Here is a 195,141-nt window from a genome sequence, read left to right as displayed (position 1 = left end):
TAAACGCGGCGGACTGTAAATCCGCTCCTTCGGGTTCGGGGGTTCGAATCCCTCCCCTTCCATAACCTTTACGGGCATAGTTTAAAGGTAGAACTAAGGTCTCCAAAACCTTCAGTGTGGGTTCAATTCCTACTGCCCGTGTTTAAATATGGCGGGTGTGGTGAAGTGGTTAACACACCAGATTGTGGCTCTGGCATGCGTGGGTTCGATCCCCATCACTCGCCTATTTATTATTATTGGGGTATCGCCAAGCGGTAAGGCAAGGGACTTTGACTCCCTCATGCGTTGGTTCGAATCCAGCTACCCCAGTTAAAAACTTGAGCCGGCGTGGCGGAATTGGCAGACGCGCTGGACTCAAAATCCAGTGTCCGCAAGGACGTGCCGGTTCGACCCCGGCCGCCGGTATAGCTTAAGTTTAGCGAAGTATTTTTACTTCGTTTTTTTGTTTTTTCTTTAGTAATTATTTGCAAGCTAATGCGGAAGATTGAATCATGATTTTACTTGTAAATCCACACTCAACTAATGTAATGGACTCACCATCAAATTGTTTATAGAATCTAGAATGCTAATAAGAGGCAGCTTAGTTTGTTGCTTTTCATTCTATGATTGAGTTTTATTTAGGACTTAAGAATCTAATTGTATGATTAAATATTTTTTGTGAAAAGCATTTTACTTTTACTGAAAATTCTTGACTCTTTTCTTTTTTGTGATATAATTAACCAGTAAAGCTTTAACTGGTTAAGAGAAGGAGGAGGAAATGACTCATTTAGCAGATAAGATCGATCAATTTTTAAATGAAGTTATTTTGAAGGCAGAAAATCAGCATGAGATTCTGATTGGTTCTTGCACGAGTGATGTGCCTTTAACTAATACGCAGGAGCATATTTTGATGCTTTTGTCTGAGGAATCCTTGACAAATTCTGATTTGGCAAAAAAACTGAATGTGAGTCAAGCTGCTGTGACCAAGGCTGTGAAATCCTTGGTTCGGCAAGAGATGCTGCAAGCCTTTAAAGATAAGAGAGATGCACGGGTTACCTTTTACCGTTTGACTGAGTTAGCTCAGCCGATTGCAAAGGAACATCAGCATCATCACGCACATACTTTGGAGACGTATCAAAAATTGGCTGAGCAGTTTTCTGCTAGTGAACAGGCGACAATTTCGAAGTTCTTGGAAGCCTTGGTGGGAGAGATTGGTAAATGAGATATATCACAGTCGATAATCTTTCCTTTTACTATGACAAGGAGCCTGTGCTGGAGCATATTCATTATTTTCTAGACAGTGGGGAGTTTGTAACTTTGACGGGGGAAAATGGAGCTGCTAAGACGACTCTTATAAAGGCTAGTTTGGGTATTTTGCAACCTAAGTATGGGGAAGTGAAGATTTCCAAGACTAATGTGCAAGGCAAGAAACTGCGGATTGCATATCTACCTCAGCAGATTGCTAGTTTTAATGCAGGTTTCCCTAGTACGGTATATGAGTTTGTCAAGTCGGGACGTTATCCGCGTAAGGGTTGGTTTCGTCGTTTGAATGAGCATGATGAAGAGCATATCAAGGCTAGTCTGGAGTCAGTTGGAATGTGGGAACATCGGGATAAGAGGATTGGTTCTCTCTCTGGTGGGCAAAAGCAGAGAGCTGTGATTGCTCGGATGTTTGCTTCGGATCCGGATATTTTTGTCCTAGATGAGCCGACAACAGGAATGGATGCAGGCAGCAAGGATGAATTTTACAAGCTCATGCACCATAGTGCTCACAAGCATGGAAAAGCTGTCTTGATGATTACACACGATCCGGAAGAAGTTCGTAAATATGCTGACCGCAACATTCACCTGGTCCGTAATCAGGACTCACCTTGGCGCTGTTTCAATGTGCATGAAAGCGACAATGGACAGGAGGTGAGCCATGCTTAATCTATTTTCCTATGATTTTATGCAGCGGGCCTTCTTGGCAGTTATTGCCATGAGCCTCTTCTCACCGATTTTGGGGACTTTCCTGATTTTACGTCGGCAGAGCCTTATGAGTGACACGCTCAGTCACGTTTCATTGGCAGGTGTAGCTTTTGGTTTGGTTCTTGGACTATCGCCCACTCTCACAACGGTGCTTGTCGTCATTATCGCAGCAGTCTTCTTAGAGTATCTGCGGACTATCTATAAGAATTTCATGGAAATCGGAACGGCCATTCTTATGTCAACCGGCTTAGCTATTTCCCTGATTGTTATGAGTAAGGGCAAGAGTTCTAGCTCAATGAGTCTGGATCAGTATCTGTTTGGCTCCATTGTGACTATCAGTATGGAGCAGGTGATTTCTCTCTTTGTTATTGCTGCTGTGGTGCTTGTCTTGACCTTCCTCTTTATTCGCCCCATGTACATCTTGACCTTTGATGAGGATACGGCCTTTGTGGATGGGCTGCCTGTGCGTACCATGTCCATTCTCTTTAATATCGTGACGGGTGTTGCGATTGCCCTCATGATTCCAGCTGCGGGAGCCTTGCTAGTTTCGACCATTATGGTCTTGCCGGCCAGTATTGCTCTGCGGATTGGGAAAAATTTCAAGTCGGTTATTTTGCTGGCAAATGCCATTGGTTTCTTTGGTATGATTGCCGGACTTTATATTTCTTACTATGCAGAGACGCCAGCTAGCGCTAGCATTACGATTATCTTCGTCGGCTTGTTCTTGCTGGTCAATCTGGTCAAAAAATTTATGAAATAGGAGCAGAAAATGAAAAAAATTAGCTTACTATTAGCAGGTTTACTGAGTATTTTCTTAGTATCTTGTTCTAATCAAAAAAATGCAGATGGCAAGCTCAATATTGTCACGACTTTTTATCCGGTTTATGAGTTTACCAAGCAGGTGGCTGGAGATGAGGCCAATGTTGAACTTCTAATCGGGGCCGGTACAGAGCCACATGATTACGAACCTTCTGCGAAGGCAGTTGCGAAGATTCAGGATGCAGATGCCTTTGTCTATGAAAATGAAAACATGGAGACTTGGGTCCCAGATACGCTAAAAACTTTAAAAAATAAGGAAGAAACGGTTATCAAAGCGACAGGTAATATGCTCTTGCTGCCTGATGGTGAAGAGGAAGAAGACCACGACCATGGGGAAGAGGGACATCATCATGCCTATGATCCCCATGTTTGGTTATCTCCGAAGCGGGCTATTAAAATGGTGGAGCACATCCGTGATAGCTTGAGCAAGTCTTATCCTGACAAGAAAGCTGCTTTTGAGAAAAATGCAGCAGCTTATATCAAGAAGCTGGAAGCCTTGGATAAGGAATATGAGGATGGTTTGGCCAATGCCAAGCAAAAGAGCTTTGTTACTCAGCACGCAGCCTTTAACTATCTGGCATTGGACTATGGTTTGAAGCAGGTGCCAATTTCTGGACTTTCACCAGACAGTGAACCATCCGCTTCACGCTTGGCTGAATTGACCGAGTATATTAAGAAAAATAAAATCAAGTATATTTACTTTGAAGAGAATGCTTCCCAGGCTTTGGCTTCTACATTAGCTAAGGAAACAGGTGTAGAGCTTGATGTCCTGAATCCGCTGGAAAGCTTGACCGAAGAGCAGACCAAGGATGGGGCAGACTATGTTTCTATCATGCAGTCCAATCTAAAGGCTCTCAAGAAGACAACTGACCAAGAGGGAGCGGAGATTGCAGCCGAGAAAGAAGAAGACGATAAGACAGTCCAAAACGGCTACTTTGAAGACAGTGCCGTCAAGGATCGTACTTTGTCTGACTATGCTGGCGAGTGGCAGTCTGTTTACCCTTATCTGAAGGACGGTACCTTGGATCAAGTCTTTGACTACAAGGCTAAGCTGACTGGGAAAATGACGGCAGCTGAATACAAGGACTACTATGACAAGGGCTACAAAACAGATGTTTCCAATATCAATATCACAGACAAGACTATGGAATTTGTGGTAGATGGAAAATCCAAGAAATATACGTATAAATACGTTGGCAAGCACACTCTGACTTACTCTAAGGGAAATCGTGGAGTTCGCTTCATGTTTGAAGCGACAGACGAGGATGCTGGGGAGTACAAGTATGTTCAGTTTAGCGACCACAACATTGCACCGACCAAGGCGGCTCACTTCCATATCTTCTATGGTGGCGAAAGCCAGGAGGCACTCTTTGACGAGCTGGAAAACTGGCCAACCTACTATCCAAGTAAGTTGACTGGTCAAGAAATTGCCCAAGAAATGTTGGCGCACTAATATAAATAAAGTAAGAAGACGGAATTATCCCGCCTTCTTTTTTGTATATCGGAAAATGATGATAAAAACACTTGACAAATTACGATTACAAATGTAAACTAATAAAGAGTTAGATTACAAATGTAAATGATAAGGGGGTGTTAAACAATGGAACAGCAAAATATTAGCCAAGCAGAATGGCAAGTGATGCGTGTGCTATGGGCGTATCCACACAGTCGCAGTACAGAGATTATAGCTCGTTTGGAAGCCGATTTTTCCTGGAAACCGGCAACCATCAAGACTCTTTTGAATCGTCTGAAGACCAAAGAATTTATCGCTATGGAAAAGATCGAGGGTAAGTTTTACTATGATGCTCGGATTTTAGAAGCGGACCATCTGGAAAGTACTTGGCAGGCTCTTTTTGACAATATCTGTAACACTAAACATGGAGACCTTTTGATTTCGATGATTGAGAGAAGTCAGTTTAGTCAAAGGGACTTGGAGCGGCTCAGCCAAGTCATTGATAAGAAAAGAGCTTCGGCTCCGCTGGAAATTAAATGCCACTGTCCGCAAGGTCAGTGTCGGTGCGGGCATGGAAAGGAGACGCATTGATGAGTGAGAAAAAAGAATACAAGCTATCAGGAATGACCTGTGCATCTTGTGCTATGACAGTGGAGATGGCGGTCAAAGATTTAGAAACGGTTGAGGATGTCAGTGTCAATCTGGCGACAGAACGCCTCAGTTTGCTTCCTAAGGCGGGATTTGACAGCCAGCAAGTGCTGGCTGCTGTAGCCGAGGCTGGTTATCAGGCAGAAGAAAAAGGCATAGCCAAACCGTCTGACGTAAACGAAGAGGCTGTAGCCAGAACGCAAGCATTACGAAGAAAGAAACAAGAACTACTGATTCTTTTACTTACGGCTCTGCCTTTGCTTTATATCTCAATGGGTAGTATGGTCGGTCTTCCTCTGCCTAGCTTCTTGGACCATATGGCGCACCCTTTGGTCTTCGTTCTGTCACAACTGCTTTTGACTCTGCCTGCTGCGTGGATTGGTCGAGGCTTTTATCAGAGAGGATTTCGCAATCTTATCAAGCAACATCCCAATATGGATAGTTTGATTGCGGTGGGGACCAGCGCAGCATTTTTCTACAGCCTCTACTCAGTCAGTCAGGTTTTTCTAGGTCATCATCCCTTTGTTCATCAGCTTTATTTTGAGTCGGTTGCAGTGATTATTGCCTTGGTTCTTCTAGGTAAATATCTGGAAAGTTCAGCCAAGGGGAAGACGTCTCAAGCGATTCAATCTCTGCTTGAGCTAGTACCTAGTCACGCGACAGTGATTCGATATGGCGAGGCTGTAACCATTGATACGGAGGATATCCGAGTTGGAGATATTATCCGTATCAAGCCAGGGGAGCGTATGCCGGTAGATGGCCTTGTAATAGAGGGGCAGACCTTTGTGGATGAGTCCATGATGACTGGTGAAAGTGTCCCGATTGAAAAGAAGGTCGGCGACACCATTACCAGTGCCACAATCAATCAAAATGGTAGTATTGACTATCAAGCAACTAGGGTTGGTTCGGATACGACCTTAGCTCAGATTGTTAGATTAGTGGAGGAAGCGCAGGGGTCTAAGGCGCCGATAGCGGCTTTGGCCGATAAGATTTCACTCTATTTTGTCCCAATCGTGCTGATCTTGGCTACTTTGTCCGCGCTGGGCTGGTATTTTCTGGCTGGTGAGAGTCTTAGCTTTTCTCTGTCAATCTTTATCGCAGTTCTGGTCATTGCCTGCCCTTGTGCGCTGGGGTTAGCCACTCCGACAGCCATCATGGTTGGGACTGGTAAAGGGGCTGAAAATGGAATTCTGATTAAGTCTGGACAGGCTTTGGAAGCTGCTTATCAGCTGGATACTATTGTTCTTGATAAGACGGGGACGATTACGATTGGCAAGCCCAGCCTGACGGATTTGTTACCTTTAGGTGCTTTTAATCGCTCTGACTTGTTGCAGCTAATAGCTAGTGCTGAGCAGCATTCTGAGCATCCTTTGGCTCAGGCTATATTGGAAGCGGCTGAAGAGGAGGGACTTGACTTGCTGCCTGTCAGTCATTTTGAGGCCATTGTTGGCCGAGGCTTGTCAGCTCAGGTTGAAGGTAAGCATCTTCTGGTCGGCAATGAGTCTCTGATGGAAGAAAAGAACATTGACAGCAGTGCCTTTCAAGAACAGTTGTTGGAGCTTTCCCAAGAAGGGAAGACAGCTATGTTTGTCGCAATAGATGGACAGCTGACAGGTATTTTAGCGGTAGCAGATGAGATGAAGTCTAGCAGTCTGAAGGCGGTGCAGGAGCTCCAGTCTATGGGGCTGAAAGTCATCATGCTGACAGGAGATCGTGAAGAAACTGCGACAGCTATTGCCCAGAAAGCTGGCATCCAAAAAGTCATCGCAGGTGTATTGCCAGATGGTAAGGCCACTGCTATCAAGAACTTACAGGAAGCTGGGAAAAAACTGGCTATGGTCGGAGACGGTATCAATGACGCACCGGCTCTGGTTCAGGCAGATGTGGGAATTGCCATCGGATCAGGCGCTGATGTAGCTATTGAGTCGGCAGATGTAGTGCTCATGCATAGTGATTTGCAGGATGTAGTCAAGGCTATCAAGCTCAGCCAGGCGACTATCCGCAATATCAAGGAAAATCTTTTCTGGGCTTTTGCATACAATACACTGGGCATCCCGATTGCTATGGGGCTATTGCATCTTTTCGGCGGTCCCTTGCTCAATCCTATGCTGGCTGGTCTGGCCATGAGCTTGAGTTCAGTATCAGTTGTCGTCAATGCACTGCGTCTAGGACGCTTTAAAATGAAGGAATATACGGAGGAATGAATCTATGAAACAAACAGTTCAGTTAGAAAATTTATCTTGTCAAAATTGTGTCAAACACGTCACCCAGCACTTCCTGTCTATGGAGGGAGTGTCAGATGTGGTTGTGGACTTAGAACAGCAGACAGCCCACGTCACGACTGATAAGCCTTACGGTGCATCTGATTATGAAGCAGCTCTGGCAAAAACAATCTACAGGGTTCTGGATGTGGCAGAAGCTGAATGAATAAAGTCAGTAGCTTTGCGCCCGCCCAGCTGCTAGAATTCTTCTTGTAAAAAGCGATAAAATAATCTATAATGTTACTAATCACATGATTTATCTTACCGTGAGAAAGAGGAGAAAAATGAAGAAAAAAGCTTTACCTTTTTTACTAGCAGGAGCTGCTTTATTAGCTATGACAGCTTGCTCAAACGGCAGTGCTACGAATCAATCAGAGACACCTACTAGCAGTACTGGCTCGGTAACAAGTTCTGTGGAGCAGGTATCCAGTCAATCAACTGAGGCAGAATCTTCAGCGGCTAGCAGCACTAGCTCAGAGAGTGCGAGCACAGAAAAAACCAAGGAAAAGAAGGAAACGATGGACATTTCAGCACTTGCAAATGGTAATTATGCCAGCGTTAAAGGAACCTGGCAGGATGCTTCTGGCAACCAGCTTGTTTTTGATGACAAGGGCTTGGTTTCAAGTGGTTATGAATTGTATGGAGCTTCTCTGACAGACTATGGCACTGCTGCTGGAGGTGTCTACGGCGGAGAAAGCGGAGGTTTTCTGATTGAGTTTCTTCCTAAGGGAGTTAAGGTCGCAGACAAGGAAAACTTTACAGACAACTCCGATGCTGGCCAAGATAGAATCTGGACAGGTGTTGGCCTGAATAGCTTTGACGAACAAGGCAGCTTCTATTATCGCGTAGATTAAATGAAGCTTGGTGTTTAATTTTATAGCTTATATATTGATGAGAGCAGGAGACTAACTGCTCTCTTTTCTTTGGGAGAGTAAGAAATTTCACAGACAAAAAAAGCCTGCCTAAATTAGGCGGGCTTCATAATTTTGAGTTGAATTAGGATTCACTGTGAGGTGTTATAAACTGATCCATAGGGGTTGAAATCACATTCAGGAAGAGCTTGGCGAAATCCTCTGCTGGCATAGGATCTTCTTTGATAATCCAAATTTCAATGAGGGAGTTAATCCATCTAACAACAATTTCCGTAGCCATTTCTTTTGGAATTCCCAATTTTTTAGAGTCAATTTCTAAATTTTGCACGACCCACTGAGTGAAGAAGGTAGATAGATAGTCACTCCAGAAAGGATCGATAGCTGTAGTATAGAGCACCTTCATCCATTTCCTATGTTCATAAAGGGTAGGAATCATATGTTGGGCAAAGAAACAGAACGGATTTTCTCCATTTCCTTCTTCGTAGCTTTCATACAGGGGCAAAAACGGAGTCATAATTGTCTGGCGGATGTATTGGATAATGTCTTCAACATTACTAAAATGCTTTTTATAGATAGCCTGGCGCGATAGACCAGCTTGTTTTGCAATCTCTGAAAAAGTAAAATAAGACTTTTCAGGATTTTGCTCTGCCAGCTCAATTAAGGCATTAACGACTTTGTCTCGAGTATCTTGGGGCATAAGTACCTTCCTTCTTTTTTATTAAGTTCTTGCTGGTTTGTCTAAAAATAGCGCAAATCCCAACAAAAAAGTTTACCGATTGTCAACTAAAATGATAACACTTTATAGAGGAAATGTCCAATTATTTTTAAAATTTAATATAAAAATATTAAAAAACCAGTCTTCCCTTACAAGGACCGGTTCTGTCATTTCTCTGTTTTTCTTCTAGTTGGTTATGCGATAACAATTTTATTTGAAGGACCAGCTGGACTATCATAAGCAGCAAAGCTGGTTAGGGGTGAAGATACAAGGTTGAGAAATGTCTTAGAAAACTGCTTGCAAGGAACGGGGTCATCCTGAGTGATCCAATTCTCGATAAGAGAACTAATCCAGCCGGCCAGCAGTTGATTGGCCAGGTCTTCAGGAATACCTAATTTTTGGTGGTCAAGATTTAAATTCTGCTCGATCCAGTCCTTGTAACTGGCAGTAATAAAATCGCTCCACAAGGGATCGACAGAACTAGTATATAATATTTTAATGCGTTGGCGTTGCTCATAAATAGCGGGAAGAATCGTTTGAGCCAAAAAAGTGAAAGGATCTAAGTCCGCTTCAGCATTGTTGCTATTCCAGTTGGGAGCAAAGGCTTGCTTCACCATATCTTGGCGAATGTATTCGATAATTTCAGTAGTGTTATTAAAGTGTCGTTTGTAAATAGCCTGTCTGGACAAGCCGGCTTCTTTAGCGATTTCTGTAAAGGTAAAACGCGACCTGTCTGGCTGTTTATCTGCTAATTCAAAAAATGCATCTAAAATCCTATCTCGTGTATTAAGAGCCATAATTTTATCCCTCCTATACCATTTTACTTTTTCTGTCTGAAATAAGCTAGAAAATAGCCCAGAATTTTTACTAAAAAAGTTTACACATTGTTAAATGGAAAAATTTTTAGTTTAATTTCTGGACATCATGTCTGTTTAAAAAACTGGACGATTTCACAAAAATGTACATAAATCAAGCCGATAATTCTTTTATTTTAACAAGTTAATATGATAAAATAATAAAAAATCTTATCAGAAGTCAAATAGAAAGTGTAGTTTAAAGATTACCTAATCTGAAAGATTTATGGGAGGTTTGACTGGACTTTTTATTAAGGGTTACTGATTGGGATAATAAAATATGTTCAGGGGAGAATAAAATGAAAAGAACAGAAAAAGTTTTGCGATATTCTATTCGGAAGTCAGTTTTAGGTGTTGGTTCAGTCCTTATTTGTGCTCTGTTTTTGGGTCACAGTATGGTGGCGGCAGATGAGGAGCAGCCTGTTGCAAATGCAGTAGAGACTCCGGCTGCTGCATCACCAGTAAATCAGGATTTGACAACGGTCAGGGAGGCTGCTAATACGGAAGTAGGTACGTTTCTGGCTGAGAAAGTGACAGATCTTGGGAATAATCCAAATTTGTCAGCTGAGGAGCTTGCAGCAGCTAAGGAGGAAGTCAATCAAACAGCTGCAAAGGCTCAGAATGAAATTGCTGCAGCTGAGGATAAAGAAAGGATTTATCAAGCTAAGGAAGATGGATTGGCAGACATCAACTCTATCAATCCAGTCGGCAAAGATTTGCTTCTAGATGAAATCCAAAATGGAAAAGCAGAGTTTGATAAACTTGTAGATAGTAGCGATTTACTGCCTGAGGAGCAAAAGAAAAGCTTCCAAGAGTCTGTAAGGAAGAAGGCTGCAGAAGCAGAGGATGCAATTCAGAAATTAGATGTTAATGCAGCAACAGCAGAGCAGGCGGAAGTGATTCAAGAGCAGGCAGTAACCGAGGAAGATAAGTTTTTCAAATTTATAGCAAGTTCAACCGTAGATTTCACTCTGGCTGCCAAATTAGCTGACTTGGAAGCAAATCCTAATCTTTCAGAAGCAGAAAAGAAAGCAGTTAGAGGCGAGATAGAGCAGGTGGTGGAAGCGGCCAAGAAGGCTATTGAAGGAGCAGATTCTCAGGAAGTCTATGACCGGGCAAAAGAAACAGCCATAGCCCACTTAGCTAAGATTCACCCCATTGGCAAAGAGCAGTTCTTAAAAGAAATTCAGGAAGAAAAAACAGCTACTATCGAGGCTGTTGAGAAGAGTCAAAGTCTTTCTGCTGAGGAAAAAACTGCAGCTAAAAAGAAAATTGAAGATGCAGCAGCCATAGCTCAAAAAGCAATTGCAGCTTATAATGCCTGGGTTGAAAGTCCTGATGATGCCGAAAAAATTCAAGAACAGGTAGCGGCAGAGAAGCAAGGTTTGCTGAAAGTTACGACTGGGCTGAAACTAGATCTTGCTCTGTCTGATAAGCTAGCAGACTTACGGAGCAACCCGAATCTGTCAGATGCAGAACGGGCTACGGCTAAAGCTGAAGCGGAAGCAACTCTAGCAGATGCGAAAACGGCGCTTGAAAAGGCTGATACCGAAGAGGAACTAGAGAGAATTGAGGAAGCTGGCATTGCTAGCTTGGACACGATTCATCCAGTTGGCAAAGACTTGGTTTTAGATGAGCTTGAAGAAGAAGTCGACAAACAGATTGAAGCAATTGAACATCATCAAACACTTTCAGAACTCGATAAAAAGCAAGCTAAAGAAAAGATTCGAGCAGTATTAAAGACGGTGACAGATGCGATTGCGCAGCTAGATGATAGTGTAGACAGTGCTGAAAAAGCAGAGAAGCTGCAGGAACAGATTGCTGCTGAGCAGACAAAAGCTCTTGAAAATCTAGAAGCGATTGTCAAGAATGCTGCTAAAGCTGAGACAGCTTCTTCTATTCCAAGTGATTCACCACAGGAAGCTGGGCAAGAATTTAGTGGAGGAGTTAGCGACTCTGAACCAGCAACGGCAACGGCGTCGGAATATGATTTGTCTAGCCATGAAGTTGGAACTCATCCCGATACAGCTCCGCAGTCTTCAGTACAACCAGAATTCAGTGGAAATGTTAATGATTCAGAAGCACCAACAGCAACACGGCCTGAATTTAGTGGAGGGGTCAGTGATTCTGAACCGACAACAGCGACAGAGTCAGAGTATGATTTATCTAGCCATGAAGTTGGAACTCATCCTGATACAGCTCCGCAGGCGTCTGCACAAGCAGAATTCAGTGGCAATGTTAGTGATTCAGAGGCGGCAACAGTAACACGGCCTGAATTTACAGGAGGCGTCAATGATTCAGAGCCAACTATGACAGAAAATAACACCTATGATGCTGGCGTTCAGCCATCAGTCAGGAGTGCACATCCAGACAGCGCTCCTCAAATGGCGGCTCTTCCGGAATTTACTGGCGGTGTCAATGCTACTGACGCGGCAGTAGCTGATGCTTTACCTGCTTACCAAGTAACTAGCGGTATTTTGCCAGCAGTTGATGAGGCCAAATCAGTACAAGAGCAGTCTTCATTAGCTAAGGTCACCCAGCCAGCTCAGCTTAAAAACAAGGAAGGTAAGAGTGGTGCGTCAGTCTTGCCGCATACGGGTCAAGCTTCTAATGCTCTTCTCACAGTTGCAGGAGTTATCAGCGCTTTAGGCGTAGCTGGATTGTCATTCCGTAGTAGAAAAAAAGAAGAATAAGTTTTAAAGAGGCCACTTGGTCTCTTTTCTGATGGAGAAAATTTTCAAAAATTATGCAAACGTTTTACTAAAAGTGCTTGAAAAAGTCAAAAAAAAACGATATAATGGACAATGTGAAAGCGCTTTTCAAACGAGAGCTTAAAAGAAAATATTTTTATTCAAAAGAAGGGGCTTATTATGGTCGAATTAAATCTGAAAAATATCTATAAAAAATATCCCAACAGCGACCACTACTCAGTGGAAGACTTCAATCTAGACATCAAGGACAAGGAATTTATCGTCTTTGTCGGTCCGTCCGGTTGCGGAAAATCAACTACGCTGCGTATGATTGCTGGTCTTGAGGACATCACAGAAGGAACTGCCTCTATTGACGGTACAGTGGTCAATGATGTGGCGCCCAAAGACCGTGATATCGCTATGGTCTTCCAGAACTATGCCCTTTATCCGCATATGACTGTCTACGACAACATGGCCTTTGGTCTTAAGCTGCGCAAGTACAGCAAGGAAGATATTGACAAACGGGTTAATGAAGCAGCAGAAATCCTAGGCTTGAAGGAATTCTTGCAGCGTAAGCCAGCCGACTTGTCTGGTGGTCAGCGTCAGCGGGTAGCAATGGGACGTGCAATCGTTCGGGATGCAAAGGTTTTCCTTATGGATGAGCCTCTGTCTAACTTGGATGCTAAGTTGCGTGTGTCCATGCGGGCAGAGATTGCCAAGATTCACCGCCGTATCGGGGCAACAACTATCTATGTTACCCATGACCAGACTGAAGCTATGACCTTGGCGGATCGTATCGTTATCATGTCAGCGACCAAGAATCCCGCTGGAACTGGAACGATTGGACGAGTGGAGCAGATTGGTACGCCGCAGGAAGTCTATAACAACCCAGTTAATAAGTTCGTTGCTGGCTTCATCGGTAGCCCAGCTATGAACTTCATCCCAGTTAAACTTGAAGGGAATGAGATTGTCGCAGAAGGTCTGCGCTTGACTGTACCAGAAGGAGCTCTCAAGGTTCTGCGGGAGAAAGGTTACGAGGGCAAGGAACTGATCTTTGGTATTCGTCCGGAAGATATCAATGCGGAAGCTGCTTTCTTGGAAACTTTCCCGAATTCAGTTGTGCATGCCAAAATTTCTGTTTCAGAATTGCTGGGAGCAGAGTCCCATCTCTACTGCCAAGTGGGTTCTAGTGAGTTTGTAGCGCGTGTGGATTCACGGGACTACCTAGAAACTGGTGCGGGTATTGACCTAGGCTTTGACCTCAATAAAGCGCACTTCTTTGATCCAGAGACAGAGAAGACAGTCTATTAATCAGTTGATAAACAAAGAACGCAGACAGGCTTATCTGCGTTTTTTACTGCTTGATTCGTATTGATCATAGATGGGCATAGAGTTGAGAATATGCTATAATTTTAGCAGGAATTGCTTTCAACTATAGGACAAAGCTACTGAATTAGACCTGAAAGTAAGAATACTGTAAGAAATAGGAGAAGCTACATGGGAAGCTCTTGGTATCATTTGTTGGGCAATGATTATGTTCGTTTGTTGATTTTGGATCTTGTTTTTACTTTTTATGTGCTGCTTGGCATTCGGAAAAAGCACTTTCCCTATTGGGCATTGCTAGTGCCGAGTCTGACACTTTTTCTAGGCTATCAGATCTGGCGGCTTTTGTGGTAATGTTGTCACTTGCTGTTAGATTCAAATAGATGTATAATTATTTTCTCTAAAGGTTGAGGCAAGATGTCTCAGCTTTTTTGCTGCAGCAAGATGTCTCTTTTTATCATAAACATTAATAGCTGGATTTTTCTATATAATAGATACTAGTATAAACTCTCATTCTTTGGTATAGAAAGGCTGTTATGAAAAGAATTAAGGAAATTGAACGGACTCACCCTGATGTCAAAAAGGTTGTTAAAAATGGCCTTACGATTGATTCGAAATATGTGGCTAGTCTCTTAGAGACCGATAAAGACTGGCTTGAGACAGCTGATAGGATTCCTCGTAGTCTGGAAGGCTATGCTAATGCAGTTGGACGGAATTTCAATCGCCATGACATTGGCAACAAGGCCAAGGAAACGGCGGCTCTTTCATCTATCATTTCTTGTCGCGCAGTAGGAATCATAGACTCTGCGAAGCATGTGTCAGAAAGTCAAGGACAAGTCTTTTTTGAAGACATTGTCATCTGTCGACCGACCAAGAAAGAATATCAGGGGCTGACGATTTACGTTCCTCAGCATATCGCTGGCTTCTACCAACCTACCGATTTGAGACGGATGGTTGGTCAGGTTTTTCCAGTGAAGATTATTGATTTGAAGCAAGTTGTTTTTGCTAAACGTTATGATGCCCTAAAAAAACAAGAAGACCAACCACTTGAAAATGAATATGTAGCTCTGGGTGATATTAATATCGCAGAATACTTGCTCAACAGTCAAGTGTTACAGGAGCTGGAAGAAGGTGGAGAACACTCACCTATCCATGATGTTCAAAAAGGCATGATTAACTATATTTCTGACAATGGTGTTTTTGTGCTGACCGCCAATCTGGAGCGGGTTTTTATTCCCAACAAACTTTTTAGCTATCGCTATCATTCACGCGTTTTGAAGACAGAAGATTATGCAGCTATCGGAGAGTTGGTGGATTTCAAATTTTTGCGCGGCCGTTATGAACAGGCGGACGACAAACGACAACGCCTAGGGATTGAGGGGAACTCCCCAAACTTAGTTGGCGAGCGGCTTTCTTTGGAAAAAGATCCGGAAGCGGTTGTCAGAGATTTTATTGATGCTGGCCCGGGAACAGTTGCTTCGGGATATATCACAGACTTCAACGAAATCAAGGGGCATTATTTTGAAATGGACGGAGCTTATGGTTACCCAGTTCGGTTGGTAGCCAATGAACGTTTGACACCTCAACTTTTTCAGAGAAAGCAGAAAATATCAGTGGTTCTGCGTCAAGGCAGTTATGAGACGGTCACAGACAAAGCGGGCAAATCTTATCTGAAAATTCGAGCTACTGTTGTTTATAACTCAACTTTCAGCGAGCATGCTGGCTTGGAGGATTTCTTTGACAGGTAGAATGGCGGAACGAGATGAAATGATAAATATTTCGTTCCTTTCGCTTTTTCATCTCGGCTTGTATCTACAAGCAATCATCTGCTATTGAGTAAGTGACTGGGATGTCAGGAAGTTTTTGCTATAAAAAGGTGAGGCTGAAACATGATTTTCTAAGCCTCTTTTAGAAAAGGAGCAGCAGGTTGGACTCAACTTTTTTAAATCATATCATGTACTATGTGATTATTGTTGCTGAAATTATTATCGGACTAGCCATTATCATATCTGGAATTGGTTGGGTAGTTGGCGATCAGACCAACAATGTCGAACGAAAACGGAAGTCTGGCTTGGCCTTCCTGATTTCGGTGTCATTGTTTTATATTTTTCGCTTTGGCTCTATCGCAGTTCTAGCTCTGCTATTTTCAAAAGGTAGTTTGCCTGGAATGGAGGAAAAGAGTTTGGTTTATTTGCTGCGTATTCTGCAGGTTTTGATTCTAGCTCTGGTACCGACTTTTTCCATTATTCAGCACTATATCTATCGTTATCAATATTTGATTATTGAGCGGGAAGAGAGCCGACAGCGTCAGCGTCTGTATTTTTACGTCGCTTTTGCGATGACGGCCGGTATTGTTGGCTTATTAGAGATTATGATTGGGTTGGTGAAGTGAGGTTTTCATGCTATTTTTACTTTCAAAATTACCTTATAAACTAAAAGGACATCGAAGTATTGATTATGTGATCTTTTTGCTGAGAAAGGTGATTTGGGCACTTTTTCTTTTTGGTACTGCTAGTCTTACAGGAGTCATGCTGCTGGCTGTTATGAGAAAGCAAGTTAGTTTTGGCTTGTTTCTATTTCTGTTTATTGTTCTCTTTTTGTCCGTCTTCCTGTCTCTTTATCTGGGGCTGTGGCACACGAATCTGACGAGCCGCCAACGCTACCTGCTGTTTAAAGAAAGGAAAGATTTCAAAGAAAATGATCGCAGCCAGACTATGCGACGTTATATTTTTCTATCCTTTCTATCAGCTCTGATATCCAGCATAGATATTATTGTTTTGACTTTGAATAATTATATCATTGCCATGCTCAATCAGATGTATGTGGCTGCCAGTGACTTTCTCAAAGAAGGGAATACCTATTTTGACTATAAGACTCTATCGCCACTGATTGGTAATCAATTTTGGAATACTTTGCTTTTGATTGCACCAGTCTTTCTCTTTGTCTATCTGCTCTATAATTCCTACAGCAGTGAGATTGTTGTCTATGATGATATGATGAAGCGGTGGTTGAAAAAACGCTTCTTTAAGCATAAGAAAGTGACTCATTTATTTAACGATTTGGACAGAGACGGCGATGCCTATATCCGTTTGGGGCGCAATTCGGACATTGGGGATGATGTCATTCTCAAAACAGATGTCAGACGCTTGCACACAGCAGGGTTTGGTCCGATAGGTTCTGGTAAGTCTGTTGCCATTGCTAAGCCGACTATTGTTCAGGATGCCCGCAATGTGACTGTTTATCTGAGAGAATATGCCAAATTTATCCAGGAGCAGGATCAGCAGATTGCAGCTTTGGGTATTTCCGACGAACAAACTTTGTTAGAGACTAAGCGAGATTTCTATGAAAAATGGTATGAGAAAGGTTTGGGCAAGCAGTTAATCAATGGTTTCTATGTCAATGAGCCTTCAGGTGATTTGATTCATGATGCGGTGGATATTATCAAGCGAACCGGATTTCCGGAAGAGATGATCTGGCTGGTTGATCCGACTAAGGAAGACACTGATGGTATTAATATCTTTGATGCAGAGACAAATACAGCTGCAGGTCTGACTTCGGATTTGATACGTAATTTCGCGGATGAAGGTGGTAGCAGCGGTGGAAATACTTTCTTTAAAAACGCAGAGCAGGCCTATGTCCGCAATCTGGTCTTCATGCTGAAATCTACATCTCGGATTGAAAATAGCTATCTGGATGTGAATCTCAATGGCGGGTCCCCAACCCTCAGTGAGTTTTATGATTTGCTGGAAATTCCTTCTCTGGTCATCAAGCGCTTGAAGCTCTTTAAAGTGTATCGAGATGCCAGTGAGCGAGAGTTCCAACGACTCTATGAAAGACCTTATCAGGAGCTCTACAATCTTGAAAAGGAAGAGTTTGTCAAACAAGGTGGTCTCCCATCTCGCTTTGATTCCCATATGTCGCCTAAGTTGCGCAAGGCGTTTAATCAAAAACGAGATGCTGAGTCTAAAAATAAAATCATCAATACGACCTACCATTACTTTGCAGATGCTTATAAAGAAGATCCGCGGACGGGTGTTGAGTACATCACCCATGATGCTAATATTGAAGGTATGAAAAATACCATTCGTAAACTGGCTTCTTCTGACTTGGTGCGACGGATTTTCTTCTCTCAGTCCACCAAGGATATTGATATTCTTCTGAAAACGGGGGGCTTTTTATTGGTCAATACAGCCCGTGGTCCTGTAGACGATGACAGCTCCCGTATGATTGGTCAGATTACGGATATGATTGTGCAGAAAGGGGTTCTTAGACGGAATTCTAGCACGTTGGATCCATTCTTTTCCATTATCGAAGATGAGTACGGCTGGGTGACAACACCCAATACCGAGCGCTTCCTCAATCAATGCCGCAAGTATAATACGGCAGTGCTGGGTCTTTACCAGAATTATGAGCAGATTGAGGCTAGCCTGGGAGCTTCAGATACGGCTGCTCTGCTCAACTCTTATCGGAATATTTTTGTTTTCCAAGGTAGTTCCAATAAGTCAACAGAAACTATCGTAGAGCGGGCCGGAACGGAAAAGAAGGTCAGTCGGATGACCAATAAAGGCAGCGTAGATATGTTGGCAGGCAATGACAACAATGCTTCATCTTACCGAGAGGAAATTGCTGAGGAAGATGTGACTAATAGCTCTGAGCTCTTCCGCTTGGAAAAATTCCAGTTTGCTGGGGTTCATGTCATTGATGATGAAGAGAGTGAGCTAGTCAAGGTTACGCCGACGCCATCCTTTGAGCTTCCGATTTTCAAGGATCCTAACTACAAGGCACCATTTAATATAGAGGAAAATGAAGAAGATCGCCGTGCTTACGAAATTTGGAAAGAGCAGGTCGAGCGCTATTATGTTGAGCGCCATTCGGAAGGTGTCATTCCTTTTGACCGCTTTACACCAGAAGAGCAGCGTATTATTCTGGGGTTGGATGAGGAACACGAGTCTCTAGAAAAACCTAGAAAAAACAAGGCTAAGCGCTCGTCTGAAGGAGGAAAGCAATCGGCTGCGTCCAAGAGCATTGACCATAAAGGGAAGTCTCGGCCAGCAGTTCAGAAAAGCAGTCAAGAAAGCGGTTTGTCTGACCGACCAGTTGAGCCTGCTTCGGCTCAGCCGTCTAGTTCAGAACCAGTTACTAACTCTATATTAGATGCTCAGAGCAAGGACGATGCTCCAAGTATCAAGGCATCCTCTGAGGCTGCAAAACCACATATTTCCAAAAAGTATAATCCGATGATGGACGATTAAATATTCATAATAGAAGGAGCCTCTTATGACAACTGAACCCCAGTTAAGCTTAACTAAGAAAGAAGATATTGCTGTTCTAGGTGGCTTTATTCTTACCCTTTGCTTTGCCTGGTTTTTATGGCAATATCGTATCAATATCGGTCACAGACTGATTTGGTCGTCCGTCCTCTCCTTTTCCTTTCCTTTTTTCTATCTGATTTTTGCCTACCATTACCTCGTTTCTAGGACTTCTGCAAGGCTGCCTCTTCTTTTTGGAAAGAAATATAGACAGGCCAGTGATATGAAACTTTCTCTTGCTTGTCTGTGCTTTGTCTTTTTACTCTTGCTTTTAGGTGGTGTGGTAAGTAGCTTCTTTTCCAATCAGTTTAGTTTTGATAAGACCATCTTCATCCATAAAGATAGCCAGCAAGCCAAGCAGATTTTTAGTATGGAAGCTGGAAGCTATTCCGAGTTGCTTGAGAAGATAGAGAGTAAAGATAAGCGGGTTATTCTGTTTTATAAGCTTGCCTGCAGAAAGTGTCAGCGCGCTGTTCCTGAACTTTTAGCGCAAGTTCAAGACCAGGATAAGATTCTTTTTATTGATATATCCTCAGAGGCAGGGGGAAAGGCAGCACAGCGTTATGGTGTGGATCAGGCTGCGACGGCCATGGTCTGGGGAGATAAGGGTTACAAGCTCTATAGTCTGGCGACTAAGGAAGACGACGAGCGAATCACTCTTAATCAAGCTGAGCTGGATTATGTGGTCCAAATTCTTAATATAGACAACAAGTAGAAGTATGTTTTCTTTTCTGCAGGAAGTTCAGGCCTTTCAGAAACGAGTGTTTTGCTAAGAGCAGACTAGGTTGCCTACTTTTTATCATAAACTAGAAGAAGGTAGAGTTATGATATACTGATGATACCGGCAAGCAACAATTCCTTTTTTTAACTTTTTTCTGATTGGGAGCAGTGTTGATGACTGCTGTTTGTTGGTATCTCCTAAATAAGGTTTTACGACACCTTATTTACTTTAAATCTTTTTATTTGGGGGAGCTGGGGAAGCCTTATTCTCAGCTCTTCTAGCTTTTTATTTTGTAAGATGAAACAAAAAGTAACTTGCTTGAAGAATAGAGACGGTCAGCTTTTGCGGCTGTCTTTTTCTTTTTATCATAAACATTTATCTTGTTTTTTTGGGCTATAATACAGACATGGACAATAAAAAGAATAATAACGATGCTTTGGATGTATTTGTTGAGAAATATATCGTTGGAAATGTAGTCGTTCAGACCTTGAAACGTAGGGCTATCCTAAGGAAATTTTTAACTTTTTTAGTTCTGATATCAATGTGGCTCTTTTTGCTAATCAATGCTTATTTGTCTCCTCAGCGGATTGAGTATACAGAGGCGCAGCTAGCTACGAGCCGAGACTTTGAAAATGATTCTGGGCGTATTATGCTGACTAAGCAGGTCTATTCAGAAAAAAATGGCATCCTGCTCCTGGAATTTGAGACATCGGATTACACTTCTTCCATTGCTAAAGGTATCAATGCCAAGAACTTAGAGTGGATGCTCTATGCTAAAAAGCAGGGTGAAGATACTAAGATGGAGGTTATTCCTCTAGCAAACCATAAAATAGATGTCATTGTCAGAAATGTTCCAGAGGATTTTGAAGCCATCGCCCTTAATATTACCAATAAGACAATGGCTAACAAAGATGTAGATGTTGATATTGAAGAGTATAACGATATCACTTCCAGCGAAACACGCTATTCATCTAATAAGAAAAAGAAAAAAACGGATACGGCAGAGCTGAGCAATGAAGTGCAGTTCATGGTGGCTGCTCAGAGTGATAAACTTAAACATGCCTATCTGCAGGATTTGTCTCGGGAAAAGTTTGCCCTCAATGCTTTTGAAGAGGAAAAGAAATTCCAGATGAAGCAAATTGAGAAACTCCAGAAAGCCATTGAAAAGTTGGAAGCTTCCATTGAGGAAAATAGGACGACACTGGAAGATTTAGAGCGGTCAGGCCAGTATCTGGTTGGCAGTAATTTGACCGAAAATCAAGAGAAGATTGAAAATGTTGAAAAAGAAATCAACGGGAAGCAGATGAAGATTAATCAGGCTAAGGATAATATTTCTACCCTGCAGAATGCTGTTGATGCGCTGGATCGCTCCATGCAAGAAGTCCATGACGGGACTTATCAGTTTAATGCACCAATTACTTCAGTTGAGATGGATTTTTAAGAAAAAGGGAACTAGGACTAGCTACTTCTGGCTAGCCTAGTCTCTGTTTATGCTAGCTCAGCTGTAACGAAAAAGTTAAAGGAGAATCTTATGTCAGAAGAAAACAATTATGAAAACCGTCCCTATGGTTTTCCACGAGATCTTTTTGCGTCTGTCAAACTTTACGGCATCCGCCTTTTCAGTTTGCTCTTTGTATTTGGGGCTCCAATTCTTGCTATGCAGTTCACAGGCAGTGGGAAAGTCTTTCCAAAGCAACAAGCGGTTGAATACATCAGTTTCGTTGTGCTGACTTTTATCATTGCTCTTTATCTGATGTTCCCTTTTAACGGCGGAAAAAACAATCTTCATGCGATTAGGATTTTCTTAACGCGTCGACGTAAAAGATACCAATCCATTGACCGTATGAGGAGTAAGGAAGTCGCTAAAACAGAAAAGAGAGGGATAGGTAGAAGATAATGTTACAGACTGAAAAACTGCAGCAAAAAGAAGAATACCAAGAAGAAATCATGCCCGATACCTTGAAATTCCAAGACCCAGTGTCAATTGAGGAAGAGGAGAGCCTGACACCTTACCTGGATAAATACACAGAGAATGTTACGGAAAAGATTCGCAAGAAGATTGACAATTTTACAGTTTTTGGCCGGGATAAAGAGGTAGAGCAAGTCATTGTATCTCTTCTGCGGCAGACTAAAAACTCCCCTATCTTAGTCGGAGAAGCCGGGACCGGTAAAACAGCGATTGTGGACGGCTTGGTGGTAGAAATTCTAAAAGGCAATGTCCCAGATGAGTTTAAGCATGTAACAGTTCGTTCCTTGGAGTTGTCTAATATCTCCAGCAAGTCAGATGGAGAAGACATGGTTTCGCGGCTCAAGCGGATTATTGAGGAGCTAAAGGTAACCAAGGGTGAAAATATCCTCTTTATTGATGAGGTCCATACCATTGTTGGAGCCGGTGGTGACGGCAGTATGTTGGATGCCGGAAATGTTATCAAGCCGCCTTTGGCGCGTGGGGAAATTCAGATGATTTCTGCGACGACCTACGAAGAATACCAAAGTTCCATCGAAACCGATAAGGCCTTGGAGCGGCGGGTCCAGATGGTACCAGTCGAGGAGCCTACTGAAGACCAAGCTATTTTTATCCTTGGAAACATTCGTCGGCGTTTTGAAAAAGAAAGGAATATCACCATCACGGACGATGCAGTAGAGCAGGCTGTTCGGCTGGCTGTTCGTTACATTCCTGAGCGTTTTCTGCCCGATAAGGCTATTGACTTGCTGGATGATGCGACCGCTCAGGCTTATTTTGAGAAGCGCAAGGTAGTTGATATTGAAGATATTGCCCGCGTCATCCAGAAAATGAAGAAGATTCCAGTTACAACCATTCTGAAGGATGACTCAGAGAGGCTGATGAACTTCACTGATGAGCTGAAGAAGTATGTAAAAGGTCAGGATTTTGCAGTTTCACAGGTGGCTAATACCATCTATATCTCAAAGGAAGGTTTTCAACGGCCTAATAAACCTCTGGGAAGCTTTCTCTTTCTAGGAACAACTGGGGTTGGGAAAACAGAGTTGGCCAAAGCTCTAGCCAAGATTCTTTTTGACAATGTTGATGCTATGATACGGATTGACTGTTCTGAGTATTCCTCCAAAGGGGACAAGGATAAGCTGATTGGTAAAAATATTGTTGGATCTAAAGGCCTCCTAACGGAGCCGGTAAAAAACAATCCTTACTCTGTAGTTCTTCTGGATGAGTTGGAGAAAGCCCACCCAGACATCTACGATATTCTCCTGCAGGTGTTGGATGAAGGTCACTTGACGACAGGGACAGGGCGCAAGATTAACTTTAAAAATACTATCGTGATTGCGACGACCAACTCAGGTGCTGATGAAATCAAAAAGACTTACGCTAACGAGGGTAACTTCGGAGAGATGACTGACCTAGCTTATGAAGGTTTTATGAATCGGATTGTAGAAGAACTAAGCCTGACCTTCCGGCCTGAGTTCATCAACCGTTTTGGGAACAAGGTAGTCTTTAATATGTTGACAGCTGATATCATTGAGGCTATCGTAGATTTGGCTTGGAAGAAAGAAGAAAAACGGCTGGCTGAGCAAAAGGTCTATCTTCAATATGAAGACAAGGCGGAATTTTATGATTTTCTGCGTTCCAAGGGGACCAGTGTAGAAAATGGTGCTCGTCCTTTGGAGCGTCTGATTCAGGATCGGGTGACCGGCCCCATCGCCGAGAAGCTTTTTCTGTTGCAACGTCGAGGAGCTAAGTACAATGTTCTAATCAAGGTCATTGGAGAGGCACCAGATGGTATTTTTCACCATATTGACAAGCGGACACTGGATTTTGAAGCTACGAAAGTGGAGTAATCAGTTATCCCAAGCAGACTTTGATCTTTTGATTGGCCGATTAATAAGAGGTGCGTTGCTTCGGATTGAATTGAAGCTAAAAATCTATTTTGCTTTGCATGAGCTTGTATTTTCGAAAAGAGAATCAGATAAATCTTTTGGGAAAATCTTCATTTCTCTTTATGATACAGCGAAACCGATATGCAACTAGGCTATAATAAAGCATGATAAATAAGAAAAGGAGATACTACCTTGAAAAATCTTAAAGTTAAACAAAAATGGCTAGCAGTGATGACTGTCCTCGCTGCATTTCTGACTTCTAGTCCAGTTTTTGCAGGCGGGAAAAACCCGTTTGATTCAGTCAATCAGGGAGCAGATAAGGCGACGCAAAATTTTACTGCCCTTGGTTTCACTATTGCCGTTGCTATGTTGGTTGTAGCTGGTATTGGTCTGATGTTATCACAAAAGATGCGTGAATGGGCTAAAGGCCACATTGTCTATGTAATCATCGGTGTTGTTGTCATTGTCCTTGCCAGTCAAGCCGTTCCATTTATTCAGCAAATGTTTGGTGGTTAATCTATGGCAGGATTTGGTTTAGGAAAAGGAGGAGTTATCAAAGACTCCTCATTTGTTTATATTGAATGGGAAGGCAAGGACTCTCCCAAGCACAATGCAGCGATTAAGGATTTAATTGAAGATCTGGACGAAGAGCATTTTCTAGACACTGGGACCATGGAGGACAGTCTGCCTTATCTGACTTTTCTTCAGGCGGAGGTTCTTTTTCGTGCCTTGCGGGATCAATTTGGGGATTTTACTTTTGCTAAGGTCTCTCTGGCGAATAACGAAAGCGGCAAGCCCTCTATTGAAGACGAACCCAGTATCAGCCCTTTTCTGATTGATCATACTTATGATAATCTGATGACCAAGCTGATGGAAGCTTCCTTGCGCGATCCCCGTTTCAAAGAATACACTTATGATGACTTGGCTCTTTATTTTACGGATAAAGAAAATGGGATTTTAAGAACATATGCGGAAAGTCTGGGCTTATCTCAGGCGGATCTTCCTTACTTCCCTATTGAGTCAGATGTGCAGGGAGCCCTGCAAAGAGCTAGTTCTAAAAAGATTAGAAATAAAGGAGTATCTGAAATGGGAGAACAAAATCCGCTCTTGAGCAAGATTGCTCTGGGGCTTGGGATAGCAGGTTTGTTGATTGGCCTTGTAGGTGTTGTTATTGGTATCATGGGTAATAACAAGCGAGCAGAGCTAGAGGCTCAGACCGCTTATCTTTATCAAGAGCAGCAAAACATCCAAAAACTTCAAGCAAAAGAGCATGCAGCGGATGTGTTTGGACGTTTCTTTATTCCAAATTACTATTCTGGAAATAAGGAAGCGCTCAATCCTTTCCTCTCTTCTGGAGATGCTAAATATACTCAGCCAGAGCAGGCTCAGGTTATCAGTAATCTGCTGGAAAGTGTCAAATTGGAAAAAGATGGTTCTTTTACCTTGACTTATGTGATTACTTTTTCGACAGCTGAAGGAGTCAATAAAATCAAACGCCTTTCATTTGGTATTAAAGAAGATAGCAAGGCTGAATATGGTTTCTTGATTACTTCTGAACCTGTCACCAGTATCTACATCAGTGAGAAAAAAGCTGATGAAGAAAATTCAGAGAAGCAGTCGGAAGAAGGCGATAAAAAACCTGAAACAGAAGGCAGCTCAGATAAATCCCAGCCGTCTGAATCCAGCCAAGCCTCTTCCGAAGAAGGGAAGTGATATGAGTGGGTACGCGTTACGAAAACCTTCAAGACCTATTTAGTAAGGCTCCTCCTATAAGAGCTGGTGGTGTAGGGGATAAATGGACTTATAATGCCCCGGAGACTCAAGCTGGAGCTAATTTTTATGTACAATGGTCTAATTATTTATCATCTATTCCTCAGGTTTTTGCTTATTTTCTCTACCTTCCAGGTTGGATTACCAAAGCACTGTATTCTATTAGTCTATCCTTAGAAACGATATATAATAATTTATTTAAGTTATTTGGTTTCTTTGATTATCTTGAAAAGAATGATACCTTTATCGGACAGATTTTTGATGGCCTGCAAAAACTTGGGATTGTTGTTTTTGTCTTACTTTTGATTATGTTTGTAACAGCGAATTTTGTTACAGGTCTAGCAAGATATAAAGATATTATTAGCCACTTTCTTTTGGTTACAGCAGTTGTAGGATTACTGCCCCAGGCTATTAAGCAGTTTTCTGGATTCTTGGCTCGTGATGCGCAAACAGTAAGAACAATGTCAGACGATGGGAAATCTGGTTTTACCTCCTTATCCCTAAAGCCTTATGAAAAAAATGTAGTTGATTTATACGTGGTCATCCAGAATAAATTTGATATCAATGTGCTAGGGATGGACAGTAAAGGTTTCTTGAATCCATCAGAGACTAAATTAAATAATTTAAGTGATGATAATTTATTACAGACTGATTTTGCTGCTTGGTATGGAGGAACGGACCAAGAAGTTTTGAAAGAATTTGACAATAACTCAGAACTGAAAGGAGTTGGTCACCTCCTGAGTTCGGTTCTAATATCCAATGAGCCAGATAATGTTCGGATTGCGGAAGTTAAGCCAGGTTTTTGGAGCGATTTAGAGAATGTTTTCTCTGCAGTTTATCTTCGCTATAATGTTAACTGGATTGGACTTATTGTTCAACAGATTATTTTAATAGCCTTGCTCATCAGTATGTCAATTAAATTTGTTCAATCGGTTTTTCAAGTTATTGTGGCTGGTATGATTGCTCCAATCGTTGGCTATACTTCTGTTGAAAACTCAGATAAGTTCAAGGAATTGCTTCAGACCATTTTTGGCACTATTACAGGTATTTTCTTTGAGGTTATCCTACTTCGAGTTGCTATGAGTATTTTAAGAGACTTTCCTACCATATTGGTTAAAGGGATTTCTGGCCTATCTGAAGATGGTTTTAGTACAGGGCTTGGTTATTGGGAAAATATCATGGCTTCTATAATTATTTATGCAGGAGTGTATTTTGCTTTAACTAGTGGTAATAGTGCTGTTGAGCGTTGGTTAGGTGTTTCTCCGTCTCAAGGCGGAGGAAGCAAACTGGCCGGTATGGCCGGCGCTGGTATGGCTGCGGGTGCAGCAGCTTCCCGCTCTGGCATGAAAATGGCTAAAGCAGCCCCTGGTGTGGCTAAGAAGTCTGCTCGTGGCGTTGGAACGGCAGCTCGGAAAGCGGTTGGCGGCGCTAAAGGTGCGGCTCGAGGTGCTGGTGCAGCAGTCAAAGGAATTGGAGCTGGAGCTGCTCGAACTGTTGGCGGCACTAAGGGTGCTATGGAAGGCATTAAGCAGGCTGGCGGGGTTGGTAAGGCAGCAGCCAATCTAGGTTCTCATGCTAAAGCAGGTATTGATAGTGCTTATGATAGCGCCAAGAACTCTGTTAAAGGCACGGCAGAAGGAGTTAAGAATTCTGTTAAAAATGTTGGCAGTGCTGCTAGAGAAAACTATAATGCTGGAAGAACAGCGGTTTCTAATACTTTAGCTTCTGGAGCCAACTCGAAGGCAGGAACTAAAAGTGAAGCATCAGGTGTCGGAAATGCTGCGACAAATGCGAATAAGCCGAATCAAGCTAAGCAGGGAATTGGTGGAGCATCTGGCTCGCAGATTTCTAATAATACCAATAATAAACCGTCCAGTTCTTCAAACAACGGCGGTATCAATAAGAATGATTCTGGGAAAAAATAATGTAAAAACGGAAAGAAACTTACCTTTCCGTTTTTTCAGTCTTGACAATCATTTGAGATATAGTATAATGAACTTGTATAAATTATTTATTGCTTTTCAGTTGGGTATGAGGCCTGTCGGCTTCATTCTATCTTTAAGAACTGACTTTCTACTCTTTACTGAGACTTAGACTGCTTAAGAGATAGTGCCAAAATACAGAAAAACAATCTACGAAGCTATGGGATTGGTATTTTGAAAGATTTTGTGTGACAGCTTAGACATTTATGACTATCGGTAATATTATGACTTTTCGGGCTATGGCTTGAAGAACACTAAGAAAGATTTTTTCAAAACTGACTACATAGGATGTTTTGTTATTAGAATCGCTTTTTGGTGTGCTTTGAACTTGTTTGAAGGGTCTTTTTTGCTGAACAAATGAATGTCGAATCAGAAGGTATTTCCAGTTGGAAAAAATTCTGATTTCACAGGTGTTCAAATGGCAAGCTACGAGTGTGGCTTTTTTTGTTTGGACAGACTTATGAACGCATCAATAAAGGAGGTGATCTTATGTATCGAAAAGATTGTGAGCTCAATCTAAAACAAGCTCCCTTTCGAGTATTGATTTAGAGTCCTGATGGACTAGGAATCAATGCATCTTTAACGAAAGGGGGGATATAAATGATGGATCCTATTCGGGAAATCATTCTTCATGTTGTCAAGTCAGTTCTGTCATATATTTTTTATAAATGTATTGACTGCTGGTTTGATACTATCAGAAGTCGTAAGAACAGCGCGAAAAAACCACGCCGGTTCCCGACACGCCGCAGAAAGAAATAATTCTGCGCCCCTGTGTTCAATATATAGAGAACGTAAAAAAGCCCTTATCTATTGCAGTAGATAAGGGCTTTGGGGTAATAAGCAAATGCCTAGAACCTATTCGGGACTTCAGTATACCCTATTTTTTCAATTTTGTCAATGGGGATCAACTTAAAGAAAGGTCTTTTTCAGTGTTCTTTATCTTACTTTGAAAGTTTTTTGCTGGTTTGATACTATCAAAAGTCGTAAGAGCAGCGCGAAGAAACCACGCCGGTTCCCGACACGCCGCAGAAAGAAATAGTTCTGCCGCCCCTGTGTTCAATATCTAGAGAATGTAAAAAGGCCCTTATCTATTGCCGTAGATAAGGGCCTTGGGGGCAATAAGCAAATGCTTAGAACCAGTTTTGGAACATTTATTATACCTTAATTTTTCTATTTTATCAACCTGTTTTTTATACCTGAGATGGACTGGTTCTGAAGTTTAGGAGAACTTTTTATCATAGATTGTTTTTTTCTGAAATTGCGTTATAATATAGTAAATAAAGAAAGTAAAGGTGTCGTATGATGAAGAAAAAACCTATTCTCTTGCTTTTAGCAGCTTCCGTAGTTTTCCTTCTGTTTTTATCAGCCTGCAGCTCCAATAAGGGAGGCGATACTAATGGTTCCAGTTCCGAAGTGCAAAAAACGAAAGAGGGAATTTATGAGCATCTAAAAAATGCAAAGAATGAAATTTGGTATGTAACTAAGGAAGTATCAAAAACCTCTTATCCTTCTTATATCTATATCTTCAACAAGGGAGAAGTCAAAGGTTATAATTTATTTGATGCTAATATAGAAGGGAAATCTTTCGGAGATTTAGCGCAGATGTCCGATAAGGAAATTATTGATTACTATGAAAGTCAGGAAGGGGCAGCTTTAAAAGGTCTCTCTGAGCAGGCAGATTCGTTTTATGCGAGTATCAATCAAAATGAGGTGTCTAAGGCAACATCTGAAGCGTATAAAAAATACGCAGACGGGAATGGCGAGCTTCCTGCTGTTAAGTACACGGTTAAGCTAGTGACAGATGAAAGTGGGACTGGTGTCGAAAGTGAGAATATCGATATCAATCTCTTGGGTGTCGGGCAACATGCATCAAGAGTTGGAGAATTTCCACATTATACTGCTGTCTTGAAGCATGTAACAAGCACTACTAAGATTTTTGATAGCACCTATAATGGTTTTGAAACAGAGGATGCTGCGAAACCTTTATTTGTTACTCGTAGTAAAAAGCAGTTTGACTTAGATACTACTAAAACAAATGCTAAGGGACTGGAAATAGAATAAAAATGGAAACGGAAAGAAACTTACCTTTCCGTTTTTACTGTCTTGACAATCATTTGAGATGTAGTATAATGAACATGTATAAATTATTTATTACTTTTCAGTTGGGTATGAGGCCTGTCGGCTTCATTCTATCTTTAAGAACTGACTTTCTAATCTTTACTGAGACTTAGACTGCTTAAGAGATAGTGCCAAAATACAGAAAAACAATCTACGAAGCTAAGGGATTGGTATTTTGAAAGATTTTATGTAACAGCTTAGACATTTATGACTATCGGTAATATTATGACTTTTCGGGCTATGGCTTGAAGAACACTAAGAAAGATTTTCTCAAAACTGACTACATAGGATGTTTTGTTAGTAGAATCGGTTTTTGGTGTGCTTTGAACTTGTTTGAGAGGTCTTTTTTGCTGAACAAATGAATGTCGAATCAGAAGGTATTGAACCGCACCCCAAAAGTTAGACAGAAAAAATCTAACTTTTGGGGTGTTTTTAAATGAAATTAACTTATGAGGATAAAGTTCGAATCTATGAACTAAGAAAACAAGGAATCAGCTTAAAGCGACTTTCAGATAAATATGGAATGAACCTTTCAAATCTTAAGTACTTAGTCCGATTGATTGATCGCTACGGAATAGAAAATGTCAAAAAAGGGAAAAACCGTTATTACTCTCCTGAATTAAAACAAGAAATTATCAATAAGGTTTTGATTGAAGGTCGTTCGCAACTAAGCGTATCTCTGGATTATGCTCTCCCAAGTAGTGGATTACTTCCAAATTGGCTGGCACAATACAAGAAAAACGGGTATACTATTGTTGAGAAAACAAGAGGAAGGCCAGCTAGGATGGGACGTAAACGGAAGAAAACTTGGGAAGAAATGACAGAATTAGAGCGACTTCAAGAGGAGAATGAGCGTCTACGTACCGAGGTGGCCTACCTAAAAAAGTTAAAAGAGCTAGAAGACAGGGACGAAGCCTTAGAGAGAGAAAGGCAGAGACAGTTAGAGAAATGGTTTCAGGAGGATTTCGATTAGATTTACTTCTTGAAACGGCACATTTAGCTCGCTCAACTTACTACTATCACTTAAAACAGCTAGATCAACCAGATAAGAATCAAGAACTTAAAGCTGAAATTCAGTCAATTTATAGTGAGCATAAAGGAAATTATGGCTATCGGAGAGTTACTCTTGAACTAAGAAATCGTAGCTTCGTAGTCAATCATAAAAAGGTCCAACGGCTGATGAAAGTCCTTGGCTTAGCGGCTCGAATTCGTCGGAAACGGAAGTATTCTTCCTACCAAGGAGCGATTGGCAAGAAAGCAGAGAATCTCATTCAACGCCAGTTTGAAGCATCCAAGCCAATGGAAAAATGCTATACGGATGTGACAGAGTTTGCCATTCCAGCAAGCAGTCAAAAACTCTATCTATCGCCAGTTTTAGATGGTTTTAACAGCGAAATTATTGCTTTTAATCTTTCTTGTTCGCCTAATTTAGAACAAGTAAAAACGATGTTGGAACAGGCATTCACAGAGAAACACTACGAGAATACGATTCTCCATAGCGATCAAGGCTGGCAATACCAACATGATTCTTATCATCGGTTTCTAGAGAGTAAGGGAATTCAGCCATCCATGTCACGCAAGGGTAACAGCCCAGACAACGGCATGATGGAGTCCTTCTTTGGCATTCTTAAGTCTGAGATGTTTTACGGTTATGAGAAGACGTTTCAGTCACTTAAACAACTGGAACAAGCTATTGTGGACTATATTGATTACTATAACAACAAACGAATTAAGGTTAAACTAAAAGGACTTAGTCCTGTGCAATACAGAACTAAATCCTTTCAATAATTAATTGTCTAACTTTTTGGGGTCAGTACAGTATTTCCAGTTGGAAAAAATTCTGATTTCACAGGTGTTCAAATGGCAAGCTACGAGTGTGGCTTTTTTTGTTTGGACAGACTTATGAACGCATCAATAAAGGAGGTGATCTTATGTATCGAAAAGATTGTGAGCTCAATCTAAAACAAGCTCCCTTTCGAGTATTGATTTAGAGTCCTGATGGACTAGGAATCAATGCATCTTTAACGAAAGGGGGTAGTGTAATGGTAAGTCAATTCTGGGATATCATTCTTTATGTTGTCAAATCAGTCCTAGCATATATTTGTTATAAATGTATTGACTGCTGGTTTGAGACTATTAGAGGTCGTAAGAACAGCGCGAAGAAACCGCGCCGGTTCCCGACACGCCGCAGAAGGAAATAGTTCTGCCGCCCATGTGTTCAATATATAGAGAACGTAAAAAGCCCTTATCTATTGCCGTAGATAAGGGCTTTGGGGTAATAAGCAATGGCTTAAAACCAATTCTGGAGCTCTTATTATATCCTATTTTTTCAATTTTGTCAATGGGGATCAACTTAAAGAAAGGTCTTTTTCAGTTTTCTTTATCTTGCTTTGAAAGTTTTTTGCTGGTTTGATACTATCAAAAGTCGTAAGAGCAGCGCGAAGAAACCACGCCGGTTCCCGACACGCCGCAGAAAGAAATAGTTCTGCCGCCCCTGTGTTCAATGTATAGAGAACGTAAAAAAGCCCTTATCTACTGCAGTAGATAAGGGCTTTAGGGGTAATAAGCAAATGCTTAGACCCAATTCAAGAACCTTTATTATACCCTAATTTTTCTATTTTATCAACCTGTTTTTTATACCAAATACAGAAATTTTTAGGCTATTTGGATTATGTTCCCGCTAGAAAAGGCAGGAACTTTGATAACCAATTGAGCAAGATATAGCCGAACAGTAGTCCCGAGGTGATGAAACCTAGGAAAATCGCAAAGGTGTAGGAGGCTAGCTGAAAGCGAGGATTTTTTAAATCGTTCCAAGTGACTCCAAAACTTCCACCAAGACCGCCGCAGATGGATGTTAGTGTGAGAATGAGAATACGTTTAAGTTTGGAGTGAGCTAGACTAGAATAGCTGAAAGCGACAGGAATTTGCCAAAGCAGCCAGACTAGTAGAGTTAGAAAGGGATGTTGTTGGATAAAACTGGAAATCAATAAACTGCCTCTTAGGTTATATTTCTTCCTATTTTATCCCAAGAAAGGGCAAAAATCAATCTAAAACAAGGGCTTCTGCTTTATCATAAAGCCTTATGAGATTTTGATAAAGTATAATGTTTTTATAATACTTAAAATAGAGAAAAGGATAGGATTTATGGCTCTAAAAAAACCAAGTTCTTCCAAAAAAATGGGAAAAAAGAAAAAACAAGAAACAACCGGAAACGGTAATAGTCGGCTTGGGAAGATTGCGGAAAATCAATTTTCTTATGATACAAAGGAGTTTGAAAATCGCGATTTTCTTTCTACGGTCGAATTGCTGGACACTAAGGCGATCTTAAACAACGTCAAGGGACAGCCGATTGCTTTGGAAAATGGCTATTCAGGCTATCTGCAAATCATGGAAGTGAGAGGGAAAGATTTGAATTCTCTTTCGGACAATGAGCGGCAGCGAACCATTCAGAACTTCAGGAAATGGAACTCTGAGATCACCTTTGACTATATGTTTGAGTCTACAACTCTACCGACAGATACTTCCGAACAGATTATTGAGTCTAGACGGATTTTAAATGAAGTTCGGCGAGAAATGAGCAAGACCGGAATCAGTGAAAACCGAATGGAGCAGCTGAAGGATCGGGAAAGTATTCTCATGCAGAATATTCTGTCGGAAGAAGCTGTCGAGCAGGAGTTATACAATGCAGAATTTTTAATCTGGCTTTACGGAGACACTATTGAAGACTTGCATAGGCAGGTGCGTAAGGCTCAGACTAGCGGAAATGGGGATTTTGTTCCAGTTATTGTTTCGGCTAGCAAAAAAGAGCAGATTCTTAAGCAGTACAACAATCAAAATGAAAAGGTGTAGTAGAGATGTTTTTAAAGAAACGAAAAGTTAAAAAGTTGATAGCTAGAGGCTATGACTTGCCCTTCATCAGCCGGATTCAGCCTCAGGGGAATATTGACTTTAAATCCGATGACCGCTATTGGAAGTCAGGAGATGGTTATCATGCAACCTTGTTTGTAACGGGATATCCTACAGGTGGCCTGAATGACTACTGGGGTACGGAACTGATGCAGGTACAGGGAACTAGAGCCTTTATGCATGTCACTCACTTAGATAATAAGCTGGTGCAGGAAAAGGCCTCCAAGGCTGTCGAAGAAAAGAGTTCACGGATTGATGAAAATCAAAAAGCTACTAAGAATCAGGCCGAACTGGATGAAGTGCAGGATTTGATGTTGCTGGAACAGGATATTCGCCACAATAACTCGGGCGTTAAGGGTATTTGGACCCGTATCTATGCTTCGGGGAATACTGAAAAAGAGCTGTTTGAAAAAATGTCTGAGATTAAAAATGGGGCGCCGAAATTTTCCATGACGTCCTTTATCGGTGAGCAGGACATTGAGTATCATTCACCTTTTGTTCCACCTTTGCGTCAGAAGGATTTGCCCAATCACCGTCAACCCCAGCCGGTGCCGGTACGGGATTTGTCTGGTGGTTATTGGTTTAATCACACCAAGCTGGCAGATCCGCATGGAACTTACTTTGGCTACACGCCAACCAGCGGTGCAGTCAACCTAGACTTCCTGCAGAATGATGATATTCGGACTCGGCCTTTTATGTTTGTAGCCGGCGCTCCTAAAATGTATCAAAAGAAGTTCGTCCTTAAGCACACGGATTCCCTCTATGCCCGAGGACACAAGATTATCAATATTGACTTGGATGGAACTTTTCATGATTTGACAAAGTTTCAATATGGGAAAGTGCTTAGTATGTCTGGTGGGGCTAATAAAATCAATATCATGCAGGTTCTCCCAACCATGACCAAAGAAAATGGAGTTGAAGTCGATGAAATCGGCTCCTTCCGTCTACATGTGGCTAAGCTAAAAAGTATTGCTCAGGTACTGAACCAAGAGATTACTTCTGACGATCTGTTGCGCTTAGAAGATTTGATTACAGATTTTTATGTATCTATTGGCTTATGGCAGCACAATGCAGAGAAAAATGCCGAAAAGATTCATATCACAACGATTGTTAATGATGAGCATCCTCGTCTGTCCCAGTTTTGTTCGTTTTTGGAACAGCGTTATCGGGCAGCAGGAAAGGCCGGAAATGATCATGATACGAGATCAGTAGGACGTATTTCCAAAACTTTCAGCTCTCTCAATAAAAACTACGGTCCAATCTTTGATGTCTACACCAACTTTGAAGACTTGTCAGAGGAGCAAGTGGTGACGATTGATCTGTCGGAGCTGACTAAGACACCTATGCTGCTTAATCTTCAGCTGACCCAGGTTTTGTCTCTGATTTCTTCTTATGTGGTTAATAACGGGAAAATTCAGCGGCAGAAGCGCAAGCAAAATCTGTCCCTGACTCATGATCAGTTGACTCACTATGTGATTAATATTTCTTCAGCACAGATGGTTTTGGATATCCGCTATTCTCAGTCAGTAACTTTCCTGGCTGATATGATTGAGGAAATGGGGACAAACTATGCAGGAGTTGTACTGGAAATGTCCTCCCTGCAGAATGTTTTAGTTGCCAGCGGAAATACAACCCTAGATATTTACGCATCATCCATCAGGCGGATTTTCTCCCTGATGCAGTATCGTGTCTTTGCTAATACAGATGAGACTACAGTCCACCTACTGGCGGACGCTCTGAGAGAGTCCATGACAGAGTCTGAGCTGGAAACTTTGCCTAACCTAGTTCAGGGGCAGCTCTTTCTCAATATCGCTGGGCATGGGAATGTTGTCTTTAACCAAGAATTTTTAGGGAATGAACTAGAAAGATACGCCAGTGTAGATTAGGAGATGATATGCTTGTTTTACGGTTTAACAACTGGTTTTACTCAACCAAAACCTTAAAAACCTTCTTTTGGCTGCGTTGGATTGCAACAGTAGCTTTTGGTGCCGCTTTTTTGCTCGGCTTTGGTCTGAACTTAGCTTATTTGATGGCGCTATCTGGAGGTCGCTTGGTGACGATGACTTTTTCTGTCTCCTTAATTGTTGGAGCAGTTGTTCTTTGCTTTCTCCTTGCTCAGGGAAAGTATCAGGCCATTGTTCCAGTTTTGCTGCTGACCTTTCTTCCTTCTACGCTCTTGACAGAGTTTGGGGTGACCGCGGATTTATATTTGCTCTTGTTGCTGTTTATCTGTTATTTAGAGTCTGTTCATCGCCGGTTTGTGGTTAGTGTAATAGCTAAGCTGAGTAAGGAATTTTCTCCTATATATAGCAAACGTCTGAATAATAAGAAGCAATATCGGGCTTATCGTCATGCCTATATGGTGCTGGAACTGTTGAATCCTGATGATTTTCGGCTGACCAAGGAAGTGACTAAGACAGTATCAGACAAAGTCACAGGGTTGAATGAAAAAGAAATCACCAGAACCTTCAAAATCAAGGGTGTATGGGGCTCGACAACTATTACTGATGAGCTCTACACTAGTCCCCAAAAAGGCCGTTTTTCTGTCAGACGAAAAATTTAATGCGTAAAATCAATATAGAAAGGACTTCAGGCAGAAAGGGAACTTCCTCTGCCTGAGGAAAATGTAAATGGTAAAGTACAGACTTGTCCGGCCAGATGTAAAAAAAGCTGAAAGGCATGAGGAGAGGGAGGCAGAGTCTTCGCATTCTACAAAAAGACGTATCCGAGGCCCCATTTCTCTCTATAAGGATACCGTGGAATCCTATCGTGCCAAAAAGGAATCTGTCAGCAATTATTACCAAAACATGGTAGATGAGCAAAAAACCTACTATGATCATGGTGATGACTGGCAGATTCAGGAGCAGTACAAAAGAGACCGTGAATTTATCAAAAAGCTTTTAAAATACGGTCTGGTTGTAGCTGTCCTCGTCGTATTGTACTGGCTTTTACGAACTTTTTTTTGAAAGGTGTAGAGAAGTATGGTATCAGAAACAGCCAAGAAAGCAGCTAAGAAAGCAGTGAAGGGTGCGGTTAAAAAGGCTATCTTTTTAAAAGTCTTTCTTTGGATTGGAATTCCTGTTCTGCTTATCTTGCTGATCATGTTTCTATTGGCAGCTATCCTGATGGGAGGAGGAGCTGAAAGTAGCGGCGGATCCAGTGATTGTAATCCAAGTGGTCAAACCTCTCCCAATACAACAGAAGAGACAACATCGGCCAATAGCTCTATAGAAGAATTTGTCAAACAGCACGAGAAGGCTTATTTAGACTCCTGGAAAGTAGGTGGCTTTTTGCCGTCCGCCTCTATCGTACAGACCCAGATTGAGACCTCTTTTGACCAGAGCGTCCCATCTTTTGGTAAGGCTCATAATATGGGTGGGGTCAAATGGAATAAAAGGTCAGATTTTACTCAGACTATTTCTTTATATGGAAATAGCTCCGTAGCTGAGAGCGGACCAGGTACAAATGTTGGAGATGGGACTGGAGGAGAATATGCATTCTTCTCAACCTTTGATTCAGGTATTGTCGGCAAGGCAGAGTTTATGAAAAATCAGACTCTCTATAAGGGGGCTATTAACAATACAGACGGAATCAGTACGCTTAGTGCCATTGCAGATGGTGGTTGGGCAACAGATCCATCCTACAAGACTAAGTTGCACGACCTTTACAACAGCTTGGGCTCCAAGTTTAAGTGGCTAGATGAGAAGGCCATCTCCCAGTATGGCTCTAGCCCTGTAACATTAACTTCTTCTGGCGGTGATTCTTCGGGCAGTGAAACGGATAGCGGTTCCCCTTCATCCAGCGGACCCAAGAAAAAAGGTTGTAAAGATGGTAGTTCGACTGGGACCAATGGTGATGCTGTTGATGGTTCAGGCAAGGTGCCAGAGGATATAACTGCTGCAATCTATACTCCAAGTACTCTTCCAGCCAGTTTAAATCCTTATCTTTTAGATCCAAGAGCTTTTGGTATGGAATATGGTGGCAGTGGAGCTAACTGGGAACACCCTGATGAGTTCTTTCTGGCTGGTCAGTGTGTTAATCTGACTATCAGCTTTGGGAATATTTTGTGGGGCCATAAGGGAGTTGTCATTGGGGACGGGATTGATCAAGCGGATGCCTGGGCAAGGATCTTTGGGAATTCTACAAAGAAAGCACCCAAAAAAGGAGCTATCTTTTCCTGTCTAAGTGACAGCGGAAATCCTGCAGGACATACGGGGATTGTCTGTCATGTCTTTGAGGACGGCAGTATCCTGACCTGTGAGCAGAATAGTCCAGTTAGTGGTACAAATGCAGGTAAACCCTTTACTTGGCACTACTGTGTGATTAGGCCGGCTGAGCAGGCAAAGCAACAGTATAAGTTTGCTTATCCAGATGATAGAGAGCCTAATCTAGGCGGTAATAAAACGGGAGCGAGTAGCTAGCCAGACGAAAAGAGGTAATGATGAATCCGAGAAAGAAAAGAAAATTAATGTTCACCTTAATTTGCTTAGGTACGGTGCTCTTCATAGCCATGCTTGTAACGGTGTTTTTAAATAGGCAGGCTAGGAAGAAGGCAAGAGAAGCGGAGATTTCTCAGACGAGCTCTACAGATGGGTCTTCTGAAAGCTATTCATCTCAGTCGTACCGTGAACCAACACCTAACGAGAAAAATTATCAGCATGCGCGTGCAACCCTAGAGAGACCAGAGAGCGTGGTGACTGAAGAGAAAAAAAATAAAGTGGCTGAAGCTTTAAAGATAGCGGTCGAGGATATCAAAAAGCATCCTGATACAGCAAATATCTCTGGGAATATGGATAATCGTTTAGCCTCTACTTCTAGCCCCATGGTCCTAACGTTTGCTATGGCCATAAATTTAGCTGGTTATAACATAGATGAAAGTAAAACAGAGGTTTTTAAGTCCTACAGTGATGATGTGCTTCAGTTCCTCTGTGTCATGACCAAGGAAGGGAAGGAAAATTCCTATTTTGTCGGTAACTACAATGACTATACCGGCCAGCTTCAGATTGCTTCCTACCACGGTGGCAATATCAGAGTTCGGGGAGACTGACTTTATTCATTACTATTGCTGTATATTCTCACTGCAACTGGTGAAATAAATCGGTTTAGGTTATACTAGAAGACAGAAAAGCAAAAGGTGAGGTTGTATGCATAGTCATTTAAATACAATAGAATTGGATCATCTAATTGAGCAATGCCAAAGTGGTGAGCTGAATGCAGTGGATTTGGATCCTCTCTTGGTCTACGAGATGGAACTCAGAATTAATGAACGCTTAGCAGAAGATCAGGAGCCTTTGATGTTTACTTTTCACGAAGTTGCCTATAACGGCTTTGTTCCGAAGGCTCACTCTGTTTGGGTTCGCGACCGTGATTATGTTAGGTTGTTTGGCTTTCTCTTTTTCACTGTAGCTTTGATTCTTTTATTGCTTTGGATTTTTTCTGGTGGAAGCTTATTCAGTGGTAAAAATTTTCAATCTATCCTAAACTTACTCTTCCTTTCTATTGTAACTTTTCTCATGCTCCTCTTAGTTTCCAACAAACCAGAGGATGATTTAGAAAAAGAAAATAAGTAAGCACTGCTAATTTTAGCGGTGCTTTTATAATTATTCGCATCTTATTTTATTGCTTGGTTCCAACAATCCAGAGTGAAAGTGGTTGCGAAAGGTCACAGAAAAATAGTAAAACTTTTTACGATAAACAGAAAAACGCTTACTCCTGAGCTATAATAGGAATAGCAAATAATTGAAAGGACATTCTGTTATGAAAAAGAATAAAATAATCCTTCTATCAGCCTCTGTTCTACTTGCAGCATCTATTGGTGCTAATCTTGTCCATGCTGATGATCCGAATCCAGTGATCCCACCGAGCGATGAACGCCCAGTTCAGCCGACTCCGCCAGTAGATAACAACGGCAATAATAACCAACCGACCCCACCACCTGCTGATAATAATGGCGGTAATGATAACGGTGGCAACAATGGCGGCGGTAATAATCAGCCGACCCCACCAAGCGATGATGGGAATCCAGTTCAACCCACTCCACCAGTAGATAACAACGGCAATAACAACCAACCGACCCCACCACCTGCTGATAATAATGGCGGTAATGATAACGGTGGCAACAATGGCGGTAATGGCGGTAATAACAACGGCGGCGGTAATAATCAGCCGACCCCGCCAAGCGATGATGGGAACCCAATCCAACCGACTCCACCGGTAGATAACAACGGCAATAACAACCAACCGGCCCCACCGCCTGCTGATAACGGCGGCAACAATGGCGGCGGTAATAATCAGCCGACTCCACCGAGTGATGATGGGGGTCCTATCCAGCCGAACCGTCCTGGTCAGCCGAAACAACCAGATCCCAAGCCAGCGGTACCAGATCCATCTGACCAGCAACCTGCGCCAAAAGCTCCTTCCAAACCGAAAGCTAGCCAGAAGCCTGCTGATCAGGTAGCGAAAGGAAATGGAGCAGAGCCAAATGCTGCTGATCCAACCATTTCTGTGCAAGGTTCAGCGGAGAATTCGAACAATAAGGCGAAGGAGAACAAGCCTGTTGCTACTCCAGCTGCCCCAGTCCTTCCTGCCACTGGAACGAACCAAAGTTTTCTTGCTTTAATAGGTACTGTCATGCTATCGGTATTAGCCCTTGTTGGGTTCAAACGTAAAAAAACTGAGTGATTTCTCAACATAACCTTCTAAGTTTAAAAGTCTGATTTGTATTCAGACTTTTTCTTTTTTCTCTCTTTATGATAAAGCTCTATAGGTAATATTTCCTGTATAATTTTAAGTAAGAAATATTATAAAAAGGAGGTGAAAAAGGATTGTCCAATATCCTAAGTAAACATAGAATCAAACAAACCGAAACCGGAAAGTATGTGGCCATTGTTCCGTCCTGTTTTAGTAAAGATTATTACCAAAGCTTTTATATGAGACGACTCCACCCTAGTCGTTCCTTTCCTTTTCGCTTAAACGGTCTTTATGAAATTAGTTACCAGAATGAAGCGGATTTTCTTCTGGTAGGACGAGAACTGTCCCAACTGGAGAAAGACATTCTAGTCTTTATTGCTCGTTTTCGCAATGTCCAGAAACTTCATATCCAAAAAGAGATGGGAAGCAATGTCTCGGGGAAGCGTATTGAAAAGGCGGTTCAAAAACTATGCCAGTATTTTTTGATTGAGACTTGGGAATTTCCGCGACAGGACAAGCCTGAAGTTAGTGCAGCTGCTTACTCTATCAGCCAAAATGGCTATCGCTTGCTGTGCTATTTTCAATTAATCGAGCAGCAGGAGTATTATAAGCAGGAAAATTTATTTGAAGATGATCTTTATCAGCCTCTTCGCTTTTGGAAAATCGTAGATACCTATCAGATTTTCAAATTATCAGCTCATTACAAAGGTTTCTTGCCTCAGAAAATGTTGGCTCCCCAGCCCTATACCATTAAACAGACCAAAAAGAAAACAAATTCGTTGGGAGAAGAGAAGAAGACCCAGACAGAAAGACAGATTTTTTTGCGTCAGGCTCTTTTGCAAGGAGAGTTGCTCTTTGAAAATCCTAGATTGCAATATGTCTTTGACCTCTACCCTCTCGTGACGGAAACAGACTTGGAGGAACTTCTGCTGATTTTACAACATTGGTCTGTTTTAGAGGATCCCTATCGCTATTTGGTTTTGATTGTGGATTCTTGGGATCGTGTAGAGGAAGTTAGTCACAAGTATGACTTATCTGCTTATGAAGCTAATATCCTATTTTTTGATTTGGACAGCGCGCAGCATGAGGATTTACAGAGCTCTCTCTATCAGTTTGATGCAGATAGCAGAAGTTATTCTCTTCTGCCCTTTAAATTACGCATCCAGTAAAGTGCTGGACAGCATTAGGCAATGACTTTTTAGAGCTATGTTATAAGACTGGACTGAATAAAATTTAACAAAAAAGTTTTTGGTTAAATTTATAGAATTTTTTAAGAATTGTGGTATACTCTTAAAGTAGAAATTCCACCTTTTTTGACGACAATTCTTGCTCCTTAAAACTCCTACCGAGATATGATTCGAGACTCAATAAGCGGTTTCGGATAATGGACGCAAGAAGATAAATTGGTGTTCTGACAGGCAGAGTACAAAACCTAGACGAGATGATAGAAATAAAAGAGGAGTCAAAATGAATGAAGCAAAAACCCGATGATAAGAAATATTTAGTCATCCATGGAGAAAAACTAATACAGGAAATAGCTCAAGACTTCCCAGTTGTAATCCAAGAGTATGACGGGACCAAGGTTGGTTTGGTGGAAATTGATAATCCAGAACAGCTTCCAGAAAAATTAAAGGCATTATTTGAAGACGGTATTGAAATATTATAAAATCAGGCACTGAAATGAATCAGTGCCTGATTTTATATATCTAAAACGAAAGGAAATCGCGGGTAAGATGAGGCAATCAAGTCAGCTAAACTACAAAGGTCAGTCGAGCATAAAGCAGGACTGACACAGTCTTGTCAAAATCTTACTCATAGACAAAAGTTAGGGGCTCTTGAGTTTTCATATCAATGTATTGTCCTTTGTAGTACATGACATTGGCTTTTCTCAGCCAAGAGGTAATCTTGTCACGGACATTGAACTCAATGCCCAACTCAGCTTCAACTTTTTTAATTTGCTTCTGTTGCATCTCTCTTGAGAAGAATCGGGCCAAGATATCTGTATCGATGAGATGCTCAGCAATGATGATAGCAGGATCCTTCAAATAATTAATAAAATTTTGATAAGTCAAACTTTTTAAGAAGTCATTACATTTATCAATAAAGCGCTTGGTCATTAGGCCCTCTTCGAATTGAAGCAGAGGGAAGTAAAGAAGGCGATAGTAGGTTTCAAAGATTTCGTCAACTTCTTCTTCACTGAATTCTTTGGATAGGGACTTACTAATGGGACGCTGTCCACCATAGACATTGATGCCGATTTCTAGGCACATGTTATAGGGGCTATAGCCCAGCAACATGCAGTTGATAATTTCTTGATTTTGCTCATCTTTGCTCTGTTTCCTAAAGTATTTCAGCTTATCTTCCAAAAATATAATCTTAATTTCCATGAAACGTTGCTCCTCTGTAAATCAGTTAACGGTCCTAAAATAAAGTTGATTTAAAATCAATCAATTTTCAAGAGCTCGTCTGTGTTTACGTTAAAAATTTTCGCAAGTTTGATTAGTTTATCGCCTCTGATGTTCAGTTGATTACGCTCCATATGAGAAACGGTCATTTGAGAAACACCTAGTAATTTTGCTAGTTGAGCTTGTGTCATTTTATTATTGCGCGCCCGCAATTCTGCTATCGTTACCATAGAAGACTCCTCAAATTTTATGACTAAAATTATATACTCTTTTTTTTATTTTATCAATAGAATTGTTGATTTAAAATCAATTCTTTTAAAATATAGTTTTTTTAAATAAGCTATAAAGGCGGTTTCATAGGCTTTGTAGATATTATTACATTTTCTTTACATTTTCGCTGATTTATTCTCTCCTTGCTAGTATAATCTATTTGAAAAAGATAGATTTTTTAGGAGACTAATCAATGGCAACGGTAGGGGAAAGAATAAAAAAGCTGCGGATTGCTCAAGGATTTACTCAAGCGCGCCTAGCATAGATTTTACATGTTAGTAAGGCTGCAGTCTGCAAGTGGGAAAGCAATACTAATCTTCCTAAGGTTATGGAGCTCAAGAATATGAATAGTCCTTTTCATGTTTCAGCGGATTATCTTTTAGGACTTGCTAATCGTTCGGCGATAGAGCAGCTAGGCAGCGAAAAAAAGCTTAAAGCTATGGCGGGCTATTTGCATTAATTAGAATCTCCAGAAAGGAAACAGGCCTGCATAGATTTTGTTATCAGTCAGTTCAATGAACAGGAAGCTGTAAAAATAGAGGCTGAAAAAATTCAGCGGGCCTTGGATGAGCCTGCTGAAGCGGTTCTTGATATGAATATTATTGTGGATTCCAGCTTAGATTTTCAGGGTATGGACAAAAGTTGACAGTAAATTATAGCGTTTGGGTCTAAAAATAGAGAATTCGGTAGAGATAGGAATTACACTCTTCTTTTAGCGAGGAGAATTTTGGCGGCGATAGTAACTTGATTGAGATTCGACCAGTCTATTTTGTTCTGATAGACATGAAAGAGTAAAGGAGTCATTTTGAGAATGGCTTCTTTTGTTTTAGGGGTTAAGGAGACGAGAGCTTGTGTATCCTTTTCATGGATAATCTGGAAGTTCTCCTCCAGATGTTGGATGACCTGCTGATTAGAATAATCTTTTTGACGGAGCTGGTCAGCTACTTTAGCTCGAATTTCTTTCAGATGATTCTTTGTTGGGATGACTTTAATGATAAGTCCCTCTTTTTTCAATACTCGTTGAAATTCATGGTAATTAGCTGGTGAGAAGATGTCCAGCAAGACATCCATGCTTTGATCCTGAACGGGTAAGTGTGCCAAATCCCCGACGAACCATTTTACAGCCAGGCTCTGATCACTTTTTGCAGCTAACTGGATGGAATCTTTGGATAAATCAAAAGCGTAAATTTCTTTGTTGGGGAATTTTTCCTGAATTTTTCGAGCATAGTAGCCCTCTCCGCAAGCGACGTCTAGAATGGTCTGTTCTTCAGGCAGGGTCTGCAGCAGATCCTGCAACTCATCTAGGATATGCTGATAAAAGCCGGCTTCCAAGATGACTTTTCTATTTTGAAAGCTCGTTTTGTCATAGTCTCTAGCTTGTTTGACCTGGGGAGCTAGATTGACATAACCGAATTTGGCGATGTCGTAGGAATGGCGATTAAGACACTTGAGGCTGCTTTCTTCCATAGCCAAGCTTTGCTGGCAAAGTGGGCAGGCCAGAGCCGAAGCTTGGGCAAAGCGGGCGAGTTTTGGTTTCATGAGAACTCTCTTTCTATCTGTTTTTATAAAGTTGAATGTCCTTTCCTTCGTAAGACATAGAAAAATCCGATTCAGGTAATCGGATTTTTATCTTTAGTAGGTAAGGACAAAGTATTTCTTTTTACCACGGCGGATAACTGTCAGCTCGTCTTCCAGTTTATCTGAGTCGCTGAGAACATAGTCTAAATCTTGGATGCGCTCGCCATTGAGGTAGATAGCACCGTTTTGGACGTCCTCGCGAGCTTGACGTTTGGAGTTTACCACACCGGCTGTCACAAGCAGTTCTACAATATTGAGGTTGTCTTCTGCTTGGACCTGATAGTTAGGCACACCGCGCAAACCTTGTTTGAGTTCCTTGACAGATAGGTTCTTGATATTTCCGGCAAAGAGCTGCTCAGTGATGTTGAGGGCTTCCTGATATGCTTCTTGACCGTGAACCAGACTGACCACTTCGCGAGCCAGGACTTTCTGAGCCAAGCGTTCGTGTGGTGCTGATTCAAACTGCTGACGAATCTCTTCGATTTCATCCAAGGACAGGAAGGTGAAGATTTTCAGGAAGCGGATAGCGTCTGCGTCCATGACATTCATCCAGAATTGATACATTTCGTAAGGAGAAGTCTTATCAGGATTGAGCCAAACAGCATTACCTTCTGACTTACCAAATTTTTTGCCAGTAGCGTCGGTAATGAGCGGAACGGTTATCACATGGCCAGTCTTGTCAGCCTTGCGGCGCAGGAGCTCTGTACCTGCTGTCATATTGCCCCACTGGTCAGAACCACCGATTTGCAGGGTTACGCCGTGGTTTTGATTGAGGGTATAAAAGTCATATCCTTGCATGATCTGGTAGGCGAATTCTGTATAGGAAATCCCTGTCTCAATCCGGCTCTTGACAGAATCTTTACTCATCATGTAGTTGACAGTGAAGTATTTACCAACATCGCGCAGGAAGTCGATAAAGCTGATGCTGCTGAACCAGTCATAGTTATTGACCATTTCGGCCTTATTATCACCTTTTTCAAAGTCCAGAAAACGAGAAAGCTGATCTTGGATGGATTTTACCCAGCCTTCTACTGTTTCCTTGGTTTGGAGACTGCGCTCTGCATCCTTAAAGGATGGATCGCCAATCAATCCAGTTGCTCCACCGACCAGAGCGTAGGGTTTATGGCCAGCTAGTTGCAGGCGGCGGCTGGTCAGAATGGCTACCAAGTGGCCTAGGTGTAAGCTGTCAGCGGTTGGATCGTATCCGGTATAATAAGAGACTTGTCCTTCTTCTAAGGCCTTGCGTAAAGCTGCTTCATCAGTGGTTTGGAATACCAAGCCACGTTCTTTTAGCTCATCAAAAATGTGCATCATGTCTCTCCTATTCTAAAAGCCAAGAAATTGGCTTATCTATATTTTAAATTTATGTTACTCTATTGTATCATAAAGCTTTTAAATAGCAATGATTCCTTGAAATAAATCATAGATATTTGGTATAATGGGAAGATAACAAGGAGAATCGAACTTGGAACAATTAATAGAAAAATTAAAAGAGTTCTGGGGAAAAGCCCAGCAGTTTATCAAAAAAATACATCTTCCAGAATGGAGCAAGAAAATCGGCAGTGGTAACAACGGCTGGTCTATCAGTGATGTTTTTGCTGTTTTCTTACGGACTTTTAAACTTCTGATGAATATGGCTTTTGTGTTTATCTTCTTTGGTGCCGTCATCGGTGCTGGGATTGGGATAGGCTATGCAGCTAGTCTTTTCAGTAAGGTGGAAGTGCCCAAGCAGGAAGAGTTGGTCAAGCAGGTGAATAATATCTCTGGTATTTCTAAGCTTACCTATGCTGATGGCAGCTTGATTGCAGAAGTGGACAATGATTTGCTCCGCATTCCGGTTAAGAGTGACGACATCTCTGAAAATGTAAAAAAAGCCGTTATCGCAACAGAGGATGAGAACTTTGAAACGCATAACGGAGTGGTGCCCAAGGCTGTGCTTCGGGCTACGCTCGGGTCAGTTGTTGGAGTTGGCTCGTCTAGCGGTGGATCAACCATTACCCAGCAATTGATCAAACAGCAGGTGGTGGGCGATGCGCCGACCTTCAAGCGGAAAGCAGCGGAGATTGTTGATGCGCTGGCTTTGGAGCGCTACATGTCCAAGGATGATATTTTGACCACCTACTTGAACGTTTCGCCGTTCGGGCGCAACAATAAGGGGCAGAATATCGCTGGTGTGGAAGAAGCTGCTCAAGGGATTTTTGGTGTTTCTGCTAAGGATTTGACAGTGCCCCAATCTGCTTTTATTGCTGGCTTGCCACAGAGTCCGATTGTTTATTCGCCTTATGCTGCGGATGGCAGTCTCAAGAGTGCAGGGGATATGGCTCTGGGCTTGGAACGTGCCAAAGATGTGCTCTATAATATGTATCGGACGGGCCATCTAAGCGAAAAAGAGTACAAGGAGTACAAGGACTACGACCTGACCAAGGATTTCAAGCCATCTGAAAGCTCGGAAAAATCTTCGCATGGCTACCTTTATTACACAGCGGTCGAAGAAGCCCAGCAGACCATGTACGAGTACTTGATTCAGCGGGACAATGTTTCTCAGCAAGAGCTGAAAAACAATGACACTGTCAAAGCCTACAAAGAATTGGCTGCTAAAGAACTGAGTGATGGCGGCTATACTGTCACCACCACGATTAACAAGAACATCCACACCGCTATGCAAAATGCAGTAGCCAACTATGGCGGCATCTTGGATGACGGAACTGGTGCAGTTGAAGTAGGAAATGTCCTCTTGGATAATAAAACCGGTGCTGTGATTGGCTTTGTCGGAGGCAGAGACTATGCTTCCAATCAGAACAATCACGCCTTTGATACGGAACGCTCACCGGGTTCGACCATTAAGCCGATTCTTGCTTATGGGATTGCTATTGACCAAGGTCTGATGGGCAGCGCCAGCGTTCTTTCTAACTATCCGACTAATTTTTCAAGCGGCGATCCAATCATGCACGTGGACAGCCGTGGTACAGCCATGATGGACCTGCAAGAAGCTCTCAATACTTCTTGGAATATCCCTGCTTATTGGACTTACCGCGGATTACGCGAAAAAGGTGTCAATGTCCGTGGCTATATGGAAAAAATGGGCTATTACATTGATGACTACAGCATTGAGAGTCTGCCTATGGGCGGGGGAATTGAAGTATCTGTAGCTCAGCATACCAATGGTTTCCAAACCTTGGCTAATAATGGAACCTACCAGAAAAAATATATGGTTGAAAAAATCACAGACCGAGATGGCAAGGTGATTTACCAGCATAAGGCCAATCCTGTTCAGATTTACAGTCCAGCAGCGGCTACGATTATGCAGGAGCTCATGCGGGGAGTTATCAATTCTGGGGCTACTACGACCTACAAATCCAGAATCAGTCAGGTCAATGGAACCTTGGCTGGAGCCGATTGGATTGGTAAAACTGGAACGACCAACACCAACGGTGATATGTGGCTGATGCTTTCTACTCCTAAGATGACTTTGGGAGGCTGGATTGGTCATGATGATAATAGCTCTATGGCGGCGTTGACTGGTTATAATAATAATGCCTCCTACATGGCCTATATGGCAGATGCTATCTATCAGGCAGATCCAAATGCCTGGGGTGTTGGTGATAAGTTCACTCTTGATCCGAGTGTGATTAAGTCTGATGTACTCAAGTCCACAGGAGAAAAGCCAGGTACAGTAACGGTAAACGGCCGCTCTGTTAATCTCAGCGGTCCGACAGTGCCTAGCTATTGGGCTAAAAACGGTGCTCCGACCACGACCTATCGCTTTGGTATTGGGGCATCAGATGCGGATTATCAGAAGGCTTGGTCAGCTATACTGGGCGGTTCTACCTCTAATTCTAATTCCAACTCCAATTCCAACAATAACCGGCAGGGGAACTAGCGCATCAAGAACAGTTTTAACTTTTCAGAAAGCGGATGAAATCCTTGCAATTTCTAGCTAAATAAGGTATAATGATAACAATAATTTGTCGTGTGCTTTATTTGAAATATTGTCCAAATAGAAGCTTACAGCAGTTAAATCAAACTTGAATAAGTCAGATTTAGCTGCTCTTTTTGTGCCTATTTTTAGGAAAAACGGGTTATGTAATCATAATTTAATTTTTCTGAAAATTAAACAAAAGGGACTGATTGTGGCTGTTTTGCAGCATTGTAAATGACAGAGGATTTTCCTCTGAAAACATTTCACAGAACTCGCCCTCAAAGCGTTGAGAAAAAGATATGTCTTTTCTCGCTTTATCAAGGGCTTAGTATCTTATCATAAAGGAGTAAAAACTTGGCAGGACATGAAGTTCGATACGGTAAACACCGTACCCGTCGTAGTTTTTCAAGAATTAAGGAAGTTCTTGATTTACCAAATTTGATTGAAATCCAAACGGATTCGTTCCAAGATTTCTTGGATCATGGTCTGAAGGAAGTCTTTGAAGATGTACTTCCTATTTCAAACTTTACCAACACCATGGAATTGGAATTTGTCGGCTATGAAATCCGTGAGCCTAAATATACGCTAGAAGAAGCACGTATTCACGATGCCAGCTATTCAGCGCCAATCTTTGTGACTTTCCGTCTAATTAACAAGGAAACTGGTGAAATCAAGACTCAGGAAGTCTTCTTTGGTGATTTCCCAATCATGACTGAAATGGGAACCTTTATCATCAATGGTGGTGAGCGGATTATCGTATCCCAGTTGGTGCGTTCTCCAGGGGTTTACTTTAACGATAAAGTTGACAAAAATGGAAAAGTTGGCTACGGTTCAACGGTTATTCCTAACCGCGGTGCTTGGTTAGAGTTGGAAACAGACTCAAAAGACATTGCCTACACTCGTATTGACCGGACACGGAAGATTCCATTTACCACTCTGGTGCGTGCGCTTGGTTTCTCAGGTGATGATGAGATCTTGGACATCTTTGGTGACAGCGACTTGGTGCGCAATACCATTGAAAAAGATATCCACAAGAACCCAATGGACTCCCGTACAGATGAAGCTCTGAAAGAAATCTATGAGCGTCTTCGTCCAGGTGAGCCTAAGACGGCTGAAAGTTCTCGTTCCCTTCTTGAAGCGCGTTTCTTTGATCCGCATCGTTATGACTTGGCAGCAGTTGGTCGGTACAAGATTAATAAGAAACTCAGCGTCAAGACACGCTTGCTGAACCAAACCATTGCAGAGCCATTGGTAGATGCTGAAACTGGAGAAATCTTAGTTGAAGCTGGTACAGTTATGACCCGCAGTGTGATTGACAGCATTGCAGAGCAGCTGGATAATGGTTTGAACAAAATCACTTATATTCCAAACGACTCAGCTGTCTTGACAGACCCTGTAGAATTGCAGAAGTTCAAGGTAGTGGCACCGACTGATCCAGACCGCGTTGTGACCATCATTGGTAATGCAAATCCGTCTGACAAGGTTCGGATCGTGACACCAGCTGATATCTTGGCTGAGATGAGCTACTTCCTCAACTTGGCTGAAGGTATCGGTCGTGTAGATGATATTGACCACTTGGGGAACCGTCGTATTCGTGCTGTTGGTGAGCTTTTGGCTAACCAAGTCCGTCTTGGACTTTCTCGGATGGAGCGTAATGTTCGTGAACGGATGTCTGTTCAGGATAACGAAGTACTAACTCCGCAGCAAATCATCAACATCCGCCCTGTGACTGCAGCCATTAAAGAATTCTTTGGTTCTTCACAGTTGTCACAGTTCATGGACCAACACAATCCGCTGTCTGAACTCTCTCACAAGCGCCGTCTTTCTGCCTTAGGACCTGGTGGTTTGACACGTGACCGCGCTGGTTATGAAGTGCGGGACGTGCACTATACTCACTACGGTCGTATGTGTCCGATTGAAACACCAGAAGGACCAAACATCGGTTTGATCAATAACTTGTCTTCTTATGGACACCTTAACAAATATGGCTTTATTCAAACGCCTTACCGTAAGGTAGACCGTGAAGCTGGTGTGGTAACCAACGAAATCGTTTGGTTGACCGCTGACGAGGAAGATGAATTTATCGTAGCGCAGGCTAACTCTAAGCTGAATGAAAAAGGTGGCTTTGCAGAGCCTATCGTTATGGGACGCCACCAAGGTAATAACCAAGAATTCCCATCAGACCAAGTAGACTACATGGATGTATCGCCAAAGCAGGTAGTTGCCGTAGCGACAGCATGTATTCCTTTCTTGGAAAATGACGACTCCAACCGTGCCCTCATGGGTGCCAACATGCAACGTCAGGCTGTGCCTTTGATTGATCCAAAAGCGCCTTATGTCGGTACTGGTATGGAATACCAAGCTGCCCACGACTCTGGTGCAGCGGTTATTGCTCAGCATGATGGTAAGGTTACCTATGCGGATGCAGACAAGGTTGAAGTCCGCCGTGAAGATGGTTCTCTTGATGTTTACCAAATTCAAAAATTCCGCCGTTCTAACTCAGGAACTGCTTATAACCAACGTACCTTGGTGAAAGTTGGCGATGTCGTTGAAAAAGGTGACTTTATCGCTGACGGACCTTCTATGGAAAATGGAGAAATGGCCCTGGGACAAAACCCAATCGTTGCCTACATGACATGGGAAGGTTACAACTTCGAGGATGCGGTTATCATGAGTGAGCGTCTGGTGAAAGATGATGTCTACACCTCTGTTCACTTGGAAGAATACGAATCAGAAACTCGCGACACCAAGCTTGGCCCAGAAGAAATTACCCGCGAAATTCCAAACGTAGGGGAAGATGCCCTACGCAATCTGGACGAAATGGGGATTATCCGCATCGGGGCGGAAGTCAAGGAAGGCGACATCCTAGTAGGTAAAGTTACCCCTAAGGGTGAAAAAGACCTTTCTGCTGAGGAACGTCTCTTGCACGCTATCTTCGGAGACAAGTCTCGTGAAGTCCGCGATACCTCTCTGCGTGTGCCACACGGTGCCGATGGAGTGGTTCGTGACGTGAAGATCTTTACCCGTGCTAATGGTGATGAGCTGCAATCTGGTGTTAATATGCTGGTTCGCGTCTACATCGCTCAAAAACGTAAGATCAAGGTCGGAGATAAGATGGCCGGTCGTCACGGAAACAAGGGGGTTGTATCCCGTATCGTTCCTGTGGAAGACATGCCTTACTTGCCAGATGGAACACCAGTTGATATCATGTTGAACCCACTCGGGGTACCATCTCGTATGAACATTGGTCAGGTTATGGAGCTTCACCTTGGTATGGCAGCACGTAACTTGGGCATCCATATTGCGACGCCAGTCTTTGATGGAGCAAGCTCAGAAGACCTCTGGGATACAGTTCGTGAAGCTGGTATGGACAGCGATGCCAAGACTATTCTTTATGACGGACGTACCGGTGAGCCATTTGACAACCGTGTATCTGTCGGTGTCATGTACATGATTAAGCTCCACCACATGGTAGATGATAAACTCCATGCCCGCTCAGTAGGTCCTTACTCAATGGTTACCCAACAGCCGCTCGGAGGTAAAGCTCAGTTTGGTGGACAACGTTTTGGTGAGATGGAAGTTTGGGCCTTGGAAGCTTACGGTGCTTCTAACGTTCTGCAAGAAATCCTGACTTACAAGTCAGATGATGTCAACGGACGTTTGAAGGCTTATGAAGCTATTACTAAAGGGAAACCAATTCCAAAACCAGGTGTGCCAGAATCCTTCCGCGTTCTTGTCAAAGAATTGCAATCTCTTGGTCTGGACATGCGCGTTCTCGATGAAGATGACAATGAAGTAGAACTGCGTGACCTAGACGAAGGTGAAGATGATGACGTGATTCACGTTGATGATCTTGAAAAAGCGCGTGAAAAAGCAGCTCAAGAAGCGAAAGCAGCTTTTGAGGCTGAAGGAAAAGAATAAGAATACACACTGATTAGAAAATGAAGAAAGGTAAGAAATAGTGGTTGATGTAAATCGTTTTAAAAGTATGCAAATCACCCTAGCTTCTCCAAATAAGGTCCGTTCATGGTCTTATGGGGAAGTGAAGAAACCTGAAACAATCAATTACCGAACCCTGAAACCAGAACGCGAAGGCCTTTTTGACGAAGTGATCTTCGGTCCAACAAAGGACTGGGAATGTGCCTGTGGTAAGTACAAACGGATTCGTTACAAAGGAATCGTCTGTGACCGCTGTGGTGTTGAAGTAACTCGTGCTAAGGTTCGCCGTGAGCGTATGGGCCACATTGAATTGAAGGCACCTGTTTCACATATTTGGTACTTTAAAGGAATTCCAAGCCGCATGGGTCTCACTTTGGATATGAGCCCACGTGCCCTGGAAGAAGTCATTTATTTTGCGGCTTATGTGGTGATTGACCCTAAGGATACACCGCTAGAGCACAAGTCCATCATGACGGAACGTGAGTACCGTGAGCGTTTACGCGAGTACGGCGCAGGCTCATTTGTAGCCAAAATGGGAGCCGAAGCTATTCAAGACCTCTTGAAACAAGTGGACTTGGAAGCTGAGATTGCTGTCCTCAAAGAAGAATTGAAAACTGCTTCAGGTCAAAAACGGATCAAGGCTGTCCGTCGTTTGGATGTCTTAGATGCCTTCTACAAGTCTGGCAATAAGCCAGAATGGATGGTTCTTAATATCCTTCCGGTTATTCCGCCAGATTTGCGTCCAATGGTTCAGTTGGATGGTGGTCGTTTTGCGGCATCTGACCTCAATGATCTCTATCGCCGTGTTATCAACCGGAACAACCGTTTGGCTCGTTTGCTTGAGTTGAATGCACCTGGTATCATCGTTCAAAATGAGAAGCGGATGCTTCAAGAAGCGGTTGATGCTTTGATTGATAACGGTCGCCGCGGCCGTCCAATCACAGGACCAGGTAGCCGTCCACTTAAATCATTGAGCCACATGCTCAAAGGGAAACAGGGTCGTTTCCGTCAAAACTTGCTGGGTAAACGGGTTGACTTCTCAGGTCGTTCCGTTATCGCTGTTGGTCCTACGTTGAAAATGTATCAATGTGGTGTGCCGCGTGAAATGGCGATTGAGCTCTTCAAGCCGTTTGTGATGCGGGAAATCGTTGCCCGTGATATCGTGCAGAACGTAAAAGCTGCCAAACGCTTGGTAGAGCGTGGAGATGAGCGTATCTGGGATATTCTGGAAGAAGTGATCAAGGAACACCCAGTGCTTCTTAACCGCGCACCGACCCTTCACCGTCTGGGAATTCAGGCCTTTGAGCCAGTTCTGATTGACGGTAAAGCTTTGCGTTTGCATCCACTGGTCTGTGAAGCCTACAATGCCGACTTTGACGGTGACCAAATGGCTATCCACGTACCATTGTCAGAGGAAGCGCAAGCTGAAGCTCGCATCCTCATGCTGGCTGCTGAGCATATCTTGAATCCGAAAGATGGTAAGCCAGTTGTAACACCATCTCAGGATATGGTCTTGGGGAACTACTACCTGACCATGGAAGAGGCTGGCCGCGAAGGCGAAGGCATGATTTTCAAGGATATGGATGAAGCGGTCATGGCTCTCCGCAACGGCTATGTTCACTTGCATACTCGTGTTGGTATCGCAACAGACAGTCTTAATAAGCCTTGGACAGAAGACCAGAAGCATAAGATTTTGATTACAACTGTTGGTAAAATCCTCTTTAACGCGATTATGCCAGAGGAATTGCCTTATCTGCAAGAGCCAACCAATACTAACTTGACAGAAGGTGTGCCAGCTAAGTATTTCTTGGAGTCAGGACAAGACATCAAGGAAGTCATTGAACAGCTTGAGATTAATGTTCCGTTTAAGAAGAAAAATCTTGGTAACATCATCGCAGAAATTTTCAAACGATTCCGTACAACAGAAACATCTGCTCTTCTTGACCGCTTGAAGAACTTGGGTTATCACCATTCTACTTTGGCTGGTCTGACAGTAGGTATCGCTGATATCCCAGTTGTCGAAGACAAGGCTGAGATTATTGAAGAATCCCATAAGCGTGTTGAACAAATTACTAAACAATTCCGCCGTGGTATGATTACTGACGATGAACGCTACAATGCAGTTACTGCTGAGTGGCGGGCAGCTCGTGAGAAATTGGAAAAACGTCTGGTTGCCAACCAGGATCCGAAGAACCCTATCGTTATGATGATGGACTCTGGAGCCCGGGGTAACATCTCTAACTTCTCCCAGTTGGCCGGTATGCGTGGTCTGATGGCTGCGCCAAATGGACGTATCATGGAATTGCCAATCTTGTCTAACTTCCGTGAAGGGCTGTCCGTTCTGGAAATGTTCTTCTCAACCCACGGTGCTCGTAAGGGTATGACCGATACGGCCCTTAAGACAGCCGACTCGGGTTACCTGACTCGTCGTCTGGTTGACGTTGCCCAAGATGTGATTATCCGTGAAGATGACTGTGGTACAGATCGTGGACTTCTTATCACTTCTATCACAGAAGGCAAGGAGATGATCGAGTCTCTGGAAGAGCGTCTCAATGGTCGTTACACTAAGAAAACAGTTAAACATCCAGAAACTGGTGCGGTCATTATTGGTCCAAATGAATTGATCACAGAAGACAAGGCGCGTGAAATCGTTAATGCTGGTGTTGAAGAAGTGACAATCCGCTCCGTCTTTACATGTAACACCCGCCACGGTGTCTGCCGTCACTGTTACGGTATCAACTTGGCAACGGGTGATGCAGTTGAAGTCGGTGAAGCAGTCGGAACCATCGCTGCCCAGTCTATCGGGGAGCCTGGTACACAGCTGACCATGCGTACCTTCCACACGGGTGGTGTTGCCTCTAATACCGATATCACACAAGGTCTTCCTCGTGTCCAAGAAATCTTTGAAGCCCGCAATCCGAAAGGGGAAGCGGTCATCACTGAAGTCAAGGGTGAGGTTACTGCTATCGAAGAAGATGCATCTACTCGTACCAAGAAGGTCTTTGTTAAAGGCCAAACTGGCGAAGGTGAGTATGTGGTACCATTTACAGCCCGTATGAAGGTCGAAGTGGGTGACCAAGTTTCTCGTGGTGCTGCCTTGACTGAAGGTTCAATCCAGCCTAAGCACTTGCTGGCTGTCCGCGATGTCTTGTCTGTTGAAACTTACCTGCTTGCTGAAGTACAAAAAGTTTACCGTAGCCAAGGGGTAGAAATCGGTGACAAACACATCGAGGTAATGGTTCGCCAGATGATTCGCAAGGTGCGCGTCATGGATCCAGGAGATACAGATCTTCTCATGGGAACTCTCATGGATATCACAGACTTTACAGATGCTAACCGTGATGTGGTTATCTCAGGCGGTGTGCCTGCGACAGCTCGTCCAGTCCTCATGGGAATCACCAAGGCTTCCCTTGAGACAAATAGCTTCCTGTCTGCAGCTTCCTTCCAGGAAACAACTCGTGTCCTGACAGATGCTGCTATCCGTGGTAAGAAAGACCATCTGCTCGGACTCAAGGAAAATGTTATCATCGGTAAGATTATCCCGGCCGGTACAGGTATGGCCCGCTACCGCAATCTGGAGCCTCAGGCTGTCAATGAAGTTGAAATTATCAACGAAGTGACAGAACTGCCAGGTGGATTTGAAACTGAAGAAAATATTGTTCTTAAATAAAGAACTTTCCCTCCCGAAAATCGGGAGGGATTTTTTGTTGCAGCCGATAATTTCTTGCTCACCACTAAATATTATCCTATAATATACTTAGAAAGTTGTTTTTAAGTTCTCCGTTATGGATAAACAACTATAGAAGAAACACTCGAGATTTTCTATTTTAGTTTTTCTATGATGCGAGACGCCATATTCATTTTTAATCAGGGAGGTAGCTGGTTTTTTGTAGTATGATAGCACTAGGTTATACTATTTTAAAAATCCTAAAATAGTAGGAGGGGCAGGTTTGAAATTTTTAAAAAGAGGAGGTTGGTTTTAATGGTAGTGGTCGAAGATTGTAGAGAACAGTAGCTGGCATTTATCTAGCCAGCTCATTCAGGAAGGGAGGATTTTGAAATATAAAGAATAGAAAACAATTAGATTACAAATAGAATAATATTTTATTACAATGAATAAATATTAAAAAATATAGGCAAAAACCACAAAATTCTGCATAAAACAGGACTTTAAGCCTATAAGTTCTTTCCTTTTTATTTATTTTTTTGAGAAAACCGAAAAATTTCAGCAATTTTAAGTTACAGTTAAGTTAAGAAAATTAAAATAATCTTAAATAAGTTACCAACATGTAAATTACTATTAAGAAAGTATAAAATAATAGTTCATGCTTTGATTATTGAAACGCTTGATGGTAAAATAACTAAGGTTACTTAAAACAAACATTTTTTAGTAAAAAGTTAATATAACAATGTTGATTTTTGGTGAGGAAAAATGAAGAAAATTAAGGTAATGGTTGTTTTTGGAACTCGTCCAGAAGCAATTAAGATGGCTCCACTGGTTATTGAACTGAAGAAGCAGGCAGACTTGTTTGAAACGACAACAGTTGTGACTGCTCAGCATCGTCAGATGCTGGATCAGGTACTTGAAACTTTTAAGATTAAGCCTGATTATGATTTGGATATTATGGGGAAGAATCAAACCCTGACAGATATTACTGTCAAGATCCTGCATAAGCTAGATGATATCTTAAAGGAAAACAAGCCAGATATTATGCTGGTGCACGGTGATACGACAACGACCTTTGCAGCTAGTCTTGCAGCGTTTTATAATCAAGTTCGTATCGGCCATGTAGAAGCTGGGTTGCGGACTTGGAATAAATACTCTCCTTTCCCAGAAGAAATGAATCGTCAGATGACCGACTCTTTGACCGACTTGTATTTTGCACCAACAGAACAGAGTAAGGCTAACTTGCTCAAGGAAAACCATCCAGCAGAAACAGTTTTTGTGACAGGAAATACAGCTATTGACGCTCTCAAGCTGACAGTCCAGGCTGATTATCAGCACGAGGTTCTTGACCGTATTAATCCAGCTCGCAAGATGATTTTGGTGACCATGCATCGCCGGGAAAATCAAGGTGAGCCGATGAGAAGGGTCTTTCGAACTCTACGGCAGATTGTAGATGCCCATGATGATGTGGAAATTGTCTATCCCGTTCACCTGAGTCCAGCGGTTCAGGAAGCGGCTAGAGAAATTCTGAGTGACAATGAGAAAATTCATCTGATTGAGCCTTTAGATGTGTTGGATTTCCATAATATCGCAGCTAAAAGCTACTTTATCATGTCAGACTCAGGCGGAGTGCAGGAAGAAGCGCCTTCCTTAGGTAAGCCTGTACTAGTACTTCGTGATACAACAGAGAGACCAGAAGGAGTTGAGGCCGGCACCTTGAAGCTGGTCGGTACAGAAACTCAAGCAGTAGCAGAGGCAATGGAAGCCCTGCTGACAGATGAGTCACTCTATCAGGAAATGGCCCAAGCCAGCAATCCGTATGGTGACGGTAAGGCTTCTGAGCGGATTGCTCAAGCTATTGCCCACTATTTTAAGCAAACGGCTAGACCAGAATAATTTAAGACAGGAGTAAAAAATGTTTAGGAAAAAAGGACTAGAAAAATCATTAGCAGTCTTTGTACTGGCAATTGGACTAATTCTTTTCTACAGTTGGAATTTTGCAGCTAACATATTTTATATCGGAATCGCGCTGATTTTATTAGGTATTTTTAGTGTCTTTGTCCTATCTGATCTCTTGGTGACATGGGCTATGATTTTGGGTGTGGTTATCGCAACTTTGATCTTGCTCTTTGATGTAACCTATCTACCGGACAATCAGGTTCTCTTCTTGCTTTATGTCTTCCCTGTCAGCGCTTGGCTGACCAGCCGAGTGAATTTCTATCTCCATCAGCGCTTGGGATTAGTGCAGGATGACAGTGAAGATGCTGCTGAGGCCTATGAAGAAATGGTTCAGAAAGTAAATCAGAAACAAGCTCCAGCCTTTCAGGCCTTGTTGGTCCATTGGGCACACAATCATCATTTTTATCAAATTCACTCTCGGGAGTACAAGCGGATGCTCAAGAGAATTTTACGACTGCTTAACTGGGACTTCCAGAATGTAGAAACAGTTTACTATGTATCCAATGGTAACTTTCTCGTTCTGGTAGAAGATCTGGATCAGGAAGTCAAGGAATATTTCCAAGAGAAAGTGCGTGACGATTTAACGATGATGCACTTTGAGAATAAGAAAACTGACCAAAAAATTCAGTTTCAGTCCGGCAGTTTAAAACTTAATGCTCAAAACATTGACAAATTCCATAATTTCGATGACGCTTTGAGCAATCTGGAGCGTCAGCTTGAAACCGACATTATCGTAGAATACTAGGAGGTAAACACATGTCTTTAACAGAAGTATTTTTTATCATCTCTATGGTGCTAAGTATCTTTTTTGCTATTAGCTTTTTGGTCCTCTTCATTTATTATCTGGTTATTTACAATCGGGTCAATAAAAATTTTAGGGCGGTGACTCGTCATGATTAGTCAACTTATTATGATTGTCACTCTGTTCTCCATCTGGATGTCTCTGGCTTGGGCTTTAGTTATTCTATGCTCTTCCGTGCATTTCTGGATGAAACGCAGTGACTTCAACGTGGATACCAGCCCATTGGAACATTATCCTATGGTTACAGTCGTTGTCCCAGCCCACAATGAAGATGTGGTTATCGCTCAGACAACTAAGGCCATTCTGGACTTGGACTATCCTCATGACCGAGTAGAAGTTCTGCTCTTTGCAGACAACTGCTCGGATGACACTTATCAAGAAATGCTGAAAGTACAGGCTATGCCTGAGTATGCTGGACGTAATATTACAATTACAGACCGTACTGGTACGGGAGGTAAGGCAGGGGTGCTGAATGACGCCCTGAAGATGGCCAAGGGTGAATATATCTGTGTCTATGATGCGGATGCCATGCCAGAAAAGAATGCTCTTTACTTCCTAGTCAAGAAAGTTTTGGAAGATCCAGAACGCCACGTTGCTTCTTTCGGACGCAACAAGACCCGCAATGCCAACCAGAACTTCCTGACACGTTGTATCAACCAAGAAATCGTTGTAACTCAGCGTGTTTACCACGTAGGTATGTGGCACCTCTTTAAGATTGGGCGGATTCCAGGTACGAACTTCTTGATTAACACTGAGTTTGTTAAGAGTATTGGTGGTTGGAAAAATGGTGCCTTAACAGAGGATACGGAAATTTCCTTTAAGATTATGCAGAGCGGCAAGCTGATTGCTTTGGCTTATAACTCAGAGGCCTTCCAACAAGAGCCAGAAACCCTCAAGTCCTACTACATGCAGCGTAAGCGCTGGGCTAAGGGGAATTATGAGGTAGTTCTTGCCAACTTCAAGCATCTCTTTAGCGGCGGTAATTGGCGCGTGAAACTGGAAGTGTTCAATTATTCTTGTATCTTCTTCTGGTTCAATCTGGCGATTGTCTTATCTGACTTGGTTTTCTTTGCCAATGTAGCGGCGATGATTACCCAGCTCTTTGTACCAGATGTGCGGATTCCTTTCGCTTTTGATGCCCAGAATATCTATATCGTCCAGCTGATGCTCTTTAACTGGCTTCTGATGATTTTGCTTTATCTTTTGCAGATCAATATCGCCCTGGCTTCTCAGTTTGGACAGGCGACCACCAAACAGATTTGGCTGGCTCTTGTGTCCTATTTGACTTACTCTCAGCTCTTTATCGTTGTTTCTTTAGATGCAGTAGGATCTGTTATCTTGGACAAGATTTTGAAGCGGAAAGAAACCAAGTGGGTTAAAACAAAACGATTTGCAGGTTAGGAGAAAGTGTGAAAAGAACAAGATTAAGATTTATTTGGTTTGTGACAATTCTGGCTGTCTTGGCTGGTATCCTGTTGTACACCCGCATGGGCAGTACTCCTAATATCAAAAAGAAGATATACAGCCAATGGTCTAAAGAATATGTCGTAACCAAGGACAAATTGTCTTATATCAGGACGACAAACAGTAAGACTGAAGATGTTGTGCTGTCTGAGGCACAGGGTTATGGCATGGTGATTGCTGTGGATGCAGCTAAGCAAGGCGATGCCAGTTCGGCTGATTTTGAAAAGCTCTACCAATATTATCTAGCTCATCGTCTGAAAGATACCCAGCTCATGTCTTGGAAACAGACGATTAAGGATGGAAAGAGCAATCATGAAGACGAAAACAATGCTACAGACGGCGATCTCTACATTGCCTATGCTTTGATTCAGGCTGCTAAGCAGTGGCCGGACAAGGCTAAAGAATACCAAGATCAGGCTCAGGCCATTCTGAAAGATGTCTTGGCATATAACTATAATGAAAGTAACGGCGTTTTGACGGTTGGGAACTGGGCAAATGCAGAATCGAAATTTTATAATCTCATGCGGACTTCTGATACATTGCCGCAGCAGTTCCAAGCTTTCTATGAGTTGACAAAGGATAAGCAGTGGCTGACAATCCGGGATAACATGCTCAGCAAACTTGAAGCAATCAGCGCTGATAATAAGACTGGTTTGATACCAGACTTTATCTGGGTTGAAGGCGACAAAGTTCGGGCAGCTGATGCTGATACGGTTGAATCTGCAAATGATGGCTATTATTCTTATAATGCCTGCCGACTTCCTTACAACCTGGCTCAAAGCAAGGATGAAAAAAGTCAAAAAATGCTGAAGAAGATGTTGAACTTCTTCCTCAGTCAAGAAAAGATCTATGCGGGCTACACTCTGAAAGGGAAGGCTCTCAATAGTAATCAGGCTGGCAGCTTTACCGCTCCAGTATTCTATGCGGCGAATAACAATATGGAATTCCGCAAATTGGTGCAGCAGAATAAATATCTCTTCATGCAAGGTTTGCCGTCAGATAATTACTATGACGCAGCTGTGACAACGATGATTGCTTTAGAAACTTTATAATGCAGAAACAAGCAAGATGAAAATTTTGCTTAAGATCATGCAGACATAGGGTGGGACAAAATAATGTTTGTCTCATCCTTTTTTGAATAAAAAGCTTGAGATTTATTTCGCAGACCGTTAAAATAGAAAGAATTTATAAGAACGCAACAATGGGAAATATATCCTATGAAAGCCTATACTTATGCTAAATCAGGACTTACCCAGTTTCTAGATGTTGAGAAACCTGTCGTATGTGTAAATGGTCCGACACTATTTGTTCGCATGGTTAAGAACACTATCCATGATGTTAATCTTCATATTATGAAGAGTAATCTGCTTGCCTCCGTTCCAATAAAATTCTTGTTTTCTGATTTTGAGCAAAATAGTTTTGTTCGTCAAAGAATTCATATATAATATACGGTACAAAGAGAGGACGAGTATGTATTGTGTAATTGAGATGTACGGGGACTATGAACCGTGGTGGTTCCTAGATGGCTGGGAAGATGATATCGTTGCAAAGAAGCAGTTTGATGATTATTATGAAGCCCTTAAGTATTATAAAAGCCGCTGGCTGCAAATGGAAGAGCAGTCACCTTTGTATAAGAGCCGCAGTGATTTGATGACAATTTTTTGGGATCCGGAGGATCAGCGCTGGTGCGAGGAGTGCGATGAGAATGTTCAGCAGTATCATTCGCTGTTTTTGCTGGAGAATGAGTGCAAGATTCCTAAGAGCAAGTATCGGCCAGGCTATACTAAGCAGAACGGCCTTGAAAAGCACCGAGCTTGCTCAGTCAAACTAAAATCCGCTAAGCCTCTTTAAATCGAAAGAATATATTTTGCAAATTTGATAATAGAGCAGCAGAAGAGACCTAACTTGTTAGAAGTTAAGTTTCTTCCGCTGTTTTTTCTTTTTCTGGATTTTTTGCGAATAGTAAGGTGAGGAGGATGTATGGTTCAAGAAATTGCAAAAGAAATGATCAGGCAGGCTCGGCAAGAGGGGGCGCAGGATATTTACCTCATTCCTAAGACTACTTGCTATGAGCTTTATATGAGAATCGGTGATGAACGTCGCTTTATAAAAACTTATGATTTCGAGCTTCTGTCAGCTGTTATCAGCCATTTTAAGTTTGTCGCAGGTATGAATGTTGGAGAGAAGCGCCGCAGTCAGCTTGGGTCTTGCGATTATGACTGCGAGGAAGCCAAGGTTTCAATCCGGCTGTCGACAGTTGGGGATTACCGTGGTTTTGAAAGTCTGGTCATCCGACTCCTGCATGATGAAGACAGGGAGCTGCGCTTCTGGTTTGAGCAATTGCCGGAGCTGCGAAAGAAAATTCAGGCTCGCGGCCTCTATCTATTCTCAGGACCAGTCGGCAGTGGCAAGACGACCTTAATGTACCATTTGGCTCAGCTCAAATTTTCTGGTCAGCAGGTTATGTCGATTGAAGATCCGGTTGAGATTAAGCAAGAGGCTATGCTGCAGCTGCAGCTGAACGAAACCATTGGCATGACTTATGACAGTCTAATTAAGCTGTCTCTGCGACATCGGCCGGATCTTTTGATTATCGGGGAAATCCGTGATCGAGAGACAGCTAGAGCAGTGGTTCGGGCAAGTTTGACCGGAGCTACGGTCTTTTCAACAATTCATGCCAAGAGTGTTCGCGGTGTCTATGAGCGGCTTTTGGAATTGGGCGTTAGCGAGGATGAGCTAAGAATGGTGCTGCAAGGTGTTTGTTACCAGCGTTTAATTGGGGGAGGAGGTGTCGTTGATTTTGTCAGTCAAAACTATCAAGAGCACGAAGCCGCAGTCTGGAATCAGCAGATTGATCAGCTTTTTGCAGAAGGACATATCAGTGCTGAGCAAAGGCAGACCGAAAAAATTGTCTACGCCTAAGCAGAAAAAGATTATTGAGCTCTTTCATAATCTCTTTAGCAGCGGTTTTCACTTAGCAGAGATTGTAGACTTTCTGAGGCGAAGTGCCTTGCTGGAGGAAGTGTATGTCGCAGAAATGCAGGCAGGCTTGTCAGCTGGTCAATCCTTTTCAGAGATTGTCAGTCGACTGGGATTTTCCGACAGCGTTGTAACCCAGCTGTCCTTATCTGAGCTACATGGCAATCTGACACTTAGTCTGGGCAAGATTGAGACCTATCTGGAAAATCTGTCCAAGGTTAAGAAAAAATTGATAGAGGTAGGAACCTATCCTCTCATGCTGCTGGGCTTTTTGGTCCTTATCATGCTGGGATTGCGCAACTATCTTCTGCCTCAATTAGACAGCCAGAATCTAGCTACTCAGCTGATTAATCACCTGCCTCAGATTTTTTTGTGGAGCAGCCTTGCTTGGGCCGCCTTGGTTTCAGTGGCTCTCTTTTATTATCGAAAGTCATCCAAGATTCGTTTTTTCAGCAAACTAGCAGCTCTGCCCTTTTTTGGACATTTGGTACAGGCTTACTTGACCGCTTATTATGCTCGTGAATGGGGAAATATGATTGGCCAGGGCTTGGAACTGAGTCAGATTTTTGCGATTATGCAGGAGCAGCCTTCCCAGCTCTTTCAGGAAATAGGAGAAGATATGGCTGCTGCTTTGCAAGGCGGTCAAGGCTATGCGGACAAGGTGGCGAGCTATCCTTTCTTTAAGAAAGAATTGTCCCTGATGATCGAGTATGGTGAGGTCAAGTCCAAGCTGGGGAGTGAACTGGAAGTCTATGCTGAAAAGACTTGGGAGGAATTTTTCCTACGTATCAACCGGGCCATGAATTTCATTCAGCCCCTAGTATTTATTTTTGTTGCCTTAGTGATTGTTTTACTTTATGCGGCAATGCTCTTGCCCATTTATCAGAATATGGAGGTTCATTTGTAATGAAAAAACTTAATACCTTAAAAGTTCAAGCATTTACCCTTGTGGAAATGCTGATTGTCTTGCTGGTTATCAGCGTTCTCTTGCTGCTCTTTGTGCCTAATCTGACCAAGCAAAAAGATGCTGTTTCAGATACAGGAACTGCAGCGGTGGTCAAGGTGGTAGAAAGCCAGGCAGAGCTGTATGAATTGAAGAATACCAATGAAAAGGCTAGCCTGAGCAAGCTAGTCAGCGCAGGAAATATCAGCCAGAAGCAGGCAGATTCATATAAGGCTTACTATGGAAAACACAGTGGCGAAACTCAAGCGGTTGCCAATTAAGGCTTTTACACTGCTGGAAAGTCTCCTCGTTCTTTTTGTTGTTAGTTTTCTACTACTAGGATTATCTGGATCGGTAAGGGCTGGCTTCAATCAGGTTCAAGAGCAACTCTTCTTTTTAGAATTTGAGCGGCTCTACCAGGAGACGCAGAGGTTGAGCTTAGCCGGTCATCAGAAGCTTTCTCTCAAGATTTCAGGACGTCAGATTTCCAATGGCTATCAAGAGCTGGACTTTCCACAAACTTTGCAGGAACATGAGCAGCAGGTCATTCAGTTTGACCGATCCGGTGGGAATTCATCACTCAGCAAAATTACTTTTCAGACGGAGGACAGGACAGTTGTTTACCAGCTTTATATGGGCAACGGAAAGTTTAAAAAGACGACATCTTCAGGCTAGCATTCTGCTGGAAGCTCTGGTGGCCATGGCAGTTTTTGCGGCTATTGCCAGTCTGCTTTTGGGACAGATTAGCCGGTCTCGTAAGGAGCAGCAGATCCTTCTGCAGCAGGAAGAGGTGCTTCGGGTAGCTCGTATGGCCCTTCAAACAGGACAAGAAGAGCTTCATATCAATGGAATTGCAGTGCGTCAGCTTAAGACAGATAAGCAGCTGCTGGTCTATCACGAAGGGGAGGTAGTTATTCGTGTCCAAAAACCTTAAAGTCAAGGCCTTTACTCTCTTGGAGGCTTTAGTAGCCTTGCTGGTTCTCAGTGGCGGTGTGTTAGTCTTTCAGGCCATGACCCAGCTCTTATCTTCAGAACTGCATCAGCAGGAAAACAATCAGCAGCAAGAGTGGTTTTTGTTTGCCGACCAACTGGAGACGGAGCTTTCGCGAAGTCAATTTGATAAGGTTGAAGACAACAAAATCTACATCAGACAGGATGGCAGGGACTTGGCCTTGGGTAAATCTAAGGGCGATGATTTCCGTAAAACAGATAAGAGCGGTCGCGGCTACCAGCCGATGATTTATGGTTTAGAAGCAGCTGACGTCCGTCAGGACGGTAAGCTTGTCTATCTTCATTTTCGCTTTGAAAAAGGCTTAGAGAGGGAGTTCGTCTATCGTGTGGAAGAAGAAAGTTGAGGCTGGTATTTTACTGTATGCGCTATTGATGGCTGCTGTCTTTAGCCTGCTCCTGCAGTTTTATCTCAACCGTCAAGTCAGCAGTCAGCGTTTGCAGCTTTTCAACAGGGAAAGGACGGAAGCCTATGCAATGGCAGTTCTGACAACAGCTACAGCCAAGGATGATAGCGGTGAGATGGAGTTTGAGCAGGGCAAGGCTGTCTATCGCAGGCAAGGGAAGGAACTGGAAATCAGCAGTCAGATCAGCAGCGGTCATTCCTATTCCTTTACTTTTACCATTTCTAAGAAGGAGGAAGAGAAAGCTAAGGAAGACAAGAAACCAACTGAGAAAAAGGAGAAAGCGGTTTCGGACGAAGCTGGGAAATCGGACTAATATAACTGTAAAATCTTTGTAATTTTATATATCTTGGAATGGGGCCTTATTTTTGGTATGATAGGATGAACGGAGGATTCCATGAATTTTGAAAAGATAGAACAAGCTTATACTCTGATTCTCGAAAACGTCCAGAATATCCAAAACGCTCTGGCGACCAATTTTTACGATGCTCTGATTGAGCATAACGGCATTTACCTAGATGGAGATACGGACTTACAAGAAGTTCTGGCCAACGATGAAAAAATCCGCGCTCTGCATTTGACCAAGGAAGAGTGGCGGAGAGCCTATCAGTTTATCCTGATGAAGGCGGCCCAGACGGAGCCCATGCAGGTCAATCATCAATTCACACCTGACACAATTGGTTTTCTGATTACTTTCTTATTGGACCAGCTAGCTCACGGAGAGGAAGCTGATGTATTAGAAATTGGCAGTGGGACTGGAAATTTGGCTGAGACTATTCTTAATCATACCCAAAAGAAAATAGATTACCTAGGTCTGGAGCTAGATGATTTATTAATTGACCTTTCTGCCAGCATTGCAGAGGTTATGAACTCTAAGGCTCACTTTGCTCAGGGTGATGCGGTTCGGCCTCAGGTTCTGAAAGAGAGTGACATCATTATCAGTGATTTACCGGTCGGTTATTATCCGGATGACAGTATCGCCTCTCGCTATGAAGTGGCTAGTCCGGATGAGCACACTTATGCCCACCATCTTCTAATGGAACAGTCGCTCAAATATCTTAAACCGGGAGGCTATGCCATATTTCTGGCGCCGAATGACCTCTTGACCAGCGCTCAAGCTCCTCTGCTGAAAAAATGGCTCCTAGCCAAAGCACAGTTCATCGCGATGATAACCTTGCCAGAGTCTATTTTCTCAAGCAGCAAGCATGCCAAAACTCTTTTTGTCTTGAGGAAACAGGAAGCGAATAATATTCAGCCTTTTATCTATCCTCTGCGGGATTTGCAGGACCATGAAGAAATGTTTAAATTCCGTCAAAGTTTTCAAAACTGGTACAAAGATAGTGAAATTCAAACAAAATTTTGATATAATAATTTTGAAAACGCTTAAAGAGGTGAAGAAATGTCGAAAACAATTTCTATTAATGCAGGAAGCTCAAGCTTAAAATGGCAACTCTATTTAATGCCGGAAGAAAAGGTCTTGGCTAAGGGCTTGCTGGAACGGATTGGTCTCAAGGATTCTATTTCAACAGTGAAGTTTGATGGTCGTTCAGAAAAGCAGGTTCTTGATATTGCAGATCACACGCAGGCCGTAAAAATTTTGCTGGATGATTTGAAACGCTTTAATATCATTGAATCTTATGATGAGATTACCGGTGTGGGTCACCGTGTTGTGGCTGGTGGTGAATACTTTAAGGATTCAGCCCTCGTTGATGAAGAAGTGATTCAAAAGGTAGAGGAGTTGTCTCTTCTGGCTCCATTGCATAATCCAGCCAACGCTGCAGGCATCCGTGCTTTTAGAGAAATTCTGCCAGACATTACCAGCGTGGTAGTCTTTGACACCTCTTTCCATACAACTATGCCGGAAAAAGCTTATCGCTATCCGATTCCGACTAAATATTACACTGAAAACAAGGTCCGCAAGTACGGAGCTCACGGTACCAGCCATGAGTATGTAGCCAAGGAAGCTGCGAAAGTTTTGGGTCGTCCGATTGAAGAACTCAAGCTTATCACCTGCCATATCGGTAATGGAGCTTCCATCACAGCAGTTGACAAGGGCGTTTCTGTAGATACCTCTATGGGATTCACACCACTTGGCGGCGTCATGATGGGAACGCGGACTGGGGATATCGACCCAGCTATCATTCCTTACCTGATGCAATACACAGATGACTTTAATACTCCCGAAGATATTAGCCGTGTTTTGAATCGTGAATCTGGCTTGCTTGGAGTTTCTGAGAAGTCAAGTGATATGCGTGATATCCATGAGGCGATGCGGGCAGGTGATGCCAAGGCTCAATTAGCCAACGATATTTTTGTCGATCGGATTCAAAAATACATTGGTCAGTATCTTGCTGTTTTGAATGGAGCTGATGCTATCATCTTTACCGCAGGAATTGGTGAAAATTCTGTGACCATTCGTGAACTGGTTGTTAATGGTATTTCTTGGTTTGGTTGTAACGTAGACCCAGAAAAGAATGTGCGTGGTGCAGAAGGCGTGATTTCCAGTCCTGATGCCAAGGTCAAAGTCTTGGTTATCCCGACTGACGAAGAATTGGTCATTGCGCGTGACGTCGAACGTTTCAAAAATCAATAAATTAAGAAAATTCAAAAGCTCAGTTTGACTGGGCTTTTTGTAGGTTTTAAGAGAGGATTTTCTTGATTACTGGCCTTGGAAAAACTGAGCGATCCGATCTCATAGTCACTATCAGCACTAGTTTTCAATAAGTGATATACAAAATGCTTGCAGTTAAGAATTGTCTATACAAAAAGAGAAAATTGAGCTATACTAGGAAGGAAAAGGAGGAAGACATGAAAGCAATTCTAAAAAAATTAGAGTACATTCTACTGACTTTGTTTGTCTTATTTCTCAGCCAGATACCATTTATATTTATCCGGCAAATGACATCTTCTGAGAAGAGTTTTTCAGCTGGACAGACTATCTTTGTGCTGGTTGTATATCTTTTGATTGTCTTTTTTGTTCTGAGAATGGCTAAGCAAGAAGAACTGCTGAGCCTTGACTTTAGCTTTTTTAAATGGTCTTCGTTTGGCTGGTTAGCTGTTTCTAATGTTGTCATGATTGGCGTCAACATGTTAGGAGCAATTATCATGCTGCTGGAAGGTCAGGCTATTTCCACTGCCAATCAGGATGCCTTGAATGCATTATTTCAGCATGTACCCAAGATTTTATTAGTAGTAGGAGCTGTGATTCAGGCTCCTATCTTGGAGGAAGTAGTCTTTCGCGGCTTAATTCCTCAGAAGATTTTTACCAAGCATTATGTTTGGGGATTGGTTGTAGGAGTTATTCTTTTCGGTCTTTTTCATGGTCCGACCAATATCGGCAGTTTTGTTATATATGCAGGTATGGGTGCTGTTTTAGCTGCGGTTGCTTATATATTTAAGCGTTTGGAGATGTCTATTTTGGCACACATGCTGAGAAATGGAGTTGCAGTACTCATTATGATACTGACAGGTTTGGTGAACAAGTAAGAAAGCAGAGAATATCTGCTTTTTTTGTCATTTGAGGCACAAATTAGGACATTTGAGGGGATTTCTACCAGCTTGCTCTTACTTCTTCTATAATGATAAGAGAAGAATGGAGAGAATATGCTGAAACTAGAGAAAATCATTCAATTGTTACTACTGGCTATGTTGACTCAGACGGGACTGCTGCTCATGCTTCATCCAATGCCTCATCGCTTGGTCTTTAGTCAGGCTAATCTGCTTTTTATGGTGGGCTTACTGGGATTGCTTTTTTGTTGCGCCTTTTATTTTGCCAGAGAACTGCAGGAAATCAAAGGTTCCCTGCGTCAGTCAAGCAATTATCGACACTTGCTTTTCTTGTATTTTTTGATGATTTTGGTCAATGCTGCAGGGGCTGTTCTGCTGTGTGGCAAGGAGGTGGAGTCAGCTCAGGCGGTAGAGCAGATGCTGACGGAGAGTTTTCTGTCATCTTCTCTTTTGCTTTTGGGGATTGACATCGCCGTTTTATCCCCTGCGGCACCGAGATTTGTTGACAGGGCTTTCTCTCTTCGCTATCAGAAGAGCTGGGGGATTGCACTAGGTTTGCTCTGCTTTTCCCTTGCGAAAAATCCTCAGGAAACTCTGTGTTTTCTCTCCTATCTAGTTTTGGGACTAGTCTTTGCCCATCTCCTCAGGCCTTATTTTCAGCGTTTGGAGCTGTCTATGCTGGCCCATATTCTCCGAAATATGATTATTCTCAGCCTTTTACCCTTTTGCTTTTAGAAAGTGTTTTGTCAAATAGAAGAATTATGGTAAAATGGTAAATGAAACAAGGGACTAGATAAGGTCTTCTTGTGAAGTCGAGTGCAGTTCATAGGACTGGATGCTGCATCTGCTGAGAGCTTTGCGGTACACTAGATGAGTGTGCCTTTTTTGTTGAAGAGCAGGGCAGCCGATAGAAATGAGATGAAAGTCAAATGGTGAATCTAAAAGCAATTGCTCCAGATGGCCGAACGGGCCTCTGTGGTATTATTAATGCGACGCCGGATTCCTTTTCAGATGGTGGGCGCTACAATACGGTTGAGACGGCATTGGCTCAGGCTAGAAAGCTGATTGCTGAGGGAGCTCACATGCTGGATATTGGTGGTGAGTCTACTCGGCCAGGCAGTCATTTTGTGGCTATTCAAGAAGAGATAGAGCGGGTGGTGCCGGTCATTGAAGCTATTCGTCGGGAAAGTGATATTGTGATTTCTGTGGACACTTGGAAGTCGGAAGTGGCTGCAGCAGCTTTGGCTGCAGGTGCAGATATTATCAACGATATTACCGGTCTTTTGGGTGATGAAAAGATGGCAGAGACGGCTGCGAAATATGGCGCGCCAGTCATTGTCATGTTTAATCCAGTGATGGCTCGTCCTCAACATGCCAGCTCAAAAATTTTCCCAGAATTTGGCTTTGGTTCAGTCTTCACAAAGGAAGAGTTATCTCTTTTTGCAGAGCTGCCGATTGCAGAACTGATGTGGAAGTGTTTTGAGAAATCTTTGAAGGTGGCGGAACATGCTGGCCTTTCGCGTGATAATATCATGCTGGATCCAGGGATTGGTTTCGGTTTGACCAAGCGGGAGAATCTGCTCCTTTTGCAGGAGCTGGGAAGTCTCCATCAAGCTGGTTTTCCTATTTTTCTTGGGGTTTCCCGTAAGCGGTTTCTCGTTAGTATCTTAGAAGAAAACGGCTTTGAGGTCAATTCTGAGACACAGGAAGGCTTTGAAAACCGTGATACAGCTTCAGCCCATCTGACTAGCCTTGCGGCCAGCAGAGGTATTGAAGTTGTCAGAGTGCACGAAGTGGCTAAGCACCGGATGGCTGCTGCCGTTGGCGATGCGATTCGTCTAGCGCAGCAGACAGAAGATCTCAATCTAGGTCAGTATAAGTAAGATGAAAAAACAAGAATTACCTGATTTAAGCTGGCTGGAAGCTTATCGGACAGCTAGTCCCAATTTTGGCTTGGAGCGGATGGAGCGTTTGCTGGAGTTGCGGGGGAATCCGCATTTGCAGCTGCCAGTCATTCATATTGCAGGGACTAATGGCAAGGGTTCAACCATTGCCCATCTGCGCCAACTCTTGGAAGTGCGAGACCTGCGTGTTAGCACTTTCACCTCTCCCTACCTAGTCAGCTACAATGAGCAGATTGCCATTAATGGCCATGCGATCTCCGACCAAGATCTTCAGCGATTGCTGAGCCTTTATCAGGACCTCTTAGCCCAGCATGCGACAGACTCTGGCTTGCAGGGGGTGACTGAGTTTGAGATTGTAACTGCTCTAGCTTATGATTATTTTGTCCAGCAGCAGGTGGATGTGGCTATTATCGAGGTCGGCATGGGTGGGCTTTTGGATAGTACCAATGTCTGCCAGCCCTTACTGACTGCAATCACAACAGTCGGTCTGGATCATGTGGCCTTGCTAGGTGACAGTCTAGAGGCTATTGCCCAGCAGAAAGCTGGCATTATCAAGCATGGAGTTCCCATTGTGACCGGTAGGTTGGAGCCAGAGGCTCTGGCAGTAGTCGAGCAAAAGGCTGCTGAAAAAGATTCTCCGCTCTTTTCTTGGTCTCAAGCTTATCAAGTGGAACCTCAAGAGTCAGAGGAGGGGGAGTGCTTTTCCTTTTCGAATGCCTATCGGGCCAAAGACTCGTATCAAACAGCTCTAATGGGACTGCATCAGGCGGACAATGCTGGGCTAGCTCTGCACTTGTGTGACCTATACTGCCAGCTGCAGTCGCTGTCCTTATTGACAAAAGCAGAGGTTGAGAGGGCCTTGCTTACTGCTGAGTGGCCTGGTCGTTTGGAAAGGATATCGGATCAGCCGCTTATTCTTCTGGATGGAGCCCATAATCCCCATGCCCTGCGGTCGTTAGCAGCGACACTGGACCAGCATTATCCGACTTATAAGAAGCACATTTTATTTGCTTGTATCCAAACCAAGGCCTTGGATGATATGGTGGAGCTGCTGCAAAAGATTCCCAAAGCAGCTATAAGCTTGACAGCCTTTGCTGATCCGCGGAGTTTTTCTAAAGAGAGCATGCAATCCTTGGCTGAGCAGCAAGGCCTGTCTTACAAAGAATGGCCGGATTATGTAGCAGATTATTTAGCAGTAGAGCATGAGCCGGATGAGCTTTTGCTGATTACGGGTTCTCTTTATTTTCTGGCTCAGGTTAGAAAATCAATCCTTGAGAATTGCAAGTTAGACTTTGCTGAGCGTCCTTCTCAGTCAAGTCAATTATCAAAAAATAAAAATGAACATAGGAGCATATATGGACACGAAGAAAATTGAAGCAGCTGTAGCCCAGATTATTGAGGCGGTTGGAGAAGACGGAAGCCGCGAAGGATTGCAGGAGACGCCACAGCGCATTGCTAAAATGTACCAGGAAATCTTTGCGGGGCTGGGTGAGACGGCTGAGGAGCATCTGGCCAAGTCTTTTGAAATCATTGACAATAATATGGTAGTGGAGAAGGATATTTTCTTTCATTCCATGTGTGAGCACCACTTCCTGCCATTTTACGGGAAGGTTCACATCGCCTATGTGCCTAATGGTCGGGTAGCAGGCCTGTCCAAGCTGGCCCGAACGGTAGAGGTCTATGCCAAGAAACCGCAGATTCAAGAGCGATTGACCGTAGAGATTGCTGAGGCCTTGATGGACTATCTGGGTGCTCAAGGGGCCCTGGTCTGGGTGGAAGCTGAGCATATGTGTATGAATATGCGCGGAGTCAGAAAGCCTGGCACTGCAACAGTTACTACAGCGGCGCGTGGCGTTTTAGCGACGGATAAGGACCTAAAAAATGAAGCTTACAAATTGATGGGGCATTGATCTTATCAGTGGTGGAGCATGTCAGGAAAGGCTAGATTATTTTATCAAGGATAAAATGCAGAAACTTGAATCAGAAAGGATAAGAGAATGGATCAGCTGCGCATTAAGGATTTGGAAGTGTATGCCTATCACGGTCTGTTTGGAGCAGAGAAGGAATTGGGCCAGCGTTTTGTGCTGGATCTGATTTTGGACTATGATATGACTCGGGCTGCCAAAACAGGCGACCTGACAGCTTCTATCCACTATGGAGAATTGGCTCAGGATTTGACCTACTGGTGTCAGGAAAGCAAGGAAGACTTGATTGAAACGCTGGCTTACAAGCTGATTGATCGGATTTTTCTGACTCATCCTTTGGTGCAGAAGGTCAGCTTGGAGGTCAAGAAGCCTTGGGCACCCGTGCCGCTGCCTTTAGAGACCTGCTCAGTCAAGCTGGTGCGTCAAAAGCGGAAAGCCTTTATCGCTCTGGGGAGCAATCAAGGCAGCCCAACTGCCAATCTGGATGCGGCTCTGGAAAAAATGGCAGAGCAAAATATAAGAGTTTTGCAGGCATCAAGCCGCATTGAGACAGAGCCTTGGGGTGGCGTTGAGCAGGATCCGTTTCTCAATCAAGTTGTTGAAGTTGAGACTTGGCTCAATCCTGAGGAGTTAATGCAGACGCTCTTGGCTATCGAATCGGATCTAGGGCGCGTGCGGGAAATCAAATGGGGACCTCGTGTGATTGATTTGGATATTCTTTACATAGGACAAGAAGAGTTATACAGTCCAAACTTGATTGTTCCTCATCCTTATGTGGCTGAGCGAGCTTTTGTCTTGCAATCTCTGGTGGAAATCGCGCCACACTTTGTCGATCCCGTGCAGAAAAAAAGCATCCACCAGCTCTGGGATGCGGTTGAAAAATAAACTAAGAACTCGTTGTAAGACTTTTTAATGTAAAGGAATTATTTCAAGTTAATTGTAATCATACTAGTAGTGATGAAAGTAAAAAATAAATTAGTTTTCAGGTTGTATATGACGGATTGCAGAGTTTATCTAAGATAGAAAGTTTCTCTTATGCAGATTGGCAAACGACGGATTCTAAGTATTTTTCAAATTTAGTAGGCTCTAATACAACGTTTTGATATAAGGGGATGAGACGATGAGATATAGATATTGGATTGGGATGATTGTAACAATTTCTTTTATAGTTCTTGGAGTCGTTTATTTTCATCAGAGTTCTTCAGAAAAAGAATCTGAACCCAAAATTATTAAATCAGTGAATGAATTGGATATAAATAAAATTAAAGTGCTAGGGGATGAAAAGAAATACATTCTTTCTGGTGCTGATACAGTGTTAGTAGGGGGACGGTATCTTTTTGGCAGAAGCTACAAGGAAAGAGGAGTGAAAGATTCTAAGAGCACCAATACAGAATTTATTAGTTTTTCTTACTATGATTTAGATACTCAAAAAAGCTCTACGGTCAATGTGTTAGAAAAGGTTCGAAAAAAGAATAAAAAAAATGATGTTATACGTATTGGGCTTCCTACATTTGGAGGACCAGCCTATAAAGATACTATTTATATTGAGGTGCTAGAAGCTGGAAAACCTATCTCCGAAGTGGAAAAACTTTACTATAATCTAGGAAAGGAAGATTATTATAGTCCAACTGATGCAGATCAAATTCCTAGCACAGAGGATCTAGATAATGTTACACTTTCTTTAACTAATCTAATTGATTGTATCTCTGAACGAGGTTACTACTATTCAGCTAATTATCGAAGCATTACTAACTCTAGTAATGGAAAGCCTGATTCTAACATCAACTTATTCAGTATATTCCCTAACATAGAAAAGGGGTTAATTAAAGGAGATGAAAAGTTATCCATGCGCTATGATCGAATGGGGAATGCCGAGGTCTTCGATACACTCCTTCATTGGTTTGCGCCTAAGGGAGAGGAAACTTTGTCTGGGGTTAAAATCAAAGCTGACTATTCTGTAGATGGTCAAGAACATGAGATACACTCTTATAAAGATTTTAAACAATACTATAATGGAAAGGGTGGTGAGCTAAGTGAGTAAGTCAAGAAAAGAAATTCATATTGAGAAAACTAGAAGGATGGAAAAGAAACTTGTCGCAAGGCAAGTTTTTTATTGTCTGAACTTTTTCTGAACTTGCCCCTGTATACTAAAGAAAAATCAAAAGGAGTTCAGTATGGAACATATAGTGAAAATAGAAGGAGTCTGCAAGAAGCATGGCAGCAAGCAGATTTTAGAAGATATTTCTTTTACAGCTCGAAGTGGGCGGATTACAGCCTTTCTGGGTCCAAATGGTGCAGGGAAAAGTTCGACCTTGAGGATTCTCTTGGGGTTAGATCGGGCGACGTCTGGGACTGCGACTTTTGATGGGCAAACCTATCAGTCAATGACCTATCCGCTCAGAACGGTAGGTGCAGCCTTTGACGGCATTGGTGGTCTGCCAAATCGAAAGGTCTATGACCACTTGAGGATTATTGCGGCGAGTAATGCTATTTCCAAGTCTCGGATCGATGAGGTTTTGGAGATGACTGGAATCGCTCATAAGAGGAAGGAACTCTTGTCAAGCCTGTCTCTAGGGGAAAGTCAGCGGCTGGGTTTGGCAGCAGCTTTGCTGGGTGATCCTCAGTTTCTTATATTAGATGAGCCGACCAATGGACTAGATCCAAGCGGGATTAAGTGGTTTAGAAAGTTCATCCGTCAGCAGGCTGATTTAGGGAAAACCGTACTTCTATCTTCTCATATCCTATCAGAGGTGCAAATGGTGACAGATGATGTAGTCTTGATTCATCATGGACGAATTATTGAGCAGGGACGATTGGAAGAGGTGCTGCAAGATTCAGACAGTCTAGAAGATCTCTTCTTTGATTTGACAGAGGAGGTATAAGATGAAAGAAACGATGTCCTTATTGCATTCAGAATGGTTGAAAATTCGCTCAACCAAGGCTTTCAAAGTGAGTATGGCCTTCATGCTGCTATTGGTGCCTGCCGTATCCTGGCTAGAGGGCCGACAGTATTTATCTGTCGGCTTGGATGCCACGCCTGAGACGGTTCCCGGCCTGGCAGAAGCCATTGACCCGCTGGAATATCTAGGCCTCAATGGTGCTTCTATGGCAGGCATGGTTTTGGTCATCTTAGCTGGAATTTTGGGAGCTATGGAATTTCAGTCTCATAGCTTGAGAACCAGTCTTTTGACCTGTAATAACCGCCTGAAGTTGCTTGCGGGGAAACTCATGACCTTTGCTTGCTTTTCTCTTGCCAGTAGCTTTTTATCAATCTACTTTAGTTATATGGTCATGCACCTGGCTTTAGGAAAGGAAGGGCTTGATCCGATTCTGCTCAATCAAGCAGCTTGGAGTCTGATTTTGTGGAAAACCTTATCTCTGACCTTATTGGGAATCCTTTCATTTTTGTTAGGTTTATTGGCTCGGACCATGCTAGTTCCTCTGCTTTTTCTCGTACCCCAAATCTATAATCTGGGAAACTACCTGGCAGCTCACACGAGTTGGGGAGCTTATTTGCCACAGCCAGCTGGAGAGTTGTTTACTGCAACGCCAACTTCCCAATATGCTAACAATCCCTTGCAAGGGCTGTTGATACTTGGTGCATGGTTGCTAGTCATCGGCGGCATGGCCTCTCTGCACTTTTTGAAGACGGATTTAGGAGGACGCTACTGATGATCAAAGCTCTGCTTAAAAGTGAATGGATTAAGTTCCGTTCTTACTATCTCGCTCTTGGTGCCGCCTTGGTGGTTCTGGTAGTCGTTCCTTTTTTTCTGATGAATCTTGACTATAGTCAGACAGCAGTTGGCCAGACAAAGGCTCTGAGCGAGGCTTTGCATGCCCTCTATCTAGCGCAGCCTGTCATCGTCATCTTTACTTCGCTCTATTTTGCCCAGGAGTTTGTCAAGTCTGGGATGCGAACGAATTTTCTAACCGTATCAAATAGAAAGGCTTGGTTGGCTGGGAAAATCCTTTTTCTGTTCTTGCTGCTCTTGATCCTCTACAGTATCATGATAGGCAGCTGTTTCCTTGTTATGCTGGCTCGTTTTGACCTAAGCTTTAGCTGGTCCTTACTGGGGAAATTCCTCTATTACAGCTCTTTTGGTCTTCTCAGCAATCTTTTTCTGGCTTTTTTAACTGCCGGCCTCGCTTTGCTATTTCAATCTTGGGTTGTGCCGGTGTCGGTGCTCTTTCCTCTCTTGATTGGTCTCAGCCGTTTATTGGCGACTTTCATCAAAGAAGCAAAATACCTGCCCGATCTGGCTACGCTAAATCTTTTTGAGTATGAAGGACTTCAGCATTCAATAGATCTCTCAGGGCTAGGAATACAGCTGTTATGGTTAGCTTTGGTTTGGAGCTCTGCTATATTCTTAACATTGAAACGAGATGTTCGCTAGAGGTATGCTATAATGGAAATCATGAGACAGTATCGTATTTTGGTGGTTGATGACGACCGGAGCATTTTGAAGCTGGTGAAAAACGTCCTAGAGCTCGATGCTTATGATGTGACGACGCTTGATCGGATAGAAGACCTAGAGCTGACGCATTTTGTCGGATATGACTTGATTCTGCTGGATGTGATGATGGAGCCTGTTAATGGTTTTGAGCTGTGTTCCTACATTCGTCCTCATCTTTCGTGTCCAATCATCTTTCTGACGGCCAAGGAATTGGAGGCGGACAAAGTAGAAGGGCTCTTTCGCGGAGCAGATGACTATATTGTCAAGCCTTTTGGAACTAAAGAATTGCTGGCGCGTGTCAGAGCTCATCTTAGGCGGGAGGAAAGACGTGAGGAGCGATATTCTGAAATTGCTTCTTGTCAATTTTATCCAGAGCGCTATGAAGTTGCCTGTTTTGGTAAAGTCTTGAAATTTTCAGAGCGAGAGTTTAAGTTGCTGCATTTACTAGCTAGCAATCCCAAGCAGACCTTTTCAGCTGAACGCTTGCATACCTTGCTTTACCCAGAAAGCTCAGAAACACAGCTTCGTTCCATCTCAGAATACGTATATCAGATTCGTCAAAAATGCAAACAAGAAGGACTGCAAGCAATCGCAACTGTGAGAGGAGTAGGCTATAGATGGCAATTAGAATCCGAAATTTCAAAAGCCTAGTCTGGACAACCAGTTTAAAAATCGTCTTTTTCCATGTTTTGATTTTTGTGCTTATAGGTTATGAATTTACGCAAGGAAGTGATCACGTTCTTTTCACCTTGTTCTTTTGGGCGGGGAGCTTGCTGCTGATTACTTTTTATCATATTTTGAAATTGCTCCGAAAAATCGACAGGGAAATAAAAATGCTAAAGAGCAAGAAGCTTTTAGAAGAAAATAAAAGTCGTCTTTTTCGGATTGAGGAAATGCTAGAAGTCTATAGCGATTTACGGAGCAGCCACCAAGAAAATGCTCGTCTTCTAGAAAGAGAGCAGCAGCATAATCAGGAGTTGATTTTACAGCTATCAGCGACATCGCACGATTTGAAGACGCCCCTAACTGTGATTAAAGGGAATGCTGAGCTCTTGGAGTTGGCGCAGTTGAGCCAGCCACAGGCAGACTATGCTTCTGAGATTTTGGAGGCCAGTCACAAGATGGAAGAGTATTGTGGCTCTTTGATTGATTACGCTAAGACTTTTCAGATTGATTCTAATCAGTTCATTCAGCTTTCCTTAGGGGACTTTTTGGCTTATCTACAGGATGATTGGGCACTGTTCAGCAAACAGGAAAGCCATCGTTTCTACCTCCAAGAAGATTGTGAGCTTAGTCTGATTTTGTCAATTCATTTGGACTATCTCAAGCGAGCTTTGCTCAATATTTTACTGAATGCGCTTGAACATGCTGACCAGGACCAAAAGGAAGTCAAGCTAACGGTATCAGTGCAGCAGGACCAGTTGGTTTTTGCTATCTGGAACAATGGCCCTGCATTTTCAGAGGAGATGCTGCTGGGAGCGGAACAGCTCTTTTATCAGAGTGACCAAAGCCGCAATTCAGCTAATCCCCATCATGGAATCGGCTTAGCCTTTTCTAAGCAGGTAGCTCTCTTGCACGGTGGTCGTCTGACCCTGCTCAATCCAGACCAAGGAGGAGCTTGTGTAGAATTGGCTGTAGCTTTGGAAAGCAAATAACAAAGGAAATCAATAAAGATGATGAAAGGACTGCAATGTTTAAATTTTCAGTCCTTTTTTGCCGCTTTCTTCTTGACAAAATATGTAAAGGAGACTATACTACATTTGAAAAGTAAAGTTTGTTTTACATTGCGGAAAGGAAGCAACCTTGGAAAATCGAATTCAAGAATTACGAAAAAGAAAAAAGCTCAGCCAGGAGGAGCTAGCTGAGAAGCTAGAGGTCACGAGACAAACGATTATTTCTTTGGAAAAAGGCCGCTACAATGCCTCGCTGCTTTTGGCTCATAAAATTGCCTCCTTTTTCAATTTAAGGATTGAAGAAGTTTTTCTCTTTGAGGAGGATGAATCATGAAATGGACTTATTTGTGTAAATGGATATTGGCTATTTTGGTGGTGGTTGGCTTATCTTATCTCCATTTTACTGCCAATTTTATCCCTAAGGAAATCCTGCCTTTTGTGGGAATTATTCTAATTGTAGTGATCTTGAAAATGTTTCAAGCGTATGAAAAATAGGAGGCTGACATGGAAACACTAACTAAACAAGAATTTAGGAAAAAACTTCAAAGGAAAGTTATCGTGGGGCGAATCTTAACTTTTATCATCTTGGTAGGACTGGCCTGGAGCCACTTTCATTCTCTGGATGATCAGCAGGAAGGAGTCATGGTCGGCATACTGCTGGGGCTTTCTTTGATGACCATTCGTTACAACCTGGCCCTAAGACGGGAGGAAAATTTTGAGAAGTTCTACATTCAGGTGACTGACGAGCGCAATCGTATGATTGACGAAAAGACTCGTACTTTGCTTTTTAATATCCTTTTGCTGCTGGCAGCCTGTTTGAGTGTTTTGTCTATGGTTCTCCCAATCATCTTAAGTCTCAATCAGTTTCTGACCTTGACCATTATTCTGGTTTTGGGACTTTACTATCTCTTGCGTTTTCTCCTGTCTAAGCGTTATTAACAAAAAAAGCTGGCGTCGCCAGCTTTATCAACAAGCTTTTAACAGAGCTTGTTTTTATTTTCTATAGAGTCGATCATACTGGTAAACGGGGTCCATGGTTACATGGATGCCCAACTTACGCAGGACGTTTTTGTCTTCGTCTGTCAGAGTGACAGTGGAGTGGGCCTCGCTGCCCTTGAGATTACCGAGTTGTTGCATGGCATTTGCCGCATCTTGATTTTCCATGGCTGTGATTGCCAGAGCCATCAAGATTTCGTTTGAGTGGAGTCGAGGATTACGGCTGCCCAGATGATTGATTTTCAGGCCTTGGATTGGCTTGACATACTCAGGTTCAATTAGCTTGGTCTCTTTGGCAATATTGGCTAATTTCTTAATGGCATTAATCAATACAGCTGCCGTAGGACCAAAAAGCTCAGAAGTCTTACCGGTTACGATTTGACCGTTTGGCAATTCCAAGGCCAGAGCTGGCTCACCAGTGCTTTCAGCCTTGGCACGCGCAGCAACTGTTACCTTACGGTCCAGTGGTGTGATGCCCAAGTCGTTCATTAAGAGTTGGATTTTCTTGACAGCAGATTCAGGAACACGCTCTGCCTTGAAGTCCAGAATCGTCTGGTAGTAGCGACGGATGATTTCCTGTTGGGATGCCTCGATAGCTGCATCATTGTCTACAATGGCAAAGCCGACCATGTTGACGCCCATATCCGTTGGAGAAGCATAAGGTGATTTTCCAAGGATACGCTCTAGCATGCGCTTGAGGACTGGGAAAATTTCAATATCACGGTTGTAGTTGACTGTGGTTTTTCCGTAGGTTTGCAAGTGGAAAGGGTCAATCATGTTGACATCGTCCAGGTCTGCTGTCGCTGCCTCATAAGCTAAATTGACAGGATGGTGCAGGGGCAGATTCCAAACTGGGAAGGTTTCAAACTTGGCGTAGCCTGATTTGATGCCATTGATTTGGTCGTGGTACATATTGGATAGGCAAGTAGCTAATTTACCAGAACCAGGACCAGGTGCGGTAACAACGACTAGATTACGGCTGGTTTTGATGTAGTCGTTTTTCCCCATACCTTCAGGCGAGATGATATGGTCCATATCGGTCGGGTAGCCCTTGATCGGGTAGTGGATGTAGGAGGCGATGCCATTCTTTTCCAGCTGGCTGCGGAAGAGGTCAGCTGCCGGCTGACCGGAATATTGGGTGATAACCACTGAACCTACATAAATATCCAGCTCGTTAAAGGTATCAATTAGTCGCAGCACTTCCTGGTCATAGGAAATACCCAAATCCCCGCGCGCCTTAGAGTGCTCAATGTTGTTGGCATTGATGGCAATGACAATCTCTACTTGGTCCTTGAGCTCTTTAAGCAGTCTGATTTTATTGTCCGGCTCGTAGCCTGGCAGGACACGGGCAGCATGGAAATCTTCCAGCATTTTACCGCCGAATTCCATGTAAAGTTTGCCCTCAAATTGATTAATGCGCTCCAAGATATGGTCGCGCTGCAGGTTTAAGTATTTCTCAGAATCAAAAGCAATTTTTTTCATGTATATTTTCACCTCTGCTAAGCATTATAACAAAATTTTCTTCAAATTGGAAAGTTGAAAGAGAAAGTATTAGACAAAAGAGATAGCAGCCCGAATGAAGAACGGGCTGCCTTTTCAATTAATAGTTGGTAATCGTATCCACCGTTGAGCGATCCAGCTTTTTGACCAGAGCTTGCAGGAAGGCTTGGGCTTGCAGGAAATCGTCCATGGCATAGAGAGTTTGGTGGGAATGAATGTAGCGGGCACAGACACCAATGGTAGTAGATGGCACGCCACCGCTTTGGAGATGGGCAGCACCAGCATCCGTTCCGCCCTTACCGCAGTAATATTGATACTTGATGCCTGCTTCCTCAGCAGTTGTCAAGAGGAAGTCTTTCATAGCTGGCAGCATGAGATGACCAGGATCAAAGAAGCGAATCAGCGTTCCATCACCGATGGCTCCTTGACCGCCATAAATATCACCCGCTGGTGAGCAATCTACAGCCAGGAAGACCTCAGGGGCAAATTTTGTCGTAGAGGCATGGGCACCACGCAAGCCAACCTCTTCTTGAACATTAGCACCGACATAGAGTTGGCTGTCTAGTGGTTGACCAGAAAAGGCTTGAGCCAATTCGCTGACCATAAGGACGCCGTAGCGGTTATCCCAGGCTTTGGAGATGATATTTTTTCCGTTAGCTGTGAGAATAGCAGAGCTGTCTGGCACGATCGTGTCTCCTGGACGGATGCCGTAGCTTTCAGCTTCTGCCTTATCTGCAAAGCCACCGTCAAAGACAATATCTGCAATCTGTGGCATAACTGGTCCGCCAGATCCGCGCGTTAGATGAGGAGGGACAGAGCCTGAGATAAGGGGAATTTCCCGACCTTCACGGGTAAAAAGTTTGAAGCGTTGGCTGCTAACGACCAGGGGGTTCCAGCCGCCGATTTCCACCACGCGGAAGGTCCCGTCCGGCTTAATTTCGCTGACCATAAAGCCAACCTCATCCATGTGGGCCGCTACCAACACACGGGGAGCATTTTCAGCTTCTGCATGGCGTACCCCAAAGATACCGCCCAGACCGTCGGTGACAATCTCATCGACATGGGGAGTGATTTTTTTCCGCAGGTAGCTGCGAACAGGTGCCTCGTGACCTGAAATAGCAGAAAGCTCTGTTATTTCCTTGATTTTTGAAAATAATGTTGTCATAAACTTACCTTCTTTCTGTCCCCTATTTTATCACTTTTTGCGGTAAATGAGTAGGGAAATCTTATAGCTTGCCTGAATCGACAGGACTGCCTGCCCAAGAATGCAGCTTATGCAAGGAAAATCTGGAATATTGTTTGTCGCCTCTGCTCTTTTGTGTTAAAATATTCTACATGAAAGCTAAAAAAATCATTTTAACCACAACCGCCCTTTTGGGGGCCGGAGCTCTGGCTTTTGGGGCAGCCAAAGTCGTACAGGAACAGAAAAGACTGCGTAATCGGGAGGAAATCGTCGAGCTTGTGCGAGATTTCTTTTCCAGTCAGGGTAGTATTTCCTGTCTCTATGTCAAGCTCTACGAGTCCACGGATGACCGCTTGGTTGGCGGTCTGGTTTTAGAGGACGACCGTCATTTTGCTTTTGTCTATGAAAATGGTCAGCTAAGTTACGAGGAAGAAGCATGATTTTTCCTGTAAATACAGAGGAAGTGGCTTCTTATGTCAATGATGGGGAGAAGACTGTCTTCTTTTTCACGGCTGACTGGTGCGGAGATTGCCGATTTATCAAACCTTTCCTGCCAGAGATAGAAGCGGAAAATCCTGACTATCGCTTTATCCAAGTGGACCGTGATGATTATCTGGATTTGGCCAAAGAGTGGGACGTATACGGGATTCCCAGCTTAGTAGTGCTGGAAAAGGGACAGGAGATTGGCCGTCTGGTCAATCGTGACCGCAAGACTAAGAGTCAAATCAATGAATTTTTAGCGAGTATAAGAGAAAAAGGGAGCGTAAAATGATTTTTACCTATAATAAAGAATATGTCGGTGATGTGCTGATGGTTATTGTTGCGGACAATCAAGGAGCTAAACTGGAGGCTGAGCGCAAAGGACGGGTAGCGCGTGTTTACCGCGAAGATAATGGCCAGACAGTAGCTTGGAATATTTTTGAGCAGTCAGACCTTTTTGAAATTGCAGAGCGAGGACAGGTCTTTTTGACAGATGAGCAAGTGGCCATTCTCAATCAGGAACTGAGCAAGGAGGGATTCCCAGCGGACTTGGCCAATGACAGCCAGCCAAAATTTGTGGTTGGAGAAATCGTTGATATGGTAGCTCATCCAGATAGTGACCACCTGAATATCTGCCAAGTGCAGGTAGCTGCTGATAAGACCGTTCAAATCGTGGCCGGTGCTCCTAATGCCAAAGTCGGCCTCAAAACGATTGTGGCTCTGCCAGGTGCTATGATGCCTAAAGGGAATTTGATATTTCCGGGAGAACTTCGAGGAGAAAAGAGTTTTGGTATGATGTGCAGCCCACGAGAACTTCAGCTGCCTAATGCGCCTCAAAAACGCGGCATCATTGAATTAGCCGATAGTGAACTAGTTGGAACTTCCTTTGATCCGGCCAAGCATTGGCAGGGATAAGGGAGAGGATTCAACATTCTAAAAAGCTCAGAATTTCTGAGCTTTTTTGTTAGAAACTTATGGCTCGTGCCCACATTGTCTCAAAAGAAGACGCTGTCGCTATTATTTTGCGAGTCGGTTGTTGACTGAGGAGTGACTGTGGGGATTTGGCTTGGACTGTTGTATTTGTATTGGTAGATAAGGCTGTTTAGGCCGTGGTCTTCCAATAATTTGAGACGTTTTCTCTTGAAAACAATACCGATGAGTTGGCTATCAGGATAGGCATAAATCTTATGACGGGGATGGTTAAAGGCTGCAAAGTCATGGAAGCCGTCCTCCATCCAAAGACTAATCTCGGATTCTTCACTATCTCGGCTGTAGCGAGCATGACTAATCTGCTGCATAGGAATGCAGTAGGTGGCAGCTGATAAGAGTCCGCTATAATGGTAGGTTACATATTCGTGGTCAAAGGAGAGGATAGTCGCATGAATGGTTAGCCTGCGAATAGCAAAGATAAGGAGCAGTAAGAAGAAAGCAGCAACCAGCAGACTAAGGACAAAGAAACTAGTATCTTTGTAGGGGTTGGAGCCGGTCAGGTAGTCTACGGCAGCCCAGACAGAAAAACCTCCGAACCACAGAGAGATTAAGATAAAAAGAATATTTTTCACAGGCGAATGTTTAATGGTCATCGGAGCCTCCGTCGTACAAATCTAGTAGAAAAGGGGCAGAAGCTGCAACTTTCCTTTTTATCTATACTATACCACATTTTTTTCACTTTTTGCCTCCTTTTACGAATGATAAGTTAGGAGGATATAAAATGTATAATAAAGTAATTGTAATCGGCCGGCTGACGGCTACACCTGAACTGCACAAGACTGCGAATGAAAAATCTGTGGCCCGCGCAACGGTCGCGGTTAATCGCCGTTATAAATCTCAGAGCGGTGAGCGTGAGGCGGATTTTGTAAATGTCGTTGTCTGGGGTCGTCTAGCTGAGACTTTAGCCAGCTATGCAAGTAAGGGCAGCTTGATTTCTCTGGATGGTGAGCTACGGACTCGTCGCTATGAGAAGGAGGGGGCGACTCATTATGTGACAGAAGTGCTCTGTCATAGCTTCCAGCTCCTGGAAAGTCGGGCCCAGCGCGCTCTGCGTGAAAATAATAGCGGAGCTGATTTAGCAGATTTGGTGTTGGAAGAAGAGGAACTTCCCTTTTAAGCAAGAAGCAAAGAGTGGGAAATGACCTTGCTCTAAAAAATCATCATTCAGTTTTGTAGGACGCAAGCTCTGTTTGACTGAAAGTCTCTTTCTCTCAAGCTTTTAAAAGTTTAATGATGATTACCGAGGTGGGACCAAGAATCAAAAATCATGGATTTTTTAGATTCTGTCTCGCCTCTTTTATTATAGCCATTTCTAGAAAGATTTTGCTTTTTGGCGGCTTTGTAATATAATAATCCTATATGTTTCATAAAGGCGCTTACGGCATAGGGGGTGAAAAATGGTATCAGCTAAGGTCAAAAAACGGATACAGCATTATCAGAAAAAGGCTCTCTGGCCGCTTTTCATTCTGCTTATCTTGAGTTTGCTTTTTGTTTATTTCAAGGGCGTTTTGCCAGATGAGAAGCAGGTCAAGATTGGGGTGACTTACATGACCATGAACAATGACTTTTACAAGACCTTAAATGCGGAGCTGGAGAAGAAAACCAACCAGCAGGGCAGCAGGCTCTACGTTCGGGATCCTGAGCTGGATGAGGGCAAGCAGAGCCAGCAGATTGACTTTTTTGTCCGAGAAAAGGTTGATGTCATTGTCATCAATCCGGTGAAAAGCAATAGTCCAAGTATTATTTCCTCTCTTCAAAAGGCCAAGAAAGCTGGGATTAAAATTATCGTAGTGGATGCGCCTATCAGTCAGGATGTAAAAGTGGATACGACCATTGTGTCTGATAACTACCAAGCAGGCGTCCTGATTGCCCAGGACATGATGAAGCGTCTTCCTTCTGCCAATATTCTCCTTCTAGAGCACCGCAATGCCGTCTCTGCCATGGACCGGATTCAGGGATTTATTGATACGATTGAAAAACAGCCTAGCTACAAGATTATTTCCCAGAAAGAAACACTAGGCCAGACTGAGGAAACCATGCCACAGGTCAAAAGGGCTCTGGATGAAGGTTTAGACTTTAATGTAGTTATGGCGCTCAATGATCGAGCAGCCATCGGGGCCTTGGCTGCTATTAAAAATCAAGGTCTTGATAAGAAAATCTCAATCTATGGCGTGGATGGTTCGCCAGATATCAAAAACTTTCTGGCTACGACTAGCGACATAGAGGGGACCGTGGCCCAATCGCCCATTCAGATGGGACGCAAGGTGGCACAGGTAATTGAGCTGATGCAGGAGGGCAAATCCTACGACAGCCAATACCTGATCCCCGTTCACTTAGTCAACAGAGATAATATCAGTCAATACACAGTTACAGGGTGGCAATAATGAGACCTCAAAAAAGTATATTTTACAGCAAAATAGCCTTGATGGTCATCAATCTGGTTGCCATTGTCTATAATGCGTCCATCTATCTCTTTGCGACCAACTATGTAGCAGCTAAGGGCTTCAGTCATTCGCTTTTGGAGCGTTTGGATGCTATTCCGGGCTCTCCCAGCTTGATTTTCTGGGTATCAATTAGCCTCTATGGCAGTTTGCTTTTGGTCATGTACTATCGCGAGCGCCACCCCAATCAGCTGTCCGTCTATGACAAGGCGACTATTATTGAAATCCTGCTCATGCTGGTCATCTTTTCCGTCCTGCATTCGTCCTACAATGGCTTGATTCTCTTGGTGTTTGCGGATATTTTCTATGGCTCTAAGGAGTTCAATTCTTCCAAGGACAAGAAGTACTGGTTTTCTTTCATTATTTTGAGCTTTGGCATGCTGCTCTTATCCAACTATGACCTCATGTCGCTCTTTATCAAGTTGCCTTCGCTGGATACTTATATTCGTTTTTACCCAGAGTCCGTCCGGCTGTTACTGCTTTTTGGTAAGAACTTCCTCTATTCCCTCAATATCGTCGTCTTTATGATTTCCTTGCTCTTCTACATCTTGTCAGCCATTACGGAGCGTCATCGGATTGAGGAAGAGCTGCGCATGGCTTCTCAGGCCAATCGCGAGTTGAATTCTTATCTGGCCTTGTCTGAGAAAATAGCAGAAGATCGAGAGCGAAAGCGGATTGCCAGAGAGATTCACGATACATTGGGCCATGCCCTGACGGGAATTTCGGCGGGTATTGATGCGGTCAAGGTCTTGGTTGATATTGATACCAATCGGGCTAAGGAGCAGCTCAATAATGTTTCAGTCGTCGTTCGAGATGGTATCCGTGATGTCCGAGGATCGCTCAATAAGATGCGACCGGGAGCTCTGGAAAATAACACTTTGAAGGAAGCTCTGATTAAGATTATCCGTGAGTATGAAGCCATCTCCAACTTGGAGATTCATCTCCGCTACGAATGGGATAATATTGACTTGGATATTGCCAAGGAAGACATTGTCTTTCGGGTGATTCAAGAGTCTATTACCAACTCTGTCCGCCATGGGCATGCCAAGACTATCTGGATTGAGTTACTGGAGGAAGAGTCCTATGTAATGACCATTCAGGATGATGGTGTTGGTTTTGATGAACTCCACTATGGCTATGGCCTCAAGCAGATGCAGGAGCGCCTAATGATTATTGGCGGAAGCGTCCGATTTGAAAATCGGGACGGTTTCTACACGCATATCGAAATCCCAAAAATAGGAGGAAGACATGATTAAGGTTTTAATAGCAGACGATCAGGCCTTGATTCGCGAGTCTCTGCAAATCATCCTGTCAGCCCACGCTGATATTGAGGTTGTCGGGACAGTTGGAGACGGCAAGGAAGTGCTGGAAAAGCTTCATCGGGTGCGCCCAGATGTGATTTTGATGGATATTCGCATGCCAGTCATGGACGGTGTTCTCTGTACCAAGGCTGTCAAAGAGCAGTATCCAGATGTTAAGATTATCATTCTGACGACCTTTGATGACGATGAATTTATCTTCTCCGCTCTCAAATACGGTGCGTCTGGTTATATTCTCAAAGGGGTTTCGACAGAAGAGCTTCACGAAGCCATTCAGACTGTCTATCGAGGCGGAGCTATGATCAATCCCAATATTGCCACCAAGGTCTTCAAAATCTTTTCACAGATGGCCCAGTCCAACTTTGCTATCACGGTGACGGAGGAAAATATAGAGGACATGAGCCGGACGGAGTGGAAGATTATCCAGCAGATTGGCTTCGGGATTTCGAATAAAGAAATTGCTGCCAAGCTCTTTCTATCAGAAGGGACAGTCCGAAATTACCTGTCAGGTATCTTAGCCAAGCTCAACTTGCGCGACCGAACCCAGCTGGCTATCTGGGCTGTGCAGACTGGAGTCACCCAGAGAGATTTTAGTAAGGAAAGCGACAAATGAAGTGGAGACTGAGACATTTGACCCTGCTGGTTGTCCTGATCATATCTGTTGCTTTGGCTTTTGTCTTTTGGGCTTCAGCTCAGGAAAAAGTCCTGCGTATTGGTGTCTATGCTGGCTCTAGCTGGGGTGTGCCTAACAGCCGCGAAAACAAGGTCTTGGACAGCCTGATTAAAAAATTTGAAAAGACGCATCCTCATGTCAAGGTCGTCTATGAAAGCGGTATTCCCAAGGATGATTACGCTGACTGGCTGGCAGAGCAAGTCTTGAAAGGCGAGCAGCCGGATCTCTTTATGGTACCGGAAAACGACTTTAGCATGTTGGCTTCGACTGGCGCCCTCAAATCCTTGGATACCCTCCTAACAGATGATGAACGAAGGGCCTTTTATCCGGTGGCTTATGAAGCCGGGCAATATCAGGGAGTCAGCTATGCTCTTCCAGTTGAGAGCAATCCCATTATGATGTGTGTCAATAAAGACCTGCTTGAAAAAGAAGGAATTAGCATTCCTGAGTCAGGTTGGACTTTAGAGGATTTCTATGAGATTTGCAAGAAAGTAACCAAGGATACCAATGGCGATGGTATAGTGGATCAATACGGTATAACAGATTACACGTGGCAGCAGGCTCTGGTAGCTTACGGCGGCCATCTTATCGATAAATCCGGTATCAATGTAGACAGCGCAGAGATGCACCAAGCCTTGGCCTTTATGAGCAAGCTAGATATGCTCAGCCAGCACTATAAGGTGACTTCTAATGACTTTGATGAGGGGCGGGTGGCCTTCTATCCTATGAGTCTGGCTCAGTATCGGACCTACAAGCCTTACCCTTACCATGTCGCCAAGTATTCAAGCTTTTCTTGGACCTGTATCCCGATGCCGACAGCCAATAGCCAGGTGATGGGAACACAGGTTAAGACCTCGCTCTTTGCCATGTCTTCCAATACCAAGCAAGAGAAGCTGGCTTGGGAATTTATGCTCTTGCTGTCACAGGATAAAGAAAGCCAGCAGGTTTTGTTTGAAAAATCGCAGGGGACCTCAGTTTTACCATCTGTGGTGAAAAGTCAACAGGCTAGAGAAATCTTACAGGCCGATGATTTTGGCTTGGATTCCTTGACTTCTGAGAGGCTAGACCACATGATGAATCGCTCCATCATTGACATCAGTCTGGAAGTGGACCGTCATACGATGGACCGGATGGACTATCTGATTCAAAATGCTATGCAGAATCAAGAGATTGATAGTGCCTTGCCGAGCATTCAAAGAGAAATTGAAAGCGGAAAATAACCTGCTTTCTTTTTTATTGCCAATTAAGTCAGAAAAAAGTACAGCTGCCTAGACCAATATGACAAATGTCATATTTTTCCTAACAAATGTCATCTTTGCAAAATGACATTTGACAATATGAAATCGGTTTCAAACCTTGTACAATAAAATCATCAATAAATCCTTTGTCATTTAAAGCCTGGCTGGGCTAAGAAGTCGAAGGATAAAGGAGGCAGGAAAGATGAAATACCTTGTACTGGTCAGCCATGGGGGACTGGCTGCAGGCGTGCAGAGTTCCTTGAAGATGTTTGCCGGAGACAAGACAGATCAGGTGATTGCGGTCGGTCTTCAGGAAGGCAAGTCAGTTGATGATTTTGCAGTTGATTTTACTCAGGCCTTGGCTGGCTTAAGCGCTGATGACAGTGTCTTAGTTCTGGCTGATATTGTAGGAGGCAGTCCTCTGACGACAGCAGCTAGCGTCTTAGCTGACATGGGTAAGCTCGACTCAGCAGTTATCTTGGGTGGCTTAAACTTGACCATGGGACTGACTGGCTTAGTTATGAAAGACATCTTAGACGGAAAAGAACTGGCTCAGGCTATCCTTTCCGAGGCCACAGCTGCTCTGCAGGAATTTGAAGTCGTAAGCGATGCAGCTGACGAAGATGAAGACGACATTTAGTACTTCCGCCATACATTCTAAAAGATAAAAGGAGATTTTAAAGATGACAGTATCATTTGTACGGATTGACGACCGCATGATCCACGGTCAAACAGTCACTCGCTGGGCTAAGGAATACCCATGTGATGGCTTGATTGCAGTTAATAATGCAGCAGCAGGAAACAAGGTTTTGATTCAGGCCTACAAGGGAGCTTCTGACAAGAAGACTTTTGTTTGGACCAAGGAAGCCTTCAAGGAAAAATCAGGCAAGGTCACCGAGTCAGACAGTCGCTATTTCCTCATTACGAAAAATCCTGTGGATATGAAGGAAATCCTAGTGGACCAAGGATTTGTACCTGGGGATGTTAAGGAAATCATCGTCGGTCCTGCTAATGACCGTCCGGGAGCTGTTAAGCTGGGCAACAACCAGTCCATCACACAAGAAGAAGCAGAAGCGATTGAGGCAATCGAAAAAGCTGGCTACAAAGTCAAATTCCAGCTCTTACCAGATGTTTCCATCGGTTACTGGAGCGATTTCAAGTCTAAATTTGGTTTTTAATTACAATAATGAAAAGGAGAGTCTATTATGACAATTTCTTGGCTGCAAGCCGCTTTGCTGGGTCTATTTGCTAGTTTAGCTTCTATGCCTGGTATGGGTGGTTCTAGTATTGGTAACTACACTCTGGGACGTCCTCTGGTCGGAGGTTTGATTAGCGGGTTGATTCTTGGAGATTTAAAAACAGGTATTATGGTTGGGGTAGCCCTTCAGGTCCTCTATATCGCTCTGGTAACACCAGGTGGAACAGTTTCCGCTGACGTGCGGGCGATCTCTTACATTGGGATTCCTCTCGCAATCTTGTTTGTTCACTCTAAAGGAATCACGTCTGAATCTGCTATCGCTGCAGCAGCTGCACCAATCGGAGCAGCAGTTGGTACTATCGGTACAGTTCTCTTCTATGGAACAGCCACTACAAACTTGCTTTGGCAGCACATTGGCTGGAAAGCTGTTGAAAAAGGCGAATTCAAAAAGCTTTACGCTGTTGACTGGGTCTATCCTTGGATTTCCCACTTTGTCTTCTCTTTCCTTCCAACTATGATTATCACGAAGTTTGGTCCGAATATGGTTGAACTGATGAAGACCCACCTGCCAATGGATGGCTTCATCATGAAATCACTCTTTACAGTTGGAGCTCTTCTCCCATGTGTTGGTATTGCCATTCTTTTGAAACAAATCGTTACCAAGGCTGCTGACTTTATCCCATTCTTTGTGGGCTTCACCTTGGCTAAGTCACTTGGTCTTAATTTGGTTGCCAGTGCAGTTGTTTCATTGATTTTTGCAGTAATTTACTATGAATTGGAAGTAATCAAATCAGCTCGTGTGACCGCGCCAGCTGGTGGGGCTGACTTTGATGACGATGAGGAGGATATCTAAGATGGCTGAAAGAAAGAAAATAACTAAAAAGACTTTAGCGAAATCATTCCACCATTGGTACTATGGTCATTTGACTTGCTTCTCTCAAGAGCACATGCAGACTTTCGGCTACTTGACCTCTATGCTGCCAATCGTGGAAGAACTCTACAAAGACAAGGCAGAGCAGAAAGAAGCTATGCAGACCTATACGGCTTTCTTCAACACGGAACCTCAGCTCGGAGCTTTGGTAGTGGGGATTACAGCTGGTTTGGAAGAAGCGCGTGCCAATGGTGACGCTGTTGATGGAGAAACTATCAATGGTATGCGTGCCGGTCTTATGGGCCCTATCGCAGGTATCGGTGACTCTTTGGTGGTTGGAACTTTGATTCCGGTTCTGCTGGGGATTGCCCTTGGCCTCTCAAAAGGTGGAAATCCTATCGGGGCTCTCTTCTACATCCTTGTTTGGAATGTTCTCATCTATGGCGGTATGCGCTTTGCCTACTTCAAAGGCTATGAATTAGGGGACAAGGCGGTAGAATTCCTTGTAGGACCTAAAGGACAGGCCCTTCGTAAGGCAATCAGTGTCATTGGTGGTATGGTTATCGGGGCAGTTGCTGCAACTTGGGTATCTGTAACGACTTCATTAGAGCTGAAAAATGCTGATGGCGAAGCCTTCCTGAAGCTGCAAGAAAAAATTGACGGTGTTTATCCAGGTCTCTTAACAGCTGGCTTTATCACTCTTTGCTGGTGGCTGATGGCCAAGAAAAAAGTATCACCAAACCTCGTTATGCTCCTCTTGGTTGTCATTGCTTTGATTGGTGTAGCGCTTGGCATCTTTGACCCTCAACTGAAATACTAATTCTCGCTTAATTTTAGGCTGGCAGTAAGTCCGATTTGCTGCTAGTCTAATACAATTTTTTTTGAGCAGAGTAAAAGAAAGAACGGAGAAAATCATGACAGAACAAGAATTGATTCGAGGCTATGAAACAGAAATTCACTACCAGAAGCATATGATTGAAAATCTAGGACGCTGGTTCAGTCTCTTCTTTGCCATTGCCAGCATCGGTCTTGTTCTGATTTATCTCTTTCATGAGACCAATCTCCTAGCGCTGATTGCAGGAATCGTCCTAGCTCTACTAGGGATCTTATCCATGCTCGTATTTGGCTATGGTATCTATAGAGGACGCCTAAATCTGCAAAAAGTGATTGATGATTTTGAAGCAAAACTAAAACTTGCAAGATAGACATTCCCCCTAAAGACAAGTCTGAGAGGATTTTAGCTCGGACTTGTTTTTTTGAGTTTAGGACCAAGTGAAGAAAAAAATAAAATTTTTCTTTCATCTAGCCGATTTTTTTCTTGACTATTTCTGACCAAGTGATAAAATAATAACTATAGATTAGCACTCGATAGTTTAGAGTGCTAAAAATTCAATCTTTGGAGGAAAACTATGTTAAAACCATTAGGAGACCGTGTGGTCTTGAAAGTAGAAGAAAAAGAGCAGAAAGTTGGCGGATTTGTCATTGCGGGCAACGGCCAAGCAGCGACTAAGACAGCTGAAGTTGTAGCAGTCGGTCAAGGTATTCGTACTTTGAACGGTGAGCTGGTAGCCCTGAGTGTCAAGGAAGGGGACAAGGTTCTCGTAGAAAATCACGCAGGCGTGGAAGTCAAGGACGGAGATGAAACTTATCTCTTAGTCAGTGAAGCCAATATTCTAGCAGTTGTCGAGTAAGATTAGAAGAGAGGAATAATAAAATGGCAAAAGATATTAAATTTTCAGCAGATGCAAGAAGCAGTATGGTTCGTGGAGTTGACATCTTAGCAAATACTGTCAAGGTGACTTTGGGTCCTAAAGGCCGCAATGTCGTTTTGGAAAAATCCTTTGGCTCACCCCTTATCACCAATGACGGTGTAACCATTGCCAAGGAAATCGAACTGGAAGACCATTTTGAAAATATGGGCGCTAAGCTAGTGTCAGAAGTTGCTTCAAAAACCAACGATATCGCTGGTGACGGAACAACAACAGCAACTGTTTTGACGCAGGCTATTGTCCGTGAAGGGATTAAAAATGTTACAGCTGGTGCTAATCCAATTGGTATCCGCCGCGGGATTGAAGCAGCCGTTGCGACAGCTGTTGAAGCCCTGAAATCTAACTCAGTACCAGTTTCCAACAAGGAAGCTATTGCTCAGGTTGCTGCCGTTTCTTCTCGCAGCGAGAAAGTCGGCGAGTACATCTCTGAAGCTATGGAAAAAGTTGGCAATGATGGCGTTATTACCATTGAAGAGTCCAAAGGAATGGAAACTGAGCTGGATGTAGTTGAGGGGATGCAGTTTGACCGCGGCTACTTGTCTCAATATATGGTAACCGACAATGAAAAAATGGTAGCCGAACTGGACAATCCTTACATCTTGATTACTGACAAGAAAATTTCTAACATTCAAGAGATTCTGCCATTATTGGAAAATATCTTGAAGACCAATCGTCCGCTTTTGATTGTCGCAGATGATGTAGATGGTGAAGCTCTGCCAACGCTGGTTCTTAACAAGATTCGCGGAACCTTTAATGTTGTAGCTGTCAAGGCACCAGGCTTTGGTGATCGTCGCAAGGCTATGTTGGAAGATATCGCTATCTTGACGGGCGGTACAGTGATTACAGATGACCTTGGTTTAGAGCTCAAGGACGCTACGATTGAAGCGCTTGGACAAGCTTCCAAAGTCACTGTTGATAAGGACAGCACTGTGATTGTGGAAGGTTCTGGCAATCCAGAAGCCATTGCTAACCGTGTGGCAGTCATTAAGTCACAGATTGAAAGCAGCACTTCTGAGTTTGACCGTGAAAAACTGCAAGAACGTCTGGCTAAATTGTCCGGTGGTGTAGCTGTGATTAAGGTCGGAGCTGCAACCGAAACAGAACTCAAAGAAATGAAACTCCGCATTGAAGATGCCCTTAACGCAACCCGTGCAGCGGTAGAAGAAGGAATCGTCTCAGGTGGGGGTACTGCCTATATCAACGTACTGGACGCTGTTGCAGGTCTTGAGTTGGCAGGGGATGAAGCAACTGGTCGCAACATTGTTCTCCGCGCCTTGGAAGAGCCTGTCCGTCAAATCGCTCTGAATGCAGGTTTTGAAGGTTCAATCGTCATTGACCGTCTGAAAAACTCTGAAGTTGGTACAGGCTTTAATGCTGCGACTGGCGAATGGGTTAACATGATTGAGGCTGGAATCATTGACCCAGTTAAGGTGACTCGTTCAGCCTTGCAAAATGCCGCTTCTGTTGCCAGTCTTATCTTGACAACCGAAGCAGTAGTAGCTAATCAACCAGAACCAGCTAGCCCAGCTCCAGCTATGGATCCAGGCATGATGGGCGGTATGATGTAGAAAATAACGGGATTATATATTTCTATAAATTAGATATAATCTTTATCTTATATTTACAAAACAAAAAACTGAGCAGATTTGTTCAGTTTTTTTATTGTGACTAGTTATGTAGCAAGCCTTAATAATTATGCTTGTTTTTAAAAACAAATTTATTTATATGAATATTTGTGGTCATATAATTCATATTTGTTCATTTATTATGCATCCAAATATTACATTTTTGTTTCAAAGAAATACAAGAAGATGACGGAGGAAACGGTTTTCAATTCTTATATGACAAGGTTTTTGGAGAAATAAACTGGTTTACACATTGTCGACAAAAGCTGAACTGGTAAAGGTAAATAGTTGACTTATGGTCAATCGTATGCTAGTCTAATATATGTAGTAAATTGGAAATGTAAAGAAATCTTAATGTTTTTTACATGTTCAGTAAAAAGGAAAAAAGGAAAAAAGGAGGGATTATTTATGAAAAAAATATCTCATACTATTGCGCGCTTTTTCTCAGTAGCCTTTGTGCTCCTCTTTAGCCTGTTTTCTAGCAGTCAATCTGCCAGAGCTAACACGGTAGATGATGTTATCACATCAATCAATGTCTACAATCAGAAGGGTGAAGAACTGACTGACAGCCTTTCCCCTTGGGAAAAATTTCAAATTGATGCAAACTTTGCCTTCAATTACGGCAAGGTTCAGCCAGGAGATACTACTACCATTGGCCTTCCTGTTGAGTTTGCCTTGGAGGGAGCTGATTTTGAAGTCAAAGATGATGACGGTAATCTCGTAGCGACAGCTGTGGTTGATGCAAGCTCTAAGCAGCTTACACTGACTTATACAGACTATGTCCTGACTCGCTCTCATATTGAAGGAAAAGTTCACCTTTTAGCTCGTGTTGACCATAATGTGGTTCGAGATAAAGGCTCAATCCCTCTGAAACTTATCGTTGGCAAGAAGATCATTGAGTATGGGAAAATTGACTACAAAGGTCTTCCTGGCCAAGCAACTCCTTATACTTTCATAAAATACGGCTGGAATAATGCGGATAATATCAAGAGCATTACTTACAGCCTGAATATCAACCAACAAAATCAAGAACTGGATAATGTTGTTATTTCAGATACTCTGGGCTTTAATACCGGAGAAATAGATCTTAACAGCTTCCAAATCCTTAAAGGTTCATGGGTTGTTGACCCAGCTGATAACTCTTACCGACTAAGCCAGCAGCGCGAGGATGTGACAGGAAACTACACGATTAATCTTGCGGCTGACAAGCGCTCCTTTACCATTAACATGGGACATATCGGTGCTAATGAAGGCTTCTATGTCCGCTACCGTGTTAATTTCCCAACAATTCCGGCTGACGGAACAGTCTTCCCGAATGATGCTATCTTGCGAGCAGATAATATTGAAGAGCAAAAATCTTCGGTTGCTGTCCGCTACCAACGTGCAAACGGCTATGCACATGGGGATATCTATGGTGTACAGGTGACTAAGAAAGATGAAGCTGGTAAACCTTTGGCAGGTGCTGAATTCACATTGTACGATGAAGATGGTGTGACTGTTGTTCAAAAAGCAACTAGCGATGCTAACGGGATTGCTTCTTTCAGCAACTTGATTAAAGAGCATTATGTGATTAAGGAAACCAAGGCACCAGCAGGCTACCAACTGTCAGATGAAGAGATTCAGGTCAATGCCGCTCAGCTCAAGAATTATGGTTCTGGTATTATTTACAAAGACTTTACCAACCGTCAGGCCTTGATTACCGCTTCAGGGACCAAGACTTGGAATGACGACAATGATAAAGATGGCAAACGTCCAGACAAGATTACGGTTCGTCTCTATGCTAACGGTGTTGAAGTTGCTTCTAAGGAAGTCGGTCCAAATGCGCAGGGCGAGTGGAAGTATGAGTTTACTGACTTGCCAGCGACCGGCGCAGATGGAAAAGATATTGTCTACTCAGTTACTGAAGACCGTGTTTATGGTTATACAGCTACTGTTGATGGTATGAACATTACCAATACACCAGTTCCAGGAGTTCCGCAACCGCCGAAACCTAGCTCGGACAATAGCTCTAAGAGCAGCTCTAGTTCAAGTAGCTCAAGCAGCAGTAGCACGACTTCTAGCTCAAGCAGCAGTACAGGAAGCACTGTTGTGATCATCGAATCAGACGATGGTAGTGGCGGAGGAAATGCCTCTAATGTTGGAACCAAGAAAGTTCTCCCTAAAGCGGGTGAGAATGCTAGCTGGATCATGATTGCTGCTGGAGTAGCTCTAGTAGGCTTGGTAGGCTTCATTGCCTTCCGTGCCAAGAAGAAATAAATTTCATCTCTGTTCCTTGTGGAGCAGAGATTTTTGCTAGCGTAAACTGAGATCAAAAGCTAGCTGGCTTCATTTCACAATCAGTCATTATATTGTATCCTTTTGTTAATCAAGACTGTGATGTTCCGTAATATAGTTGTTTTAAAATAAAAAGCAACTAAGATGTTTCCTAGAACAAATTAGTTGCTCAGAACTACGGGGAAAGCCGCTTGGATATGCAAGCGTGAGGCATATCAAAACTTGATATATAATCTTTCTTAATTCCTAAACCAAAAAATTTATAAGACATCCTTAGGAATATGCTCGGTGTGTGATCATCTTTATCAAGTTTTCGTCAAACTTATTTTACTTCAGTCTTCTCTCGTAGTTTTTGTTATGTAATGCCCCCTCCTTTTTGTGCCTAAAGGAAGGGGATTTTTTGGTGTGGAAAATCTTGGATACTAATAGAACTAAAATAGCGAGATTAGATAAACAAAAAGCCTTGCAAAATAAGATATTTACGGTAGCTTTGATTAAAATTCTAGAAATGCTAATAACTTCAATGATTAAGTTATTGGCATGATTAATAGTTTAAAAGAAGCGATTGAAGAAAAACTTGCTTCTCACTACTCAGATAACAATTTAGAACTGATTGATGCTATCTTTAAAGAAGATTATAAAAAAGAAAAAGATATAATTGAAAATACTCCGTCTGAAGAAATCAAAGTATTCGAAAGTATCTTATCTCATAATTTGCTTCCTACAAAGATTGTAGCTCATAATAACAAAGCATTCAATTTAGCAACCTTTATAAATTCAGAATACTTAAGAGTCAGTAACTCATACGAATATCATCAAGATGAGATAGAGGATGTTAAAAAAATGATTTGTGAAATCAATAATTTATCTAAGAATAAGACATTAGATAAAGTTGATAGCTTTAAAATTAATCATCTACTTAAAAAATTATATGAGTTGTTAGAACACTGGCAAAAGTAAAGAACAATAATTATAAAATTTTTATCTAGTCAAGATCTTAAACCTTGATTTTTTAGAAAGACAAATTTATAAAACAAATACAAGTAAACTTTTATAATTATTCGGTACAAAAAGTAATTTGACATCAAAAAAGCCTTGTAAATCAAGGCTTTTTCTTATCTATTTCTATGCCCCCTGCATGAATTTGTAAGAACTTTTCATATTGAAAATAAACAAAAATGTTGAAATATAGCTGATTTTAGGGAAATACTTTTAGGTATTTTCAATGTCAGGATTTAAAAATGGGGCAAAAGTGGGGCAAAAACAAATTAACGAAAAAAATATCGAGTTCGTGCATCAAGTAAATGATAAATTGCAAGAATAAGTGCAACATTTACTCGAACTCATCCTCTAGAGCTTCACTAGCAGTTCTGTAAGCTAAACATTTTCGTGGTCGGTGATTGATATCATATAAAGCCTTGGTTCCCAAAGCTTTTTTATGTTATAAACTCATTAAAAGAACCCCCAGTTAGATTTGGAATATTTTTTATTCTGTGTCACATAAAAATAAATAAAATGAATGGCTATAGCTAGAGCTAAAATGGTTGTTATACTCACTACTATTATAGGATTAGAAGCAAAGATTAAAGAGAGAATCAAGGCAGCCAGATAGAGTGTCGCTTGGACACAGTAGTAACTTTTCGAATAGCGAAGATAGTGTTTGTTATAGGGCCCATTTACTAGGACAGCAGCTTGAAAGAGGCCAAATCCGATATAAGAGAAGCTGGTTGCAAAGAGAAGATTAGCTTCAGGATTCAGAAGAAAACTCATCGAAACGGTCATCATAATAAGTCCAATGAAAATAGGATAGTGACTGTAAATTAGAAATAGTCCCTTTTGATTAGATTTTTCATCAATAGCATGGTCGAATTGACCAAAATAAAACAAGAACAGAGAAAGCATAATAATGAAATAAAGAACCGAATAAATCGAGAAATTCTCGATTGTAAAGAAGTTAGCTAGCTCCATAATCATCTCTCCAAACGTAATAATGACAAGAAGGGAGATGCGCTCGATTAAATGGGGGAGATTTACCTGGTAATGCTTATCTTTACTAAGCAAGATAATTGGCATAATAAATGTTAGCAGAATACTAGCAAATAAGACAGAGACTCCAACGTAAATAGGAAGAAGAGCTGCTAGATAGACTCCTAAACTTCCTAGACCTGTTATCCATAGAAAACCTTTGATACTTTCCCGTTCAACATTATCGGTTGATTTTCTAAAAAATTCAACCAAATATTGTAAAAATAAGGTAAAGGTTAATGTACCAACAGCCCAACAAAGATAATGAAAATATTGTTGCCAATCAGGTCCAATCATATTGGCTATAAAGAGTAAAAGTCCCATTTTGATAAACATGATTACCATGTTAAATAAAGAGTTCTTTCCATAGCGATTGGTATAAATGGTTTGAATCATCCATGAATCAGTGAGAACCAAGACAGCCATGAAAAAATCAAGGAAAGAATTCCAAGTCAAAATACCGTTATGAAGATGCTCAATTAAAGTAGTTACTTTTGAAATTGCAAAAACAAAAACTAGGTCATAAAAAAGTTCTGAAAATTCTACACGTTTATGTTTAATAAGAGTTGTCATCTTAAGTCCTTTCTATTCTAGAAGTACAATTTATTATAACAGAAAATGGTAATGAGAGAAAAGGATATGCTTAAATAACTTCATGTGACGCGAATTGTCAAAACCTTGGAGCACATTTACCTCATGTACCAACTCACAGGCAGAGTGTTTGATGATTGATAATGAAGAATAAGATTTTACAATAGAAAAGCGAGGATATCCTCGCTTTTTTTATTTAATCTAATAGCTCCTTATTTTCAATTAAGAGCTCTAGTGGAGATTTATCTCTTGCTTCAATAAAACCAGGTTCATATTGGGTATGAAGTGTTCTTTTCTGAGAAGTTGGATCAATATACAACTCTTTTCCATCTTCTGTGTATAGTTGGTTGCCTCTTGTTAGGTAAAGAGACGAAAAAGCTGAGAATATGATTTCCCAGCTTTTTTGAATGCGATAGAAATAGCAACTAGACTATTTACGAAAGACCTCAATAATGTAGGTGAAGCCAGTAACTAAAAATGCAAAGGCAATGACATAAACGACAAAGACACCTGTAGCCACTGGATTGAACAGAATCACTAGACCTAGTAAAAATTCAAGCAAGGCTACCCACGTGATATTGCTACCAATAATAGGGAAAATCAATCCTAGACGATTGCCTTTAAAGAAAGCAATAATGGCTTCTACAATTAACCAAATTCCTACAATGGTCGGAATGACGACCGGCAGGGTCAAAAAGCCATAAGCAACGAGGTAAAGAGCTAAGAGAAGACTAACAAATCCTTGGAAAAGATAAACAGGTGAGCGAAGCTCTTTTGGTGCAGAGAAATAGCCTAAAATAGCTGCTATAGAAGAAACCAGTAAACTAAATGCAATCCACCAGCTGTAAGCAACAAGATTAGCTACTGGGTTTGTAAATAGGAAAAGTCCTAAAAGGACAAAAACAACTCCTGCAAGGAATAGCAGTAAACGATTAGAAAATTTCATTTCAATACACTCCTATTATATAGTATAGTTTTTTATTAAAAGTATTCTACACCCTTTTTTAGGAAATGTCAATAAACTAAATGGATAATTTGGAAGTTCAGTCTGACTTACAAAAAGAAAAGGAGTTTTCACTCCTTTTCACAGATTGAAGACAAAGTCCTTATAAAAGTGTCTTCTAAAGATTTTAACTTCAATCTGAAGCGAGGTTATCCTCGCTTTTTCTATTTATCAAACAATTCCTTATTTTCAATTAAGAGTTCTAGTGGGGATTTATCTCTTGCTACAATAAAACCAGGTTCATATTGGGTATGAAGTGTTCTTTTCTGAGAAGTTGGATCAATATACAACTCTTTTCCATCTTCTGTGTATAGTTGGTTGCCTCTTGTTAGGTAAAGTAAATCCTCTAAGTACTGTCCATCAGTATGTAGGAAATGCTCGATGTATTTGACAGCTTTTAAGATTTCACTTACTTTATCAGAGTATTCATTAGATTCAAGAACACTCTTTTCTAACTCAATCTCTTTACTCGTTCCAAAGAGTTGGGTTGGAGTTGCATTAAAATATTCCGCTATCTTATCCAAATTTGCAAAGGTAGGATAGCTTTTTTGTTTTTCGTAATCAGAGATGGACTGTTTACCGATTCCTAAATCTTCAGCTAGTTGAGTTTGGCTTACTCCTTTTTCTATGCGCAATCGTGCCAAATTGGGTCCAAAATTTTGAATAATAAAGGTCATGGGAAACTCCTATTTTTATTTTTAACTTATTTTATCACCTATAAACTTACAAATCAAGTTTTTAGTTGACTTGCCCAAATATTTTTTATAAAATATATTTATAACTTAGAAATAAGTTATAAATGATAAAAAATAGTTCATAAGTTTAGGGACAGTGAGTGAGGAGGAAGTTGAGGATGAGACTATGACTTATGACTATTCGAAGCCTTGGAGCTAGAAATTGTGTGGACAAGGACAAGGGACGAGCCTGACGGGAAGTCAGGCGAAGTCCTGCAGACTGCCGTCCAGACAATTTCTAGCCAAGCAAAAGCTGGCTATTCTAACAGCCAGCAAAAAGGGACACTTAGGGCAACGCCCAAAGAACGACGGAACGAGCAATCGTTGATTTGACGGTGTTTCTGAAACCTAAAAAATCTAAAAGAAGGGGGGACAATTTTGTTGGTTTCTATACAAGATTTAAGAAGTATTCAAGAACGATGTGATGTAGGAGAATTAGTACAGCGGTTAGATGTCAGTATTGATAGATTAACGGTTATCTGGGATACAGACATTGGTTCCCTAAGACAAATTTTTAAAAATCTGAAACAGGCAATAAGTACAAGAGTTGATTCATTTGAAATACATGATAACGTACGAGATGATGTATTTACTTTAGCTAAAGATTTTAATGAGTATGATTCAATCAATATTATATTTTTTCAATTATCCACTTATGGAAATGAACAATTGATTCGAATTGATTTCAATCCTAATACTTTAAAAGAATTTGATGGAATGAAAGTATGGAGGCAATTAATGTACTTTGCTAGATTGAATTCATTGACAGTACGTTTGTCTCGTTTTGATTTGGCATTTGACATTTTCAATAGGCCTGAAATCGTTAATTTGCAACATATTAAAGGTGGTGTTACCCATAAGGTCTTCTATGGTAGAGGGGGTGAATTAGAGACGAAATATTGGGGTTCTAGCGGTAGTAATGTACAAGTTAGGTTATATGATAAGAATAAAGAAATCATTGCTCACAAGCGCGATGAGAAGCTAGATTTGGCTGTAAATCCGTTTTGGTGGAGACTGGAATTCCAACTTAGAACCAAAGCGATTGGTGAGGAGATGGTCCAAGATGTTATGAATCGACTTGATAATTTCGGATTTTATAAGCTAGAACATATTCGAGTGGAGCAAAGAGCATTTACAATTATCTTTCTCAACAATCCTGAACTGTTATCATTGGCTTTTCCAAATTTAAAATCAGACAGCATCAAAAAGAAAAAAACAAGAGTCCGCAAACTATTGAGAGAAGAAACGAACCAATTTGCGGAAGAATTAAAAGAAGTATTAATACAGAATCTCCCTAAATTAAATGCAGAATTACAACTACTTGTAGGCGAGTTTCTGAATTTAGAAAATAAATAAGGAGGATAACTATGGACAATAATTTAATTAGTAACAAAGAATTAATTGAAATGGGCTATCGCCCTCATACAGCAAATGATATCATTCATCAGGCAAGAGAATTACTTGTCTCACGAGGCTATACATTTTATAATCGCAAACGTTTGATGGTTGTTCCAAAAAGTGTTGTAAATGAGATTCTAGGAACTGAGGTGGCGTAATATGGCAAGTGTTCGTTATCGAAAGCGAGGAGATAGTAATTTATGGACCTATGAAATTCGTAGCGAAGGAAAAACTGTTGCTCATAATAGCGGTTTTAAAACAAAAAAACTTGCAGAGTCAGAAGCTGAACCGATTCTGCAAGAACTTCGTTTAGGAAAAAGAATTTCTAGAGATATTTCTCTTGTAGATCTGTATCAAGAATGGCTTGAACTAAAAATTCTACCGAGTAGTAGGTCGGAAGAGACAAAGAAAAAATATCTTCTCCGTAAAAACACAATTGAAAGATTATTTGGAAATAAAAAAGTCACTCAAATTCGTGCGAGTGAATACCAAAGAATAATGAATAAGTATGGGCAAACAGTTGGTAGAAATTTTCTTGGTAGATTGAATACTGGGATTCATCAGAGCATCCAAATGGCAATTGCCGACAAAGTTCTAATAGATGATTTTACACAACATGTCGAGTTATTTTCATCCAAAGAACAACAGATGACAGAAGAGAAATATTTACATACAGAAAAGGACTATCTGGATTTACTTTTAGCAGTAAAGAGAAAATTTGATTACCAACATTCAATTGTTCCTTATATCGTCTATTTTCTATTAAAAACAGGTATGAGGTTTGGAGAGTTAATAGCGTTAACTTGGAATGAAGTTGACTTTGACAGAGGACTGCTAAAAACATATAGGAGGTTTAATACCCTTACTCATAAATTTGTCCCTCCAAAAAACAAAACGTCTATTCGGGTGGTACCGATAGACGAAGAATGTATCAAGATATTACAAGTCCTAAAAATTGAACAAGAGAAGGCTAATAAAGAGCTAGGAATCAAGAATAGGTATAAAATGATTTTTCAGCATTATGGATATATTCACTTGGTACCAGACATTGCAAGTGTCAATAAAGCTTTGAGTGTTCTTTTAAATGAATTAGATATTTATCCAATTATCACGACAAAAGGAGCACGTCATACCTATGGAAGCTACCTCTGGCACAAAGGATTTGACCTTGGAGTTATTGCAAAAATTCTAGGGCATAGAGATATTTCAATGTTAGTAGAAGTATATGGACACACTTTAGAAGAGAAAATTTTTGAGGAATTTAATCAAATTAGAGATGTCTGGAAAGATTGCTCATAAAAAAATGTGGGGCAAATGATGGGGCAAATCAGTTATAGACAAACAAAAAAGCCTTGTAAATCAAGGCTTTTTCCTGTTGTATGTAGATGCCCCCTGCAGGGATCGAACCTGCGACCCACGGATTAAGAGTCCGCTGCTCTGCCAGCTGAGCTAAGGAGGCAATAGAAAAAGCTGTATTGGTGCCGGACCTTCACGATTTGTATTGAACCCGCGCAATTAAGCAGGTGGGCAACTCGCTCTAACTGAAGCTGCTTCCGCGTGACACGGCCTGCATGCTGTTAGAAGTCTTTTGTTTCCCTAATAATACAAAAAATAGTCGGTCAACACTTAAGTGTGAAGTCGTACACCACAGCGTTTCTATAATTATAATACCATAAATTTTGAAAAATTCAAGAGAAAAATGTGATTTTTTGCAAACGATGTCATCATTTTTTTAAGTCATCAATCTTATCCTTGGTCAATCCAAGGGCTCGCTCGTACTTGCCATTTTCATTGGGAGTGAAATAATTGGCGTCTTTAATCTTGTCGGGCAGATAGTCCTGCTTGACCCAATTGCCAGGATAGGAGTGAGGGTAGAGATAGCCCTGAGCATTACCCAATTCCTTGCTTCCTGCATAGTGGCCGTCGCGTAAGTGGCGGGGAATGGGAAGATTTCCATTCTTTCGTAAGTCAGCTAAGGCCTTGTCCATGGCCAGATAGGCTGAGTTGGACTTGGGCGAAAGTGCAAGGTCAATAACAATGTTGGCGATAAGGATACGAGCTTCAGGAAAACCGATCCGCTGAGCTGCCTCCAGAGCTGTAACGGTATGAACTTGAGCGTCTGGATTTGCCAAGCCAATATCCTCGTAAGCGATAACGGTCAAGCGTCGAGCTAGGCTAGGCAGGTCTCCTGCCTCAACGAGGCGAGCTGCGTAGTGGAGGCTAGCATTGACATCGGAGCCACGGATGGACTTCTGCAGGGCAGAGAGGACATCGTAATGGCCGTCCCCGTCCTTATCCATGGTGATATAGCTCTTTTGCAGGCTGTTTTCCATGACATCGAGCGTGATGTGGCGAATGCCCTTGTCATCTTCTGGGGTAGAGAGCACGGCTAAATCCAGCGAATTATAGGCGGAGCGCAGGTCTCCGTTGGTAGAGATGCCAATAAAGTCTAGAGCTTCATCGTCTAGCTCCACTGGGAAATCAAATCCTCTTTCCTTATCCTTCAAGGCTAGCTGAATGGCCATCCGGATGTCGTCGTTGCTTAGGGGTTCAAGCTCAAATATCTGAACGCGGCTTCTGATAGCAGGAGTGACAGAAAAGAAAGGATTTTCTGTCGTCGCTCCAATCATGATGACCAGACCGCTTTCTAATAGCGGCAGTAGAAAGTCTTGCTTGGTCTTGTCCAAGCGGTGAATCTCGTCCAGCAGGAGCACCAGTCCGCCGGAAAATTTCGCTTCTTCAGCGATTTCCTGCAGGCGTTTCTTGCTATCTACGGTGGCGTTAAAGGTCCGAAAGGCGTATTTAGTTGTGCCGGCAATAGCCGAGGCGATAGAGGTCTTGCCGATGCCGGGTGGTCCGTAGAGGATCATCGAGGACAGGCGGTTAGCTTCAACCATGCGACGGATGATTTTTCCAGGTCCGACCAGATGCTGCTGGCCGATGATCTGGTCAATGTCAGTAGGCCGCATGCGCAGGGCTAGGTTTTCTGGCATAAGATTTCCTTTCTGCAAGTGTTTTTCTTGGCTTTTTGTGTTACTATTGTAGATAGTAATATTTTATCACAATGAAAAGAGGAAATCATGGCTAAGTACGGTTTTTTGGAGATATTGGACGAGGAAATGGGGAAGAGCTTTCCTTTTGACTATGAGATAAACTGGGACAAGAAGAATCACGCGGTGGAAGTAGCCTTTCTTCTTGAGGTGCAAAATCCAGGCGGGATTGAGACGGTTGATGCTGAGGGCAATGCCTCGGCTGAGGATATTTACTTTGAGGAAGCCGTGCTTTTCTATAATCCGGTCAAGTCTCGTTTTGAGGCCGAGGACTATCTGGCTGCCCTGCCCTATGAGCCGAAGAAAGGGCTGTCACGGGAGTTTTTGGCTTATTTCGTGGATTTCCTAAGCCAAACAGCTGAGTCTGGCCTTGATGCGCTCATGGACTTTTTAGCAGATTCAGAGGCGGCAGAGTTTGAGATGGCTTGGAATGCTGAGGCTTTTGAAAATGGCAGAGCTGACTTGGCTGAGACAGAATTTTATTCATATCCGAGGTATTAGGAGGCGCTGATGACAGATGAAGAAGGACTAGATTTGCTGCACAAACAGATGGAGTTTTCTGGCTGCAAGATTGCCTTGCTCTGTGATGATAAGCTACTGACTATCTTGCGAGACGATATTTCAACCATTCCTTGGCTCAATATGTGGGAGTTACCGGGCGGTGGCCGCGAGGACGAGGAAACGCCTTTTGAATGTGTCCAAAGGGAAGTTTTCGAAGAGCTTAGTTTTAAGCTTGAAGAAGCGGCTATTGACTGGGCTAAGGAATATCAAGGAATGCTTGATCCAGAAAAAACCTCTATTTTTATGGTGGGAACCATCACTCAGGAAGAATTTGCCAGCATCATCTTTGGTGATGAGGGCCAGGCTTATCAGATGATGGATGTGAGCCAGTTTTTAGCAGATGAAAAGGTTATTCCGCAGCTGCAGGACAGGTTAAGAGATTATTTGGAGGTGCGAGCATGATTCATATTGAGCGGGCGGGAGCTGAGGATTTAGAGACCATTATTGCCATTCAGCGAGCGAGTTTTAAGGCTGTTTATGAAAAATATCAGGATCAATACGACCCCTATCTGGAGGAGCGAGAGCGGATTCGCTGGAAGCTGGTTGAGCGGCCCAATAGTTTTTATTATTTTGTCAAAGACGGCGAGAAGATTCTGGGCTTTATCCGCTTGAATACAAATGATGAACAGACAGCAGGCTGGATTGGGACAGTGGCGATTTTGCCAGAGCACCAGAATAAAGGATATGGCTCTGAGGGGCTTGGCCTGATAGAGGAGACATTCTCTACCATTATGAAATGGGATTTGTGTACGGTTTTCCAGGATAAAGGCATGGTGGCTTTTTATGAGAAAAACGGCTATCATCAGACCCATACGGAGCCCGAAAAAGAGGGCATGGATATGGTTTACATGACGAAGACAATGAAATAAACAAAGAAAGGATTGTTCAGTTAAATTTCTAAACTGAACCCGCCCTAAACACTGTGGCAAAAAGATAAGGTTCTCTTAGACATAAGACTTGTCAGAGAATTTCCTATTTTGACTCTGTGTTTTACGGGCTTGGTATTTTAATGATGGACACTTGGCAGGAATTAACGATTGAAGTGAAGCGTGAGGCGGAGGAAGCAGCCTCGAATATTCTGATCGAGCTGGGCAGTCAGGGCGTGGCTATCGATGACAGCGCAGATTATCTGGGGCAGGTCGACCAGTATGGTGAGCTTTTTCCAGAAGTTGAGCAGAGCGAGCGGGTTCGGATTACCGGCTACTATCCGGATTCTGTGGATATAGAGGCTGTTGCAGCCCAGGCCAATGAGCGTCTGACTGAGCTGGATGGCTTCGGATTGGAGACGGGCGATATTCAGCTGACTCGGCAGGAACTGGCTGAGGAAGACTGGGCGGACAATTGGAAGAAATACTTTGAGCCGGCTCGGATTACCCATGACTTGACAATTGTGCCGTCATGGACGGAGTATGAGGCGACAGCTGGTGAGAAGATTATCAAGCTGGATCCTGGCATGGCCTTTGGTACGGGCACTCACCCAACGACCAAGATGAGCCTCTTTGCTTTGGAGCAGGTCTTACGAGGCGGAGAAACGGTGCTGGATGTGGGTACAGGCAGTGGCGTTCTCTCCATTGCCAGCTCTCTCTTGGGCGCTAAGGACATCTACGCTTATGATTTAGACGAGGTGGCGGTGCGCGTGGCTCAGGAAAATATTGAGCTCAATCCAGGTATGGAGAACATCCATGTGGCACCGGGTAATCTTCTTCGAGGCGTAGAAATCGAGGCGGATGTCATTGTTGCCAACATCTTGGCCGATATTCTCGTCCATCTGACAGAGGATGCCTACCGTTTGGTCAAGGATGAGGGCTATCTGATTATGAGTGGGATTATTTCTGAGAAGTGGGAAATGGTGCGCGAGTCAGCAGAAGCAGCAGGATTTTTCCTAGAAACTCATATGATTCAGGGCGAGTGGAATGCCTGTGTCTTTAAGAAAACGCAAGACATTTCAGGCGTGATAGGTGGTTAGATGCAGCAGTATTTTATAAAAGGAAGTCCTCAGTCTCCTCTGGCGGTCACGGATAAGGACACGGCCAAACATATGTTTTCAGTCATGCGCCTCAAAGAGGGCGACCAAGTTACACTAGTCTTTGATGATGGCGTGAAGCGACTGGCTCGGGTTTTGGACCCCAGTCAACAGAGCTTGGAAATCTTGGAGGAGCTAGCAGACAATACCGAGCTGCCGGTTCAAGTAACCATTGCTTCAGGCTTTCCCAAGGGTGATAAATTAGAGTTTATCACTCAGAAGGTAACGGAGCTAGGAGCCAGTGCTATCTGGGCTTTTCCAGCGGACTGGTCGGTGGCCAAGTGGGATGGCAAAAAGCTGGCTAAAAAGAGTGAAAAGCTAGAGAAAATTGCTCAGGGAGCAGCGGAGCAGAGTAAGCGAAATCTGATTCCTGAGATTCGGCTCTTTAATAAAAAAGCAGACTTCCTGGCGACCTTGGCAGATTTTGACCGCATCATCGTGGCCTATGAAGAATCGGCCAAAGCAGGAGAAACTGCAGCTCTAGTCAGTGCTCTGTCAGGCTTGGCAGCCGGCGCAAAAGTGCTCTTTATCTTCGGACCGGAGGGCGGTCTCTCGCCAGATGAAATAGCAGCCTTTGACCAAGCAGGCGCTGTATCGGCTGGTCTAGGTCCACGTATCCTGCGGGCTGAAACAGCTCCGCTTTACGCCTTGACGGCAGTCAGTGTTTTGTTGGAATTGAGCAATGACAGTCTCTAAAAAGCAAAATCAGCAGCCATTTTGGCTGCTGATTTTTTAATCATTATTGTCTTTCACGTTTTTTGAAGGCGAAGATTCCTGCAAGTCCGGTCATGACAAGTCCCAAGAGTCCGAGCGAGGATGTCTTTTCTCCGGTTGCTGGGAGGCTTTCTGTTCCTGCCTGTCTGTGGGATGCTTGCTTGTTTGTGCTAGGGTCAACAGCAGTCAAGACAGGGAAGTCTACTCTACTATGCTGCAGGTTGGCTGCTTCAACTGCGATAGTAGGAGAGCTTGGTTGCTCAATAGGAACCGGTTCAGTTTTCGGTGCGACGTAGACGAATTTGTATTCGCCGAATCCTTCTTGGGCAGAGGTTGCTAGATAGACGATGTCTCCGTCAGTACCAATCAAGTTCTTGGCCTTATCAGCTGTCAGGAAGCGCAGGTCCAGTCCCTTGATGGTATCAGCGAAATGCCAGTTCTGATCTGCACTTGGATTGATATTTTTGACAGCTAAGATATAGTTGATGATAGCTTGGCGGTTTTCCAGATTGAGCAGGCGGTTGAGGCTGGCTTCTCGAACACCTGGGAAGTTACCGTTGGACCGGTAGTTGTTGGTCACGACGATAAATTCCTGATTGGGGTCAATCTCTTTGCCTTGATATTTAAGGTCGCGGACCCGGCTGGCATTTGGATTTGCCAGCTTGCCTTCGCGGTCGTATTTGTTCGGCTGGGTAATGTCAAACTCATAGGTAACACCGTCAATAACATCAAAGTTATAAGTCCGGTAGTCAGTATTGACCAGATTTTGCGGTTGGTTATTATTTGGGTCAATGGTGTTGAACTGGCCAGCTGACATTTCCAACCATTCTTTGAGCTGGGCACCGTTGACCTTGAGGATAGCTGTGACATTATCATAAAGATAGAGATCTGCTACGTTCTTGATGGCAATAGGACCAGCTGGAATGTCTGTGTAGGCCGTTGCATCCCCGCGAGTTCCCGCCTTGAAAGGAGCAGCTGCAGACAGGATAGGAAGGTTGGCTTCAGGCGTGCCAGCCAGCTCTTGCTTAGCATACCAAAGCTGAGCATTATTGACGATTTGCACAGATGGATCGTCTTTGACCAGAGAGAAGTAGCTTGTAATCGGTGCAGTCGTTGTACCGACTTGCTGTCGGACATAGTTGATAGTCCCTTGATGGGATTCCTTAGCAATGTCAATGACGCGCTGATCTGCTACATTAGACTTGGTATCCACCTTGCGGATGGAGCCCTTGCTGTCAGTGACTTTCCATTTACCGTCGGTATAGTTTAGCTTGAGGTCAATGACGCCCAGATGGTCGCCGTATTTTCCAGCCATGGTTACTGGAGTGCCGTTGATTTTCCCGTTGACACCGTCTACACCAGGATATTTTTCGTAGAAACCAGTTCCATTTCCGCTTGGGAATTCGGCGTGGGAGTGGCCCGTTACAACAGCATCCACACCTGGCAGGCTAGCGATTTGATAACCTTCATTTTCCTCGCCTTTTTCATACTTGTCATCTCCGATACCAGAGTGAGAAAGCACCAAAGTGATGTCTGCACCTGCCTTGCGCATCTCAGGAATGATGTCTCGAATAGCCTCAACAGAATCGCGAACGACCACTTTTCCTTCTAGGTTTGCTTTATCCCAGTTGAGGATTTGTGGCGGTACAATCCCTGTCACACCAATCTTGACAGTCGTCAAGCGGCCTTGTGTATCCGTAAAGGTCTTTTCGATGATTTTGTAAGGCTGATAGATGAATTTACCAGTCGCTGGATCCAGCACATTGGCATTGACAAGAGGCATGCCGGCTGTCTCAATCACACGGTTCAGATAGTCCAGACCATAGTTGAACTCATGGTTTCCTAGCGTACCAGCTTCAAAGCCCAGAGCTTGCAGAGCAGCGTACATAGGGTGCTGCTCGCCCTTCTCCACAGGATCTACAATGGCCTTATAGGTTCCAAGCGGCGTTCCTTGGATGGTATCGCCATTGTCGACCAAGAGGACATTTGGATTTTCTTTCTTTGCTTTCTCGATCAGCACGGCTGTTTTAGCCAGTCCCAAGGTCTCCACCGGCTTGTCCTGATAGTAGTCGTAGTTGACCAAGTTGGTATGGAGGTCAGTCGTTGCCAAGATACGAAGCTCGACAGTCTGTCCCTCCACGGGCTTAGTATCCTCAGTAGCTGCGACATTGCGAGCCATAGCCATCAGAGCATCAGCGTTTCCGCTGGCATTTTCTGGGGAAATAGCAGAGCTAGGCTCCGTGCTCTCTGGTGTCGCAGTAGCTTCAGTAGGACTTGCAGCAGTCGTTGGTTTTACTTCCGCTGCGCTGCTTTCTACTGGAGCAGGATTAGCGGTGACTGCTGGAGCATTCTCATCAGCTTGAACAGCATTTACAGCTGCCGCAAGAGTCGCTGCGCTCAAAAGCACAACCGTTTTTTGAAGGGATGATTTAGACATAATATCTCCTTTGTTAAAATGAATTTCAGACTTATATTATACTATATTAAAGCGCTCTCATCAAGAGAAGTTCATAAATTAAAACTTAATAAAATTGACTGGAAGCTTCATAAGTTGCAAATATGAGAATATAAACTAAAACAGAATGCTCCAAGATTTACCACTATTGTATCCGCTTTCGTATTTTGGTATAATAGTGATGAGCTCACTTGGGTAAGTCGGAAAGGGAAATAAAACGGAAAAAATCAGACTGCCTAAACTGGGAAGCGTATCTGCATTTTTTGCCTGATAAGGAGAGGAGGTTCGCCATGACTATGTCTGCCTTATTTGAGTTGTTTGTCGCCCTTTTAGGTGTGGCATCTACTTGCTACCTTGTCTATGCTTATTGTCAATTTATCAAGGAAGAAGTTCATCACTTTCTTCACCACAACCCGCCCGTTTAAGGCGGGTTTTTGCTTTTGGGGAAATATATTATATAATGAAACTGATAAAGATTGAGGAATGTTTATATGTCTAAGAGAAGAAATAGAATTATGGGGCTTATTGGCCTAAGTGTACTGATATTGCTGGGAGTAGGCCTATACCTAGCTCATAAAAATCATGAATTTCAGAATGAGATGACAAGAATTGTCCACAGTAAGAAAGTGAAGAATCTAATAGAAAAGAAATTAAAAAAAATAGATTCTCATGCTTTAACAGATAAGGGGAAAATTCAATCCTATAAAATTGATGATAAGAGCATTCGTCACAATCCAATGGGAGGCATTATGTTTGATATTGTCATTAATGATGACCCTGATATTGTTGGGTCAACAGGCCTTAGAAAATATGGAGAGAATGAGGACATACGAACTGTTGGTATGGATAGGTCAAAAGGTCTTCAGAAGTTGCTAGAGGAGTGATGACCAAGGAGTCATAAGGAGATTTCTTTATTTAGAGGTGAACGTATGAAGCAAAAACATAAAATTATCTTATCAGTTATCAGCTTGTTTGTGACTGCTTGCATAGGAGTAGGTCTCTACCTAGCTCACAAAAACCAAGAATTCCAGAATGAAATGTTCAGAATTGTCCATAGTGAGGAAGTGAGGGAGTTGATTGAAGAAGATTTAAAAAGAAAAGATCCAAATGCGTTAACAGACAAAGGGAAGATTCACTCTTATAAAATAGATGATAGCTCCATTAAGCATAATCCGATGGGGGGAATTATGTTTCATATTATCATTAATGATAGTATAAGTATGGTTGGGAAGACTGGTCTTCGAATGGATGGTGAGAATGGGAAAATTCGTACGGAAGGTATGACTGAATCAGCAGGTTTGCGGGCGTTGTTGGAAAGTGACGACAAGTGATTCAGTATTCTAGTTATAGCGAAAACCTCTTGCTTTAATTGGAATTGCAAAACCTATACCACATACTAAATTATAATAGTCGTAGGAGTGTCTAATGAAGCAAAAACATAAAATTATCTTATCAGTTGTTAGCTTGTTTTTAGTTCTTTGTCTGGGAGGAGGAATATACTTGACTTACAAAAATCAAGAATTCCAGAATGAGATGATAAGAATTGTCCACAGTGAGGAAGTAAAGAAATTGATTGTGGAAGAATTAAAAGCAATTGATCCAAATGCTTTAACGGAGAAAGGAAAAATTCGTTCTTATAAAATAGATGATAGCTCCATTAAACATAATCCAATGGGAGGCATTATGTTTGATATCATCATTAATGATAGTATAAGTATGTTTGGGAAAATGGGAATTCAAAAAGATGGCGGAAGTGAGCAACTAAGTTCAGTTGGTATGAGTGAATCGGCAGGTTTGCAAGCTTTGGTAGGGGAGTGATGACAAGTGATTCACTATTCTAGCTATAGCGAAAACCTCTTGCTTTAATTGGAATCGCAAAACCTATACCACATACTAAATTATAATAGTCGTAGGAGTGTCTAATGAAGAAAAAGAATAAAATTATACTAATTATCGTCAGTTTGTTTGTGGCTGTTTGTTTGGGAGGAGGAATGTATATGGCGCACAAAAATCAAGAATTTCAGAATGAGATGGTAAAGATTGTCCACAGTGAGGAAGTGAAGAATTTAATAGAAAAGAAATTAAAAAAATTAGACCCTCATGCTTTAACGGATAAGGGGAAGATTCGTTCTTATAAAATAGATGACAAGACCATCCGTCATAATCCTATGGGCGGAATCATGTTTCATATTGTAATCAATGAAAACCAAGATATTATAGGTAAGTTTGGCATTCAAAAATATGGGGAAGACGAACCAATTAGTACAGTAGGAATGTCAAAATCAAAGAAATTTCAAGATTTACTTAAGGAGTGATTTCGATGTTTTACAATGATGAAGTAAAGAATAAGATTGCTTGGCAAGAATATACTAGTTATAAAATCGGTGACAAGTCAAAGAAAGTGCCCAGCAAAAGAGAAGTGGTGTTCAGGAATTGCAGGATAATAAGTAAGGCTTTGTTTTTACCAGCCTCGCATCGGATAACTCCCGCCCGTTTAAGGCGGGTTTTTATATGAACCGTCTTCTAGGTTTTCATATCGGGTTAAAAGTGATAAAATAGTAGGCAGGAATTGGAGAGACGAGATGCCAAAAGAAGTGAATTTGACGGGCGATCAGGTATTGGCCCTTACTAGAAAATATCTGGCTGCGGAGGATGTGGCCTTTATACAGAAAGCTTTGATCTATGCGATTGACTGTCACAGCGGGCAGTTTCGCAGGTCAGGTGAGCCTTATATTGTGCATCCCATTCAGGTGGCAGGGATTTTGGCCAAGCTCAAGCTGGATGCGGTAACGGTTGCCTGCGGCTTTCTTCATGATGTGGTCGAGGATACCCGTGCGACGCTGGATGATTTGGAAAGAGAGTTTGGGACGGATGTCCGCGTGATTGTGGATGGGGTTACCAAGCTGGGTAAGGTCAAGTACAAATCCCACGAGGAGCAGCTGGCAGAAAATCACCGTAAGATGCTGATGGCCATGTCGGAGGATATCCGGGTTATTTTGGTCAAACTGGCAGACCGTCTCCACAATATGCGGACGCTCAAGCATCTGCGCAAGGATAAGCAGGAGCGGATTTCCCGAGAAACAATGGAAATCTACGCCCCCTTGGCTCATCGCCTGGGGATTTCCAGTGTCAAGTGGGAGCTGGAAGATTTGTCCTTCCGTTATCTCAATGAAGTGGAATTTTACAAAATTTCCCACATGATGAAGGAGAAGCGTCGGGAGCGTGAAGAACTGGTAGAAGAGGTGGTTCAGAAGATTGAGACCTATGCTGGCGAGCGCAATCTGCACGGTAAGATTTATGGCCGGCCCAAGCATATCTACTCGATCTATCGTAAGATGCAGGACAAGAAGAAGCGTTTTGATGAGATTTATGATTTAATCGCCATTCGCTGTATCTTGGATACTCAAAGTGATGTTTATGCCATGCTGGGCTATATTCATGAGCTTTGGCGTCCTATGCCGGGGCGGTTCAAGGATTATATTGCCAACCGCAAGGCCAATGGCTATCAGTCTATCCACACGACCGTTTATGGACCCAAAGGTCCGATTGAGTTTCAGATTCGGACCAAGGAAATGCATGAGGTCGCTGAGTATGGGGTTGCGGCTCACTGGGCTTACAAGAAAGGGGTCAAGGGACAGGTAGACAGCAAAGAATCAGCCATCGGGATGAACTGGATCAAGGAGCTGATGGAACTGCAGGACCAGTCTAACAATGCCAAGGACTTCGTTGACTCGGTCAAGGAGAGCTATCTGGCTGAGGAAATCTACGTCTTCACACCAGATGGAGCGGTGCGTTCTCTGCCTAAGGACTCGGGTCCGATTGACTTTGCCTATGAGATCCACACTAAGGTCGGCGAGAAAGCCACAGGAGCCAAGGTCAATGGCCGCATGGTGCCCCTGACAACCAAGCTTAGGACAGGTGATCAGGTGGAAATCATCACCAACGCTAACTCCTTCGGACCGAGCCGCGACTGGCTCAATATTGTCAAGACCAGCAAGGCCAGAAATAAAATCCGTCAGTTCTTTAAAAATCAAGACAAGGAGCTATCTATCTCCAAAGGGCGGGAACTCTTGCAGGCTCAATTTCAGGAGCATGGCTATGTAGCCAATAAGTACATGGACAAGAAGCACATGGAAGAAGTGCTGCAGAAGACCAGTTATAAGACTGAGGAGGCGCTTTTTGCGGCGATTGGCTTCGGTGAGATTGGTGCCATTAGCATTTTCAACCGTTTGACAGAAAAAGAGCGCCGTGAGGAAGAACGGGCCAAGGCCAGAGCAGAAGCGGAGGAATTGGTTAAGGGCGGCGAAGTCAAGGTCGAAAACAAAAAAGACACCCTCAAGGTTAAGCACGAAGGTGGTGTGGTTATTCAGGGGGCGTCTGGTCTCCTTATCCGGATTGCCAAATGCTGTAATCCTGTACCGGGTGATGATATTGTCGGCTATATTACCAAAGGACGCGGTGTAGCCATTCACCGACAGGACTGCATGAATCTCAAGGCCCAAGAAAATTACGAGCAGCGGCTGATTGATGTGGAATGGGAAGACAACAACACGACCAAAGAGTACACGGCTCACATTGATATTTACGGTCTCAACCGCTCTGGCCTCCTCAACGATGTGTTGCAGGTTCTGTCCAATACCACCAAAAACATTTCAACAGTTAATGCCCAGCCGACCAAGGATATGAAATTTGCCAATATCCACGTTTCTTTTGGTATTGCTAATCTGTCCATGCTGACGACGGTGGTGGATAAGATTAAGAGCGTGCCAGAGGTCTACTCGGTCAAGCGGACTAATGGCTGATTCTTTTCGGAAATCATTATCGAGCTGTAAGTTACCCTTGGTGACTTGCTTAAATCAAAGGAAAAAATATGAAAATAGTGATTCAGCGCGTGAAACGTGCTCAGGTCAGTATTGACCAGCAGCTGCACAGCAGTATTGGAAAAGGTCTTCTGCTCCTAGTCGGCGTAGGCCCTGACGATAGTCAGGAGGATATGGATTATGCAGTCAGGAAGATTGTCAATATGCGGATTTTTTCCGATGCTGAGGGCAAGATGAACCTGTCTATCAAGGACATTGGCGGAGAAGTTTTGTCGATTTCCCAGTTCACTCTGCATGCAGATACCAAAAAGGGTAATCGGCCAGCCTTTGTCAAGGCTGCTCCGCCAGAGATGGCTAGTAATTTTTATGATGCTTTCAATCTTTCCTTGCAGCAGGAGGTGCCGACTCGGACGGGGATTTTTGGGGCAGACATGCAGGTAGAGATAATCAATGATGGTCCAGTGACCATTATCTTGGATACGAAGAATCGCTGAGAATAAATATGAAAAGGAGTTTGAACACTAGTGTTCAAACTCCTAATTTTTTTGCTTCTGTAGCAATGAATAGATAGTTTCCGACAACATTACTAAAAATCACCAATCATTTCTTGAGGAATGACTTCTTTGATGGTCGCCACTAGCTGATTGATAAGCTTTAACGCTTCAGCGGGCTCAGTGTAGAGCTTTTGAAAATAGGTCTGTATATTTTCTTCGAAATGCTGAGGTAATAGCGGGCAGTTGGTTTTTGCAAACTCCAGCATTCTCTTTTCTCCAGGGTGCGTCTGTTCGTTTAGGGCGAAGAGCAAGTCAAAATAGGAAGCAAAAAATTCACTGCTGCGGTGATTGATACTGAGCAGGTCTTGACGCTTGAGCGCTTTTTCTATTTGTTTGGAGAAAGCTGGCATGGCTTGATCGAGTAGGAGGAGTTGCTTCTTAATAATATTCTTTTTAAGTTCAGCTGGATAAGGTCGTCTGTACTTGTTTTGAAGTGCCTCATAGCGATCATTTCGGTCGTAGATGATTTTACTGTGAAGCAGATTGTGCCACATACAGGTGGTATAGGCATTCTGGGCTTGGTGGTCTAGGACTACAGTCTGCAGGTCTTTATCGAAGCTATCCAGTGTACGGTAAATGAGCTCAATTTCGATCTTGCTCTTTAACACACAGTCATCCTCTAGTTCCCAAAACTGATTGCCGATTTCCATGTAGGAACAGTACTTGCTGAGGATATTGCGTCGAGTCATAGGAGCAATGGAATCTGTCAAGTAGACATAAACATCATAGTCTGAGTCTTTGTCAAAATGCTGTCCAGCACGAGAGCCGCCGAGAACAATAGCTTCCACTTGATCTAGCTGGGCAAATTCTTTAAAAAGTTGTTGTGGCATAATTTTTCCTTACTGATTTTTGACATCATTGTAGCAAAATGTAAGCGGGTTGGCAAGAAGGGAAAAACAGCTTTTGGCATGGCACTAAGCCTGCAAAATTGAGACCCCGAGGGGTAGAAAGTGGATGAACAGGAGCTGGGAGTATTTGACTAAAAAGAAAATTATCTGGGATAGATAGGCTGAAAATTTGACTTCGTATGATAAAATTTTAGGAGTTTCTCCCTTACTTTAACGTATTGCCAGTTTTCTATTTTTTAAACTCATCGCCTTATTTTTATCTGCAACTTTTCTTATATTGTTGAGATAAGTTTTTAAAGAGTTTTTGGAATCATTTAGTCCAAAAATGATAAGCATAGCAAACAAGTTGAAGTGGCGATAATCCTTGATTTGTTTATGTTTATGATTTCTTTCATTCTTTAGAAATATTTTAGAATTACTTTATAAATTCTTGAAGTTTGTCTTGTATAATCATATTAAAGAAAAGAAAGGAGTCTCTTATCATGGAAAATCTAGTTCAACAGATGCTGAATGCTCTGATTCAAATTGCTTTGTTTGCTTTTCTTCCTTTTGTTTGGTGGTTGATAAGTGCTAGAAGAAAAAGTCCATTTTTAGAATGGCTTGGCTTAAAACCACTAAAAGATACTGGCAGCCGGAAGATCTGGCTGTGGATTTTGTTTGGTTCGCTATCTTTCTTGCTTCTTTCGTTTTTGCTAGTATATCCTGCTGTAAAAAATCTGGATACAGCGACTTCGAATTTCTCAGGCCTAGGCTTCCAAGCCTTGCCAGCTGTTCTGATTTATGGTATTTTTCAAACTTCTCTGTCGGAAGAACTGCTATTCAGAGGTTTTCTTTTAAAGAGATTGGCTAGTCGCTTATCCTTTGTGGTAGCCAACACCATACAAGCTGCTCTTTTTGGTCTGCTCCATGGCTTAATGTCTATAACAGTGCTCTCTTGGCAGCAAACCCTGCTCATCATTTTGTGTACGGGTGGCATCGCGGCTTATATGGGCTTTGTCAATGAAAAGAAATCTGATGGCTCCATTTTAGCTAGCTGGATTATACATGCTTTAGTAAATGTGATTACGTGTAGTTTATTTGCTTTTATGCTGATTTGATAAATCGATAATTTCACTTCAAATCAAAAAGTTCCGATTTTCCTTGAGAATCGGAACTTTAGATTTAATGACAGGTGAGCAAAGGTTTAGGTGTAAGTCAAACGAAGCTGCTTCTACTGATTTGCAGGGCTGTCCAGTTTCATTTGCTCAAAAACATAAAGGAAGAAGTCTTTCGAAACTTCGAAATGTCCGTATCTTATCTGAGAAGCATATTGGCGCCACTGAGGATGATGTCGGACTTGCTCAATAGGGCAGTCTTTGACAGGCTGGTAGTAGCTGACATCTCGCCGAAATGGGACAAAGCCTTCAAACATCTCTACTTGGTAAGCAGTGTCATCTAGAATCTTGCCAACTGCTGTAAAGGCCTGTAGCTTTTCCTGACCATTCAGCTGATACTTGGGGCTGTAGTACAGAAGATAGTCCCCCTTTTTCATTCGGTTCAATGGTGCTTTCTTTCCATGGCAGACTTGACAAAATCCACCCTCTACACCTCTTAGTACATGTTCTTTTGATACGACACCAATCCAAAATCTAGTCATTTTCTGCCTCCAGTTCTATTAAGAGTTGGTTTAATGTTTCTGTATTATTTTCTAATTTTCCAAAGAACGCCTGATCAATGCTTTCTACCAGAGGAAGGGCTTGGTTGACCTTTTGCAGCCCCGTATCCGTTAGAAGTATGATGTTGGCACGGCTGTCCTTGGGATGGACTTCCCGCATGATCAAACCTTTCTTGACCAAGAGGCGGATGATTTGGGATACGGTCATAACATCCATGTCAGAAAATCGGGCAATATCGGTCTGACTCACCCATTCTCGCTGACGCAGAAGCGCTGCAAGAGTGGTCAGAACGACAAACTGAGGATGGGTCAAATCAATCGTTCTCAGTTTGTTTTTTATCAGCCCATGCCACTTGTGGTAGGCACGGATAAAGAGCAGACCGGTTGATTTTTTGTATTCATCCTTGTAGATGGAGTTGAACTGCGATTTTTCCATTAGCTTTCCCTCTAGATATTTTGTAAGTATACTTATTATAATCTGACATCTTATTTTTGTCAATAAAAACCCAGTTTAGACTAAAAAGTCCGAACTGGGTTCTGTTTATAGTTTTTCTACATAAATCTGTTGGGCAATCATAGGATTGATTTGGATTTCTTGGGTTTCTGTCTTGAGAAGATAGGCCTGAGCGAAAGAATCGTATTGGATGAAGGTGATGGTTTGGCCGATTTGCAGGTTATATTTTTCCAAGTATTTGAGCAAGTCAAAGTCGTCGTGTACGCGTTTGATGATATAGTCACCAGGGGCAGAAGCCTCTTCCAGAGTCAGTTGGTTTTCTTCGTCCAGAAGCTCTCCCTTGGCTGGGATGGTGCCTCCGTGAGGACAGGTCTTGGGGTACTGGAGCATGGCATCCAGACGCTCAACGAAACGCTCAGAAACAGTGTGCTCTAGGACTTCGGCTTCCTCATGGATTTCATCAGTCGAGTAGCCGAGATGATTGACCAGAAAGACCTCAATCAGCCGGTGCTTGCGATAGAGGTCGGAAACTAGCCTTAGCCCCAAATCAGTCAGCAGGTAGCCGGCTTTTTTATCCTTGACCAGAAGTTCTTCCGCCAGCATTTTTTTCATCATTTCCGTCACAGCTGGAGGTGAAACCTGCATGAGCTGGGCGATTTCTTTATTGGTGATTTTTTTGTGGCGGCTGCCAATCTCATAGATACACTTGAGATAGTCTTCTTTATTTGGGGTCATCTTGCATCCTCGCTGAACTTTCTATCACTAGTATAACAAAAATCACTGTAAGAATACAGTGTCTAAGCCTTTCTTTGATGTTTAGTTTTTCTTTATTCGCTTGTAATCGTTTTGCGATTATTATATAATCAAAGCGTACAATTTAAAAAATAAAAAGTAAAAATTCTTTAGCTGGTTTGCAGAAAATTGGCTTGCTTTTTACTTTTTTGCAAAAGGAGAATCCTATTATGAAAAAAAGACGAATGATGGCGTCTCGAGCAGAGAAGTTTACTCGTTTTGGCATTCGCAAATGCAGTCTGGGAGCAGTCTCGGTAGCGATTGCGACTGGTCTGGCCTTTCTTGGAAGTGGAGCAGTGCAGGCAGAACAGCTGACACCTAGTCAGACAGCTGACAGTGTCGCTGTCAGCCAGGCTGTGGAGAACCAAGCTAGCACAGCTGCAACTCCGACTGTGACAGAAACCAGTCTGTCAAGTATGGATAAGGCTGCACCAGCGCCGGAGGCTGTTACTCCTGACGCTAGTCAGATACCTACGTCTTCCGATACCAGTGCTCGGCCTACTTCATCAGATCCTGTAGAAAATGCCCATCCGAAAAGTGATACTGTAGCTTCGACAGAAAATCAACCTGCTGTAGCTGACGACTCTGAAAAAAGTGATGCTTCTAATCAGCTGGCGCAAGCAGCTTCTGCTACAGAGCGTCCATTGGCAGCAGAGGTCAAAAAGCCTCAAGGTAAGATTACCATTCAGAACAACAATCCGCAGACTGGTGAATTTGATATTGTCGTATCCGATATTGTTGCCCCAGATGGTCTGAAGTCCGTTTACTTGCCGACTTGGTCAGCTGCCAACGACCAAGACGACGTGCAGTGGTACACCGCTGAAAGACGAGCTGATGGGACCTATTTCAAACATGTCAGCTACCGCAATCATAAGAACTCCTTGGGCGAGTATAATGTTCACCTCTATTTTGTGAATGATGCAGGCCAGCTGCAGGGTGCAGGCTCAGCTAAGACGGTGGTTGACCGCGCGCAACCAAAAGGCAAGATCACCATTCAGAACAACAATCCGCAGACAGGCGAATTTGATATTGTCGTATCCGATATTGTCGCCCCAGATGGCCTGAAGGCGGTCTATCTGCCGACTTGGTCAGCTGCTAACGACCAAGACGACGTGCAGTGGTACACTGCTGAAAGACGAGCTGATGGGACCTATTTCAAACATGTCAGCTACCGCAACCACAAGAACTCCTTGGGTGAGTATAATGTGCACCTCTATTTTGTGAATGATGCAGGTCAGCTGCAGGGTGCAGGTTCGGCTAAGACGGTTGTTACTCGCGCGCAGCCACAAGGCAAGATTACTATTCAGAACAACAATCCACAGACAGGTGAATTTGATATTGTCGTGTCAGACATTGTTGCCCCAGATGGTCTAAAAGCTGTTTACTTGCCGACTTGGTCTGTTGCTAACGACCAAGACGATGTGCAGTGGTACACAGCCGAAAGACGCGCTGATGGGACCTATTTCAAGCATGTCAACTACCGCAACCATAAGAACTCTCTTGGTGAGTATAATGTTCATCTCTATTTTATGAATGATGCAGGTCAGCTGCAGGGTGCAGGTTCGGCTAAGACGGTTGTTACTCGCGCGCAGCCACAGGGTAAAATTACCATTCAGAACAACAATCCGCAGACAGGTGAATTTGATATTGTCGTTTCTGATATTGTTGCCCCAGATGGCCTGAAGTCTGTTAGTCTTCCAACCTGGTCCACCGCTAACGACCAAGACGATGTGCAATGGTACACAGCCGAAAGACGAGCCAATGGAACCTATTTCAAGCATGTCAGCTACCGCAACCACAAGAACTCCCTTGGTGAGTATAATGTTCATCTCTATTTTGTGAATGATTCAGGCCAGCTTCAGGGTGCAGGCTCAACAAAGACGGTGGTTACTCGCGCGCAACCACAGGGCAAGATCACCATTCAGAACAACAATCCGCAGACAGGCGAATTTGATATTGTCGTGTCTGATATTGTTGCTCCAGATGGTCTGAAGGCGGTCTACCTGCCAACATGGTCCAGCAAGGATGACCAAGTCGACGTGCAGTGGTATATCGCTGAGCGCCAAGCTGACGGCACCTATAAAAAACATGTCCGAGCTCAGGATCATAAGTTTTCAGTAGGTGAGTACAAGGTTCATCTTTACTATCTGAACGAGGATGGCCAGATGCAAGGTGCGGGTGGCGAGAAGCTGATGGTTTCTGTAGCACCTGAAAATATCCGTGCGACTGGAAAAATCAATATCCAAAACAATAATGCGCGAACAGGAACTTTTGATGTGGTTGTGACAAATGTCTCCAATCCAGGTGGAATTCAAGCAGTCTATCTGCCAACTTGGTCCACAGATAAGGATCAGGATGATGTCAAATGGTATTTAGCTCAAAAGCAGGCGAATGGCACCTATAAGATCACAGTCCGAGCTAGTGACCATAAGCTTTCTACCGGCGAGTACAAGATTCATCTTTACTATAAGCAGGACAATGGTCAGCTCATCGCTGTTGATGCTACTACGACCCAGGTATCAAAAGCGGTTTACAATACTCCGTACTACTCACAGCGTGATGGTCGCTGGGGTGGCAGGAAGTATGGTCCTTACAGCATGGATGCGACAGGATGCGTGCCGACAACGCTAGCCATGGTTATTTCTGGAATTACTGGGACAGAAGTGCTTCCAACAACCGTTGCGGATTACCTATACAATAATACCAATGAATTTAATAAAGATGGATTTGGCACCAGCAGCCGTGGTATTGTTCGCGCTGCCCAGCACTGGGATCTGACGACTGAGACCCTGTTTACAGCTTCTGCAGTCAAAGAAGTGCTTTCGCAGGGGCATCATGTCCTAGGTGCCGTTGGTACCAGCATCTTTGCCCATTATCCAGTCACTCATGAGCTGGTTCTCAAAGGCTATGACAATGGAAAAACCTATGTCCGTGACCCTTATAATGCAGCTAATAATGGCTGGTATCCAGTAGACTATCTCTTTGGAGTCAAGAGTGTAGATCCGACGGATAATACAGAAGGAACACCCTTTATTGCCATCAAAGGATAAGAAATTCGTGAATAAGAAGACCGCTCGTTGCTTGACGGGCGGTTTTCTATGTGGGTATAATAGAAAAAAGAAAGGAGGGAAGCCATGTATCCGAAAGAAGAGAAAGAGCAGCTCTTTCAGCAATTGCAATCAATTGGTTGGTCTCGGGCAGCACTGGAACGAGTTTTTGCAGAGATTAGTGTGCAAGGGAAAACATTGACAGAAGAAGGAGATTACCTTCAGGAAGCTCAGCTTTTTGGCAGTCCCTTTTTTCAAAAGCTCTGGCAGGCTGAGAATGCTCAGAACAGCAGGTTAGGAGCTCAGGAACTGCTGGTTATGGCTATGAATATTGTTAATATGCCTGAGGAGTTGAGCGGGGACAAGTCAGAGACAGATTTTTTGCTGGCTCGAATTGCTCCAGGCCTAACACCGCATGATGGCTTTTGGAAGATTTTCTCAAGGACCTTGCGCCAGGCTTTTCCGGCAGATGATTTGAGCCAAAAGGATGGTAATCAAAAGCTCAAAAAGCAGCTGCATCAGTTTCGCTATGTCATTTCCTGCCAGCAGGCCCAGTGGGTCAGGGAGCGCTACCGTCAGGCTGGTATGACAGATGCAGAAGCCTTGGCTTCCTATCTAAAGGATTGGCCAGGGCTGACTTATAGCTTTCAAGAGTCCTCTCGCCTGCACAATAAAGCCTATATTGATAAGAAGTCAGAGCAAGCTGTCTATCCGGATGGTCAAGCAAGTCAGGCCAATATAAAAATCCTGATTGATTTTCATACAGAGTTTATTCTGGATCAGACAGGCCGTTTTCTCAATATCATAGATCCAGAGGGGGCTAGCCAAAATGGGATTGTGAATGGCGCCAGCTTTAACTACGGTGAGCGCAATCGTCCGGTCAATCAGGCTTCTCATACCCGCTATGACGTCAAAACGCCTGCTATATGGGATCCTCGCTTTCGCAGGCTTGTCATTGAAAATGGCGGCCGCAAGTTCAAGTCACCTCAGAATAATCGTGGTCCGCTGGGCTATCGTTCGGCTAAGAGCCCTTATGCTCGAAAGGGACGGAGTGCTTATAAACAGGCAAAGGCAGAGATTGCTCAATTCAAGAAATTGCTGAATCGACCATCCTTTCTCTTGCGTTCCTGGGCTTGCTTCCGTCAGTTTTGGCAGAAGTTTTTCGCACAAAAAAATACGGACTAGCAAATCCGTATTTTTATCTTTTACAAACTCTTAACTGCAGCAATCGCTGCTTCAAAGTCTGGCTCGGTATTGATATTGTCTACATACTCAGCGTAGGTCACAGTGTTGTTTTCGTCCAAAACTAGAACTGCGCGAGCCAAAAGGTGCCATTCATTGATAAGGACAGCATAGTCGCGACCGAAAGAATGATCGAAGTAGTCAGAGAGCATGACAGCATTCTCAATGCCTTCAGCAGCACACCACTTGCCTTGAGCAAAAGGCAAGTCAACTGAAACCGTGATCACAACGGTATTGTCCAAGTCAGAGAGTTCTTGGTTAAAACGACGAGTCTGAGTCGAGCAGACACCAGTATCGATAGATGGGATGATGCTCAGGACTTTCTTTTTGCCAGCAAAGTCAGCCAGAGTTTTCTTTGAAAGGTCAGTAGCTGTCAGGCTAAAATCGTGGGCGGTATCGCCGACTTGCAGTTGCTTTCCAGTAAAGGTTACAGGATTTCCGAGAAAAGTTGTCATAAGGAGTCTCCATTCATGTTTGATAGCTTCATTGTACAGCGAATAGTGATTTTTTTCGAATAATTTGACCGGAAATTTGAGAGTGCTACAAATTAAAACTCCTTATACAAAAATAAAGAGGTTAGGATTTTGTCTTCCTAACCTTTTATCATTATTTTGCCAATCCTTCAGAAATTTTATCCAGATTGTATTTCATCATGCTGTAGTAGCTGTCGCCTTCTTCGCCTTTGTCAGCGATTGAGTCAGTGAAGATTTTAGCGTGGATTGGGATGTTGGTGTCTTTAGAAACAGTCTTCATCGGACGGTCGTCCACACTTGATTCGACAAAGAGAGATGGCACTTTGGTCTTGCGTAGTTTTTCAACCAAGCTTTTGATTTGGTCTGGAGTTCCTTCTTCCTCGGTGTTGATTTCCCAGATGTAGGCCGACGGCACGTTGTAGGCTTTAGAGAAGTACTTGAAGCATCCTTCACTGGTCACAATCATTTTCTTTTCTTCTGGGATATTGTTGAATTTCTCCTTGGCTTCCTTATCCAGAGCGGTTAGCTTTTCCACATAGGCTTTGAGATTTTTCTCGTAAGTGGCCTTATTGTCAGGGTCTTTTTCAATCAAACGCTTGGCAATATTTTGTGCATAGATGATACCATTTTCCAAGTTGAGCCAAGCATGAGGGTCTTCTTTGCCCTTTTCACTTTGCCCTTCAAGGTAAATGACGTCAACGCCATCGCTGACAGCATAGTAGTCCTTGTTTTCTTCCTTATTGGCATTTTTGACCAACTTGGTGAACCAAGCATTGCCGCCAGTTTCCAGGTTGATACCGTTGTAGAAGATGAGATCCGCTTGAGAAGTCTTTTTGACATCTTCAGGCAGAGGTTCGTATTCGTGGGGGTCTTTGCCGACTGGTACAATGCTGTGCAGGTCAATCTTATCGCCAGCTATATTTTTGGTAATATCAGCGATAATTGAGTTGGTTGCAACAACCTTGAGCTTGGATGACTCACTGGACGCCTTCTTCTGACCGGAGCAGGCAAAGAGAGTGCAGACTGCTAGCAAAAGCAGGGATAAAAAACCTAATTTTTTCATGGGATTCCTCCATCAAATTTTATTTTAGTTTAGGTTGGTTTTTAAGTTTTAAATAGCGTTGTTTAGGGGCAATAAAGAAAGAGATGAGAAAGATGATGGCTGAGGTCAGGACAATGCTGGAACCTGCAGCGACATTAAAGCTGTAGCCGATAAAGAGGCCCAGTACAGAAGCTAGAGCGCCCAGTCCTGAGGACAGCAGAATCATGGTTTTCAGACTGTTGGCATAGAGGTAGGCCGTTGCTGCCGGCGTTATCAAGAGAGCGACAATCAGAATGGTTCCCACGCTCTGCATGGCTGTCACAGAGACCAAGGTCAAGAGAATCATCAGCAGATAGTGATAGAAGCTGACCGGCATGCCCATGGCTTGAGCCAGCAGGGGGTCAAAGGAGGTAATCAATAGCTGCTTGAAAAAGAGGATGATGATTAAGAGCACAGCTATTCCGACTCCAATACTAATCCACATATCAATGTCCTGTACGGCCAAAATATTCCCAAAGAGAATATGAAAGAGGTCAGTGGAGCTATTGGCAACGCCAATCAGGATCACACCCAGAGCTAGGAAGGAAGAAAAGGTAATCCCAATGGCTGTATCGCTTTTGATAATGGAATTGCCCTTGATGTAGGTGATAATAATCGAGGCCAAAAGTCCGAAGGTGATGGCTCCGATAAAGAAATTAATCCCTAAAATGTAGGACAGGGCCACACCGGGCAGAACCGCATGAGAGATAGCATCCCCCATGAGTGACATGCCGCGCAGAATGATAAAGCAGCCGACAGCTCCAGCAACAATCCCAATGACGATGGCTGTGATGAGGGCATTTTGCAGGAAGTGAAAGTCCCGCAGCCCTTGGAAAAATTCTAAAATCATCCTAGGCACCTCCATTCATAAAGAGCTGGGAGCCGTAAGTCTTTTTCATATTGTCCTTGGTAAAGCTGGTCTCGGTAGGACCGAAGGCAATCAGCTTACGATTGAGCAGGATGACCCGATCAAAATAATCAACCACCTTACTCAGGTCATGATGGACAATCAGGATAATCTTGCCTGCGGCTTTGAGACTGCGCAGGGTAGACATGATAATCTCTTCGCTGACAGAGTCAATCCCGACGAAGGGCTCGTCCAAAAAGATACAATCCGCTTCTTGAACCAAGCAGCGAGCAATCAAGACCCGCTGAAATTGCCCGCCGGACAGCTGGCTAATCTGACGCTCTGCCAAGTCTTCTAAACCGACAATTTTCAATGCCTCAGCCACCTTGTTCCAATGGGAACTCTTTAGCCCCTGAAAAATCTTGAGCTGAGGGTAAAGCCCCAAAGAGACACACTCTTTGACTTTGATAGGAAAATGATAATCAATATTAATCTTTTGCTCTACGTAGGCGACCCTCTGGAGAGAGTTTTGCAGCGGCTTTTGATCCAGCAGAGTCTGGCCTTGGTGGTCAATAATCCCTAGCATGCCCTTGAGCAGGGTGGATTTTCCGGCTCCGTTAGGACCAATAATCCCAGTAATGGTTGGCTCCTTAATGGTTAATGAAAGGGGCTCAAGAGCCAGCGTATCCTGATAGCTGACAGTCAAATCTTTAATCGTAATCATCTCATACACCTCTATGGTTTTAATATACATTAAAACAAAAATTAAGTCAAGTTAATTTTTAGTAAATTTTTAAAATTAATATAAGAAATGTTTGAAAAAAGAAGTGGATTTTGATAAGGTTATATCAAAAGCATGAAAGTGAGAAGAAGATGACACGACTACAAGATGATTTCTATGATGCGGTTAATGGTGAGTGGGCCAAGACGGCGGTTATTCCTGATGATAAGCCAGTGACGGGCGGCTTCATGGATTTGGCAGATGAGATTGAGGAACTTATGCTTGCAACGACCGACAAATGGCTGGCTGGAGATGGAGTGCCAGAAGATGCCATTCTGCAGAACTTTGTTGCTTACCATCGCTTGGCAGCGGATTATGATAAACGGGAAGCGGCTGGTATTGAGCCTGCGCGTGCTTACATTGATGAAATTCGCAACCTAGCGTCTTTTGAAGACTATGCTTCTAAGATTGCTGATTTTGAGCTGGCTGGCAAGCCGACTTATTTCCCCTTTGGTGTGGCACCTGACTTTATGGATGCCCGAATCAATGTCCTCTGGGCAGACGGACCGGGAACAATTTTGCCAGATACGACCTACTATGCGGAGGACCATCCGCAGAAGGCGGATCTTCTTGCAAAATGGCGCAAGGCTCAGGAAGATTTGCTGGCCAAATTTGATTTTGCTGAGGAGGAAATTAAGGATCTTTTGGATAAAGTCTTGGAGCTGGATGCTGTTTTTGCTCAGTATGTTCTGTCTAGTGAAGAAAGCTCTGAGTATGCTAAGCTCTATCATCCTTATAAGTGGGAAGATTTCAAAGCCTTGGTGCCAGAGTTGCCTATGGCGGATATTTTCACCAAGTTAATCGGTCAAGAACCCGACCAAGTCATTGTGCCAGAAGAGCGTTTTTGGCAGGCAGCTAAGGATATCTATACAGCCACTAACTGGGATAAACTCCATGCTTTGCTGATTCTCTCTGCGGTCCGCAATACAACACCTTACCTAACGGATGACATCCGTGTCTTGGCAGGAGCTTATCATCGTGCTCTATCAGGGACTCCTCAGGCTCAGGACAAGAAAAAAGCAGCCTTTTACCTAGCCCAAGGTCCCTTTAATCAAGCTGTCGGTCTTTGGTATGCCGGTCAAAAGTTCTCACCAGAAGCCAAGGCTGATGTGGAGCAGAAAGTGGCGACGATGATTGAAGTTTATAAAAATCGCCTGGCCCAGAATGACTGGCTGACACCAGAAACTCGGGATAAGGCTATTGTCAAACTCAATGTCATCAAGCCTTATATTGGCTATCCTGATGAACTTCCTGAGCGTTACTCTCGAAAGGTTGTAGACGAAAAGCTGACTCTCTTTGAAAATGCTCAGAAGCTGAGCCAGATTGATATTGCTTACAGCTGGAGCAAGTGGAATCAACCAGTAGATTACAAGGAATGGGGTATGCCAGCCCATATGGTCAATGCCTACTACAATCCACAGAAAAACCTGATTGTCTTTCCAGCGGCTATCCTGCAGGCGCCTTTCTATGACCTGCACCAGTCCTCTTCAGCTAATTATGGTGGTATCGGAGCGGTCATCGCCCATGAGATTTCTCATGCTTTTGATACCAATGGTGCTTCCTTTGATGAAAATGGCAGCCTTAATAATTGGTGGACGGAGCATGACTACCAAGCCTTTACCGAACGGACTCAAAAGGTCATTGATCAGTTCGAAGGACAGGATTCCTATGGTGCTAAGGTCAATGGCAAGCTGACTGTTTCAGAAAATGTGGCAGATCTGGGCGGTATTGCAGCTGCCTTAGAAGCAGCCAAGAAAGAAGCGGATTTCTCTGCTGAGGAATTCTTTACCAACTTTGCACGCATCTGGCGGATGAAAGGTCGAGAGGAATATATGAAGCTCTTGGCAAGCGTTGATGTCCATGCGCCAGCCAAGCTTCGGACCAATGTGCAGCTGCCTAACTTTGACGATTTCTTTACGACCTTTGATGTGCAAGAGGGAGATGGCATGTGGCGGAGCCCAGAAGAGCGGGTGGTCATCTGGTGATGCAGAGATAAGACGTTTATCGAATCTTGCTCAAATCAAAAATAATCGAGTGCATTTCAATAGTCTGCTTTTGGTTTTGAAAGCAGACTATTTTGTCAAAGAAAATATAAAGCGTTTACATTTTTCTAGCCTTGTGCTATACTGTAGTTGATAACAAAAAATAAACAAAACATCCAAATAGAATAGATTTCAAAGTGTTTATTAATGAATAATAAAGAAAAGAGATGTTCTTATGGTAAAACGATTCATTAGTTCAAATGCTTCAGAAATTTTAAGTATGACTGCGCCGGAGCTGAAACAGAGCATCAAGGCCAGTGAGGGCCGCGTTATCCTGTCTGAAAACGTAGCTTTCAAAGAATCTTATATCGGTGATGTGACCAATGCAGAGATTGCTAGGTCTTTTGGTGCTGACTTGATTTTGCTGAATGGGATTGATATCTTCCAGCCTTTTGTGGCTGGTCTGGATGCCAAGGAAGATTTTGTTAAGGAGCTGCACCGCTTGGTGGGGCGTCCTATCGGTATCAATCTAGAGCCGGTGGACAGTCAGGCCCAGATGGCAGGAGAACGCCTGATTATCAATGAGGGGCGTCAGGCTAGTCTAGCGACCGTTCAGCGAGCAGAAGAGTTGGGCGTTGACTTTATCTGCCTGACGGGTAATCCGGGAACTGGTGTCACCAATCAAGCCATTATTGACACCATTCGAGTGGTCAAGGAGAATTTTTCAGGTCTGCTGATTGCAGGCAAAATGCATGCTTCGGGTGTGGATGAGCCGGTAGCAGACCTAGAAGCAATCGCTCAATTTATCGAAGCTGGTGTTGATATTGTCCTAGCACCGGCAGTCGGCAGTGTGCCAGGCTTTGATGAGCAGGACTTGAAGCAGATTGTCCGACTGGCCCATCAAAAGGGGGCTCTGGTTATGAGTGCTATCGGTACCAGTCAGGAGAGTGCTGATGAGGATATTGTCAAGCAAATGGCTATCCGCAACAAAATCTGCGGTGTAGATATCCAGCATATCGGAGATTCAGGCTACGGCTGTCTGGCTCCGGTTGAAAATATCTTTGCCATGAGCAAGGCTCTCAGAGGACAGCGCCACACCATTTCCATGATTTCACGTTCGATTAATAGATAGTAAAATGAGATAGACTTTTAAGGGGGAAGCTCCTAGAAAGCCTATCTCTATTTTTTATAAAAGAAAGACCGAGATTCTTGTCTCGGCCTTTATAGGTTTCCTTTTTTATCTAAAAATTCATGATAGACACAGAGACTGACTGCAGAGCGGGCGATGCTGTATTTAGAGTAGGGGATAATGACAATCTCTGCTTGTTTTTGTTTTGGAAAGAGAGGTACTTCCTGCTCTAACTGAGCCAGGACCTGTTCGGCAATAACCGGATAGGAGAATATTTGGCCGTCCAGATAAATCCTTTCGCTATCAATAAGCTGGCAGAGGTTGGAAATGGAAATGGCCAGATAGCGGCAGGCAGTATGAATCAACTCAATGCTGCCCAAGTCTCCTAATCGATAGGCGGTCATCAGACTTGTCAAATCAATGTCATTGACGTCCTCTACAAGAGTCTTTAAGAGCGATGTCTGGGAAGCCCGATACAGGATAGCTGCTTTATCAATCAGAGCGCTCTCACTGGCATAAACCTGCAGGCAGCCGTGCTTGCCGCAAGGACAGCGCTCGCCTTCAGGATTGATGACAGTATGCCCCACCTCCCCGATAAGATAATTTTCCTGGCTGTAAATACCGCCCTTGTACATGTAGGAGCAATGAATACCTCTAGCGACATGATAGACGATAAAATTACTGTCTGTCGGATGATAGCTAAAGAGGCGTTCAGCCAGTGTCAGGCAGTGGGACTTATTGGCAAAGTAGACAGGGAGGTCAAAGGCCTCTTGAATAGTCTGTAGGTTAATCTGTCCCCAGTGGGGGTTTTTAGAAATAATAAAATCACTCTCAGAGAGATTCACATGCCCCGGCAGCCCGAGGGCAATCGCTGAGATGGGGTATTGGCTGTTCTTTTTCAGAAAACCTTGAATCAGCCGGATGATTTCCTGGTCAGACGGCCCGCCTGTCACCTCGACCTGATAAGTCCGAATGCTGCTTTCTGCAATCTCACCGGTATTGTCAGCGATGACGATGGCCAGCTGTTTTTCAGAAATCTCAAAGCCCAGATAGTAGCGGCTACGAGGCGCAATATCTAGCAGGGTTTTCTTGCGGCCTACGCTCTCGTCATTGAGCTCGCCCAGCTCTAGAACCAAGCCTTCCTTGATCAGTTCATTGATGATGCTGCCGGTCGTGGCTGGTGTAATTTGAGTTTCTTTTGAAATATCAATTCGAGAAATCGGTCGTTTGGCATAGAGCTGATCCAGAACAGTTGCCCTTAGCTCGTTTTGTTTTCTAGTTCGTGTCATCTTGTTTCCTCTGCTGCTATACTATCAAAAAAAGCTAGAAATCTCAAATGTAAGCGTTGACATGGTACAGAAAAATAGTTATAATGTTTATAGAATATTAATAACATGGTGAAAAATATTCTATTTTTGGATTTTTGTTTATATATTAAAAATAAATGGCGAACGTCGTTGCTGGCTAGGTCAGATTCATAAAGGAGGATGCCGATGGAAACAAAACAGATTATGTTAGTCTGTGCGGCTGGAATGAGCACCAGTCTCATGGTCAATAAAATGCAGAAAGCTGCAGAGGAGCGAGGTTTAGCTGCGACGATATTTGCGGTGCCAGTGTCAGAAGCAGAAGACTATCTAAGCGAGAAAAAGGTTGATGTCCTTTTGCTGGGGCCTCAGGTCCGCTATCTGCTGGAGGATTTACAGGAAAAACTAGCTTCAAAAGGCATTCCGGTCGATGTTATCCCTATGACGGACTACGGAATGATGAAGGGGGATAAAGTTCTGGATCTGGCAGAGTCGCTCATGAAGTAGGTATTCCTATGGAAAATAAAGATTCCTTAGAGGTCGCTATGACCCTCATTATGTATGGCGGAGAGGCCAAGTCTTGTGCTATCGAAGCTATTGCAGCTGCTAAAAAGCAGGACTTTGACCGGGCTCAGGAGAGGCTGAGTCAGGCTCAGAAGGCCCTGCTGCAAGCCCATCACGCTCAAGCTGATATGCTGAGCAAGGAGGCACAAGGAGAAAAGACAGAACTTAGTTTATTTATGGTACATGGGCAGGATCATCTCATGACCAGTATCGCCTTTGTTGATTTGGCAAAGGAGATTGTTGATTTGCATAAAAAATTTGATGAATAGGAGAAATGCAGATGAGTAGTTTGGTTGATAAATGGCAAGCGCGTCTCATGCCTATTGCCAATAAAATCGGCAACCAAAAATTTCTGGTTGCCCTGCGGGATTCCTTTATTGGAACCATGCCTGTGATTATGACGGGCTCTTTCGCTCTCATGGTCAACGCCTTTCTATCTGACTTGCCAGGACAGTTCGGCTGGACCTGGATTTCCTCTACCTTCCAGTGGCTGATTGATATTAACTGGCTGGTATTTAAGGGCAGTATTCCTATCGTTACCCTCTTGTTCCTCTTTACCTTCGGGGTCAATATCGCTAAGATTTACAATACTGATAAGGTGTCTGCTGGTCTGGTAGCTGTTGCTTCCTATATTATTACCATTGGTGGATCAGTTACTAAAACCTTTGAGTTGGCTGGCAAAACACCAGGGCTGAGCAAGGCGATTTCAAAACTTCCGGAGCTAAAACTTGACGGCAGTAATCTGTCTGTGACGATTAACAGTGTCATTCCAGGTGACCAAATCAGTGCGCGTGGTTACTTTACTGCTATTCTGATTGGTTTTGTATCTGTTATCATCTTTTGTAAGGTCATGAATCGTAACTGGACTATCAAGCTTCCAGATTCCGTTCCGCCAGCTATCATGAAGCCGTTCCTGTCTATCATTCCGGCTGCCATTGCCATGTATGTCGTGGGAATTGCGACCTACCTCTTTAATCTGGTGACAGGCGAGCTGTTGATTGACTGGATCTATAAGATTTTGCAGGCACCGCTTCTCAGCTTGTCTCAAAGCTTCTGGGCTGTACTGCTCATTGTCTTTCTCAATAAGATTTTCTGGTTCTTCGGACTGCACGGCGGTAATGTGCTGGCGCCAGTTATGGCTAGTCTATTTGGTGTGACCATGCTGGCCAATCTGGAAGCTTATCAGGCTGGGCATGCGATTCCTTACATGTGGACGGATAATTCTTTCGGTGCTTTTGTCTGGTTTGATGCGATTGGTGTTGCCATTGCCATTCTCTGGCAATCTCGGAACAAGCACTATCGCGAAGTGGCTAAGTTGGGAATTTTCCCAATGGTCTTCAACATCGGTGAGCCGGTCATGTACGGTCTGCCAATCGTTTTGAATCCAATTATGTTTATTCCATACGTCCTGACGCCAATGGTCATGGTAACAGTAGCCTACTTTGCAACCTCTATGGGCTTGGTTGCGCCGGTTACTCAAAACGTCACCTGGGTCATGCCACCGATTCTCTACGGTTTCTTTGCGACAGCCTTCGACTGGCGGGCAATTATTCTTTCGCTGGTTAATATCGCTATTTCAACCGCTATATATCTGCCCTTTGTCAAGATGGCAGATAAACAGGAGGAGCTTGGATAGATGGCAAAATTTGAAATTAAAGAAGAATTTTACCTGGATGGCAAGCCTTTTAAGATTTTATCGGGAGCTATTCAGTATTTCCGGCTTCATCCAGACCAGTGGCGAGATACCCTTTACAATCTCAAAGCCCTGGGCTTTAATACGGTAGAAACCTATATTCCTTGGGCATTGCATGAGCCTCAGGAAGGTCAGTTTCAGGCAGAGGGCATGCTGGATTTTGAAGCATACTTCAAGTTGGTTGAGGAGATGGGGCTTTATCTCATTGTCCGGCCGACGCCTTACATCTGCGCAGAGTTTGATTTTGGAGGCCTGCCGGCCTGGCTCTTGAGATATCCTTCGATGCGCCTGCGGGTCAATCATCCGCTTTTTCTGGAGAAGGTCAGTCATTTTTATGACTGGCTCTTTCCCAAGCTTCTGCCCTATCAGAGTGATCAGGGCGGCACTATCCTCATGATGCAGGTGGAAAATGAATACGGTTCTTACGCCGAGGACAAGGCCTACATGCGCAGCATTGCGCAGATGATGAAGGTTCGTGGCGTTACGGTTCCCCTCTTTACTTCTGATGGGACATGGATAGAGGCTTTGGAATCTGGAACCTTGATTGAGGATGATATTTTTGTGACGGGGAATTTTGGCTCTCAGCCCAAGGAAAATACAGACAATCTACGAGCTTTCATGGAGCGCTATGGCAAGAAATGGCCTCTTATGTGTACTGAGTTTTGGGACGGCTGGTTCAGCCGCTGGAGCGAGGAAATCGTTCGGCGAGAGGCAGAAGATTTGGCCCAGGATGTCAAAAAAATGCTGCAGCTGGGCAGCATGAACCTCTTCCTCTTGAGAGGTGGGACAAACTTTGGTTTTATCAGTGGCTGTTCAGCCCGCAAGACCAAGGATTTGCCACAGATTACCTCCTATGATTTTGACGCACCCATTACTGAGTGGGGGCAGCCGACCGAGAAATACTACGCTGTTCAGCGGGTGACCCACGAGGTCTTTCCAGAGCTTGAGCAGATGGAGCCGATTAGCCGACAGGCCAAGGCCTATGGCAGTTTTCCACTGCTTGGTACTGCAAACCTGCTGGATGTGGCAGCGGATATCACAGAGGAAATTTTGCTGGATTATCCGCAGCCTATGGAGCAGATTGAGCAGAATCATGGCTATATCCTCTACCGTTCCGATATCAAAAATCAATACCATGAGGAAAGGCTCAAGGCATTGGAGACTCATGACCGCTGTCATTTTTATATCAATCAGGAGCACCTGGCTACCCAGTATCGGGAAGAAATCGGTGATGAGATGCTCTTCTCAGCTGATACCGAGCGGATTCAGATTGATGTGCTGGTGGAAAATATGGGACGTGTCAACTATGGTTACAAGCTAGGCGCACCCAGTCAATCCAAGGGAGTCAAGGGTGGTATCATGATTAACCACCAGTTCCGAAAGGGTTGGAAGCATTATGCGCTCAAGTTTGACAAGGAAATGCTGGCCAAGCTAGATTGTTACTCAGATCCACCGGAAAAAGTCAAAGCACCGACCTTCTATCGCTTTGAAGCGAAGTTGGATGATATCGCTGATACCTTCATTGATTGCTCTAAGTATGGGAAGGGCTGTATTTCGGTCAATGGGTTCAACCTTGGCCGCTACTGGAATGAAGGACCGATTCACTATCTCTATGTGCCGTCTGGCTTGCTTAAGGAGAAGAATGAGTTTATCGTCTTTGAAACTGAAAATGTCAAGATTGAAGAGTTGACCTTGCTTGACCATCCAGTCTATAAGAAATGAGGTGTTGCGATGAAATATATGACAGTCGGGAATGAACTGAAAGAAGCCAGTCAGCTGATTTTGGGTTGCATGCGACTGGCAGAGCATGATCCTAAAGAGGTTGTTTCCGTTCTTGAAACAGCATTAGAAGTGGGAATTAATTTCTTTGACCACTCAGATGTTTATGCTGGAGGCCAGTCTGAAGCAAAGTTTGCACAGGCTCTTCGCTCGGCTAAGATTCCCCGGGATCGAGTTCTCATCCAGTCCAAGTGCGGACTGCGGGATGTTCACACCAACTACCATTTTGACTTTTCTAAGGATTATATTATCAGCTCGGTTGAAGGCAGCTTGGAGCGTTTGCAGACAGACTATCTGGATGTGCTCCTCCTGCACCGGCCAGATGCTCTTGTAGAGCCGGAAGAGGTGGCTGAAGCTTTCTCACGTCTGCACCAAGCTGGGAAGGTCCGCTATTTCGGAGTCAGCAATCAAAATCCTTATCAAATGGAGCTGCTGCAAAAGAGTGTGGAGCAGCCCTTGATTGCCAACCAACTGCAGTTTGGTCCAGCCCATACTCCGATGTTGGATGCTGGGCTCAATGCCAATATGCTCAATCCTTTAGCAATCGTTCGGGATGGTAGTGTGTTAGACTATTGTCGATTGCATCATATCACGATTCAGTCTTGGTCACCATTTCAGGTTGACTTGAACCAGGGACTCTTTATAGAGCATCCTAAATATGCTCAGCTTACAGAAACTCTGCACGCCTTTGCGTCAGACTATCAAGTTTCTTTTGAAGCCCTAGTTCTCGCCTGGATTTTGCGTCATCCAGCACAAATGCAGCCGATTGTTGGCTCCATGAATCCACAACGAATTCGCTCAATGGTGGCTGCTTTTGATATTGAGCTCTCTCGGGCTGACTGGTATAAGATTTACAAGAGTGCGGGGAATCCTCTGCCCTAAGCTTGTTTTTGCTGGGAGATTATTTGTTATTCAGAATCAATGAAGGCTAAGAGCAGTGAATCAGTCTGCATACTTCATTGATTAAGCTCGACTCTGCACCTTATGAAAGGAGAATGATATGAATAATAAGTTTTCTTGGCAAGCTATAACAAAATCTGCTTCTGCTGCCAAGTATGGGAGCGGCTTGCTGCTATGTGCTTCCCTCTTGTCCTTAGCAGCTTTTACAGCTGTCTCAAGAGTTGAAGCAGAAGATGTTGCGCCTGCCCCTGCCGCAGTGGCTGAAACGCCGGCTTCTCCAGCACCGCAAGCAAGTCCTGAGGCTGAAAATCCAGCTGTGGCTGAACCCCAAGCAGCTCCTGCAAATCAGGCTGAATCAGCTGCAGCCGCTAGCGAGTTGCCAGCCAATCAGGTCATGTCCGATGAGCAGAAGCAGCGCGCCATTGCTCAGATGGGAGCCAATCAAGGGGATGTCTGGGTTTGGTCGGAGGAAAATGTCGTTGAAGAAAATGGGGAGCGTCAAAAGCGCGGTCCTAATGGCGGTCCTGGCCAATTTAATGGCGGAGCCGTCGTGTTAGGCGGTCGTCCGACTTATGACCCAGCAGCTGATTGGTACTACCTAGCTTATAAAGGCGAAGGGATGACTGACGAAGAAGCGAAGGCTGTCTTTGACAAGGAACGCGGCAAATGGATGAATGAATTTGATCCTTGGGGTGTTGTGATGGAAATGACGGACAATAAGGCCAGCAATGCTTGGGCGGATATTCGTAACATGCAGGCTTTCGTGCTCCGGAAGGACTCCAATGTTTGGGAGAAAATTGTGGATCACCCTCAAGGGGTTCAATGGGTTTCTCAATTCAAGGGGAATATGTCCAGCAACGTAGGAGATGCCCAGCAGGAAGCCTTGGCTGGCGGGGGAACAGCTATTGAGGTCTTACCTAAGCAAGATCGGGTTGCCCACTGGGGTTCTGATCAAGCCCGTGATATTCCAAATCCTCAAACCATTCGGGCTGTTTTAGTTTCCGTAGAAGCTCGTATTTCTGAAAAATCTGATCCAGATGCCAAGCTTGGTATTCAAGTTGGTGGTGACTGGAAATTTGCTGAAGAAGTGAGCAAGCCGCTCTGGTATCCAGGAGCTGGTCTGGCTGGTATTCAGCGACTGACCAAGGATTGGGCGCGTTATTATTTTGTCAGCCTCACTGGTATTCAAGATGCAGTTGAAGAAAGGGCCATTTCACAAGATGAGTTTATGAAGAGTATCGTACCGTTGGCCGATATGGAGCAGGCCTCTCAAAATCAAGCCCAGCAGCAAACTCCTGCAAGTCCTGATTCAAAGAGTAGCCAGGTGGAAAATCTAACCTACAAAGCAAACGGCCAGACGGACCCTCAAGCATCGTCTCAAGAGCCAACTCTTCAACAAGCTTCTTCCAAACAACTACCTAAGACCGGCAGCCAAAGCAGTCTATTGACCAATCTGCTTGGACTCGGACTCTTAGGGCTGGGAGCTGGCTTCCTTGGCTTGAAGAAAAAATCTTAGTTTTGCAAGCTAGAGGAAAAATAATCTACAAAAAAGCAACAGCAGATTCTAGCTGTTGCTTTGTGTTTGGTTTAGGTTTTGTATGATAGGCTGTCCGAGATTAGATGCTTGAGCAACTTGCTCGGCAAGCGGGTTGCAGACAGGCTCTTGGTATTTTTGAGTAAAGCGGCATCTTGGGAAATTGGAGCAGCCCCAAAATTGCTGACCGGCCTTAGAACCTTTGGCTGCTGTACGGAGCACTAATCCATGCTGGCAGCGAGGGCAGATCTTTTCTGCTTCTCTACGCTGTTTATTTTGAGCAATGCTATTAATATGGCGCTCTTTGATGACCTGCTTTCGCTTAGTCAGGGGCAGGAGCATACGATAGAGGTCGTCAATCTGCTCGGGCGACAGGTAGACTGGACTTTGGCAGGCCTGCTGGTCAATTGCCCCAATCACTTGCCAGGTCTGAATAACCTTATGCCTGTCACTGTTTAGATGGATTTCTTTAAGCTGACAGTCATTGCCAAAGACGATATAGGAATATAGATTTGGGGTGTATTGGTTGAGATAGTAGCTGAGCCATTTGAGATGGACTTTATTTTGAATAATGGGATTGAAAAAAGAATTCTTGTAGGATTTTCCTCGGCCTCTGGAAAGAACCTGAGTCCAGTATTGCTGATTTTCTGAGCCGAAAATCCAGCCCTTGTAGTTTTTGGACTCAAAAATGTAAATTCCAGATGGATGAATCAGCAAGGCATCAATCTCAGTGGTAGTGCCATCTTCTTTGAAGATGTAGAGATTGTATAAAATCTTTTTATAGCCATAGAGCTGGTTCAAGACCTGACCAAGCTGGTACTCTCCCTGTTTTCCCTTGTTGTATTTGAGTTCCCAAGGGGCAGTCTGGGTTTGCTGGAAATAGTCAGGCTCTGGGCTTTGGCTGGACGACCAATCCGAGTCCCTATCTTCCCTGTCTTCAAGCAGCTTATAACTGATAAAAAAGACGATGCCAAAGACAGCCATAAATGCGATGAAAAAGAATCCAAACATTTCCTAATCTCCCTTAAAATCCCTAATTCGAGTATAGCATAAAATAAAGGACGGAAGATTTTTATAAGTGTAAAAACAAAACAATTGAACAACAAATCAAAATATGTCTAAAAAGCGGAAACTACCCTTTAAAAATTTATTTTCCCAAAAACACCTCACAAACCTAAAAAATCATGTATAATAAAAAGACAGGAAAAGAATAGGAGTTATCATGTCTCAGGAATTAATCAGTGTTATCATCCCTGTTTACAATGTTGAGCAGTATTTAGCAGAATGTGTGAACAGCGTCTGTCGTCAGACATATCAAAATCTGGAAATTATTCTAGTCAATGATGGTTCAACAGATGCTTCTGGCCAGATTTGCCAAGAGCTAGCTGATCAGGATGCGAGGATTCGTCTCATTCATCAGGAAAATCAAGGCTTGTCCGGTGCCCGCAACACAGGGATTGAGCACTCTAGTGCAGACTATTTGATTTTTGTAGATTCGGATGACTGGCTGCCTGAGCAGCATGTTGCCCGCCTTTATGAAAAGCTCAAGGAGTACGATGCGGATATTGCCATTGGTCACCACTGTAGCTTTCGTGCAGAGGATTCAGCCTTCCTCTACTATTCGACAGAGCATTTTGAAACCCTCTATACGCGAGAAGAGATAATCGAGGAGTATCCTAGACGGCGCATGCTAGACGGTGTCTTTCTTTGTGCCTGGGCCAAGCTCTATAAACGTAAGCTCTTTGATACAGTGCGCTATCCAGTCGGCCGAGTGGCCGAAGATGCTTTTACGACTTATAAGCTGTACCTTCAGTCAGAAAAGATTATCTACCTCAATGAACCGCTCTATTACTATCGCTTGCGGCCAAATAGCATCTCCATGACTTGGAATGAGCAGTGGTTCCGAGACTTGATTATAGGTTTTGAGGAGCAGCTAGCCATTTTGGGTAAGCTGGGCTATGACCTGAGCTTCTACTACAAATACTACGCTTTCCTGCTCCAGTATTGTCGCGACAGCGCTGCAGCTGTCGGTATGCAGTCCAGTCTGGTCTATCAGGAAATTGAAAGCAAACTCAAACTATTTGGAGAATAAACAAAACAAGCCACCTTTCAACCGTAGGGTTGACAATGTGGCTTGTTTTTTGGTGTTTGAAAATTAAAGACTAAAAATAACAATTAATGTCATGCTTCAAAAAGACATCTTGGTATTCAAATAAGTCTTCAGGGTGCAAGGCCTTGACATCTTCCATGGCATACTTTCGGCCAAGTAATTTGTATTTATTTTCGCCAAATTGATGGAAAGGCAACAGCTGGACTTGATCGATGGATAGTTCATTAAACAAAGTCGCAAACCGCTCTGCATCTTCTAAAGAGTCATTAAAATCTGGAATGACAGGAATGCGCAGAACAATCGTCTTTTGATGAGTGAAGGCGTAGTGGATATTCTGAACAATTAATTCGTTTTTTACTCCAGTCACCTTGCGGTGGTTGACAGAGTTATAATGTTTCAGGTCTGTATAGATAAAATCAACGTACTGGATGAGATCCACGAATTTTTCATGTTCTACAAAGGCAGTTGTTTCAATAGCGGTATGAATCCCTTTTTCCTTAGCCGCTTTGAGAATGGCCTTGGCAAATTCAAACTGGGCGAAAATCTCTCCGCCAGATAAGGTTAGGCCACCGCCAGATTCTTCATAAAAATCTCTGTCCTTTAGGACTTCGTTGATAATCTCCTCGACACTTCTTTCCTCCCCCATAGTGATGCTTTTTTTGGTAGTAGCATCCAGCATAGGCTCGGGTCTGAATTGCTGTGATTCTGGATTAGAGCACCAAGGGCAGCGCAGAGGACAGCCCTTGAGGAAAACCGTTGTACGAATCCCTGGTCCATCATGAATACTGAAATGTTGGATGTTGAAAATAATTCCTTTTGTTGTTTCCATACTCAGGCCTCCTTTGGATATAATCATTATAACTTATTTTAGAAAGAAAAACAATTACGAATGAAAGTTATTTTTATTTTATTTTTAAGGCGTCTTTTGTTACAATAATAGCAGAGGTGATAGAATGGAACGTTTAGATGAAATTGTTAAATTAGTATCTGAATTTGAACGAATTGATGTCAATACTTTGTCTGACCGGTTAAAAGTGTCCAAAGTAACGATTCGCAAGGACTTGGATAAGCTGGAAACCAAAGGTCTACTGCGCAGAGAGCATGGCTATGCTGTTTTAAATAGCGGCGATGATCTGAATGTCAGACTTTCCTTTCATTATGATACCAAGCGCCGAATTGCCCAGGAAGCAGCAAAAATCGTTCAGGATAATGAAACCATTATGATCGAATCAGGTTCGACCTGTGCCTTGCTAGCTGAGGAAATCTGCCGGACGAAGAAGAATGTCAAGATTATTACCAATTCTTATTTTATTGCGGATTATATAAAACAAACTGATTCTTGTAAAATTATCTTACTGGGCGGAGAATTTCAGAAAGATTCTCAAGTGACAGTAGGGCCTCTTCTCAAGGAAATGATCCGCTTTTTCCACGTAGAACATGCTTTTGTCGGAACAGATGGCTATGATGAAAATCTAGGCTTTACAGGCAAGGACCTGATGCGGAGTGAGGTTGTGCAGTATATGTCAGAGGCATCTGACCAGATGATTGTCTTGACGGACTCAAGTAAGTTTACCAGAAAAGGAACGGTTAAGAGATTTGGCTTCAAACAGATTGCCCAAGTGGTGACTGACAAGGCGATTCCTAAAGAGGCTGTTGAGCGCTTGAAAGCTGCCGATATCAAGCTGACTCTGATCTAGCAGAGAAGGAGATAAGATGAAAAATGAAAGAAAAAAACTATTGGCAAAAATTGCTTATCTCTACTACATAGAAGAAAGAAGCCAGTCTGACATTGCGGCTGAGACAGGGATTTATCGCACCACTATCAGCCGAATGCTGGCAGAAGCTAAAAAAGAAGGCATTGTGAAGATTGAGATCGAAGATTTCGATACCCGCTTGTTCCATTTGGAAAACTATGTAAAAGAAAAATACGGGCTCAAGGGAATCGAAATTGTCAGTAACTTAGTAGATGAATCTCCAGCAGACCTGGAAGAGAGGTTGGCTCAAGCTGCTGCAGGTATGCTGCGCGGCCTGATTAAAGACAATGATAAAGTGGGATTTTCTTGGGGAAAGAGCTTGAGCCTTTTAGTAGAGCACTCTAGCAGCAAGCATTTGACAAATGTCCATTTCTTTCCTTTGGCAGGTGGACCGAGTCATATCCATGCACGCTATCATGTGAACACCCTCATCTATAGCATGGCTGGAAAATACCATGGGGACTGCCGTTTTATGAATTCCACGATTATTCAGGAGAACGAGCAACTGACAAATGGAATATTGGCTTCTAAATATTTTGAAGATCTGAAAAGCAGCTGGCAGGAGCTGGATGTGGCTGTGGTTGGTATTGGAGGGCAGGTTGACACGAGAAATCGTCAATGGCTGGACATGCTGACCTCAGAGGATTTTCTTGCTCTAGAGAGTCAGGATGCTGTCGGAGAAATCTGCTGTCGCTTCTTTAATAAAAAAGGGGAGATGGTCTACCAGCATTTGCAAAATCGAACGATTGCCATCTCTTTGGAAAATTTGAAAAAAGTGCCGCTTAGTCTGGCCTTTGCCTATGGCAGTCAAAAATCTGCTGCTATCTTAGCGGTGTTGCGAGCTGGCTATGTCAATCATTTGATTACGGATGAGGCGACTATTTTGAAAATGCTAGACTTGGACGGAGATAGGAGTTTCCTCACTTCCTGATGGCATTAGAATCTCAGGTGAATAAGATTTCCAAAACGAAATTTAGGAACCCTATTTTTTATGTAAAATTAGCACTTATGTATGGAGGTGGATTGTTGATTTGAAAAAGTTAATGAAACGAAAATTGACTAGTTTAGCCACAGGGGAGCTAGTCGCTGTGCTAGTATTTTGGATGAATTTTTTCCTTCTCAAAAAATGGATTCTTACTACTGGAGCTTTGATTTCTATTTCTTTCTCCTTGTTTGTACTGAGTTTTATTTTGATACAGGGCTCTGTTTTCTGGTGGATTTTGATAAAAAGGATTTCCAATCCAAGATTTGCTGAAAGATATACAGGCAAGATTTACAGAATACTAAAGATCTTAGACCTTATTTTACTAGGTGTAGGGGCCTTGATAATTATTTTAAATTACAGTGAATTTCCCACATCCATAATCTTTTTAGCAATTTGTTTTTTTGCTGTCATCGAGTGGATTAATTATTTTAAATTACAATTATCCTATAGTCTGAATCCTGCTGTTTTATTGAAATATATCCTCCAGAGGAAATTGCGGAAAAGTAGAATAGCAAAGGAAATTGAGAAAGCTGCATAAAAAGATAAGTTTCGGTTTCTTAAAATAGCATATATGAGGAAGTAGAAGCGAATAGCTGCTACTTCTTTTTTGTGCCGAATCTGCTTATCGTTCTTATCTAATAGAGTGCCTTTGAATCGCAGATGAATACAGCTGTACAGAACTGTCCTTTATCGGGGGAGTTTTTATTCTGCACAAATGTGCAAAATAATTTAAATAAGCTAATTTGTTCTATAATATATTGACGGACTGAGATAAAGGTGATACATTCTAGTTACAAACAAAAATAAATCACTTTCAAACAAAAGAACAAGTTTTTGTTAATCATAAAGATAGGAGCGATTGTAACATATGGAAATGATTGTAGCAGATCAAATTATCATGGGTCTTATCTTAGACGCTGGTGATGCCAAGCAGCATATTTATCAAGCTTTATCACTAGCTAAAGATGGTAAGTTTTCAGAATGCGATGAGCAGATTGAGCTGGCAGATAAGGCGCTGTTAGAGGCCCATAACTTGCAGACCAAGTTCCTAGCTCAGGAAGCTGGAGGAACGAAAACAGAGATTACAGCACTGTTTGTTCATTCTCAAGATCATTTGATGACTAGCATTACAGAGATTAACCTCATCAAAGAAATCATCGACTTGAGAAGAGAATTACAAGGGGAAAAATAAATCATCAGGAGGATGAAAAGATGGTTAAGATTGGTTTGTTTTGCGCGGCAGGTTTTTCAACAGGAATGTTGGTCAACAATATGAAAATAGCTGCAGCTGAAAAAGGGCTGGAAGCTGAGATTGAAGCCTACTCTCAGGCTAAGTTGGCTGATTATGCAGCGGATCTGGATGTCGCTTTATTGGGCCCGCAGGTAGCCTATACACTAGACAAATCTACAGCTATTTGCGACAGCTGCCATACTCCGATTGCAGTTATTCCGATGGCTGATTACGGTATGCTAGATGGCGAAAAAGTGTTAAACCTCGCTTTGAGTTTGTTGGATAAACATTAAAATCAAGGAGCTTCGTTATGTCTAAAGTGGATACTCAAAAAATCATTGCGCCGATTATGAAGTTTGTCAATATGCGCGGGATTATCGCCTTAAAAGACGGTATGTTGGCAATTTTGCCTCTTACAGTTGTGGGAAGTCTATTCTTGATTGTAGGGCAATTGCCGTTTGAAGGTCTAAATCAAGCCATTGCTGGTGTGTTTGGGGCTGACTGGACAGAACCGTTTATGCAGGTTTATTCAGGAACCTTTGCCATTATGGGGCTGATTTCCTGTTTTTCAATTGGTTATTCTTATGCCAAGAATAGCGGTGTAGAGCCTCTGCCGGCAGGGGTGTTGTCTCTTTCTTCTTTCTTTATACTTTTGAAATCCTCCTACATACCAGAAAAGGGTGAGGCGATTGCAGATGCGATTGCCAAGGTCTGGTTTGGCGGACAAGGAATCATTGGAGCCATTCTCATTGGTCTGGCAGTTGGCAGTATCTATACGATTTTCATTCAAAAGCATATTGTCATCAAAATGCCAGAGCAGGTTCCTCAAGCGATTGCCAAGCAGTTTGAAGCCATGATTCCTGCTTTCGTTATTTTCTTGCTGTCAATGCTTGTTTATATTATTGCCAAGATAGTGACAGGTGGCGGTACCTTTATTGAGATGATTTACGATGTCATTCAGGTGCCTCTGCAAGGTCTGACAGGCTCTCTGTATGGAGCTATCGGTATTGCTTTCTTTATTTCTTTCCTGTGGTGGTTCGGCGTCCACGGTCAGTCCGTTGTCAATGGTGTCGTAACAGCTTTGCTACTGTCAAATCTAGATGCCAATAAGGCCCTGCTTGCTGCAGATAAGCTGTCCGTTAGTCAAGGCGCTCATATTGTGACCCAACAGTTCTTGGATAGTTTTCTTATCTTATCGGGATCCGGTATTACTTTCGGAGTGGTCGTGGCCATGCTCTTTGCTGCCAAGTCCAAACAGTATAAGGCTCTGGGGAAAGTTGCTGCTTTCCCGGCAATCTTTAATGTCAATGAGCCAGTTGTCTTTGGTTTTCCGATTGTGATGAATCCGGTCATGTTTCTGCCCTTTGTTTTGGTACCGGTTCTAGCCGCTTTGATTGTCTACATGGCGATTGCGGTCGGCTTTATGCAGCCATTCGCAGGTGTGACTTTGCCTTGGAGTACACCGGCTATCATTTCTGGCTTTATGGTCGCTGGCTGGCAAGGGGCAGTCATTCAAATTGTCATTCTAGCTATGTCTGCCTTTGTCTATTTCCCATTTGTGAAGTTTCAGGATAAGATTGCCTACAATAACGAATTGAAAAATGAAGAATAATCTGATTTTGATGGATAAAAACACAAAAGTTTCTTGGCTCAGATGGCACAAATGTGCAAAAAATCTTTAATTCAGTAATCGCCTATAAATGATTGAATTCTAGGATTTTGCATGTTACAATAGTTACGAAAGAAATAAATTAAATTTCATAAGAAAGGTCGTGGCCAAATGATCCAAGTAAAAGAAGTAGAAAAAACAACAATAAAAACAGACTATTTTGGTAGCTTAACAGAGCGGATGAATAAATATCGGGAAGATGTTTTAAATAAAAAGCCCTATATTGATGCAGAGCGTGCTGTCCTAGCTACTAAGGCCTATGATAAGCATAAGGAAAAACCAAATGTGTTGAAACGTGCTTATATGCTTAAAGAGATTTTGGAAAATATGACGCTTTATATCGAAGATGAAACGATGATTGTCGGCAATCAGGCTTCATCTAATAAAGACGCGCCTATCTTCCCAGAGTATACTTTAGAGTTTGTACTCAATGAACTAGATCTTTTTGAGAAGCGGGACGGAGACGTCTTCTACATTACAGAAGAAACCAAAGAGCAGCTCCGCAGCATCGCTCCTTTCTGGGAAAATAATAACCTCCGTGCGAGAGCTGGAGCTTTACTTCCAGAGGAAGTTCAGGTTTATATGGAAACTGGCTTCTTTGGCATGGAAGGAAAGATGAACTCTGGGGATGCCCACTTGGCGGTCAACTATCAAAAACTCTTGGCCTATGGACTGAAAGGTTTTGAAGAAAAAGCTCGCGCAGCTAAGGAAGCCTTGGATTTGACCGATCCGGCTAGTATTGATAAATACCACTTCTATGATTCCATTTTCATCGTAGTAGATGCTGTGAAAGCTTATGCGGAGCGTTTTGTGGCCTTGGCCAATCAGCTTGCTGAAAAAGCAGAGCCTAAGCGCCGTCAAGAGCTCTTAGAAATCGCTAGAATCTGTTCTAAAGTGCCGTACGAGCCAGCATCAACCTTTGCTGAAGCTGTTCAGTCTGTTTGGTTTATCCAGTGTATCCTTCAGATTGAGTCCAACGGACATTCACTCTCTTATGGCCGCTTTGACCAGTACATGTATCCTTATGTCAAGGCAGATTTGGAAGCTGGACGTGAGACAGAGGCTAGTATTGTGGAACGCTTAACCAATCTCTGGATTAAGACGATTACCATTAATAAAGTGCGCAGCCAGGCCCACACATTCTCATCTGCGGGCAGTCCCCTTTATCAAAATGTGACAATCGGTGGCCAAACGAGAGATAAGAGAGATGCAGTCAACCCGCTTTCCTACCTTGTCTTGAAATCTGTAGCTCAAACTCATCTTCCTCAGCCGAATCTGACTGTTCGCTATCATGCAGGCTTAGATGCTCGCTTTATGAATGAGTGTATCGAAGTCATGAAGCTTGGTTTCGGTATGCCGGCCTTCAATAATGATGAAATCATCATTCCGTCCTTTATCGCCAAAGGCGTTTTGGAAGAAGATGCATACGATTACAGTGCTATCGGCTGTGTGGAAACTGCTGTGCCTGGTAAATGGGGCTACCGTTGTACAGGCATGAGCTACATGAACTTCCCTAAGGTACTCCTGATTACTATGAACGATGGAATTGATCCAGCATCTGGCAAGCGCTTTGCACCAAGCTTCGGTCATTTTAAAGATATGAAGAGCTTTGCTGAGCTGCAAACGGCTTGGGACAAGACCTTGCGCCATTTGACCCGCATGAGTGTCATCGTGGAAAATTCTATTGACCTGTCTCTTGAAAGAGAAGTGCCGGATATCCTCTGCTCAGCTTTGACAGATGACTGTATCGGACGCGGTAAGCATTTGAAAGAGGGCGGAGCTGTCTATGACTATATTTCCGGTCTTCAAGTCGGTATTGCCAATCTATCAGACTCATTGGCGGCTATCAAAAAGCTGGTCTTTGAGGAAGGCAGGCTGACTCCGGCTGAACTCTGGCATGCACTTGAAACGGACTATGCAGGTGAGCGGGGTAAAGAAATTCAAGAGATGCTGATTCATGATGCACCAAAATATGGTAATGATGATGATTACGCAGATAAGCTAGTGACAGATGCTTATGATATTTATGTGGATGAAATCGCTAAATATCCAAATACCCGTTATGGCCGCGGTCCAATTGGCGGTATCCGCTACTCAGGAACGTCTTCTATTTCAGCCAATGTAGGTCAAGGTCGCGGTACCTTGGCGACACCAGATGGCCGCAATGCCGGAACACCGCTCGCTGAAGGCTGCTCTCCATCCCACAATATGGACAAGAACGGCCCAACCTCCGTATTGAAATCTGTTTCTAAATTACCGACAGACGAAATCGTAGGTGGCGTTCTGCTTAATCAAAAAGTCAATCCTCAGACCCTGTCTAAGGAAGAAGATAAAGTGAAACTTATTGCCTTGCTTCGTACATTCTTTAACCGTCTGCATGGCTATCATATCCAATACAATGTCGTTTCTCGGGAAACCTTGATTGATGCTCAGAAGCATCCTGAAAAACACCGCGATTTGATTGTTCGTGTTGCAGGGTACTCTGCTTTCTTCAATGTGCTTTCCAAGGCGACGCAAGATGATATTATTGGACGTACGGAGCACACATTGTAAAAGAGGTCCAATTTATGGAATTCATGCTTGATACCTTAAATTTAGAGGAGATAAAAAAATGGTCGGAAGTCCTCCCCTTGGCGGGAGTGACTTCTAATCCGACCATCGCAAAAAAAGAAGGAAAAATAGACTTCTTCGAACGGATTCGCGCTGTTCGGGAAATCATAGGAGAAGGTCCATCTATCCATGTGCAGGTTGTTGCCAAGGATTATGAGGGAATCTTGAAAGATGCTGCTGAAATTCGAAAAAAATGCGGCGATGCTGTCTACATTAAAGTTCCGGTCACACCGGCTGGGCTGGCAGCTATCAAAATTCTCAAAGCAGAAGGCTACAAGATTACAGCGACAGCCATTTATACAACCTTTCAAGGTCTATTAGCCATTGAAGCGGGGGCTGACTATCTTGCTCCTTACTATAACCGCATGGAAAATCTTAATATTGATTCAGATGCTATCATCAGCCAGTTGGCTCAGGCGATTGAGCGGGATCATTCCGCCAGCAAAATATTGGCAGCTTCCTTTAAGAATGTTGGCCAAATCAATCGTGCTTTTGCTGATGGGGCTCAAGCTATTACAGCAGGACCAGATATCTTTGGAGCAGCCTTTGCCATGCCGTCTATCGCTAAGGCGGTAGATGACTTTGCTGCTGACTGGTCAGCAATTCACAATCAGGAACACATTTAACAGGCATATATAATGCTCTATCTATAAAAAAGAAAGAGGTGCTCTATGAAAATTTTTGCAAGTCCGTCTCGTTATATTCAGGGAGAAAATGCTCTGTTTGAAAATGCGAAACAGATTCTTCAGTTAGGCAGCCATCCAGTCTTGCTTTGTGATGATGTGGTTTACCAGATTGTTGGGGAGAAATTCAATGACTACCTTACTCGTTATGGCTTTCATGTGCTGCATGTAGCTTTTAACGGAGAAGCTTCTGATGCTGAAATTGATCGGGTCGTTGCTCTGGCTGAAAAAGACGGAGCAGACTTGGTTATTGGTCTAGGTGGTGGAAAAACGATTGACAGTGCGAAGGCCATTGCAGACATACTAGGACGTCCTGTGGTCATTGCGCCAACCATTGCCTCTACAGATGCCCCAACGTCAGCACTTTCTGTTATCTATACAGAAGACGGCGCCTTTGAAAAGTATATTTTCTATAGTAAAAATCCTGAACTCGTCTTGGTGGATACGAAAGTGATTGCTGGAGCGCCAAAACGACTTCTGGCTTCTGGGATTGCAGATGGTTTAGCGACTTGGGTAGAGGCGCGTGCTGTCCAGCAGAAAAATGGCACTACCATGTTGGGACAAAGACAGAGTCTGGCTGGTGTGGCGATTGCGAAGAAGTGTGAAGAAACACTGTTTGCAGATGGCCTGCAGGCTATCGCAGCCTGTGAAGCAAAAGTTGTAACTCCAGCTCTGGAAAATATCATTGAAGCCAATACCCTTCTCAGCGGCGTCGGCTTTGAGAGCGGCGGTTTAGCGGCAGCCCATGCTATCCACAACGGCTTTACAGCTCTTACAGGCGATATTCATCACTTGACCCACGGCGAAAAAGTTGCCTATGGAACTTTGACCCAGCTCTTATTAGAAAACCGACCTAAAGAAGAATTGGAAAAATATATTCGCTTCTATCAAAAGATTGGTATGCCGACAACTCTGAAAGAAATGCATTTAGAAAATGCCAGCTATGAAGATTTGCTCAAAGTTGGTCAGCAAGCGACGATTGAGGGCGAAACCATCCATCAGATGCCATTTGAGATTTCAGCTTCTGACATTGCAGGTGCCATCCTAGCAGTCGACCAATATGTCAGGGATTTGGATAAATAAAAGCAAAATACAAAACAAGCCACCTTTCAACCGTAGGGTTGACAATGTGGCTTGTTTTTTGGTGAGATTACCAGATGTAAGGAAAAACTCGGTATCTAACCTTTTGGCAATAAGCTTCGTAATTTTTCCCAAAGTGATTGCCTAAAGCTTTTTCTTCTACTCTAAGTCGAATGCTATATCCTAACACGAGTAAAATAAGACTGATAATGATTGTAAGAGGATTTAATGAGGTAATCGATAGGCCAAGGATAGACAAGATACTGCCAGTATAGGCAGGATTTCTTACAATAGAATAAGGGCCATGGTCTACTAATTGTTGACTATCGGTTGTTTGAACGGCCAGTGTGAAGTTTTTTCCGAGATAATTGACTGCATAGAACCGCAATACGAACCCTGCTAGAGAGATGAGAATTCCAAGATAGATAGTGAGGCTGGGTAAGTGGGGGACAAAGTCGAGAAATTGTCCGTTTATCAAAAATAAGCAGCTGATAACACTGCCGATAATGATGTAGCGGCTCCCTTTATCTGCAGAGTCGTTTACATTGTTTGACTTAGTTTTATTTTTAATCCACATTTCTGTGCTAATAAAAATAACAAAGAAAATATAAGTGAAAATAGTTTGTAAATTCATGATTATTCCTCCGGTCAGAATTATACAACTTTTAATTTTAGAGGTCAATCAGAGATTAACTCTTTAGAAGTGAGTTATAGTTTTTGTCAGTGAAAACTGGATTCCATCTTTCAAAATCCCTTGAAAATGGTATAATAGAAACAGTACAAAAAATGGAGAAAAGAATGGCTTATTATAATCACAAAGAAATCGAACCCAAGTGGCAGAAATATTGGGCAGAGCACCATACATTTAAGACAGGTACGGACAAGGACAAGCCTAACTTTTATGCGCTGGACATGTTTCCTTATCCATCAGGAGCGGGACTCCATGTAGGGCATCCGGAGGGCTACACAGCGACAGATATCCTCAGCCGCTACAAGCGGGCTCGGGGCTATAATGTCCTGCATCCTATGGGCTGGGATGCCTTTGGTCTGCCGGCTGAGCAATACGCCATGGATACAGGCAATGACCCGGCTGACTTTACAGCAGAAAATATTGCCAATTTTAAGCGTCAAATCAATGCTCTAGGATTTTCGTATGACTGGGACCGAGAAATCAATACAACTGACCCTAACTACTACAAGTGGACCCAGTGGATTTTCACAAAGCTTTACGAAAAAGGCCTAGCTTATGAAGCAGAAGTGCCAGTAAACTGGGTTGAAGAGCTGGGAACGGCTATTGCCAATGAGGAAGTTCTGCCAGACGGGACATCTGAGCGCGGCGGCTATCCAGTTGTCCGCAAGCCTATGCGTCAATGGATGCTGAAAATCACAGCCTATGCAGAACGTCTGCTCAATGACTTAGAGGAGCTGGATTGGCCTGAGTCTATCAAGGATATGCAGCGCAACTGGATCGGCAAGTCAACCGGTGCCAATGTAACCTTCAAGATCAAGGATACAGATAAGGACTTCACCGTCTTTACGACTCGTCCGGATACCCTTTTTGGAGCGACCTATGCTGTTTTGGCTCCAGAGCATGCTCTCGTTGATGCTATTACAAGTGCAGAACAAGCCCAAGCAGTAGCAGACTACAAACACGCAGCCAGCCTCAAATCTGACCTTGCTCGGACTGATTTGGCTAAGGATAAGACTGGTGTCTGGACAGGAGCTTATGCCATCAATCCTGTCAATGGCAAGGAAATCCCAATCTGGATTGCCGACTATGTGCTTGCAAGCTACGGAACAGGTGCTATCATGGCCGTTCCTGCGCATGACGAGCGCGACTGGGAGTTTGCTAAGCAATTTAATTTGGAGATTATTCCTGTTTTAGAGGGGGGCAATGTTGCTGACGCTGCTTACACAGAAGATGGTCCGCATATTAACTCTGGCTTCCTAGATGGCTTAGACAAGGCTGCCGCTATCGAAAAGATGGTTGCTTGGCTGGAAGCAGAAGGTGTCGGAAATGAAAAAGTCACCTATCGTCTGCGCGACTGGCTCTTTAGCCGTCAGCGTTACTGGGGTGAGCCGATTCCAATCATTCATTGGGAAGACGGGACTTCAACAGCTGTCCCTGAAAATGAACTGCCACTTGTCTTGCCTGTAACCAAGGATATACGCCCTTCTGGTACCGGTGAAAGCCCTCTGGCCAATCTGACTGACTGGCTGGAAGTGACTAGGGAAGATGGTGTCAAAGGACGCCGTGAAACCAACACTATGCCTCAATGGGCTGGTTCCAGCTGGTATTACCTGCGTTACATTGACCCGCACAACAATGAGAAATTAGCAGACGAAGACTTGCTCAGGGCTTGGCTTCCAGTTGATATTTACATCGGAGGTGCGGAGCACGCTGTACTCCATCTTCTCTACGCTCGCTTCTGGCACAAGTTCCTTTATGATATCGGAGTGGTTCCGACCAAAGAGCCTTTCCAAAAACTCTTTAACCAAGGGATGATTCTGGGGACTAGCTACCGTGATAGTCGCGGTGCTCTAGTGGCGACAGACAAGGTGGAAAAACGCGATGGTTCTTTCTTCAATATCGAAACTGGAGAAGAACTGGAGCAAGCGCCTGCTAAGATGTCTAAGTCTCTGAAGAATGTAGTCAACCCAGACGATGTAGTGGAGCAATATGGTGCCGATACGCTTCGTGTCTATGAAATGTTCATGGGGCCGCTGGATGCATCTATCGCTTGGAGCGAAGAAGGGTTAGAAGGCAGCCGTAAGTTCCTTGATCGGGTTTATCGTCTCCTTAACTCTAAGGAGCTGGTCACTGAAAATAGCGGAGCTTTGGACAAGGTCTACCATGAAACGGTCAAGTCTGTCACAGAGCAGATTGAGGAGCTCAAGTTTAACACAGCCATTGCCCAGCTCATGATCTTTGTCAATGCAGCCAACAAGGAAGAAAAGCTCTATGTCGAATATGCCAAAGGTTTTATCCAATTGCTGGCGCCTTTTGCACCACACTTGGCTGAAGAACTCTGGCAGGCAGTCGCTCAAACTGGTGAGAGCATTTCCTATGTAATTTGGCCAACTTATGACGAAAGCAAACTGGTCGAAGCAGAGGTCGAAATCGTAGTTCAAATCAAGGGTAAAGTTCGTGCTAAGCTAGTCGTAGCTAAGGACTTGAGCCGTGAGGAACTGCAGGAAATCGCTCTGGCAGATGAAAAAATCAAGTCTGAAATCGCCGACAAAGAAGTTGTAAAAGTCATTAGCGTACCAAATAAACTTGTTAATATCGTTGTGAAATAATTAGTTTGTTTATTGCATTTGCAGGAGATTTCAATCAAGTCCGCATCAGACAATAAAATGCTATTGCTATCAAATACAAAGAAGACCTTGAGAAAATTTTCTCAAGGTCTTTTGTTAGAACAATTCCCAATTAGGTGTTGAGAATTTCTTGGTCTGTGCCATATAAAAATGAGTAAAATGAATTTCCATTGCTAAGGTCATCAGGGTTGCGATAGCAATGACGATGGTTGGGCTGGCTGAAAAAAGGAATGAAAAGGCCAATCCGAGAAGGAAGATTCCTGCTTGGAACCCATAAAAGAACTTGTTATAGCGGAGATAACTCTTGTTGAAGCGACCATTTGACAAGACCGCAGCTTGGAAGAGTCCGATACCAGCATAGAAGAAGCTAGTCGCAAAGAGGTGATGGGCTTCAGGATTTACCAAGAAACTCATAGAAACAGTGACCATAATTAAGCCGATAAAAATCGGATAGTGGCTATAAATTAGGAAGATTCCTTTATTCTCCCCATTCTCATCAATAGCATGGTCAAACTGACCAAAGTAATTCATAAAGAGGTTGACCATGATGATAAAGTAAAGGATAGAATGGATGGAGAAATGTTCAAGGGTAAAGAAATCAGCTAGTCCCATAATCATCTCACCAAAAGTGATGATAACTAAAAGCGAAATGCGTTCAATCAGGTGGGGCAGGTTGATTTGAAAATGGGAAACTTTTCGTGTCAATAGGACGGGCATGATAAAGGTCAGGAGAATCCCAGTCATGTAGACATGAATCCCAAGATGAATTGCCAAGAGAGCAGCTAGGTAGACCAAAATAGTTCGAAGACCGGTCATCCAAAGAAATCCTTTGATACTTTTACGATTGGCAGAGCTTGTAGATTTTCGAAGATATTCAACCAGATATTGGAAAAATAAGGTCAGGGTCAGTGTCCCAATCGTCCAGCAGAAGGTATGGAAATAGGACTGCCAGTCATTGGTAATCATGTTTGATATCAAGAGCAGCATGGCCATATTGACGAACATGACGACCATATTAAAAAGAGAATTTTTCCCATAGCGATTAGTATAGACGGTCTGAATCATCCAAGAATTGACCAGAACTAGAAGTGACATCAGGAAGCCGAAAATAGCATCCAGGGATAGAACCCCATGATGAAGATGATGGATGAGGGCAGTTGTTTTGGAAATCGCGTAGACAAAAACCAAGTCATAAAAAAGCTCGCTAAATTCCACCCGTTTGTGTTTGATAAGATTTGTCATTGTAAATCCTTTCGCGCTGATTTCTAACAATTTATTATAACAGAAAATGGGTATCAAGAGATACAAGTAAACTAGCAAAACTAAAAAGGTGGCCTAAACCACTTTTATTTTCTTTTGATTAGAAATTTTGATGGCAAGCAGATTGACTGGGGATTTTTTGCAATAGCCGCTTTAAAAGCAAGTGTGCCAAGTTGGTAAGAATAGTTGTCAATGCTGGGGATATTGAGCAGTTTCCCAGACAACTGACTGGTTTGACTGACAATGAGTGGCGGTTCTATACCAGCTTTTTTATAGAATTCTAGTAGTCCGACTGCTAAGTCATCGCTATTGGAAACAATGCAGTCTAAACCTTTTTGCATACACAGCTTTTCAAAAATCCATCCTGCATCCTCATATCTCATTAATCCCCCAAAAGTTACATACTCCACGCCCTTGAAAATTTCCTCAAAGACTGATAGGGTTTCACGAAAAGTGGGGCTGATTGGACTGTTTCGAGAGAATAACAAGGCTACTTTCTGGGGGTTATGCTTCTGGATCCATTTAAAGAGAGCTTGATATCCAGGTTTTCGATCCACTGAGATAGAAATTAACTCAGGTAAGTCTGTTTCTTCCAGACAGACAATGGAGCCATATTTTCGGTAGCTAGCGATGGTCTGTATATCAATAGCCCGAGAAGTAAAGATTAGTGCATCAAAAGCATTGCTCCGTAGCTGTTCCAGATAGGATTTCTCAGCTTCTATGCTGTAGTCTGATGGCAAAAATAGGAGCTGGTAATGACTCTCTAGGGCTGCGTCTAGCAACCCCTTTATCAATTCAGTAAAGTAGGTATGCCGAACATGAGGCACTACAACACCGATTTTTCGAGTATGGCCGGCACTTAAGTCTCTAGCAATCTGACTAGGGCTATAATCTAGTTCTTTTATAATAGCTGAAATTGTTTCGGCAGCTTCTTGTGAGACATAACCTGATTTGTTGATGTAGCGAGAAACAGTTGAGATGGAATAGCCAGATTGTTTGGCGATGTCACGTATGGAAACCATAGTACCCCCTTTCTTTATACACTATACCAAATGATAGGAGTTGTTGGCAAGATTGGACTTATAGGAGAAAGTGATGGATACCATAGCCAACACCGTCTTCATCGTTAGTTTTGGTAATGAGACTGACTTTGTCTTTGATTGCTTGACTAGCATTTTCCATTGCAATACTCAGTCCAACCCGTTCAAACATAGGGAGATCATTGTGACCATCGCCGAAGGCGACTAGTTCTTTTTTATGTAGCTTTTCTTCTTTGATTATATAGTCAATTCCAACTGATTTTTTAGCTTTTTTGTGTGTAATTTCTAGATAAAAATCACCAGCTTGCTGTATAGAAACATTTGGAAGATTTAATTCTTCGAGTTTAGCTTTTAATGCTCTCATTTCGTTTCCATCAAAAGTGATGAGCATAATTTTAAAAATACTTGTTTGAACTTTTAGGTATTGCTCCTCCCCGATAATAGTTGCCTCTAGTCTGGTCAATTGTTGCTCATAGTCGATTCCATTGTCCATTTTATAGGTATACCAGTTTTCTAAGTCGTAGTAAGATTGACTTAAGTGAGGAAAATGCTGGTTGATAAAGTTGACTAAATAAGTAGAATCATTTCTTTCTAAAGCTTGCTGATGCAGGATCTTGATTTGATTTTGCTTGTAGGTATAAATCAATCCACCATTGAAACCAATCTGGGGGCCAGTCAGTTCTAATTTATCAATGGCTTCTTTCATCTCCATAGGTGCTCGTGCGGAAACCAGGGTGAAAGGAAGATTGGCCTGAGAAATAAGTTTAGCATTACTGTCAGTCAGTCTGCCTTGGCTATTCAATAGCGTTCCATCCATATCGCAAAAAATACGTTTGATTGTCATATTATGAACCTCCGTTTGGTGTTTTTCTAAAGTATATCCTGTGGAACGCGTTCCATGTCAATGATTTTTTTAAAAATTTTACAAGATATTGCAATTCGAGTATTTGACCGGTTAAAAATGATATAGTAGAAGAAATACGCTCGCTTTTGTCGTAAATTGTCATTCCGTTGTCAGAATCTGTCGTTTACTTGTCGCTTCCTGTATCGTATAATAGTCTCATCAATCAAATGAAACAAAAGAGGAAATCAACATGTCAAACAAAAAAGTTATCTTAGTCACAGGCGCTTCATCAGGTATCGGCTACCAAACTGCTGAACAACTTGCTAAAGAAGGTCATATTGTCTATGGAGCTGCCCGCCGTGTGGATGCCATGAAACCACTTGAAATCTTTGGCGTGACACCAGTTCGTTTGGATATTACAGATGAAGTTAGCATTAAAGAAGCTCTTAATCTCATCATCAAGAAAGAAAATCGTATCGATGTCTTAGTCAATAATGCTGGTTACGGTTCATATGGTGCCGTTGAAGATGTAACGATTGAAGAAGCCAAGATGCAGTTTGAAGTGAATATCTTTGGTCTAGCTCGCTTGACCCAGCTCGTTCTTCCTTATATGCGTAAGCAAAATTCAGGTCGCATTATTAATGTGGGTTCAATGGGTGGTCGTTTGACATCCTACTTTGGTGCTTGGTATCATGCGACCAAATATGCTCTTGAAGCTTTTTCAGATGGTCTTCGTATGGAAGTGGCTGATTATGGCATTGATGTCTCTATCATCGAACCAGGCGGTATTAAAACGGACTGGGGCTTCATCGCTGCTGACAAATTGGCTGAATCAGCTAAAGGTGGTGCTTATGAAGCAGCAGCCACTAAGGCAGCAGAAGGGATGCGGAAGCAATACTCCGGTAATATGATGTCAAATCCAAAAGTGATTTCAAACGCTATTTCAAAAGCAGTTAACAGCCGTCGTCCTAAAACACGCTATTTAGTTGGTATGGGAGCTAAACCTTTGGTATTCTTGCATGCTATCTTGCCAGATCGTTGGTTTGATGCCCTCATGAAGCGGGCTTCTTAAGAGAAAATGGAGAAACCCTATGCGTCTGAATCTCAGTCAGCAATATATTGACAATTTAAAACAAATCGGGCTAGACTTGAATATGATTCTGGAACTGGCCAATCTTCCAGATACCACCTGGAAGGAAGAGATGAATCTCTCAACTCTGGATTACTACCATCTTTTGACGGCTTTTGATAAGGTGGCCACTGATGAGCAGATCATTGCCATGAGCCGTATCAAGGATATCCAAATGTTCATGCCGCCTTTCTTTGCGGCACTTTCGTCAAAAAATGGTCTCGCAGCGATTGAACATTTTGCTAAATACAAGAAAATCACAGGTCCCATTGTTGTTAGCATCGAAACCTTTGATGACCTTGTCCGTGTTAGCTACCGCTATGATTATCCAGGTCTTGACTTGCCCCGTTTCGCCATTCTCAATGAACAACTATTATTGGTCGATTTGATTCGGACAGGGACTGGAGAAAATATCATCCCTGTACACGTTGGTACTCCATATGTCTATGAAGAAGCTAGCCTGAAGGTACTTAGCTGTCATGTGGAAGAAATGGAGGGCAATGAAGTTGTCTTTAAAAAGTCGGATTTAGAGAAACCATTCCTGACAGCCAATAATGTCATGTTGGATTACCTAGAACCTCAGCTCAAAGAGCGCTTGGCAGAAGCCGTGACCAGTGAAAGTTTCACAGGAATTGTCCAGCAAAAACTCTATCAAGCTATTCCAAGTGGGGCATTTAGTATCGAGGATATCGCAGCGACTCTCGGTATTAGTAGCCGAACCTTGCAACGAAATCTGACGGCAGAAGGGACCAAGTTTAACCAGGAATTGCAAAATGTGCAGAAGATTCTAGCCTTTGGTTACTTCAAAAATCCTGACATGACAACGGATGATGTAGCCTATTTGCTTGGTTATTCGGAAGTATCTTCCTTCTCTCGAGCCTTTAAAAAGTGGACAGGAAAGACGATATCGGAGTATCGAGAAGAGATTCAGAAACAACCCTAAAATATAAATAGAACTTGAAAGGCATCAGATAGTAGAAATCTGGTGACTTTCTTCTCTTAAATAGTAGAACTTTTCTCATTTTTCGATTTTCTCTTGTATTACTTCTGGATTTTATTTATAATCATTATAAATAAAAAGAAAGAGAAAATTAAAATAGTGGAAGAACATAAAATTGATACGAACTTTAGTGGGCGGCTGAATATATTGCGGGCCGGGGTTTTAGGAGCCAATGATGGTATTATTTCCATAGCAGGTGTGGTTATTGGGGTAGCTAGTGCGACGGACGATGTCTGGATTATCTTTCTGTCTGGTTTGGCGGCAGTCTTTGCGGGCGCCTTTTCTATGGCTGGCGGAGAGTATGTATCAGTTTCTACTCAAAAGGATACAGAAGAAGCTGCTGTTGCTAGAGAGCGGGAGCTATTAGAAAAAAATCCAGATATCGCTAGGCAGTCTCTCTATGCTGCCTATGTTCAAAATGGCGAGTGTGAGACTTCTGCTCAGCTCATGACCAATCGGGCTTTTCTCCAAGATCCGTTGGAGGCCTTGGTGCAGGAAAAATATGGCATCGAGATTGAGGAGTTCACTAATCCCTGGCATGCTGCCGTATCAAGCTTTTTAGCCTTTGCTGTTGGTGCGCTTTTTCCTATGGTTACCATTATCCTGCTTCCAGCCAATATCCGTATCTGGGCAACCGTTCTAATCGTGGCCTTGGCCCTTTTGGGAACAGGCTATACTAGCGCTAGATTGGGCAAAGCACCGCTCAAAAATGCCATGATTCGCAACCTCGTGATCGGACTTTTAACCATGGCGGTCACTTATGCAGTAGGACAAGTATTTGCAATTTAACAATGGAAAGCATTGAAGTCAGTAGTTTTACTGGCTTTTTGAGTTGTCAAATCTAGAGAAAAATAAAGCTTTAACTTATTGTCTGAATGAGTTCAGCTCCCTTCTTCCCATTCTCTAATTCAACGTTCGAGAGAAAGAAGTGCGTGGCACTTCTTTTTTGTGAAAATTTTCTTTATATCAAGAAAACTTTTGGAAAATATGATATAATAGTTGCGTATAAAATATGAAAAGGAGTTTTTGTAACATGGCAAAACTTACTGTTAAAGACGTTGATTTGAAAGGTAAAAAAGTCCTCGTTCGTGTAGACTTTAACGTACCATTGAAAGATGGAGTGATTACAAATGACAACCGTATCACTGCAGCTCTTCCAACTATTAAATACATCATCGAGCAAGGCGGTCGCGCAATTCTCTTCTCTCACCTTGGACGTGTCAAAGAAGAAGCGGACAAAGAAGGTAAATCTCTTGCGCCAGTAGCTGCAGACTTGGCTGCTAAATTAGGTCAAGACGTTGTTTTCCCAGGTGTCACTCGTGGTGCTGAATTGGAAGCAGCTATCAATGCTCTTGAAGATGGACAAGTTCTCTTGGTTGAAAACACTCGTTTTGAAGATGTTGACGGCAAGAAAGAATCTAAAAACGATCCTGAACTTGGTAAATACTGGGCATCTCTTGGAGACGGTATCTTCGTAAATGATGCATTCGGTACAGCTCACCGTGCACACGCATCTAACGTAGGTATCTCAGGCAACGTTGAAAAAGCAGTTGCTGGCTTCCTTCTTGAAAACGAAATTGCCTATATCCAAGAAGCAGTTGAAACTCCAGAACGTCCATTCGTAGCTATTCTTGGTGGTTCAAAAGTATCTGACAAGATCGGTGTTATCGAAAACTTGCTTGAAAAAGCTGATAAAGTCCTTATCGGTGGTGGTATGACTTACACATTCTACAAAGCACAAGGTATCGAAATCGGTAACTCACTTGTCGAAGAAGATAAATTGGATGTTGCGAAAGCTCTTCTTGAAAAAGCTAACGGCAAACTGGTTCTGCCAGTTGACTCTAAAGAAGCAAACGCATTTGCTGACTACACTGAAGTGAAAGATACTGAAGGTGAAGCAGTGGATCCAGGCTTCCTTGGTTTGGATATCGGTCCTAAATCTATTGCTAAATTTGATGAAGCCTTGACTGGTGCGAAGACTGTTGTCTGGAATGGTCCTATGGGTGTATTTGAAAACCCAGACTTCCAAGCTGGTACAATCGGTGTTATGGACGCTATCGTGAAACAACCTGGTGTAAAATCAATCATCGGTGGTGGGGACTCAGCTGCTGCAGCTATCAACCTTGGCCGTGCAGACAAGTTCTCATGGATTTCTACTGGTGGAGGTGCATCAATGGAACTCCTTGAAGGTAAAGTATTACCAGGACTTGCAGCACTGACTGAAAAATAAGCAGTTAGTTTGGAATCTTTGATCTTGTAGAGAACAAGTACAAAACTGTAATAAGGAAAGACTAGCAAAAGCTGGTCTTTTTCTTGTATTCTCATTGTCCATTTAAAGGAAGATAGGGCAAAGAAGAATAAAAATAGACAATATTTGAACAAGTGTTTAAATTTGTTTGGGGGTAAATAAAAGGAGCAAAAAATGCTTGCAAAACGAGGCAAAACATGTTAGGATTAAGATACATATATATTCTGATGCTTAAAGAGGATCAAAATAAGAATGGAGCTTCTGATGGGAGGTTTTCATTACTTTTTGATTTTCAGAGGGCATGAGAAAACTGCTGACTGTAAAAGTTAGCAGAGGAAGGAGAAAAATGAAGAAAAAAGAAGTTTTTGGTTTTCGGAAAAATAAGGCTGTTAAAACTTTATGCGGTGCTGTTCTAGGTGCGGCTTTTTTAACGTCAACGATGCAAGTAAGAGCAGATGAAGTAGTAACTGATACCAATGGTCCTGTCAATACTGAAATGGTGGGCACTGGAAATGCAGCGACCAATCTGCCTCAAGCTCAAGGACCAGCCAGTCAGGCATCTAAAGAGAGTCAGGCTCAAGCAGGTCAGGCAGACGGCGGTGTGACAGTGACTGTTCCAACAGCTGGTTTAGATGAAAGCGCCAAAAAAGCTCAAGAAGCTGGGCTGACAGTGGTCAAAGATCCAGCTGTTGACAAAGGAGTAGCTCAGACTGATCAAGACACAGCAGACAAAAAAGCGGAGATTGCAGCAGATTATCAAGCACAAGTAACCGAGATTGATGCCAAGGTCAAGGAGTATAAAGAAAAAGTATCAGCCTACGAGGCGGAAGTAGTTCGGATTACAGCAGAAAACAAAGCGACAGCGGAGCAATATGCTAAAGATTTGGTTGCTCATCAAGCAGAAGTAGCTCGGATCACAGCAGAAAATGCTCAGCTGAAAGCAGATTATGAAGCTGCCCTTAGTAAATACAAAACAGATTTAGCAATGGTTCAAAAGACCAACGCAGAAAATACGGCTGCTTACCAAGCGGCAAAAGCGGCCTATGATGCAGAGTTGGCCCGTGTTCAAAAACTAAATGCGGAAACAAAGGCTAATTATGATGTGGCTCTGGCGGCTTATGCTAGTGAGCTGGACCGAGTTCAAAAAGCTAATGCGGCAGCTAAGGCCCGGTATGAAAAAGCTTTGGCTGACACTGAAGCTGCCAATGCTAAGATTGCTGCTGATAATGAAGCTATTAAACAGCGGAATGCGGCTGCAAAAGCGGCCTACGAGGCAGCACTTGCCCAATATCAAACAGATTTAGCTACTGTCCGAAAGACCAATACTGATAATGAAGCGGCATATCAAGCGGCTCAGGCGAATTATCAGGCAGAATTGGCCCGTATCCAAAAAGAAAATCAAGATAAAAAAGCTCAATATGAAGCAGATCTAGCAGCTTATGAAGCTAAAAAGACTCAAATTGAAGCTGAAAATGCAGCAGCTCAAAAAGAATATGAGCAAAAGCTAGCAGAGAATCAAGCTAAGAATGCCACTATAGCAGCTGAAAATGAAGAAATCAAGAAGCGTAATGCTCAAGCCCAAGCAAACTATCAAGCTCAGTTGGCCCAGTATAATGCTGATTTGGCTGTCTATAACACAAAATTAGCCAAGTATCAGCAAGATAAGGCTAAATATGATGCTGAACAGGCCAAGATTAAGGCTGGACTGGCTCTTGCAGAAGCAAAGAAGACTGAAGACGGGCATTTGAGCCGTCCAATTGCGCAAAGCCTGGTTTTCAAATCAGAACCTAATGCTGATCTGTCACTGACTACAACTGGTGAGTTTGTCAGCTATGCTGGCATGGAAGCCGCTGTGAAGAATACTGCAGAGTTTTCTAAGAAACTCTTCCAGTTTGACAACTTCAAAGTAACAGATATTCAAAATGCTAACTATCAGACCAATCAGCAGGAAAGCTTTGGTACGGTTGGTAAGTATGCAGACTATAGTTCTAACGTAACAAGCGGTAAAGGACCGACTGAATGGTCTTCTGTTTTGCTGAGTCGCGGTCAGTCTGCAACAGCAACCTATACAAATCTTCAGGGAACTTATTATCGAGGGAAAAAAGTTTCTAAAATTGTTTATACTTATACTCTTGATCCAAGCTCTCAATTCCGCAATGATAAGGCTTGGTTGGGTATTTTTAAAGACCCGACCATGGGAGTTTTTGCTTCCGCTTATACAGGAAATTTTGAAGATGCAACCTCTCTCTTTGTTAAGACGGAATTTGTCTTTTATGATGATAAAGGCCAACCTATTAATTTTGATCAGGCTTTGATGTCCGTGGCTTCCCTCAACCGTGAAGCCAACTCTATCGAAATGGCCAAAGATTATACAGGAACTTTCAACAAGATTTCGGGTTCCTCTATTGGTGAAAAGAACGGCCAAATCTATGCGACTGAGTCTGAAAACTTCAAAAAAGGAGTTGGCGGATCTCGCTTTACCATGTATAAGAATGCTCAGCCAGACTCAGGCTGGGACACTACAGATGCTCCTAACTCATGGTATGGGGCAGGAGCGGTGGAAATTTCTGGTACAACCAACAGCATGACGATTGGAACGATTTCCTCTTCTGAAGTGTTAGGCCAGCCAGAGGCTACTGATCCACGTAGGGCTGACAAACTAGCTCCTAAGAAACCAAATATTTGGTTTGCGATTAATGGTGATGTTCGAGCGACTGATCTGCCAATCATCACAGTAGAAGAACCGGAAGCGCCCGTAGCTCCTACAGCTCCTGCAGTGCCAAGTGAAGAAGCGCTTAAGCCTTTGGATCCAGCTCCAACTGCACCAACACCGAAGGCTCTTCCAACACCTCCGGCAGCACCGACTTATGAAAAAGAACCGACGCCACCGACACGTACACCGGATACCCCAGAGCCTAGTAAGCCTTCTGAGCCAAGCTATGAAGTAGAAAAAGCTGTCCGGCCAGCAGTGGTAGAACCGACCTATGAAAAGGAGCCAACCCCTCCGGCAGCACCAACTTATGAGAAGGAGCCGGAAGCGCCAACTCCTACACCAGATACACCGGAGCCTAATAAGCCGGTAGAACCAACTTATAGCCCGCTACCAACCTCACCAGCAGAGCCTGTTTATCAAAAAGAGCCAGCAGCGCCCGTAGCTCCGACTGTGCGCTATCATTATCATCTCTTGCAATCTCAACCGCAGATTAATAAAGAGATTCAAAATGACCAAGGCACCAATATTGATAAGACTCTGGTGGCTAAGCAGTCCGTCGTTCAGTTTGCTCTAAAGACAGAAGCTCTTCCAGCTGGACGCAGTGAGACGACTTCATTTGTCATTACTGATCCGTTGCCAAGTGGTTATGAAGTTGACTTAGCAGCAACAAAAGCTGCTAGTGCAGGCTTTGATATCAGCTATGACAAGGCTAGCCACACAGTGACATTTAAAGCAAATGCAGCAACCTTAGCTACTTATAACGCAGATACGACCAAAGAAGTTGCTACGCTCTTTCCGACAGTGGTTGGCCGAGTGCTCAACGATGGCGCAACCTATACTAATAATTTCACCCTGACAGTCAATGATGCCTATGGTGTCCGCTCAAACGTAGTACGCGTGACTACACCAGGTAAGCCTGATGATTCAGACAATCCTAGCAATAATTACATCAAGCCAACCAAGGTCAATAAAAACAAGGCAGGATTGGTGATTGATGGTAAGGAAGTCTTGGCTGGTTCGACCAATTACTACGAGCTGACTTGGGATTTGGATCAGTATAAGGGTGACAAGTCATCTAAGAGCACGATTCAAAAAGGTTTCTACTATGTAGATGACTATCCGGAAGAAGCACTTGAACTTCGTCCGGAATTAGTCAAGCTAGTAGATGCGGATGGCAAGGCTGTGGCAGGTGTGACAGTGACCCACTACGAAAGCCTTGAAACAGCCCCTGCAGCAGTTCGAGAGCTCCTTCAAAAGGCGAACATCACTGTCAAAGGTTCTTTCCAATTCTTTGCGGCAGACGATGCCCAAGCCTTTTATGACCAATATGTCGTAACAGGTAAGTCTTTGACAATAACAAGTCCTATGGCAGTCAAAGAAGGAATGGGCCGCACAGGTGGTAAATTCGAGAACAAGGCTTATCAAATTGACTTTGGAAATGGTTATGCGACAGACGTAGTCGTCAACAATGTTCCTAAAATCAGTCCTGAAAAAGATATTACATTGAGTCTTGATCCAACAAGTGCAGAAAACTTGGATGGCAAGGAACTGACTTTGGGACGGCATTTTAACTATCGTCTCATCGGAGGCTTGATCCCTGCTAACCACTCTGAAGGTTTGACAGACTATAGCTTTGTGGATGATTATGACCAACGAGGAGATGAGTACACGGGTGCTTACAAAACCTTTGCCAAAGTGGACATCACGATCAAAGATGGTAAGGTGATAAAGGCTGGTACAGATTTGACTGAGTATACAGCTGCGAATGTTGATCTTGAGAAAGGCTTGATTTCTATTCGTTTCAAGGAAGAATTCTTAGAGACTATTTCTCTGGATTCAGCTTTTCAGGCTGAAACCTATCTACAGATGAAGCGGATTGCTGCGGGTACTTTTGAAAATACCTACATTAATACTGTCAATCATGTAGTCTATGCTTCAAATACGGTTACAACAGTCACTCCTAAGGCACAGCATCTGCTTGTTTCAGATGTAAACGATCCAAGAAGAGCCAATCCAACTTCAGCAGCTAAAAAGATTCCTGTTTCTCTTCTGCCAGAAACGGGAGCCAAAGATACAGTCTATCTGCCATATCTAGGTTTAGCAGCCATTATTGGTGCTTTAGGTCTAGGAAAATTGAAGGGTAAAGAAGACTGATAATAGATGAGGCTAGGGAATCCCTAGCCTTTTATCTTTAAAAATACTGCTAAATCTCATGTAGCAAAAGTCTAAATCATTTGTAACATGACAAAAACATAATTCTAAAAAAACTGACATGTAAATGAGGTATGATTTTTTTATCATCAAATTATACGGAGAAAAACAGTTATGAAAAAAACATTTGCTAAAGCGACTCTTGGTTTAACTTCCACAGCTTTTTTGGCGACAATCGGCGCTCAAGCTGTTCATGCAGATTCTTATGTTGTCCAGCAAGGGGACTCTTTTTTTGCCATTGCTAGTGCCAATGGAATGAATCCTTACGAACTTGCTGCCAATAATGGAAAGACAATTTTTGATACGATTAACCCAGGAGATGTGCTGCAAGTAAATGGTACAGCTTTGGCTCAGACTTACAATCCTTACAGCGCTCCAGCTTATGAAGCGACAAGTGATGCTGCTTTGGTATCTGATACTGAAGATGTTGTCTTAAATACACCAACTGACTATGGCAATTCTTACCCAATCGGCCAATGTACTTGGGGCGTGAAAGAAATGGCGCCTTGGGCAAGTAACTGGTGGGGCAATGCTAATACTTGGGCAATCAACGCTGGTGCTCAGGGCTATGCAACAGGAAATGTTCCAGTACCAGGCGCTATTGCAGTTTGGGATGGTGGCGAATACGGCCATGTTGCTTATGTGACAGATGTGCAAAACGACAGCTCTATCCAAGTCTTGGAAGCGAACTACAATCACCAAAAGCAGATCAACAACTATCGTGGCTACTTTAATCCGAATGAATTTATGGGTGGAGTTACCTACATTTATCCAAACTAAAGAAAAAAACGCGGCTGGGACAGATAATGTCTCAGCTTTTAAATAGTCGATAGCTCTTGATGCGCTAGCTGATAGGGCTTTTTCTTTGTGCGGGAAAAGTCCTGAGCAGAAAGAGTTTTTTTGAGACGAAATATGTTAAAATGAAGAGAGGGAGGATTTTCTGGAAGGAGACTAATGAGTTATTTCAATAAGTACAAGTTTGATAAATCGAAATTTCGTCTGGGCATGCGTACCTTTAAAACCGGTCTGGCTGTTTTCATCATTCTACTGCTCTTTGGCCTTTTTGGTTGGAAAGGGCTGCAAATCGGTGCTTTGACGGCAGTCTTTAGTCTTCGTGAGGATTTTGATAAGAGTGTCCACTTTGGGACATCGCGAATCTTGGGAAACAGCATCGGTGGTTTTTACGCTCTGCTCTTTTTCATTGCCAATAGTGTCTTTAAGGAGCAGTATTGGGTCACCCTCCTTTTGGTACCGGTCTGTACTATGCTGACAATTATGACCAATGTCGCTATGAACAACAAGGCGGGAGTCATTGGCGGAGTATCTGCCATGCTGATTATTACCCTGTCCATTCGGCCGGAAGATACCATCTTGTATGTTTTTGCTAGAATCTTTGAAACCTTCATGGGAGTCTTTGTTGCGATTCTGGTAAATTCTGATATAGATCGGCTGCGAACCATCTTTGAAAAGAAAAAATAAAATCTGTGTAAGAAAATCTGACATTATTTCTTGACATAAGATTTATTTCGTCCTATAATAGTGCGTAGAGAGGAATTTGAATGAAGGAAAAAGAGTTTCGCCGAAACATGGCAGTCTTTCCCATCGGCAGTGTTATGAAACTGACGGACCTATCTGCCCGTCAGATCCGTTATTATGAAGACCAGAATCTGATTACCCCTGCTCGGAATGAGGGCAATCGTCGGATGTATTCTTTGAATGATATGGACCGCCTTTTAGAAATTAAAGATTATATTTCGGAAGGTTATAATATCGCTGCAATTAAGAGGAAATATGCTGAGCGTGAAGCCAAGTCCCGCAAGACCATTAGTGACAAAGATGTCCGCCGTGCCCTGCATCATGACATCTTGCAGCAAGGCCGTTTTGCTTCTTCTCTGCCAACCTTTGGTCAGATGCGTCGACCATAGCTATTTTGTTTGAATTACAAGGAGAAATTTAATGTCTATTACAGCAGCTGATATCCGTCGCGAAGTAAAAGAGAAAAATGTTACCTTTATTCGTCTTATGTTCTCTGATATTCTAGGAACTATGAAGAATGTAGAAATTCCTGCCACGGATGAACAGCTTGACAAAGTCTTATCCAATAAAGCCATGTTTGATGGTTCTTCCATCGAAGGTTTTGTCCGTATCAATGAATCAGATATGTATCTTTATCCTGATTTGGATACTTGGACAGTCTTTCCTTGGGGAGATGAAAACGGCAGTGTAGCGGGTTTGATTTGCGATGTTTATACGACAGATCATGTACCGTTTCTAGGGGATCCTCGCAGTAACCTCAAGCGCGCCCTCAAGCATATGGAAGAGCTGGGCTTCAAATCCTTTAACCTCGGACCAGAGCCAGAGTTTTTCCTCTTTAAGTTGGATGAAAATGGGGACCCGACGCTGGAAGTAAATGACAAGGGTGGTTATTTTGACTTGGCGCCGACAGACTTGGCAGATAATACTCGTCGGGAAATCGTCAATGTCCTGACCAAGATGGGCTTTGAAGTAGAAGCTAGTCACCATGAGGTAGCAGTTGGCCAGCACGAGATTGACTTTAAGTATGACGAAGTGCTTCGTGCTTGTGATAAGATTCAGATTTTCAAGCTGGTTGTGAAAACTATTGCTCGTAAGCACGGTCTGTATGCGACCTTTATGGCTAAGCCGAAGTTTGGTATTGCGGGATCTGGTATGCACTGTAACATGTCCCTCTTTGATCAAGACGGAAATAATGCCTTCTTCGATCCAGAAGATCCAAAAGGTATGCAGCTGTCAGAAACAGCCTACCATTTCTTGGGTGGTTTGATTAATCATGCTTATAACTATACAGCTATCATGAACCCAACGGTTAACTCATACAAACGTCTGGTTCCTGGCTATGAAGCGCCAGTATATATCGCTTGGGCAGGACGCAATCGTTCACCGTTGGTGCGCGTGCCGGCTTCTCGTGGTATGGGTACTCGCTTGGAGTTGCGCTCCGTTGACCCGATGGCCAATCCATATATTGCTATGGCTGTTCTCTTGGAAGTTGGACTGCACGGTGTCGAAAATAAAATCGAAGCTCCAGCACCAATCGAAGAGAATATCTATATCATGACTCCAGAGGAGCGGAAGGAAGCTGGAATTACAGACCTGCCGTCTACTCTTCACAATGCCTTGAAGGCCTTGACAGAAGACGAAGTCGTTAAAGCGGCTCTTGGCGAGCATATCTATACAAGCTTCTTAGAAGCTAAGCGTATTGAGTGGGCTAGCTATGCAACCTTCGTCTCTCAATGGGAAGTGGATAATTATCTAGATTTATACTAAACGTAGAGCAGGAGGATTGGCATATCCCCTGCTTTTTCATGGAGGAGGAGAAAGATGGAAGAATTTCATGATTTTATTAAGCGGGTTTTTGATGAGCAATATGAGGCTTGTTTTGGTCCAGATATGCTTGAAAAACTTGAACCTCAAGATTATTATCTAAGGCGGGAGAAAGATGGCCGGTTAATTGCCTTGCTCCATGCTCAACAGGTGTTGGAAAACATTCATATCAAGGCTTTGGTGGTGGATAAAGAACATCAGAAAAAAGGCCTAGGAGCCAGTCTTTTGGCAGAATTAGAAGAAAAGGCTGCAGAAGCTGGAGTAACTAGCATTACCTTGTCCACTAAATCTTATCAGGCCAGGGATTTTTACATCAAGCAAGGCTATGAAATCTACGCCAGTCTAACAGATGTCCCACAAAAGGGCATTACCAAATATCATTTTATTAAGAGATTAGGCTGAGCTTGTTTCAAATAGATGGAAGTCAATTGCCAAACACCATTAAAGTTTACAAAAAACGCTGGCTTTTACAATACTGATATTGCCTATTTCAACTATCATTTCTTTTCTTAGGAATCATTACAAAATGTGATATAATAAGGGTGAATTGGAAATAGGTAAACTATTTTCATCATTCTTTCAAAAAATATTATATTAAGAAATATGTAAAGACAGATTAGAAAGTGGGAAATCCCTATGTCCTCTTATGAAAAAGTCTCTCTTTCTGAGATCAATCAATCTATTGAGACTCCAAATAACAATCATTTTTGGCAAAATCTAAAAGCATTCTTAGGACCTGGTGCACTTGTGGCAGTTGGCTACATGGATCCAGGAAACTGGATCACCAGCGTGGTTGGTGGTGCCTCCTACAAGTACAGTCTTTTATTTGTTATTTTGATTTCATCCATCATTGCTATGCAGTTACAACAGATGGCTGGAAAGCTCGGTATCGTGACTAGGATGGACCTAGCGCAGGCAACAGCTCATCATGCTCCCAAGTGGCTTCGCTATAGTTTGTGGGTGATTTTAGAATTGGCTTTAATGGCGACAGACTTGGCTGAGGTTCTAGGTTCAGCGATTGCCTTAAATCTTTTGTTTAAAATACCGATTATGATTGCTATCCTTCTAACCGTTTTAGATGTATTTTTATTACTTTTATTGATGAAATTTGGTTTCAAAAAAATTGAAGCTATTGTTACGACCCTTATTTTAACCATATTAGCCATCTTTACCTATCTTGTGGCCTTATCCAATCCAAGTATCCAAGGGATTATTGGTGGTTATTTACCAACTTCAACTTTATTTGAAACACCGTTACCAGGTCATGAAAGTCAATTGACCTTGGCTCTAGGGATTGTAGGTGCGACAGTCATGCCCCATAATCTCTATCTTCATTCCTCTCTATCCCAGACAAGGAAAATAAATCACAAAGATAAGAAGGATGTTCGAAAAGCAGTGCGCTTTATGACCTGGGATTCAAATCTTCAGTTGTCTCTAGCCTTTATTGTAAATTCCTTGCTTCTCATTTTAGGTGCCTCCCTCTTTTTTGGTCATGCATCTGAAATTTCAGCTTTCTCCCAAATGTACAATGCTTTACAGGATTCGACGATAGCAGGAGCGATAGCTAGCTCAATTCTGTCAACTTTGTTTGCTTTAGCCCTCTTAGCAAGTGGCCAGAATTCGACCATTACAGGTACCTTGACAGGACAGATTGTCATGGAAGGTTTCTTACATCTAAGATTGCCTCAGTGGCTTATCCGTATCGGTACACGTATTTTTGCCTTGCTACCTGTGATTATAGTCGCCGTTTTGTTTGGGCATCAAGAAAAAACCTTGGATCAGTTATTGGTCTATTCACAGGTCTTTCTTTCAATCGCTCTTCCGTTTTCAATTTTCCCCTTGATTTATCTAACCTCTAAGAAGTCACTGATGGGAGAATTTACTAATGCCAAGTGGAACACAATCCTAGGTTACGCAGTTTCCATTATCTTAACCATTCTCAATATCAAACTTCTTTTCGATATTTTTTAGAGTGGTTTTGAAGTCAAGTATCGGAAGCGGCGTGAAGTTTAATAAAGAGAAAGAGTAGTGGTTGGTTCATAAAATAAGTACAAAAAAAGAACAGTTGAAATTGTTCTTTCAGATTGAAGACAAAATCCTTAGAACTACAAATTTCTAAGGGCTTTTCTTTGTGTAAAGTCGTATAATAGAGGTAAGAAAAGTTGTGAGGTGTTCCCTATGTTTCACAAAGAAAATCTAGACTACAACCGCAATCAAGTTGGTTTTTACACGCTAGATGAACTCGTTCCGCAAGCCCATTTTCTTCGTCAGGTTGAGCAAGTGATCGATTTTTCCTTCATCTATGACTTAGTCGCAGATACTTATTCTGAAGATAAAGGTCGTCCTAGTTTAGACCCTGTTATGCTAGTTAAAATCCCTCTCATCCAATGTTTCTACGGTATACGTTCCATGCGCCAAACTATCAGGGACATTGAGGTCAATCCCTCCTATCGCTGGTTTTTGGGTTTGAGTTTAAACGATAAGGTTTCTCATTTTACCACTTATGGCAAAAATTACAATCGTCGTTTTCAAGATAAGGAAGTAATCGAGGAATTTTTTCATTATGTCCTATCCATTGTATGGGGGCAAGGTTTGATTGACCCGACTGAGATTTTTATTGATGGGACTCATATCAAGGCCACAGCCAATAACCATAAATATACTCATCAAGTTCTAGACAAGCAAGCTAGGTTTATGAGTGAGCAACTGGAAGTTGAGATTGGCTTAGATCGGAAAAAGTACTGAAAAAAGTCTCTCGGGCCCGCAAAAGAAAGCGAGGCTGAACCGAAGAAGAATTCTACTACAGACCCTGAAAGTGGTTGGTTTCACAAGGGGAGCATAAGGAAGTGTTCGCCTACAATGCCCAAGTAGGATGCGATAAGCATGGATGGGCACTAGCTTATAGTATCGATGCTGGCAATGTGCATGACAGTCAGGCTTTTCTTGCACTTTTTGAACAGTTGGAAAGGCTCCAATCTGACTACCTTATCGCCGACTCTGGCTACAAGACTCCAAGTATTGCAAAATTCCTCCTTGACCAAAATATTACACCTGTATTCCCTTATACTCGCCCTCGTGGAAAGAAAGGGAAGCTTCGCCCTAAGGACTTTATCTATGATGACTACTATGACTGTTATCTTTGCCCTGAAAATCAAGTGTTAGCTTACTCTACAACAAATCGCGATGGCTATCGTGAGTATAAAAGTGATCCTAAGATTTGCGCAATTTGTCCTCTGTTATCCAGTTGCACAGAAAGTAAAAAGAAACAGAAAGTCGTTACTCGCCATATTTGGAGGGAGTATTTAGAGATTTGTGAGGAGATTCGGCATCAAAAGGGAAGCAAGGAACTTTACCAGAAACGTAAAGAAACGGTGGAGCGGCTTTTTGGCACGGCCAAAGAATACCACAATCTACGTTATACGAGAGAAGTAGGTAAGTCCAAAATGAAGGCAAAAGTTGGACTTACTTTGGCATGCCTGAATATCAAAAAATTGGTAAAAATGATGGCGGGGAAGCCTTTTTATTTTTCGCTGAAAACTATTTTGATAAAGATTCCAGCCTATTTTGAGAATAGTAGCGCTGAAGATATAAAAAGACAAACACTCAAACGATGTTTGTCTTCAATCTGAGCTTTGCCCAAGTGGCAAAGCTATTTTTTAGTTGTCTTCGTCTGGTGTAAGCACCATCGGAATAATAATTGGTTCGCGCTCAGTATTTTCATAAAGGAAAGGACGAAGGGCGTTGACGATAGCACCGTTGACAGACTGGATATTGGCATCTTTATTTTTGAGGGCAATGCGGATAGCATTGAAAAGAAGACGCTGACTTTGGCGAATCAAATCACCAGACTCACGCATGTAGATGAAGCCACGGCTGAGGATATCTGGGCCTGCTAGAATCATTTGTGATTCAAAGTCGACTGTTGCGACAGCAAGTACGACCCCGTCTTCTGACAGGTCTTTACGGTCGCGCAGGACAGCAGCACCGATTTCACCAATACGGTTACCATCGACATAGATATCTTGGGCATTGAAGCTACCAGCTATGCGGGCAGAATCAGCTGTCAGAGCTAGCACATCGCCGTTGCTCATGATGAAGATATTGTCTTTTGGAACTCCAGTATCAACGGCTAGCCCAGCATGGACTTTCTGCATGCGGTATTCACCGTGGACTGGCATGAAATATTTAGGCTTGATCAAGCGGAGCATAAGTTTCTGCTCTTGCTGGCCACCGTGTCCAGAGGTGTGGATGTTGTTAATCTTACCATGAATAACCTCTACACCAGCTTCAGAGATAATATTAATCAGCTTGTTAACGCTGGTCGTATTACCAGGGATAGGGCTAGAGGAAAAGATGACTGTATCTCCAGGTTGCAGCTGCACCTGACGGTGGGTACCATTGGCAATCCGAGACAGGGCTGCCATCGGCTCACCCTGACTTCCGGTACACATAATCAGCACTTCACCAGCTGGGTAGTCCTTGAGTTCATTTGGTTCAATGAAGGTATCTTTAGGAACCTTGATATAGCCCAGCTCAATCCCGTTGACAATAGCCTTTTCCATGGATCGGCCAAAGACCGCAATCTTACGGCCGGTCTTGACAGCAGCATCTGCTGCCTGCTGGAGCCGGAAGATGTTTGAAGCAAAGGAGGCGAAAATAATCCGTCCATGAATGCCTTCAATGATCTTCATAATAGACTGGCCGACAACTTTTTCGGAATTAGTAAAGGTCGGAACTTCAGCATTGGTCGAGTCTGATAAGAGGCAGAGAACGCCTTCCTCGCCCAGAGCAGCCATGCGGTGCAGGTCGGCCGGCTCACCGACTGGTGTAAAGTCAAACTTGAAGTCACCGGTACAGACAATCTTACCCTGCGGCGTATGGATGACAATTCCTAAAGGCTCTGGAATAGAGTGGGTTGTCCGGAAGAAAGTAGCTTTCAGATGCTTGAACTGCAGTTCTGTGTTTTGATTGATTTCATAGAGCTTGGCATCGCGCAAAAGTCCATGCTCTTCTAGCTTGCCGCGAATGAGGGCCAGGGCCAGAGGACCAGCATAGATAGGAACATTGGCTTGCTTGAGCAGGAAAGGAATACCGCCGATATGGTCCTCGTGCCCGTGGGTGATGAGGACAGCTTTTACGCGGTCAATATTTTCCACGATATAAGAGTAGTCAGGAATGACATAGTCAATTCCTAGCAGGTCGTCTTCTGGGAATTTGATACCGGCATCCACGATGATGATTTCATTTTGGTATTCAATCCCGTAGGTGTTTTTACCGATTTCGCCTAACCCACCAATCGCAAAAACGCCAACTTCTTTGGGTTTTAAGGTATATGCCATGGGTTAGAACTCCGTCAATTCAAAAGTGCCTGACTCTTTTTCATATTCGAGGTGTTTGTCAGACAAGAGCTCGATAAATTCAATATTGTAAGGGGTATTTTCTTCGATGAGCTTACGAGCCTGAATGCGACCTTCCAACTCGCTGTCAGCTTGAATATCCAAATAGAGGGCGCGTGTCTTTTCACGGCGCGGACTGCGCTCTTTTGTTTCCTGATAAAAAACTTTGTAAATCATAAGATTCCTTTCTGTGATAAGGTCTAAAAAATAAAAGAAGGCAGGCGTTAGCGCATTTCTTCACATGATAAATTAAAAATGATAAATGGAAAGTGAGCGATTGCTGTGACTTCTGATAGGGCTTACTCAAATGAAGAGGCTAAAATGCTGTTTTAGCCTTGTATCTTATGGAAAAGTAAGAGTAATGAAATTGACCTGATGTTTAATTATTATTGTAATTATACCATAGAATGAGCTTAGGAAGCAAGTCGGGACGGTGAATTTCAGAGACGGTTTTTCAGCCAAAGCGGCTTGACAAAAAGAAAAATCAAGCGATGAACATTTGGTCACTTGATTTTGAGGGCTGCTTATTTGGCGAAATAGCCGTGCTTGCGGTACCAATCTACCACGTCAGCTAAGCTTTCTTCGAGAGGGCGATGCTGTCCGCCTAGCTCGCTCTCGGTTTTGGCAAAGCTAAAATTACTTTTGAGATATTCTTCGGCCATGAGATGAGCGAGCTCATTGGTAACCAAAATTGGTTTTTTGGTGAGCCGGTGGTAGAGCTCACTTGCTTGGGCATAGATTTTGACGAAAAGAGGGGAGATCTTGCGCTTGGGGGCGGGAACGCCAGTGATTTTTTCCAGTATTTGGTACAATTCTGTCATGGTCACTTGCCGTCCAACTGCCAGATAGCGCTCCTTTGAGCGTCCGTATTTCATGGCGCGGAGATGAATATCTGCTACATCTCTAGCATCCACCATATTATAGCTAGCCTTTAAGATACCTGGAAGTTTTTGCTCTACAAAATTGATAATCAGCTGCCCACTGGAGGTCGGACCGAGGTCTCTAGGACCCAACATTACACTCGGCAAGATAAAGCAACCGAAAACATCTGAATGCTTGTCCAAGAAATCACGAACGGCCTCTTCACTCAAAATCTTGCTGCGATAGTAATCAAAAGGAGTATCTTTTGAGCGAGACATGCTTTCATCGATTAGCTGATTGGCCTCACCTTCCAGTACGACACAGGAGGAAGTATGGACAAATTGGCGGATACCAGCCTCGTAAGCAGCTTCTAGGAGGTTATTTGTGCCTATAATATTAGTGTCGTAGAGCTCCTGCCAGTGCTTGCCGCCTTTATAATTATCGCGGAAAAAAGCAGCGGTATGAAAGAGGCTGTCGCAGCCTGCTAGATAGTCACGATAGCTTTCGGGCTCTAAAATATCCCCCTTGACAATCTGGATAGGCAGGTCGGCAAATTGTTTGCGCGCTTTTTCCTCGGAGCGAACGAGAGCGGTCACTTGAATGTTTTCTTTTAGCAGAGCACGCACGAGATTATTTCCTAAAAGACCGGTCGCACTAGTCACAAAAGCGTGGGTCATTGTTCTAGCTGGTTTTTGATTTGTAGGGTTTGGGGTCATCCGTTTTTCCTCCTTTTGCAAATAGATGATATATCATCTATTTGAGATTTTATATTTTTTAACTAAAATTGTCAACAATTTACCTAATCTAGTGTAAAATAGTATAGAAGTGATTTTTGAAAGGAGAGCAGCGTGGTAGCAGAAGGAATTCGATTTGGCTATTTGTTTAGAAGTGCAGAGAGCTTAGCGACGAGAGAATATGGGAAGTTGCTAGAGCCTTTGGGAATTACGCCCAATCAAAGCGAGGTCTTGCTCGTTTTGGGCGAACATGCTCCGCTGTCTCTCAAGGGCTTGGGGGAATCCCTGATTTGTGAGGAAAAAAGCCCTAGTCGCTTGGTGCAGGCTTTGATTAAAAAAGGCTTGGTCAAGAAGGAAATTTCTAGCAAGGACAAGCGCAGTTCTCGCTTGAGCTTGACTGCTGCTGGAGCGGATTTGCTGCCCAAGATTGCTGAGCAAGAAGCGATTTTTGGAAAACACTTGGCGCAGCAAGTGCCTAATTTGGAGGCTTTTAGCCAGATTTTAGAGGAATTTTTGGTAGATAGTTTCTACGAAGACAAATTAAAACGCCGCTCACTTTGGCGGCAAGAGGAAAAATAGAGGATAAGCATGAAGATTGCAGCTTTTGATACGTCAAGTAAGGCGCTGACGCTCGCGATTTTAGAGGACGAGACCTTGCTGGCGCAGATGACTTTAAATATAAAGAAAAACCATAGCATTACCCTTATGCCAGCTATCGATTTTCTGATGAATAGTCTGGATATGAAGCCAACAGATTTGGATCGTATCGTAGTTGCTCAGGGTCCGGGCAGCTACACAGGTCTGCGAATGGCGGTGGCGACAGCCAAGACTCTGGCTCATACCCTCAAGATTGAGCTGGTCGGTGTGTCTAGTTTGCTGGCTTTAGTCCCAGAGCAGGTGGAAGGTTTGGTCATTCCTGTCATGGATGCCCGCCGCAATAATGTCTATGCTGGCTTTTATCAGTCTGGTCAGTCTGTACGGCCGGAGGCTCATCTGCCATTGGCAGAGGTTTTGGAAATAGCTGGCGCTGCTAACCAGCCGGTCACCTTTGCCGGAGAGACAGCAGCTTTTGCGGAGCAAATTGAAGCTGCTCTTCCTCAGGCTGCCATTCAGCCGACCTTACTAGATGCGGCAGCTATTGGTCGTCTCGGTTTAGACCTGCCAGCCCAGTCCATTCATGATTTTATTCCTAACTACCTCAAACGGGTAGAGGCTGAGGAAAATTGGCTCAAAACACATCAGGAATCCAGTGATTCTTACATTCAGCGCCTATGATTACGATGAGAAAATGGAGCGATAGCTCAGATATGGACGCAGCAACTCTCGCAAAAGAGCTGGAACAGCTCTTACTTGCAGTCTATGAGGTCAGTCCTTGGACCGCAGGCCAAGTGGAAGAGGTTCTGCGCTCGGATGTGAACAGCTGTGCGCTGGCAGAAGATGAGAATCGGCTTGTTGCCTTTTTAGTCTGGCAGGAGACAGACTTTGAAGCAGAGGTTCTGCAGATTGCTGTATTGCCTAGCTATCAGGGACAGAAAATCGCGACAGCCTTGTTTGCCTTTTTGCCAGCAGACAAAGAAATTTTCCTCGAAGTGAGGGAGTCCAACAAGCCAGCTCTGCTATTTTACAAAAAAGAAAAATTTGAAGAAATCGCGCGGCGGAAGGCCTACTATCATGCGCCAGTGGAAGATGCGATTGTCATGAAAAGAGAGATCCATGAAAGATAGATATATTTTAGCTTTTGAGACGTCTTGTGACGAGACCAGTGTGGCGGTTCTGAAGAATGAGACTGAGCTTTTGAGCAATGTTATTGCCAGCCAGATTGAGAGCCACAAGCGTTTTGGTGGAGTGGTACCAGAAGTGGCCAGCCGCCATCATGTGGAGGTCATTACGGTTTGCATTGAGGAGGCCTTGGCAGAAGCAGGGATTAGCGAGGAGCAAGTCACAGCTGTGGCTGTTACCTACGGTCCAGGTCTGGTTGGGGCGCTTCTGGTCGGCTTGGCAGCGGCCAAGTCTTTTGCTTGGGCTCATGATATTCCCTTGATTCCGGTCAATCACATGGCTGGACACCTGATGGCAGCCCAGAGTGTGGAGCCCTTGGAATTTCCCTTGCTGGCTCTCTTGGTCAGTGGCGGCCATACCGAGCTGGTCTATGTTAGTCAGGCTGGTGACTATAAGATTGTGGGGGAAACTCGCGATGATGCGGTCGGTGAAGCCTATGATAAGGTCGGTCGAGTCATGGGGCTGACCTATCCAGCAGGCCGGGAGATTGATCTGCTGGCTCATGAGGGACAGGATATTTATGATTTTCCGCGGGCCATGATTAAGGAAGACAATCTGGAATTTTCTTTTTCCGGTCTCAAGTCGGCCTTTATCAACCTGCACCACAATGCCCAGCAAAAAGGAGAGGTCTTATCTAATCAAGACTTGTCAGCAAGCTTTCAGGCGGCGGTCATGGATATTCTCATGGCCAAGACTAAGAAAGCGCTGGAAAAATATCCAGTCAAGACTCTGGTCGTGGCGGGCGGTGTTGCGGCCAATCAAGGACTGAGAGAACGCTTGGCAGCTGAGATTCAGGATGTTAAGGTGATTATTCCACCGCTTCGCCTCTGCGGTGACAATGCTGGTATGATTGCCTATGCCAGTGTCAGTGAGTGGAACAAGGAGAATTTTGCCAGTTTGGACCTGAATGCTAAGCCAAGTCTGGCTTTTGAAACCATGGAGTAAAGGAGAAGAATGCGCGGACAGACATTTAAACAAGGGGCACAAGCGGCGGTGCCAACGGCTCTGGGCTATATTGGGATTGGTCTAGCCTGCGGCATCATGGCATCGCCTTATATGAATCCCTTGGAGATGGGGTTGATGAGTGTTCTGGTTTATGCCGGCAGTGCCCAGTTTGCTATGATTGGTTTATTTGCCCAGCAGGCGCCGGTTTTGGCCATCGCACTGACTGTTTTTCTCATCAATATCCGGCATCTTTTGCTCTGTCTGCATGCATCAACTCTTTTTCGTAAGTCTAGCTTAGCTCAGAACATTGTCATTGGCTCTTTTTTGACGGATGAATCTTATGGGGTCTTGATGGGAGAGCAGGTGCATACAGAAGAGATTGCGGCTAGCTGGATGATGGGTAACAATTTCATGAGTTATACTTCTTGGATTTTGGGTACTATTTTAGGAACTGCCCTCGGCGCCCTTCTGCCCAATCCTGAGAGCTTTGGCCTAGACTTTGCCCTAGTCGCCATGTTTATTGGCATTTTTTCTTCTCAGTTTACAATCATGCTGCGACGGGTCAAGATAAAGAAGCTCTTTTTCGTCTTGGGCGTGGTGGGCCTTGCCTACTTAGTCCTAACTATGCTACTTCAAAATTCGCTAGCGGTGCTTTTTGCAACCTTGCTAGGCTGTACGGTGGGGGTGATCTTGGATGATAAGTAAGTATATTTTGCTGGCCATTCTTTTGTCAGCTCTAGTCACTTGGATTCCGCGGGTTTTACCCTTTATCCTAGTCAAGTACAAGGGGCTTCCGCCTATGGTGGAGCGTTTCCTCAAATATCTGCCAGTTTCCATAATCTTTGCCCTTATCCTATCCAGTGTCACCAATGCTAAAACAGGTCAGCTGCCGAGTTTTAAATGGCTGGATTTAATGGCCGTTTTTCCGACTAGCTATGTGGCTTTTAAGTATAAGAACTTAATTGCAACTGTTGTATTTGGCGTGGTTTTGGTAGCCTTGCTGCGCTATCTGGCGGGATTTCTTGGCTTGTAAAGAGATACAAGACAGATTGAATCGGTCGATTCGGTCTGTTTTTTTGCTGAATTCTAAGAATTATCTGAAAATATAATATTTTATGCTATAATGGAAGCAATCAAAATTATGGAGGTTCGGAAATGGCAGAAGCAGGTCATAAATTTTTAGCAAAATTAGGAAAGAAACGCCTTCGTCCCGGTGGTAAGCTGGCAACCGACTGGCTGATTGAGCAGGGGCAGTTTTCCAGCGATAAGAAAGTTCTAGAGGTTGCCTGCAATATGGGGACCACAACAATCGAGCTAGCTAAAACATATGGCTGCCAGATTACTGCAGTTGATTTGGATAAGGCTGCGCTGGCTCAGGCTAAGCTTAATAGAGACAAGGCTGGTGTTGGTGAGCTCGTCACATTTGAGCAGGCTAATGCCATGAAGCTGCCTTATGATGACAATTCTTTTGATATTGTTATCAATGAAGCCATGCTGACCATGCAGACGGATAAGGGGAAGGCCAAATGTATGGATGAGTACTACCGGGTGCTGAAGCCAGGTGGAGTGCTCCTCACCCACGACGTCATGCTCAAGCAAAAAGATGAGAATGTCCGAGAAGAGCTATCTAGTGCGATTAATGTCAATGTGGGGCCTCTAACCGAGGGATCTTGGATTCAGCTAGCACGTTCTCACGCTTTTGACCGTGTGGACACCTTTGTTGGCGAAATGACCTTGATGAGCTTTCGAGGGATGATATATGACGAAGGGCTGGGTGGCACACTGAAAATCTGCTTCAATGCCCTTAAAAAAGAGAACTACGGCCAGTTTATGAAGATGTTTAAGATGTTCCAAAAGAATCAAGAAAAACTGGGCTTTATTGCTATGGTTTCTCGTAAATAAATGCTAGCCGCTTTGGGAACTTTAAAGAGGTTTAAAAAATTTCTAAAAAACTTGACACTCCCCTTAGGTCATGGTATATACTAGTTAAGCAAGGAGGCAATTACATGTACCACATCAAAGAAGCGGCACAACTGTCAGGTGTCTCTGTCAAAACCCTGCATCATTACGACAAAATCGGACTATTAGTTCCTGCCAAATCAGAAAATGGCTATCGGACATACAGCCAAGCTGATTTAGAGAGGTTGCAGGTCATCCTTTACTATAAGTATCTGGGTTTTTCTTTGGAGAAAATAGCAGAGCTGCTGAGTCAGGATGAACAGGCCTTATTGCCGCATCTGGTTAGGCAGTTAGAGTATTTGCAGCAGGAAAGAGATCGCTTGGATACCTTGATTTCCACCTTACAAAAAACCATCCAAGATGAAAAGGGAGAAAGAAAAATGACAATGAAAGAAAAATTCGCAGGTTTTACCTATGAAGACAATCACAAATATCATCAAGAAGCTGTCGAAGAATACGGTCAAGAAGTCATGTCAGAAGCATTGGCTCGTCAAAATGGACGGGAAGAAGAATCTGCCGCAGCTTTCAATCAAGTTTTTCAAAGTCTGGCAGAGAATATGCAGCAAGGCTTGCCGATTGAAGCAGCAGAAAATCAGGAGCAGGCAGTGCGTCTCTTACAAGCCATTCGCACTTACGGTTTTGACTGCTCGCTGCAAGTCTTTGCCCACATCGGTCAGGGCTATGTCCACAATCCAGAATTCAAGAAGAATATCGATCAATTTGGACCGGGCACTGCCCAGTATACAGCAGATGTGATTGCAGTTTACGTTCGGACAAATGCGGAATAAAAACTGGTGAGAATGTGCACTGTACCCCAAAAGTTAGATTTTTCTGTCTAACTTTTTGAGGTCAGTACAATGTTCTTCGACCAGTTTTTTTCAATTGCTTTAAAATATTTTCCCTATCACTCATAATGCAAGCTTCCTGCCACCCAGCCGGTGCAGAGGGCAGATGTGATGTTGAAGCCGCCCGTGTGGGCATTGATGTCTAGGACCTCTCCAGCGAAGTGGAGGCCGGGAACCAGTTTGCTTTCCAGAGTTTTGGGATTAATTTCTTTGAGGCTGACGCCGCCTTTGGTTACAAAGGATTTGGCCAGAGACATTTTGCCAGTGACAGGGATTGCTAGTTCCTTGATTTGCTGGATGAGAGCCTCTTTTTCACTGAGACTGAGATGTTTGACTTTCTCGGGAAAGGGGTGGGCAAAAAAGTCTGCCATTCGCTCGGGCAGGAGAATTTTCAGGCAGTTCTTCAGGGATTTTTCCCGATGTTCTTCTAAAAAATCCGCCAGAGCCTGCTGACTCATCTGTGGCAAAAGGTCCATATAGATGGTTTCACCGCCCTTGACAAAGCTAGACAAGCGCAGGGCTGCCGGACCTGATAGGCCAAAGTGGGTAAAGAGCAAGTCGTGGGTGATGACATGCTTGCCATAGCTGAGGGTCACATCGTCCAGCGAAATCCCCTGAAGCGCTTTGTGAGGAAAGTCAGTCAGAAGAGGACTTTCAGCAGCTTCCAGGTCAGTCACCGTGTGCTTGAAGTGTCGGGCAATATCGTGTCCAAAACCTGTCGAGCCTGTTGAAGGGTAGGACTTGCCGCCAGTCGTCACAATCAATTTCTGGCAGGTCCAAGTCTGGCCGCTGGATCTGACAGAAAAAAGGCTATCGGATTTTTTGACGGAGACAATTTCAGTATTGGTGATGACAGTGCCACCCAGCTCTGCAATTTTCTTTTCCAAAGCTTCGATGATGGTGCGGGACTTGTCTGTCGCAGGGAAAACACGGTCGTGGTCTTCGACCTTGAGTTTGACGCCGTTCTCTGTAAAGAAGTTGATGATATCATGGTTGTCAAACTGGGAAAAAACGCTGTAAAGAAAGCGTCCGTTACCAGGAATACCAGCCAGGAGGTCATCCAAATCTCCATTATTGGTCACATTGCAGCGACCGCCACCTGTACCAGCTAATTTCTTACCCAGTCGTTTATTTTTCTCGATAAGCAAGGTTTTCTGTGCGTAGAAAGAACTGGAAATGGCAGCCATCATGCCAGCCGGTCCTCCTCCGATGATGATTGTGTCGAAATGGTTCATTGGTGGTTTCCTTTCGTAGAGAGTGGTTTCTATCAGTTAGTCAGAAATCTTGTGCTTCCTTGGTGAGCAGGATTTGCTATCTTGCAGTTCCTCTTGGAAGGCTGTAGCTGAACATCTCTAGGTTTCTAAATTCATTATATTTTTTTATTTCTCTTACTAGACTAATCTGTCTCATTGTATCACAAAAAGGGGCTAAAAAGATAGGAGTCAGGCTCAAAAAATATTGTGAAATTTGACAGTTAAGGCTTGATATGATAAGATTTAGGTATCTACAAACTAGAAAAAGTTTTTGAGGAAATTATGGCAATTGAAAAGACAGTCAGCGAGTTAGCCGAGATTCTTGGAGTTAGCCGTCAGGCGATTAACAATCGTGTCAAGGCACTGCCGCCAGAAGATACGGAAAAGAATGAAAAAGGAGTCACGGTGGTGACCCGCAGCGGCTTGATTAAGCTGGAAGAGATTTATAAGAAAACTATTTTTGAAGATGAACCTGTTAGCGAAGATGTGAAGCAACGCGAGCTGATGGAAATCTTGGTGGATGAAAAAAATGCTGAGATTGTGCGTCTCTATGAGCAGCTTAAGGCCAAGGACAGCCAGCTAGCTAAGAAAGATGAGCAGTTGCGCATCAAGGATGTCCAGATTGCTGAAAAGGACAAGCAGTTGGACCAGCAGCAGCAGCTGACGGCTAAGGCTATGAATGAGCGTGAAACCTTGCTGTTGGAGTTGGATGAAGCCAAGGAAAAGGTGCAGGAACAGGAAAGCAAGGGCTTTTGGGCACGTTTATTTGGAAAATAAAAATAAGGTTGGGACATCTGTCTCAACCTTGTTTTAAATAAGAATCGCTTTTTAGCAAGTTTTGTATTGTTCACAACATAAAGGAGGAAAATGAAATCACAAAGACTGGGACTTTTACGTCTCTATCGTAATCTTGATAAAATTTTGTTGCTCTTTTTCACAGTCTTTATGCTCATGGAGCTGGCCTGGGTGCCTTTCAATTCCTTTGCAGCAGAGACTCTGCTCAAGCAGACAGGCTACCTCTTCTTATCTTATACAAATGCCCTGAAGGTTCTGACTTCAAATGTCTGGGTTGGCTTAGCCTTTCTAGCGCTTTTTGCGGTCAATCTCTTTGTCGCTTATTTTCAGATTGGACTGATATTTATGGGGCTCCGCAATCTTCTGGACGAGGAAGAACGAAGCGCCTTTCAGTTTATCAAGAAAAGTTTCAAAGACAGCGGCTCGCTGATTCGCTACGCCCGACCCAGCAAGGTCCTCTTCATTGCACTGTATATGGGTTTTATCTTTCCCTTTCTGCGGCAAATTCTCAAAATCTACTACTTGAATAAAATTCTGATTCCAGAATTTATCGTGACCTATCTCAAGACGGCCTTATGGATGAAATTATCAATCTATGCTTTAGGTTTTCTGCTTTTTTTGATAGCTGTCCGCCTGATGTTTGCCCTGCCCAAGCTCTTTTTTGAGCATTTCCGCCTACGAGATGCGATTAGGTATAGTTTGGAGAAGACCAAGGGGCACTTGATTCGCTATACTTGGCAGCTCTTTTGGATACTGGCCAAGAGCTTTCTCTTCTTTCTTTTAAGCAGCATTCCGATTTTAGTGTTGCAGCAGTATGCGGATGGCCAGTCCAATCAGATAGCCTTGACAGCAGCAGTTGTCAATTACTGCCTCATCAAGCTGGCTTATTACTTTATGGTAGCCTACTTTCTGATTAAGTTTGTGGCTTTTCTGACAGACAGCAAGCTGTCTGAGTACCGCTACAGGAAAGGTCTGCCTCTCATGCGCTGGTTTATCCTTTTGGTCACTAGCTCTGTCTTTGCCCTTGAAGGCTTTGCCTATCTCAATCTGCCCTTGGAAAACGTCCCTCTGACCATCTCTCACCGCGGAGTTTCGCAGGGAAATGGTGTCCAGAATACGGTTGAGTCGCTAGAGAAAACCGCCCTGCTCAAGCCAGATTATATCGAAATGGATGTTCAGGAGACCAAGGATGGCCAGTTTGTCATGATGCACGATGCCAATCTAAAAGCCTTGGCTGGTGTTGATGCCAGACCGCAAGAGCTGACTCTGCAAGAGCTGACGGCTTTAGATATTTCAGAAAATGGACACACTGCCAAAATTTCCAGCTTTGATGCTTATCTCAAACGAGCCAATCAAATGGGCCAGAGACTCTTGATAGAAATCAAGACCAGCAGCTTGGACTCAGACGATATGATGGACCGTTTTCTGAGTCAATACGGAGCCAATATCAAGGTTTATGGCCACCAGATTCAGTCTTTGGACTATCAGGTTATTGACAAGACAGTCCAGTATGATAAGAGCATACCGACTTTCTTTATCCTGCCCTACAATACTATTTTCCCACGGACACAGGCTTCCGGCTATACGATGGAGTATTCGACTCTCGATGAAAACTTTGTCGATAAGCTATGGACGACGGATAAGAAGCTTTATGACTGGACCATCAATGATGCAGACAGCATCGGCAAATCCTTCCGCTTGGGTGTTGATGGCATGATAACTGATGATTTAGAGCTGGTTCAGAGCTCCATCAAGGAGCTGCAAAACAAACCCGACTATGCCCTGCTTTTGATGAGCAAGGCAGCGGATTTGCTTAATTTTGTGTAGTGGACTGGTGAGGGAACGACTATAAATCAAAAAAGACTGAAGAAATCTCAGTCTTTTTTGCTGGTTCGAGTATTGCTTGACTTATGTTTAGTCAAGAGGTAAGGTTATTTATCTTGCTTAAAAAGGCAATTTGCCTGCGAAAGCACCCATTTTCTTCTGAGTAGCATCATCAATCTGAGCCAGCGCGTGATTCAGGGCCTGCCCAGTCATCTCTGACAGAGTTTCCAAATCTTCAGGATCCACAACTGCTGGATTGAAGTCAATGCTGACTACCTTTTTATCGCCTGTCAGCTTAGCAACGACTAAGTCTTGAGCTGATTTGCCGGTAAATTCTGTTGCAGCTAGTTCTGCCTGTCCTTTTTCCATTTGTTTTTGAAGCTTTTGTGCTTGCTTCATCATGCTTTGCATGTTCATCATAAGATTTTCTTTCCTTTCTCTCGCAAGGGCTAAGCCCTTGGTAATCTTCACTCTTCAAATTATATCATTTTTTGGAAAAGTGGCAAGAAGAACATTTCTAAGAGGTTTGACAAAAATTTGTCATTTATAGTAGAATGGTCATGAATCTATATACCAAGGAGAAGACAACTTGAAAAACAAGAAGATAAAAGCTTTGCTGTTAGTAGTGCTCTCATCCCTCTTCATCCTAATTGGCTGCAGTGGCAGTCCCAAAATTCAGGGAAAATGGAATGTACAGGATGCTAGCGGTGAACAAAAGACCATTGAAATAAAAGACAAGACCATTATTGTCAACGAAGAAGAGTATGAGTATACTCAAAATGCAGTTGGTTTTAAGAATGGAGTGAGTTATTACGGCCTGACTCGGAAAGATAATGGCGGAACATTTTCTATCGTCTTTCCTGAGAAAGATAAAAACATTGCTATTATGCTAATTCCTGACTCAGACGATGACTATCTCACAGGCAGTATGCTCTTTGCTATGAACCGCAAGGAAAAGCCAGATTATAAAAAATATGCAGAGGAATATCTCAATCTACAATAAAAGAAAAGCCCTTAGAAACTTCTGTTCTTAGGACTTTGTCTTCAATCTGAAGCGCTGAATTTCAGCGTCTTTTTCTTTTATTAATGTGATGTCATTGTTGGCAAATCCAGACTAGATTGCTCCAAATCTACTGTCAGCTGATAGTCAGTCTTATCACGGACGGTATGCTCAAAGTCTGTAGTGTAAAGTACGAGGCGCAGTTGGTCGCCTTTTTTCATCTTATAGATAGTTGGTTGCAGTTCAAAGGAAAATTCCAGCCATTGGTCAGGAGTGACTTCTTCAACAGTCAGTAGGTTAGTCCGGTTTTGCAGGTTGATGAAGCCTTTGGTGATGACGCGATGAGGCGTTTCAGTATGGGGCAGTTCAACCAGATTGTCCAGCATATAGTAGCGGCCGTTGTCCATGACTCTAGGCTCAAGCGGTGTCGGAATCGGTGTGAGGCGTTTAGCTGGTCCAAAGTCCAGTAATTGAGCAGAAATCAATCCTTTATCGGTGCTGGATTTGAGTAGAAGATTGAGCTGGGTCGCTCCGTTGAGAAAGAGGTCCTTTTCCAAGGTCCAGTCCAGAGTAATCTGGTTGACCTTACCTTCAAAAAGTTCAGTTTTAAAGCTTTGGTAGTTTTTGGCAAAACGATTATAGTCTTCTTCTGGATATTGATTTTGGATAGATTGGCAGTCTTGGCCTAGTTGGAGATGAAGGTTCTGCTCTTGTCCACCGAAGTCTTCCAAGGTCAGCCAGCTTTGAGCTTGGCTATTGTCCTGCCAGATGACTGCTGGCAGTTCAAAGTCTGATTCACAACCCAGCAGTTTCTTGCTCAGCAGAGCATTGATAGACTCACGGAAGTCGATGGACTGCCAGTTGTTCATGTAAACATGGGCACCGTTATGGAAGAAAAGATGCTTTTTGATGTGGGGCGGTAAGGCCCGAAACATATTATAGACATGGAGAGGCTTGACATTCCAGTCTTGAGAGCCGTGGGTGAAGACGACTTCGGTCTTGACCTTATCTGCATGGAGCAGGTAGTTGCGGTCATGCCAAAATTGATTGTAATCTCCGGTTTGCCGGTCTAAGTCTTTACGCTGTTGCTCTAAGCTTTGCTGATAAGCGTCATTATGACGTAGATAGTCACCAGCCCTCAGGTTGCGGGAATAGGTCAGTTCGGTCAGGGATTCAAAATCCTCTCCGGGATAGCCGCCAGGGCTTGTGACAAGGCCGTTTTCGCGGTAGTAGTTGTACCAAGAAGAAATCCCAGCTTCGGCGATAATGACTTCCAGCCCGTCTACGCCAGTCGTTGCCAGCCCGTTGGACATGGTGCCTAGATAGGAGATACCGGTCGTAGCCACTTTTCCGTTGGACCAGGTGGCCTTGATTTCCCGTTGGCGGGTGTGGTCGGTGAAGGCTCGGCAACGGCCGTTGAGCCAGTCAATAACGTTCTTATAGGCTTCGATCTGCTGATAGTCTCCGCTGGTCATCAGTCCTTCAGAGTCTTTGGTTCCCACGCCAGACACATATAGATTGGCAAAACCGCGGGGCAGCAAGTAATCATTGAGCGTGTAGGTGCCGATATGACCTAATTTTTCCTCGGTTTCAGATACTTCTTGGGCAGGAACTGGTGAATCCAGCTGGAGCAATTTAAGTTCAGGATCTTGTACCGTGATTTGATGGGGTTCTTTTTTTGCTAAGTCCACATTCATATCATGTAGAGCCTTGTCGCTGGCGGGATCATTGGTTCCTTGATGATAAGGAGAGGCAGTCATGACAGCAGGAACTGGTCCTTGATAACGGGGACGGATGATGCTGACCTTGATGAGATCCGGACGACCGTCTCGATCAGTATCCACGCGTGATTCCACGTAAACTACCTCTCGGATAGCATCATGGCTGGAAAAGGTTGCCAGGCTCTTACCATTGAAGTAGTGGTGGGTATTGTCCTCAGGAATCAACCCCTCGCTGACTAGCTTATCAACTAAGAGGTTGCCATTTTTTGTCCGAGTGTTGAGCAGCTGGTAGAGATTTTCCAACAAGTCTCCAAATGTAATTGGAAAGCCTGTTTCTTTGCGAAAGGCCTCAAAATCTGTAAAATCAATAAAGGGCGAGAACTCAAGCAGCTGAAAGGCCACAGTGTAAAAGACAGACGCTGTCAGTTCTCTGTCAGACTGGAAAAAGCTCAGCAGGTCTGTTTGGCTGTCAGCAGCCCAGGATTTCAAGGGATAATCTGTATTTTTATAAGTGAAAAAGCTGGTGCGGAGAAAATCTTCAAGATTTTCCTTATCAGAGCGATTGCTGTCATAAAAAAAGCCTAATTCAGCTAATTCTATCAACATATTTTCCCGTTTCGTTTTTGCATAACTATACTGATTAAAACGCATATTCTTCCCTCTTTTTCTTATTTTTATTAAAAATGACCTTTACATTATCCATTATACTTGATAAAATAGACTTTGTCTAAAAAATATTTAAGGAGTATCACTAAATGGATTTCGAATGGGTCGTTAAATACGCCACAGAATTTTTAGGAACAGCTATCCTCATTGTCTTGGGGAACGGAGCTGTTGCCAACGTTGAATTAAAAGGAACTAAGGGACATCAGAGCGGTTGGTTAGTCATCGCTGTCGGTTACGGTATGGGGGTTATGATTCCAGCTTTGATGTTTGGTAATGTGTCCGGTAACCATATCAACCCTGCCTTTACTTTGGGACTTGCTGTCAGCGGTTATTTCCCTTGGGCACAGGTTGCACCATACATTGCAGCGCAGCTTTTAGGAGCTATTTTCGGACAGGCCTTGGTCGTTGCGACCCACCGTCCTTACTATCTGAAAACAGAAAATCCTAACAATATCTTAGGTACTTTCTCTACTATTTCTAGCCTAGACCATGGCACACCTGAATCACGTAAAGCTGCCTTGTTTAATGGTTTTATCAATGAATTTGTTGGTTCTTTTGTTCTTTTCTTTGCTGCTATGGGCTTGACCAAGAACTTCTTTGGAGCAGAATTGTTGAGCAAAGCTGAAGCAACTATCAATTCGCAAGCTGCTCAGATGGCAGCACAAGGGACTTCAGTTCCTAAAGAACAGATTGCTGCTGCAATATCTCAGGCTAAAGATCAAGTTGCACCATTCCAAGTTGGTAGCCTTTCAGTCGCTCACTTGGCACTTGGTTTCTTGGTAATGGCTTTGGTAACCTCTCTGGGAGGCCCTACTGGACCTGGGCTGAACCCAGCTCGTGACCTCGGACCTCGTATCCTCCACTTCATCCTGCCAGAATCTGTTTTGGGCAAACACAAGGGTGATTCAAAATGGTGGTATTCTTGGGTTCCAGTTGTGGCACCGATTCTTGCAGGTATCACAGCTGTCCTCTTGTTTAAAACAATCTACGGATAAGTACATAAGATCAGAGTTTGGGGGATTTCCCCAGCTCTTTTTTCGAACGATAGAGGAGGCAAAGTTAGAGATGCAAGTGTCAAAATTTCATAAAGTCAGTGGCCGTAGAACCTTACTCTTTGGTCTTTTAGCCCTTGTTTTCGGCCTGATTATCATTGTCAATGGCTTCAGCTTTACCCAGCTGGGCTTCGATTTTATTTCGCTTTATCTGACGGTTGTTGGCTTGGTAAATATTGTTCTTCATGTTTTTACGCGCAAGAAAGAAGGGGCTGTCTGGCCTAGTCTGCTTCAGATTACAGTCGCTATGGGTATCAGTTGGCTCAACCGAATCAGTGATGTGCCTGTCAATATTGTGATTATCAGTTTGGGTAGCTACCAGCTCTTGACTGCCGCTATTTACGGAGTGACTTATCTCCTTTATCGGCAAAATCATGTCAAGGGCGGCTTGCGCTATCTATTTGATACCGTTCTCTATGGTGGAATTGGGCTGACCAGTATTCTTTCGCCTGCGACTGACGGACACCTGCAGTTTTTGATTTTGGGAATCTATTTGATGATGCTAGGAATGTCCAATATTCGGGATGGTCTCTTTTTTGATAATGACCGGGAAAAACATCGGCTACGTAGGCAAATTCGTATTAACCTACCTATTATTTTTGCAGCCTTTATTCCGGTAGAAAATCTGGAGCGCTTTAATCGACTGATTCAGGGAGAAGCAGCTTCTGATCGTAAAAATGTTTATAGTCTTGTTAAGAACGGAGAGAAAAAGACGGACTTAGAGGTCTTGGTTCATACTTCAAAGACAAGTTTATTTGGAGCCATTGGTCATGTAGATATTTGCTATCAGGGACAAGTGATTTCTTATGGCAGCTATGATGTTTTTTCTGAGCGATGCAAGGGTATGATTGGAGACGGCGTTCTCTTCAAGGTTCCTAAAGACGCTTATATTGAGCTTTGCAAAAAAGAAAGTAAGAAAACACTCTTTGGTTATTCTTTGACTTTGACGGATAAGGAGAGGGAGTCGGTTGAAAAGCGCTTGGCTGAAATCGATCAGTTGTTGGTGGAATGGGAGCCGCCAGCAGAACTGAAAAATGGCCAGCCAACATACTCCTACAAGTTGAAGTATGAACTAGGAGCGCAGCTATATAAGTTTAAAACCAGTCGTTTCAAGACTTATTTTGTCCTGTCGACCAACTGTTGCCTGCTAGCAGATTCGATTATTGGGCAGGCTGGGACAGATATTCTGGATATTCGCGGGATTATCGCGCCCGGTACCTACCAGTCCTATCTGCAGTACGAGTTTGAGTCCGCTAGAGGTTTGGTCATTGCTCAGACCGTTTACCAATAAATCCAAGGTCTTCTTGTTTTAAAAATTGTTGGATTGCGCATAATTTCTTGTCAAAAAGATGAAAATCCATTACAATAAAATGGTTTGGAGGAATTATGAGCGCGAATCATATTATTAGAATTATCCCTGTATTAAAGATCAATAATCGTCATTTAAATCAAGAGTTTTTTGTAAATCAGCTGGGCATGAAGGCCCTTTTAGAGGAAGCTGCTTTTCTGTCCTTGGGAGATCAGACCAAGACTGAGAAACTGCAGCTGGAAGAATCACCCAGCATGCGGTCTCGGCGAGTCAAAGGTCCTAAAAAATTAGCCAGAATCCTTGTCAAGGTTGCAGATGCTAAAGAAATCGAGTCTCTATTGGCTCAAAAGCCTGCTTGGACAAAGCTGTATCAAGGAGAGAAAGGCTATGCTTTTGAAGCCCTGTCGCCAGAAGGAGACCTAGTTCTCCTGCATGCAGAAGAGAATAGAGCAAGTCTGCAAGAAGTGGCGGAGGCTCCTGTCTTTGAAAAGCAAGAGGACTTCATCGGTCTTAGCCAATTTGAGATAGAGACGGTAGAAATTCGTGTGCCCGATGCCAATGCAGCCCAAGAATTTTACAGCAAGATTGAAAATGCGCTGGATTTTCTGACCTTTACAGAAGCAGAGGGTCAAGACTTGCAGACTGACAGTGCCCTAACTTGGGACTTGACCATGCTCAAAGCTCAGGTCAATCGTTTAGAAACCGCTGCGCTGCGTCCTGTCTTTGAAGGACGCAAGATCTTTGTACCCAAGTCAGATAAGTTCTTGCTGAGTCAGGATTCTAGCAAGATTGAATTGTGGTTTGAAGCATGACTCTAGAAAAAATCATCAGTAAAATCCAAGAACAGCTGAAAGACTATATCTATCCCGGTGCTAGTCTGGCCTTGTATCAAGCTGGCCGGTGGCAGGAATTCTACTTTGGTCTAGCTGATCCGCAAGAAAAAAAGGCTACTCAAGCTGGTTTGGTCTATGACTTGGCTAGCGTTAGCAAGGTGGTCGGAGTTGGTACTCTGGCAGCCTTTTTGTATGAGCAGGGCAAGCTGGAGCTGGATTTGCCCTTGCAGCATTACTATCCGGTCTTCCGTCGAGAAGATGTGACCTTGCGTCAGCTTTTGACCCACACATCTGGGCTGGATCCCTTTATTCCCAATCGTGACCAGCTGACAGCTCCCGAGTTGAAAGCAGCGCTTAATCATTTGACGGTGCTTGAAGATAAGACCTTTCGCTATACGGATGTGAATTTTCTGCTCTTGGGCTTTATGTTGGAAGAGATCTACAGTCAGGCCTTGGATCAGATTTTTCAAAGTCAGATTTTCCAGCCTTGGGGTTTGGCTAAGACTAGTTTTGGGCCAGTTCCAGGAGCTGTGCCGACCGTTCGCGGTGTCAAGGATGGTCAGGTTCATGACCCTAAGGCGCGTGTTCTAGGAATCCATGCTGGCAGTGCTGGCTTATTTTCCACTCTCAAGGATTTGGAAATATTTCTGGAGCATTATCTGCAGGATGACTTTGCGGCAAATCTGACCCAGAATTTTTCTAAAGAGCCGGGTAAAAGGCGCAGTTTAGCCTGGAATTTGGAGGACGATTGGCTGGATCACACTGGCTACACGGGAACCTTTATCATGTATAATCGCAAGGAGCAACAGGCGGCTATTTTCCTGTCCAACCGGACCTATGAAAAAGACGAGCGGGCTCAATGGATCTTGGATCGGAACCAGCTGATGGACCTGATAAGAATAGAACTTTAAAAGACTCCGGCTGCAAGCTCCGGGGTTTTATCATGTGTGCCTATATAAATATCGGTCTCTAGCCCCAGTGATTTTCTCTGAATAAAAATCGCTTTTTTTGCCAAAGTATATTAAAATAAGATAGAGAGAATCTACAGATAAGAGAAGACTATGACAAAAAAAATCGGTGTCGGCAAGGCACACAGTAAAATTATTTTAATGGGAGAGCATTCGGTGGTCTATGGCTATCCGGCTATTTCCCTGCCTCTTAATCGTATCGAAGTGACCTGTCAGGTCTTTCCGTCTGAGCGGGCCTGGACCCTCTACGCTGAAGATACGCTGTCCATGGCTGTTTTTGCCTGTCTAGAACATCTAGGCAGGCAGGGAGCTAAGATTCGCTGTCAGGTGGAGTCCATGGTCCCTGAGAAGAGAGGGATGGGCTCTTCAGCCGCGGTCAGTATTGCGGCCATTCGGGCGGTCTTTGACTACTTTGAGGAAGAACTGGATGACCAGACACTGGAGATTCTAGCCAATCGGGCAGAGATGATTGCCCATATGAATCCCAGCGGGCTTGATGCCAAGACCTGCCTTAGCGATGTAGCTATTAAGTTTATCCGCAATTTCGGTTTCAGTGAAATAGAGCTGGATCTGGATGCCTTTTTAGTCATTGCAGATACGGGCATTCACGGTCATACCCGCGAAGCCATCCGTGCTG

At 43.2% G+C, this 195,141-nt stretch carries 184 protein-coding genes, 6 tRNA genes and 1 pseudogene (2 of these 191 cut by a window edge); 155 read left to right on the top strand and 36 right to left on the bottom strand.

The window, feature by feature from the left end; all coding sequences use genetic code 11:
• From FOC72_RS09465 to FOC72_RS09405, 13 genes are all read left to right on the top strand, one after another.
• Positions 1 to 62, top strand: a tRNA-Tyr gene (locus tag FOC72_RS09465); it begins 19 nt to the left of the window's first position.
• An 8-nt stretch (positions 63 to 70) separates the two neighbouring features.
• A tRNA-Trp gene (locus tag FOC72_RS09460) sits at positions 71 to 141 on the top strand.
• Positions 142 to 151: 10 nt separating this feature from the next.
• Positions 152 to 224: transfer RNA gene (locus tag FOC72_RS09455), tRNA-His, on the top strand.
• A gap of 13 nt (positions 225 to 237) precedes the next feature.
• Positions 238 to 309: transfer RNA gene (locus tag FOC72_RS09450), tRNA-Gln, on the top strand.
• Positions 310 to 321: 12 nt separating this feature from the next.
• A tRNA-Leu gene (locus FOC72_RS09445) sits at positions 322 to 405 on the top strand.
• A 352-nt stretch (positions 406 to 757) separates the two neighbouring features.
• Positions 758 to 1,201 carry a zinc-dependent MarR family transcriptional regulator gene (locus tag FOC72_RS09440; RefSeq protein WP_002896843.1) on the top strand — a complete coding sequence of 148 codons (444 nt, stop codon included), beginning with the start codon at positions 758 to 760 and terminating at the stop codon, positions 1,199 to 1,201.
• Positions 1,198 to 1,908, top strand: coding sequence for a metal ABC transporter ATP-binding protein (locus FOC72_RS09435; RefSeq protein WP_002896842.1), 711 nt, complete (start codon positions 1,198 to 1,200; stop codon positions 1,906 to 1,908). The genes FOC72_RS09440 and FOC72_RS09435 overlap by 4 nt, the downstream gene beginning before the upstream one ends.
• Positions 1,901 to 2,707: a metal ABC transporter permease gene (locus FOC72_RS09430; RefSeq protein ID WP_002896841.1), complete on the top strand. Its 807-nt coding sequence runs from the start codon at positions 1,901 to 1,903 to the stop codon at positions 2,705 to 2,707. Before FOC72_RS09435 ends, FOC72_RS09430 begins: the two co-directional genes overlap by 8 nt.
• Positions 2,708 to 2,716: 9 nt before the next feature.
• Complete coding sequence (locus FOC72_RS09425) at positions 2,717 to 4,219, top strand: zinc ABC transporter substrate-binding protein AdcA (protein ID WP_002896839.1); 1,503 nt, start codon at positions 2,717 to 2,719, stop codon at positions 4,217 to 4,219.
• A gap of 147 nt (positions 4,220 to 4,366) precedes the next feature.
• A complete protein-coding gene (locus tag FOC72_RS09420; protein ID WP_002896837.1) occupies positions 4,367 to 4,810 on the top strand; it encodes a CopY/TcrY family copper transport repressor in 444 nt (147 codons plus the stop codon).
• Complete coding sequence (locus FOC72_RS09415; RefSeq protein WP_002896836.1) at positions 4,810 to 7,071, top strand: heavy metal translocating P-type ATPase; 2,262 nt, start codon at positions 4,810 to 4,812, stop codon at positions 7,069 to 7,071. The genes FOC72_RS09420 and FOC72_RS09415 overlap by 1 nt, the downstream gene beginning before the upstream one ends.
• Before the next feature lie 4 nt (positions 7,072 to 7,075).
• A complete protein-coding gene (locus FOC72_RS09410; RefSeq protein ID WP_002896834.1) occupies positions 7,076 to 7,294 on the top strand; it encodes a heavy-metal-associated domain-containing protein in 219 nt (72 codons plus the stop codon).
• Between the two features lie 85 nt (positions 7,295 to 7,379).
• Positions 7,380 to 7,982, top strand: a complete 603-nt coding sequence (locus tag FOC72_RS09405) for a DUF6287 domain-containing protein (RefSeq protein WP_002896833.1) — start codon at positions 7,380 to 7,382, stop codon at positions 7,980 to 7,982.
• 142 nt (positions 7,983 to 8,124) lie between these two features.
• Here the strand turns inward: FOC72_RS09405 and FOC72_RS09400 are convergent, their stop codons facing one another.
• Entirely contained in the window at positions 8,125 to 8,697 is a 573-nt protein-coding gene (locus FOC72_RS09400) for a TetR/AcrR family transcriptional regulator (protein ID WP_002896832.1), read from the bottom strand.
• 212 nt (positions 8,698 to 8,909) lie between these two features.
• On the bottom strand, positions 8,910 to 9,512 hold the full coding sequence (locus FOC72_RS09395; RefSeq protein WP_002896831.1) for a TetR/AcrR family transcriptional regulator: 603 nt from the start codon (positions 9,510 to 9,512) through the stop codon (positions 8,910 to 8,912).
• A gap of 356 nt (positions 9,513 to 9,868) precedes the next feature.
• On the opposite strand from FOC72_RS09395, the gene FOC72_RS09390 reads away from it, so the two are divergent.
• The 25 genes from FOC72_RS09390 (at position 9,869) to FOC72_RS09270 (ending at position 41,596) form a co-directional block, all read left to right on the top strand.
• The gene (locus tag FOC72_RS09390) at positions 9,869 to 12,262 is read left to right on the top strand and encodes an SIALI-17 repeat-containing surface protein (RefSeq protein WP_002896830.1); all 2,394 of its coding nucleotides are present in this window, start codon (positions 9,869 to 9,871) and stop codon (positions 12,260 to 12,262) included.
• Between the two features lie 177 nt (positions 12,263 to 12,439).
• Positions 12,440 to 13,570, top strand: coding sequence for an ABC transporter ATP-binding protein (locus tag FOC72_RS09385; RefSeq protein WP_002896829.1), 1,131 nt, complete (start codon positions 12,440 to 12,442; stop codon positions 13,568 to 13,570).
• A gap of 186 nt (positions 13,571 to 13,756) precedes the next feature.
• Positions 13,757 to 13,936 (top strand): hypothetical protein, encoded by a 180-nt coding sequence (locus tag FOC72_RS09380; RefSeq protein WP_002896828.1) that lies wholly within the window; start codon positions 13,757 to 13,759, stop codon positions 13,934 to 13,936.
• Between the two features lie 182 nt (positions 13,937 to 14,118).
• Positions 14,119 to 15,330 (top strand): hypothetical protein, encoded by a 1,212-nt coding sequence (locus FOC72_RS09375; RefSeq protein WP_002896827.1) that lies wholly within the window; start codon positions 14,119 to 14,121, stop codon positions 15,328 to 15,330.
• A gap of 179 nt (positions 15,331 to 15,509) precedes the next feature.
• A complete protein-coding gene (locus tag FOC72_RS09370) occupies positions 15,510 to 15,974 on the top strand; it encodes a hypothetical protein (protein ID WP_223311203.1) in 465 nt (154 codons plus the stop codon).
• A 7-nt stretch (positions 15,975 to 15,981) separates the two neighbouring features.
• Positions 15,982 to 18,834, top strand: a complete 2,853-nt coding sequence (locus FOC72_RS09365) for a TraM recognition domain-containing protein (RefSeq protein ID WP_002896825.1) — start codon at positions 15,982 to 15,984, stop codon at positions 18,832 to 18,834.
• A 25-nt stretch (positions 18,835 to 18,859) separates the two neighbouring features.
• On the top strand, positions 18,860 to 19,606 hold the full coding sequence (locus FOC72_RS09360; protein ID WP_002896824.1) for a hypothetical protein: 747 nt from the start codon (positions 18,860 to 18,862) through the stop codon (positions 19,604 to 19,606).
• 412 nt (positions 19,607 to 20,018) lie between these two features.
• The gene (locus FOC72_RS09355) at positions 20,019 to 21,053 is read left to right on the top strand and encodes an AAA family ATPase (RefSeq protein WP_002896823.1); all 1,035 of its coding nucleotides are present in this window, start codon (positions 20,019 to 20,021) and stop codon (positions 21,051 to 21,053) included.
• Positions 21,054 to 21,143: 90 nt separating this feature from the next.
• Complete coding sequence (locus tag FOC72_RS09350; protein WP_002896822.1) at positions 21,144 to 21,509, top strand: DUF5592 family protein; 366 nt, start codon at positions 21,144 to 21,146, stop codon at positions 21,507 to 21,509.
• Entirely contained in the window at positions 21,509 to 23,425 is a 1,917-nt protein-coding gene (locus tag FOC72_RS09345) for an AAA family ATPase (protein WP_002896821.1), read from the top strand. The genes FOC72_RS09350 and FOC72_RS09345 overlap by 1 nt, the downstream gene beginning before the upstream one ends.
• Positions 23,426 to 23,656: 231 nt before the next feature.
• Positions 23,657 to 23,980 (top strand): TrbC/VirB2 family protein, encoded by a 324-nt coding sequence (locus FOC72_RS09340; protein ID WP_002896820.1) that lies wholly within the window; start codon positions 23,657 to 23,659, stop codon positions 23,978 to 23,980.
• Between the two features lie 3 nt (positions 23,981 to 23,983).
• Positions 23,984 to 25,177 carry a hypothetical protein gene (locus tag FOC72_RS09335; protein ID WP_002896819.1) on the top strand — a complete coding sequence of 398 codons (1,194 nt, stop codon included), beginning with the start codon at positions 23,984 to 23,986 and terminating at the stop codon, positions 25,175 to 25,177.
• A 5-nt stretch (positions 25,178 to 25,182) separates the two neighbouring features.
• A complete protein-coding gene (locus FOC72_RS09330; RefSeq protein ID WP_002896818.1) occupies positions 25,183 to 27,159 on the top strand; it encodes a pLS20_p028 family conjugation system transmembrane protein in 1,977 nt (658 codons plus the stop codon).
• A 1,356-nt stretch (positions 27,160 to 28,515) separates the two neighbouring features.
• A complete protein-coding gene (locus FOC72_RS09325) occupies positions 28,516 to 29,277 on the top strand; it encodes a hypothetical protein (RefSeq protein WP_002896816.1) in 762 nt (253 codons plus the stop codon).
• A gap of 493 nt (positions 29,278 to 29,770) precedes the next feature.
• A protein-coding gene (locus FOC72_RS09320) for an IS3 family transposase (RefSeq protein ID WP_097677709.1) occupies positions 29,771 to 31,122 on the top strand; the annotation gives its coding sequence in 2 pieces (ribosomal slippage) (positions 29,771 to 30,212 and positions 30,212 to 31,122; 1,353 coding nt in all).
• Positions 31,123 to 32,478: 1,356 nt separating this feature from the next.
• Positions 32,479 to 33,183 carry a TraC-like domain-containing protein gene (locus FOC72_RS09315; protein WP_002928875.1) on the top strand — a complete coding sequence of 235 codons (705 nt, stop codon included), beginning with the start codon at positions 32,479 to 32,481 and terminating at the stop codon, positions 33,181 to 33,183.
• A 5-nt stretch (positions 33,184 to 33,188) separates the two neighbouring features.
• The gene (locus tag FOC72_RS09310; RefSeq protein WP_002896809.1) at positions 33,189 to 35,126 is read left to right on the top strand and encodes a hypothetical protein; all 1,938 of its coding nucleotides are present in this window, start codon (positions 33,189 to 33,191) and stop codon (positions 35,124 to 35,126) included.
• A gap of 8 nt (positions 35,127 to 35,134) precedes the next feature.
• Positions 35,135 to 35,803, top strand: coding sequence for a hypothetical protein (locus FOC72_RS09305; RefSeq protein WP_002896808.1), 669 nt, complete (start codon positions 35,135 to 35,137; stop codon positions 35,801 to 35,803).
• Between the two features lie 67 nt (positions 35,804 to 35,870).
• Positions 35,871 to 36,206, top strand: coding sequence for a hypothetical protein (locus FOC72_RS09300; RefSeq protein ID WP_002896807.1), 336 nt, complete (start codon positions 35,871 to 35,873; stop codon positions 36,204 to 36,206).
• 15 nt (positions 36,207 to 36,221) lie between these two features.
• Entirely contained in the window at positions 36,222 to 37,661 is a 1,440-nt protein-coding gene (locus FOC72_RS09295; RefSeq protein ID WP_002896806.1) for a glucosaminidase domain-containing protein, read from the top strand.
• 47 nt (positions 37,662 to 37,708) lie between these two features.
• Positions 37,709 to 38,287 carry a hypothetical protein gene (locus FOC72_RS09290; protein ID WP_238525731.1) on the top strand — a complete coding sequence of 193 codons (579 nt, stop codon included), beginning with the start codon at positions 37,709 to 37,711 and terminating at the stop codon, positions 38,285 to 38,287.
• 97 nt (positions 38,288 to 38,384) lie between these two features.
• Positions 38,385 to 38,810, top strand: coding sequence for a hypothetical protein (locus FOC72_RS09285; RefSeq protein WP_002896803.1), 426 nt, complete (start codon positions 38,385 to 38,387; stop codon positions 38,808 to 38,810).
• 187 nt (positions 38,811 to 38,997) lie between these two features.
• Positions 38,998 to 39,921, top strand: coding sequence for an LPXTG cell wall anchor domain-containing protein (locus FOC72_RS09280; RefSeq protein WP_002896801.1), 924 nt, complete (start codon positions 38,998 to 39,000; stop codon positions 39,919 to 39,921).
• Between the two features lie 143 nt (positions 39,922 to 40,064).
• Positions 40,065 to 41,099: a hypothetical protein gene (locus FOC72_RS09275; protein WP_002896799.1), complete on the top strand. Its 1,035-nt coding sequence runs from the start codon at positions 40,065 to 40,067 to the stop codon at positions 41,097 to 41,099.
• A 302-nt stretch (positions 41,100 to 41,401) separates the two neighbouring features.
• On the top strand, positions 41,402 to 41,596 hold the full coding sequence (locus tag FOC72_RS09270; protein WP_002896798.1) for a hypothetical protein: 195 nt from the start codon (positions 41,402 to 41,404) through the stop codon (positions 41,594 to 41,596).
• A 142-nt stretch (positions 41,597 to 41,738) separates the two neighbouring features.
• Here FOC72_RS09270 and FOC72_RS09265 read toward each other — a convergent pair whose 3' ends face one another.
• The 4 genes from FOC72_RS09265 to tyrS all read right to left on the bottom strand — a co-directional run bounded on the left by FOC72_RS09265 (position 41,739) and on the right by tyrS (position 45,494).
• Positions 41,739 to 42,317 carry a hypothetical protein gene (locus tag FOC72_RS09265; protein ID WP_002896795.1) on the bottom strand — a complete coding sequence of 193 codons (579 nt, stop codon included), beginning with the start codon at positions 42,315 to 42,317 and terminating at the stop codon, positions 41,739 to 41,741.
• 56 nt (positions 42,318 to 42,373) lie between these two features.
• Entirely contained in the window at positions 42,374 to 42,565 is a 192-nt protein-coding gene (locus tag FOC72_RS09260) for a helix-turn-helix domain-containing protein (protein ID WP_002896794.1), read from the bottom strand.
• Between the two features lie 739 nt (positions 42,566 to 43,304).
• A complete protein-coding gene (locus FOC72_RS09250; protein WP_002896790.1) occupies positions 43,305 to 44,144 on the bottom strand; it encodes a methyltransferase domain-containing protein in 840 nt (279 codons plus the stop codon).
• A gap of 93 nt (positions 44,145 to 44,237) precedes the next feature.
• Complete coding sequence (gene tyrS, locus FOC72_RS09245) at positions 44,238 to 45,494, bottom strand: tyrosine--tRNA ligase (protein WP_032910643.1); 1,257 nt, start codon at positions 45,492 to 45,494, stop codon at positions 44,238 to 44,240.
• Positions 45,495 to 45,648: 154 nt separating this feature from the next.
• Here tyrS and pbp1b point away from each other — a divergent pair, with 154 nt between their 5' ends.
• The 34 genes from pbp1b to FOC72_RS09075 all read left to right on the top strand — a co-directional run bounded on the left by pbp1b (position 45,649) and on the right by FOC72_RS09075 (position 79,669).
• On the top strand, positions 45,649 to 48,063 hold the full coding sequence (gene pbp1b / locus FOC72_RS09240; RefSeq protein WP_002896787.1) for a penicillin-binding protein PBP1B: 2,415 nt from the start codon (positions 45,649 to 45,651) through the stop codon (positions 48,061 to 48,063).
• Positions 48,064 to 48,456: 393 nt separating this feature from the next.
• Positions 48,457 to 52,023 (top strand): DNA-directed RNA polymerase subunit beta, encoded by a 3,567-nt coding sequence (gene rpoB / locus FOC72_RS09235; protein ID WP_002896783.1) that lies wholly within the window; start codon positions 48,457 to 48,459, stop codon positions 52,021 to 52,023.
• A 40-nt stretch (positions 52,024 to 52,063) separates the two neighbouring features.
• On the top strand, positions 52,064 to 55,711 hold the full coding sequence (rpoC, locus tag FOC72_RS09230; RefSeq protein ID WP_032914282.1) for a DNA-directed RNA polymerase subunit beta': 3,648 nt from the start codon (positions 52,064 to 52,066) through the stop codon (positions 55,709 to 55,711).
• Positions 55,712 to 56,473: 762 nt separating this feature from the next.
• Positions 56,474 to 57,604: a non-hydrolyzing UDP-N-acetylglucosamine 2-epimerase gene (gene wecB / locus FOC72_RS09225; RefSeq protein WP_002896780.1), complete on the top strand. Its 1,131-nt coding sequence runs from the start codon at positions 56,474 to 56,476 to the stop codon at positions 57,602 to 57,604.
• A gap of 19 nt (positions 57,605 to 57,623) precedes the next feature.
• Positions 57,624 to 58,412, top strand: a complete 789-nt coding sequence (locus tag FOC72_RS09220) for a hypothetical protein (protein ID WP_002896779.1) — start codon at positions 57,624 to 57,626, stop codon at positions 58,410 to 58,412.
• 11 nt (positions 58,413 to 58,423) lie between these two features.
• Positions 58,424 to 58,567 (top strand): hypothetical protein, encoded by a 144-nt coding sequence (locus tag FOC72_RS09215; protein ID WP_002896778.1) that lies wholly within the window; start codon positions 58,424 to 58,426, stop codon positions 58,565 to 58,567.
• On the top strand, positions 58,560 to 59,870 hold the full coding sequence (locus FOC72_RS09210; RefSeq protein ID WP_002896777.1) for a glycosyltransferase family 2 protein: 1,311 nt from the start codon (positions 58,560 to 58,562) through the stop codon (positions 59,868 to 59,870). Before FOC72_RS09215 ends, FOC72_RS09210 begins: the two co-directional genes overlap by 8 nt.
• A gap of 8 nt (positions 59,871 to 59,878) precedes the next feature.
• On the top strand, positions 59,879 to 60,985 hold the full coding sequence (locus tag FOC72_RS09205; protein WP_002896776.1) for a family 8 glycosyl hydrolase: 1,107 nt from the start codon (positions 59,879 to 59,881) through the stop codon (positions 60,983 to 60,985).
• A gap of 165 nt (positions 60,986 to 61,150) precedes the next feature.
• The gene (locus tag FOC72_RS09200) at positions 61,151 to 61,378 is read left to right on the top strand and encodes a hypothetical protein (protein WP_002896775.1); all 228 of its coding nucleotides are present in this window, start codon (positions 61,151 to 61,153) and stop codon (positions 61,376 to 61,378) included.
• Positions 61,379 to 61,403: 25 nt separating this feature from the next.
• A complete protein-coding gene (locus FOC72_RS09195; RefSeq protein ID WP_002896774.1) occupies positions 61,404 to 61,784 on the top strand; it encodes a DUF1033 family protein in 381 nt (126 codons plus the stop codon).
• A 129-nt stretch (positions 61,785 to 61,913) separates the two neighbouring features.
• Complete coding sequence (gene comGA / locus FOC72_RS09190; RefSeq protein WP_002896773.1) at positions 61,914 to 62,855, top strand: competence type IV pilus ATPase ComGA; 942 nt, start codon at positions 61,914 to 61,916, stop codon at positions 62,853 to 62,855.
• Positions 62,785 to 63,819: a competence type IV pilus assembly protein ComGB gene (gene comGB, locus FOC72_RS09185; protein ID WP_270623281.1), complete on the top strand. Its 1,035-nt coding sequence runs from the start codon at positions 62,785 to 62,787 to the stop codon at positions 63,817 to 63,819. The genes comGA and comGB overlap by 71 nt, the downstream gene beginning before the upstream one ends.
• The gene (gene comGC / locus FOC72_RS09180; protein WP_002896769.1) at positions 63,819 to 64,136 is read left to right on the top strand and encodes a competence type IV pilus major pilin ComGC; all 318 of its coding nucleotides are present in this window, start codon (positions 63,819 to 63,821) and stop codon (positions 64,134 to 64,136) included. The genes comGB and comGC overlap by 1 nt, the downstream gene beginning before the upstream one ends.
• Positions 64,096 to 64,530, top strand: coding sequence for a competence type IV pilus minor pilin ComGD (gene comGD / locus FOC72_RS09175; protein WP_032914279.1), 435 nt, complete (start codon positions 64,096 to 64,098; stop codon positions 64,528 to 64,530). The genes comGC and comGD overlap by 41 nt, the downstream gene beginning before the upstream one ends.
• Positions 64,531 to 64,555: 25 nt before the next feature.
• Positions 64,556 to 64,789 (top strand): competence type IV pilus minor pilin ComGE, encoded by a 234-nt coding sequence (gene comGE, locus FOC72_RS09170; protein WP_002896767.1) that lies wholly within the window; start codon positions 64,556 to 64,558, stop codon positions 64,787 to 64,789.
• Entirely contained in the window at positions 64,773 to 65,210 is a 438-nt protein-coding gene (gene comGF, locus FOC72_RS09165) for a competence type IV pilus minor pilin ComGF (RefSeq protein ID WP_002896766.1), read from the top strand. The genes comGE and comGF overlap by 17 nt, the downstream gene beginning before the upstream one ends.
• Positions 65,191 to 65,583 carry a competence type IV pilus minor pilin ComGG gene (comGG, locus tag FOC72_RS09160; RefSeq protein WP_002896765.1) on the top strand — a complete coding sequence of 131 codons (393 nt, stop codon included), beginning with the start codon at positions 65,191 to 65,193 and terminating at the stop codon, positions 65,581 to 65,583. The genes comGF and comGG overlap by 20 nt, the downstream gene beginning before the upstream one ends.
• An 81-nt stretch (positions 65,584 to 65,664) precedes the next feature.
• Entirely contained in the window at positions 65,665 to 66,630 is a 966-nt protein-coding gene (locus FOC72_RS09155; protein ID WP_002896764.1) for a class I SAM-dependent methyltransferase, read from the top strand.
• 36 nt (positions 66,631 to 66,666) lie between these two features.
• Positions 66,667 to 67,860 carry an acetate kinase gene (locus tag FOC72_RS09150; RefSeq protein ID WP_002896763.1) on the top strand — a complete coding sequence of 398 codons (1,194 nt, stop codon included), beginning with the start codon at positions 66,667 to 66,669 and terminating at the stop codon, positions 67,858 to 67,860.
• Positions 67,861 to 68,003: 143 nt separating this feature from the next.
• Complete coding sequence (locus tag FOC72_RS09145; RefSeq protein ID WP_002896762.1) at positions 68,004 to 68,753, top strand: CPBP family intramembrane glutamic endopeptidase; 750 nt, start codon at positions 68,004 to 68,006, stop codon at positions 68,751 to 68,753.
• A gap of 117 nt (positions 68,754 to 68,870) precedes the next feature.
• Complete coding sequence (locus FOC72_RS09140) at positions 68,871 to 69,509, top strand: CPBP family glutamic-type intramembrane protease (protein ID WP_002896761.1); 639 nt, start codon at positions 68,871 to 68,873, stop codon at positions 69,507 to 69,509.
• 194 nt (positions 69,510 to 69,703) lie between these two features.
• A complete protein-coding gene (gene folP / locus FOC72_RS09135; protein ID WP_002896760.1) occupies positions 69,704 to 70,657 on the top strand; it encodes a dihydropteroate synthase in 954 nt (317 codons plus the stop codon).
• Between the two features lies 1 nt (position 70,658).
• A complete protein-coding gene (locus FOC72_RS09130; RefSeq protein ID WP_002896759.1) occupies positions 70,659 to 72,053 on the top strand; it encodes a bifunctional folylpolyglutamate synthase/dihydrofolate synthase in 1,395 nt (464 codons plus the stop codon).
• The gene (gene folE / locus FOC72_RS09125; RefSeq protein ID WP_002896758.1) at positions 72,034 to 72,588 is read left to right on the top strand and encodes a GTP cyclohydrolase I FolE; all 555 of its coding nucleotides are present in this window, start codon (positions 72,034 to 72,036) and stop codon (positions 72,586 to 72,588) included. The genes FOC72_RS09130 and folE overlap by 20 nt, the downstream gene beginning before the upstream one ends.
• An 87-nt stretch (positions 72,589 to 72,675) precedes the next feature.
• Positions 72,676 to 73,488, top strand: coding sequence for a 2-amino-4-hydroxy-6-hydroxymethyldihydropteridine diphosphokinase (gene folK, locus FOC72_RS09120; protein ID WP_002896756.1), 813 nt, complete (start codon positions 72,676 to 72,678; stop codon positions 73,486 to 73,488).
• A gap of 235 nt (positions 73,489 to 73,723) precedes the next feature.
• Positions 73,724 to 74,644 (top strand): hypothetical protein, encoded by a 921-nt coding sequence (locus FOC72_RS09115; protein WP_002896754.1) that lies wholly within the window; start codon positions 73,724 to 73,726, stop codon positions 74,642 to 74,644.
• Positions 74,645 to 74,777: 133 nt separating this feature from the next.
• On the top strand, positions 74,778 to 75,485 hold the full coding sequence (locus FOC72_RS09110; protein ID WP_002896753.1) for an ABC transporter ATP-binding protein: 708 nt from the start codon (positions 74,778 to 74,780) through the stop codon (positions 75,483 to 75,485).
• A gap of 1 nt (position 75,486) precedes the next feature.
• Entirely contained in the window at positions 75,487 to 76,275 is a 789-nt protein-coding gene (locus FOC72_RS09105) for a lantibiotic ABC transporter permease (protein ID WP_002896752.1), read from the top strand.
• Positions 76,275 to 76,997, top strand: coding sequence for a lantibiotic ABC transporter permease (locus FOC72_RS09100; RefSeq protein ID WP_002896751.1), 723 nt, complete (start codon positions 76,275 to 76,277; stop codon positions 76,995 to 76,997). Before FOC72_RS09105 ends, FOC72_RS09100 begins: the two co-directional genes overlap by 1 nt.
• Positions 76,998 to 77,009: 12 nt before the next feature.
• Positions 77,010 to 77,708: a response regulator transcription factor gene (locus tag FOC72_RS09095; RefSeq protein WP_002896750.1), complete on the top strand. Its 699-nt coding sequence runs from the start codon at positions 77,010 to 77,012 to the stop codon at positions 77,706 to 77,708.
• Positions 77,675 to 78,712 (top strand): sensor histidine kinase, encoded by a 1,038-nt coding sequence (locus FOC72_RS09090; protein WP_002896749.1) that lies wholly within the window; start codon positions 77,675 to 77,677, stop codon positions 78,710 to 78,712. Before FOC72_RS09095 ends, FOC72_RS09090 begins: the two co-directional genes overlap by 34 nt.
• A gap of 148 nt (positions 78,713 to 78,860) precedes the next feature.
• Complete coding sequence (locus FOC72_RS09085) at positions 78,861 to 79,064, top strand: helix-turn-helix transcriptional regulator (RefSeq protein WP_002896748.1); 204 nt, start codon at positions 78,861 to 78,863, stop codon at positions 79,062 to 79,064.
• Complete coding sequence (locus FOC72_RS09080) at positions 79,061 to 79,225, top strand: hypothetical protein (protein WP_002896747.1); 165 nt, start codon at positions 79,061 to 79,063, stop codon at positions 79,223 to 79,225. Before FOC72_RS09085 ends, FOC72_RS09080 begins: the two co-directional genes overlap by 4 nt.
• A 9-nt stretch (positions 79,226 to 79,234) precedes the next feature.
• A complete protein-coding gene (locus FOC72_RS09075) occupies positions 79,235 to 79,669 on the top strand; it encodes a hypothetical protein (protein ID WP_002896746.1) in 435 nt (144 codons plus the stop codon).
• A gap of 54 nt (positions 79,670 to 79,723) precedes the next feature.
• On the opposite strand, the gene FOC72_RS09070 is transcribed toward FOC72_RS09075, so the two are convergent.
• Both FOC72_RS09070 and pepA read right to left on the bottom strand, forming a co-directional pair.
• On the bottom strand, positions 79,724 to 81,208 hold the full coding sequence (locus tag FOC72_RS09070; RefSeq protein WP_002896745.1) for a DUF1846 domain-containing protein: 1,485 nt from the start codon (positions 81,206 to 81,208) through the stop codon (positions 79,724 to 79,726).
• A 118-nt stretch (positions 81,209 to 81,326) separates the two neighbouring features.
• Positions 81,327 to 82,391 carry a glutamyl aminopeptidase gene (gene pepA, locus FOC72_RS09065; RefSeq protein WP_002896744.1) on the bottom strand — a complete coding sequence of 355 codons (1,065 nt, stop codon included), beginning with the start codon at positions 82,389 to 82,391 and terminating at the stop codon, positions 81,327 to 81,329.
• A gap of 170 nt (positions 82,392 to 82,561) precedes the next feature.
• Here pepA and FOC72_RS09060 point away from each other — a divergent pair, with 170 nt between their 5' ends.
• From FOC72_RS09060 to ytpR, 3 genes are read left to right on the top strand one after another with little or no spacing between them, the layout of a single operon-like run.
• Positions 82,562 to 82,849: a DUF4651 domain-containing protein gene (locus tag FOC72_RS09060; protein ID WP_002896743.1), complete on the top strand. Its 288-nt coding sequence runs from the start codon at positions 82,562 to 82,564 to the stop codon at positions 82,847 to 82,849.
• Entirely contained in the window at positions 82,846 to 83,181 is a 336-nt protein-coding gene (locus tag FOC72_RS09055; protein WP_002896742.1) for a thioredoxin family protein, read from the top strand. Before FOC72_RS09060 ends, FOC72_RS09055 begins: the two co-directional genes overlap by 4 nt.
• Complete coding sequence (ytpR, locus tag FOC72_RS09050; RefSeq protein ID WP_002896740.1) at positions 83,178 to 83,804, top strand: YtpR family tRNA-binding protein; 627 nt, start codon at positions 83,178 to 83,180, stop codon at positions 83,802 to 83,804. The genes FOC72_RS09055 and ytpR overlap by 4 nt, the downstream gene beginning before the upstream one ends.
• 80 nt (positions 83,805 to 83,884) lie before the next feature.
• Here the strand turns inward: ytpR and FOC72_RS09045 are convergent, their stop codons facing one another.
• The gene (locus FOC72_RS09045; RefSeq protein ID WP_002896739.1) at positions 83,885 to 84,472 is read right to left on the bottom strand and encodes a hypothetical protein; all 588 of its coding nucleotides are present in this window, start codon (positions 84,470 to 84,472) and stop codon (positions 83,885 to 83,887) included.
• 128 nt (positions 84,473 to 84,600) lie between these two features.
• Here FOC72_RS09045 and FOC72_RS09040 point away from each other — a divergent pair, with 128 nt between their 5' ends.
• From FOC72_RS09040 to FOC72_RS08975, 14 genes are all read left to right on the top strand, one after another.
• Entirely contained in the window at positions 84,601 to 84,996 is a 396-nt protein-coding gene (locus FOC72_RS09040) for a single-stranded DNA-binding protein (protein WP_002896737.1), read from the top strand.
• 280 nt (positions 84,997 to 85,276) lie between these two features.
• Positions 85,277 to 86,263, top strand: coding sequence for a substrate-binding domain-containing protein (locus FOC72_RS09035; protein WP_002896735.1), 987 nt, complete (start codon positions 85,277 to 85,279; stop codon positions 86,261 to 86,263).
• A complete protein-coding gene (locus FOC72_RS09030; protein ID WP_002896734.1) occupies positions 86,263 to 87,576 on the top strand; it encodes a sensor histidine kinase in 1,314 nt (437 codons plus the stop codon). The genes FOC72_RS09035 and FOC72_RS09030 overlap by 1 nt, the downstream gene beginning before the upstream one ends.
• Complete coding sequence (locus FOC72_RS09025; RefSeq protein WP_002896732.1) at positions 87,569 to 88,252, top strand: response regulator transcription factor; 684 nt, start codon at positions 87,569 to 87,571, stop codon at positions 88,250 to 88,252. The genes FOC72_RS09030 and FOC72_RS09025 overlap by 8 nt, the downstream gene beginning before the upstream one ends.
• Positions 88,249 to 89,532: an ABC transporter substrate-binding protein gene (locus FOC72_RS09020; protein ID WP_002896731.1), complete on the top strand. Its 1,284-nt coding sequence runs from the start codon at positions 88,249 to 88,251 to the stop codon at positions 89,530 to 89,532. The genes FOC72_RS09025 and FOC72_RS09020 overlap by 4 nt, the downstream gene beginning before the upstream one ends.
• 220 nt (positions 89,533 to 89,752) lie before the next feature.
• Entirely contained in the window at positions 89,753 to 90,190 is a 438-nt protein-coding gene (locus FOC72_RS09015; RefSeq protein WP_002896730.1) for a PTS sugar transporter subunit IIA, read from the top strand.
• 43 nt (positions 90,191 to 90,233) lie between these two features.
• Positions 90,234 to 90,728, top strand: a complete 495-nt coding sequence (locus tag FOC72_RS09010) for a PTS sugar transporter subunit IIB (protein WP_002896729.1) — start codon at positions 90,234 to 90,236, stop codon at positions 90,726 to 90,728.
• 27 nt (positions 90,729 to 90,755) lie between these two features.
• Positions 90,756 to 91,601 carry a PTS mannose/fructose/sorbose/N-acetylgalactosamine transporter subunit IIC gene (locus FOC72_RS09005; protein ID WP_002896728.1) on the top strand — a complete coding sequence of 282 codons (846 nt, stop codon included), beginning with the start codon at positions 90,756 to 90,758 and terminating at the stop codon, positions 91,599 to 91,601.
• Entirely contained in the window at positions 91,585 to 92,439 is an 855-nt protein-coding gene (locus tag FOC72_RS09000) for a PTS system mannose/fructose/sorbose family transporter subunit IID (protein ID WP_002896727.1), read from the top strand. The genes FOC72_RS09005 and FOC72_RS09000 overlap by 17 nt, the downstream gene beginning before the upstream one ends.
• Positions 92,440 to 92,533: 94 nt before the next feature.
• On the top strand, positions 92,534 to 92,824 hold the full coding sequence (locus tag FOC72_RS08995; protein WP_002896726.1) for a hypothetical protein: 291 nt from the start codon (positions 92,534 to 92,536) through the stop codon (positions 92,822 to 92,824).
• 204 nt (positions 92,825 to 93,028) lie between these two features.
• Complete coding sequence (groES, locus tag FOC72_RS08990; RefSeq protein WP_002896725.1) at positions 93,029 to 93,310, top strand: co-chaperone GroES; 282 nt, start codon at positions 93,029 to 93,031, stop codon at positions 93,308 to 93,310.
• 23 nt (positions 93,311 to 93,333) lie between these two features.
• Positions 93,334 to 94,956 carry a chaperonin GroEL gene (gene groL, locus FOC72_RS08985; RefSeq protein WP_002896724.1) on the top strand — a complete coding sequence of 541 codons (1,623 nt, stop codon included), beginning with the start codon at positions 93,334 to 93,336 and terminating at the stop codon, positions 94,954 to 94,956.
• Between the two features lie 465 nt (positions 94,957 to 95,421).
• A complete protein-coding gene (locus FOC72_RS08980; RefSeq protein ID WP_032914275.1) occupies positions 95,422 to 97,269 on the top strand; it encodes a Cna B-type domain-containing protein in 1,848 nt (615 codons plus the stop codon).
• Between the two features lie 558 nt (positions 97,270 to 97,827).
• The gene (locus tag FOC72_RS08975) at positions 97,828 to 98,247 is read left to right on the top strand and encodes a hypothetical protein (RefSeq protein ID WP_002896721.1); all 420 of its coding nucleotides are present in this window, start codon (positions 97,828 to 97,830) and stop codon (positions 98,245 to 98,247) included.
• A gap of 492 nt (positions 98,248 to 98,739) precedes the next feature.
• Here the strand turns inward: FOC72_RS08975 and FOC72_RS08970 are convergent, their stop codons facing one another.
• From FOC72_RS08970 to FOC72_RS08955, 3 genes are all read right to left on the bottom strand, one after another.
• Complete coding sequence (locus FOC72_RS08970) at positions 98,740 to 99,885, bottom strand: low temperature requirement protein A (RefSeq protein ID WP_002896720.1); 1,146 nt, start codon at positions 99,883 to 99,885, stop codon at positions 98,740 to 98,742.
• 448 nt (positions 99,886 to 100,333) lie between these two features.
• Entirely contained in the window at positions 100,334 to 100,849 is a 516-nt protein-coding gene (locus FOC72_RS08960; protein ID WP_002896717.1) for a DUF308 domain-containing protein, read from the bottom strand.
• A 221-nt stretch (positions 100,850 to 101,070) separates the two neighbouring features.
• Entirely contained in the window at positions 101,071 to 101,583 is a 513-nt protein-coding gene (locus FOC72_RS08955; RefSeq protein ID WP_002896716.1) for a helix-turn-helix domain-containing protein, read from the bottom strand.
• A 207-nt stretch (positions 101,584 to 101,790) separates the two neighbouring features.
• Here FOC72_RS08955 and FOC72_RS08950 point away from each other — a divergent pair, with 207 nt between their 5' ends.
• Genes FOC72_RS08950 through FOC72_RS08935 form a run of 4 tightly spaced genes read left to right on the top strand, consistent with a single transcriptional unit; the run spans position 101,791 to position 104,337 of the window.
• On the top strand, positions 101,791 to 101,973 hold the full coding sequence (locus FOC72_RS08950) for a hypothetical protein (protein WP_002916824.1): 183 nt from the start codon (positions 101,791 to 101,793) through the stop codon (positions 101,971 to 101,973).
• A 45-nt stretch (positions 101,974 to 102,018) separates the two neighbouring features.
• Positions 102,019 to 102,996 (top strand): hypothetical protein, encoded by a 978-nt coding sequence (locus FOC72_RS08945; RefSeq protein WP_002896713.1) that lies wholly within the window; start codon positions 102,019 to 102,021, stop codon positions 102,994 to 102,996.
• Between the two features lie 11 nt (positions 102,997 to 103,007).
• On the top strand, positions 103,008 to 103,196 hold the full coding sequence (locus tag FOC72_RS08940) for a DUF3173 domain-containing protein (RefSeq protein ID WP_000369785.1): 189 nt from the start codon (positions 103,008 to 103,010) through the stop codon (positions 103,194 to 103,196).
• Between the two features lies 1 nt (position 103,197).
• Positions 103,198 to 104,337: a site-specific integrase gene (locus tag FOC72_RS08935; RefSeq protein WP_002896712.1), complete on the top strand. Its 1,140-nt coding sequence runs from the start codon at positions 103,198 to 103,200 to the stop codon at positions 104,335 to 104,337.
• 87 nt (positions 104,338 to 104,424) lie between these two features.
• On the opposite strand, the gene FOC72_RS08930 is transcribed toward FOC72_RS08935, so the two are convergent.
• Positions 104,425 to 104,497: transfer RNA gene (locus tag FOC72_RS08930), tRNA-Lys, on the bottom strand.
• 265 nt (positions 104,498 to 104,762) lie between these two features.
• Complete coding sequence (locus tag FOC72_RS08925) at positions 104,763 to 106,031, bottom strand: replication-associated recombination protein A (RefSeq protein ID WP_002896711.1); 1,269 nt, start codon at positions 106,029 to 106,031, stop codon at positions 104,763 to 104,765.
• A gap of 87 nt (positions 106,032 to 106,118) precedes the next feature.
• Here FOC72_RS08925 and FOC72_RS08920 point away from each other — a divergent pair, with 87 nt between their 5' ends.
• From FOC72_RS08920 to FOC72_RS08900, 5 genes are all read left to right on the top strand, one after another.
• Positions 106,119 to 106,589 (top strand): DUF3013 family protein, encoded by a 471-nt coding sequence (locus FOC72_RS08920; RefSeq protein ID WP_002896710.1) that lies wholly within the window; start codon positions 106,119 to 106,121, stop codon positions 106,587 to 106,589.
• 9 nt (positions 106,590 to 106,598) lie between these two features.
• Positions 106,599 to 107,051 carry an NUDIX hydrolase gene (locus FOC72_RS08915; protein ID WP_002896709.1) on the top strand — a complete coding sequence of 151 codons (453 nt, stop codon included), beginning with the start codon at positions 106,599 to 106,601 and terminating at the stop codon, positions 107,049 to 107,051.
• Positions 107,048 to 107,518 (top strand): GNAT family N-acetyltransferase, encoded by a 471-nt coding sequence (locus FOC72_RS08910; protein WP_002896708.1) that lies wholly within the window; start codon positions 107,048 to 107,050, stop codon positions 107,516 to 107,518. Before FOC72_RS08915 ends, FOC72_RS08910 begins: the two co-directional genes overlap by 4 nt.
• 143 nt (positions 107,519 to 107,661) lie before the next feature.
• Positions 107,662 to 108,615: a 50S ribosomal protein L11 methyltransferase gene (gene prmA, locus FOC72_RS08905; protein ID WP_032914348.1), complete on the top strand. Its 954-nt coding sequence runs from the start codon at positions 107,662 to 107,664 to the stop codon at positions 108,613 to 108,615.
• Positions 108,616 to 109,368 (top strand): 16S rRNA (uracil(1498)-N(3))-methyltransferase, encoded by a 753-nt coding sequence (locus tag FOC72_RS08900; protein ID WP_002896706.1) that lies wholly within the window; start codon positions 108,616 to 108,618, stop codon positions 109,366 to 109,368.
• Positions 109,369 to 109,411: 43 nt separating this feature from the next.
• Here the strand turns inward: FOC72_RS08900 and FOC72_RS08895 are convergent, their stop codons facing one another.
• Entirely contained in the window at positions 109,412 to 111,823 is a 2,412-nt protein-coding gene (locus FOC72_RS08895) for a bifunctional 2',3'-cyclic-nucleotide 2'-phosphodiesterase/3'-nucleotidase (RefSeq protein ID WP_002896704.1), read from the bottom strand.
• A gap of 314 nt (positions 111,824 to 112,137) precedes the next feature.
• Between FOC72_RS08895 and FOC72_RS11650 the strand changes: the two genes are divergently transcribed.
• The 7 genes from FOC72_RS11650 to dtd all read left to right on the top strand — a co-directional run bounded on the left by FOC72_RS11650 (position 112,138) and on the right by dtd (position 117,155).
• A complete protein-coding gene (locus tag FOC72_RS11650) occupies positions 112,138 to 112,266 on the top strand; it encodes a hypothetical protein (RefSeq protein ID WP_260468515.1) in 129 nt (42 codons plus the stop codon).
• A gap of 66 nt (positions 112,267 to 112,332) precedes the next feature.
• On the top strand, positions 112,333 to 112,725 hold the full coding sequence (locus FOC72_RS08890; RefSeq protein ID WP_032914273.1) for a DUF1310 family protein: 393 nt from the start codon (positions 112,333 to 112,335) through the stop codon (positions 112,723 to 112,725).
• A 45-nt stretch (positions 112,726 to 112,770) separates the two neighbouring features.
• A complete protein-coding gene (locus tag FOC72_RS08885; RefSeq protein WP_002896700.1) occupies positions 112,771 to 113,172 on the top strand; it encodes a DUF1310 family protein in 402 nt (133 codons plus the stop codon).
• A gap of 94 nt (positions 113,173 to 113,266) precedes the next feature.
• Positions 113,267 to 113,659 carry a DUF1310 family protein gene (locus FOC72_RS08880; protein ID WP_002896698.1) on the top strand — a complete coding sequence of 131 codons (393 nt, stop codon included), beginning with the start codon at positions 113,267 to 113,269 and terminating at the stop codon, positions 113,657 to 113,659.
• A 104-nt stretch (positions 113,660 to 113,763) separates the two neighbouring features.
• On the top strand, positions 113,764 to 114,156 hold the full coding sequence (locus tag FOC72_RS08875) for a DUF1310 family protein (RefSeq protein ID WP_002896696.1): 393 nt from the start codon (positions 113,764 to 113,766) through the stop codon (positions 114,154 to 114,156).
• Between the two features lie 267 nt (positions 114,157 to 114,423).
• A complete protein-coding gene (locus tag FOC72_RS08870) occupies positions 114,424 to 116,643 on the top strand; it encodes a RelA/SpoT family protein (protein ID WP_002896695.1) in 2,220 nt (739 codons plus the stop codon).
• Between the two features lie 68 nt (positions 116,644 to 116,711).
• The gene (dtd, locus tag FOC72_RS08865; RefSeq protein ID WP_002896694.1) at positions 116,712 to 117,155 is read left to right on the top strand and encodes a D-aminoacyl-tRNA deacylase; all 444 of its coding nucleotides are present in this window, start codon (positions 116,712 to 116,714) and stop codon (positions 117,153 to 117,155) included.
• 92 nt (positions 117,156 to 117,247) lie between these two features.
• Here the strand turns inward: dtd and FOC72_RS08860 are convergent, their stop codons facing one another.
• Positions 117,248 to 118,045 carry a DUF4037 domain-containing protein gene (locus FOC72_RS08860; protein WP_002896693.1) on the bottom strand — a complete coding sequence of 266 codons (798 nt, stop codon included), beginning with the start codon at positions 118,043 to 118,045 and terminating at the stop codon, positions 117,248 to 117,250.
• Positions 118,046 to 118,545: 500 nt separating this feature from the next.
• On the opposite strand from FOC72_RS08860, the gene FOC72_RS08855 reads away from it, so the two are divergent.
• On the top strand, positions 118,546 to 119,160 hold the full coding sequence (locus tag FOC72_RS08855; RefSeq protein WP_002896689.1) for a CPBP family intramembrane glutamic endopeptidase: 615 nt from the start codon (positions 118,546 to 118,548) through the stop codon (positions 119,158 to 119,160).
• 113 nt (positions 119,161 to 119,273) lie between these two features.
• On the opposite strand, the gene FOC72_RS08850 is transcribed toward FOC72_RS08855, so the two are convergent.
• From FOC72_RS08850 to FOC72_RS08840, 3 genes are all read right to left on the bottom strand, one after another.
• Positions 119,274 to 119,699, bottom strand: a complete 426-nt coding sequence (locus FOC72_RS08850) for an EVE domain-containing protein (protein ID WP_002896688.1) — start codon at positions 119,697 to 119,699, stop codon at positions 119,274 to 119,276.
• On the bottom strand, positions 119,692 to 120,153 hold the full coding sequence (locus tag FOC72_RS08845; RefSeq protein WP_002896687.1) for a MarR family winged helix-turn-helix transcriptional regulator: 462 nt from the start codon (positions 120,151 to 120,153) through the stop codon (positions 119,692 to 119,694). The genes FOC72_RS08850 and FOC72_RS08845 overlap by 8 nt, the downstream gene beginning before the upstream one ends.
• A gap of 105 nt (positions 120,154 to 120,258) precedes the next feature.
• Complete coding sequence (locus FOC72_RS08840; protein WP_002896686.1) at positions 120,259 to 120,906, bottom strand: metal-dependent transcriptional regulator; 648 nt, start codon at positions 120,904 to 120,906, stop codon at positions 120,259 to 120,261.
• Between the two features lie 227 nt (positions 120,907 to 121,133).
• Between FOC72_RS08840 and FOC72_RS08835 the strand changes: the two genes are divergently transcribed.
• Both FOC72_RS08835 and FOC72_RS08830 read left to right on the top strand, forming a co-directional pair.
• Entirely contained in the window at positions 121,134 to 124,013 is a 2,880-nt protein-coding gene (locus FOC72_RS08835) for a GBS Bsp-like repeat-containing protein (protein ID WP_080557424.1), read from the top strand.
• 84 nt (positions 124,014 to 124,097) lie between these two features.
• Positions 124,098 to 125,195 (top strand): DUF3114 domain-containing protein, encoded by a 1,098-nt coding sequence (locus tag FOC72_RS08830; protein ID WP_002896684.1) that lies wholly within the window; start codon positions 124,098 to 124,100, stop codon positions 125,193 to 125,195.
• A 20-nt stretch (positions 125,196 to 125,215) separates the two neighbouring features.
• On the opposite strand, the gene tpx is transcribed toward FOC72_RS08830, so the two are convergent.
• From tpx to FOC72_RS08810, 4 genes are all read right to left on the bottom strand, one after another.
• Positions 125,216 to 125,707, bottom strand: coding sequence for a thiol peroxidase (gene tpx / locus FOC72_RS08825; protein WP_002896683.1), 492 nt, complete (start codon positions 125,705 to 125,707; stop codon positions 125,216 to 125,218).
• 151 nt (positions 125,708 to 125,858) lie between these two features.
• Positions 125,859 to 126,788 (bottom strand): metal ABC transporter substrate-binding lipoprotein/adhesin SsaB, encoded by a 930-nt coding sequence (gene ssaB, locus FOC72_RS08820; RefSeq protein ID WP_002896682.1) that lies wholly within the window; start codon positions 126,786 to 126,788, stop codon positions 125,859 to 125,861.
• A 19-nt stretch (positions 126,789 to 126,807) separates the two neighbouring features.
• On the bottom strand, positions 126,808 to 127,656 hold the full coding sequence (locus FOC72_RS08815) for a metal ABC transporter permease (protein ID WP_032913327.1): 849 nt from the start codon (positions 127,654 to 127,656) through the stop codon (positions 126,808 to 126,810).
• Between the two features lies 1 nt (position 127,657).
• Positions 127,658 to 128,377 carry a metal ABC transporter ATP-binding protein gene (locus FOC72_RS08810; RefSeq protein WP_032913328.1) on the bottom strand — a complete coding sequence of 240 codons (720 nt, stop codon included), beginning with the start codon at positions 128,375 to 128,377 and terminating at the stop codon, positions 127,658 to 127,660.
• A 149-nt stretch (positions 128,378 to 128,526) separates the two neighbouring features.
• On the opposite strand from FOC72_RS08810, the gene FOC72_RS08805 reads away from it, so the two are divergent.
• Both FOC72_RS08805 and FOC72_RS08800 read left to right on the top strand, forming a co-directional pair.
• Complete coding sequence (locus FOC72_RS08805; RefSeq protein WP_002896678.1) at positions 128,527 to 130,419, top strand: M13 family metallopeptidase; 1,893 nt, start codon at positions 128,527 to 128,529, stop codon at positions 130,417 to 130,419.
• Between the two features lie 232 nt (positions 130,420 to 130,651).
• Entirely contained in the window at positions 130,652 to 131,548 is an 897-nt protein-coding gene (locus FOC72_RS08800; RefSeq protein WP_002896677.1) for a DUF7916 family protein, read from the top strand.
• A gap of 89 nt (positions 131,549 to 131,637) precedes the next feature.
• Here the strand turns inward: FOC72_RS08800 and FOC72_RS08795 are convergent, their stop codons facing one another.
• Positions 131,638 to 132,834: an ROK family protein gene (locus FOC72_RS08795; RefSeq protein ID WP_002896676.1), complete on the bottom strand. Its 1,197-nt coding sequence runs from the start codon at positions 132,832 to 132,834 to the stop codon at positions 131,638 to 131,640.
• Positions 132,835 to 133,038: 204 nt separating this feature from the next.
• On the opposite strand from FOC72_RS08795, the gene FOC72_RS08790 reads away from it, so the two are divergent.
• The 6 genes from FOC72_RS08790 (at position 133,039) to FOC72_RS08765 (ending at position 139,301) form a co-directional block, all read left to right on the top strand.
• Complete coding sequence (locus FOC72_RS08790; RefSeq protein WP_004188921.1) at positions 133,039 to 133,356, top strand: PTS sugar transporter subunit IIB; 318 nt, start codon at positions 133,039 to 133,041, stop codon at positions 133,354 to 133,356.
• Between the two features lie 8 nt (positions 133,357 to 133,364).
• Positions 133,365 to 133,682, top strand: a complete 318-nt coding sequence (locus FOC72_RS08785) for a PTS sugar transporter subunit IIA (RefSeq protein ID WP_002896671.1) — start codon at positions 133,365 to 133,367, stop codon at positions 133,680 to 133,682.
• 5 nt (positions 133,683 to 133,687) lie between these two features.
• Complete coding sequence (locus FOC72_RS08780; RefSeq protein ID WP_002896670.1) at positions 133,688 to 135,049, top strand: PTS sugar transporter subunit IIC; 1,362 nt, start codon at positions 133,688 to 133,690, stop codon at positions 135,047 to 135,049.
• Complete coding sequence (locus FOC72_RS08775; RefSeq protein WP_002896669.1) at positions 135,050 to 136,828, top strand: glycoside hydrolase family 35 protein; 1,779 nt, start codon at positions 135,050 to 135,052, stop codon at positions 136,826 to 136,828.
• A gap of 9 nt (positions 136,829 to 136,837) precedes the next feature.
• Positions 136,838 to 137,767: an aldo/keto reductase gene (locus tag FOC72_RS08770; protein ID WP_002896668.1), complete on the top strand. Its 930-nt coding sequence runs from the start codon at positions 136,838 to 136,840 to the stop codon at positions 137,765 to 137,767.
• 118 nt (positions 137,768 to 137,885) lie between these two features.
• Complete coding sequence (locus tag FOC72_RS08765; RefSeq protein ID WP_002896667.1) at positions 137,886 to 139,301, top strand: LPXTG cell wall anchor domain-containing protein; 1,416 nt, start codon at positions 137,886 to 137,888, stop codon at positions 139,299 to 139,301.
• A gap of 48 nt (positions 139,302 to 139,349) precedes the next feature.
• Here the strand turns inward: FOC72_RS08765 and FOC72_RS08760 are convergent, their stop codons facing one another.
• Positions 139,350 to 140,330, bottom strand: coding sequence for a nuclease-related domain-containing protein (locus tag FOC72_RS08760; protein WP_002896666.1), 981 nt, complete (start codon positions 140,328 to 140,330; stop codon positions 139,350 to 139,352).
• 211 nt (positions 140,331 to 140,541) lie between these two features.
• Between FOC72_RS08760 and FOC72_RS08755 the strand changes: the two genes are divergently transcribed.
• The gene (locus tag FOC72_RS08755) at positions 140,542 to 141,411 is read left to right on the top strand and encodes a glycosyltransferase family 2 protein (RefSeq protein ID WP_002896665.1); all 870 of its coding nucleotides are present in this window, start codon (positions 140,542 to 140,544) and stop codon (positions 141,409 to 141,411) included.
• A gap of 70 nt (positions 141,412 to 141,481) precedes the next feature.
• Here the strand turns inward: FOC72_RS08755 and FOC72_RS08750 are convergent, their stop codons facing one another.
• Positions 141,482 to 142,258: a glycyl-radical enzyme activating protein gene (locus FOC72_RS08750; RefSeq protein WP_002901594.1), complete on the bottom strand. Its 777-nt coding sequence runs from the start codon at positions 142,256 to 142,258 to the stop codon at positions 141,482 to 141,484.
• 124 nt (positions 142,259 to 142,382) lie between these two features.
• Between FOC72_RS08750 and FOC72_RS08745 the strand changes: the two genes are divergently transcribed.
• The 9 genes from FOC72_RS08745 (at position 142,383) to FOC72_RS08705 (ending at position 151,444) form a co-directional block, all read left to right on the top strand.
• Positions 142,383 to 143,126 (top strand): DeoR/GlpR family DNA-binding transcription regulator, encoded by a 744-nt coding sequence (locus FOC72_RS08745; RefSeq protein ID WP_002896662.1) that lies wholly within the window; start codon positions 142,383 to 142,385, stop codon positions 143,124 to 143,126.
• 16 nt (positions 143,127 to 143,142) lie between these two features.
• Positions 143,143 to 144,114, top strand: coding sequence for a sugar-binding transcriptional regulator (locus FOC72_RS08740; RefSeq protein ID WP_002896661.1), 972 nt, complete (start codon positions 143,143 to 143,145; stop codon positions 144,112 to 144,114).
• Between the two features lie 100 nt (positions 144,115 to 144,214).
• On the top strand, positions 144,215 to 144,706 hold the full coding sequence (locus FOC72_RS08735) for a hypothetical protein (RefSeq protein WP_002896660.1): 492 nt from the start codon (positions 144,215 to 144,217) through the stop codon (positions 144,704 to 144,706).
• A gap of 330 nt (positions 144,707 to 145,036) precedes the next feature.
• A complete protein-coding gene (locus tag FOC72_RS08730) occupies positions 145,037 to 145,360 on the top strand; it encodes a PTS lactose/cellobiose transporter subunit IIA (protein ID WP_002896659.1) in 324 nt (107 codons plus the stop codon).
• 20 nt (positions 145,361 to 145,380) lie between these two features.
• Positions 145,381 to 145,692, top strand: coding sequence for a PTS sugar transporter subunit IIB (locus FOC72_RS08725; protein WP_002896658.1), 312 nt, complete (start codon positions 145,381 to 145,383; stop codon positions 145,690 to 145,692).
• 17 nt (positions 145,693 to 145,709) lie between these two features.
• The gene (locus FOC72_RS08720) at positions 145,710 to 147,011 is read left to right on the top strand and encodes a PTS sugar transporter subunit IIC (protein WP_002896657.1); all 1,302 of its coding nucleotides are present in this window, start codon (positions 145,710 to 145,712) and stop codon (positions 147,009 to 147,011) included.
• Between the two features lie 168 nt (positions 147,012 to 147,179).
• Positions 147,180 to 149,621, top strand: a complete 2,442-nt coding sequence (locus FOC72_RS08715; RefSeq protein ID WP_002896656.1) for a glycyl radical protein — start codon at positions 147,180 to 147,182, stop codon at positions 149,619 to 149,621.
• A gap of 14 nt (positions 149,622 to 149,635) precedes the next feature.
• Positions 149,636 to 150,304: a fructose-6-phosphate aldolase gene (locus FOC72_RS08710; protein WP_002896655.1), complete on the top strand. Its 669-nt coding sequence runs from the start codon at positions 149,636 to 149,638 to the stop codon at positions 150,302 to 150,304.
• Between the two features lie 45 nt (positions 150,305 to 150,349).
• Positions 150,350 to 151,444, top strand: coding sequence for a glycerol dehydrogenase (locus tag FOC72_RS08705; RefSeq protein ID WP_002896654.1), 1,095 nt, complete (start codon positions 150,350 to 150,352; stop codon positions 151,442 to 151,444).
• Positions 151,445 to 151,511: 67 nt separating this feature from the next.
• Here FOC72_RS08705 and FOC72_RS08700 read toward each other — a convergent pair whose 3' ends face one another.
• On the bottom strand, positions 151,512 to 152,075 hold the full coding sequence (locus FOC72_RS08700) for a methyltransferase family protein (protein ID WP_002896653.1): 564 nt from the start codon (positions 152,073 to 152,075) through the stop codon (positions 151,512 to 151,514).
• A gap of 164 nt (positions 152,076 to 152,239) precedes the next feature.
• Between FOC72_RS08700 and leuS the strand changes: the two genes are divergently transcribed.
• Positions 152,240 to 154,741 (top strand): leucine--tRNA ligase, encoded by a 2,502-nt coding sequence (gene leuS, locus FOC72_RS08695; RefSeq protein WP_032914270.1) that lies wholly within the window; start codon positions 152,240 to 152,242, stop codon positions 154,739 to 154,741.
• Between the two features lie 114 nt (positions 154,742 to 154,855).
• Here the strand turns inward: leuS and FOC72_RS08690 are convergent, their stop codons facing one another.
• From FOC72_RS08690 to FOC72_RS08680, 3 genes are all read right to left on the bottom strand, one after another.
• A complete protein-coding gene (locus tag FOC72_RS08690) occupies positions 154,856 to 156,001 on the bottom strand; it encodes a low temperature requirement protein A (protein ID WP_002896651.1) in 1,146 nt (381 codons plus the stop codon).
• Between the two features lie 104 nt (positions 156,002 to 156,105).
• Complete coding sequence (locus FOC72_RS08685) at positions 156,106 to 157,041, bottom strand: LacI family DNA-binding transcriptional regulator (protein ID WP_002896650.1); 936 nt, start codon at positions 157,039 to 157,041, stop codon at positions 156,106 to 156,108.
• Positions 157,042 to 157,099: 58 nt separating this feature from the next.
• Positions 157,100 to 157,903: a Cof-type HAD-IIB family hydrolase gene (locus tag FOC72_RS08680; RefSeq protein WP_002896649.1), complete on the bottom strand. Its 804-nt coding sequence runs from the start codon at positions 157,901 to 157,903 to the stop codon at positions 157,100 to 157,102.
• Positions 157,904 to 158,153: 250 nt separating this feature from the next.
• Between FOC72_RS08680 and FOC72_RS08675 the strand changes: the two genes are divergently transcribed.
• The 12 genes and pseudogenes from FOC72_RS08675 (at position 158,154) to FOC72_RS08620 (ending at position 174,243) form a co-directional block, all read left to right on the top strand.
• Complete coding sequence (locus FOC72_RS08675; RefSeq protein ID WP_002896648.1) at positions 158,154 to 158,975, top strand: oxidoreductase; 822 nt, start codon at positions 158,154 to 158,156, stop codon at positions 158,973 to 158,975.
• Between the two features lie 19 nt (positions 158,976 to 158,994).
• The gene (locus FOC72_RS08670; RefSeq protein WP_002896647.1) at positions 158,995 to 159,975 is read left to right on the top strand and encodes a helix-turn-helix domain-containing protein; all 981 of its coding nucleotides are present in this window, start codon (positions 158,995 to 158,997) and stop codon (positions 159,973 to 159,975) included.
• 156 nt (positions 159,976 to 160,131) lie between these two features.
• Positions 160,132 to 160,821 carry a VIT1/CCC1 transporter family protein gene (locus FOC72_RS08665; RefSeq protein ID WP_032914269.1) on the top strand — a complete coding sequence of 230 codons (690 nt, stop codon included), beginning with the start codon at positions 160,132 to 160,134 and terminating at the stop codon, positions 160,819 to 160,821.
• 244 nt (positions 160,822 to 161,065) lie between these two features.
• Positions 161,066 to 162,262: a phosphoglycerate kinase gene (locus tag FOC72_RS08660; RefSeq protein WP_002896645.1), complete on the top strand. Its 1,197-nt coding sequence runs from the start codon at positions 161,066 to 161,068 to the stop codon at positions 162,260 to 162,262.
• A gap of 319 nt (positions 162,263 to 162,581) precedes the next feature.
• The gene (locus tag FOC72_RS08655; RefSeq protein WP_002896644.1) at positions 162,582 to 167,147 is read left to right on the top strand and encodes an antigen I/II family LPXTG-anchored adhesin; all 4,566 of its coding nucleotides are present in this window, start codon (positions 162,582 to 162,584) and stop codon (positions 167,145 to 167,147) included.
• Positions 167,148 to 167,318: 171 nt separating this feature from the next.
• Positions 167,319 to 167,984, top strand: coding sequence for a COG3942 and LysM peptidoglycan-binding domain-containing protein (locus FOC72_RS08650; protein ID WP_002896643.1), 666 nt, complete (start codon positions 167,319 to 167,321; stop codon positions 167,982 to 167,984).
• Positions 167,985 to 168,158: 174 nt separating this feature from the next.
• A complete protein-coding gene (locus FOC72_RS08645) occupies positions 168,159 to 168,683 on the top strand; it encodes an FUSC family protein (protein ID WP_002896642.1) in 525 nt (174 codons plus the stop codon).
• Between the two features lie 80 nt (positions 168,684 to 168,763).
• A complete protein-coding gene (locus FOC72_RS08640; protein ID WP_002896641.1) occupies positions 168,764 to 169,129 on the top strand; it encodes a MerR family transcriptional regulator in 366 nt (121 codons plus the stop codon).
• Positions 169,130 to 169,160: 31 nt separating this feature from the next.
• On the top strand, positions 169,161 to 170,507 hold the full coding sequence (gene glnA, locus FOC72_RS08635) for a type I glutamate--ammonia ligase (protein WP_002896640.1): 1,347 nt from the start codon (positions 169,161 to 169,163) through the stop codon (positions 170,505 to 170,507).
• Positions 170,508 to 170,561: 54 nt separating this feature from the next.
• Positions 170,562 to 170,966, top strand: coding sequence for a GNAT family N-acetyltransferase (locus FOC72_RS08630; RefSeq protein ID WP_002896639.1), 405 nt, complete (start codon positions 170,562 to 170,564; stop codon positions 170,964 to 170,966).
• 234 nt (positions 170,967 to 171,200) lie between these two features.
• Entirely contained in the window at positions 171,201 to 172,535 is a 1,335-nt protein-coding gene (locus tag FOC72_RS08625; protein WP_002896638.1) for an Nramp family divalent metal transporter, read from the top strand.
• A gap of 207 nt (positions 172,536 to 172,742) precedes the next feature.
• Positions 172,743 to 174,243, top strand: a pseudogene (locus tag FOC72_RS08620) (IS1182 family transposase).
• Here FOC72_RS08620 and rnjA read toward each other — a convergent pair.
• From rnjA to FOC72_RS08605, 3 genes are all read right to left on the bottom strand, one after another.
• Positions 174,221 to 175,903, bottom strand: a complete 1,683-nt coding sequence (rnjA, locus tag FOC72_RS08615; protein ID WP_002896635.1) for a ribonuclease J1 — start codon at positions 175,901 to 175,903, stop codon at positions 174,221 to 174,223. The pseudogene FOC72_RS08620 and the gene rnjA overlap by 23 nt on opposite strands.
• A gap of 3 nt (positions 175,904 to 175,906) precedes the next feature.
• Positions 175,907 to 176,137: a DNA-dependent RNA polymerase subunit epsilon gene (locus FOC72_RS08610; RefSeq protein WP_002896634.1), complete on the bottom strand. Its 231-nt coding sequence runs from the start codon at positions 176,135 to 176,137 to the stop codon at positions 175,907 to 175,909.
• A 347-nt stretch (positions 176,138 to 176,484) separates the two neighbouring features.
• Positions 176,485 to 177,537, bottom strand: coding sequence for an SDR family oxidoreductase (locus FOC72_RS08605; protein WP_032914268.1), 1,053 nt, complete (start codon positions 177,535 to 177,537; stop codon positions 176,485 to 176,487).
• Positions 177,538 to 177,669: 132 nt separating this feature from the next.
• Here FOC72_RS08605 and FOC72_RS08600 point away from each other — a divergent pair, with 132 nt between their 5' ends.
• From FOC72_RS08600 to FOC72_RS08565, 8 genes are all read left to right on the top strand, one after another.
• Positions 177,670 to 178,134 carry a MarR family winged helix-turn-helix transcriptional regulator gene (locus tag FOC72_RS08600; RefSeq protein ID WP_000225125.1) on the top strand — a complete coding sequence of 155 codons (465 nt, stop codon included), beginning with the start codon at positions 177,670 to 177,672 and terminating at the stop codon, positions 178,132 to 178,134.
• Positions 178,135 to 178,143: 9 nt separating this feature from the next.
• Positions 178,144 to 178,830, top strand: a complete 687-nt coding sequence (tsaB, locus tag FOC72_RS08595) for a tRNA (adenosine(37)-N6)-threonylcarbamoyltransferase complex dimerization subunit type 1 TsaB (protein ID WP_002896632.1) — start codon at positions 178,144 to 178,146, stop codon at positions 178,828 to 178,830.
• On the top strand, positions 178,827 to 179,279 hold the full coding sequence (gene rimI, locus FOC72_RS08590) for a ribosomal protein S18-alanine N-acetyltransferase (protein WP_002896631.1): 453 nt from the start codon (positions 178,827 to 178,829) through the stop codon (positions 179,277 to 179,279). The genes tsaB and rimI overlap by 4 nt, the downstream gene beginning before the upstream one ends.
• The gene (gene tsaD, locus FOC72_RS08585) at positions 179,269 to 180,279 is read left to right on the top strand and encodes a tRNA (adenosine(37)-N6)-threonylcarbamoyltransferase complex transferase subunit TsaD (RefSeq protein WP_002896630.1); all 1,011 of its coding nucleotides are present in this window, start codon (positions 179,269 to 179,271) and stop codon (positions 180,277 to 180,279) included. The genes rimI and tsaD overlap by 11 nt, the downstream gene beginning before the upstream one ends.
• A gap of 9 nt (positions 180,280 to 180,288) precedes the next feature.
• Positions 180,289 to 180,984, top strand: coding sequence for an AzlC family ABC transporter permease (locus tag FOC72_RS08580; RefSeq protein WP_002896629.1), 696 nt, complete (start codon positions 180,289 to 180,291; stop codon positions 180,982 to 180,984).
• Positions 180,974 to 181,312: an AzlD domain-containing protein gene (locus tag FOC72_RS08575; protein WP_002896628.1), complete on the top strand. Its 339-nt coding sequence runs from the start codon at positions 180,974 to 180,976 to the stop codon at positions 181,310 to 181,312. The genes FOC72_RS08580 and FOC72_RS08575 overlap by 11 nt, the downstream gene beginning before the upstream one ends.
• Positions 181,313 to 181,434: 122 nt before the next feature.
• Positions 181,435 to 182,181: a class I SAM-dependent methyltransferase gene (locus tag FOC72_RS08570; protein WP_002896627.1), complete on the top strand. Its 747-nt coding sequence runs from the start codon at positions 181,435 to 181,437 to the stop codon at positions 182,179 to 182,181.
• A 104-nt stretch (positions 182,182 to 182,285) separates the two neighbouring features.
• Complete coding sequence (locus FOC72_RS08565; protein ID WP_002896626.1) at positions 182,286 to 183,026, top strand: MerR family transcriptional regulator; 741 nt, start codon at positions 182,286 to 182,288, stop codon at positions 183,024 to 183,026.
• Between the two features lie 116 nt (positions 183,027 to 183,142).
• Here FOC72_RS08565 and aao read toward each other — a convergent pair whose 3' ends face one another.
• Positions 183,143 to 184,318 (bottom strand): aminoacetone oxidase, encoded by a 1,176-nt coding sequence (gene aao / locus FOC72_RS08560; RefSeq protein ID WP_002896625.1) that lies wholly within the window; start codon positions 184,316 to 184,318, stop codon positions 183,143 to 183,145.
• Between the two features lie 300 nt (positions 184,319 to 184,618).
• On the opposite strand from aao, the gene FOC72_RS08555 reads away from it, so the two are divergent.
• Together FOC72_RS08555 and FOC72_RS08550 are read left to right on the top strand one after the other, a co-directional pair.
• On the top strand, positions 184,619 to 185,113 hold the full coding sequence (locus FOC72_RS08555) for a DUF536 domain-containing protein (protein ID WP_002896624.1): 495 nt from the start codon (positions 184,619 to 184,621) through the stop codon (positions 185,111 to 185,113).
• 90 nt (positions 185,114 to 185,203) lie between these two features.
• A complete protein-coding gene (locus FOC72_RS08550) occupies positions 185,204 to 186,958 on the top strand; it encodes a glycerophosphoryl diester phosphodiesterase membrane domain-containing protein (protein ID WP_002896623.1) in 1,755 nt (584 codons plus the stop codon).
• Positions 186,959 to 187,075: 117 nt separating this feature from the next.
• Here the strand turns inward: FOC72_RS08550 and FOC72_RS08545 are convergent, their stop codons facing one another.
• Entirely contained in the window at positions 187,076 to 187,375 is a 300-nt protein-coding gene (locus tag FOC72_RS08545; RefSeq protein WP_032914267.1) for a YbaB/EbfC family nucleoid-associated protein, read from the bottom strand.
• Positions 187,376 to 187,544: 169 nt separating this feature from the next.
• Here FOC72_RS08545 and FOC72_RS08540 point away from each other — a divergent pair, with 169 nt between their 5' ends.
• A complete protein-coding gene (locus FOC72_RS08540) occupies positions 187,545 to 187,958 on the top strand; it encodes a hypothetical protein (protein WP_002896620.1) in 414 nt (137 codons plus the stop codon).
• A gap of 80 nt (positions 187,959 to 188,038) precedes the next feature.
• Here the strand turns inward: FOC72_RS08540 and FOC72_RS08535 are convergent, their stop codons facing one another.
• A complete protein-coding gene (locus FOC72_RS08535; protein ID WP_002896618.1) occupies positions 188,039 to 190,327 on the bottom strand; it encodes a Xaa-Pro dipeptidyl-peptidase in 2,289 nt (762 codons plus the stop codon).
• 104 nt (positions 190,328 to 190,431) lie between these two features.
• On the opposite strand from FOC72_RS08535, the gene gla reads away from it, so the two are divergent.
• From gla to mvk, 5 genes are all read left to right on the top strand, one after another.
• On the top strand, positions 190,432 to 191,337 hold the full coding sequence (gene gla / locus FOC72_RS08530) for an aquaglyceroporin Gla (protein WP_002896616.1): 906 nt from the start codon (positions 190,432 to 190,434) through the stop codon (positions 191,335 to 191,337).
• A 70-nt stretch (positions 191,338 to 191,407) separates the two neighbouring features.
• Entirely contained in the window at positions 191,408 to 192,685 is a 1,278-nt protein-coding gene (locus tag FOC72_RS08525) for a hypothetical protein (RefSeq protein WP_002896615.1), read from the top strand.
• 95 nt (positions 192,686 to 192,780) lie between these two features.
• The gene (locus tag FOC72_RS08520) at positions 192,781 to 193,515 is read left to right on the top strand and encodes a CppA N-terminal domain-containing protein (RefSeq protein ID WP_002896614.1); all 735 of its coding nucleotides are present in this window, start codon (positions 192,781 to 192,783) and stop codon (positions 193,513 to 193,515) included.
• Positions 193,512 to 194,447 (top strand): serine hydrolase domain-containing protein, encoded by a 936-nt coding sequence (locus FOC72_RS08515; RefSeq protein ID WP_002896613.1) that lies wholly within the window; start codon positions 193,512 to 193,514, stop codon positions 194,445 to 194,447. The genes FOC72_RS08520 and FOC72_RS08515 overlap by 4 nt, the downstream gene beginning before the upstream one ends.
• A gap of 150 nt (positions 194,448 to 194,597) precedes the next feature.
• Positions 194,598 to 195,141 carry the 5' portion of a mevalonate kinase gene (gene mvk / locus FOC72_RS08510; RefSeq protein WP_002896612.1) on the top strand. It continues 335 nt past the right edge of the window, so 544 of the gene's 879 nt are visible here — the first part of the coding sequence; it begins with the start codon at positions 194,598 to 194,600; its stop codon lies off the right edge, out of view.

It is taken from the genome of Streptococcus sanguinis (assembly GCF_013343115.1).
Classification (GTDB): domain Bacteria; phylum Bacillota; class Bacilli; order Lactobacillales; family Streptococcaceae; genus Streptococcus; species Streptococcus sanguinis_H.
The sequence above is the reverse complement of the archived record's forward strand: the minus strand, read 5'-3'. Positions and strand labels throughout refer to the sequence as shown.

Excerpts from the sequence above, each read along its gene's own strand:
- FOC72_RS09440 (WP_002896843.1), top strand. The coding sequence starts at position 758 with ATGACTCATTTAGCAGATAAGATCGATCAATTTTTAAATGAAGTTATT.
- FOC72_RS09435 (WP_002896842.1), top strand. The coding sequence starts at position 1,198 with ATGAGATATATCACAGTCGATAATCTTTCCTTTTACTATGACAAGGAG.
- FOC72_RS09430 (WP_002896841.1), top strand. The coding sequence starts at position 1,901 with ATGCTTAATCTATTTTCCTATGATTTTATGCAGCGGGCCTTCTTGGCA.
- FOC72_RS09425 (WP_002896839.1), top strand. The coding sequence starts at position 2,717 with ATGAAAAAAATTAGCTTACTATTAGCAGGTTTACTGAGTATTTTCTTA.
- FOC72_RS09420 (WP_002896837.1), top strand. The coding sequence starts at position 4,367 with ATGGAACAGCAAAATATTAGCCAAGCAGAATGGCAAGTGATGCGTGTG.
- FOC72_RS09415 (WP_002896836.1), top strand. The coding sequence starts at position 4,810 with ATGAGTGAGAAAAAAGAATACAAGCTATCAGGAATGACCTGTGCATCT.
- FOC72_RS09410 (WP_002896834.1), top strand. The coding sequence starts at position 7,076 with ATGAAACAAACAGTTCAGTTAGAAAATTTATCTTGTCAAAATTGTGTC.
- FOC72_RS09405 (WP_002896833.1), top strand. The coding sequence starts at position 7,380 with ATGATTTATCTTACCGTGAGAAAGAGGAGAAAAATGAAGAAAAAAGCT.
- FOC72_RS09400 (WP_002896832.1), bottom strand. The coding sequence starts at position 8,697 with ATGCCCCAAGATACTCGAGACAAAGTCGTTAATGCCTTAATTGAGCTG.
- FOC72_RS09395 (WP_002896831.1), bottom strand. The coding sequence starts at position 9,512 with ATGGCTCTTAATACACGAGATAGGATTTTAGATGCATTTTTTGAATTA.
- FOC72_RS09390 (WP_002896830.1), top strand. The coding sequence starts at position 9,869 with ATGAAAAGAACAGAAAAAGTTTTGCGATATTCTATTCGGAAGTCAGTT.
- FOC72_RS09385 (WP_002896829.1), top strand. The coding sequence starts at position 12,440 with ATGGTCGAATTAAATCTGAAAAATATCTATAAAAAATATCCCAACAGC.
- FOC72_RS09380 (WP_002896828.1), top strand. The coding sequence starts at position 13,757 with ATGGGAAGCTCTTGGTATCATTTGTTGGGCAATGATTATGTTCGTTTG.
- FOC72_RS09375 (WP_002896827.1), top strand. The coding sequence starts at position 14,119 with ATGAAAAGAATTAAGGAAATTGAACGGACTCACCCTGATGTCAAAAAG.
- FOC72_RS09365 (WP_002896825.1), top strand. The coding sequence starts at position 15,982 with ATGCTATTTTTACTTTCAAAATTACCTTATAAACTAAAAGGACATCGA.
- FOC72_RS09360 (WP_002896824.1), top strand. The coding sequence starts at position 18,860 with ATGACAACTGAACCCCAGTTAAGCTTAACTAAGAAAGAAGATATTGCT.
- FOC72_RS09355 (WP_002896823.1), top strand. The coding sequence starts at position 20,019 with ATGGACAATAAAAAGAATAATAACGATGCTTTGGATGTATTTGTTGAG.
- FOC72_RS09350 (WP_002896822.1), top strand. The coding sequence starts at position 21,144 with ATGTCAGAAGAAAACAATTATGAAAACCGTCCCTATGGTTTTCCACGA.
- FOC72_RS09345 (WP_002896821.1), top strand. The coding sequence starts at position 21,509 with ATGTTACAGACTGAAAAACTGCAGCAAAAAGAAGAATACCAAGAAGAA.
- FOC72_RS09335 (WP_002896819.1), top strand. The coding sequence starts at position 23,984 with ATGGCAGGATTTGGTTTAGGAAAAGGAGGAGTTATCAAAGACTCCTCA.
- FOC72_RS09325 (WP_002896816.1), top strand. The coding sequence starts at position 28,516 with ATGATGAAGAAAAAACCTATTCTCTTGCTTTTAGCAGCTTCCGTAGTT.
- FOC72_RS09315 (WP_002928875.1), top strand. The coding sequence starts at position 32,479 with ATGGCTCTAAAAAAACCAAGTTCTTCCAAAAAAATGGGAAAAAAGAAA.
- FOC72_RS09310 (WP_002896809.1), top strand. The coding sequence starts at position 33,189 with ATGTTTTTAAAGAAACGAAAAGTTAAAAAGTTGATAGCTAGAGGCTAT.
- FOC72_RS09305 (WP_002896808.1), top strand. The coding sequence starts at position 35,135 with ATGCTTGTTTTACGGTTTAACAACTGGTTTTACTCAACCAAAACCTTA.
- FOC72_RS09300 (WP_002896807.1), top strand. The coding sequence starts at position 35,871 with ATGGTAAAGTACAGACTTGTCCGGCCAGATGTAAAAAAAGCTGAAAGG.
- FOC72_RS09295 (WP_002896806.1), top strand. The coding sequence starts at position 36,222 with ATGGTATCAGAAACAGCCAAGAAAGCAGCTAAGAAAGCAGTGAAGGGT.
- FOC72_RS09290 (WP_238525731.1), top strand. The coding sequence starts at position 37,709 with ATGTTCACCTTAATTTGCTTAGGTACGGTGCTCTTCATAGCCATGCTT.
- FOC72_RS09285 (WP_002896803.1), top strand. The coding sequence starts at position 38,385 with ATGCATAGTCATTTAAATACAATAGAATTGGATCATCTAATTGAGCAA.
- FOC72_RS09280 (WP_002896801.1), top strand. The coding sequence starts at position 38,998 with ATGAAAAAGAATAAAATAATCCTTCTATCAGCCTCTGTTCTACTTGCA.
- FOC72_RS09270 (WP_002896798.1), top strand. The coding sequence starts at position 41,402 with ATGAAGCAAAAACCCGATGATAAGAAATATTTAGTCATCCATGGAGAA.
- FOC72_RS09265 (WP_002896795.1), bottom strand. The coding sequence starts at position 42,317 with ATGGAAATTAAGATTATATTTTTGGAAGATAAGCTGAAATACTTTAGG.
- FOC72_RS09260 (WP_002896794.1), bottom strand. The coding sequence starts at position 42,565 with ATGGTAACGATAGCAGAATTGCGGGCGCGCAATAATAAAATGACACAA.
- FOC72_RS09250 (WP_002896790.1), bottom strand. The coding sequence starts at position 44,144 with ATGAAACCAAAACTCGCCCGCTTTGCCCAAGCTTCGGCTCTGGCCTGC.
- tyrS (WP_032910643.1), bottom strand. The coding sequence starts at position 45,494 with ATGCACATTTTTGATGAGCTAAAAGAACGTGGCTTGGTATTCCAAACC.
- wecB (WP_002896780.1), top strand. The coding sequence starts at position 56,474 with ATGAAGAAAATTAAGGTAATGGTTGTTTTTGGAACTCGTCCAGAAGCA.
- FOC72_RS09220 (WP_002896779.1), top strand. The coding sequence starts at position 57,624 with ATGTTTAGGAAAAAAGGACTAGAAAAATCATTAGCAGTCTTTGTACTG.
- FOC72_RS09215 (WP_002896778.1), top strand. The coding sequence starts at position 58,424 with ATGTCTTTAACAGAAGTATTTTTTATCATCTCTATGGTGCTAAGTATC.
- FOC72_RS09210 (WP_002896777.1), top strand. The coding sequence starts at position 58,560 with ATGATTAGTCAACTTATTATGATTGTCACTCTGTTCTCCATCTGGATG.
- FOC72_RS09200 (WP_002896775.1), top strand. The coding sequence starts at position 61,151 with ATGAAAGCCTATACTTATGCTAAATCAGGACTTACCCAGTTTCTAGAT.
- FOC72_RS09195 (WP_002896774.1), top strand. The coding sequence starts at position 61,404 with ATGTATTGTGTAATTGAGATGTACGGGGACTATGAACCGTGGTGGTTC.
- comGA (WP_002896773.1), top strand. The coding sequence starts at position 61,914 with ATGGTTCAAGAAATTGCAAAAGAAATGATCAGGCAGGCTCGGCAAGAG.
- comGC (WP_002896769.1), top strand. The coding sequence starts at position 63,819 with ATGAAAAAACTTAATACCTTAAAAGTTCAAGCATTTACCCTTGTGGAA.
- comGD (WP_032914279.1), top strand. The coding sequence starts at position 64,096 with ATGGAAAACACAGTGGCGAAACTCAAGCGGTTGCCAATTAAGGCTTTT.
- comGE (WP_002896767.1), top strand. The coding sequence starts at position 64,556 with ATGGCAGTTTTTGCGGCTATTGCCAGTCTGCTTTTGGGACAGATTAGC.
- FOC72_RS09155 (WP_002896764.1), top strand. The coding sequence starts at position 65,665 with ATGAATTTTGAAAAGATAGAACAAGCTTATACTCTGATTCTCGAAAAC.
- FOC72_RS09150 (WP_002896763.1), top strand. The coding sequence starts at position 66,667 with ATGTCGAAAACAATTTCTATTAATGCAGGAAGCTCAAGCTTAAAATGG.
- FOC72_RS09145 (WP_002896762.1), top strand. The coding sequence starts at position 68,004 with ATGCTTGCAGTTAAGAATTGTCTATACAAAAAGAGAAAATTGAGCTAT.
- FOC72_RS09140 (WP_002896761.1), top strand. The coding sequence starts at position 68,871 with ATGCTGAAACTAGAGAAAATCATTCAATTGTTACTACTGGCTATGTTG.
- folP (WP_002896760.1), top strand. The coding sequence starts at position 69,704 with ATGGTGAATCTAAAAGCAATTGCTCCAGATGGCCGAACGGGCCTCTGT.
- FOC72_RS09130 (WP_002896759.1), top strand. The coding sequence starts at position 70,659 with ATGAAAAAACAAGAATTACCTGATTTAAGCTGGCTGGAAGCTTATCGG.
- folE (WP_002896758.1), top strand. The coding sequence starts at position 72,034 with ATGGACACGAAGAAAATTGAAGCAGCTGTAGCCCAGATTATTGAGGCG.
- folK (WP_002896756.1), top strand. The coding sequence starts at position 72,676 with ATGGATCAGCTGCGCATTAAGGATTTGGAAGTGTATGCCTATCACGGT.
- FOC72_RS09115 (WP_002896754.1), top strand. The coding sequence starts at position 73,724 with ATGAGATATAGATATTGGATTGGGATGATTGTAACAATTTCTTTTATA.
- FOC72_RS09110 (WP_002896753.1), top strand. The coding sequence starts at position 74,778 with ATGGAACATATAGTGAAAATAGAAGGAGTCTGCAAGAAGCATGGCAGC.
- FOC72_RS09105 (WP_002896752.1), top strand. The coding sequence starts at position 75,487 with ATGAAAGAAACGATGTCCTTATTGCATTCAGAATGGTTGAAAATTCGC.
- FOC72_RS09100 (WP_002896751.1), top strand. The coding sequence starts at position 76,275 with ATGATCAAAGCTCTGCTTAAAAGTGAATGGATTAAGTTCCGTTCTTAC.
- FOC72_RS09095 (WP_002896750.1), top strand. The coding sequence starts at position 77,010 with ATGGAAATCATGAGACAGTATCGTATTTTGGTGGTTGATGACGACCGG.
- FOC72_RS09090 (WP_002896749.1), top strand. The coding sequence starts at position 77,675 with ATGGCAATTAGAATCCGAAATTTCAAAAGCCTAGTCTGGACAACCAGT.
- FOC72_RS09080 (WP_002896747.1), top strand. The coding sequence starts at position 79,061 with ATGAAATGGACTTATTTGTGTAAATGGATATTGGCTATTTTGGTGGTG.
- FOC72_RS09075 (WP_002896746.1), top strand. The coding sequence starts at position 79,235 with ATGGAAACACTAACTAAACAAGAATTTAGGAAAAAACTTCAAAGGAAA.
- FOC72_RS09070 (WP_002896745.1), bottom strand. The coding sequence starts at position 81,208 with ATGAAAAAAATTGCTTTTGATTCTGAGAAATACTTAAACCTGCAGCGC.
- pepA (WP_002896744.1), bottom strand. The coding sequence starts at position 82,391 with ATGACAACATTATTTTCAAAAATCAAGGAAATAACAGAGCTTTCTGCT.
- FOC72_RS09060 (WP_002896743.1), top strand. The coding sequence starts at position 82,562 with ATGAAAGCTAAAAAAATCATTTTAACCACAACCGCCCTTTTGGGGGCC.
- FOC72_RS09055 (WP_002896742.1), top strand. The coding sequence starts at position 82,846 with ATGATTTTTCCTGTAAATACAGAGGAAGTGGCTTCTTATGTCAATGAT.
- ytpR (WP_002896740.1), top strand. The coding sequence starts at position 83,178 with ATGATTTTTACCTATAATAAAGAATATGTCGGTGATGTGCTGATGGTT.
- FOC72_RS09045 (WP_002896739.1), bottom strand. The coding sequence starts at position 84,472 with ATGACCATTAAACATTCGCCTGTGAAAAATATTCTTTTTATCTTAATC.
- FOC72_RS09040 (WP_002896737.1), top strand. The coding sequence starts at position 84,601 with ATGTATAATAAAGTAATTGTAATCGGCCGGCTGACGGCTACACCTGAA.
- FOC72_RS09035 (WP_002896735.1), top strand. The coding sequence starts at position 85,277 with ATGGTATCAGCTAAGGTCAAAAAACGGATACAGCATTATCAGAAAAAG.
- FOC72_RS09030 (WP_002896734.1), top strand. The coding sequence starts at position 86,263 with ATGAGACCTCAAAAAAGTATATTTTACAGCAAAATAGCCTTGATGGTC.
- FOC72_RS09025 (WP_002896732.1), top strand. The coding sequence starts at position 87,569 with ATGATTAAGGTTTTAATAGCAGACGATCAGGCCTTGATTCGCGAGTCT.
- FOC72_RS09020 (WP_002896731.1), top strand. The coding sequence starts at position 88,249 with ATGAAGTGGAGACTGAGACATTTGACCCTGCTGGTTGTCCTGATCATA.
- FOC72_RS09015 (WP_002896730.1), top strand. The coding sequence starts at position 89,753 with ATGAAATACCTTGTACTGGTCAGCCATGGGGGACTGGCTGCAGGCGTG.
- FOC72_RS09010 (WP_002896729.1), top strand. The coding sequence starts at position 90,234 with ATGACAGTATCATTTGTACGGATTGACGACCGCATGATCCACGGTCAA.
- FOC72_RS09005 (WP_002896728.1), top strand. The coding sequence starts at position 90,756 with ATGACAATTTCTTGGCTGCAAGCCGCTTTGCTGGGTCTATTTGCTAGT.
- FOC72_RS09000 (WP_002896727.1), top strand. The coding sequence starts at position 91,585 with ATGAGGAGGATATCTAAGATGGCTGAAAGAAAGAAAATAACTAAAAAG.
- FOC72_RS08995 (WP_002896726.1), top strand. The coding sequence starts at position 92,534 with ATGACAGAACAAGAATTGATTCGAGGCTATGAAACAGAAATTCACTAC.
- groES (WP_002896725.1), top strand. The coding sequence starts at position 93,029 with ATGTTAAAACCATTAGGAGACCGTGTGGTCTTGAAAGTAGAAGAAAAA.
- groL (WP_002896724.1), top strand. The coding sequence starts at position 93,334 with ATGGCAAAAGATATTAAATTTTCAGCAGATGCAAGAAGCAGTATGGTT.
- FOC72_RS08980 (WP_032914275.1), top strand. The coding sequence starts at position 95,422 with ATGAAAAAAATATCTCATACTATTGCGCGCTTTTTCTCAGTAGCCTTT.
- FOC72_RS08975 (WP_002896721.1), top strand. The coding sequence starts at position 97,828 with ATGATTAATAGTTTAAAAGAAGCGATTGAAGAAAAACTTGCTTCTCAC.
- FOC72_RS08970 (WP_002896720.1), bottom strand. The coding sequence starts at position 99,885 with ATGACAACTCTTATTAAACATAAACGTGTAGAATTTTCAGAACTTTTT.
- FOC72_RS08960 (WP_002896717.1), bottom strand. The coding sequence starts at position 100,849 with ATGAAATTTTCTAATCGTTTACTGCTATTCCTTGCAGGAGTTGTTTTT.
- FOC72_RS08955 (WP_002896716.1), bottom strand. The coding sequence starts at position 101,583 with ATGACCTTTATTATTCAAAATTTTGGACCCAATTTGGCACGATTGCGC.
- FOC72_RS08940 (WP_000369785.1), top strand. The coding sequence starts at position 103,008 with ATGGACAATAATTTAATTAGTAACAAAGAATTAATTGAAATGGGCTAT.
- FOC72_RS08935 (WP_002896712.1), top strand. The coding sequence starts at position 103,198 with ATGGCAAGTGTTCGTTATCGAAAGCGAGGAGATAGTAATTTATGGACC.
- FOC72_RS08925 (WP_002896711.1), bottom strand. The coding sequence starts at position 106,031 with ATGCCAGAAAACCTAGCCCTGCGCATGCGGCCTACTGACATTGACCAG.
- FOC72_RS08920 (WP_002896710.1), top strand. The coding sequence starts at position 106,119 with ATGGCTAAGTACGGTTTTTTGGAGATATTGGACGAGGAAATGGGGAAG.
- FOC72_RS08915 (WP_002896709.1), top strand. The coding sequence starts at position 106,599 with ATGACAGATGAAGAAGGACTAGATTTGCTGCACAAACAGATGGAGTTT.
- FOC72_RS08910 (WP_002896708.1), top strand. The coding sequence starts at position 107,048 with ATGATTCATATTGAGCGGGCGGGAGCTGAGGATTTAGAGACCATTATT.
- prmA (WP_032914348.1), top strand. The coding sequence starts at position 107,662 with ATGGACACTTGGCAGGAATTAACGATTGAAGTGAAGCGTGAGGCGGAG.
- FOC72_RS08900 (WP_002896706.1), top strand. The coding sequence starts at position 108,616 with ATGCAGCAGTATTTTATAAAAGGAAGTCCTCAGTCTCCTCTGGCGGTC.
- FOC72_RS08895 (WP_002896704.1), bottom strand. The coding sequence starts at position 111,823 with ATGTCTAAATCATCCCTTCAAAAAACGGTTGTGCTTTTGAGCGCAGCG.
- FOC72_RS11650 (WP_260468515.1), top strand. The coding sequence starts at position 112,138 with ATGTCTGCCTTATTTGAGTTGTTTGTCGCCCTTTTAGGTGTGGCATCT.
- FOC72_RS08890 (WP_032914273.1), top strand. The coding sequence starts at position 112,333 with ATGTCTAAGAGAAGAAATAGAATTATGGGGCTTATTGGCCTAAGTGTA.
- FOC72_RS08885 (WP_002896700.1), top strand. The coding sequence starts at position 112,771 with ATGAAGCAAAAACATAAAATTATCTTATCAGTTATCAGCTTGTTTGTG.
- FOC72_RS08880 (WP_002896698.1), top strand. The coding sequence starts at position 113,267 with ATGAAGCAAAAACATAAAATTATCTTATCAGTTGTTAGCTTGTTTTTA.
- FOC72_RS08875 (WP_002896696.1), top strand. The coding sequence starts at position 113,764 with ATGAAGAAAAAGAATAAAATTATACTAATTATCGTCAGTTTGTTTGTG.
- FOC72_RS08870 (WP_002896695.1), top strand. The coding sequence starts at position 114,424 with ATGCCAAAAGAAGTGAATTTGACGGGCGATCAGGTATTGGCCCTTACT.
- dtd (WP_002896694.1), top strand. The coding sequence starts at position 116,712 with ATGAAAATAGTGATTCAGCGCGTGAAACGTGCTCAGGTCAGTATTGAC.
- FOC72_RS08860 (WP_002896693.1), bottom strand. The coding sequence starts at position 118,045 with ATGCCACAACAACTTTTTAAAGAATTTGCCCAGCTAGATCAAGTGGAA.
- FOC72_RS08855 (WP_002896689.1), top strand. The coding sequence starts at position 118,546 with ATGGAAAATCTAGTTCAACAGATGCTGAATGCTCTGATTCAAATTGCT.
- FOC72_RS08850 (WP_002896688.1), bottom strand. The coding sequence starts at position 119,699 with ATGACTAGATTTTGGATTGGTGTCGTATCAAAAGAACATGTACTAAGA.
- FOC72_RS08845 (WP_002896687.1), bottom strand. The coding sequence starts at position 120,153 with ATGGAAAAATCGCAGTTCAACTCCATCTACAAGGATGAATACAAAAAA.
- FOC72_RS08840 (WP_002896686.1), bottom strand. The coding sequence starts at position 120,906 with ATGACCCCAAATAAAGAAGACTATCTCAAGTGTATCTATGAGATTGGC.
- FOC72_RS08835 (WP_080557424.1), top strand. The coding sequence starts at position 121,134 with ATGAAAAAAAGACGAATGATGGCGTCTCGAGCAGAGAAGTTTACTCGT.
- FOC72_RS08830 (WP_002896684.1), top strand. The coding sequence starts at position 124,098 with ATGTATCCGAAAGAAGAGAAAGAGCAGCTCTTTCAGCAATTGCAATCA.
- tpx (WP_002896683.1), bottom strand. The coding sequence starts at position 125,707 with ATGACAACTTTTCTCGGAAATCCTGTAACCTTTACTGGAAAGCAACTG.
- ssaB (WP_002896682.1), bottom strand. The coding sequence starts at position 126,788 with ATGAAAAAATTAGGTTTTTTATCCCTGCTTTTGCTAGCAGTCTGCACT.
- FOC72_RS08815 (WP_032913327.1), bottom strand. The coding sequence starts at position 127,656 with ATGATTTTAGAATTTTTCCAAGGGCTGCGGGACTTTCACTTCCTGCAA.
- FOC72_RS08810 (WP_032913328.1), bottom strand. The coding sequence starts at position 128,377 with ATGATTACGATTAAAGATTTGACTGTCAGCTATCAGGATACGCTGGCT.
- FOC72_RS08805 (WP_002896678.1), top strand. The coding sequence starts at position 128,527 with ATGACACGACTACAAGATGATTTCTATGATGCGGTTAATGGTGAGTGG.
- FOC72_RS08800 (WP_002896677.1), top strand. The coding sequence starts at position 130,652 with ATGGTAAAACGATTCATTAGTTCAAATGCTTCAGAAATTTTAAGTATG.
- FOC72_RS08795 (WP_002896676.1), bottom strand. The coding sequence starts at position 132,834 with ATGACACGAACTAGAAAACAAAACGAGCTAAGGGCAACTGTTCTGGAT.
- FOC72_RS08790 (WP_004188921.1), top strand. The coding sequence starts at position 133,039 with ATGGAAACAAAACAGATTATGTTAGTCTGTGCGGCTGGAATGAGCACC.
- FOC72_RS08785 (WP_002896671.1), top strand. The coding sequence starts at position 133,365 with ATGGAAAATAAAGATTCCTTAGAGGTCGCTATGACCCTCATTATGTAT.
- FOC72_RS08780 (WP_002896670.1), top strand. The coding sequence starts at position 133,688 with ATGCAGATGAGTAGTTTGGTTGATAAATGGCAAGCGCGTCTCATGCCT.
- FOC72_RS08775 (WP_002896669.1), top strand. The coding sequence starts at position 135,050 with ATGGCAAAATTTGAAATTAAAGAAGAATTTTACCTGGATGGCAAGCCT.
- FOC72_RS08770 (WP_002896668.1), top strand. The coding sequence starts at position 136,838 with ATGAAATATATGACAGTCGGGAATGAACTGAAAGAAGCCAGTCAGCTG.
- FOC72_RS08765 (WP_002896667.1), top strand. The coding sequence starts at position 137,886 with ATGAATAATAAGTTTTCTTGGCAAGCTATAACAAAATCTGCTTCTGCT.
- FOC72_RS08760 (WP_002896666.1), bottom strand. The coding sequence starts at position 140,330 with ATGTTTGGATTCTTTTTCATCGCATTTATGGCTGTCTTTGGCATCGTC.
- FOC72_RS08755 (WP_002896665.1), top strand. The coding sequence starts at position 140,542 with ATGTCTCAGGAATTAATCAGTGTTATCATCCCTGTTTACAATGTTGAG.
- FOC72_RS08750 (WP_002901594.1), bottom strand. The coding sequence starts at position 142,258 with ATGGAAACAACAAAAGGAATTATTTTCAACATCCAACATTTCAGTATT.
- FOC72_RS08745 (WP_002896662.1), top strand. The coding sequence starts at position 142,383 with ATGGAACGTTTAGATGAAATTGTTAAATTAGTATCTGAATTTGAACGA.
- FOC72_RS08740 (WP_002896661.1), top strand. The coding sequence starts at position 143,143 with ATGAAAAATGAAAGAAAAAAACTATTGGCAAAAATTGCTTATCTCTAC.
- FOC72_RS08730 (WP_002896659.1), top strand. The coding sequence starts at position 145,037 with ATGGAAATGATTGTAGCAGATCAAATTATCATGGGTCTTATCTTAGAC.
- FOC72_RS08725 (WP_002896658.1), top strand. The coding sequence starts at position 145,381 with ATGGTTAAGATTGGTTTGTTTTGCGCGGCAGGTTTTTCAACAGGAATG.
- FOC72_RS08720 (WP_002896657.1), top strand. The coding sequence starts at position 145,710 with ATGTCTAAAGTGGATACTCAAAAAATCATTGCGCCGATTATGAAGTTT.
- FOC72_RS08715 (WP_002896656.1), top strand. The coding sequence starts at position 147,180 with ATGATCCAAGTAAAAGAAGTAGAAAAAACAACAATAAAAACAGACTAT.
- FOC72_RS08710 (WP_002896655.1), top strand. The coding sequence starts at position 149,636 with ATGGAATTCATGCTTGATACCTTAAATTTAGAGGAGATAAAAAAATGG.
- FOC72_RS08705 (WP_002896654.1), top strand. The coding sequence starts at position 150,350 with ATGAAAATTTTTGCAAGTCCGTCTCGTTATATTCAGGGAGAAAATGCT.
- FOC72_RS08700 (WP_002896653.1), bottom strand. The coding sequence starts at position 152,075 with ATGAATTTACAAACTATTTTCACTTATATTTTCTTTGTTATTTTTATT.
- leuS (WP_032914270.1), top strand. The coding sequence starts at position 152,240 with ATGGCTTATTATAATCACAAAGAAATCGAACCCAAGTGGCAGAAATAT.
- FOC72_RS08690 (WP_002896651.1), bottom strand. The coding sequence starts at position 156,001 with ATGACAAATCTTATCAAACACAAACGGGTGGAATTTAGCGAGCTTTTT.
- FOC72_RS08685 (WP_002896650.1), bottom strand. The coding sequence starts at position 157,041 with ATGGTTTCCATACGTGACATCGCCAAACAATCTGGCTATTCCATCTCA.
- FOC72_RS08680 (WP_002896649.1), bottom strand. The coding sequence starts at position 157,903 with ATGACAATCAAACGTATTTTTTGCGATATGGATGGAACGCTATTGAAT.
- FOC72_RS08675 (WP_002896648.1), top strand. The coding sequence starts at position 158,154 with ATGTCAAACAAAAAAGTTATCTTAGTCACAGGCGCTTCATCAGGTATC.
- FOC72_RS08670 (WP_002896647.1), top strand. The coding sequence starts at position 158,995 with ATGCGTCTGAATCTCAGTCAGCAATATATTGACAATTTAAAACAAATC.
- FOC72_RS08660 (WP_002896645.1), top strand. The coding sequence starts at position 161,066 with ATGGCAAAACTTACTGTTAAAGACGTTGATTTGAAAGGTAAAAAAGTC.
- FOC72_RS08655 (WP_002896644.1), top strand. The coding sequence starts at position 162,582 with ATGAGAAAACTGCTGACTGTAAAAGTTAGCAGAGGAAGGAGAAAAATG.
- FOC72_RS08650 (WP_002896643.1), top strand. The coding sequence starts at position 167,319 with ATGAAAAAAACATTTGCTAAAGCGACTCTTGGTTTAACTTCCACAGCT.
- FOC72_RS08645 (WP_002896642.1), top strand. The coding sequence starts at position 168,159 with ATGAGTTATTTCAATAAGTACAAGTTTGATAAATCGAAATTTCGTCTG.
- FOC72_RS08640 (WP_002896641.1), top strand. The coding sequence starts at position 168,764 with ATGAAGGAAAAAGAGTTTCGCCGAAACATGGCAGTCTTTCCCATCGGC.
- glnA (WP_002896640.1), top strand. The coding sequence starts at position 169,161 with ATGTCTATTACAGCAGCTGATATCCGTCGCGAAGTAAAAGAGAAAAAT.
- FOC72_RS08630 (WP_002896639.1), top strand. The coding sequence starts at position 170,562 with ATGGAAGAATTTCATGATTTTATTAAGCGGGTTTTTGATGAGCAATAT.
- FOC72_RS08625 (WP_002896638.1), top strand. The coding sequence starts at position 171,201 with ATGTCCTCTTATGAAAAAGTCTCTCTTTCTGAGATCAATCAATCTATT.
- rnjA (WP_002896635.1), bottom strand. The coding sequence starts at position 175,903 with ATGGCATATACCTTAAAACCCAAAGAAGTTGGCGTTTTTGCGATTGGT.
- FOC72_RS08610 (WP_002896634.1), bottom strand. The coding sequence starts at position 176,137 with ATGATTTACAAAGTTTTTTATCAGGAAACAAAAGAGCGCAGTCCGCGC.
- FOC72_RS08605 (WP_032914268.1), bottom strand. The coding sequence starts at position 177,537 with ATGACCCCAAACCCTACAAATCAAAAACCAGCTAGAACAATGACCCAC.
- tsaB (WP_002896632.1), top strand. The coding sequence starts at position 178,144 with ATGAAGATTGCAGCTTTTGATACGTCAAGTAAGGCGCTGACGCTCGCG.
- rimI (WP_002896631.1), top strand. The coding sequence starts at position 178,827 with ATGATTACGATGAGAAAATGGAGCGATAGCTCAGATATGGACGCAGCA.
- tsaD (WP_002896630.1), top strand. The coding sequence starts at position 179,269 with ATGAAAGATAGATATATTTTAGCTTTTGAGACGTCTTGTGACGAGACC.
- FOC72_RS08580 (WP_002896629.1), top strand. The coding sequence starts at position 180,289 with ATGCGCGGACAGACATTTAAACAAGGGGCACAAGCGGCGGTGCCAACG.
- FOC72_RS08575 (WP_002896628.1), top strand. The coding sequence starts at position 180,974 with ATGATAAGTAAGTATATTTTGCTGGCCATTCTTTTGTCAGCTCTAGTC.
- FOC72_RS08570 (WP_002896627.1), top strand. The coding sequence starts at position 181,435 with ATGGCAGAAGCAGGTCATAAATTTTTAGCAAAATTAGGAAAGAAACGC.
- FOC72_RS08565 (WP_002896626.1), top strand. The coding sequence starts at position 182,286 with ATGTACCACATCAAAGAAGCGGCACAACTGTCAGGTGTCTCTGTCAAA.
- aao (WP_002896625.1), bottom strand. The coding sequence starts at position 184,318 with ATGAACCATTTCGACACAATCATCATCGGAGGAGGACCGGCTGGCATG.
- FOC72_RS08555 (WP_002896624.1), top strand. The coding sequence starts at position 184,619 with ATGGCAATTGAAAAGACAGTCAGCGAGTTAGCCGAGATTCTTGGAGTT.
- FOC72_RS08550 (WP_002896623.1), top strand. The coding sequence starts at position 185,204 with ATGAAATCACAAAGACTGGGACTTTTACGTCTCTATCGTAATCTTGAT.
- FOC72_RS08545 (WP_032914267.1), bottom strand. The coding sequence starts at position 187,375 with ATGATGAACATGCAAAGCATGATGAAGCAAGCACAAAAGCTTCAAAAA.
- FOC72_RS08535 (WP_002896618.1), bottom strand. The coding sequence starts at position 190,327 with ATGCGTTTTAATCAGTATAGTTATGCAAAAACGAAACGGGAAAATATG.
- gla (WP_002896616.1), top strand. The coding sequence starts at position 190,432 with ATGGATTTCGAATGGGTCGTTAAATACGCCACAGAATTTTTAGGAACA.
- FOC72_RS08525 (WP_002896615.1), top strand. The coding sequence starts at position 191,408 with ATGCAAGTGTCAAAATTTCATAAAGTCAGTGGCCGTAGAACCTTACTC.
- FOC72_RS08520 (WP_002896614.1), top strand. The coding sequence starts at position 192,781 with ATGAGCGCGAATCATATTATTAGAATTATCCCTGTATTAAAGATCAAT.
- FOC72_RS08515 (WP_002896613.1), top strand. The coding sequence starts at position 193,512 with ATGACTCTAGAAAAAATCATCAGTAAAATCCAAGAACAGCTGAAAGAC.